Origin of the sequence: Sphingobacterium alkalisoli (assembly GCF_005049105.1) — a bacterium.
Classification (GTDB): Bacteria; Bacteroidota; Bacteroidia; order Sphingobacteriales; family Sphingobacteriaceae; genus Sphingobacterium; species Sphingobacterium alkalisoli.
The window spans coordinates 346,028-576,713 of the sequence record NZ_SUKA01000001.1 but is presented as its reverse complement, the minus strand read 5'-3'; the positions used below and the strand labels follow the sequence as shown (position 1 = coordinate 576,713).

Sequence of the window (230,686 nt, the reverse complement as noted above, 5' to 3'; positions counted from 1 at the left end):
TCGGAGCAAATAATCAGCTTAATAGTTTACGATCGGATCTCAACTACACCAATATGACAGGCAGCAGCGCTGGCTATATTAAGTACTTTTTCCCGTGGAAATTCCAGGCGACGACCAATGTCAACTATTCGTACGAAGGACCAACTAAACTCTACCCCCAATCCATACACCAATTCTACGCGAATGTAGAGTTGAGCAAAAAACTATTAAAGAACGAAAGCTTGATAGCTAGCGTCAAAGCATTTGATATCTTCAATACATTCAACAACGTCAATAGAAGCATTTCTGACACGGATTTCACCGAATCAAGGCAACTTATATTAACACAGTACGTACTTGTTGGATTAAAATGGGATTTTAACAAAAATTTAGGTAAAAAAAATGACTAGGATATTATTCGCTCTACTGACTTTATTCGTCATACACGATTCACAGGCGCAGTATGCATACTTTGCAACACATGGCAAAATATCATTTGAAAAGATCACCTATACTAGGGCCCGGATGCGGGATCTAATGGCGAAAATGGACGCGGGCAACAATGCCGGTAGAGGACCGGGTGGAGGCGGAATGCGCATGGGAGGAAATCTTGAAAATATGCCGGAATCTTCTACCCAATACTTTGAACTCACGTTTGATGAAAAGCAAAGTTTGATGACGGCCGTTGAAGAAGAGGAGAACAGCCAATCTGGCGGCGGACCTTCAAGAAGAGCGACGATGGGATTTTCTGGTGGAAATCGTGGATCAAGGGGGGGAATGAACATAAGTATGAGGCGGATGGGCGGTAATAACAGTAAAGTGCTTTATCAGAACTTAAAAGATCAGACCGCTGAGATACAGGTTGAAATTGATGAAAAATACATGCTTAGCGATTCACTATCACCCATTACATGGCGCTTTACCGACGAATATCGTACGATTGCCGGTTATGAGTGTCGCCGGGTAAATGGTGCAACTCCGGACTCATTGTATCTCATCGCCTATTACACGGATCAGATACCTGTATCTGCCGGGCCAGCTTTAAGTCATGGTCTACCCGGAATGATCATGGGATTAGTTATACCCGAGATGCATATACATTATTGGGCGACTAAGGTAACCTATTCTAACGAGCCCGTTCCGACAAACTGGAAGGACAAAAAAGTAAAAAGCATGGGGGTAAACGAATTTTCGGAAAGTTTTGGACGTTTCTTTTCGCGCGGAAGAGAGGACAACAATACATCCAACAAAAAGTTGATATTAGAACAATTAATATATTAAGTGGGTATAATAAAAAATGACAGTTTGTCACAAAATTATGTCATATTTCCGACAATATGGATCCCATTTTCAGGCATAAAGCAGTTTTTACTTCTTGGCATAAGGGTTGTTATATACGAAACAACTATTTAAATTAAGTAAAAAAACAAAATACAAGATATGTCAAAAATTATAGGAATCGACTTAGGTACTACCAATTCATGTGTTGCTGTAATGGAAGGTAACGAACCGGTAGTTATTGCCAACAATGAAGGTAAACGTACTACACCTTCTATTGTGGCGTTTGTAGATGGTGGTGAGCGAAAAGTTGGTGATCCAGCTAAACGTCAGGCTATTACAAATCCGCATAAAACCATATATTCCATTAAACGTTTTATGGGAACTTCTTTTAACGAAGCACAAAAAGAAATTTCTCATATCCCTTATAAAGTTGTTAAAGGTGATAACAATACGCCTCGAGTAGAAATTGACGACCGTAAATATACTCCTCAGGAAATATCAGCAATGATACTTCAGAAAATGAAAAAGACTGCGGAAGATTATTTAGGTCAAGAAGTAAGTCGTGCGGTAATCACTGTACCGGCATATTTCAATGATGCACAACGCCAAGCGACTAAAGAAGCGGGCGAAATTGCAGGTCTTAAAGTAGAACGTATCATTAATGAGCCTACAGCGGCAGCCTTAGCCTACGGTCTTGACAAGGCAAACAAAGACATGAAAATCGTCGTGTTTGACTGTGGTGGTGGTACGCATGATGTATCCGTATTGGAGTTGGGCGACGGTGTATTCGAAGTAAAATCAACCGATGGTGATACGCACTTAGGTGGAGATGACTTTGATAATGTGATTATCAACTGGTTGGCTGAAGAATTCGCAAACGAAAACAATGGTTTTGATCTGAAGAAAGATGCAATGGCATTACAACGTTTGAAAGAGGCGGCTGAGAAAGCAAAAATTGAATTATCAAGCACATCTTCTACGGAAATAAATCTACCATACATTACAGCTGATGCTACAGGACCTAAACATTTGGTACGTACGTTATCTCGTGCTAAATTTGAAAACCTAGCAGCAGATTTGATCAAACGCACGATCGACCCTTGTCGTACAGCATTGAAAAATGCAGGTTATAGCACGTCAGATATTGATGAAATCATTCTAGTAGGTGGATCTACACGTATTCCCGCGATCGTAGATTCGGTTAAAGCTTTCTTCGGAAAAGAGCCATCAAAAGGCGTTAATCCTGATGAGGTAGTTGCGTTAGGTGCAGCCATTCAAGGTGGTGTATTGACAGGTGAGGTAAAAGATGTATTGTTATTAGATGTTACGCCTCTTTCATTGGGTATCGAGACGATGGGTGGTGTAATGACGAAATTGATTGAAGCGAATACCACTATTCCAACTAAAAAATCGGAAACATTCTCTACAGCGTCTGACAGTCAACCATCGGTAGAAATTCACGTATTACAAGGTGAACGACCTATGGCCTCTCAAAACCGTACCCTAGGACGTTTTCAGTTAACGGATATACCTCCAGCTCCTCGTGGTATCCCACAAATCGAGGTGATTTTTGATATCGATGCAAATGGTATTATCAAGGTATCTGCTAAAGATAAGGCAACTGGCAAAGAGCAAAATATTCGTATTGAAGCCTCTTCAGGCCTATCCGAAGAAGATATCCAAAAAATGAAACAAGAAGCGGAAGCTAACGCAGAAGCGGATAAAAAGGTAAAAGAAGAAGCGGATAAAATCAACGGTGCCGATGCCTTAATCTTTTCTACAGAGAAACAATTGAAAGAATACGGTGACAAAATTTCTGCGGACAAAAAAGCACCTATCGATGCCGGTTTAGAAAAGTTAAAAGCAGCTTATGCAGCTAGAAACTTTGCTGACATTGATACGGCTTCGGCTGAATTGCAAAATGCATGGAACGCTGCTTCAGAAGAAATGTACGCAGCATCTCAAGGTGGCTCACAGCCACAAGGTGATGCAGGTCAAGCTAACACAGGTAGCGCTGACGCTAACCAAGGTGGAGCTGATGATGTACAGGATGTAGATTTCGAAGAAGTAAAATAATTCACTCTTTTACATAACAAAGAAAGCCCGAAGATTTGATCTTCGGGCTTTCTTTGTTATCAGGACTTTTAAAACAACTTCGTTGGATAGGTTCCGTTTTCTATTAATGCTGAAATCGATTCCTGTACAATGGGCTTATCTTCTTTGTAGGTAACACCAAACCACTTGGCAGAGGTCGGTATCACTTTGAAGTCAGCTAATCCCTGCCTAACCATATAATCTGGTACAGAAGGGATAAAGAACTCAGATTTCGGATTATCGCCATTTTCTTCCACAAACTTAGGAAACATATCCAGTGCTATTTCAAATATCTTTGGTGTGAATCCCCAAAAATTCATAGACACCCGTGATTCCGCATCAAGATCATATTGTACCCCGTTCTCTTCGTAAACAATCTTTCTATTCCCCGCTTCATCAGACACGTAAAAAATATTTGTTCTTTCTATTACCGAAGCCATATTGCCTTCATCACTTACTTCGCATACGCCGCGCGATACATATCCGTAATCTGAAAGGGTATTACCCACTTTAAAACCTATTAATGACATGTGGGTATCAGACACTTCGGAAGTAAGGAACTGACCCATTTTTTGAAAGGCATCGGTACCATAGAAGTCGTCGGCATTGATCACACAAAATGGTTCATGAATAATATCTTTTGCACTCATCACAGCATGAGCTGTACCCCAGGGTTTTTCGCGTACGATATCTTTGTCTACACCGAATTTACGCAGATCAAAATCTTGGAATGCATAGTCCACCTCTATTTTTCCCTTTAATTTTTCGTCAAATTTGTCACGCATGGTGGCTTCGAATTCCTTACGGATAATAAAGACTACTTTGCCAAACCCTGCATTTATAGCGTCATAAATAGAATAATCAATAATAGTCTCACCATGAGGACCAAAACTATCCACTTGTTTTAACGAACCATATCTGCTTGCCATACCCGCAGCGAGTACTAGTAATGTAGGTTTACTCATATTAAAATTTCCTTGTTAATTCTTTTCAATAATCTTACAAACATAAAGATTTTGAGACTATTTCCTTTTAAATATTGAATTTAATATACCGTTAGCAATTTTCCCCAACAACTTAGCTCCCTCTCGGGCAAGCGTTCGACTTGCTTGTGTTTGAGCTGCCTCCAAAGGTGTTTGCCTACGCGATGACGACCCTGTTCGAGTTCTTGTCGCTTTTTCAGCCTCTTGCCGGGCTTTCTCGCGGACGCGCTCTTCTTCAGCAGCAGATTGACGTTCTGCAATAATTTCGGATGCCGTGCGCCTTTCTATTCGTTCCTGATACTTTGAATAGTATTCCGAGTTCTTAATAATGCTGTCGTACGTTTGAGGATCTGCTGGTCCCATTATTGCCCGCGCCGGAACCAGGTGGGTGGCGACAACTTCCGTCGGAATTCCTTTATCATTTAACACCGTAACAAGTGCCTGGCCTGTACCTAACGAGGTAAGAATTTTATCTATTTCATAGAATTCGGATGTAGGATACGTTCTCACCGTCTTACGGAGGTTTTCAGCATCGTTAGGTGTAAAGGCACGTAGTGCATGTTGGATTCGATTTCCCAACTGCCCTAAAACACTTTCCGGAATATCGGTAGCCGCTTGCGTACAAAAGAACACACCTATTCCTTTAGACCGGATCAACCTAACTATTTGTTCGACTTGCATCAAAAAGACTTTGGAAGCACCATTAAAAAGCAAATGCGCTTCATCAAAGAAAAACACTAACTTTGGTTTGTCTAAATCCCCCACCTCGGGCATTTTTTTGAAAAGCTGCGCCAATAGGCTTAAGAGGAAAGTAGAAAATAGCAGGGGTTGATCTTGGATATCGGATATGTTTAAAAGTGTGATGACACCTTTGCCGTCCACTTTTCCGAATAAATCCTGAATATCAAATTCTTTCTCTCCAAAAATATGGGCGACACCTTGTTGCTCGGTGGCAACGATTTTCCGTAATATAGCGCCCGAGCTAGCCGTGCTTATCTTTCCATAATCGGCCTTGATTTCCTCCGCTCCTGCTCCTTCAGATAAGTAGGATAACAACTTTTTAAGATCGTCAAGATCGACCAATGGTAGTTTAGTATCATCTGCATACTTAAATATAGCACTAAGTACACCCGACTGCGTTTCATTAAGATCTAGAATCCTGGCAAGAAGTATAGGCCCAAAATCTTCAACAGTAATACGCATAGCAGATCCTAAATTACCGCTAAGAGAAAAAACCTCTATGGGAAACGAGGAAGGTACAAAGGGTATTCCTACCAGATTACCGCGTTCCAATAAGGCATCATTTGTATTACCTGGCTCAGCCAGCCCCGATAGATCTCCTTTAACATCTAGCATAAACACGGGCACACCTGCGTCGGAGAGCTGTTCTGCCATCAGCTGTAACGTCCGTGTCTTACCGGTACCCGTAGCTCCGGCAATAAGCCCATGACGGTTCATCATTTTTAACGCTAAATTTACTTTTGCGTTCGTACGGACTTCTCCATTTAATATCCCTGAACCTAGTTGTATAAAAGGTCCTTTAGGATTATAAGATGCATTAACGTTATCGATAAATGACTGGCTCATAATACAATTAATAAATTTCAACTTTTAAAGAAATGCACGTAAACTTTCGATAATCTACTGGCAAGATGTTGTACAGTATGTGATCTCAACATAAATGAAAGTTTCAACTATCGAATTTATAAATATTTAAGAGATTATCGCAATATTTAACAAAGCAAAGATTTCAATATTAACAAATTGTTATTTAATATAGATTTCTTAGGAAGTTTTGTAATATTTATACCATATAATTAAAATAAACCTTGGTTTTCTACGGAATAATTCTATTTTTGTGAAAGACAATACGATAAAAGTAGATGTATAATAAGGCATATAGAATATTATCAGCAAAGATTTGTTTCTTTATCTTCTTCCTGAAGATGCTGATTTCTGCTACACCTATTTTTATTGACAATGTTGACCAAGGAACTATTCTTCAGGTAGTTATGCAACTGGAAATTGAGAGTGCAAAAAACAACAGCAACTCAAATAATGAAGATCTCCACGAGCATGGCGTAAAAGTTTTCAAACCAGATGCAATAGATTTTCTAGCTTTCAATCCAACTATCGAAAGCAACAGCAAGAGCATGACTTACCTCCGTAACGAACGCTGCATTGTCTCGTATCACCCTACCGTACCTACCCCCCCTCCCAACTGCTAAATTCGCACATCGTATGGATGGTTTATTTGCTAATGACTTAGCAAGTGTAATCTGTTGTGATTTATTCAGTAAAATTTAAAAAAATAATTTATAAAATTATGTTAGGAACTCGTATGTCTGCTTTTCTAAAATTATCGAAAAGGGACTTAAAATATGACTTACCAGCGAGTATTGTTGTATTCCTGGTAGCTTTACCCCTATGTTTGGGTATTGCAATGGCATCCGGTGCGCCATTATTTGCCGGATTATTAACAGGTGTTATTGGGGGGATTGTGGTAGCGTCGATATCGGGTTCTCCACTTAGTGTCAGTGGGCCGGCCGCTGGATTAACTGTTATCGTATTAGGAGCGATACAGGATCTAGGTGCATATGAAACCTTCTTGTTAGCGGTACTAATCGCTGGAGCAGTTCAGCTGGTATTAGGTATTATGAAAGCTGGAATGATAGGAAATTATTTTCCTTCAGCAGTGATTCTAGGTATGCTTGCGGCGATCGGTATTACCATCATCCTAAAACAGTTGCCATTAGCAGTAGGTCTTTCTGAATCTCACGCTTTTGAATTAGATAATGGGGGTGGAATTACTGCTTTCTCCGACACCATTTTTTCAGCGGTCAATTGGGGTGCTGCGATCATCTGCTTTTTGTCATTGGCTATTCTCATCTATTGGCCAACAATAAAAACCTTAAATAAGGTTCCTGCCCCTTTGGTTGTTGTTCTTGTCGGAATCGGACTAAGCATAGCATTCGCAGGCAGTTCTTGGGGGTTAAACTCAGAACATTTTGTATCTATCCCCGTGGTATCTTCATTTACCGAATTTACGGGATTATTTATTTTTCCTGATTTCACACAGATCTTAAATAAAGATGTTTGGATAGTAGCTGTCACCATCGCGATCATAGCCAGTTTGGAAACGCTTCTTAGCATAGAAGCGGTAGACAAACTCGACCCTTTCAAACGGAACTCCCCTACCAACAGAGAGTTGGTGGCGCAGGGTGTCGGAAATATCACCAGTGGTTTATTGGGTGGTTTACCGATGACGTCCGTAATCGTTCGCTCGTCTGCAAACGCAAATGCAGGGGGTAGAACCCGCCAGTCCGCCATCTTTCATGGTATTTGGTTGCTGGCAGCGTTGGTTGCCATTCCCTCCCTTATCAATTTGATTCCGTTATCTTGTTTAGCTGCAATCTTATTACACACCGGATATAAACTTGCTAAGCCTGCGCTTTTCAAACAAATGTATAACAAGGGTTTAGATCAATTTATCCCCTTCACTATTACTGTTGTTGCCATCGTCGCAACAGACTTATTAATGGGAGTCGGAATAGGAATTGTAGTTGCCACATTCTATATATTACGGGCTAACATGCAGAACGCATACAAATTTAGCATTGAAGAAAAGGATAATAAAAATCAAGCTGTATTGACACTAGCTGAGGAAGTCTCATTTCTGAATAAAGTACCTATCCAACAAAAACTATACAACCTTCCAAAATCGGTAGACCGCGTGGTAATAAATGGATACGATAGCAAATTCATCGATAAAGATGTGCTTGAAGTGATTCGGGATTTCGAACAGAATGCCCTCAGTAAAGGGCTTGAAATCGAGCTAAACGATATCAATTATAAAAAAAAAACATACCGAAAGAAACATCTTCAGAAGGTAGTCTAATTAATTAACATAAATGCTGTATCTTGAATTGTTTTCATGAAAGCAATTCCAAATTAAAAAAATATGGGAAACAACGAATTAGAATTAGGTTTTAAAAAAATTTTAGACGGAAATAAAGACTGGGTCGATTTTGTAAGCGAAGACAAGACAGGCCGTTTCCAACAACTGGCAAAAGGTCAAAGCCCAGAGATATTATGGATCGGGTGTGCAGACAGCCGTGTACCAGCTAATGAACTGACCGGCAAAAAACCCGGAGAAGTGTTTGTACATCGCAACATTGCTAACATGTGTGTTCACTCTGACATGAGCATGCTGTCCGTTCTCGATTATGCAGTTAATGTATTGAAAGTAAAACATGTGATTGTAGCAGGTCATTACGGATGTGGTGGTGTTGCAGCTTCCTTAAGCCGTAAACAGTTTGGCATTATCGATAACTGGCTGTGCCATATCAAAGATGTATACCGACTTCATGCAGCAGAAGTTGATGCAATTGAAGACCCAGAAGAGAAGACAAATAGGTTGGTCGAATTAAATGTAAAAGAGCAAGTATTTAATCTATGTACAACATCTATTGTACAGAATGCATGGAAAGATCGCGAAGATCTGGCTGTACATGGAATGGTCGTCAACATCGGAACTGGTGAATTAATTGATCTGGATTCTACATTTACAAGCAACGATGATCTAGGAGATGTCTTCGCTTATAAATAGGATATAGTATAAGAAACTCCGACAAAAGCCTGTCGGAGTTTCTTGTTTTTACTTTATCTTAAAATAGTTCCTTGCATGTTAACAGCCTTAACATATGGATCGGCATATTTACCAACAATTACCGCAAACTCTTCCCGATTTACGATCTTATTCTCATCAAATTCACCTGCAAACTTTAGCTTGTGCGACCAGTCTTTTTTAATTTGTGCATCCATCTCTTTCCCTCTGAAGCTCACGAACCTAACCAAACTTAACAGATCTTTCCAAGTTAGATATACGCCGTCATTATCCATGAACCATAGCTGACTTCGTGAATGCAGCTGATTGAATATGGGTTTAATTTCTTGAAACGTAACACTGTCTTTCACATCAAATATATAACCGCTTCCTTCTTTCTTTCCTGTTAATAGACCCGACAGATACATTTTTTCAATTGCCCGGTAATGAACATGAGACGTCGGGACGTCATGAAGAGGCAACAGCCTCGCTCCATATGTAATCAATTCGGTTTGTAACTTCCGTACGTCAATCTTCTCTGTTGTAGTTTTGAAAAATGCGCAATATGCCGCCGCCGCTCCCATAGCCTGACCAAGTTGCGCACGCAGCGGAATACTTTCAGCATTTCGAGCAACCTGAACCAAATATTGTGCGGAAAATAAATTTTGGTTAGCTTGACTCAGAATGTTATTTAAAACATACGAATATATAACGCCATCTACTTCACCAACCGCAACAGTAGTACGTGATAAATCGAGTGAATGCGCATCTGCACGGGATATTCTTCCGGGTTTATAATAACCTTCCATACCATTTACTAACGTCTTTAACTTTCCCTCCTCCGTCGCATCTACAATAGCCCGTATGGCGTATTTCTCCTTGTTTGAAAAAGTGACCTCCCAATCTTTTTTGCGCCGTTCCACCGACTCTACCGACAAGCCCTTCATTACGGTGAGATTGGGCTGCATAGAAAGGATCTTCTCAACCGCATTCATTGCTAATCGTGGATTGATATCGCGCTTTACCAGCTGAGCTAAGGAATCGTTCACTTCTTTACTCATCGCTATTTTCATCAACATATCCATCCAAATACCGCCATCTAAATTAGCATTAGATAAAACAGTAGTCGTCTCTGTGGTAAGCGAGGGTACCATTTGTTCTTGATCCAATACCCAAAGTGTAGCGACGCTCGATTGTGCACTTTGTACAGCAGCCGTAAAGGCTTCAATATCCGATCCGTACACCAATAAGGCTGGTTTAACTTTCTTTTGAGCCATTAATAGGACCGGACTGATGAAGTATATGATGAGGTAAAGACGAAATTTCATTTGTATGGTATTTGTTCCGAAAATACATAAAATTAAATTATACGACGAAAAACCTCATCCTTTGTCTCTAATTTCAAAATGCCGTAATCGTGCGCGTATCAATCGTTGGGAAAAAAAATAAATAGCGAAAACTATTACTTGTTAAAAAAAGGAAAGTTATCTAAGTTTGCTACATGATAGAGGAAGAAAAATCATTAAATTTTATCGAAGAGATTATTGAAGAGGATCTCCGCAAAGGAACGCATGACGGCAGAGTCCTGACACGCTTCCCCCCCGAACCTAATGGTTATCTTCATATTGGACATGCCAAATCCATTTGTTTAAACTTCGGTTTAGGGCAAAAATATAATGGCTTGACCAACTTACGGTTTGACGACACCAATCCTGTTACAGAAGACACAGAGTATGTTGAAAGTATTAAACGTGACATCCAATGGCTTGGATTCCAATGGGCACAGGAGCTATATACGTCTGATTATTTCGACACGCTATACCAATATGCTACAGATTTAATAAAAAAAGGATTGGCCTATGTGGACGACAGCACAGCGGAGGAAATAGCAGCTGCAAAAGGCACACCTACAACGCCCGGGGTACCAACTCCATACCGTAGTCGTTCTGTTGAAGAAAATTTAATGCTTTTTCAGCAGATGCGTGAAGGGCAATTCAAAGATGGAGAAAAAGTATTGCGTGCCAAAATAGATTTGGCCAACCCCAATATGCACCTCCGCGACCCATTGTTGTATCGCATCAGACATGTGCATCATCACCGTACGGGAGATAAATGGTGTATATATCCAATGTATGACTTTGCACATGGACAATCAGATTCGATCGAAAAAATTACGCACTCGATATGTACCTTGGAATTTATTCCACATCGCCCACTATATGACTGGTGTATAGAAAAGTTAGAAATATTCCCTTCTAAACAATACGAATTCGCCCGCCTAAACATGACGTACACTGTTATGAGCAAACGAAAATTGCTTCAATTGGTAAACGAAAAATTTGTTGAAAGCTGGGACGACCCACGAATGCCTACGATTTCTGGCTTACGCCGTCGCGGATATACAGCAGCGAGCATTCGCAACTTTTGCGATAAAATCGGTGTGCAGAAGCGCGAAAACATGATCGATGTGAGTTTGTTGGAATTCTGCATCCGCGAAGATCTTAACAAAACTGCCTGGCGTCGCATGGCGGTATTGGATCCCATCAAATTGGTGATTACAAATTACCCGGAAGGTCAGGTAGAAGAATTAAACGGCGAAAACAACCCAGAAGTCGAAGGAGGAGAAGGATCTCGTAATATTCCATTCACTAAAGAATTGTGGATAGAGCGTGAAGACTTCATGGAAGAACCGCCAAAGAAATTTTTCCGTCTAGGTGTCGGGCTATCCGTTAGATTGAAACATGCATATATCGTAGAATGCCATGATTTCGTGAAAGATGCTGATGGAAAAGTCACCGAAATACATTGTAACTATATCCCTAACTCCAAATCTGGTGAAGATACCTCAGGATTAAAAGTAAAAGGAACGATCCACTGGATATCGGTGCCTCATGCGAAGGAGGCTGAAGTGCGTTTATATGATCGCTTATTTCATGAGGAGAACCCGGTTGCTGCTGAAGACTTCAAATCTTCCATCAATCCAGATAGTTTACAAATCATTACCAAAGCTTATATTGAACCTGATTTAGCGACAGCACAGGCAGGTAAAGGATATCAATTTATCCGTCTAGGATACTTTACGCTAGATACTAAATCGTCTACAGATCATCTAGTTTTTAACCGTACCGTAACACTAAAAGATTCCTGGGCGAAAGAAATTAAAAAAGGATAATAATTACAAAAGGAGGCTAATACCTCCTTTTGTATCTTCTATTGAAGGTATATATTCTTATATTTATCATTCAATGCGGTAGCAACAATCAACAATTCTTCATCGTCAGCGTCCGACAATATTTTTTGATAATTTTCTAAAGATGCAAGCCCCAGTCTTACTCCTCTCTCATCCAAAGCAGAATTTTTACCCTGCATTACTGCATAATTATAATTCATTTCTTCCTCAACGAATCTTAAATTTTTATCCGTAAGCAATCTGGCTTTGTCTAATTCGCTCGTTTCATAGAGCGTATCGACGATAACGCTATTGAGATACACCTGTCTTAAACTTGACACCTTTTTAGGCATATTGTCGTATGCGATCAAAGCAACCTCTTTTGCTTTGTCAAGTTTATTTTCAGTCATTAACGAGGTCAAGGAATTCACAAAAACGTTGCTCAAAATAAAATTCTCATACATAAAATTGGAATCGGGATCAAAATGATCTAACTCATGTATATTCCCCCATTTATATTTCTGGGTTATATTGCGATGAAGGGTATCGCTATTTATTAATGTGTTATCATCTGCTATCTGATTCAATTCCACCGGCATTAATCGATATACAAAACCCTCAGAAACTAAGTACTTATCCAATCCCATGAAACTTTCTTCAGGGCACATCATGCCAAAATAAATAGGTCTTTCCCAATTGTTATTGGCCAATATTTCCATCATGCAAAGTTCCGCCCGGGTTACGTAATCTTTATTGTATATCCATTCTATATGGTCCGGGATCGCCTTTTCCCAATCCTGTGGCACCACTTTATTTCGGATCACAGAATCCTTGTCTATCGGTAACCCCAGTTTTTTGGTGGGTAGAAAATTGACGTAATGTCCATCCTTCATCTGGATTTGGTTATTTCGATTATCCGACAACATGATATCTACCAACGTCCTCACGTCGGTATGCGCCTCTATGTTCATATCGAGTAGGGGCAAACCATCCCGAACTCCTTTTGCGATCTTGGATACTTCAAAATTTAAAGGCAGACGCTTTGCCTCATTTATATCTTGCATGGATTGCTTTACATACCAGTCTGACTGCAGATAACTTAAATTGACAATACGTACATCGGTACGAATCCCTTCGACCTCCTGTAAATACCACAACGGAAAGGTATCGTTGTCGGCGTAGGTAAATAAAATAGCATGGGGTTCACAGGATGTTAAATAGTTGAAAGCAACTTCCCTCGTCATCTCTCTCTCCGCTCGATTGTGATCATCCCAATTTTCAATTATCAATATTCCGGGACCGGCAATCAAACAGATAGCAAGAGATAAAATAGAAGCGGATTTTAACATTATCTTTTGTTTGATGATATCTATCAAGCCCAATAGTCCTAAACCTATCCAAATTGAAAAAACATAAAATGAACCTGCGTAGGCATAGTCACGCTCGCGAGGCTGCATCGGTGTCTGATTGAGATAAATGACGATAGCAATTCCCGTAAAGAAGAATAAAAGTGCCACAATCAATGCGTCCTGTTTTCTGTGTTTAATCTGCCAAATCAACCCTAAAACACCTAACAATAGCGGAAGAAAAAAGTAATTGTTTCTTGAAGGATCGGATTTCATTGAAGGAGATAATGCCTCTTGTCCACCAAGACGGGCATTATCTAAAAAATCAATTCCTGAAAGCCAATTTCCTTCTGTGTACGTACCATGTCCTTGCTTGTCATTTTGCCTTCCTACAAAATTCCACATGAAATAACGTATATACATATCATTCAGCTGATAGGAAAAAAAGAAAGACAAATTATCTAAAAAAGTAGGTGACTGATCTGCATTTAAATTTAAATAATGCTGATAATAGGCCGCGTGTTTTTCGCTATACATCCGTGGGAAAAGCGATTCTTTGTCATAGGTATATTTGCGGTTGGATTCAATTTTGGTATACCCGCTTTCATCTTTGCGATAGGTATGTTGCGTGTGCGCCTCTTTTACTTTTGCATCAAAATTCGGCCCTTTCAACAAGGGTTCACTAGCATATTGTTCCCGACTTAAATACCCTAAGAAAGAAAACACATTGTCCGGATCGTTATTATTTAGCGAAATGTTGGTTTGGGCGCGTATCAAAAGCATAGAATATGAACTGAACCCTACAAGAACAAAGCAGATTCCTAAAAGAAGAACATTCAAAATTGGCATTACTCTACGAACTGAATAAATAATACCAAAAATCAAACTTCCGAGAATCAATATCATAAAACTTACGACACCAAATCCAAACGGAAGTCCTAAAGTATTGACAAAGAACAGATCCACATATGCCGCCGACTTTACCATATACTGAATCAAACCCCAAAGTATAAAAGCTAGTATCAATATGCCTATCCCCAAAGATTTCGCAACACCCTTCCATGTTATTTGTTTTGTCTTCCTAAGATAGACCACTAATGCCAACGCGGGGATAGTAAGTAAGTTCAACAAATGTACCCCGATAGAAAGTCCCATTACATAGGCAATCATGAGCAACCATCTGTTTGCATCAGGTTGATCTGCTCTCCGCTCCCATTTTAGCACCAACCAAAATACGATAGCAGTACATAGAGACGACATGGCATATACTTCTGATTCAACTGCTGAATACCAAAATGTATCTGTAAAACCATACGCTAAAGCGCCAACAGTGCCTGCTCCGATAATTTGTAGTATCCGTAAATTGCCGCCTTCTCCGGCTTTGTCCATTATTTTCCGCGCTAAAGCAGTAGTTGTCCAAAATAGGAAAACAATGGTTAATCCGCTGCAAATTGCTGAGCCTATATTCATCAACAAAGCTATACGGGAAGTATCACCAAAAGCGAAATTTGAAAATAAATTCTGAAGCATTAGGAATAAGGGGGCGCCAGGCTGGTGCACAATTTGTAGTTTATACGCAGAAGCTATGAACTCTCCCGTATCCCACCAACTGTTAAACTTCTCGGCCGTGATGATATAGACCGTGGCAGCAATTGCTCCACATAGCCAACCTACAATATTGTTAATTTTCGCGTATTTCATATCCTAGGAATTAGTTAATTACATAATTAAAGTTAAACACTAGATCCTGTATATTGCATGGATTAACAATATTTAACAACAAAAGGAGGCTAATACCTCCTTTTGTTGTTAAAATAATCGCTCTACGATCTTCTTTGTTGGCCCGGGATTACTCATGGTATAGAAATGCAGTACGGGCGCACCAAATTTAATCAGCTCCTTACATTGCTCCACAAGCCACTCCTCGCCGACCTGCCTTACATCTGCATTTGTCTTACATTCGGATACTGCATCACTGAGTTCCTCTGGAATATCCAAATGAAAGATCTTGGGTAAGGTAATCAGTTGCTTTTTCGTCGTCAATGGTTTTAGCCCCGGTATAATAGGGACGTGAATACCGTTATCGCGGCATTTGGTTACGAATTCTTTATACTTTTCTACATTATAGAACATCTGGGTTACAATAAATTCTGCGCCCATGTCTACTTTCTTCTTCAACCATTTGAAATCCGTATTGAAGTTGGGTGCTTCAAAATGTTTTTCAGGGTAACCAGCTACACCGATACAAAAGTTCATTTTTTCAGAAAGTTCAATATCTTCGTGCAAATATTGGCCACGGTTCATATCTGCCACTTGCTGCAATAAGTCGGTAGCATATGCGTGTCCTCCGGGGGTAGGTATAAAATCCGAATCCCCCTTACGTGCATCGCCACGCAGTACCAATACATTGTCTATTCCTAAGAAATTAAGATCAATAAGTGCATTCTCCGTTTCTTCTTTTGTGAATCCTCCACATATTAGATGCGGAACGGCATCAACCTTATATTTACTCATAATTGCTGCGCAGATAGCTACAGTGCCGGGGCGTTTACGATACGCAACCCGTTCTAGCAAACCGTTATCATGCTGCTTATACAGGTAATCTTCGCGGTGATACGTAACATCGATAAAGGGAGGTTTGAACTCCATAAGTTCATCCATTGTTTTGAAGATACTTTGAATGCCTTGCCCCTTTGCTGGAGGCAATAATTCAAAAGAAAACAATGTTTTTCCCTTTGCATTTTTAATATGATCAACGATTTTCATCTGCAAGTATTATTTTATAGTTTTAGGCTTAGAGAAAACGCACCGACATCGTGTTTCTTCAGCTTATCTTTCCCGACAGAAGACGAGTAGAATGTAGCACCTTGACCAAGTGTCAGGTTGCTAAGGCTTCAGCGGGTCTAGTCCCTCTGCCTTTCTCTATAAGCGGTGCTAATATCGGCAATAAGAAGTAAAAAGTCAAAATTATTTTACGCGCCGTACAAATCCACCAATCCTTCCGGCAAATCTACTTCGATAACTTCTTCTTCCGCATCTATTCCCAGAATCAAATCGTCGGAAAGTGGAAACATCAACTCTTTGCCATTCATATCTACCGTAGCGATAAACTGCTGTGGCATCTCCTGTACATCGGTGATCTTACCCAATTCGCCATGATGTTCGTCCATAACCAGATAGCCTATCAAATCGGTATACCGAAAATCATCTGCATCACGAACAGGCATTTTATCTTTTGAAAGATAGATCTTCTTCCGCAATAGCGGTTGAGCCTTGTCGATATGATCGATATCTTCTAACATAACGTAGGCAGTGCTATTTTTTTGTAGCTTCAATTCGTCCACGAAATACGGGATAAGCTTTTTGTTCTCTTCCACAAAGAGCACATCAAACTCCAAATCCATGTAATCTTCAAACTCAAAAAAGATCTGAACTTCACCCTTTAGACCTCTGGTCTTGGAGATATAACCGATATAAAAACTTTGTTCTAGTGTCATATTGTGACGTTAAAATAAAAAAGCCGGTTCCTAAGATCCGGCTTTTCTGAATACTTTTTGAAAGATTAACCTTCAGTTTCTTCTGTTTTTTCTGCACCTTCAGTTGCTTCTGGAGCTTCCACTTCTTCTTCAGCAGGAGCTTCTTCTACGACTGGCGCATTTTTTGCCGCGATAGCAGCAGCTTTTTCTTCTTTTTTCTTCGCTTCAGCAGCTAAAGCTGTTTTTTTAGCTTCCTCTTTCGTTTGTGCTAATCCTGATTTTTTGCCTGCGGTCTTTGCTTCATTAGCTTCGATCCAAGCAGCAAATTTTTCTTCAGCAGCAGCTTCGTCAAAAGCGCCTTTCTTCACACCACCTTGTAAGTGTTTTTTGTAAAGAACGCCTTTATCCGAAAGGATAGTGCGAGCTGTGTCAGTAGGTTGCGCACCTTTATTCAACCAATCCAACGCTTTTTCAAAATCCAAAACGATAGTCGCTGGATTTGTGTTTGGATTGTACGATCCTAAGCGTGCAATGAATTTACCATCACGTGGAGCACGTGAATCTGCTACTACTACGTGGTAAAAAGGACGTCCTTTTTTACCGTGTCTTTGCAATCTGATTTTAGTTGCCATGTTTAATTTTAGTTATGTATTCAACATATCCCCCGTACAGCATGTAAGAGGGGACGCAAAGATAGTAATTATTTTTGACTTTTAACTTTTTACTCTTACCTTTCACATCATGCGTACAATAGCTCCTCTAAAAATATTAAAAGCTTCTGCTGGCTCTGGTAAAACATTCAGTCTTACTGTGCATTACCTGACCTTATTACTATCCAAAGAAAACAGTTATCGTGAAATATTAGCCGTTACCTTTACCAATAAAGCTACTGCTGAAATGAAAGAGCGCATTCTGAGGGTACTTCAAGCTCTTGCTATAGGAGATGACAGCAAAAAAACCAACGATTACCGCAACCTGCTATTGGCACGGGTGCCGGCCTTGAACTTCGAGACTTTACAGGAAAAAGCATATCAGGTCTATAGAAAAATATTACACGACTACAGTCATTTTACCATTAGTACCATTGATGGCTTCTCTCAAAAAGTCATCCGTAGTTTCACATATGAACTCAATTTGGATGCGGGTTACAAAATTGAGATGAACACGAACAAGGTAAAACAAGAGCTAACCGTAATGCTCAACCAATTATTGGATGAACGGCCAGACTTGTTGGACTGGATTATTGCTTATGCCGATAAGAAAATCGCCAATAATGAGAATTGGAATTATCGTCAACAGCTGATGAAACTCGCTGGTTTGATTTTTTCCGAACATTTTCAGGAGTTTGATGGTTATTTGAACATGGCTGACGCCAAAGAGGTTTTTAATTTACTAGACAAAGAGGTCGACACAAAAACGAAGACTTTCCTCGAAGCATTCAGTCAAGCGATAACGACCTTTAATGCACTAGTTGCAAATTTTGGCCTTCAGGCGGACGAACTGAAAGGAAAATCCAGAAACAAACTCTTCTCAGCGAGCAAAACGAATCCCAATATTTCTAAATTAACACCTACAGAACTACAAAAACTATTTGATAAATTCTTGGGGCTGATGGATAATGAAGACGCCTTCACCGATCAAAATAAGACTGTGCGGTACGATATCATCCAGCAACTTACCCCTGCCCTCCACAGTATGGCAGATTTATATCGTTATTTCCCGACTTATCTTGCGTATCAAGCTGTACAAAGTAACCTGTATTATTTGAGGTTGCTCAAAGAAATGAGCAATCTCTTAAGTCAGTGGAGAAAAGAAAATGGTGCTCAGTTAATTTCCGATTCACAGATACTATTGAGCAAACTAGGATTAGATGAAAATAACGATCCGACTTTCATTTGGGAAAAAATAGGAAATCGATATAATTATTTTCTTTTCGACGAATTCCAGGATACCTCGCGTATCCAGTGGAAAAACTATAGTCCGCTACTGATAAATGCACTTGGAAATGCAAGCGGAGAGCTGAGCGAACACCTCATTGTAGGCGATGTAAAGCAAAGCATCTACCGGTGGAGAAATGGCGACTGGCGCATCCTACTCTATCAAGTCGAACAGCAGGTATCGGATGTTTTCCATCTCATGCCTGACAATCGAGCCAATTTTATAGAAAGTGGGTCTTTAGACACGAACTTTAGAAGTTTACCAAATATCATTACACTAAATAATTACTTGTTTAAAACGATACCACATAAATTACAGGATATACTGAATGAGAAGGTTTTCGACAACTTGACTACTGAAGGTAAAGAATGGTGGAAAGAATCAGGCAATGACAAGATGCTTATCAATGCCTATGCAAACAGTGAGCAACTTACTCCTGATAATAAACAGGCCGACCCCTCAAAACCGGGGTCTATAGACATTGTTTATTTCCCGGTGACATCCGGTGCTTGGAGAAGAAATCAAGTCGAAGAGGCTTCCATTAGCGCTCTTTGTAAGCAAGTGGGAGAGTGGATCACAAATAAGCGATATCAGGCCCATCAGATCGGCATATTGGTGCGCAGTAACGCACAAGCACGCATGGTGATTCAGTATCTAATGGATTTTAAGAATACACACTCCATAGAATTTGAAGTCATCTCGGGAGATGCACTTGCTTTGATTTCTAATGATGCCATATTGTTATTGATTGAAACGTTAAAAGCTCTTGTATTTAACTCGGACAAACATATTATACATCGTGCAAAAATAGCGTATTTATACCATGTCATACAGAATAATGTAAGCTTTGACAATGACATCTGGTTAGACTTCAAATCCAACGAGATTAAAGATCTAAAGAATGTATTACCTCATGAACTGATTGACAACTGGGAAAACTGGCAAAAATTACCCCTCGTTCACTTAATCGAAAAGCTCATCGAGATCTACCATCTAACAGATAAAGGAAATATTCACCTTCCCTATATCCTCGCGTTCAAAGATATTATTTCCTCTTTTTCTAATAATGGGGAACGCGGTATTATTCAATTTTTAGACTTTTGGGAAGAAGATGGCAAGCGCGCTGTTCTTCCTTCCAATGGAAAAGTGAATGCAATTGAAGTCACCACAATACATAAATCTAAAGGATTGGCTTACGATGTGGTCATGCTACCTTTCTGTTCATGGGATCTAGACGGAATGACGAATGGTGATTTCTGGATACAGACTTTTGACACACCGTTTGCCGAACTAGGTAAGGTTCCTATCAAATATAATGGAAATGTAGGAGATTCCATATTCTACAAACAGTACTTTGAAGAAATGCTCTTCAATTATATGGACGCGTTAAACACGTTATATGTAGCAACGACGCGGGCTGTAGAACATCTTTATATCTCCGCTCCCTCATTCAAAGAGACAGTAGACAAGAAAACAGGAGAAATCATGGGATTGGAAGTCAAAAATGAGTACATCAGTGACTTGATATATCAAGTACTGGATTACATCGAAGCGCCTTTCCAATTGGAAAACGGAGAAATCCACATACAACATGCTATCCCATCACAGGAGGAAGAGGAAACTACTTCTCTTAATTTCATAGCCTTAGATCGCTATCCTATTTCGAAGGAGCTGGAAAAAGCCTTGGAAAAATCGTCCAAACGCACGATTAACAACATCCTCATGCTTGAAAAAGCTTCTCAGTATGGGATTTTAGCGCACGAGATCATGTCCGAAGTATCCAATGAAAGGGACATAGATGCATGGGTCGATAAATATATTGAAGATGGAATCCTATCTAACGAAGAGCGACCGATTATTTTGAGGGAAATACGGCAGATATGGCATCACCCTGAAATTAACAAATGGCTTATCGGTAATTACAAAATATGGAACGAAGCGAGCATCATTACAGCAGATGGAGAGACGATACGCCCCGACAAAGTATTTACCAACCGCGAGGAAACAATTGTTTTGGATTTTAAATTTACCCAGAGCGACTACGTTGGACATAAATCTCAGGTTGATAAATATATCAAGACTTTACATAACCTCGGTTATAACAACATAAAAGGATATTTGTATTATGCCAAAATCAATGAACTTGTGGAAGTGGTTTGATAACTTTGGCAATTGATCATTCGTTGGGGCAATTTCATTTTTAAACTTCTATTTTTTTTTACTTTTATTTTGAAGAATGAACACACCATTTTTAAGACTAGTAGCCGCAGACATCAAGAATCGGTTTGGAAATGATCTAACAGAAATTGCCGTCGTCTTCAATAATAAAAGACCGATCACCTATCTCAAAAAACATCTTGCAGATGTATACGGACAGGCAATATGGTCTCCACAGTTTTTTACCATACAAGAGTTTTTTAGCCTTTCGACTTCGGCGAATGAAGCATCTTCACTAAGTCAATTTTTCTATTTGTACCAATTGCACAATGAGCTTTTACAAAAGGAAGGGCATGAGTTAGAAACTTTGGAAGAGTTTTATCCTATTGCAGAAATTATTCTCAGTGATTTTAGCCAACTGGATTATGATTTGGTTAATATCGAGCACATCTATATGGAGCTCTATGATACGAGTAAAATCGATCTTGAGTTTCAACATCTCACAGTAGAACAGCAGCAGTTTATTCGGCAATTTTGGCAATCATTTTCTATCGCGGGGCATACGGGTGTTCAGCAACGCTTTTTAAAATTATGGAAAAGGTTACCTATCTTATATAAAGCGTTCAAAGAAAAATTACAGCAAGAAAAGCAATCTAATTACCCTAGTATATACCGCGATCTTGCTGAAGGGAGGGCTGAAAGACCACACTTTATCCAAAATTTTAAACAGGTGCTGTTTGTCGGATTCAATGCACTAAATAATGCGGAAGCCTATTTGTTTAAACAATGGCAAGAAATGGGGAAAGCGCTATTTTACTTCGATACGGATGCCTACTATCTAGAAGACAGGCAGCAGGAAGCGGGACTATTTATCCGACGAAACATTTATCAAACTGGCCTAATTAATGCGTTGGAAGCCAGCCCAAACATTCTTGCAAAAAAAACTACAGAGGTACATCTATATGCTGCAAACGGAAAAGTAAGCCAAGCTAAACTATTGCATGATATTTTGGAGAACACCGAAAGTGCTGACAAAACCTCGGCTATATTACTAGCCGATGAAAGCCTATTGGTTCCATTACTGCAAAGCTTACCTGATGTAGTACCAAACATTACCACGGGTTACCCATTAATACAATCTCCGATATTCGGAATATTGGATCTCTGGATGGATGTACATAAGGATATTTCACACCTAAAAAAGGATAAGATCCCTTTTCAGTCTGTCGAAACGTTTATCAATCACCCGCTCACCAAAGTATCCAAAAAAGAAAAACAACAACTGCAACAGTACATGGCCGACAAACAGCTTTATGAAGTTGCAATAGATGATTTGACTATCAAGTCATCCATACTTCCAAATTTTTTCAAGCCAATCGCAAAAGTTGAGGAAGTAATACCCTCCTTAACGGATTTGATTGATCGTCTCCTTAGCTCTATTGCAGAGCAGGATCGCATCCGTCAAATTGAAAGCAACCTTTTGGTAGAGACTAAAAAGACGCTTTATCAGCTCAAATTGGGATTTGACAAAATTGAACCGCTCAGCATCTCCTTTCAAATCGGACTAATTAAGAAAGCAATAGCGCCGGTTAACTCGGCAATAGAAGGTAATCCGCTTAAAGGACTACAGATTATGGGGTTGCTGGAAAGTCGTTGCCTGAATTTTGACAATATCTATATTCTTGGCGCAAATGAAGGGATTTTACCTAAGACCTCCAATTCGCCTACCTTCCTTCCTCATGCTTTGAGAAGGGCGTATGGATTGCCTATTCTAGAAAACCAGGATGCGTTATCTGCCTACCTGTTCTACCGCCATTTTCAATACAGCGAGGATATACATGTATTTTACAACAGTATAGTTGATGAGAATAGTACAGGAGAAGAAAGTCGATTTATCAAACAACTGGAGTTTGAGAGTAAATTTAATTTTATCAAGAAAACACAGCAACAAGCTATTTTCTTTCCGCCGTCTTCAACAGAAATAACAATAGAAAAAAAAGGGAAAGTATGGGATACAATGTATCATACCTTCATTGAAAGAGGCCGGAGAATATCTGCGACCGCGTTAACCACTTATCTGCAGTCTCCCTTGCAGTTTTTTTTGAAACATGTCGCCGAAATTAAAGAACCTCCTTCCATTTCCCAAGAGTTCGAGATGAATAAACTCGGAACGGTCATTCACGAAGTGATGGAAAAGATTCTTTTACCTTTTAAGAACATAAATGAATTTATTCCTACCGAGAGATTGAAAGAAAATTTACTGGATGTAGACGCGTTGATCGTTCGCGAAATCGGGCATCAATATATGTCCGATTTCAAAAGTTTGGATGATTTGAATAGCTTGCAACGGATTATGCACAAAATCGCCAGCGAATATGTTAAAATGTATCTGCAATATGATATTGAAAACTATAAAGCTTTTAGAATTATAGAATTAGAAAACGATACAGATTACACATTGGATTTCCCCATAAATGTAAATGGAAAAATAGAAACGGTAAATCTATATGGCATTATTGATCGTGTGGACGAAGTATTAACACATGATAATCAAATCAAAACCCGAATTGTTGATTATAAAACCGGAGGGGATCGCATTATCTTTAAAGAGATAGACAAGGTGTTTTCTGCTAACACAGAAAACAAAGCTCTTGTGCAGACCTTATTCTATTCCTATGTATTCGAACAAGTAACAGGTCGAACTAATTTAGAGCCCCATTTATACGTTGCACGGAGAATGCGGGAGGATGGCACGCTGTTTAGCGGTAAATCTGGATTAATGGAAGGCGCGTATTTAATGGAACAAAAGAAAAACTTTGTCGCTTTTCTAAAAGAAATCCTGGAAGAGATATTCGATGTCGAGGTTCCATTTCGGCATAATCCCGACGCACATATTTACGAAAATGATCCTTATACCCTATTCTATCGTAACACACCCACGCAACAAACAGACGAAAACCTTTTATGACACTGCTGATACCAGCAATAAATGCATTTCTAGAAAAATGAAAAAGGGCAGCGGACGCCACCCTTTTCTTCCCTCAAATTAAATAGGTTTACCCTATTGTCCTTTTGCGCGCTTAGAAACAGCACGACTTGCTCTCTTTTTGGCCATTTCAATCTTATAATCAAGCCATTTGCCTTTAAATATCTTACGCATTGTATCATCAAAATAGCGTGTGATAAACAGATTACGCGCACCTTTCAACTTTTCACTTACAGAATTCGCTAATGCTCGAACAGAAATAGAATATCCTTCTGTTTCGTACTGAATATAATGCCACCATCCTGCTGGCATATAAAGCGTATCCCCAGGATAAATAACGGCCTCATAGCCGTCTAAATATTTCAGTCCAGGATAATCTTGCTCACTGCTCTTCTTCGGATTGGCAATACTATGAAAATTGTACGGCAATTTATACATCAAATCTGACTGATCATTCGGAAACAGCCAGACGCGCTTCGCACCCTGAAATTGAGAAATAAATACGTGTGACATATCAATATCGAAATGATTACGCGTTGCAGACCCCTCTCCCCCAAAGAACATATAGGGAAGCCATTGTATCACTTTACCTCCTGTTAGATCATTGTATATAATATCTTTTTTTAATTCAGGTCTAATTTTCAGTAGATTGAACAAGAAAAGACGTAATTCAGTCGGTTCGGCACTTATCATATCTAGGTACTCTCCGAAACTCATCCGTCCTATCGGCGGACTGGCAGCATGGTTCTGAGATTCTTCCTCGCGACCATAGACATCTATTTGTTCGTTCCCTGCTATTTCCTTGAAATAGTCATAACTCCATTTCGTCCAACATGGACTATCTTTACTAATGAAATCCTTTATGATAACCGGTTGGCCTTTTTTAAGATAATCTCTCACAAAGTCCTGCGGAGCCACTCCTGAGATACTATTAACTGGTTCTAATTTCAAAATATTGCCTTTTAGTACTTATACAAACATAAAAAAAATATCTCTGCATTCTATCGGCTGGGACGAATTCTATCTGAGATTCGCTGTTTACATTCCGAAATGTAGAAATATTCTAAAATTTTAAGCGATCCCTATCACTTAATCACCGCTATTATTAATAAGACCATAGATCTTGTTCATAGTCCATTAGCGTCTTTTTAATACGTTCAGATTCAAATAATCTATCGAGATCATCACGAATATAATCTTTGATCCGTAAATCGTCTGTATTAGATTGCTTCACGATGTAGCTTGAGAATAATCTTTTAATAAAAACGTCATCATAGCTTAATCCAGTTGCATCATTGTGTCTATTCATCACTTCCTTATTCACAAATACATGGCGTGCCTCTGGAAAATAGATCCAGAACGCAGGTGTTGGATCAACTGTCATGGTTATTGTTCCATTATCTAAAGGCAACGGAACATTAGATGCTGCATCTTCCGTTTCTGGACGCTCGGTTTCTACCGGAGCAGCAAATGGGTCGAACGGATCACTGCCTGCTGCTATATCTCCACCCCCATCACTATCCATAGGTAAGCCTATGTCAGAGTCCATCCCTGGAATATTAGGCGTGATCAAAGGAGCAATACCAATAATTCTGGGTTCGAAAACAGAGCGCTGTTTGTCAAAAATCCAGTCCTCTTTTATACGAAATTTCACCACGTTCTCTCCACTAAATGCCCTGCTTTCGTAGTGTGAATTTATCACCTCGTTACTCTCATTATATTCCTCTACCAATACACTATCTCCTCCCAACCGAGCCATTACTTGATCTGGTGGCAATACGTTTTTGAAACTATCTCCATTTGGATCATTTTCGGTAGGTGTGGGATCGTAGGCGGTGAGCTCGCCGGCTTGTATTGCCTTTACAATAACATCCATAAGCCTCGATTTTGGAGAAGCAAAAGCCTGATTCAACTTCTCTCTTAGATCAATCTCCCTCCACACACGCTTACTAAAAGCTACATCCGTCTGCCTAATGGCGGCATAAGGAACAACCTTACGATTTTCGATATCAGTTTTCGCAATATACCCATCCACCGGTGGATCGTCTGAAACCTGAACCGGTTTTGTGCTATTCGATAAATTCTCCTGTTGAGCATGTGTACTCAACGAAAATCCTAAGACAGCTACTGATAATAATATCTTCTTCATAATAGCTCTTGTTCGTTTAATTCGTTACCTGAAATGTAATAGCATCCAAGTTTTGGGCTACTCCATCAGGCCCAACTCCTACAATATCGTAAATCATTACAACTGAACCTGATGTAACACCTCCTAAGGCGGTTTTCATCGATCCAGAAAACGAAGATCCAGAGGACTGATAAGGTCCGATAGGATCCACCCGCGGTTTAGCAATATACATATTAAACTTTGAGATACTAAATTTGGCGTCAAATTCAAAATTATCTAAGGACGCCGAAACGACATTCTGCCCCCTCAGCTGAGCCGCGGATATACGTCCACCCGTTTTACCCGCTACGCGGGCTGTCGGTTTCGGAATACGTTTCACACGAAACTTTGTACTTCCCAATTGTTGTGTCTTATCGCCTATTTTAGCAGAAACGTTAATAGTCGCCTCGCCTGTAGAAGATACCCGTGCAGTATATTTACCACCCGATCCAGAAATCGAAACATTCGAACCTGAAACAAGCAAATTCTCTTTTGGAATACCTGGTGCCGATACCGAAATTGGATTGTTTACGCCAATATATAATACGTTCATCGCATCTGGAGAAACGACAGCAGAGGGACGGGCAACCTGATAGGTCATTGGCTCTGTTTCGTACGTTTTTAAAGTTCCATCCGTTTGCTGTACACGAATAGTCCCCTTCCAGTTAAATACTCCCTCACTTGAGGTGTTTACGCTATATGTACCTTGTCCTTCCGTGACAGGTAAAGCGCTTCCGCCTACGGAAATCTGGGGCGAGGATTTGGAGTCATAAGCTGTCAAAAAGACTTTTGCAGTGTAAGGCTGACCTTGTATTAAATACGACGTAGGTGCAACAGCCACTGCGGCAAACTTATCTAAGTTTACGACCGCCTGATCCATTTTACCAAAAATATGCTTTACAACTGCAGATTCCGCGTTCTTAGCATCTGCAGTTATCTTCTCTAAGGCTGTGATAGCTGCTGTCAATGGAATACCGTCGCCAAAATTAACCTGTTCCCAAGATTTTTTAATTCCACCCCGGGGAGCAGGATCTTCTGCAGATAAGGCAAAGCTAACTTCGCTATTTGTTAGTTTCTTTAATTCCGAGGCAGTAGCATTGATCATATTTCTAAGTTCTTCTCCACGGCCTTGATTAATCATCAATCTTGCCGAAATAGAAGTACTACTCCTGAACTTCACGTCGCCTGTCTCCTCATTTATATCTCCGCCCTCTGCGGTTAGTAATTGATTATACTCTTTCAGTTTCGTCGTTAATTTACCAACTACGGCCTGTGCTTGCTCGGCTTTAGTTAAGAGAGGTTGCGCACGCTCAGGGTTCTCTTTCATTTTGGTTTCCCGAAAGGAAAGAAACATATTATCAATACCAGCTTGTGTATTTTGCGTTGATGTATTTAAGCTATTACCAAGATTTTTAAACGCATCCAATATCGAATCGCTTACATTTAATGCTACTAAGCCCAGCAACACTAAATACAGGATGCTAATCATCCGCTGTCTTGGTGTCTCTTTTTGTCCTGCCATAATTTGTAATTTCCCTTATTCGCTTTCTAGATCAAACTACTATTTATGAACGGTTGGTATTCATAGCAGACAACATATTGCCATATATGGCATTCAAAGAGGCTAAATTTTTATTAAAAGTGCCTACTTGTTCTTTAAATTGCAGCATATCAGCAGACGACTCATTAAAGGTCTGTAAATCCGCAGCAGCACGCTCAAAAGCATGACTTAATTGCGAAGCTCCTATTGAAGCCGAATTCAATTTATCTGCAAATTGATTGGTTGCTGCAGCTGTATCTGCCACTTTAGAAATGGAAGCCACTTTATCTCCGAACGTCCGCAAACCATCTCCCAAATTGCCGATCAAGTTTTCATCAATTTTGGCATCCTGTAATAGCTTATCCAATGCAGCTGTATTTCCTCCGGCAATAGGCTGCGATATGTTTGAGGGTATAGGCGTACTCCTAGTCGGCAGCTCTCCCCTGAAATCCTCATCCAACTCTGGATAGACACGTGTCCAATCTACATCTTTTTCGGCAGACATAAAGCCCATGATAAAGAATAACAAAGCTTCTACCGCCAGACCAACACCGATCATCCACTCACCGCCTTTAAAATTTAATATTTTAAACATTAAACCAATGATCACTACTGTTGCACCCCAATTGATCAATGTATTGATGCTAAAACCGAATTTCTTTTTCGTTGCCATATGCTCTTAAAATATTTCTCTTATAATTATAGTTAGTATGCTACTCCCGCATATTTTGTTACTGATCTAAAGCCAATATATGACTTGGCTGTATCTTGATACTCGTATTGTCTTGCAGAATTCTGTAAAAAATATCCCACATCTTTCCATGATCCCCCACGAACTACTTTACGTTTCATTGTCTCATGATCTGTAGACTTGGCATTATAAGTATACGTTGGGTTCATATCGTGTACAAAGGAGTATGCTGACTCATTATAGCTGGATTGTGTCCATTCTGCAACATTTCCAGCCATATTATATAACCCAAAATCATTTGGAAAATAGGCATAAACGGGAGCCGTGTACGCTACGCCATCATCAATATAATTTCCTCTGCCAGGTTTAAAATTAGCCATTAAACACCCTCTTGCATTGCGAGCCGTGGGCCCGCCCCAAGGATACTGCATTCCAATTTTACCACCTCTGGCAGCATACTCCCATTCCGCTTCAGACGGAAGTTGATAATCAAATCGTTGGTTTTGTTTATTTCTAGCCGCTGCATTGTTGAATAGCTGTGTTCTCCAAGAATTAAAAGCCTGTGCTTGCCTCCAAGTTACGCCGACAACCGGATAATCATCAAATGATGGATGAGAAAAATAACCATTTACCATTGGCTCATTGGCTGTGTAACTAAAATCTGCTAACCACACGGTAGTATCTGGATAAATCAACATCGTATCGCGCATAATAAAATCTGACCGGGTTTTATTGGGATCTCCTTTACCATCTACCGCTGCGCGTAAATCATACCATTCATAATGATATTTCAATAAGCGTACATCCAATTCACTCTTTCCAAATATACGGTCTTCGCCTTGATAATACATACTGGATAATCTTTCTTTTTGATTTTGATCATCCGTACTCCAAGGTGATTTCTTATACACTTTGTCCCAGTCGATATAACGCTCACCATTAAGCCCCTGTATAAAGTACGTATCATCACCTAAAAAATTATGAATAAGAATGGAGTCACGAACCCAATGCACAAACTGTCGGTATTCGCTATTGGAGATTTCTGTATCGTCCATATAAAAAGGAGCTATGGTAACTTGGCGATTCTGAGCGGTTTGCGAAAACGTGATATCCTCATCAGACTGCCCCATGATAAATGTACCCCCTGGAACCAATACCATTCCGTGCGGAGTCTTATTAGCTTTTAATTTCTCCAGTTTGACACCTACTAATTCGCCAGAATTACTCGGCCCTTTACAATTGATATTAACCACCGAGGTAAATACGATTAAAAGACCAAAGACAATTTTATACTTCTTATAATTCATAAAAATTTAATTCTAAGCTTAATGTACCCATAATCCATTCTTTAAATGCATGTAAAACTACAGGTTAATTGTTAAAAAAAAGCACTCACAAAAAAAAACAAAAAAATGTGAATCTACCACTACCTTTAACATCTTTTAACGTAAAAACTTTTGAATATAAAAAAAAGTAGTGACTTCACTACTTTTTTTTCTGAAAGTAATTATTTCCAGCTACTCTCAAGAACCTTCTTGTAACATTTACCGCGGCGAATATTTCTGCAAACCATGGAGGACTTATTTGTTTACCTGCTTGATATATTGTTCGACTGCCATCGTCATACTCGGTGCAGTTGGTGTTGGCGCAGGTATATCAAGGATCAATCCGTGATCCAAAAGAGCCTGCTGTGTACTCGCTCCAAAAGCAGCTATACGGGTATTATTTTGAACAAAATCCGAGAAGTTTTCATACAAAGACTGTACGCTTGAAGGGCTGAAAAAGACAATTACGTCGTAGAAAACATCTTTAAGATCTGTAACATCTGTTATCACTGTACGGAATAATACCGCTGGCGTAAAATTATAACCGTTTTCCTGCAACCACTTTTGCGTTTCTTCATTAGCTACGTCAGAACAGGGGAACAGAAACTTTTCCTTACTATGTTTCTTCAATACTTCCTCCAGATCCTGCGCAGTCTGCTTGCCAAAGAAAATCTTACGTTTTCTATATTGAATGTACTTTTGCAGGTACAACGCAATAGCTTCCGATATACAGAAATATTTCATTTCGGCAGAAACTTCAAAACGCATCTCTTCACATACGCGGAAGAAATGATCTACCGCATTTTTACTTGTAAAGATGACAGCAGTGTATTCTGCAAAATTGATCCGGTCTTTACGTACATCCTTTGCGGATACCCCTTCAACATGTATAAATCCACGAAAATCTAATTTCAAATTATACTTTTCTGCTAAAGTAAAGTATGGAGATTTGTCATTTTCAGGTTTGGGTAAAGTAACTAAAATACTCTTTACTTTTTTGGCTCTTGCTACATCAATCTGCATAAAATTCTTTTCTTTAATTACTTAGTGCCTTCACTAATATTAAAATCGGCGTGATTTCGAGACTGCAAAGATAAAGAATTAAATAAAAGATTGAAAACTTATGATTACCTAATAATCCCCACGCTGTTCGTAAAAACCTATATAGAAACAGGATAGATACAATTATCGAAAACAAAATTAACAAAAAATTAAAGTAGACTTGCGGTAAAAACGTAACAAACAGCAGCACGGGCATCAGAAAAAGCATGCTATTAAAATATACAAGATAAAGTATAGTAATATATTCGCGCACCATTCTTTCTATTTCAAAAATGAAAGCAATGATACGGATGATGAATATCTTAAGTGCAAAAAGTAAAGCAACTATTCCCGAAACTTTTAAAAAATTCAACGGACTCAACGCATATATATCATCAAATCGTGATTGATTAATCAATAAGAACAACCCTAAAGACAGACTAAAAATTAGGTATAAAAAAATATATGGCCAAGAGGTTAACATATTATCCTCTTTACTAATTTGCTGGAGTTCTCGTTCGTTATAGTAAGATTCAATAATACGCTGAAAATCCATTGGAAAGAAAAACCGAATCAATCCAGTACTTAGAAATAGCACTATCAGCACACCAATTATCCAAGGAGGTCGTTGACTTTTACGGGATGAAGGAATAATATCAAGCTGTTTTTCTCTAACCAACTGGTTTGAAAAAGCAATCCACTTCATAAATTCATTACCTTTCACGATAAGATTGTCGCGGTATTTTTCCAAAAAATAATGTGATCTATCCGGGTTGACGAAAACCAAGTCCAAATAGGAAGAATCCACGCCCCGAGTGATTCCGCTATCCAACCGGACAACGGTATCTTCATTTTGAAATAGGCTATCTTGATGTTCAGAATTACCAAAGTACACCCTAGCTTGCGAGCTCATCGCAGACAAACCGACAATCCATAAAATGATGGTTAACAGATAATGCCTTTTTTTTATGCGTTGCCTTTTCCTTCCTAGCGTATTCATTGGATTCAAAGGTAGGATTATTTTTATTTCTCTCATCTGCCTTATTTGATCACCTGACGGTAGATATCGGGAAGATTACGGCACTGCCCGTTGTAATCGAGACCATAACCCACGACAAATTCTTTCTCAATCTCAAAACCTACGTACATGATATTATCAAATTGATAGGCTAAACAGGAGGGTTTTAAAAGTAAAGTACATACTGCCACACTATTCACACCCAACGCCTCCAGAGCGTCCATCGTATGCTTTAACGACTTACCGGTATCCACTACATCCTCGACAATGATTACATCTCTTCCAGTTAGGTCCATGCCTATACCGATCAACTCACTGATCTTCCCTTGACCGGTACCACTGTAGGAAGCTAGTTTAACAAAAGACATCTCACAAGGTATGTGTACCTGCTTCATTAAGTCGGCCATAAACATAAAACAACCGTTCAAAACACCTACAAATACAGGATGCTTATCTTCATATTTTACATTAAGATCTATACCTATTAACCGGATACGCTTCTTTATCTGATCGTATTCTATAAACGGTTCAAAACAAAGATTATCTATTTCTATGGCCTTCATAACCTAATTTTGTTATTTATCAAAAAGTTTATCCAAAATAGACTTTTTTGCTTTTTCTTCCATCTCTATATCGCGCATGATTTGTTCATGCTCCTCGTTGACGTCGAAATCAAAAGTCGTTGTATCCCTCATTACGGGAGCTGCGGGTCTTAATTGGGGCTGTAAAACAACTTCATAGAATCCATAATTCGCTGGGACGGTGATATTTTTCAGTTCACCCATTTTATTCATGATGTACCCGTACGTATTAAAATGCCGTTGCACCCAAGGTTTGAGATGGCCGGTATGGTCGAACGAACTCAATCCTGTTTTTGGACGGGGAATAATACTGGATAGAAAGAGACTCTCACCGATATTTAGATCGGCGGGGTGTTTTAAAAAATAATAGTTAGCCGCTTCTGATATCCCATATACATTCTTTCCCCATTCGATGACATTCAAATAGATCTCATATAAGCGGTCCTTAGTTACTTGCCCGGAGGATTCCATTAGCCACACCAACAGAATTTCTTCCAGTTTCCTATTCATTGTTTTCTTTCTGTTCAGAAATACGTTCTTTACCAGCTGCATAGAGATTGTACTGGCGCCTCTTTTAAATCTCTTCTCTTTAATATTTGTCGCTATGGACAATTTGAACGCTTCCTCTTCAAATCCATTATGTTTGTAGAAAAAGGGATCTTCCGTATTCCTAACGGTTGTTTTCAGAATATCGGATATGTTATTTAGCGAAACGAATTTAGGATTTTCCGTACCGACAACAAAGGTCCGCAATAAAGTCGTATCATCAAATGCCTCGTAAACGAAGCTGGAATTCAATCCCTTGACATCTGCCTTTCCCCATTTAACGACCCTTAAATCTGTATCATCGATACTGGACTTAAATACCAAGTTGTCGGGATCATCCAATACGACAGAAAAATCCAAATCATATTTGACATCGCCCGCTACTTCTACTCCATCCAAACTTTCAAATAACCCATTAGGCAAGGCATCAAAAAAATGCTGGGCTTTGAACTGGCCCGTATGTATCGCTAAATCAAGTTTACGCTTGGGCTTCAATGTATATTTCAATATCGGATTGATCGTAAAATTATCCACGGTTACACGCGCATCCTTACTCAGGGCGATATGATCATTCGCGACTTGAATACCCCCCTCAGCTATACCATGCGGAAGAATAATGTCTTGATCGGATAGTCGATGATGATTGACCACAAGATTTACATACTCCCACCCGCCCTCAATAAGCAAGAGATTCTTACTTTCTTTCTTAATCCGGTTGAGATCAAAAACCAGCTTATCAAAACTGACCTTCAATCCATATTTACTCTTCAAAAAAGGAATCTCCGTATCTTTATCTTTTGCTGAAATCGCTACGCTAAGCTGCTGCGCATCACCGTCAACATGTCCCTCCAGTATCCATTCGGCATCATGTTCGTTTAAGAACATGCTGGTTTCAAAATCTCCGTTATCAATTATTGCTTCTGGGATCCGAATCTTTTGCGAGGTATCCTCATCTTTATAGGAGACTTCAAAATTTACCACATGCATATCATTTGGCACCTTTGAAAAAACTTGCTTCGCAATTTTTTCGACAAACTCCGCAAAATTACGTTCTGTCGGCTCCTCAATAACCGTGGTATCCCGCTCCTTTTTCCTAAACAGAAAGTCGTAGTTACTCACAGAGTCTTTCTTGACAAAGGAGACCTTTCCATCGTATAAATCGAGATCTCCTATTTTTATATTCCCGAATAGCAACGGAAGAAGTCGGATAGAAACACGCAACTTTTGGATAGTCGATAAGGTGTCTCTATCTTCGGGCAAAACAATAACGTCTTCCAGCAACACTGTATTCAATCCTTCAAACTGATATTTCCGGATTTGAACATCCACTTTATATGCGTCCCTGAGCTTATGCTGTACCTGACCGATTGCTTGCCGGAGATAAGCATCTCTTTTAGAAAGCCCTATTGCCATTCCTACAACGACGACGACGAATAGAAAAACTACACTTATTCCAATCCACTTCTTTTGATTGGCGTTTATTCTCGGCAGATACTTATCAAACATACTCTTCTAATATTCACCAATAAACTTAGATAAAATGCTTTGCATTCACAAACGGAACACATGGTGCTCATGCATAAAGACATCGTCTAAAATTAGTGCATTTGCTCTTATAACAAATGCGGTATCTTCAACTGCTTGTCTAAGCCCAATCGTAAACGAAGGGACTGCATAAACTTATCTCCTGGATCAGTCTTGGCGGTTATATACGTTGGATTCATTTCTTTCCACCAGATAGTACCGGTAAATACTTGATACTCATGATGCCCTATGACATACTCAATAGCATATTTGGAACGTAAATATTTTATTAATTTAGTATTAGATCTTAGTTGTGCTTCGGTAAGAGGATTTTTTGCAGATCCAATATTTTCAATACCAATAGCACAGTAGTTCAAACCGATTGTATGTCGTGCGAAGAAATTTTCAGGTAAAAGCTGATAAATAGTTCCGTTTCGTGCAATGACAAATTGGGTAGACACGTTAAGTGTGCTCGCCGTCTGTAAATCTTTCCGTCCAGGAAGACGAACCGGATCAAATGTCTTAATAGTTGCATTTACGCTCATATTTCCGGTCCAGTGGACTACAACCATGCGCGGGATAATTAATGCCGTGTCAGCGTGCACTCCGTGGCGCTTGAGCAAATATTCTAGGGACAGACGTTCTCTCTCCGAGGTCCAAGTTATAGGCCGCTTATAAATAACGGGCTTCTTCTGTGCTTTTGAGGTTAAACATCCAAAAGTACAGAGCAGCAACAAGTATATTTCATATTTATTTAACACTTTTCGCTATATATTCGCTTTCGTTGCCTAAGCGGTCTATTGCTTGAATGGCAATAGCATTCAAATTCTTACCGTTTTTGGACTTCCCAAATTCCATCGCACTGACATTTTTGTCCAAAATCTCTGTTTCCCATGTATCGCCGTAGCGACTATAGAGTACCCAATTAAAAACTTGATCGGGCTGTTTATGTAACCACTTAGCAAAAACATTGCCCTTTTCCATCGTAAGCAATAATGTGGGTTGTAAAAGAGGATTAGCTGCCAACCAGGGACTTTTAGGGATAAGCGATTTTTGTTTGTATGGCCCTCTACTAATCTTACTTAGCATTGCGGAACTTTTTGTAAGCCCTGCTATACTCCAGTGAACTGCACCGACACTGTTCGGGATGATTTCTCTTGTAGCCTGAATTTGGTTTACGATTTCTGTGGGCTTATCAGACACACTTACCCCTACCGTATTCAGCCCCGGCCAAAGATGACGATTATGCGTATTTTCGGACTGCCACCATTTTAAGAGTGCGGTAAAGCTTTGCTTTGAAGGATTAATAGGCCAGTACAACTGCGGTGTGAAATAATCAATCCAACCTTTATTCAACCATAACTTGGCATCTGCATACAATTCATCGTATTGCGAAGAACCTGTAACTCCTGCGGGATAACCTGGCTTCCAAATTCCGAACGGACTTAGTCCGAATTTGACATAATTCTTCTCGGCTTTAATATCTGTATATACACGTTCAATAAATTTATTTACATTATATCTACGCCAATCTGCACGCGACAGCTTCCCTCCTCCGCTACGATACGCATTCCAAGTTTTGCTGTCTGGAAAGTCTGCTCCACCATTGTATGAAGCATAAGGATAAAAATAATCATCGAAATGGACACCATCAATATCGTATCGCCTCACAATATCTTTTACAACCGCAGCTGCGTGATCTTGTGTACGTTGATCAGCAGGATCAAACCAATACATGCCATTTTTCAATCGCACGATATGGTCGGAAGCACGTTTGACCATGGACTGAGCAGTTACGGAACCTCCATTGGTGTGGTGAGCACGGTAAGGATTAAGCCAGACGTGCAGTTCTAAACCTCTTTTATGTGCTTCTTCAATCCAGAATTCTAATGGATCGTAAAAAGGATAAGGCTTTCTACCAATCTCTCCTGTCAAAAAATAAGACCAAGGCTCATATTGACTTTGGTACAATGCATCAGCGGATGGTCTGACTTGGAATATAACAGCATTAAAATTATTTTCCTTCAACATTTCCAACAGACGAATCGCTTCTGCCTTCTGCTGGTCTGTAGACAGATTATTCTTAGATGGCCAGTTGATATTCGCAACTGTAGCTACCCAGGCTGCGCGGAATTCGCGTTGAACTTGCGGTAAGGTTACTTTGATCGAAGTCTCTTCCTTTGGAGTCACAGCTGGCGTATAACTTGGCGCTCGCAGCGTATCTTTGGCTTTCTTAGGGGCTTGCTCTTTTTTTACAGTATCCAACTTCACCGAAGTAATCGTACTTCCAACAGGAGTACCTGTAGCCGTCTTACTCCGCTTAGACGAACATGAAAAAAATAACCCTGCTACGATCCCTAATAGGACCAAAAACTTGACAACTTGAATCTTCATAGTTTACAAAGCTACACTAAAAAATGCAGTAAGATTTGCGTCATAATTAAAACATTGCTATTGCCATGATTTTTTTACAAAAAAAGGTACGCTAATTTTCAAAATTTGCTAACATCATACGGGAATACTTCATACCTCTTTTCCTTTTAGAAAAACTCGCCTTACTTCAAAATCCTGATCAAATACCAAAACATTGGCTAGTGACCCCTCATTCAGATTGCCTATCAGTGGGTTCTGGATCAATCGTGAGGGATATAAAGTCGCCATCCTCAATGCCTCTTCCAAAGATATGTCTGCATGCTGCACGCAATTTTGAACCGCTTTTAATAATGTCAGCGCAGAGCCAGACAAGGTTCCGTCGGGGAGAACATAGTGATCTTTTTCTAAGATGTGTTGATAAATTCCCTTACGACAAGAGGCTACTGCATCCGTGATGAGAAAAAGGCGATCTCCCAAAAGCTTTTTGCTTAATTTGACCGTCTCATAATCAACGTGGATACCATCCACAATAATAGAGGCGTTCACCCTATCGTGATTAAATACTGCTCCAGGAACTCCTATATCACGATGATGCAAAACGGACATCGCATTCCAAAGATGGGTCACCGCACTTATTCCCTTGTCAAAAGAAGCAAAAGCTTCTTCAAAATTTGCAGCGCTATGCCCTACGCTCACCAATACATTATATTCTTTCAATAAATCTAAACACAGGTCACCCAGTAGCTCGGGAGCTATCGTCATCATCTTGACAACACCATCTGCATCACAAAGTAGATTCTCTATCAAATCTGGAGAAGCAGGAATAACTAACTCTTTAGGATGGGCTCCCCTTTTTAATGGATTCAAAAAAGGTCCTTCTAAATGTATTCCCAATGCAACCTTAGGATTTGATTGCTTAAAAACACCTATAGCCTGCTTAAATACATCTAGCGTATTTGTTGCCAAGGTCAAATAAAAAGAAGTACACCCTTGGGATAAAAGTTGATTTTCTATACTATCTAGTGATTCCAACGTCAACTCGGCAGAAAACAATTGATCTCCTGCCCCGTAGACTTGCAAATCGATCAATCCCGGACAGATATAATCTCCTGCAACATCTAATTGCTCATAATCTTCCGGAATTCGATCTAACGGAACAACACCAACTATATGCGCTCCTTCCAGCAATAAACACTGCTCTTTAACCACATTGTACTCATTATAAATAATCCCGTTGACCAAAGCTATTTTATGATTCATCCTGCAATATAATAAAATGTATCGCAATTATTTGGGCTTTACACGTTGCCGTTGTAACTTAGCCCAATGAATCAAAATCGACAGGCAGGGTATCGAAATTGTCGAAATTTGATGTTCGTGCTATGCGGATAATGAACATTATCATTGTTTTGGCATTCGTACTGGCTATTGTTTATAAAGTATTCTTTTCAAAATAAAATAGATTATGTCACAAAAAGAGATTTTAAATACCGAAAATGCCCCTGCGGCTATTGGCCCTTACAATCAGGCTATCAAGGCCGAAAACACACTTTATGTATCCGGGCAGATCCCACTGATTCCGGAAACCATGGAGTTGATCACATCTGGTGTAGCGGATGAAACCCATCAGGTATTAAAGAATGTAGAAGCTATCCTTAAAAATGCAGGTTATGGATTTGAAGATGTAGTTAAAGCTTCTATCTTTTTAAGCGACATGGGAGATTTCGCTACGGTTAACGAGATATACGCCCAATATTTTAATACTGCACAACCAGCACGCGAATGTGTGGCGGTGAAAACACTTCCTAAAAACGTAAATGTAGAAATATCGGTTATTGCTTGGAAAAAGTAATCATAGAAGGGATATGCAATTGATCCTATCCGCTCTTGCAAAAATCGCGTACACATCCTGAGACATTCGTTTCAAAACAAAGGATGAGGTTATCGTCAATACCTCATCCTACTTTTGTCTTACTATTTCACTGTTGCTTTATCAATACGGTTCTGAATTAAGTTCCAATCATAAAAGTGAAATATCTTACTGTTGCTCATTGCGACCAACATTCCTTTGGGAAACTTAGCGCCTAAATTGACGCTTAAGGCATCGGCGCCATCACATTCGACAGCTGAAACGGGAATATCGGCAAGCATTTCATGAACATTCGGATTTCCTTCTTTTCCCTCACGAGGATAAACCAAAAACGAATTGTTTTGCTGATTGGACACAAGAATATACCCCGTCGAATCAGTAGACTTATAGATAGCAATCCCCTCATGATCGCGCTTTGCATCATCTTGACCAAAAAATGCCAATTCGGTATTGTCTTTTCGCTCTGGGTCGGCGTAATACTTACGTATACCAGCAGTCTCATCAGAATAATAGACATACCCTAGTTCATTATCAACCGCTATAGCTTCGATTTCCTTCTTACCACTATATTCACCAAATTTACGAACTACTTCTCCTTTTACGATACCGTCAGATCCGCCCGACAATTTATATTGCCACAAATAAGAACCATTCGGCCCTGTTTTACGCCCCGCGATCGCATAAATTGTTGAACCGATAGAATCTTTTTTCGTATAGATAGCGACTCCCATACCGTCGCGCATTTCTTCTCCTTCTTCTCCCTGAAAAATCTCAATCCCACCGTTGTCTACAGGAACCAGATCGGGCAAACTATATACTCTTATCTTGTGTGCCTTGCGTTCCGTGGTGATAGCAACATCGATTTTTTTTCCATTAACCTCCAGGCCATATGCCACATCCACATTATTAGGACGCTCTAGGCCAGTAACTTTCTTAACTATTTTACCTTCTAAATCATACAGGTAGAGTCCTCCACCTACTTCCTTATCCGTTCCCACGATCAGGCTTTTAGCAGGATCTTCTGGGTGTATCCATATCGCAGGGTCGTCGGTATCAAACGCTGTTGGTTCGGTAATTACCGTGGGTACCACCGCATCTGCCGCTACGGGGGCAAAGCCACTTGAACATGAAGCCATAAAGGCCAAATAGGCAAATCCTATTAGAATGTTGTTTTTTCTTTTCATAAAATCTGGAAGATTACTATTGACAATTTATTTTCAATTTCATACTATTTAACAATTCACTGTCTGTACCTGTGGCTTTAATCCGTTGCGCCAGTGCTTATAAATCACATCCTCTGCACCCATCCTGTCTGAAAGCTATAGTTCTGCACGAAAAGTAAACAAAAAATTAATGTTTTTGTAATATATAAATATTGTAACCGACAAGTTCCTACAACCCATTTCTGCTGTAGGAACTTGTTGCTAATTTAACGAAACTATAGGTCGAACTTCAATCCTAAATTAAACCTAGCCTGATAATACTCCATCTGCATTGTCCGTGCAGACACACCTTGAAAATAACGAAGTGGCTGATTCGTCAAATTATTTGCTTCGGCAAAAATCCGTAATCGCGGTGTGATCTTGTAAGCTGCATTTGCATCCACGAACAACTGCTTATCGTAATATCTATCTTCAAAAGTCTCACCTCCTAATTCATCAAGGTAAGAGGAAGTATAATTTAAAGAAATTCGAGATGAGAATTTATTGTTTTCCCAGGATAACGAGCCATTGAACATATGAGGAGCTGCACCCGGTAATTTCATTCCTTCACGTTCCTCACCATCTTCATTTGTAATCCCTTTTGCTTTGGAATTCGTATTGGTATAATTTAAATATACACCCAATCCTTTCAAAAAGCGTCCCGGCAAGAAATCAAGTTGTCGTTGAAATGCCAATTCAAAACCATACACATCGACATTGTCTCCATTACGTTGCTGAACGAAAAGATAATTATCGCCTACAGGAATAACATTCTGCTGGCTCGGAAAATCCCTACTAAAATCAGCTGTGGTATACTGATTGTTCCGATAAGTATATATAAAGTCTTGCAGGTTTTTGTAAAAAACTCCACCCGAGAGGATCCCCACTGAACGGAAGTAATGTTCTGCCATCAAATCAAAGTTATATGAAAATGTTGCATTCAAATTAGGATTTCCTGCAAAAACTTCAAGATCCTCACCTCCGATAACGCTTACATAAGGCGCCAACGCATAATAGTTCGGGCGTGCCAATGCCGTTGTAAATGCAGCTCTTAATACCGTTGATTCATTCGCTTTGTATTTGAAAGACACACTTGGAAGCACATTGGTATAATCGTTTTTGTTGTTTACTTCTCCTGCTAGTTCGTCCTCATCTACCACGTAGTTACCGACATAATCTATCTTTGTGTGTTCTACACGCGCTCCTAAAATCGCAGAAAATTTGCTACTAAAATCTTGATCCCAACGCACATAACCGGCAAATATTTTTTCGTTTGCTTGATAATTCTGTGTCAGGTATTCAGTAGGATCGGCTTCTTGCGTAAATAAATCTGTATTAGCGAGATCAAGACCTCCTAAATAATCATTCGTAATAAAATTTCCGGGAATATATTTATCACCTGGTTGGAAACCTGTGCCAGGATAAAATACATTTGGCATATCACCCAATGATCCAAAATCCGCATTAGGTTCATAACTATAAAACATATTATCACGTGACTTGTCTTTAAGGCGCAACCGTAATCCGGTACGCAATCTCCCTTTTTGACCGCTAATTACAGATAGCGGAAAACGTATATTAACCTTCGCGCCGAACTCTGTTTCTTCCGTGAAATCTTCATTTTCAGTAATCGCATCTAGACTATAAGACTGCAAATTTTCTCCCCCTGTTACTAAAGGTTTTCTTTCATCTGAGAAATCTACAGTTAAGGAAACATCTTCTTGTTCATAGCCAATATAACGTTCATTTGGTCTGAACTCACTTGCCGTTGCCAAATTTGCAGACCAATCCAAATCTATTTTTGAACTTAGGATATGCTCTCCTCCTACGCCATAATTTTGTACTTTCTGACGTTCTAACCTCCCTTTTCTATTCGTGTTGTTATCAATCCCTCCCTTTGTCTCACGGCTAATTACGCCGGTATAACCATTGTCGGTAGCTTCAATATCCTTATAAGCAACAGCATATCTATTTTCTCGATCGTCTCTCCAGTTGTACATTCCATTGGCATATAACATATGCTTATCGTTGATTTTATAATCAAAAGCAAGTGCTGTGCTCCTACGGATACGCTGAACATCATATTTACGGATTTGCATTTCCGAAATCTGGGCATCACCATTGTCATCTTGCTTCCACTCGCCTTCGACGTTATCTGACCCAAAACGGTTATTGTTATATGAAGCACTCAATACGACTCCTATTTTATTGTTCGCAAAACGGTTACCATAAACAAGTCCTCCTGTATAATTACCTTTTTCGCGAATCGGACCGTACCCTCCTGCCAAAGTCGCTGAAATACGTTGGCCGTTTGGCGAAGCTCGCGTTATCAAATTAACGGAGCCACCTATTGCATCGGCATCCATATCCGGAGTCAAAGTCTTATTTACCTCTATTGTAGAGATCATATCCGCAGGAATAAGGTCCATTTGCACATTCCGATTATCACCTTCTGCCGAAGGAATACGATCGCCATTTAACGTAACAGAGTTTAAATTGGGCGCCAATCCACGGATGATTATATTACGTGCCTCCCCTTGATCGTTCTGCATTGTGATACCGGGAACACGCTTTAACGCATCACCTATATTAGCGTCTGGAAAACGCCCCACTTGATCGGAAGAAATGACATTTGAAATATTCTGATTGTTCTTTTGTTGGTTAAGTGCGCGTGCTTGCCCCTTCAACATATCACCCATCACAGTTACCTCAGACAACGTACTTGAAGCTGACGTTAACATCAGGTCGGCATAGTTTTTTTGACCCCGCTTTACCGAAATTTTTGATCGTGTAGGTTGATAACCCAAATACACAACGGAGATCGTATAGGTGCCTTCCGGCAAGTCCAAAAATTCGAACGTCCCGTTCTGTCCTGATACCGTATAGCGGTTTCCCTCCGCAATACGGATGGTTGCTCCTGGAAGCGAAAATTTATCTGCCTCATCAATAACTTTACCCGTCAGTACGGTCGTATTCTGACCGTAGACAAAGGTTCCCAGCAAAGTGAATAAAATAATAGATATTAATTTCATGGTCTGTTTTTTCAATTGCGACAAACCTAAGAAGTAGAATTAACCAGCAAGTTAAATTAATATTACTAATATATTAAGTGGTATCAAAAAAGGACATCAGCGCGTTCCTTACTACCATACTCGGATTAATGGATCACGAGCATTTCATATCATTTTGTCATACCTTGACTTGAGAATAGCGACTGATTGCTCCATTTCCGAATCATTTAAATGACCGAATCCCAAGCGCATAGCAGTGACCTTAGCATTTTGATACAATAGTGTTTTAGGAATAAAGAGATCATCATGGATACAACCGTTTGCGAATTTCAACAATGAAAACGGAACACTCCATTCTGTCCAAAGGGCTAGCCCTCCGGTGGGCTTTTTAAAAGATACAACGTCGGGAAGAAAGTGAATTAATAGTTCGCAGAATAAATCGCGTCTTTCACGATAGATCTTAAGCGACTTTTTCAAATGACGATGTATATCTCCTTCTTCTATCATTTCCCCCAAAGCCTGCTCTATAATAATATCTCCTTGCCGATCTATAATGCCCAGATACTTTCTCATCTCACACATTAAATCATGCGGAGCTACCACAAAACCTGTTCTAAATCCAGGAGCCAAGGATTTGCCGAAGGCTCCGATATAGATTACCATCCCCTGTGTATCAGCACTTGCAAGGGGCATCACGGCAGATTGCTCGTATTGAAAATCGTAATCGTAATCATCTTCTATAATCACGAAACCATACTCATTAGCTAATTGTAATAATTCGATTCTACGCTCGGCACTTAAGGTAACCGTAGTCGGATAATGATGATGCGGTGTAATATAGATTAAACGAATGGAGGTTGGATCGAAGTTGTTCCGAATATAATCTACTTGAATACCTTGATCGTCTATCGGGATAGTCAGTATACGGGCACCAGCCTTCTGAAACACCATATTAGCAGAAAAGAAACTCAATTCTCCCACGAGCACTAAATCCCCACTATTGATCAATAATTGGGAAATAATATATAAACTCATTTCAGTGCTGCGTGTAATTAATACATTTTCCTGGGTAATATGCAGTCCTCTCGAGAGATTCAGATATGCGCTTAATTGCGCTTTGAAATACTCGCTCCCCTCTTGATTATACGCTCCTAACTTTCTACGAGTGCTTTTACGCTTCATCGTTGCGCTGTAAATACTGGAGAGATTCTGCATCTGCGTCAGCCGTATATCCGGAATACCATCATTGAAGCCATACCTACATTGCGAATACTCAAAAGGACTGTCAAGAATATTAGATTGATTAAACAGATACCCAACTTTCTCGGGATATTTAGCCAATGAAGTTGGAGTAATCAAAATCTCGGATGGCAACGAACCTCCTGAAGGATTTATTACGAAAGTTCCTTTATTAGGACGAACTTCTACCCAGCCCTGCGCCTCCAATTCAGCATATACCGCCGTCACCGTTTTGCGATGAATCTGCAGTATGTCGCTCAAGCCACGTGTGCCAGGAAGCTTAGAACCGATCAACAAATGGCCTCGCTGAATGGCATTAATGATCTGCTGTGCTACTTGTATATAAATAGGACTCGACGCATCCCTATCTAATTTAATAAAACTTAAAAAAGGCAAACCAACCGGACTACTCATATTATAAAAACTGGCACACTCGAATTAGCCGGAAAGATACGACTTTTGCAAATATTAATTTAATAACACGAAAAAGTTCAACAGAAACAACTTAAAACACAATCATTACGATGCGAACAAGGTTAATACTATTTTGCTCTCTTATCTCTCCTTTGATTTCTATGGGGCAGAAAACTAACAGCGATTCTACAATTTTACAAGAAGTCATCATATCTGAAAACAGGTTACAAACGCCGTTCAACAAAAATGTCCGAAACATCCAAATTATTACGAAACAGGAGATCGAACGGCTTCCTGTAAAATCTATAAATGAAGCTCTTAGTTTTATTGGAGGCGTAGATATAAGACAGCGCGGTCCATTTGGCGCACAGGCTGACATCAGCATAGATGGCGGTTCGTTCGAACAGGTATTAGTATTGCTCAATGGAATAAAAATTTCCGATCCGCAAACAGCTCATCATTCGATGAATATCCCTGTATCCTTAGAAAATATCGAACGCATTGAAATTTTAAAGGGGCCTGCAGCAAGAATATATGGCATCAATGCACTTACGGGCGCCGTAAATATTGTGACGACAAAACCCGAACAGTCCACTATTTCGGCTCATACCTATGCTGGCTCGTCTTTTGAAGGAAAAGAAGAAAATGATGGCGAAGGATTATATTGGGGAGGTGGGTTACAAGTAGGAGGGAATCTTGCCTTTAACACGCATCAGCACATAGTCTCTATTGGCAAAGATAAATATAACGGACAACGTTATAACAGCAGCACAGAAAACACCAAGGTATTCTATCAGGGCAGGATGCAGATTGACGAGCGAAATGCAGTAGACCTTACCGCGGGATATCTTTACAATGAATTTGGAGCGAACGGCTTTTATGCAGCTCCGGGTGATAGGGAATCCTATGAAATCGTAGAAACAAAATTGGTTGGTCTCTCATCAAGTCATCAAATCAGCGACAAGTTTAGTTTACGCCCCCGTCTGAGCTATCGCTACAATGCGGATGATTACCGCTATTTTCGACATGACCTAAACACATCACGGTCTTTACATCACACCGATGTTTTATCAGCGGAAGTAAATTCCACCTGGAATACACTTATTGGCGATGTAGGCTTTGGTCTGGAAAGCCGATCGGAAGAAATTGTCAGTTCAAATATTGGTGACCATCATCGGTATAACCATGGCGTTTATGCGGAATTTAAGACCGAACGCATTAAAAACATGATTTGGAATCTTGGAAGTTATCTAAATTACAACACGCAATACGGGTGGCAGGTATTCCCCGGAGTAGATGTCGGTTACCTCTTCCATCCGGGATGGAAATTGGCTTTCAATATTGGATCGAGTCAACGCATCCCATCCTTTACCGATCTGTATCTTGACCAACGCTCGGCAACAGGTGGAAACATCGGAAATCCCAATCTGGAATCGGAAAATGCCTGGCAATATGAATTTGCCGTGCATTATAAAAAATCTAATTTTGAATTGCAAACGGGATATTTTTACAGAGATATTTCTAGCTTTATAGATCGAATAAGAGAATCTACAGCTGAGCCTTACCAACCGTTCAACTTCGGAAATAATAAAATGCAGGGATTTAATTTTAGGGCCAGTCAAGCGGTACCGATTCATGCCAGATCCCGATTTCAATACGCCTTAAGCTATAATTATTTGACTCCGGTTAGTACGGTGAGATCTGAAGGAATGGATTCAAAATACGGTATCGAAAGCCTTAAGCATCAATTGCTACTCAGAACCTCATATATCCAAGATCAGCTACACTTAAGTTTCAATAATAGACTGTTGAAAAGAGAACTAAAAGCTGCCTATTTAATATCAGATCTACGAATTGGATATGATTTACCTAACCTCACGTTCTATACTGACATCACCAACCTGTTCAACCAGTATTACATCGAATCAGCAGCGGTGCCGATGCCCAAAAGATGGTTTGCACTAGGCGCAAAATATAGGCTGGCTTTATAGAAACAAAAGGTAAAAAGCAAACAAACGACTTCAAACAACTGTACTGTAGCATAGTCAAGATTATCTTCGTTATTTTTGTATATAAATCCAGAAGATATGAAAAGTATATTGTTTGTCGTCGTATTCACGCTCACCAGCCTCACTGCCTGTGAAAAGAGTAGTTCTCAAATCCAAAATGCCGACGAAAAAAATCTAACAGCACTTCGATCTAAAATATCAGCTATTGTTGATACGGCAAGCTGCATCCATTCAGAGAACTGGAATTTTACGCCTATTGGAAGTAAAGCTTGCGGGGGTCCAAAAGGCTATATTGCTTACCCCAATACCATAGACACCGACGCTTTTTTAAAGCTTGTTCAAGAATATAATAAAGCTGAACAGGATTACAACAGGAAATATGACATTGCTTCAGACTGCATGTACGTCATGCCTCCTAAAGAAGTAACCTGCGAAAATGGTAAACCGGTATTAGCTTACGAAGGTGGACAAATGTAAATCTGGAAATTTTATACGGTATCTGTAATACAAAATACGTAATTTAGCCATTCATTGGCATGGCTGATTTAAGTTTAATTACCCCCATAGAATATCTCAAAGGTGTAGGCCCCCAAAAGGCAGATGTGCTCAAAAAAGAGCTACAGATATTCACTATTGGCGATTTATTACAAAATTATCCTTTCCGTTATATTGACCGGACAAAATTTTATAAAGTACAACAACTTCATCCCGACTTAGTGGGAGCACAGGTCTTGGGGAGATTAATCAATCTCCAAGAGCTGGGTGAAAAGCGATCACGTAGGTTAGTTGGTCAACTTAGGGATGATACCGGTATGATCGAATTGGTTTGGTTTCAAAGTATTACTTGGTTAAAGAAAAATTTAAAAATTGGTTCTGTGTATATTGTCTATGGCAAGCCAACGGAATTTAATGGACAGCTATCCATTACACATCCCGAAATGGATCTTTACAATTCCCACGAGAAGAAAGTAGGCAATATGAGTATGCAACCCGTGTACTCTTCTACTGAAAAACTTAAGAAATTCAACCTTGACACGAAGGGGATTCAACGCTTGCAACAAACGGCTCTAGAAACAGTTTTCCGCACACTTCAGGAAAGTATACCGAATTATATATTAGAACGCCATCGGCTTCTTCCCTATCCACAAGCACTGGTGGCTATCCATTTTCCACAGCAGGTAAATGAATTAAATGCAGCGATCCAAAGACTTAAGTTTGAAGAACTATTTTTTATTCAGCTACGGTTGTTACGCAACAAACAACTCAACACGCAGAGATATAAAGGGCATCGGTTTGATCAAGTGGGAGATAAATTCAATACCTTTTTTGCTGAAAGATTACCTTTCCCACTCACGAATGCCCAAAAACGCGTTGTAAAAGAGATCCGACTGGACACCAATACTGGCGCACAGATGAATAGATTAGTACAAGGTGATGTTGGCTCGGGTAAAACGATTGTTGCCTTAATGTCAATGTTGCTCGCTGTAGACAATGGCTACCAAGCTTGCATGATGGCTCCCACTGAAATACTGGCAATCCAACATTATAAAGGACTTAAAGAGCTTCTGGGGGAAGACATTTGCACAATCAAACTATTAACAGGATCTACCTCTGTCAAAGAGCGTCGTATATTACATCAAGAATTGGAGGAGGGTACGCTGGACATCCTCATTGGAACACATGCACTGATAGAGGACAAGGTAAAATTTAAAAATATAGGTTTTGTTGTGATCGATGAACAACATCGATTTGGCGTAGAACAGCGCGCCAAACTTTGGCGAAAAAACAGCATTCCACCCCATATGCTTGTGATGACCGCAACGCCAATTCCTCGCACATTGGCAATGACATTATACGGAGATCTGGATATTTCCATTATCGACGAACTACCAGCAGGACGAAAGCCAATAAAAACGGTTCATTTTTTTGAAAGTTCTCGTTTGCGCATGTTTGGTTTCATGCGCGATGAAATCGCTAAAGGAAGGCAAGTTTATATCGTGTTTCCATTAATCAAAGAGAGCGAAAAACTAGACCTGTTGTACTTGGAAGCCGGGCTAGAAAACCTACAACGCGAATTTCCGTTGCCCCAATACAAAATCAGCATTGTACATGGGAAGATGCCTGTAAAAGACAAGGATTTCGAAATGCAACGATTTGTTAAAGGCGAAACCCAAATTATGGTTGCCACAACAGTAATAGAGGTAGGTGTCAATGTCCCAAATGCATCAGTCATGGTTATTGAAAATGCCGAACGATTCGGGCTTTCACAATTACACCAGCTAAGGGGTCGTGTAGGTCGAGGTGCAGAGCAGTCGTATTGCATCCTTATGTCGGGAAATAAATTGAGCAAAGATGGCCGTCAACGCTTAGAGACAATGGTACGTACCAATGATGGGTTCGAAATCGCGGAAGTCGATCTTCAACTGCGTGGACCCGGGGATATTTCTGGCACACAGCAATCCGGTGTGCTTGAAATGAAAATTGCAAACCTAGCCAGTGATCAGGCAATCTTAGCGGAAGCCCGTGAAACGGTAATTGAAATCTTTAAAGAAGATCCATCCCTCTCTTCCGAAAAAAATAGATTACTCGCTAATTACCTCAATCAACGATCCCCTCTTTTCAATTGGGATAAAATTTCTTAAAAAACAATTACCTTTGTAATATTGTTAGTTAAAGAGAATTTAATCTATCATTTCTTTAGTGCAATATACGGAGCTTGAACTTTCTCAAGTTTCCAATCTCAATAATGCTAAATGGCAAAAACAAAAATATACGATACCGCAGTAAAACCTGAAACGGCAGTTTTGGTTTCTGTTATAACACCTCATGTATCCGATGATACTGCAAAGGACTATTTAAAGGAGTTGGCTTTTTTAGTAGAAACGGCCGGAGGCGAAACAAAGGGTATTTTCACACAAAAGCTAGCTTATCCTGATCGCGCCACCTTTGTTGGCAGCGGAAAATTGGAGGAGATTAAAAACTTTATCGATGCAGAAGAGATAGACATGGTCGTATTTGACGATGAATTGTCTCCATCGCAATTACGTAATATTGAGAAATTTTTTGAGGTCAAAGTTCTTGATCGCTCAAACCTGATTCTCGATATTTTTGCAAAACATGCCCAGACTGCTCAGGCAAAAACACAAGTAGAGCTGGCGCAACTACAATACTTGTTACCGCGTTTGACAAGACTCTGGACTCACTTAGAACGCCAACGAGGAGGTATAGGTATGCGCGGCCCTGGTGAAAGCCAGATTGAAAGTGATAGACGATTGATCTTAAATAAGATTTCCTTGTTTAAGGAAAGGCTCAAACAAATCGACAGACAAAATGAAACCCAACGTAAAAATCGGGGTGAAATGATTCGAGTCGCATTGGTAGGATACACAAATGTAGGAAAATCGACTATCATGAACATGGTTTCAAAATCGGATGTTTTGATTGAAAATAAGCTATTTGCAACACTTGACACCACGGTCCGCAAAGTCGTGATTGACAATCTACCTTTTCTCCTGTCTGATACAGTCGGTTTTATCCGAAAATTACCTCATCACCTTGTGGAATGTTTCAAATCTACTTTGGATGAAGTACGCGAAGCGGATATCCTAATCCACGTAGCGGATATCTCGCATCCTAATTTTGAAGACCACATCCACGCAGTCAATGAGACATTAAAAGACCTAGAGGCATTAGACAAACCAATAATCACTGTATTTAATAAAATTGATGCATACAAACCTCCCGTTGAGATCGATGAAGAAGGAGAAGAAATAAAGGTTATGTTAGAAGATTTTAAAAATTCATGGATGGCAAAGAATTCGGATCCTGCTATATTTATTTCGGCCACAGACAAGACAAATATCGAAGAACTAAAAACAAAACTATACGATATTATCGTAAAAATGCATAATGAACGTTATCCATATAACAATTTGTTGTTTTAGTACAACTAATTAGCAACTGAAATAAACGACTTCTAAGAAGCAGTTGTTAATATTATTTCAAAAATTAAAGGTACTATAGCTAGAATGAACAAAAAAGTACGGTTTATTGATTGGGGGTTGGTAGATTACCAAGAAGGGTGGAACCAACAAGAGGTTATATTTGCAAAGTCGCTTGCTATAAAACACGACAATAGAATAAACAACACGCAGATCCCTACCCCTAATTATTTAATTTTCACAGAGCATCCTCATGTATATACATTAGGTAAGTCTGGGAATCCTGAAAATTTACTGCTAGATGAAACAGGCTTAGCAGAGAAACACGCTACCTATTATAAAATAAATCGCGGGGGCGACATCACTTACCATGGTCCGGGGCAAATTGTAGGATATCCCATATTGGATTTGGATAATTTCTTTACGGATATACATTTATATCTTCGTACGCTTGAAGAGGCTATTATTTTGACGCTGGCTGATCACGGGATCGAGGCTGCTCGTTATCCGGGATACACAGGCGTATGGCTTGACCCTGAAAATGAGAAAGCCCGTAAAATCTGTGCGATGGGTGTACGCGCGTCCAGATGGGTCACTATGCATGGATTTGCTTTTAACGTGAATACGGATTTGGATTATTTTGGAAATATCGTACCATGTGGAATAGACGATAAGCAGGTAACCTCAATGGAACGGGAATTAGGATATAAACTGGATATGGATAAAGTAAAAGAAACATTAAAAGGACATATAGCCTCCTTATTCGAAATGGAATTGGCCTAGTTCTTTTTTTTTTACAAAAAGGGGTAACAAACATTAGATTGTGATGATACATAATAAACAATTTGTAAACATTAAAATTGATTATCATGAAAACATTATCTACAATCAAATTATTGGCAGTTGCAAGTTTGCTATTCATCAATATTTCTTGCAAGAAAGAACAAGAAACCATGCGATTCGCTATTCCTAATGCGGCTAATTTTCAAAGTCTACGAAACAAAGCACTGCATGATCTCACACAAAACAAGACCTTTAACTCGGAAGATGGTATCGTATTTACATCTGTTAAAGGAACAAAAGTAACTATCCCTGCTGGCTGCCTAGAAGATTTAGATGGCAACCCGGTCAGTGGAGAGGTACAACTTTCTTTCGTCGAAATCTACGACAAAGGAAATATGGTTGTCACCAATAAGCCGGTAATGGGGCGGAATCAAGATGGGGATTTATTACCTTTAGTAACAGGGGGAGAGTTTGATATCCAAATCACCCAAGGCACTAAAATATTAAAGTCTCCATGTAGTTATAGCGTGGTAGTTCCTGCAAATTTAACTGGAGACCTAGATTATGGGATGGTCTTGTGGCAAGGTAATATCAATGCAGATGGAAACCTGGAATGGGACACAGCAGATAAAGAAGCTGGTCAGGAACGAGGACTAAGAGCTGATGAAAAAACAAACTCATACAACATTTGGAATGGACAATTTGGCTGGACTAACGTAGATCGCTTTTACAGTCATACCGGGCCAAAGACGCAAATTAAAGTCGCCGTACCCAACGTTTATAATAATGAAAATTCTGCCGTATATCTTGCGTATGAAGACCAACCAAATTTGCTTGCTCAATTGGACACCTACAATGAGGCAGAGAACTTCTTTTCTGAACACTATGGTTTCGTTCCTGTTGGTATCAAACTACATGTGATTTTCACATCTGAAAGCAACGGCTCTATTGTTTATGCTATCAGAGAAGTAACAATTGCTGATGGCTCGGTAGTCAATATTAGTGAAAGTGATCTTAACACAACATCACAATCTCAACTAATCACATTGATTAATGCGCTAAATTAAATTTAGAACAGACTAGCCATGCACAAGAATGGCTAGTCTGTTCTAAATTATGCTCCCTTCTTCTGAAGTTGCAAGATATCATCTACATCAAACATATCCGTCTCCTGATACCGTGTTGCAATGGAGAATTTGATACTTTCACAATGTGGCAGAAAGGTTTGCTCAACAAGCTCTACGGTATTATTCTGTTCTGAAAGATGTCCTAAAATAAGATGCTTCAGGCGAGACGAGCGATGTTGTAAAAAAAGTTCTAATGACGTTTTATTTGAAATATGTCCCCATCCGTTACGGATACGATTTTTAAGATAATAAGAATAACGTCCTCCCTCCAGCAGATCTTCATCGTAGTTACTTTCCAATAATAACACGTCGGAATGCTGAATAACATGCTTTACGTTATTACAGGCTCGACCTAAATCTGTCATAATACTCACATTCGTAGACCCGTCCGTTACGACAAAGCTACAAGGTTCTTTGGCGTCATGAAACTTTGGGATTCCCAACACGTAGATTTCCCCAATCTTAGTTCGTCCATTCGCAGGAATAATATGCACTAAATGAGACGGCAGATGAAGTCGCGATCCATGCGAAGTACCGGCCGTCCAATACACCGGAATCTGATAACGCTTGCAAAAAACAGATAAGCCCCTTATGTGGTCCGAATGTTCGTGTGTAATAAAAATGGCTTTAATACGTGAGGGATCTATTCCCAAGTTAGCCATTCTCAACTCAACATGTTTGGTATTAATGCCTACATCAATCAATATAGCGTCTTCTCCTTTTGCTATATAATAGCAATTTCCATTACTTCCAGAAGCGATTGCACAATATTTCATATGTAACTAATTATCCGTTTTACCTATTTCAAAGGTATTATTCATCTGTATTTGTTGTTAAAAAGCAAACACATATTAACATTCTGGCAGACTCAACGGAACCTTAATCGCCAATCCACCGTCGGCCGTTTCTTTATACTTTACATTCATATCCTGCGCGGTATCCCACATCGTGCTTACAACTGCATCTAAACTTACTTTTGCCTTATCCGGATTGGACTGTAATGCCAACTGAGCTGCTGTAATCGCTTTTATAGCCCCCATCGTATTACGTTCGATACACGGAATTTGTACTAGACCACCGATGGGATCACACGTTAACCCCAGATGGTGCTCCATCGCAATTTCTGCTGCCATCAAGACTTGTCGTTGAGACCCCCCCAAACATTCTGTCAGAGCACCTGCAGCCATAGCAGAAGAAACACCAATCTCAGCTTGGCAGCCCCCCATCGCTGCGGATATCGTAGCTCCTTTCTTGAAAATCGATCCTATCTCCGAAGCTGTAGCGATAAACTGTATAATTTTGTTCTCACTATACGCGTCGTAAAATGTAATATAATATTGTAATACGGCCGGGATTACACCAGCAGCTCCATTAGTTGGTGCGGTGACAACTCTTCCAAAAGAAGCGTTCTCTTCATTTACCGCCAGCGCAAAACAACTGACACAATCTAATATATAGCCAAAATCCTTACCTCCTTCGCGAATGGCCTTAATCCAGGTATCGTAACTGTCGTAGGGTCTATCTTTTGTAAGACGCTTGCTCAATTTAGCTGCACGACGTTCAACGTTCAGACCGCCCGGCAGGATTCCCGAACTATGACATCCTTTATAAGTACAATCTTTTATTGTATTGAAAATCTGCAGAACACCTGTTCTTGTATCCTCCTCGGACCTCCATGCTAATTCATTTTCGAGAACCAGTTCTGATATTTTCAATCCGGTCTTCATACACCATACCATCAGCTCTTGGGCCGTGTCTACAGGAAAAGGTAAATCTATCTCCGATAAAAACCCTTGGGAATCGTTTTCTTGTATCACAAATCCTCCTCCTATGGAATAGTAGGTTTCAGAAATCGCTTTACCGTCTTTCAAAAATGCCTGGAATGTTAGTGCATTGGGGTGAAACGGCAGACTTTCATGATATAAAAACAGGAGGTTTTCGACATACGAGAAATTAATTTGATGCTCCTTACCCAATAACAATTTCTTATTGGCTTTGATTTGATCAATTTTGGGCATCACCTGAGATACATCAAAAGTAACCGGATCGTCGCCACTAAGACCTAGTAACACGGCTATGTCGGTACCGTGACCGACACCGGTTTTTGCTAAGGAGCCATATAATAAAACGTTGACTTGCTCTACGTTCTCCAATAGATCTCTGTCTTCCAAAACTGCTATAAATCGCTGCGCCGCCCGCCAAGGTCCTAACGTATGTGAACTCGATGGTCCGATGCCGATCTTAAACATATCAAATATGGAAATTTGTTCTTTAACCATTCTCGTATTTAAGTTTCACAAATCTATAGAGAATAAACCAAACAAATAATTGTTCTTGAAAAAACCTTCATAATTTGTGATAACACGTATAGATATGACTAATTTTGAATGTTTTTAATGTCCATCAAGAGCAAACATTGCTCATAAAAAAAGTCAGCTACTCGAGCTGACCTTTAATGTATGATTCATGAACATTTTCTATAAACCCATTCCGTAGGAAAACTTTTTATTCACCGTAACCGGTAATTTCCCTGTGGGTTTTATTTGCTTTAAAAGAACCTTTAGGGCGGCGCGTTGCATAAATCCTTCATTTTGATAAGCAAGCAAGATTGCACTGCTTCTATCTATTTTTACGGTGTTTAACGCGTATGGGTTTGTAAACATTATGGTAATGGTGCGTCTACCTGCTATTTTATCAACGAATTCCTTTACTGGCTGTTGGATAGGCAGTTCATTTCTAGGACGCATACGATCGTCATGGATCGCCACTATAATTTGCTTGTGTCCTCTTATGTCTTTAATCAGTTGCTTCAATTGATCTTGGGATTCCTCCCCGGATATATAGTAATTGGTCGCATCGGAAAGTTGAAGCCCCAACCCGCTTTCAAATTCTTGCGCAGACTTGATCCCTAAACTGACTACAGCAGTACTTTTTTTCGTATCAAAAGACTGAATACGTTTATTTGATTTCAATAAAGTAACGGAAGCGTCAGCCATACGTTGAATGAGCGACTTGGTCGAAGCTCTATTCAGCTCGTTTGTTAAACCATTTGTGTTAACAGGCCGGTAATTGTTCAATCCTAACCAGTATTTCGAGGCAAGTACTTTTTTGACTCTTTCATCAATATCAGTTTGTTTAATACGTCCGCTTTTTATCGCTTTTTCTACCAAATCGATGGCTCTTGCGCTATTTTCAGATATTTCCAACAGATCATGTCCGGCTTCAATCGCCATTACATCTGCTTCACCATTCGGGAAGAACTTTTTCACCCCTTTCATATCCATGGCATCTGTAACTGTAAGTCCTTTAAAACCTAATTCATTACGAAGAATACCCGTAACGACCTTTTTTGAAATGGAGGAAGGAATATTTGGTGTGGCATCCATAGCTGGAATATGCATATGTGCAACCATAACAGCTGGTGCTCCACTCTTTATTAATTCGCGAAACGGAAACATTTCCAATGTATCCAAACGTGTTCTCGAAAAGTTGAGTTGTGGGAGATCATAGTGCGAATCGACATCCGTATCACCGTGCCCAGGGAAATGCTTAATCGACGCAATAATGCCTCCATCAACCATTCCGTCCATATATGCTTTGGCCTTACGCGCTACGTTTTGCTTATTATCACCAAAGGAACGAAAACCAATGACCGGATTGTTCGCATTATTATTGACATCCACTACAGGAGCGAAGTTAAAGTGCATTCCCATACGTAAAAAGTCTTTTGCCACTTCACGCCCCATTTCATATAAAAGATTGTCATTTTGCATAGCGCCTAATGTCATCTGATACGGAAATGAGAGTGTTGAATCCGGCAAACGCATTCCCACTCCCCATTCTCCATCAAATGTGATTAACAAAGGAACCTTCGTAAGCGTTTGATACATATTATACATATTTGCATGCCGTACCGGCCCGCCTTGAAAAACAACTAGTCCACCTAGTTGCTCCTGTTGAATTACCTGCGCAACAGAATCAATATATTTCTGCCCTAAATTTGTATGCGCTCTTACTAAAAAGAGCTGTGCAATTCGTTCTTTGGGAGACAATGAATTGAAAACAGAGTCTACCCAATAATGTTGTTTATTGATAAATGGTACAAAAGCAGGCTTCTTCTGTGCATTAACATTCCCCATTAATAGCAACGCTAACACCTGAATTAAAATTATTCTAAACATAATAGTTCATAGTTTACGATACGAAGAAACGTATTATAATTGTATTTATAAAGATTTGTGCGTTATTTTTTTTGCAAAAAGCATAAAAACGCACAGCCACTAAACGAGACCGTATTTTTTTTCCAGTAACCTAGCTATATCTGCTGAATTATCGATCTCGCCGCAGGCTTCTTTTTTCCAAAGCATATCAATAGTCAACAATAAATATTGCGTCTCCAGTTCCGGATTGTCATATCCCAATTCCACAAATGCGCGCTGAAGAATGGGTTGAACAGGCTTCATAAACTGTTCGTGCTGCTGCTTAGAAAATGGAATGTGCGATAATCGCTCTTGGAGTTTCCAAAATAAAGGTTCTTCAGCGACCAATTTGCTGGGCAAAAAAATCATATTTCTCAAAAAATCTTTTGCACTTTTATAAGTCATCATACCTTTATGATACTGCAATACACGCCGATACCCTGATTTGACCAGGTGAGCTAAAAGTGCATCTTTATTCCCAAAATGCTTAAAAATCAATGCTTCAGAAACACCAGCGGCTGCAGAAATCTCTTTTGTCGATGTATCTGCGTACCCCTTCTCTGCAAATAGACTTAACGCCTTCACCATGATCTTCTCTTTACGACTCAACATCGATTCCTTCATTTTCTACAAAATACACTTATTCTTACAAACTTAGATAACTTACCGTTTTTTAACAACAAAAACTATCGATCCAATTCAAAGATGAGATTCTCTTGTTATCTGTCAAAATATAGATTTGTATCATTTTCATGATAATGAAGCTATCTAACTAAGATTTAGCTATCATTACATTCACAAATCACTAACCTGTGAATACTGTTAAACTAAACATACGAAGGTTGATTCTTGTGCCGCTTTTATTTTGTGCTGTGATGGCCTCAGCGCAGCAAAATATTTCCGGCAATATCATCGATAAAACCACATCGCTACCACTTGAAGGTGTAACTATTCGTATCCTAAATACCAAAGACTCCTCTATAGTTGCTGCTACTACAAATAAAAGCGGCATTTTCACCTTTACAAAGGTAAAAAAGGGGAATTATCTAGTGGAAACTAATTTTATAGGTTTTAAAACCGAAAAAAGAACAGCAACGGTAGATGCCCAACCCCAACATTTATTATTCCGGCTGGAACCTTCGGAGATTGAAATCGAAGAAGTAGAGATAACAGTTCCGCAAGCTGTAATGCTGAAGGGAGACACCATGGAATACGATGCGAGGAACTACGCGACTCGTGAGTTTGCAGATGCAGATGAACTAGTGTCTCAAATCCCTGGTGTACAAATGGACGAAGAGGGTAACGTCACTGCACACGGAGAACAAGTAACGAAAATAATAGTAGATGGAAAGGAATTCTTCTCCTCAGATCCACGAATAGCGTTAAAAACACTTCCAGCAGAAATCATTGCCAAGATTCAGATCATAGATGAAAAATCAGAACAGGCTCGATTTTCAGGTTTCGATGATGGTAGCAGGAACAAAGTCATTAATATTGTCACCAAACCCGATCGACGACATGGGCACTTCGGAAAAACAAATGGAGGAAAGGGCGATGGGGATAAATTTGGCTTGTCAACCAATCTCAATAGCTTCGACGGCGACAAAAAAATTGCTATCAATTTGATGGCAAATAACATCAATGAAACCAACTTTGCCGAACAGGGTCGTGGAGGTGGACGCAGAGGAAATAACAATACTGAAAGGGGGCTTTCAGACACGTACGCAGGGGCTATTAATTTTAACAACGCTTATCTCGATAAGAAATTGGACATAAGTGCTGATTATAAATTTGAATCTATAGCAACAGAAACCAATACCTTCTCAAACATTGAATATCTATCTGATTCCCGGGCAAATCAATTCCGAGAGCAAAATCAATATTCAGACCAAAGAAAGACAGAACACAGAGCGAATTCCAGGATTCGCTGGGAGATTGATTCTACGAACCGACTTGACTTTTCGCCTAACCTCTCTTTAACAAAAACGAATCGTATTAATGATTCCTATAGTAGAACGACACGGAATAAAGAGGATTTAATCAATGAGTCCGATCGGTTTATGGACAATGAAAATAGTAATTTTTCGGTCGGCGCCAATCTTACCTTTATGCATCGTTTTTTGAAAAACGGAAGGACGATCTCTTTGAACCTAAGTGGGAATATAAACACAAATAATGCCGAAGGATTGAACCTTGCAACTACCGACTATTATAAGGAAGCACTAGTGAGTCGCATTGACACCAACAACAATAAAAGTACCACCAATGGTTACGGCTCTGGCTTCAATAACAGAATATCCTATACCGAAAATATCTCAAAGCGGAGCCGTATTCAGGCAAATTATAATTTTAGAAATACAGCAAATTATTCTGACCGAGAAACCTTCGAATTCTTAGCGGAGACAGGACAATTGGGGGAATTGCGTGATAGACTGTCCAACGAATTTAGAAATGACTTCCAATACCATAGTGCAGGACTCTCCTATTCTTACAACAGAAAAGACTCATTGCGAATACAAGCAGGTCTTAATTACCAACATGGAATACGAGTAAATAAACGAAGCGTTCCTATCAATTTACAAACGGAAGCGAACTTTGGTAGTTTCTTGCCAGAATTTACAGCGACTTATAATTTCACAAAATCCAGAACCCTAGAATTTAACTACAATACCGCAACTAATGCACCGTCTATTAATCAATTGCAGGATTTTGTGAATAATCAAAACGAGCTAAGAATTGCTAATGGTAATCCTAATTTAGAACAGGAGTATAATCACAGACTACGGCTTCAATACAGAGATGTAAACAGATCTTCTGGACGGAGTCTTACGACTAATTTCGACTTTAATTATACCAACGACAAAATCATAGAATCCAGATTGATAACAGACAGCACAATCGTTCTCTTTGAAGGTGGACTGGGGGACGAAATCATTCTAGAAGCCGGAGGCCAGTATACAGTTCCTGAAAATGTAGACGGAGCATACGCAGTACGGCTACGGAACAGCTATGGCCTCCCTATAAAGAAATTGAAACTTAACCTCAACCTCAATACGAACTTATTCTACAATAACGACTACGCTATTCTCAACGACGAGCTCCTCAATAGCACAACATATGGGTTCAATCAAGAAATCGGTTTTAACACCAACTTTAGCAAACGATATATTTTCCGCGCAGGCTATCATATCAATGCAACCTACAACAACAATCCCGTCTCGGAAAGAGGTCGATACCATGTATATAGGCATCGGGTTAATGGTAGTGCAACAGTCGAATTATTTAAAAAATGGATAGTCTCGTCCAACATTATGTATTTGTACAACAGTGGTATTTTAGGTTCTGAAGGAATAGTTACCAATATTTTGAACGCTTCATTGGGTTATAAACTATTTAAAAAACAGAACGGTGAACTTGCAATTAGAGGCTTTGACTTGTTGAATAATGCTCAAAACATAAGTCGTAATATAAACACAACGTCTATTTCCGATGTCACATCGAATACATTAAATCGGTACTTCTTACTAATGTTTACTTATAATTTGAGAAATTTCGGAGGAGGAAAAAACAGTCGATGAAATGATAGCATAAACGTTTGAAACTAACCAATATTTAACATGTATCCTATTCCTCTCACATTCGTTATTTTTATTCGTTCATCTTTGGACAAATATTTTCGTATACGACTAATAAAAACATCTAAGCTTCTCCCCGTAAAGTAGGTGTCGTCATTCCAGTACGCTTTAATAATCTCATCACGAGGTACCACCGTATCTTTATGTTCAAAGAGTCGCCGTAACAATTCGCACTCCCGAAAGGACAACTTCTCCTTTTCTTCGCCGTAGGACAGTGAATTTTTAGTCGTGTCAAGCACATAATCCCCAATGATATACACTTGATGAATGCCTATTTTTCGTCGCTTCACCAGGGACTCTATGCGCACAATCAATTCTTCTATCTTAAAGGGCTTACGAACATAATCATTTGCGCCGAGCTTAAAACCTTGTACAACATCCTCTGTCTGGGTCATGGCAGATAAAAAAAGAATCGGAATTTGAGGATCAAGCTTTCTAATCTCGACAGCGACAGTAAAACCATCCATAAGCGGCATCATGATATCCAACACCACGATATCTGGCTTTACTCTCTTAAAAGCGGACAGCGCTTCCTGTCCATTCTCCCGATGACGAACAGCAAACCCTTGATCTTCTAAACTATCCGTAACAATCATAGCAAGATTTTGCTCGTCTTCTACGTACAAAACATCTATCATATTTTTGTTGATTTGGGTAAGGTTATTATAAACGTTGTACCTCTTTCTAAGGCACTTTCTACTTCTATAAATCCATTATGTTGATCGACAACTTGCTTTACATAAGCCAAACCTAAGCCAAAACCCTTAACCGCATACAGATTCCCAGTAGGAACTCTAAAAAAACGATCAAATATGTCCTTATGGTAAACTGGCGCAATCCCTAACCCATTGTCTTTGATTCGAATTTCAATATCCTTGGGCCCTACGACGATAGAAATAGCAATATCTATACTCCCAACGGAATATTTAATGGCATTGTCGATCAAATTCGTGACTACATTTTTTAGATGAGCTTCATCCGCATCAATAAATACCGACGGAGAAGTTGACATCACGCTAAATCGTACGTCTTTATGCAAACTGATCTTCGCACTCTCTATACAGGTATTTATCAATCTAATGACATCAAAATTGGCAAACTCGAGTTTCACACCATTGGCACCATTCATATCAAAGTGCAATACGCGTTCTATCATTTGTGAAAGATGATCCAATTCTCTCCGTGAAAGATCAAGATATTTTTCCATCCGCAAACGATCTTCTTTTGCACCATAGCGTTGGACGGCCTCTATCGCCGCCATTACAGTAGCAATAGGAGTCTTTAACTCATGTGTCATGTTATTGACGAATGTCTTATGCATCAGTGCCAACTTATTCTGTCGGTTAATCGTCCACAGCAAATAAATAAAACTACCAATCAATGCTAATACTAATATTAAAGAGAGTACTAACTGCCAACCCATCTTTACGAGAATATAGGTCTTGGGATCGTCAATTTTGGCAATTAAAAACTCGTTATTGTGAGAATTAATCAAAATGGGGCGAGTCGTTAGATTTCCAAATTCATCTACACGAATCTGCGTAGGTGTTGAATGCCGGGGCAAGGAATCTAAAATCTCTAATGTAATATTTACTGGAACAGATATATGCTTCGATCTAAGAAATTCGTCCAACATTATATTCATCTGTCGCAAGGTGGTATTATTAAATTCTATATTCTGCAACATAAAAGAAGGGACGATTTGGGCGGGCTCTTCGCTTTCAGCCGATCGAGTCCGTTTCCGTTCGAAAGTTTTTCGTCTTTCCTTTCCCAATGAATCCAGAATCGCCGATAGCTTATTTTTATCCAGCCCGGGATACATCTCTGCAATTCGATTGATGAAGCGATCGCCATTTTGCTTATTATTTCGCGCTCTCAGTTCCCGAAAACTTTCCTCATGATCATCGTAATACCGTTGAATAACATTAAATAAACTTCTTTCAATGTCAGATACCACAAGTTCTTCCCGACTTTTGTAACTATCCAACAGCCAGATCGACAACACGACAATAATCCCTACTAATGTGAGGACTATCATCAGCATTAGAATTTTGTATTTATTTAACATTATTAAAACAAATTTAATTTGTTAGATTTGCATCACGCATGGAAATTACCACATTTAACATATTATAACACATATTAACAGTTGGTAATATTTACATTTGCATGTCAATAAATAAATATGAGGCAATTATTACTTTTTAAATATATTTTTCTTACCTTCTCATTACTTTTAATTATTACGCTAGGAAGTTGTGATAAAGACATGAGTGTATCCCTAGGTAATACGAGTGAAAATTTCGGAATTACAGTTGTAGATTCTATTACAGTAAATACGTCGACTTTTCAGATGAGCAATTTACCTTCAGCTGCTACAGGTACTATATTGGTAGGAAAAGCTTCACAAGAGGAAATAGGCTCTGTAAAATCAACATCGTATTTTAAACTAGCTTTCACCAACTTTACAAACGATATACCTACTGATGCAGTTTTTGACTCAATTAATCTCGTAATTAAACCGAAAACAAATAGGTACTTTTATGGGGATACTACTGCTGTTCAGAAAATAACTGTACATCAGCTTACTGAAGCATTAGAGACAAAAAATATCAGTTCAACTGTTAACGGAAATATCACCCCAATTTTTGTAACTGGTGCGACAATCTTCTCCGATCAAACATTCGATTATGATCCTTCGCCGCTTGGATCATTGACTTTCAATCCATTTGTAAGATCTATAGATACTTTAAGCATTAAACTAAACAATACTTTGGGAAATGAGATCTTCGATATGGTTGTATCCAATGACGTGGATGTGGCTTCAAACGAAGCATTCCAGCAATATCTTAAAGGACTCGTGATTGTACCGGATGATCAGAATACTGTTATTTTGGGATTTAGTGATACCGTAATGGTAAACATAAATTATTCGTACATCGGCAATGATGGGTTTAATAAGCATGGTGTAAAGAGTATCACTACTGGAGACAGAACATTCCAGTTCAATAATATAGAATACGATCGTACGAACACCTCTTTTGCTGCATTGAATTCGACCAACAAAGAATTAAAAAGCAGCCAAACTAACGGTCAGGTATATCTTCAAGCCGGTACGGGAACTGTAGCGAAGTTAGACATTCCTGCGTTAAAGGAATTCATGAACGAACCCAACATTTCAATTAATAAAGCTCAACTCATTGTAGAAACGACCGGAGAGATTACTTTTAATCCTTTCCCTAACCCTGCTTCTGTAATGCTTTTAATTGCAAATGACAACGGAATTCCCTTCTCTTATGTACGTACTCCTTTCTCCTCGACCATTCAACAAGTTCCTTACATGAACGGAAATTCGATGGGAAGAAATGCAAAATATGTATTTGACTTAATAGAATACATTAACACCGTTAATAAGGCGGAGAGTGACAACACCTCTTTATTTTTAACCGCGTCTACACCAAATCTGTTTAGCACAACAAATATGGCTCTGATAGCGACAGAAAATAATTTACCAAAAATTAAATTAAACATTGTATATACTAAATTTAAATAATTTATGAACAAGAAAAATTGGCTCTTCATATTTTTAGCCTGTACTATTGCTTTCACATCTTTGAATTCTTGCAAGAAAAGTGACGACGAAGACACTACAGATGATGGCCCCACGGAATGGCAAAGATCCGCAGTATTTGGAGGAGATCCGAGAAATCAAGCAGCAACCTTTACAATCGATGATCAAGCTTTCGTAGTAGGCGGTCTTTTGAGAACAAATGCTATATTGAGTGATACGTGGTCCTTTAACGGATCGGAATGGGAAGAAATAGCAGCTGAGTTCTCTGGAGATGCTCGTCGCAGTGCAGTAGGCTTTGCAGTAAATGGCAAAGGCTATGTCGGACTAGGATATAACGGCACAGAAGCACTAAAAGACGTTCATCAATACGATCCAGCAACTAAATCTTGGAAAAAAGTAGCAGACTTCCCAGGAGAAGCTCGTTTTGGCGCCGTTGCTTTCGCATTGGGAAATTACGCCTACGTTGGTCTGGGGATGACTCCTACAGATAAAACTTTTAGTGATTTTTACAGATATGACCCAAGTAACGATTCTTGGTCACCAATAAAGGTACCATTTACCTACAAGAAATCTCATGCTTTTGCATTTGTTATTGGAAATAAAGCCTATGTGGGTGGTGGTATCAGCAACAACCAGTACCCTGAAGAATTCCATTCCTATGATGGATCAGATTGGGCTACGTTAAAGCCTATAAGAAGAGATGATAGCGAGTATACGTATGACTTAACACGTCAGAGTGCGGCTACATTTGCCATCGGAAACTACGGTTATGTGGTAGGTGGTCAAAAAGGTTCGGTATTGGGTAATGTATGGAAATATGACCCTTCTTCAGATTCTTGGACTGACAAGCATCAAGCATTGACCTCTGCCGGTGCGTCCGCTAGAGAATCAGCAGTTGGTTTCTCCCTTAACGGTAAAGGTTATATCACTACAGGCGGTACCAGCAGCAGCAATAGCTCTAGATTTGATGATACTTGGGAATTTACATCCGCAAGATAACAATAAAGATTATACCCCATAAAAAAAGCTAGTGCAATTTGTGCACTAGCTTTTTTTATGGGGTAACTAACTTAGACCTTTACCCTATTAAGCTTTTCTTTGCTAACAACTCCGCCACTTGAACCGCATTTGTCGCAGCTCCTTTTCTGAGGTTATCCGCTACAATCCAAAGATTAACTGTTTTCGGTTGTGATTCGTCACGACGAATACGCCCAACAAAAACTTCGTCTTTCCCATGTGCATCTCTTGGCATAGGGTATTCTAAATTTGCTGGATTGTCCACTATAAGAACGCCGTCTTGCGAAGCAATAACTCTACGCAATTCATCTAAATCAAATTCACTCTCAAATTCAATATTTACAGACTCGGAATGACCTCCTACAACTGGAATACGAACTGTAGTAGCTGTAACTTTAATGGAATCATCTTGCATAATCTTGTTAGTCTCCTTGATCATTTTCATTTCCTCTTTCGTATATCCATTCTCTTGGAACACATCAATATGAGGAATAACATTCATATCGATTGGGTAGGGATATGCCTTTTCGCCTTCAATTCCTGCACGTTCATCATTCAATTGTTGTACCGCCTTCACGCCCGTGCCGGTTACTGATTGGTAAGTAGAAACAACTACGCGCTTAATTTTGTATTTATCATGTAGCGGCTTAAGTACAACAACCATCTGTATTGTCGAACAATTTGGATTGGCAATAATTTTATCAGCAGCAGTCAATATGTCTCCATTTACCTCAGGGACAATTAATTTTTTGGAAGGATCCATACGCCAAGCTGAAGAATTATCAATTACTGTAATTCCTGCATTTGCAAATAGTGGAGCATACTCTGTAGAAGTACTGCCACCTGCAGAGAATAGCGCCACATCTGGCTTCAACCCGATAGCTTCCGTTGGTGTTACTACTTTATACTTCTTCCCCTTGAATTCGATTTCCTTCCCTTTGCTCCGCTCTGATGCTACTGGAATTAATTCTGTTACGGGGAAATTACGTTCCGCTAATACTGTTAACATTTCTGATCCGACAAGCCCTGTCGCGCCTACTACAGCTACTTTCATAGTACTTATTTACTTATATTATATTTAAATTTTTCTTGACAACCGCCCATTAGAGTTCAGTTGTCAAACATAGTAAATAATGATGAGCAATTTATATAATCATTAAAATTTTTATAATAAATCGGCATTTTTTTTAAAAAATCATAAAAAATACAGTTGAATTCGCAAAAAAAGACAACATGATCTTAACACCATTTCGTATAACAGTTTGGCGAACCAAAACCGATTCTGTATATTTGGTTTGTATCTGTAGCTACCAATTATAAGATTAAATCATAGATGACATTTTTAGAGCATATATTTTTCCTCCATTTGAAATGGATTTTAATATTGTTCACCTTGTTTATAACGGCCAATTTACAATCCCAGTCTCTGATCATAAATGAAATAATGGCAAACCCTTCCAACGGGAAACTTCCTAACCACGAATATATAGAGTTACTTAACATTGGAGATAACACAATAAATCTCTCTCATTACACGCTAACGATATCAAATAAAACAACCGCACTACCAGAATATTTTTTACCTCCTAATCAATACGTATTGTTATGTAGTGAGACAGCCCAGCCATTCTATGAAAGGTTTGGGAACAGCTTGGCTCTAAACAACTGGCCAACCCTCACCAATAGTGGAACCAGTATTACACTAGCTGGAGACAACGGCGTAGACCAAGTTAACTACACAGACAGCTGGTATAAAAGTTCCACCAAAAAAAATGGAGGATGGAGCCTTGAACGCATTAATGCCAATTTTATGTGTAACTCCGCATTGGGTTGGCGCGCATCCGAGGCTCCAGCTGGAGGCACACCGTGTAAACCGAACTCGATAGCTGATCGATTTTATTTTCCTGAAATTGAGATTTTATCATCGAAAGTGGAAAATAATACGATCGCATTGACTTTCAACACTCCGAAAGCTTATTTGGAAAATTTACAAAAAGATTTATTTGTAATTGACAATAACATAGGAATACCCGCAAGAATAGAATGGAAAAATAATACAGACAGCCTATTGTTAATTTTCCATTCTGCTTTTGCCGAATCTTTTGATTACACACTTTCTTTATCCCCTTTTAGTTGGTGTGGGAGTAATTCTTCCGAAAAGAAACTACATTTCTTTATACAAGGCGATATTGCATTTAATCATATTGTCATTAATGAGGTCCTCTTTAACCCAAAGAATAACGGAGTGGACTTTGTAGAATTATACAATCAATCTAATAATATTATCAATCTTCAAAACTGGAAGCTGGGGAACCGAACCATTACTGTGAACCGCTTATTGTTCAATCCCCAGCAATATTTGGTGCTTACAACCGACAAAAACAACATTCTAAAAAATTACCCATCTGCTCTGTCCGACAATATTGTCGAGATACCAAGCCTTCCCCCTTATCCTAATGAGCAGGGAAATGTCACACTTTTTTCAAATCATATTTTAGTAGATTCGCTCTATTACTCCTCTAGTATGCATCGACCGTTCTTGACGAATGTAAAGGGTGTATCGCTTGAAAGACAATATTTTCACCTGCCGACAAATAGTCCTAAAAATTTTACATCTGCGTCCACTCTAGCTGGAGGGGCAACTCCTGGCTACCTTAATTCAACAAATGTGGATAACTTTTTTCAAAAAAACAATGTGTCTTTAACATCAAAAACGATGTCTCCTGATGATGACAATTTTGAAGATCAACTGGAGATAAACTATGAATTCTTGTCACCAAGTATGATGTTAAATGTAACAATATTTGATGATAGAGGGAGACCAGTCAACCGATTGATTCGTAATCAAAGTGCAGGTGCTTCTGGAAAAATCCAATGGGACGGAAGATCCGAAAATGGACAAATTTCTCCTTCGGGATTCTATATTTATAGAATGGAGGCATATGATAAAAACGGGAATCACGAGGTATACAAGGGAGGTTTTGTGCTTACCAACAAATCGATCGGGTATTGACAGAAACGCTATAAAAGATATATCTTTGCAGGCATGAGCCCCTGCAGGAGCTACCGCTCAAAAAAAGAACAGACAAAACAGCTCATGCTTGCTTACGGTAGACAGGGTTCATCACCTTAAACAGCGATTGAGGGGAACAGGTTCATTTATGCAATTGAATCCTCACGTTTATAATTAATTTATTTTAGATGAAAGAAACGATTATTATTCTTGGTGCCAACGGCCAAATCGGAACGGAGTTAGCAATGGCTCTAAGAAACAAATTTGGAAGCCAACAAATCATTACCTCAGATATACGTGAGCCGCAAACTTTAGGCGAAAATGAAATATTTGAACCTGCTAACGTTCTCGACAAAGTAGAGCTTAAGTCGCTTTTTCTGAAACATAAACCAACCCAAATCTACTTATTAGCTGCGATGCTATCTGCTACGGGTGAACAATATCCTCAGAAAGCCTGGGATCTCAATATGAATGGATTGTTGAACGTATTGGATATAGCCGTTGAATTGGATATAAAAAAGATTTTTTGGCCTAGTTCAATAGCCGTTTTTGGCCCACATTCACCTAAAAAAAATACACCTCAATATTGTGTGATGGATCCCAATAGCATTTATGGCATTTCCAAACTGGCTGGCGAGCGACTTAGCGAATATTACCATAACAAATACGGATTAGATATACGCAGTATTCGCTACCCTGGTATTATTTCATGGAAAACGCAGCCCGGAGGAGGAACCACTGATTATGCCATTCATATATTTTTTGAAGCCTTAAGAACTGGAAAATATCAATGTTTTTTGTCGGAAGACACTGCTCTACCAATGATGTATATGGAAGATGCTGTGCGCGCTACCATCCAACTCATGGATGCTCCTGCAGAGAACCTAACGATTCGCTCGAGCTATAATTTAGCCGGTGTAAGTTTTACACCTACTGAGATTGCGAAAGAAATTAAAAAAATTCTTCCTAATTTTGAAATGTCTTATAAAGAGGGAGACCCTCGTCAAACAATTGCCAACTCATGGCCCCAAAGTATCGAAGATGACTATGCGCGTAAAGATTGGAATTGGGAGCTAGAATTTGATTTGGCGGCTATGGCAAAAGACATGATCAATAATCTTAAAAGAAACGGATAATCAAATGGGTAGAGCTTTTGAATTTAGAAAAGAAAGAAAATTTAAACGCTGGGCTAAAATGGCAGTCCAGTTCACACGTTTAGGTAAAGAAATTGCTATTGCTGTCAAAGAAGGCGGGCCACACGCAGAAAACAATTCTCGTTTACGCACTGCCATTCAAAATTCGAAAGCAGTAAACATGCCTAAAGATCGTGTTGAGGCGGCTATCAAAAGAGCTTCAGAAAAAGATTCAAAGGGTTACGAGGAATTTGTTTACGAAGGCTACGGCCCACATGGAGTACCTATACTAATCGAAACAGCCACAGATAATACGAATCGTACAGTTGCTAATATCCGAAGCTATTTCACCAAGGCAGGAGGATCCCTCGGCAAGACAGGATCTCTGGATTTCATCTTTCAACGTAAGTCCATGTTCCGCTTCCCTGCAGCGGAGGAATTGGACGTAGAAGAATTGGAACTTGAATTGATTGATGGTGGGTTGGAAGAACTATACGTGGAATCAGATGAAGAAGGAAATGATATAGTGGTCTTGCAGACTTCTTTCGAAGATTTTGGTAATATGCAGAAATTGCTGGAAGAAAAAGGAATAGAAGTAACTTCTGCGAAGTTGGAAAGAATTTCACTAACGCATTCGTCCTTGACAGAAGAACAAGCCGTAGACGTGCTAAAACTGATCGACAAGATCGAAGATGATGATGATGTGCAAGCAGTATATCATAACATGGATTAAAAATCCATACATTATTTTTTACCGGAGATATTAAAGAGGGTTATCATCCCTCTTTTCTTCTAAAAACATCTATTCCAACACTTAGAAGGAATCACTAGTCTTATTTTATCGTTGTTTCTCAACATTGCTCATGTAAGTTTTAATTGTCTCTACAATTCGTTACATTTGTGAATGCTGACCTTCGAAGATTTTTTTGTTAGGAAAAAAATTGATTTGATTGCTTTAAAGCAATCAAATTTACCGCTTTATGAAGAGTTCAAAAGCCATTATAATGCTATGGGCGAAAAAAGTTTTGATCATAGTAAGAAATTTTGGTTCAATAAACTCAGAAAAAACTATAAAATACAAGAAATAGAAAACTCCAAACCAATACAAACGCTTACATCGTTCCAAGCTGACGTAGCCAAGGAAGGCAACAATCCCGTATTAGGACCTGAACCAAATGAAATTGCATCCAAAACGATAATCTCTAAAATATCAACGGAAACGACTAACGAGCAACAACAAGCTAAGGAGTCAGTCGGTTTTAAACCGCGATTCAAAGCAGGTGCAACCAAATCCGCTACCACCGAAAAAATTCAAGAAGAAGAAATCGGAAGCAACGTTGCTGATGAAACGCCTATCGTTACCAAGCCCACAGGATTTAAACCTCGATTCAAAGCAGGCACAACCAAATCCGCTACCACCGAAAAGATTCAAGAAGAAGAAATCGAAAGTAACGTTGCTGATGAAACGCCTATCGTTACCAAGCCCACAGGATTTAAACCTCGATTCAAAGCAGGCACAACCAAATCCGCTACCACCGAAAAGATTCAAGAAGAAGAAATCGAAAGTAACGTTGCTGATGAAACATCTATCGTTACCAAGCCCACAGGATTTAAACCCCGATTCAAAGCAGGTACAACCAAATCCGCTACCACCGAAAAAATTCAAGAAGAAGAAAGCGAAAGTAATGCTGCTGATGAAACATCTATCGTTACCAAGCCCACAGGATTTAAACCCCGATTCAAAGCAGGTACAACCAAATCCGCTACCACCGAAAAGATTCAAGAAGAAGAAAGCGAAAGTAACGCTGCTGATGAAACATCTATCGTTACCAAGCCCACAGGATTTAAACCCCGATTCAAAGCAGGTACAACCAAATCTGTGGATTCCGACACTAAAGAAAATGATCAATAATAAAACATATACTCATGCTTAAAGAAGAAAGACAAGCTTACATCGTCCATCAAATAAATCTGCACAATAAAGTGCTTTCATCAGATCTTAGTGTCCAGCTGAACGTCTCTGAAGATACTATTCGAAGAGATCTAAATGAGCTGGCCGAAAACGGACAAGTAATCAAAGTATATGGTGGAGCACTTTCAAAATCTTTTCAATTCCCTTTCCAAGAAGGCAACGTATACGCAAAAGAAGGTAAAAAAGAAATTGCAAGCAAAGCACTATCTCTAATCACAAATGGCATGACTGTTTTAATTGGGGGGGGTACAACCATGATAGAATTAGCACGTCTGATTCCCAATGACATACAGTGCACTTTCTTTACAATCAGCCCTCTTGTAGCTCTCGAATTAGCGGAAAAGGAAAACATTGAAGTAATCCTAATCGGTGGCAAATTATCTAGAAACACGAATATTGTTACCGGCTCACAGGTTATTAACGAATTGGCAGATATACGCGTCGATCTTTGTTTATTGGGAACCAATAGTCTTTCCGTCGAAGAAGGTATTACAGATTCGGACTGGGAAGTTGTACAGATAAAACGTGCAATGATAAAATGTTCTAAACACGTCGCCATTTTAAGTATTGCGGAGAAACTAAACTCTAATCAAAAGATGCGTGTAGCACCTCTTAAAGATGTAAGTTATTTAGTTACTGATTTGCACCCTTCTGATAAGTCATTGAAGGAGTTTGAAAAGTATTTGTCCGTTGTGTAGCATCAACCTTTTCTCAACAAAAAAAGTAGTTAAAATTTATTTTTTATTAAGGATAGCTTTTATTGCTCGCTTTACAAGCCACTCATTGCTCTCAATAAATAAATTATGCCAAATCATACTATAATCAACTCGCCTGTTAAAGAATAGCCTTTTGATATGTTTGGCTAGACCTTTAAAAGAATAATTTGCAAAACCATTGAGTGGATTTGCATAATATTTTCTATGGTGCAAATGCCATTGTTCTACTGCTATTGCATCAATCTGGGAAACATAATCGGAGCTTAATATCTTGTTGGATAAAACATTGATACTTTTTTCTGATTTGTCTTTCTGTTCTAGACAAAGTTTATTCCCGATTTTACGGGTAAGTGATACACAATAGGATCTAACTTTTTTATTCTCAATTTCCAGTTCGAGAATAGCACCAATATTCCACCGCGGGTCTTTTGATTCATAATCAAAGTAGAAATTTCCAAGACTATAAAAAATATACTTTCCATCATATTGTTCAACCCCTTGAACTACATGCGGATGATGTCCTATAACCACATCAGCTCCATTGTCCAAAATTTCTTTATACCTAGACCTCCATTCAGGAATAGGAATATCGATCATCTCCACTCCAGCATGCACCTGAACTATAAGTATATCCACTTGAGATTTATAGTTATTTAAATCCGAATTTACACTCGGGTGGTTGACCCACGCATACCCTACCCCAACATCCTCCTGTATTGCACCGTATCCGTTTTCTCCGTATGCTACAAATCCATACCTCACATTATCCACAATTTTTACTCGCATTAGATAAGCTTCCTTTTCGGTACCCACCCCTAAGATCGCATCTTTCGGAAATGAATTTATAGTAGAAAATAACCCCTCTGATCCATAATCACAAATATGATTATTTGCCATTGAAAAAATATTAAATCCTAATTTTTGTAATTCTTCAGCTGCCGACGAATTCTGAGTAAGGAGAGGTCCGGTCTTATGAATAGCCTTCCCAAAACCGTTTAACGGTGCTTCTACATTACAAGACCGGATAACACACTGTTGAAATAATTCCCGTATATCTTCACATATTTCGGGACTAGAATCCATCACCACATCACCAACGAAAAGCAATCTATGCTTAGGATTTTGCACTTTCATTCCTAAGGTTTAAGAGGTTTTCAATTGGCTTAATCGTTATATAAGCAAAATAGGCCGCCATTAATTCGTTTTTAAACCTTAACATTTTCATCATACCTTTTATTTTTGGTGTGTGCATAAGTGTCTGAAATATTGCCTCTCTCGCGCTTATACCTGAAATCTTTCTGTTTACCCATTCAATATAGTCTTTCTTAAAATGCTCTTTTAACAATTGAATATTCAACGGTTTTAATCCGTGTTTTTTTATAACATCGTAGTTTAACGAGTTCTGATAAGTATAACTGTGCTTCTCTTCTTCAAATAAGACATTATGCCTCTTAAAAAAATCACGCTGCCAAATTCTATTATGTTTCCTATCCTTTGGCAGATTTAACATCGCTAGTGCTATATCTTCTTCTAAAAAAGGAGAATATCCTTCAAAATTATATCGTTGAGGTATAGAAATTAAGAACTTCAACAACATCATCTTTGTACGCATAGTAGCTATAATCCTATAATCTGGATCCTTTAGATTATCTTTCTGCTTATCATAAATGGGCTCAATAATAGAACTATAGTCAACTCCGGTAGCTTTTAAGTAGTCTGCATTCATTCCATGCGTGTGACCCAACACCTTATAATCCATTAGGTCACTTACTGGAGATATATTTACCGCTCCCGCCCAGGCATCACCTATTATACCACTCAAAAGACAAAGCCTAGATTTTTCTATATTAAATATCTTTTCAAAAAACTCGATATGGTATGTTCCCGAAGCCCCAGCTGAAGGTCCAAAAATTGCGTACCATTCGTCAGTATAACTATTAAACTTTTCCAGATTTATTCTAGTCCACTTTATCCCTAGTCTATCAGATAGTAATTTAGCGTAAACGGTCTCTCGTGATTTATTCTGGTTAAATGAGGTGCCATAAGTGTATGCATGAATTCGGCTCTTATCCTTTACTAGCATATTTAAAAATCTGGAATCAAAGCCGCCACTTGTAGGAATAATTATATCCTCCGGAAAAGTCGATGCCCAACTGTTTATGTTGTCTTCAATTTTTTCAATAACGAATTCTTCCTTTGTTGTTATCCCAATTTTATGAACGGTCTCATCTTCATTATCACACACCTCTACAGTACCAGATTTCACTTGTAATGATTGAAAAGGTAACAGGAATTTCACATATTTTACCGGGGTATATCCAAAGACACTATACCCATAATCTAAATAAGCGGATAATCCTTCCTTATCAATTTCTATATTACCGTAATCAATTACGTCACTGATATTTTTACTAAATTTCCCGGTTTTTTCGTGATAGAATATAGTATTAAAACCTACCCAATCACCTTTAATCAATTCCATTCCTATTTTTATTAAATCTCGTCTTTACAATAGCCATTAACTCTGTCCAAATAGTATTCCTGCTAAAATGGTTAATTAAACAATACCCGCTTACGAATATAATAACTTGAATAACTAACAAGTTACTATTTGTAATATTAAAGTCTGCATATGCTGGTATAAATGCCAACAAAGCACAAACTAAACTAGCACAGAAAGAGGACAAGATATCCTTCATTTGTTTAAAAAAATTGTAGCCATATATTTTTTCGCTAAAAAATGTGACGATAATATAACATACTATGCGGACGCACAGCTGACCATATAGAATATTTAGAACACCTTTATTATATGTGAAAGCCAAAATTATTATTGCTAGAGCTAATTTAGTAAATTCTAAATTGAAAGCATAAGTGGATTTTCCCTTAATATTTAAAAAACTAACATTCAGATCGGATAGAGAAATAAAAATACCAGCAAAACAAATGATCTGAAAATAAATTACAGAAGGCGTCCATGTTTCGGTTAAAAACAAAGCAAATCCTGGCTGTGCAATAACGATAAAACAGATACTAACCGGAAATAAAACAAAGGCTAATGTAGCCATCGTTTTTCTACAGGCGTTCAAAAAACGATCAAAATCATCTTGAATTGGCGCTAGGGTAGACAAGGTAGTTCCTTGGATAATGGAGGAGATTAACAAGTTAGGAGTTTCTCCCCATTTATTAGCCTGATAATAAAAGCCTGTAGTCGACAAGGGGTAGTTTGTACCTAATATTGAGTAATAAAGGGGTGACAATATTTTATTAATCATGTTGGAAAACATAAATAAAATAGAAAATTTCAGATGCTTTCTCAGAGATTTAATACTAAATACAAGGCTAATATCCCATTTTCCCCATATCCACAAGAAAACAGTTCGAAAAAATGAATAGAAGACAGGCTGTAGCAAGAGCGCCCAAATTCCATATCCAAATACGGAAATCAAAATAGTAATTGTACCGGATAAAAAAATAGATAAAATATTTATACGTGCAGTTATGTTAAATTGAAAACTCTTTAATATCTGAACATACTGAACAATACCAAACGAATGAACGATTATTTGTAAAAACATTACTCTCGCATAAAAAGACAGTCCATCTATTTTATTGAGACGTTCAATCATAGGCGAACAAAAAAACAGTATAAAATAAATGACAAAACTGGTCAGAAGATTGAAGACAAACATCGTGGAATAATCAATTTTGTTCAATTCTTTAGAACGAACAAGAGACGTAGCCAATCCACTATCGACAAACGATGTAGCAACAGTAGAAAAAATCATAAGTACACCTAATATCCCAAAGTCTTCAGGAGCTATAATTCGGGCTGTTACAACTCCCACAATCGTCACAATAAACTGATTACCAAAACGATCTACTGCATTCCAAAATAACCCTTTAATTGTAACTTCTTTCGTGTTATTACTCATTAATCATTTTGATTTGTACCAAAGTTAGAAAAGAATATCTAACATTATCAAGATTCTAAAAAAACAGAAAAACTTTACAACAGAAATCTATAATTTAGTTTATTCTAGAAAACACAAAATATTTTGTTAGATTTCGATGTAATTTACAGCTTATGAAAAAACAAGGTTCATATTCAACCCTATTCAAACCACGCATTCTATATGGTTTATTGTCTTTGAGTATCAAAGGATATTTTGTCGAGAAAGGATGGATCAATTCTTATTTAACAAAACAAGCATTAGACACATCAGGAAACCCTATCCCTTGGCTAACCTATTCTTTCTTAGACTTTATTAGCGGTAGATTGAAGAGTAATTTCAAACTTTTTGAATTCGGTGCCGGGAATTCAACATTGTATTTTTCTGAATTTGTAGCAAGTGTAAAATCAGTAGAGCATGATGAAGATTGGTTTAATAAGATTCGACCATTATTACCTAATAATGTGAATATGGAATATGTCAACCTAGGAGAGAACTACAGCAGTACTATTTTTAACGAGGATGAAAGCTATGATATTATTCTAGTAGATGGGAGACAACGGGTAGATTGCTGTAAGAAAGCCGTCCAAAAACTAACCTCTCAAGGGGTGATAATTCTAGATGATTCGGAGCGAGCCAAATACAAAGAGGCTTTTGACTTTTTTAAGGATAATGGTTTTAGGCATATTCCTTTTACGGGTATAGCAATAGGTGCTATTCATCACAAGAGCACTTCCATTTTTTACAGAGATAACAATTGTTTAGAAATCTAATTTATGAAAAGTTTTGCACCCATTATTTTATTTGTCTACAACCGTCCGCATCATACCGAAAGAACATTAGATTTTCTCGAAAAAAACACCCTTGCTCAAAATTCCGATGTTTATATTTACTCCGACGCCGCAAAATCTGAAAATGACAGGGACTTGGTTATCAAAGTAAGGAATCTAATTAAAAAGCCGAGATTATTCAAATCCGTAACGATAGTAGAACGAAAAGAAAACTGGGGACTATCAGAGAATGTTATAAACGGGGTATCATCGGTCATCGATAGATACGATAAAGTGATTGTATTTGAAGACGATCTCGAGAGTTCCCCACTAGCTTTAGAATATTTCAATACAACGTTAGATCTATACGAACATGAACCAAAGGTCATGCAAATTAGTGGATATAATTTACCTCTTAAAGACGTTATAAATTTACCAGACGCATTTTTTTTTAGGGTCGTTAATAGTTGGGGCTGGGCTACATGGAAAAGGGCTTGGGACTTTTTCGAAGGAGACATCAATAAGCTCACAAAAGACCTTACTAAATCTGATATTTATGAATTCAGCATCGAAGGAAAGGAAAATTTTTGGAAACAGGTTAAAGAGTTTAAACATGGTAAAATAAATTCATGGGCAATCAGATGGTACCTATCTGTTTTTAAACAGAAGGGGCTTGTGCTTTATCCTAGATATTCTTTTATACAAAATATAGGCACAGATGGATCTGGTACTCATTCTGATATAGAAACGACCTATGCAGTACAACTTGCCACTCAATTACCGGATAAATTTCCCACAGAAATCAAAGAAAATCCAGTTGCTTTCCAATCAATTAAGTATTTTTACGCACACAGAAAAGGATCACCGCAAAAAAGATTAATTCGTTTTCTGAAAAAAAAATGGAATAACAGAAGAAAATAAATAGTGTCTTTGCCTAACATATCTATTATAACTGTCGTTTACAATAACGTTCGAGATATTGAGTACACCTTAAAATCTGTACTTGACCAAACGTATAAGAATATTGAATACATTGTCGTCGATGGTGCATCTACGGATGGCACCATCGACATAATCAAGGCATACGAAGATAGGATCTCGAAAATTATTTCAGAGAAAGATAAGGGCATTTATGACGCCATGAATAAGGGGCTACAAGCTGCAACAGGTGACTATGTGCTTTTTCTAAATTCGGGAGATGAACTATTCGATTTAAATACGATCCAACAAATTGTAGAAAAAGGAAATAATGCGGATATTATCTACGGTGAAACTAAACTCGTAGACGAACAACGTCACATCGTTGGTAACCGCAGACATACAGCTCCAGAAAGGTTTGATTGGAAATCATTTCGTTATGGTATGAATGTGTGCCATCAAGCTATCTATGTAAAACGGATAATTGCAGAACCTTATGACCAACAATATCAATTGAGTGCTGATATCGATTGGATTATACGTGCTGCGAAAAAAGCTAAAATTACAGTAAATATTCATCAATACGTTGCTAAGTATTTGGTAGGTGGTATGTCTCAGAAAAGACATCAACAAAGCCTTAGAGAACGCTACGAAATTTTAAAAAAACATTACGGAACAATTCCAAACGTTATAAATCACTGCATTATTGCATTTCGCCTACTCAAACACCGCATCATACATGGCAAAACAAGAGAATGATTTTTTTAATCCTGAACTATTAATAGAGCTAGCCAATTCGAAAATGCCTTTCGGAAAATATCAAGGATGGTTACTATGTCGTTTGCCAGAGCCTTATCTAGTTTGGTTTCATAAAAAAGGTTTTCCTCGCGGAAAATTAGGAATCCAACTGGCTACTTTATACGAAATCAAATTAAACGGTCTTGAGTACCTTTTGACGCCCCTAATAAAGAAGTAATATTTTTCCTATCTTTGCTGCTAGAGATTTTTAACATTAAACGCCGTTTGCAGCGGTATCAATGAATATATGGCACAATATCAAACATTACTGTATTACTGTTACAGCCCTATTGAACATGCAGAACAATTTGCTGCAGACCATTTAGAATTTTGTAAATCACTAGGTTTAGTTGGTCGAATTATCGTTGCCGACGAAGGACTAAATGGCACAGTGTCTGGCACAGCAGCATCTTGTCAAGCATATATAGATGCTGTACACGCGGACCCACGTTTTGCAAAAACGGATTTTAAAATTGACGAAGTAGAGGAACCTTCCTTCATTAAAATGCATTGCCGCTACAAATCCGAGATTGTACACTCTGGACTTAGAAATCCGGAAATCATTGATCCCAACAAACGAACAGGGATACACCTAGAGCCCACTGAGTTTATGGAAATGAAAGACCGCGATGATGTAGTTGTATTAGATGTCAGATCCAACTACGAACACAACGTGGGCCGTTTCAAAAATGCCGTAACATTAGACATTGAAAACTTTCGGGAATTCCCAGAGAAAGTCAAAGAACTGGAACAATACAAAGGCAAAAAGATCTTGACCTATTGTACTGGGGGGATCAAATGCGAAAAAGCTTCCGCCCTACTATTGCAAGAAGGATTTGAAGATGTATACCAGTTGCACGGTGGCATTATCAAATATGGGAAAGAAGCAGGCGGAAAAGATTTTGAAGGGAAGTGCTATGTCTTCGACAATCGTGTGACTGTCGATGTCAATAATGTAAACCCGGTGGTGGTTTCCACTTGTAAGAACTGTGGAAAAACAACTTCTAAAATGATAAACTGCGCCAATGCAGAATGCAACGAGCACTTCACACAATGCGATGAATGCGGATGGGAAATGGAAGGATGTTGTGCAAATGCGTGCAAATCTAATCCTCGCAAGCGCGAATATGACGGAACAGGGTACTATGTAAAAGTATCCCAACCAGTAAATTTCGACAAAATTTCGAAAAGAAAGTATAAGAATTTTGCGCCGAAAACGCAAAGCAAGATGTAAATAAGAGGGTTGTTAATCTCACCCTAGCAGCCTTTACTTAATTTATAGAATTTCTTAGTTAATACTTCATGCAAAAAAAACGTTTCTTTGGTTTGTAGATGAAAATTAATACATTATTTTAGTCGCCAACATAACTGAATTTTTTAAAATCGCATGAGGTACCTGATCCTTCTTTATCTATTAATCATAACAAAGACCATATTCGCCGAAGGATCTAAAGATTTATATCCTGCAGGAGTAAGGGGGGCCAGAGCCTACATAGTTTCGGGAAGATCAATGTTTAACAATGGTCCGGTTGAAAACGGTGCACATTATGCTTGGGTGAAGAAGGGAGAAATCATCGCTGTAGCTTCGAGTGCTCAAAATATAGGTAATGGGAGTATTGAAGTCATTTCACCATCTGGAATACGATATCAAACCACCAACAATGATATTGGAAAAATACAAGCTACTGGTTTTCTGAATACTAGGCAAGCTGAATTAGCTGGTCCACGAATAGGATACACCCCTTTGGAAATTAACGCAACAGAAGAAGGTATTTGGTCTATAAAATTTTATGCACCTTATGCTACAACAGAAGGCGAATCTGCTATGGTGCAAGCTAATGCAATTTGGCTTCAAGAATATGATGCATTTATTGCTGCTTGGGACATTTCCATCAGAGATATTACCGATTCAAATTGGATAAATGGACGTGTATTTACCCATAGTCTGACCTTGTCTATTCATTCTAGAAATTTAGAACGATCCGACGGATCAGGAGGGTATTACGGCAAAAATTATATTTTAACTAACGATGCAGTTATTTATAGGGTGGATGCAAATGGGAATCACGGCCTAGGATTTTCATATTTTGCAAATAACCTCGGTTTTATAGATTCCCACGAAAACCCAATTTATAAAAGTATAAATCAATATGACCAAGGGTATCATTACCCTTTTCTAGCCGATACAGACAAACTTATAACACATAAATTGTTTTATAATTTACCTGACTCAGATTTACCTAAGGAATCCATAGGGCAATACCCCGGAAATAAAACCTGGCTACTCAATAAGCCTGTTGTTGCCGAAGTGAATAGCATTCGAATTGTAGGCATAGAAGGGCGAGAAAATCACATCAGCAAAAAAGGAGCTTGGATTTCGTTTGACTCATCTTATAAAGGGAGATATCAAATTGCGATTAGCTCCAAATCTAGCCAACATCAATTTGTGACGATTAAAATGGTTCATTCCGCAGATATAGGTGCCAACAAAATATACTGGAATGGGCTAGACGGTAACTCACAAATGCTACCTGTCGGAAAGGGTTATCCTATCGAAGTGGATATTTCACTATTAGATGGAGAAGTACACTTTCCTTTTCTAGATATTGAAGTAAATCCACAAGGATTATTGGTTGAACGTTTTGAACTCTCTGGCAAAAACTTAGGTTATTCGACCTTATACTGGGACGATAGCGACATTTCTCCTGGCATTCCCTCGGAAATGTCAAACCCTCTCATCAATTTGGAAGGAATATTGAGTAACATCAATGGACATAAGTGGGGATCGTATAAGCCGACTGATTGGAGCATGGGAACTGTCAATTCTTGGTATGGAAGTCATAGTTTTGGAAACGGGAAGGGTATGGACACTTGGACCTACAATCTAAGCATAAATAGTACTTACAATAAAAATATTACAGTAGCAATACATGATTTACAAATAGAATCGATTAGTACGGATAAAGACGTGATTGATCTAAATGAAAGTTATTGGTACACTGTCAAGATCAAAAATGAGGGGCCTTCAGGTGCAGAATCGGCTTATTTTTCTTTCACAATCCCAGAAGGGCTATTGATTGAATCATTTACATCATCTACTACTTGCGCAACTTCCCTACAAGATCATTTAAATACTTCTGGTTTCTCTTCGACACTTGATATTCCAAGTGGATGTGAGGTCAGCTATCAAATGAAGGTAAAAGTCGTTCAAGCAACAGAAGAATTTTATTTTCGAATCCCAGTTCAAGGCAGTATTGTAAGATCTGCGGACTCGACAGACCCCGACGCTATTTCTTTAGATTTATCAAAGACAAGTCCGGGTAGTGCAGAAGAGGAATGCCTAGCGAATTGTAACAATATAAAGCGCCATGATAAGGTTATGCTTATTGAGCCCGAGTACGAGCGAGGTAAAATCGGTCTCGTCAAAACAGTAGATTATTTTGACAGCAATAAAGATGGAATAATTTCGAAGGGAGATCAATTGGAATATAAATTTCGTGTAAAAAACTTAGGCCAGACTCCTCTTCAAAGATTAGCATTGATTGATGAAAAATTATCCAGCACCCCTATATGGAGTCCAAATTTGACACTGAAGTCTGGTGAAGAGCGACTATTTACCTATAAATATGTCTTGACGGAATCAGATATTGTTAATAATATAATCATTAACTCCGCACATATTGAGGCCTACAATCCGAGGAATAGAATAACTTCAGATATATCAGGATCCGATTTTGGCAACGATAATCCTACTGTTTTTAGTTTTGAAAATCTTCCCGTATTAAAATTGAAGAAAACAGTACAAAATGTGGGAACAGGAGAAGAGGGACAATTCACAGTCGGTGATATAATACAATATCGTTTTGAAATTAAACATATTGGAGACAAAATTGCTGATGTAAAAATAGTGGATAAGTTAATTTCTGATAGTGCTTTTCATATAAGCCTTCTAAAGTCAAACGGACTAACAAACTATGTAGCAAATTATCTGATTACTGAACAAGAGACAATTAATAGTAAAATTATTAATACTGCCAGCGTTTTGGGAATAGAAACTAAGTATAATACAATTATAAAAGATATTTCAGGTCATAGCTTTGAGGACGATTTACCTACAGAAACAAGCATCGCCCAACCCTATATAACTTCAAACGACAACTATACGATCTATGAAGGGGAAAGGCTAAGATTAGACTTTTTACAGAATGACAAACCTGGTTCCAGTAATATAGACAGAATTGATCTTTTGGGTAATTTCCAACATGGACATGTTATTGCTGATAACAACAGTTATTTTTACACACCTTCGATAACAGCTAAGAATGTGATGGAGCGGGTTCATTATCAAATATTGGACAAAAGCCGACTACGAAGCAACCAATCCTACATACAAATTAATATCAAAAAAACAGAGGCAATAGCAACCAACGATTCAATTCGGATTAATCACGGCCTTAAAAGCAGGTTGTACCCACTAAGAAATGACTATTCGAACGGTAGCGAAATTGATCCTACATCAATTGAGATAACAGTTCTTCCAAAAAGCGGAAAATTACTGTTGAATAGTGATGGCTCCATCGACTACATACCTGATACTAAATTTACTGGAATAGACTATTTTGAATATCAAGTTTCCGATAAAAATGGGAATAAATCCGAGGCTGCACGGTATTCTATTCAAGTAACTGGTCTTTTTATCCCCAATGTTATCAGTCCGAATGAGGATGGAATAAACGATTCATTCTTTATTATCGGGGCAAACCAATACGATAAATTGGAGTTAAGGATTTTTAATCGTCTTGGTGTAGAAGTATTAAATTCAGCTGATTATCAAAATAATTGGACTCCCGACAAAAAATTAGATGAGGGCACGTATTATTATATATTAAAAGTGTTTAAATTAGGTAATGCTCCCTATACAAAAAAAGGATCGCTATTAATCGTTAGAGATTTGAAATTTCATTAAGTATTACATTTATTTACTAAACTTCCATTGAACATAATTTATATTTTTATCTAAAGCAAGATATTTTCGTTCATAGTAGGTCTTAATAGACAATACATCATTTACTAGATTCGATTTGTACACATCTGTTGTCTCTTTATTTTTCTGTGCTTCAAAAAACGCCAGCTGCTCCAGTGTATAAGCATAAAATCCATCATTGTCCGTTTTTAGATGCATAATTCCATCTTTTTTAAGAATAAACTTGTAACGCTGTAAAAATTTAGGATTTGTTAATCTTTTCTTTTCTCTACTGTCTTGGGGTTGCGGATCTGGAAACGTAATCCATATCTCCGATACCTCATTTTCATCAAAAAACTCTAATATTTTCTCAATCTGAATACGCAAAAAACCTACATTTACAATTCCTTCCTCCAAAGCAGTTTTTGCACCTCTCCAAATACGATTTCCTTTGTAATCTATTCCGATAAAGTTTCTCTCTGGGAACAATTTCGCCAAATTTACAGTATATTCTCCCTTTCCACAGGCTAGTTCCAAAACTAAAGGTTTGTCATTTCCAAAAAACTCTGACGACCATTTCCCTCTATATTTAAGACCTCCATCCAGTTGAACAACATTCTTAAAGGTTTCTACCTCAGCAAATTTCCTTAATTTATCTTTAGCCATAACAAATATTAAGCGGCAAAAATAACCTTATATTTCCATTATAAGAAATTTCGGATAGCAGTAGAAAACAATCGATCTCAGCTTTGTCCAAAATATTACGTTTATATGTATCGATATTGTATTGTATATAAAAGTAACTTTATCTAAGTTTGCAGGACTCAATAATTTATCGTGAAAAAAGAAGCTAAAATATTCGTTGCAGGACATAGGGGAATGGTCGGTTCCGCTATTCACCGCAGATTGATAGAAGTGGGATATACTAACATCCTAACCCGAACCTCTAACGAATTAGATCTTAGAGATCAAGCAGCCGTTGCCGACTTTTTTGCTAAAGAAAAGCCTGAGTATGTTTTCTTAGCTGCCGCAAAAGTAGGTGGGATTATGGCTAATAATTTGTACCGGGCAGATTTTATCTACGAAAATCTAGCTATTCAGAACAATGTTATCCATCAATCGTACGTAAACAGGGTTCAAAAACTAATGTTTTTAGGGTCTTCTTGTATTTATCCTAAATTGGCTGCGCAACCTCTTAAAGAAGATTATCTGTTAACCGGGCCATTAGAATATACTAATGAACCCTATGCTATTGCAAAAATAGCGGGAATCAAAATGTGTGAATCATACCGCGCTCAATACAACTGTAATTTCATCTCTGTTATGCCGACTAATCTATACGGCATAAACGACAATTATCATCCGCAAAATTCTCATGTTTTACCGGCTTTAATTCGTCGTTTTCACGAAGCAAAAGAAAGCAACTTGTCTCAGGTGACGATCTGGGGGACGGGCACTCCACTTCGTGAATTTCTTTTTTCAGAAGATCTAGCTGACGCCTGTATCTTTTTGATGGAGAACTATGATGAGGAACAATTTATAAATATTGGTACGGGCAACGATATCAGTATCAAAGATCTAGCTTTACTAATAAAAGATATTATCGGATATCCGGGTGCGATCGCCTTTGATTCTTCCAAACCGGACGGTACACCTCGAAAACTAATGGATGTATCTAAACTTCACCGGATGGGATGGAAGCACAAAATCACTTTGAAAGACGGAATTAAACGTGCGTATATTGATTTTAAGGAAAAAGAACTTTAATAAGTTTCACTACCTGGCGGGATACCAAAATTAATAACATCTGATCCTTCTTCCAACGGAGGAACATCTTTATGTTGCTTTTTTTTCTTTTTAGGTTTTACGAACTCCGTTAATTTAGATATTGCGGATGCCAAACTGTTCTGATTGATTTGTCCTGCTGCAGCCTCTGAAGCAAATAACACTAATGATTTATTCAGCCATCCCGACTTCTTAAGAAGAGTTCTATTCAATACAAGTGGTAAGCCCAACTGCAAAGTACGAGTCAACCAATCAGAGCTGTTCTCATTTTTTTTATGGTTATCCGATCCTCCCTGAGAGGACGAAGAAACCAATCCTTTTACAAGCTCGTACCCCGGCATACGTGATATAATGGAGCTAATCACGCGGTAAGGCGCACTCAACTTGTTATTAAGCAACGTATACTGAACACCTAAATATAGCTCTTGTTCTTCTTTCAATCGTTTCAGGCGAGCTATTTCAGCTCTTAACTCGTCAATATTATTTATTTTCGTACTCATGGTTCAAATCCTTTTTGATAGTCTCTTTAACATCCTTTTCAACCTTTTCCGCTAAATCCGTTAATTCTTGATCGATAGCTTCTTCTTCCATATCATCTTCATCTTCATTCCATTTTCCCATAATTTTCTGAATTGTAATCTCCATCATTTTGGCTTCTAACTTAGGTTCAAAGAGTTTAATTGACAAAAAAAGAAGCAAAAAGATACCACCAGTCGCCAAAAAGCCAGCCGAATAACTACCTAAAACTTCGCCCAAATAAAAACCTAAAGCCAACGAGAAGAAGAAAACAATCATCAATAGTAAAACTAATTTACATATATCTACTATCAGCGCACCTATGATTCGCGAAGATTTCGCAATCACTTTTAGCTTCATTAAATCTATCCGAGTATCTACGTATTCTCTGATTTTTTGAAAACTCCCCGAAAAGGAAAACTTTTGCTCTTCCATGCTTTTACTTTTTACAAAGAGCCATGTTTATGACACAGCCCTTTAGATTAAAATTCACGCTCGACGGCTTTCGTCTTTTTATTTAAGCATGCTCCTCTATTTCATCCTCTAAGATCTCTTCGGTTTTCGAAAGCTTAGACTTCATTGCAGAAACAATTTTTTCTTTAAGGTCATTCAACTGATCAAGTTGCTCTTCAGCCCTTTCCTTCAAAGCTTCCCCCAAGTCAGCTAAAGATTCATTGATTTTTTCTCTGGTTTCAGCGCCCTTCTCCGGCGCAAACAACACTCCTAGCACAGCTCCCGCAGCAAGTCCTGCTAGCAAAGCTGCTACAATTTTTCCGCTATCGTTCATTACTATCTAAATTTATTTCTATTAATCTATTCCTATATCTATTAAACAACTAAAATCCAAAATCGTTTAGTTTATCTGCATTTTCACTGATCACTGCCTTAAGTTACGAATTTTATTGAAAGTCATCAAAGATAAGTCCAAAAACAAAACTTATTGTAAGAAATTATTTAGAGTAAAATATTTTCATTACTTTTAAGAAACCAATTTATTAGCTACATGTTAGTGAAAACCTTTGGAAGTGCTGTTTATGGAATTCAAGCGACTACAATTAATGTAGAGGTAAATATCTCTACAGGAACCAAATATTATATAGTAGGTTTACCTGATAACACTGTCAAAGAGAGTTGGCAACGTATTGAAAGTGCCATTATGGCAATAGGATTTCGAATGCCGCGTCAGAAAATAGTAGTCAACTTAGCCCCGGCTGATATCCGTAAAGAGGGCTCAGCTTACGACCTGAGTATTGCGATCGGAATATTAGCGGCATCGGGACAAATTCTGAACGAAGAAATAGCGGATTATATTATCTTGGGAGAGCTCTCGTTGGATGGGTCTATCCAACCCATAAAAGGAGCGTTACCTATTGCGATCCAAGCGAAAGCAGATGGTTTTAAAGGTATTATTTTACCTAGCGTCAATGCAAGAGAAGCAGCGATTGTATCTGAACTGAACATCCTAGGCGTGGAAAGGTTAAGTCAGGTTGTCGGCTTTTTTGAAGGGAAGGAGCAACTTCCCTCAACAATCGTTAACATCTATGATGAGTTTGTCAATAAAATAAACAATTACGAGGTAGATTTTGCGGATGTAAAGGGACAGGAAAATATCAAGCGAGCCTTAGAGATTGCGGCATCTGGAGGACACAACGTCATTTTGATAGGTCCTCCGGGGGCGGGTAAAACAATGTTGGCTAAAAGATTGCCTACCATCTTACCTCCCTTATCTGTAGAAGAATCGCTGGAGACGACAAAGATCCATTCCGTCGCCGGGAAGTTCTCTCCTTCTGAAGCATTGATGACAACACGGCCCTTTCGCTATCCGCACCATACTATCTCGGATGTCGCATTGGTAGGGGGAGGTGCAAACCCACAACCCGGTGAAATTTCTTTGGCACATAACGGAGTTTTATTTTTAGACGAATTACCCGAGTTCAAGAGAACAGTGCTGGAAGTCATGCGACAACCATTAGAATCCCGAAACATTAGCATTTCCAGGGCTAAATTTACAGTGGAATATCCTGCAAGCTTTATGTTAATTGCGGCAATGAATCCGTGCCCATGCGGATATTTCAATCATCCTGAGCGAGAATGTATCTGTGGTAGCACCGTCGTGCAACGCTACCTCAGTAAAATTTCCGGTCCCCTTCTTGATCGTATTGATTTGCACGTGGAAGTCACTCCGGTCGAATTTAAAGAATTATCAAATGGGCGATCAACGGAAGATAGTAGCGCTATTCGTCAACGCGTTATGGGGGCGAGAAAAATTCAGGAAAAACGTTTCGAAAACAATACGCGTGTGCATAATAATGCACAGATGAACTCCAAGTCTGTACGTGAGATCTGTTTTCTTGATGATATGGGTAAGAAACTACTTGAAACAGCAATGGAACGCCTTAATCTATCTGCGAGAGCGTACGACCGAATTCTGAAAGTCGCGCGTACGATAGCCGACATGGAGGGTTCCGAAAAGATTCAAACTGCTCATATCGCAGAAGCGATCCAATTTAGAAGCTTAGATCGGGAAAACTGGATGGGTTAAAATTGTTCAATAAAGTGCCTTATTATCCAAGGATGCAACAAAATTGTAATCAACAAACCTGATAGGGCTCCAAATAGATGTGCATCATGATTAATACGATCATTTGAATTCCTGGACGCCCAAATACAATATATTATATATAGAACAGCAAATACATACGCGGGCATAGGTATGATCATAAAAATACCAAGCATTGCTTTCGGTTGAAATAAAATATAACTAAAAAGCACGGCAGAAATAGCGCCTGAAGCACCTAAACTATTATACCCTACGTTATTTTTTTGCTGAACAATAGTAGGGATGTCACTTAATATCAAACTTATAATATACAGAAGCGCAAAATAGAGGTGACCAATAGAACCATTTGCTAAAACAAATAAATGCTCTAAGGCAAATCCGAAAAAGTAGAATGTAAACATATTGAACAGCAAATGTCCCCAGTCGGCATGAATTATTCCACTTGTAAATATGGTATAGACCTTTGTTTTATCACGATGTATGCTATAAGGATGTAACATCATTGTTCGGTACATGTGCGGATTTGAAAAAACATAGATGCTCGTCGCTATTGTAATAGCAAATATAACACTGGCTACAGGTGTAGCATATAAATATTCTAAAATCATATATTAAAATCGGTCTTCAACTAGAAATACATATAACTCTTTTGGTCCATGTGCACCAAGCACGAGCATCTTCTGAATATCTGCAGTACGGCTGGGTCCCGTAATGGTGGTAATCATCGATGGCAATTCAGTACCATATTTTCCTTTAATGTGCGAAAAAGCATGTTTAAGATCCATCACTAACTGAGAGGTTTTCGCAAAGACAATATGAATAGGCGGGTAGATACTCAATCGGCGGCCTCCGGCATTTCCATTTGAAATCATAACGCTTCCATTTCGAGCTATTAGAGATTCACATGTGGTTATACTCGCTTCGGCCTCTTCAAAATTACTATCTGAAGTTATTATTGGAAAGCCATAATGTCCCAATAATTTTTGTATCTCAGGTTCCCAAACATGAATTTTAGTAATATTCAACTGTTCCACTAGCGCAATCAAATTTTCAATAATGGAAATTTCGCCATCACAATAAATAAAATTCCCCGCTGCTGCTGTAAATTCCTTAGCGAAAGTAACATCCAATGGTTCATCTTCATCTTTATAAAGAGGAGCATCTTCAAAGTCAGGATGGGGATTATCTCGCTTCTGCAACAAAGCTTGCCTTATCTGCTTAAGCATTCGCTCCTTAGCGGTCGTATTTCTGATATTCATGACTTAAAAAAACAAGTGCACTGTTATCACAGTGCACCTCATTTTAACTATTTTCTTCGTTTATTTTTGGCACCTCTGGTTTTACCGTATCTTCCGGTATCGGTGGTAAGGGTAATTCCGTGGGAGGAACACCTCCCCCATCCGCACCTCCATTTACAAATTCATCATAGGTCGTACGATTAGAAAAAGGACGCTTACCTAATATTTCTTCTAAATCTGCTTGAAAAAGGATCTCCTTTTCCAGTAATTTTTCAGCAATCTTAATCAAACCCTCCTGTTTGTCTAACAGTAATGTTTTAGTACGATCGTATACACTCGCTATTAAAATACGAACCTCTTCATCAATAAGTTCAGCTGTCTGATCCGAGTAAGGCTTTTGAAACTGCGATTCAGCTCCGCTATCTCTAAAGGAAACATTTCCCACTTTTGAATTCATACCATATACAGCCGTCATTGCATAAGCTAATTTAGTGATACGTTCCAAATCATTTTGGGCGCCAGTACTAATGCGACCAAAAGTAATATCTTCAGCTACACGACCGCCCATCGTCATACTCATACTGTCCAATAGCTGCTCTGTCGTATAGAGGAATTGTTCTTTTGGTAAATATTGAGCATAGCCCAACGCAGCTACACCACGCGGAACAATTGATACTTTCACTAAAGGATCTGCGTGCTCCAAAAACCAGCCCGCAATAGCATGCCCTGCTTCGTGATATGCTACAATTTTCTTCTCCTCGGGAGATATGATCTTGTTTTTCTTTTCCAAGCCACCAATTACTCTATCCACGGCATCTTGAAAATCTTGCATATCGATTGCTGATTTCCCTTTACGGGCAGCAATTAAAGCAGCTTCATTACAAACATTCGCAATTTCTGCTCCTGCAAAACCCGGCGTTTGAGCTGAAAGCTTTTTAGCATCTACCTCTTCTGCTAATTTCAATGGCTTAAGGTGAACATTGAATATCTGTTCGCGACCAATTAAATCTGGCTTATCTATGGAAACCTGTCTATCAAAACGACCTGGACGCAATAATGCAGAGTCTAATACATCTAACCGATTCGTAGCTGCTAATATAATGACCCCGACGTTTGTGCCGAACCCATCCATCTCTACCAACAATTGATTTAAAGTATTTTCACGCTCATCGTTGCCTCCCATTACTGAATTCTTCCCGCGTGCACGACCGATTGCATCAATCTCATCAATAAAAATAATACAGGGAGCTTTCTCCTTAGCTTGTTTGAATAAGTCACGTACTCGTGAGGCGCCCACACCAACAAACATTTCTACGAAATCTGATCCAGATAAAGAGAAAAAAGGAACTTGTGCCTCACCTGCTACAGCTTTTGCTAACAATGTTTTACCTGTTCCCGGAGGACCTACAAGTAATGCACCTTTAGGAATCTTACCTCCTAAATCGGTATACTTCTTTGGATTCTTCAGGAAATCTACAATTTCCATCACCTCCTGTTTAGCTTCTTCCAACCCCGCGACGTCGTTGAAGGTAATATTTATCTGCGATTCTTTATCGAACAACTGCGCTTTCGATTTACCTATATTAAAAATTTGGCCACCTGCACCGCCGCCACCACCATTCATTCGACGCATTAGAAACATCCAAAGTGCAACAATGATGACTAATGGCAATATGAAAGAAAGGAAAAAGCCACTCCATGGACTATTCTTACTTCCGTATTCTACCGTCACCTTATTTATTCCTTCGGGTAATTTTTCTTGAGATGCATTTAATTTTGACTCAAATATCTGATCCGATCCCAGTGTAAAAATATACTGAGGTCCTGACGATTGAGAAACCATTAAATTGTTCTCCGACGGAGCTACATCTTTGTATTTATCCTCTTTTAATCTATCTTTTTTGATATAAATCTGCACTTCTAATAAATCGTTACCTTTGAGTGCTACTAACTTTTCGACATCACCTGTCAAAAGCATATTTTTTTCGAAGTTTTCGTATGTTGTTTCCTTCGCACTAGTACCACTGAAAACGTATTGAAGTGCGAAAAAGCCTAATATCATTGCGATATAAAGCCACATCATATTAAACTTCGGTGGAATAGGCGTTACTTTTTTATTTGGAATTTTCTTCATTATATATCTATCCGTCTCTATTTATTAATTAACTAAGCACTCTGGTAAGATTGTACTTCTGCGTCTCCCCACAAATCTTCAATTCGATAATGAGACCGTTTATCTGTTTTGAAAATATGTACCACGACGTCCACAAAATCCAATAACACCCACTCTCCATTTCCATGCCCCTCCTTATGCCAAGGATCTTGACCCAAGGTTTTAAAAACCTCGTCCTCCACGCTTTTTGCAATTGCATTGACCTGTATATTAGAATCTGCGTGACAGATAACAAAATAATCCGAAATTGTGGCATTTACTTCTCTCATATCCAACCTCACAATCTCATTACCCTTCTTTTCCTGCATCCCATGAACTACAATTTCCGCCAGTTTTGCAGACAATTCTAAATTTTTCTTTCTACTCATTAAGAATTATTATAGCTTTATTCATTCATTTAAATATATTCTTTTGCAAAATAACACATTTTTTGGACATTCTAGCGCTCAGAACGTAATTGTTCTAGCCGAAACAACTTCTACGAATGATTATGCAAACCAACTATTGTCAAATTTCACGCCACTAGAAGAATACACTGCCATTATGGCAACAAAACAAACAGCCGGTAGGGGACAGCGGGGCACCACTTGGATTGATCAACCAGGCGAAAGTTTAACAGCAAGCTTTATCGTATTCCCTCAAAAACTAACTCCTCAAAAGCAATTCTATTTATCAATCATCTCAAGCCTAGCCGTTTATGACACTGTTTCCCAACATACTTCTGCGAAAGCTAGTATCAAATGGCCAAATGACATCATGGTGCGCGATAAAAAAATTGGGGGTATATTGATAGAGAGTAAAATTTCGCACGCACGGATCAAACACGCGATCATTGGAATAGGATTAAATGTATTCCAGACCCAGTTTCCCACAGAAATCTCATTTAAAACGACTTCTCTCCAGAAGGAAAATCTATCCCTACAAACGCCTCTACTGTCATTAGTAACTGAAATTCAATCTAAGATAAAATTTTACAATGAAATGTTATTGAAAGAGCGGTATGAGGAATTATTGGCGCGTTATAATCAACTTCTATTTCGCAGAAACGTGGATGCATTATTTACATTGGAAGGGAAGACAGTAAAAGCTCGGATACTAAAAGTTGGAGAAGATGGTTTGCTTGAATTACAATATAATCAGGAAAAAGTAAAATACCGTCTAAAAGACATCGCGTATCAGCTATAACAAAAAAATTACTTGCCGAAGGAAAGGTATAAGTGTAATTTAGCGTTAAACTTTTAAGCACATGTAAAGTCTTAATTTAAGATTTACGATACAAAAATGACTACGAAACCATCAGGATTTCAAACCACACCGTAAGGCGAAATAACCTGATAGCTTCATCACAACTTAAAAACAAATTTATAGATGAAAAAATTTAGCTTATTTATCGCTGCTGTTTTATTAACAATAACTGGAGCTGTTGCCCAAATTCACAACCCGGTAAAATGGTCTGTGGCTTCAAAAAAACTGAACAGTAAAGAAGGAGTAATATTTATTAAAGCAACTATTCAAAATGGCTGGCACATATACTCGCAAACTGTAGGAGAAGGCGGACCAGTCCCTACTTCCTTTACCTACAAAGCCTCTAAAGATTTTACTTTAAACGGAAAGACTGCAGAACCGAAACCAAAGACCAAATTCGAGGACGTATTCAAGATGGATGTGCCTTACTTTAGTACGGAAGTGGTATTTCAGCAAAAGGTAAAATTAAACACGTCAAAACCCACTTCGGTGAGTGGAACGGTAGAATTTATGGTCTGTGATAAAACACAATGCCTTCCTCCTGATGAATATAATTTTACAGTCACAATAAAATAATCACAACGCTAAAAATTCTGAAAAAGGCAGTTTTACACTGCCTTTTTTTTATTTTTACCCAATTTATTTCTCGTTCATGAAAAATTATAAGTACGTTCTATTACTTACATTAACTGTATTGGCTTTTTCATTTAAACTCTCCTTCGCTCAAGAGGACACACTTCTTTCTTTTGATGATATTGAATTTAGCGATGGTACAGTCTCCGATACCAGCTCCTTATTGGAAGTTTCTGACGACATTGTTTTTTCGGAGGGCACAGATAGTATTGATCAACAGGTTATAGATACCGAAGTAGAATCGTTTTCAATAGAAAACTCAAACGAAAACAGCGAGTCGCTTTGGGGTATTTTTATAGCTGGCTTGATTGGGGGATTCGCCGCATTTTTGATGCCTTGTATTTTTCCAATGGTACCCTTGACCGTAAGTTTTTTTACAAAAAAATCTGGCAACAAAACGCAAGCGGTGACACAAGCCCTATTATACGGTATCTTTATCATTGTTATTTATGTAGCTCTGGGGATGCTTATTACGATAGCCTTTGGCCCAGAGGCCATGAATCAAATTTCGACCAATGGTGTATTCAATTTCCTATTTTTTCTACTTCTTGTCGTTTTCGCCGCATCATTCTTTGGCGCTTTTGAAATTACACTACCGAGCTCTTTCGTTAATAAGATAGATTCCAACTCAGATAAAGGTGGATTGTTAGGTCTATTCTTTATGTCGGCAAGCCTTGCAGTGGTGTCATTTTCCTGTACAGGGCCTATCATAGGAACTTTACTAGTCGAAGCGGCTACAAAAGGTGAGCGTTTAGGGCCTGCCATCGGTATGTTTGGTTTTTCACTAGCTTTAGCTATTCCATTCGTGCTGTTTGCGATGTTTCCCTCCATGCTTAAATCTTTACCTAAATCAGGAGGCTGGTTGAATAGTGTTAAAGTTGTTTTGGGGTTCCTGGAATTAGCATTAGCCTTGAAATTTTTATCAAATGTCGATTTAGCTTATAATTGGCAACTGCTTGATCGGGAAGTTTTCCTCTCCCTTTGGATCGTAATTTTTGGTTTGATGGGCTTGTATTTGATCGGAAAAATTAGATTCTCCCACGATAGTCCGTTAGCATATCTGTCGGTTCCGCGCACGATGTTAGCCATTATTGTATTTTCATTTGTTGTATACATGATTCCGGGATTGTGGGGAGCCCCCTTGCGGTCAATAGCAGCTTTCTTACCTCCAATTGGTACACAAGATTTTGATGTTTCTGCTGGAATTGGAACAAGTAATAATCATAATGCGGATGCCGTTAATAGAAAACACTACACGCATTTCCATAGCCGAGCTACCATAAAAGGATTCTATCCATACTACGACTACAATGAGGCCTTAGCAGCTGCCCAAGAGCAGCAAAAACCTTTGTTAATCGATTTTACGGGGTGGACCTGCGTAAATTGTCGAAAAATGGAAGCAGATGTATGGTCAAATCAGGAGGTAAAAAACCTTATCAACAATGAGTTTATTCTGGTGGAATTATATGTCGATGAACACGACCTAAGCCTTCCGGAATCGGAGCAGTACGTGTCACCTCAAACTGGAAAAAAAATAAATACGGTTGGAAAAAAGAACACGGATTTTCAAATTACTCAATTTCGCAGTAATTCGCAGCCCTTATATGCGATCGTTGATAGTAAAGGAGAACTTCTAGTACCCACCAGTGGAGCAAATTACGATATCGAAAAATATGCGAATTACTTAAAATCTGGAATCGAAGCGTATAAAGCGACGAAATAATAATCCAATTATATTGTTTTGTATATATAAGTAAATTATCTAAGTTTGAACATATGAGTAAAATAAAAAATATAGCAGTTCTAACATCAGGGGGAGATGCACCAGGTATGAATGCAGGCATACGTGCGGTAGTAAGAACAGGAATATATCACGGATTAAATGTTTTTGGAATAAAAAGAGGGTATGATGGTTTGGTAAATGGAGAAATAATTCCCATGGATGCTAAATCTGTTGCAAATATCATTCAACGCGGTGGCACTGTATTAAAGACAGCTAGAAGCGAAGAATTTAGAGATTACGAAGGTCGTAAAAAGGCTTACGAAAACATTAAAAAACTAGATATTGATGCCTTAGTGGTAATTGGAGGTGATGGCACTTTCACTGGCGCATCGAAGTTTATCGAAGAGTTTGACATTCCTATAATTGGTATGCCAGGGACGATCGATAATGATTTGGCGGGCACCGACTTCACGATTGGTTACGATACGGCAATTAATACAGTAGTAGATGCAGTAGACAAAATTAGAGATACAGCAGAATCTCATGACCGTTTATTTGTCGTAGAAGTAATGGGACGTGACTCCGGGTTGATCGCTTTGCGATCCGGCATTAGCACGGGAGCAGAAGCTGTGCTTATTCCCGAATTGGAAGTGGATTATGATGCCATTATGAAGCGTCTTGACAAATCACGAAAAAATAAATCCTCGCGGATTATCATCGTTGCTGAAGGTGACAAAGAAGGTGGATTAGTTGTAGCGGAAAAAATCACATCCAACTTTCCGCATTACGACGTGAGAGTATCAATATTAGGGCATATTCAACGTGGCGGAAAACCTACTTGTATGGATCGGGTATTGGCAAGTCGTCTAGGTGTCGCGGCAGTAGAAGGCCTTCTAGAAGGTCGGCGAGGGGAAATGGCGGGGTTAATATGTGGAAACGTGCAGTTCACACCTTTCAACAAGGCTATAAAACACATCAACAAAATAAATACAAACCTCACACGAATAGTGGAGATATTATCTTTATAAAGAACGAAAGGGCCTTAAAATTTAAGTCCCTTTCGTTTTTTTACGTAAAACAATTAATTTAATAATTCAGCCAACTTTTCATCCAAAGCTGCTCCCCGCAAATTGGAAGCAACAATTTTCCCATCTTGATCTAATAGATAGTTTTGTGGAATTCCGCGAATAGAATATAATTTTACCACATCAGATTGCCAACCTTGAAGATCAGACACATGAGTCCATTGCGCCAATTGATCGTCTTCAATCGCTTTCATCCACGCATCTTTTTTCCCTGGATTATCCAAAGATACACCTAGAATTGTAAATCCCTTATCTTTATACTTATTGTAAGCTGCCACAACAAATGGATTTTCATGTCTACAAGGTCCGCACCAACTTGCCCAAAAATCAACCAGTACATATTTCCCACGTAAGGAAGAAAGAGATAGATCATTCCCGCTCGTATCAGGCAATGTAAAGTCTGGAGCAGTAGCTCCTACCGCTAATTTGCGCATACCTTCAATTTTTTCTGCTATCGATTTTCCTTTAGTGGAATTTCTCAGGTTGGCAGATAAATTTTGAAAAGCAGCCTCAAATGTCGTGATATTTGCTGGACTGAGCGTTTCATCAACAAGATTTAACGAAATATAACTATTGGGATTTTCATTAATAAACTGCTCAGTAAGGGTAGCTTGCAATTTAAAGAAATCTGCTGCGCGCGCTTGCAAGTCTGCGATATAAGCTTCATCCTCTTTTTTCTCCGCCGAAGAAGCTGCATACTCATCGTTAAGGCTCTTTAGACCTTCCTCCACCGGTTTCATCTTCGATTTATACACAGTCATCTCTTCATTTAGCGCGTTCCCAGAAATGGTAGCCGTTTTTAGTTCAGCCCCCGTTATGTTGATAACGCCCTTAGAAAGGTATATTGAATTAACATCGGGATTTTGCAATTCGCGAAGTGGAAGTCCCTCCAAGGAAAGGATCAAATAAGCCTGCGTAGGCTCCTGTACTGTGCCATTAAACTTAAACTCACCGTTCGTGATAATTGCTGAATCTAGCAGGCGTTGCCCTTGATCAGCATATTGCATATATACCTTAGCTGGCGAACTAAAAGCTCCTATCTTACCTTTGATAGTATAGTCTTCTTGAGCGAACAATAGAGACGGGGCTAAAGCCGCCCCCAGTAAAATTAAATTCTTCATATTATTTAAATGTCTTTTTTTATTATTTATTGTGTTACCATCTACCACTCGCGCCACCTCCGCCGAAGCCTCCTCCACCGAAGCCTCCAAAGCCACCACTTCCGCCGCCGAAGTCGCCACCTCCAAAACCACCTGATCCACTAGATCGACCGCCTCCGCCGGCTAGTCCATGCAACAAAGCCCACCAGAATAAGTCGGAAGACCCCTTACCATTCATCATACGCCCACCTTTATTCTTTCCCCCACCGCCACCTTTTGAGATGAGTGCGATAACAATAAAGATAATAATAACAAATAGCAAGCTGCTGCCTTTTCCGCCCGAATTTTCTTCCGCTTTGGGATCAGCCTTATATTCTCCTTTGGTATACGAAATTATAGAATTAGTCGCCGAATTTAGTCCAGCATAGTATGCACTGCGACGAAAATTCGGCTTTATATCATTCTCGATGATCCGGAAAGCAATCGCATCGGGTACAGCACCTTCAACGCCATATCCTGTCTGAATGGTAACAGCACGATCCCCGATCGCTGCTAGTATCATGATCCCATTATCATATTTCGACTGTCCAACACCCCATTTTTGAGCCAACCGAACGGCATAATCGGCTATATCATACCCGTTGGTAGAATTTATCAAAACAACAGCAATTTGAATGGATGTACTATCTTCAAAAGCTAGAAGCTTTTGTTCCAAATCATTTACTTCGCTGCCACTTAACGTATTGGTGAAGTCACTTACTAAGCTGCTTGGGGCGGAAGGTAGGTCCTGACCTACTAAAGAGGTATGACCTAATCCGATAAATAGCAATACGGCAAATAAAATTTTAACCCTGATCGTAATCTTCATACAAGTTTTCCTCATCATGCTATCAGTGCTTTCCAAAATATATATCGTTAGGAAGTTCGTTAATATCATCTTCTTTTCTAGGAAAAAAATGCTGTAGCTGATTCCCTGCTTCGTGAATCCCTTCAATTAGACCATTTACATAATCCCCATTCCGAAAAAAGGAAACCATTTTCTCTGTCGTACTTTCCCAAAACCCATGTTGAACACGTTGATCAATGCCTACATCCCCTATAATCGCAAACTGATGATCTGCTACTGCAAGATATATTAGCACACCACTTCGCAGTACGGTCTTATGCATTTCTAGTTCTTCAAAATACTGTCTAGCCTTAGCAATAGGTTCTACATCACCCACTATATTCTCCACAACGACCCGAATCTCGCCGGACGTTTTATTTTCTGCCAAACTGATGGCGTGAACTACCCTTTCTTGCTCCTCTGCGCTTAATACTGCCATTTTTTATCTCTAATTCAAAAAAAGAAGATGAATGCTAATATGATATAATCTTGCATTCATCTTCCCCAACTGTGTTTCTTATTATCCTAAAATGAGACTGTCGGTGCCTTATCAGCGCCTTCAGCAGCTGTAAATGTTCCTTTGGCCTTAAAACCGAAAATACCCGCCATGATATTGTTCGGAAAACTTCTAACCGTCGTATTGTAATCTTGAACGGCTTCATTATAAGCTCTACGTTCAACAGATATACGATTTTCAGTACCCTCCAACTGTGCTTGCAATTCCTGGAAATTCGAATTCGCTTTCAAATCAGGGTACGCTTCAACACTCACCAACAGTCGACCAATAGATTGGGATAATGCGTCTTGAGTTTGTTGATAATTAGCAATCGCCTCTTCCGATAAGTTAGAAGGATCAACTGTCACCGAAGTAGCTTTAGCTCGTGCCTCTACAACAGCTGTTAGCGTATTTTCTTCATGTTCAGCAGCACCTTTTACCGTAGCAACTAAATTCGGGATCAAATCTGCTCGACGTTGATATGCATTTTCAACTTGAGCCCATTTTCCTTTTACATTTTCATCTTTTGAAACCATCGTGTTATAACCACAAGAACTAAAAGAAAGGGCTGCAAATAAGCCCATTAAAGCGACTAATAATCTTTTCATGTCTAATTTTTTCAAACTATATTTTCCTAAAATTACAAATAAAAATTAAGACAAAGCAAATGCCAAACACCGTTTATTCTAAATTTTAACTTAATTGCTACCTTTGTATGTTTTGGGATAAATACCCAGCAGCTACTTATGCAACAAGAAATAGAATTAGCAATCGTTCCCGACTTCATCAACGATACGGTTTATATAGAGGAACAAGGAGCCCTGAAACTAAAGATCGATAAAAAACGGATTAAAGGTCTTCACGTTCGTAAAAGATCTATAGATGCTCGGAATCGTCAGGCTTTTTACCGCATACGTGTTGTATTTTTCATTGATGAAGAGATGGCAGTGGAGACCTCTAAAAGCAACCTAAAAAGCGTTAAAGATGCTAAAACTGTAATTATCGTTGGCGCGGGGCCGGCAGGCCTTTTCGCGGCATACCGCTGTATAGAGCGGGGACTAAAACCAATTGTTATTGAAAGGGGAAAGCCAGTACAGGATCGTCGGAGAGATCTGGCAAAGATAAATCGTGAAGGATCGGTAAATCCAGACTCCAATTATTGTTTTGGCGAGGGCGGTGCCGGAACTTATTCAGACGGTAAACTATACACACGTTCAAATAAACGTGGCGATGTACAGAAAGTATTATCCATATTTGTGGATCATGGGGCTACTCCAGATATATTAGTGGATGCACGCCCCCATATAGGCACGAATAAATTGCCCCACATTATTGAAAGTATCCGTTCACTTATCTTGGAAATGGGCGGTGAAGTACAGTTTGACACTCGGGTAATTGACATTAATGAAACCTTTGGTAGCGTACGTGGTGTAATCACAGACAAAGGACAAACCATAGACGCTGAACATGTAATCTTAGCCACTGGGCATTCGGCAAGAGACATATTCGAACTGTTTCGTCAAAAAAACTGGCTATTAGAAGCGAAATCTTTCGCTTTAGGTGTACGCATCGAACATCCTCAACAAATCATTGATAGGGCACAATATCATTGTGATATACGTCATGAAAATCTCCCTCCTGCCTATTACAGTTTGGTAGAGCAGGTGAATGATAGAGGTGTATTTTCTTTCTGCATGTGTCCCGGTGGAATTATTGCGCCATGTGCAACAAGCGACGGCGAAATCGTTGTAAATGGATGGTCCCCTTCCAAGCGGAATAATCCACATGCTAATTCCGGAACAGTTATTCAGATCAATATCGCAGACATTCCTAGCGCTGTGAGCAATCCTTTTGCTTTATTGGAATTTCAGCGGCAGATTGAACAAAAGGCTTTCCAATTTGGTGGAGGCAAATTGGTTGCACCTGGACAACGTATGGTAGATTTTGTTGAAAATAGAATATCAACTGATCTGCCATCAAATTCATACAAGCCTGGTGTTTTGTCCGCGAACCTGAAAGAAGTGCTGCCAGACTTCGTATCGAAAACCTTGAAAGCTGCTCTACCTCTTTTCGGTAAGAAAATGCGCGGATATTATACAAATGAAGCGCTGCTAGTTGGCGTAGAATCGCGCACATCTTCACCAATCCGCATCCCGCGAGACAAAACAACATTTCAACATCCACAAGTTAAAGGTCTATATCCTTGCGCAGAAGGAGCAGGCTATGCGGGCGGCATAGTTTCTGCCGCTATCGATGGCATAAATTGTATAGATGCTATAAAATTTTAATACGCTATTCTTTCTTGTCTTTAAATTCACAATAAAGAGGTACGAATTTATATATTTATACGGTATTTACAAGGAGTTCACAGGGGTTTAACAGGGGGGTTATAGGGCTATATCTCTAAAAACACACTATTAATACTATCTATTATATCTGTAAATATTTATTAAATAGATAAGTTAATTCCATGTAGATATGAAAAAGAAATAAACCATTTAATTTTCAAATTATCTATTGACAGATGAAAAACATGTTGTAACTTTGTGGTACAATCAGCGAAAGTAGCTCAGTTGGTAGAGCACAACCTTGCCAAGGTTGGGGTCGCGAGTTCGAATCTCGTCTTTCGCTCTAATAAAAACAGCCTTCGAAAATTTCGAAGGCTGTTTTTATTAGACGTAGTTAGCTTGAAAAATAAGGAAGCGCTTGAATCTTCATCCAAACGCTTCCTCTACTAAAACTATATTAATATTATTTTTTTTCCAATCCTTCCGCTACAAGACCTTCCACATACTTTCTCACCGCTTCATTGGAAAACCGGGAAGTAACGTCAAATGCAAAAGCATGGACGAGTAAAATTCGGGCAGATTCTTCACCAATACCACGGGCTCTTAAATAAAACAGAGCTTCATCGTCGAATTGTCCCATTGTGCAGCCATGTGAACATTTAACATCATCCGCAAAAATCTCTAGCTGCGGTTTGGTATAAACCGTTGATTTATCTCCTATCAACATGTTATTATTTTGCTGAAATGCATTCGTTTTTTGGGCATCTTCACGCACAAAAATCTTACCATTAAAAACCGCAGTTGAGGAATCTTGAGGAATGTTTTTGTACCATTCATATGATTCGCAATGAGGTTTCAGGTGATCTACAATCGTATGATTATCTGCAAACTGACTGTCTTTCAGTAAATTGATACCATATAAATGTGATTCCACATTCTCGGCATCCAATCGTACATTAATGTTATTCCTTACAAACGAAACTCCAGGAAAAGTACAATTATAATTATTATATAAACTATGTTGTTGTTGATAAATTTCTGTGTGATTGATGTAGCTTCCGCTATCCGCAGCTAATTGCAAATAGTAATGCTGTACTTTTGCATTTTCCTCCAATACAATTTCAGTCACCTTATTATGTAGGTTCTCTGCTGTATTGTTCAAAGTAATAAAAGATTCGATCAACTCAACTTCAGCATTAGCTTCTACCACGAATAAGTTACGTGTTTGCGAAAAGAATGCTGCACTTCCAGTTGCAATGTGGATAATATGAATTGGTTTAGAAACCACTTTATTTTTTCCAACGTACAGATAAATCCCAGACGTGTATAAAGCCGTATTTAACGCGACTAAGACATTATCGGTTTTATCTGCATATTGTGCAAAATGCTTTTTAAATCCGTCCTCTTGAGCAGCATCCTCGATTGATTTTACCATAACTCCTATTTCGTCTTCCAAAGAAGAAAATGCCATCACATATTGACCGTTAATCAATACAATACGATGTGCGTCCAAATTAGGAATATCGGCTTTACTAAAATCAATATCTGCGAGATCTACATCTTCATTCAATAAGTACGTTTTATTGACAAGATTTTTAATATTTGTATATTTCCAATCTTCATCTTTTACTGTAGGGAAACCCTCCCTCTCAAAACGATCAAACGCTTCTTGACGTATTGCTTTAAGAGTCGAAGGTTCGTTCGACATTTCCAATTCTCGGAACGTCGATGTCAACTGTTGGAATAAAGAATTTGCTACTAATGTACTCATGTTATTTATTATCAATCCGCTCATCACCTCAATTAATTGTCGTAAAACCGATTAGGCATTTTGCGCATCTAATTCTTTTAACCAGTCGTATCCTTTTTCCTCTAACTCCAACGCCAAGTCTTTCGTTCCTGTTTTTACTATGCGGCCATCGTGTAGTACGTGTACAAAATCCGGAACGATGTAATCCAAGAGACGTTGGTAATGCGTGATAACGACAAAAGCATTTTCTTTAGAACGCAATTGGTTTACCCCTTTTGCGACGATACGTAATGCATCAATATCTAATCCGGAATCTGTTTCATCCAAAATTGATAATTTAGGATTTAACATCGCCAATTGAAATATCTCATTACGCTTTTTCTCACCGCCTGAAAAACCCTCGTTCAAAGAGCGATTAGCCAAATTCGCCGAGAACTCGACTAATTTTTGCCTCTCTTTTACCATTTGTAAGAATTCTTTCGCTTCCATTGGAGGAAGGCCTTTGTATTCACGAATATCGTTTACAGCAGTTCTTAAGAAGTTGATGTTCGATACACCAGGAATTTCGACAGGGTATTGGAATGCTAAAAACAAACCCTCCCGGGCTCTATCTTCCGGAGAAAGATCCAATAAATCTATTCCATCCAATAAAGCTGTACCGTCAGTTACTTCGTACGAATCTCGCCCTGCTAGAACATTACCTAAAGTGCTTTTTCCAGCACCATTGGGTCCCATTATAGCATGAACTTCTCCAGCTTTAACTTCTAAGTTTAATCCTTTTAATATTTGTTTGTCTTCAACAGACGCGTGTAAATTCTTAATTGATAACATTTTTTTAGTATTGCGTATTGAGAAATGAAACGATATCTTCCGAATGTTTCATTATTTAAATTATCCTACTGATCCTTCTAGAGAAATCGCTAATAGTTTTTGTGCCTCGACAGCGAATTCCATTGGGAGTTGATTTAGCACCTCTTTTGCATAACCGTTTACGATTAGCCCTACTGCCTTTTCTGAATCAATACCACGTTGGTTTAAATAGAACACCTGATCCTCGCCAATTTTTGAGGTTGTGGCTTCATGCTCCAATTTCGCCGATTTATTTTTACTCTCTATATACGGAAAAGTATGTGCACCACAACGATCTCCAATCAACAACGAGTCGCATTGCGTAAAATTACGTGCATTATCCGCATTTGGTCCAATTTTCACCAGCCCCCGATAGCTATTATGACTATTTCCTGCAGAGATTCCTTTAGAAATAATTTTCGATTTGGTGTTTTTACCTAGGTGGATCATCTTTGTACCTGTATCCGCTAACTGCTTATTACGCGTCATCGCTACAGAGTAAAATTCTCCTACCGAATTGTCGCCTTTCAAAATTACACCCGGATATTTCCAAGTAATCGCAGACCCTGTTTCAACCTGAGTCCAAGATATCTTAGAATTGTCGCCTTTACATATACCTCGTTTGGTTACGAAGTTGTAAATTCCACCGATTCCATTTTTATCACCCGGATACCAGTTCTGAACAGTTGAGTATTTTATTTCTGCATCTCGCTGTGCAATCAATTCCACTACCGCCGCATGCAATTGGTTTTCATCACGCATTGGCGCTGTACAGCCTTCAAGGTAAGACACATACGAACCTTCATCTGCGATGATTAATGTTCGCTCAAACTGCCCAGTATTCTGTGCATTAATTCGGAAATAGGTAGATAACTCCATTGGACAATGAACCCCTTTAGGTATGTACACAAATGAACCATCAGAAAACACCGCAGAATTTAACGCCGCGTACACATTATCGGTCTGAGGTACTACTGTACCTAAATATGCTTTAACCAACTCAGGATGCTCCTGTACAGCTTCTCCAAATGAACAAAATATTACACCCTTTTCTTTTAACTTCTCGCGAAAAGTGGTTTTTACAGATACAGAATCGAAAACGGCATCTACAGCCACAACACCCGCTAATATCTTTTGCTCATCTAACGGAATTCCCAACTTAGCAAACGTAGAAAGCAATTCTGGATCAACTTCATCCAAACTCTCCAGTAGTTTTTTAGGCTTGGGAGCTGCATAATACGATAGATCTTGAAAGTCAACTTCTGGGTTCTTAAAATTTTGCCAAGTAGGCATCTTCATTGTTAAAAAATGACGAAAGGCTTTTAATCTCCATTCCAATAACCACTCCGGTTCATTTTTCTTTGCAGAAATCATGCGAACGGTATCTTCATTCAATCCCCTTGGCGCGATATCCATTTCAATATCGGTTGTAAAACCGTATTTATATTCCTCCTGCTCCAGCTCTTTTAGTAACTCGTCGTCTTTGGTACTCATAACTTTTTCCCTTTTTATATGATTTAGGCTATCACCTAACTCTATTTCGGACAACAAAGTTACGACTTATCCCCCAATAAAACAGTAACCTTTGACAGCTTAAGCATCATTTTTGATGAAATTTGTGATAAAAATCATTTGTTCTAATGATATAAGCATTTTTGTCTAATTTATATGACATAAAAATGATAGCAAATAAATTAAAACTATTTTAAATTGGTATAAAAATAGTTTTTAGTGATATCTAGGTTTTATGGAATTTGGCTTCAGATAAATTTGTATATTTACCAACCTTTGATATTATCATCAGACAATATGACATCTCAACTTGATAAATTAGATTTAAAGATTTTGCGGTTGTTACAGGAAAACGGACGTATCACCAACCTTCAATTAGCAACGAATATTGGTCTTTCGCCAGCCCCGACATTAGAACGTGTACGTAAACTGGAAAACGGCGGTTTTATCAAAAGTTATCATGCTTTTGTCGACGAGGAGATGCTGGGTCTTGGCATTAAATCTTTCATTCAGATCTCTTTAGACTTCCATACGCATAATGCTATTCCAGAATTTGTAGAAGCTGTAAAATCCATACCTGAAGTAACGGAATGTCACCATGTAACAGGCAATTGTGATTTTATCCTAAAAGTATATGTTAAAGACATCAAAGCCTATGAAGCTGTTATCATGGAAAAAATTTCGAAGATACCTTTCGTTAAAACCTTTCAAACCATGATGATTATGTCTACATCTAAAAAAGAACCCATCATCCCATTAGAATATTAGCCCGTTCCTATGCTCAAAAAAAAATCATCCTTCAAAGACTTTGCAATTATCCTTACTTGGCCAGATGCCACCATAAGGGGTGACGAAAAGTGGATGATGCTTTTTAAAAAAATTGGGCTCGTCAAAAATTTAAATTTTAAAGTTGGCCATACCGGTATAGTAATCGTAAATCACAAAAACGGTGAAATGCTCTTTTACGATTTTGGACGTTACATCGCCCCAAGAGGATATGGAAGAGCTCGATCCAAACTTTCCGATCCACGGTTGGAAATAAAAATAAATGCAACGATTCAAAACGAGGAGATTATAAATTTGCCAGAGATAATTAGTCATTTTGAGGAGCTTAAATCGGCTATGTATGGCGAAGGAAGAGTTTATTTTTCTGTGGCAGAAGATATTGATTTCCATTTAGCAAAAGAATACGGAGACAGCTGTGTAGAGCAAGGAACCTATCCTTACGGCGCCATAGCCAAAAATAACAACAACTGTTCTCGCTTCATCACTCGAATGCTCATGAAAGCCGCATTAAAATACCATTTTTGGCATGGGATTAACATTCCAGAAACTATAAAAGCCAGTCCGATAAGTAATGTGGTAAATACGGCTAAAAATAGAATGGTATATTCCTTTACTCCTGAAGAAGGATTAAAAAACTTTAGAATGAACCGTTGGCAATCATTCTGGTTTTTAGTCCAGCAATTGCGCGACAATGTCTACCGCAAAAAAGCAAACCTCTTACCGAATGACCAAATAATTGGAGCCATAGATTTTCGATCAAAGCCGATCGCAATCCCTAAGGAGGCGATGTATTTGGGAGGTGTTGGGGATGGGGCTTGGTACACTATTAGACCCACTGATAAAAACAATAAGCTGACCATAAAACGATACACCTCATGCGGTGAGTTGGAGTACATTGTAATTGGAAAAAGAGAAGAAGCTATTGATTTCGACAAACCATGGAAAGTAGTCTACGATAGTCATCTACTTTTTACACATCTCGAACAAGAGGGAATCAGGTACAAAATCCATCACGTCGAGCGAATTTCGATTAACAGTCAAATGTACAACGATACTTCAGAATTGTATGCTTAATCAATCTGCCAATCTATTGGCTTCACTCCTTGCTGAAGAAGATATGAATTCGTTTGCGAAAAATGCTTGCAACCATAAAATCCCCTATAGACCGACAAAGGTGACGGATGCACAGACTTTAGAATAAGATGTTTTGACGGATCGATAAATATACTTTTCTTTTGAGCGTATGACCCCCAAAGCAAAAAAACCACACCCTCCCGTTCTTCCGAGATTTTCTTAATTATTGAATCCGTAAACTCCTCCCAGCCCATCTTTTGGTGAGAAGCTGCTTGATGAGCCCGGACGGTCAAGGTTGCATTCAATAGTAGAACACCCTGTTTAGCCCAATTGGTCAGATCTCCCGTTTTAGGGTAAAAAAAACCAGGAATATCAGAAACCAATTCTGTAAAAATATTTTTAAGTGAGGGAGGGAAGGAAATGCCTTCAGGGACAGAAAACGACAAACCATGAGCCTGTCCATCGTTGTGATAAGGATCCTGTCCCAGTATCACTACTTTAATATCTGGAAAGCTGGTAAGTTTAAATGCGTTAAAAACAAGATTTTCAGGAGGAAAAACTTTATACTGTTTGCGCTCTTCCTGAACAAAGTGAGACAACTTTCTCACATAATCTTGAGCGAATAAAGGTTTCAATATTGGGCTCCAACTTTCGTGATATTTATTATTCATACTTTCAAAAATACAATTTTACATTTTTATCATTCAAGCAACTTGAACAGTTTCGATTTTTATCTTCATCCAACGTAACTCAGTACCTAGGTAGAATCGATCGCCGCAACTAATTTATGAAAAAAAAGTCTTGATGAATAATTACCTTTATATACAACCTCAATTAAATTGTATATAAAGACAATTTTATCTAAGTTTGTAGATAAAAATAGAAAGAGGAGAGATGTCAAATTTAGTACGCATAATAATTAGTAGTCTTTTATTGGTGGGAACCATTGCGTTGTTTTGGTTTGGTCATTGGGGCTGGGGTATTTTAGGCATATTGGTTACGATACTAGCTTGGGTAACTGTTTTTTTTAACGAAAATATGCTTATTGCGCAGTGGTATTTTCGTAAGCAAAATATAGCTCATGCGGAGAAGTGGTTGAATAATATTAAAGATTACGAAAAGCAGCTTATTTCGGCTCAACAGGGGTATTATCATTTGCTATTAGGCCTTATTCAGTCGCAACGTGCCCCTATGCAATCCGAGAAATTCTTTAAAAAGGCATTGACATTAGGTTTGCATATGGATCATAACGTTGCTTTGGCAAAACTAAGTTTGGCCGGTGTAATGATGGCAAAACGCAACAAAAGGGAAGCTGAAAAATTACTACAGGAGGCTAAAAAGGCCGATAAAAACAAATTGTTAGCCGATCAGATCAAGATGATGAAGGACCAGATGGCGATGATGGATAAACAACAATTCAGGTATTCAAGATAAAAAAGGCTAACAAATTGTTAGTCTTTTTTTACTGATTATAACTCAACAACTTTCTCTACATATTTACCCTCTTCTTTACTGTCTTCAAACACGAGCTTTACGTGTGTAGGGCGCCCCCTCTCCTTCGTCCAATTTGCGACTTTGATTTGAAAAGGTACAGGAATATCCTCTTCCATGAAATAATGAAGATAATTTTGACGATGCGCTAATAAGACAAGTACTTTTCCCATCTTCATATTATCATATAAATGAAAATTTCCTTTCGAATCAGCGACTTGTGTAGCATATGTGTTTAACTTAAACTCTCGGGGATGCCGCTGATAGGATATCAAAAACAAGTCTACAATAGCTGTATCTCCTTTTGAAGAAAGTGCAACATTCTTTACGTCTACCTGAATTTCATCCACAAGGACGGTTGCAGTATCTGTTTCCTGCGCAAACACCAAATGTGTGAATACTACAAAAAATAAACTCCAAATTATCTCTTTCATCTTTTTATTATCTTAAACGATCTGCTGATTTGATAATCTTGTCATCCTTACGGATACCACCAACAGCCATTCCCAGAAGTATAACTGTTGTGGGTAATAAGAAAAATCCAATACCAATATTATTCGCTCCAATAGATTGTGAGATTAGAGAAAGCGTGTTATTCGCAGTCACGATAAGCCAAACAGCAAATAAAACAATCAGTAAAATTTCTATTAAAACCAATGATATCTGACGCTTCCTATTTTTGAACTGGAAAATAATATAAATAGGAAATAGCCCCAGGGCTATCGTCGCTATCATCTGCAGTATATTCGTGTGCTGTTTTATAGGTTCACCATTTACAGCGGTATAGGAACCAGTCACATACAATTTTTTACCTAAGCCTACTAAATCGTTATAATTTAAATAAGGGAATAAAAATAGACCAAAAATGGCAAGGCTAGCTAGTAGTAACCATATTGTTTGAATGCGTTGTATCATATAATATCGATATTTTAATTGACAACAAACTTAGATAACTTGTCGTTCAAATGCAAGTATCTAACGCTTATCTGCTGTTAACAGCATACTTCTCAGATGGAATACCCTATAAACACAAAAAAAGCCATTTAGTTTATGGCACAATTCAATCTCGATATCCAAATCATACGCTTATCGTCATTTTTCCATCTTTTAAACCTTTTAGGTCTACTAGACATTTTAGTGCATTACTAATTTACGTACCTTTGCTTGGTGAAAGGTATAAAACGCTTTTTTTTAGAAGTTGCTTACGATGGCACCGCTTACCATGGCTGGCAAATACAGCCTAATGCGGTATCCGTACAGGAAAAACTAGATTATGCTTTAGGGACTTTACTCCGGGAAGAAGTGGCCACCCTTGGTGCCGGAAGGACGGATACTGGCGTACATGCGAAGCAATTATATGTACACTTTGACAGCGATAATGCATCACTTATCAACAGTCCCGACCGATTCATACATTCGCTTAATGCCCTACTCCCATTTGACATTGCTGTGTTACGACTTTTAGAAGTGGCATCCGGATCACACGCTCGCTTCGACGCAACCGAGCGGTCATATGAATACCATATTCATTTCACAAAAGATCCTTTTTTAATCAATAAGTCCTGGCTACTTCGTGATCGACTTAATGTACAAAGACTGAACGAAGCCGCTAGGCTATTAGTGGGCAAAAAAGATTTTGGTTGTTTTAGTAAATCAAATACGCAGGTATTCACAAATATTTGTACTATAAAAGAAGCGCAATGGGTGGAGATAGGTGAAAAATTGGTTTTCCATATTACTGCAGACCGGTTCCTACGTAATATGGTTCGCGCTATTGTTGGAACATTGTTAGAAGTCGGAGCCAAAGGCAAACCCATTTCTTATGTGGAAGAAGTACTTGCCAGTCGGGATCGTTCAAAAGCCGGCACTTCAGTACCAGCACATGGATTATACCTCACTAAGATAAAATATCCTTATATTGACCCATTAAAAAATAACATTGAAAGATACTAAAATAGTAGGGAAAGCATACGACAGCAGATTGATCGCTAGGCTAACGAAATATATGCGGCCATATCGTCGTATATTTTGGGTATCCGTTATATTGACTATATTGCTGGCCGCTGTAGCTCCCGCTCTTCCCCTCCTGATAGAACATACGCTCGATCGATATATTTTATCCGCTAACTACAGTGGTTTAACAACGATGCTGATCATTATGCTGCTTTTGCTAATCGCGCAAACAGTTATAAGGTATTTCCACACGTTAACTACCAATACGCTAGGACAATCGGTCATTCGGGATATTCGGATTCAGGTATTCAATCATATTACTAATCTTAGATTAAAATACTTTGACAATACACCTATTGGGAGATTGATCACACGTACAATCTCCGACCTTGAAACTATATCCAATATTTTTTCCGAAGGATTAATCCAAATTATAGGAGATTTGCTACAATTGGTTGTTATTCTCGGGGTCATGTTTTATACAGACTGGCGTCTTACTCTAATTGTACTGATACCCATGCCTTTGATGATAGGTGCAACATATGTTTTTAAGGAAGCCATGAAATCTGCTTTTCAATCCGTAAGACTTTGGGTTTCGAACCTCAATACATTTCTACAAGAGCATATTTCGGGAATGGGTTTAATTCAATATTTCGCAAGGGAAGAGCAGGAAATCCGAAAATTTGAGGCCATCAACAAAGAACATCGGAATGCACATATTCGCGCGAACTGGTATTTCTCTATTTTCTTTCCGGTGTTAGAAATTATCATAGCAATCGCAACTGGCTTGTTGGTGTGGTACGGATCGAAGCAAATATTGGGTGACGTCATATCACCTGGAGTGGTAGTCGCCTTTTTGATGTACATCAACATGATTTTCAGACCTATCCGCGAGCTTATTGATAAGTTTAACACGCTTCAAATGGGAATGGTTTCAGCGGAGCGGATATTTGAAGTATTGGATACCAAAGAGTCCACTCCCAATAAAGGAACATACAAACCCGATCATGTACGTGGCGAGATTGAATTTAAAAACGTGTGGTTTGCGTATAACGATGAAAAATGGATATTAAAAGACGTAAACTTTAAAGTGCGTGCCGGAGAGACCTTGGCACTTGTAGGCGCCACGGGAGCCGGAAAATCCTCTACCATCAATATTTTAAGTCGATTTTACGAAATTCAAAAAGGAGAAATCCTTTTAGATGGTGTAGATATTCGCACATACGATTTAAACTTTTTACGCAAAACTATCGCTACAGTATTGCAAGATGTATTCCTATTCTCAGACACAGTTTTAAACAATATTACATTACGTGACCCCTCTATCCATAAAAAGAATGTTATAGAGGCGGCCAAAAAAGTTGGAGCCTATGACTTCATTATGCGTCTTCCAAATGATTTCAACTATGAAGTACAAGAACGAGGAGCTACACTTTCCGCAGGACAAGCTCAATTGGTATCCTTCATACGTGCGCTAGTACATGATCCTAAGATATTAATTCTCGACGAGGCTACATCTTCAATTGACACAGAAACCGAGCAGCTTATTCAATCTGCTATTGACAATTTGATGGAAGGAAGAACGGCCATTGTCATCGCCCACCGATTGTCTACTATTCAAAAAGCGGATAAAATCATCGTACTTGATAAAGGAGAGATTAAGGAAATGGGATCACATCAGGAACTTCTTGCTCTAGACGGACATTACAAAAACCTGTACGATCTCCAGTTTAATTCAATTGGAATTTAGCATACGTTAATCAGATATACAATGCGTTAAAGAAACAATCCCTCGCAGGAAAATCCATTGAGGGAATTGTCATTGAGAAGAGAGATACAACAAACTAGAAAAATAGTGCCTAGCCGGTTCGTTGCATTCGGAAAACGCACAAACCCCTAGGACTTAATATTGTTAATTCATCATTTGATAAATTTCACGCATATAATAAGCTTCATTCAGCGATCCTGTAAAATCAACCCATTCGTCTTCTGTAAAAGCAAATAAAATCTCGTAAACTGGGGTGGTAAGCAACAATCTAGAGTCTCCATCTGGAAACGTGACAAATTCTTCCAACCCTATTTTATTACTAATTTCAGCCAAAAAACTACTATACTGATGGGCATTGAAAGTTAACAGGAAAGAATTCTGCCATATGTAGTGACTTTGACAGTGAGTACAATAACTTATTGTTGTATTCCCTTTAGAACTTAATATAATAGATTGGCACATATTTAATCTTATTTAGATCAAATATAAATAAGATATTTTAATATCCAAATTTTAGTAAAGAAAAAGGGCAAACAAAAAAAGTTTGCCCTTTTTCTTTACTAAAATTTAGTTCAGTCCCCGTTTCTTCATCAAATGAATTGGGTTTGGATCCGCTCCACGAAACGCACGGTACATCTTCGCCGGATTACCGGTTCCTCCTCTTTCTAAAATACTCTTACGGAATGATACAGCTGTACCTTGATCATATATCCCTTTTTCCTTAAATGCAGCAAATGCATCTGCGTCTAGTACTTCAGACCAAATATAACTATAATAGCCGGCCGAGTAACCGCCTGAGAAAATATGCTGGAAATAGGAGCTTCTATAACGTGGAATTATGGCATCTATTAAACCTATTTTGGCCATGGCTTCGTTTTCAAACTCATTTACCTCAGTCGTGATCGGCTTTGTTGCGGCATGATAATTCATATCCAAAAGAGAAGCAGACAAGTATTCTACTGTTGCAAATCCTTGATCAAAAGTTCCGGCTTTTTCCATCTTTGCAATTAATGAATCGGGAATTGCCTCTCCGGTTTGATAATGCTTTGCATATGTTTTTAGTACGGCTGGATCAGCGGCCCAGTTCTCCATGACCTGCGAAGGTAATTCTACGAAGTCACGAGGTACTGATGTACCAGAAAGCGATTTATATTTAACATCAGACAACAGGCCATGTAATGCATGACCAAACTCATGGAATAATGTGCTGGCCTCATCGAATGTTAATAATGCCGGTTGCTCTCCAACTGGCTTAGTAAAATTACACACAATAGAAATAACCGGAGCTATGCGCTGTCCCTCTTCCTTATATTGTTTGCGGTAGGAGGTCATCCAAGCGCCCCCTCGTTTTGATTCGCGCGGAAAAAAATCTGCAAATAGGAGTCCAAGGTGGGATCCATCTTTATCTTTTACTTCGTACACTTCCACTTCCGGATGATAGACAGGAACGTTATTAAGGGCAACGAAGGATAGTCCCCATAACTTGTTAGCCGTAGCAAACGCTCCTTCTCGTACCGCTGGCAAGCTAAAATATGGTTTGATCTCCGCTTCATTTAAGGCAAAACGTTTAACCCTAATTTTCTCAGCATAATATCTCCAATCATAAGGAGCAACTTTGAAGGTATCTTTAGCAGCCTCTATCTCCTTTTGGATATCTTCGGCCTCTATCTTGGCCTTAGCTAACGCGGGAGTCCATAGTTTGTTCAACAAGTCATATACATTTGTTGGATTTGAAGCCATCGATTCTTCTAATACATAAGCCGCATGCGACGAATAACCCAATAATTTCGCCTTTTCTAGTCGCAAGTTTGCTATCTCGATTAATGTTTTTTTGTTATCATTGGTATTCCCGTTGTTTCCGCGTAATTGGTAAGCTTCCCAAATTTGTTTACGTAGATCACGGTTATCAGCATATTGTAAAAATGGCATAACAGAAGGATTTGAAAGTGTGAACACCCATTTGCCATCATTACCCTTTGCTTTGGCAACATCAGCCGCTGCGGAAATCAATCCTTCAGGCAAACCAGCTAGACTTTCTCTCTTATCCACAACCAACTCGTATGCGTTCGTCTCCGCCAATAAGTTTTGTCCAAATTGGGTTGTCAAAACCGACAGTTTGGCGTTGATCTTCTTAAGCTTTTCCTTATCTGTATCCGATAAATTTGCTCCTGACCGTACAAATCCTTTAAACGTTTCCTCCAACAATTTAAGATCCTCAGCATCTACACCCAAACTTTCCTTTTTACCATAAATCACTTTTACTCGAGCGAAAAGCTTTGGGTTAAGCTTAATTTCGTCGCCATGTGCTGAAAGCACAGGAGCCAAATCCTTAGCAATGGCTTGGATAGTATCGTTTGTATGTGCTGAATTCAGATTAAAGAAAATAGTTGAAACTTGGCTAAGTACTGATCCTGCATTTTCCAATGCCAAAATAGTATTCGTGAAATTTGGTTCTTCTTCGTTATTGACAATATGTTCTATTTCTAGATTGTGCTGCCGTAGTGCTTCGTCGAAAGCAGGTCTAAAATGTTCATCTTTAATCTGATCAAATGGCGGAACATTAAAAGGGGTCTCGTTATCAATCAACAGTGGATTGTCTGATTGCTTTGGCTTTTCTTCATTGTCACAACCAACAAATATTGAAGCGATTACCAAAAAAGGCAAGAAACTTTTTTTATTCATTTCGGATTTATTATTTGTTTGCACTACTAAAATTTCTTGCAAAGGTAAGGATTATTTGAGCAATCCATTTGTATCGAAATATATTTAAAATTTATTCCCCTTTTGTTGTTACTTTTAAGAGCAAAAAGCGTCATATAGTAAATTTTTAAAAATGAGCTCTATAAAACAATTTTTATGGTGGTGTGCCGGCGTTAATGAAAAAACACTATTACGCTATCCTGAGGAGCATAGTAAATATGTAAGTATAGGTGCAACCATATTTTTCACTGGTCTTTTCGCAAGTATTGCTGGTGGATACGCCTTATATTTTGTATTCAGCGGAAGCGAAAATTCAATATTCTATGCAATCCTATTTGGTCTAATTTGGGGATTAGCCATTTTTAACCTCGATAGATACATTGTACTGAGCATTGATAAGACACAATCTACCGGCAAGCAATTTTTTCAAGCACTACCCCGTATTATATTGGCCATAATCATTGGGTTGGTTATCTCACGCCCTCTCGAACTAAAGATTTTTGACAAAGAAATTAAGGAGCATCTCCGCGTGGAATACCTCAAACAACAACGCGCCACGATTGATACGCTGAATAGAACATTTGAAAATAAATATCTGGTAGAATATGGGCAGCTTAGTACTTTGAAAAATCAGGCAGATTCGTTAGAAAGTAGTATTAAAACTTCCCGACAACAGCTAAACCACGAAATTTTCGGGACGAAGACAGAAGAGACTTCCGGCGTATTGGGCTATGGGCCTTATGCAAAAATGAAGGAGGATAATTTAAAGAAACAGGAAACTTATTTAGACACCTTACGTTCACGTATCCAAACCAAGGAATCACAGTTATTGGATAGAAAAGCGCAAGAAGGCCTGTTAGATCAAAAAATATTATCAGACCAAGGGTTAGACAGCGTAATAAATATTGCCGGGTTTGCAGATCGAAATACGGCTTTAAGCAATCTTCATAAGAATCCGGATGGCACGGTAAACGATGCTACGGAATACGCTGTCATTTTTATTACTCTTCTTTTTATATTTTTTGAGTGCTTACCTGTCTTTGTCAAATTGATGAGTGGACGGGATACTTATGATAACGCGATATTGAGTCAAAAAACCGTCAACAATTATGAATCTGACACGAACGTCGATGTCGAAAAGCAAGCGTTGGATAAACTGAAAGGGCATCGTATCGACGTTGCAATACAACGTCGTATGGACAAACTGAATGATGATTATGAGAATTCAAAATTAAGCTAAGGGATTAAAAAAAGCCTTCGAGAACATCGAAGGCTTTTATAGTCGAACCAATAAAAAGCTTATTGGAATTTTTTAGTATTTACTTTACGTTCATTCTCTGTTAGATAGATCTTACGTAAACGGGTAGATTGAGGTGTTACCTCGATGTATTCGTCTGCCTGGATATACTCCATAGATTCTTCTAACGAAAACTTGATTGCTGGAGCAATACGTGTATTGTCATCCGTACCGGAAGCACGCATATTGGTCAACTGCTTACCTTTCGTGATATTGATCGTTAAATCGTTATCACGGATATGTTCTCCTAAGATCTGTCCCTCGTAAATATCTACTCCTGGATCTACAAAGAATTTACCACGGTCTTGTAATTTATCGATCGAATAAGCTGTTGTAGTACCTTTATCCAAAGAGATCAATACACCGTGCAGACGTCCAGGGATTGTACCTCTCCAAGGCTCGTATCCTTTTAAACGGTGCGCCATCACAGCTTCACCTGCTGTAGCTGTCAGTACGTTGTTACGTAGGCCGATGATACCACGGGAAGGGATTTCGAACTCTAAGTGTTGCATCTCGCCTTTGGTCTCCATAATCAATAGCTCTCCTTTACGTTGCGTTACTAATTCGATTACTTTACCCGAAACTTCCGCAGGAACGTCAACTACCAATACTTCGATAGGCTCACATTTCTTGCCGTCAATTTCCTTAACGATTACCTGAGGCTGACCAACCTGCAATTCATATCCTTCACGACGCATTGTTTCGATCAATACGGACAAATGCAGAATACCGCGACCGTATACCAACCAGGCATCTGGGGATTCGGTAGGTACCACCCGAAGCGCTAAGTTTTTCTCTAATTCCTTTTGAAGGCGATCGTGGATGTGACGGGATGTCACCAACTTACCTTCTTTACCGAAGAATGGAGAGTTATTGATCGTGAACAACATATTCATCGTAGGCTCATCGATGTGGATAACCTCTAATTGCTCTGGATTATCAAAATCAGCAATTGTATCACCGATATCAAATCCTTCAATACCTACTACGGCGCAGATATCACCACAAGCTACTTCTGTAACACGACGACGACCTAAGCCTTCAAATGTATGCAATTCTTTAACACGGGATTTAACGACTTTGCCATCACGCTTCATTAAAGAGATGGGCTGATTTTCTTTGATGGTACCGCGTGCCACACGACCAATAGCGATACGACCTACGAAGGTAGAGTAATCTAAAGAGGTAATCTGCATTTGCAATGTTCCTTCCACAAATGGCGAGGGTGGAAAGTGATCGATGATCGCATCCAGTAATTCAGATACATCTTCTTTTGGTTCTTGCCAATCGGTTGACATCCAACCTTGTTTAGACGAACCATATAATACAGGGAATGCCAATTGCTCCTCTGTAGCATCTAAGCTAAAGAATAGATCAAATACATTCTCATAAACTTCCTCAGGACGACAGTTTTCTTTGTCTACTTTATTGACGACAACCAATGGTTTTAGACCTAAAGCCAAAGCTTTTTGTGTCACGAAACGTGTTTGCGGCATCGGGCCTTCAAAGGCATCTACCAATAACACAACACCATCAGCCATTTTTAATACGCGCTCTACCTCACCACCGAAATCGGCGTGACCAGGAGTATCAATAACGTTGATTTTTACACCTTTATATTGTACAGACACATTCTTAGCAACGATCGTAATACCGCGCTCCCGTTCCAGATCATTGTTATCTAGAATTAAATCACCTGTACCATCATTATCTCTAAAAAGATTTGTGAAGTGTAAGATTTTGTCTACCAGCGTAGTTTTACCGTGATCGACGTGAGCGATAATCGCTATGTTTCTGATATTTTGCATTTAGCAACGATATTATATAAAATTTGAGGTGCAAAGATATAAATTTTGCACCTCATTTTTTAATATTTACTATGAATATTTTGTAAACTCGTATAAGCAACTATAAAACAAATCTCTGAATATCTGTTAATTAACGATTGAGGGCATATTTTTGACAAAAAGAATCTACGATTATTTCAATAATGATTTGGGAATTGGTTGTCTTCAAAGGCCTTCAAGAACCTTAATAAACACATTAATCGCTTTCTTATCGTAAAGTTTTTTTTAATTTATGTTTGCTTATCACAGTTTTTAAGAATCGACGTCAAGTAAATTTCTAGGGGTTATTAAAGTAAAGGGAGGTATATTTAAAACCGTTTGTCACTGCCGCGACCTTTGTCCATCGCTTTACCTATCCGTCGTTGCCACGACAAGGCCTTCATTTTTTCTTGATAAAAAACGAAGCAAAAAATCAAGGCTGATACCGTATTTCTCGTTTCGGCTACGCAATGATGCAATGCGCAGCTCTTAGGCCTCCAATACAATAGCCCTTCCCTAAGGCTGAGATCTGCTTGGCTAAGTGCAAATTGGGGCGTCTCTTTATCGCATCATTTGCTGCCTTCTCGTCCAAATCCGATAAGGCCTTCGTTTTGAATCTACCGAACACTTAGTTTCTTGACGCTACATCGACCCAGGTTGTCCTTTCTAACTTCAGCTAAAGTACTAGTAACAATTAATAACAAAAGCACTATTCTTACAATTACTCAAAATGTCGCCTCAGCCATTTGCCAATTGCACGAGGAGGCAATAGCCAATGTAGCAAATGGGTACAGCGACGACTTTTCCTTCTTTTGAGAGAAAAGAAGTCGCCCCGCGCCGGCTAAAGAGGCGCATAAATAATTGATTAAGAAAAACCTCCGTTTTAAACCAACACCATTTCGAATTAAAAAAACCTTCACAAACATGTTTTAATAACTAACATATTTATGAAGGTTCTACAATAAAAACCAACTTTATTACTGTATCACACCCAATGCTTTCCCCACTTTGGTGAACGCAGCAATTGCTTTATCCAAGTGTTCGGTTTCATGGGCAGCAGAGATCTGTACGCGGATACGTGCTTTTCCTTGTGGGACAACTGGGTAATAAAAACCTATCACATAAATTCCTTCTTCCAGCATCTTTGCCGCAAATTCCTGTGCTAATTTAGCATCGTATAGCATAACGGGAACGATCGGATGAAAGCCTGATTTAATGTCGAAGCCGGCTGTTGTCATTTTCTTGCGGAAGTATGTTGTATTATTTTCCAGCTTATCCCGTAATTCGGTCGTTTCGCTTAACATATCCAACACCGCAACGGAAGCACCGGCAATTGCTGGGGCTAGGGTATTTGAAAATAAATAAGGCCGAGAGCGCTGACGCAGCATATCAATAATTTCTTTGCGACCGGATGTAAAACCACCTGAGGCACCACCTAACGCTTTACCTAGAGTACCTGTTATAACGTCTACACGATCGATAACGTTAAATAGCTCGTGTGTACCGCGCCCTGTTTTACCGATAAAACCGGAGCAATGTGACTCGTCTATCATGACTAGCGCCTCATATTTATCGGCTAGGTCACAGATTTTATCCAATGGAGCGACTGAACCGTCCATTGAAAAAGCGCCGTCTGTTACAATAATCCGATGGCGTGCTCCTGACGTTGCTTTCAACTGTGTTTCGAGATCGCCCATATCGCAGTTTTTATAACGGAAGCGCTGTGCTTTACATAAACGGACGCCGTCGATAATCGAAGCGTGATTCAGCTCGTCGGAAATAATAGCATCCTCAGCACCTAATAAAGGTTCGAATACCCCGCCATTTGCATCAAATGCTGCGGCGTATAAAATGGTATCTTCGGTGCCTAAAAATTTGGAAATCTTTGCCTCCAATTCTTTATGGATATCTTGTGTACCACAGATAAAGCGCACGGAAGACATACCGTAGCCATGCGAATCAATGGCTTTTTTTGCTGCCTCTGTAACTTTAGGATGGGATGATAATCCTAGATAATTGTTTGCACAGAAATTAATTACTTCCTGCCCTGTGCTCACTTTAATATCTGCCCCCTGCGGTGTGACGATGATACGTTCTTCTTTGTATAATCCTGCATCTTTGATCGCTGCAAGTTCTTTTTCCAATACGGGTTTTAATGTTGTAAACATATTATAAGTAAAAGTTAAGCGTATTTGCGAATCAGCGTATTCGCAAATCTGCGAATCAGCGAATAATCCAAAGATACAAGAAATTATAATGTACTTACAACGAAATCGATTGTCCTATTTAACGCGTTTCCATGTTTCGGTGCGTCCCAGAAGACTCACACCGAGATACCCACGTATATCAAGCTGATCAGCACCTTTTACTGTCATTTTGCAGCTATAAGTCTTCCCTTCTTTGGGATCGTAAATCTTTCCACCTTCATAATTGTTACCTTTTTTAGTGAAATTGGTTAGGATTTCTAATCCCTGGATAGTACGGGAGCGAAGCTTTTCGTCTGGATTATGGACATCTTTTTTTGTGGCATCTTTGATCCAGTATAACTTGCCGAAATATTTATCGCCCTTTTTATAAATTTCTATTCGCCCTTCGCCTGATGGGTTCTGCCATTTACCCAAAATAGGATCGTTTGCTTGTGCAAATAATGTCATAGACATTAACAAAGCACATACTGTGAAGATTAACTTGTTCATACGCATCTGTTTATAATTAAAGTGAAGATAAGAAAATTCCTTATGCAAGCATAATATTTTTTTTATTTAGTAGAATGAAGATTTCGGATTTTAGGCCCTCAAATGGCTAATCAAAAAGTTTAATTCGGAAACCTCTCCTTTGGCACTAAATTTGAATCGTTTTTCCAAACTAATACGTTGTAATTATGAGATTTATAATATCACTTTTGTTAACGGGGCTAGTTGTCGCATTGGCCTCTTATGTTATTCCAGGTGTTCAGGTCGCAGGATTTGGATGGGCTATCGTAACGGGATTAGTTATTGGATTCGTAAATGCTGTTATTGGCGGGATCCTGCGATTATTCACATTTCCCCTCAATTGGCTTACTTTTGGCCTGGTTTCATTTATCATCACGGTATTGATGGTTATGCTCAGCGACAGCATCATGGGTTCTAAATTCGATGTTTCGGGATTCTGGGCTGCAGCTCTATTTGCTGTTGTGGTTGCCTTACTAGAAATGATCCTTGGAAGAATTGGCGGCGAAAAATCTGCTCGATAAAAAACAAGCGAACAATGGCGCTTTACTTGTCTTTCACGATAATGGCTTTATAGTCAGCAAAATTTTTAAGTAGTTTTTTGCCCTTTTTATTTCCTAACACCATAATGGATGTGCTGAGGAAATTGGCAAACTCTGCTGATTGTCCTGATACAGTTACACTAGTTAGTCCGGTAGATGGCCAGCCGGTGATAGGATTGATAATATGCGCATAGCGTTTGCCGTGTAGTTCTGCAAATTTCTCATAGCTCCCGGATGTCGCCACGGAGCCGTACCCCAATTTCAGGACTTTTATCATTTTATGGGGTTTGAACGGATTACGCACCCCTACTTTCCAGAGCTGGCGACCGGGTTGTGCTCCCCAGGTCGATAGATCACCGGAAGCGTTAATAATACCACCTTGGATACCCAAGGACTGCAGCAGTTCGCGGCCCTTGTCGGCCGCATAGCCTTTTCCGATTGAGCCAAAGCCAATTTTCATGCCTTTCTTTTCTAGAAAAATGGTCGTGTTTACGCTATCCAAAGCAATATATTGATAACCTACATACTGCACAGAGTTACGAATAGCATCATCAGATGGTAACTCCTCCATGCTACCGTCGAACACCCAAACTTTATCCAGAGCAGCTATGCTGATATCGAAAGCGCCGTCTGTTAGTTGGGAATATTGGATGGCACGTCGGGTAAGCTCAAAAACTTCTTTGTCTACTTGTACAGGACTGATACCGGCATATTGGTTTACCTGGGCGATTTGCGTATGTGGCCTCCACTCGGAAATAAGGTTTTCGATACGCTCTATTTCATTGGCGGCATTCTGAATATGCTGGTCTGCCTGTATACTGTCACGAGCCACGACCGTGATATCGAAAAGCGATCCCATTTTGGTCAGCTGTCTTTTGACCAGAACCTGTGCATCCGCAGTTTGAAATAACAGTCCCAAACACAAAAACAAGAGTGTGCTTCCAAGGTATTTCGACATTCCTAAATTTAGTCCGTACATATTCTATGTCTTAATGAGCCACCTATCAACAGTCACTATTTACTGATCACTAGTCACTGATCACTAGTCACTGATCACTAATCTAATAACAATCCGCTAAAATCCGTCCTTTATACTGGCTGAGGTCTTTTGTCTGGAGTATTTCGCAAAGCAATTGTTCGACGTCCTTTTGCATAGCCAACGAGCCACAGATCATGATGACACCTTTATTTTCTAATAATTCGGAAAAGAATACCGCATCTTGTCGGATCAAGTCCATTACATATTTCCGGTTTTCCTCGCGTGAAAAAGCGCTGTAATAACCAATCAATTTTCCCGCAGCTATTTCTTCCTGGGCAAAGGAGTCGTATTGCTTTGACAAGCTGTTATTGTACCTGAAGCCTGCGTATAAGTGAGTGGAAATCGGTTTTTTGTTTCCCTTAATCATCCCTATAAATGGCGCAATACCGGTGCCATTGGCGATCATGGCGACAATGGGTGTATTCTTCGGAAAATGAAATTCCTTGTTGATGACGACCCGGGCAGATGTACTATCGCCCTTTCCGAGATGATATAAGAATTCGGATCCTAATCCGCTGGGATGCAACTTGACGATAAGCTGTATATTGCCATGTACTTTAGCTATGGAATACAACCGCTCGCGGCCATCGTTTGCGGGGTAAATAGCCAACAGATCGCCCGACTGGAAAGCTTGCGCGCTTTGTGGCTTCAGGGTGATTCTAAATGTTGCGTTATCTTCGGTAACGGTGGTTCTTTCCAAGACGGTGAATTTCTTCAGACCGGTTATTTTGGTGGCATAGAGGGCGGGTGTGGTTCCTAATCCGCAGGCGGTTTTCCCATTCCAGGCCTTCACCCAGGTCATAAATTCTTCTACGGAACGGTCGTTCACGGTATGCAGATCGAGCAATCGTGTCGCCCAATTTTGTTGTGCCAACAGGTCGTCGACCTGTCCTGCATAGGCACAGAAGTCGGGATAGGCCTTTGATCCAAACCCGATAACGGAATATTGAACGGGTTGATTTTGCCGAAACTTGGCAATCAATTTATCAAAAGCTACCGCATTTGCCGGTGCCGTACCCAAACCATATGTAGAACTGAAAACCAAGAAATGTGTTGCTTTGGGAAAGCGTGTAAACTTGTTCATCTCGGTCAAAAAGGATTTATAGCCGAGGGCCAGTAGCTGCTGATGGATTTTATTGGCAAAAGATAGTGTACTGCCATTTTCTGTTCCAACCAAAATCACGTATTCCGCTGTGGAGGCATTGAACTTGTTTTTTACTTTTGTGCTCTTTCTCCGCAGAGTAATTGCAAAACCGGTATAAATGAAAAACAGAATGTTGAGCGAAGCAAAACCCAAAATAATAGCCCAAATCACATTTGTCCGTCCGGTATGCAAATCCAAGCTGAGCCTTTCCAATATCAAGCTGTAGGGGTATCGGGTCTCTTTCTCTATTTTGCCGGTGACTTGGTTTACCGACATCTCCCTATCTTTCAGCTTCAATACGTAAAACTCTTCGGGATCGTCGGGTATAAATGGAAATTCAATTTTCTCCACATCTGCCAGTCGCGTTTCGTTGAAAACGGAGAAATCGGCCAGCGGTTTCTGCGCTGCTGCCTCTTCGTTTAATACATAATCAACAGTTTGGTTCTCGCCACCGGTCAGACCAATCCTGACCATAAAAAGGTAGGTACCTGTGAGGGCTAGTATAAGTACGGGGATCAGAAAAATCCGTCCGCTGACGACGTGAAAGTACTGGGCAAAGAAGTCTTTATTGATCTTGGCAAAGAAATTTCGCAGTCCCTGTTGGCGCTTGGCAATCAGTACAATTCCCGAAATAGTAATTAGAAAAAGTAGAAAGGACGCAACGCCGACGATGATACGTCCGGTTTCTTTCAAGAATAGCGAACGGTGTAGTGCAATATTCCATTGGATAAAATCGCTTTGGGGCTTTACTTCTCCCAAAACGGCTCCGGTGCGGGGGTCAATGTAGGCTTTGAGCGAATTGCCCTCCTCATCGAAAGCATCGATCGTTACGAACTGATTGTGATCTACGGTAAGTTCTGTAATTTCGGAATAAACCTCCCACAGCGTCGGAATGGTCTGTGCGAGGTTTATTTCATCAAAATCACTGACTTTATACTCCTGTGTCTTTTCGTCCACTGCCCCGATTGCCAGGATCACTCCCGTTACTGAAAGTATCAACAGGAACAGTGCCGAAACTAGGGCTAAAGCCAGGTGCGCATACCGCCAGATGGATAGGGTCATTTGTTGCTTCTTACTGAACTTTACTTAATTTCACGAAACGGATATATCCCGTGCCCTCGGCACGCTCTATCAGCCCTTGGGGTGTTACAGCAAGTTCTACGTCTTTTACGTGGTATTTTTTTTCTTCTACGGCTGATTCAAAGCGTAATTTATAACCTTTGTTCAGTTTGGCATTGTCTATTTCGATAGTACGCACGGCACGGTCCCCACCGCCCACAGATGCACCGGTCACGGCACTGATTTTTTCTTTTGTCTTGGTCTGGAATTTGTACCATTCCTTTAAGGTATTGAACCATTGCTTATCAGGACCAAGTACCGAAAGGGTCTTTTCGTATTCGCCTTTGGGGTTGATCAGGGAGATAATGACATATGCTTTTTCGCCTTGGTAACCGACCATCTGAATCATGCACTTGTATTTACTCGTCTGGGCGAGAGATTGATTGGCAACTAAAAATAGACTGCAGATTGCTAATATAAGTTTTACGTGTATTTTCATATTCTTATTTTAAGAAATCGATAGCGACATGGCTGTTTTTCAAGAAATCATTTTCTTGTGCCAGTTCATAGGCTGTCTCCTCGAATTCTGTTTTCAAGTCCTTTTTTGCGCCGAGTGCGACAAGCTCCTTTAAAAGGACATCGTCTTTGGCTATCAGAGCGGCTTTGTGCAATGCAGTCGTCTTCTCTGCGTCTTGGGCATTGATGTCTGCGCCCAACTGAGCTGCTTTTTTGATAAGGGTTACATTCTCTTTGGCAACGGCTAAGTGAAACAAGTTGCGCCCATTGGTTTGAGGAGCGGCTACATCAAGACCTTTAGCTTTTAATATGGCTAGCTTGTCGGAGAAGTCGTCCGTTTGCGGTTGGGCCGAAGCACCTCTTTGTGGAGCTTGCCCCATCGGTCCGCCTGGTCTACGCTCCGTAAATGAATTAAACCAATGATATGCCAGATTATTACCGTCGCGATCGATTACATTAACGTCTGCCCCATTTTTTAACAGCAAAGATACGATCTCGGCCGTGCTGTTGGCAACGGCTTTGGTCAGCGCAGACTCGCCTTTTTCGTTGACGGCATTGATATCGGCAGTTTTGGCAATTAGGGTAGCCACTAATGCAGCATCCCTGCCACTGGCGGCATGAGCCAATGCGGTATTGCCTTCATTATCTTTTTTGTTGACATCGGCTCCTTTGGCCAAGAAGTAATTGATAATATCCGTATTTGGACGGCGCACTAATGGATGTAAGATTGTAGAACCGTCTTTTTGATAGATCGCTCTGGGATCTAACTTTAATTCTTCGATTAGATACTGGTAAGTTTCGATACCATTTTGGGATGATCTAGAACCTTGTGTTGCGAAGAATAGTGCATTGTTGGTTGGTTTTATACCTTTAGCCATTAGTTTCTGCATCAATTCTTTGTTGCCCAATTTTGCTGCATAATCAACAGCTGTGCTTCCGTACTCGTCGGTATCGTTGTATGACAGTCCTTTGGACACAAAATAGTCTGACTTGGCAAGGTCATTGTCGGTAGAAATTCCTAACAATAATAATGAAGCACCGTCGCCGAATTTCTGCTTTGGATCTACACCGGCTTTGAAAAGGGCGTCTAAAACGGCAAAGTTATCACTGCTGCTTACTGCAGCATTCTCGATGACGGAGCGCCCATGGCTGTCGTTTAGACGGATATCTGAACCTTTTTCGATGAGGTAATTTACCAGTTCGGCATTCCCTCTTCCTGCTGCCCAGTGTAAATAAGATGCGCTGTGGTGTGTCTTTTTGGCTACGCCATTGCCTTCTTGTTCGACCATAAACTTGATGGTTTCTAAGGGTGCTTCGTTTAGAATAGCTCGTGCTGTTGGATCCCAGGAAGCGGCATCGGGTTGTGATGGGCTATTGCCTTTGGCGATTTCTGCTTTTACCTGCTCTATAGTAGGCTGTGATTTCCAGAACTCAGGATTCATCAAGGTATTCGTGTTAGCTTCGCGCTGCTGTGCGGTGGCATATACCGAAGCGAATAAAAGTGATGCTAGAAGTATTTTTTTCATATGTGTGAATATTTATTTTATCTGGATAACATCGAAATTAATAACAAAATCTATCTTAAGCACAAATCAGGTAAGGTTCGTGGAACCTACCTGATTTGATAACTAAAGATATCTGCTTTAGTTTTTTATCGATTAATAAGAACCGATATATCTTGCAAATGCGTACCCGGTCAACTTAGCTCCTTTGACAATAGTTTCTTCTTTCCAGTTAACGACGTAAACGTTACCAGCCTTTCCAGCAGGAGTTAGTGGAATATATGCGTAATCTCCCACGACCCCTACGTTTTGATGCTGCCCGAAATTTAATTCTGTATCTGCTTCAATTTCTGTTGCTAGTTTTTTTGCAGTCTTGGCATTCAGATCAACTAATGCAATGTACCCGCCTGATTTATCTGTTTCATGATAAAGAACTATTGCTTTACCGTCTTTAATGTATCTAAAACCTCTAATGGAAGTACCAGTGGTACCTAATGCAGTGTTGAGATTAAATTCGTATGTGTCATCATATTTATCTGTTTCCTTACTTATACGAAGAATTTGGAAACCGTTAGTAGCCACGGCCTGGTAGATATGACCGTCAGTGCCTACATGTTGAGTTTTTGTTCTATAACCATTATTATTTCCCTTTGCCACGTTCGAAATAATAAATTCAGGATTTCTCAATGTTGGATAATCCAGAACTAAAGTAACCGTACCAATAGTATTATTTGTATTATCATTTGTAGTCCAAGCAACTGTACCATCCAAGTTCAATGAAGGTTTAGTCGGATCTATTTTGCTTACGGCGCAACCTATGTATATCTTGGTTTTTGCCGCATTGATAAGCGGAACGTCTGTACGACCCAAAGTATATCCCTGTACAGCAAGTTCGTCAGGGAAGGAAACAGGTACTTGACGAGTATTAATCATACCAGGATCTTTCAAATCCAAAATAGCTACACGTACCGTTCTAACATTTCTCTTGAATGTAGCTGTCAAGCCAGTCCCGTCATATTCTGTGGTAAGTGTAGCGCCATCTGAATTGACGCCTACACCAAGTTCATCTGTTGATTTGATCCAACGTGGCTGAGTACCTAATATATCTTGTGTATTTACCTCGCGTCCGAATGTAGTATAATTACCTTGACCAGCAACTTGATAGGACTGAAATAAGCCTGCATCGGCCCCAGTATACTGAATATCAAATAAGATTTTACCATCTTCTGATGCTTGTACACGGGATGTACGTGGCGAAGTTAACATCAATCCTTTCCCTGCTGGATAAATATCCAGTTCAAAATTAGGATCGATAGCCTGCCCGTGCGTAATACCGTAGGCCAGCGTACCACCGTTGCCATTAGTTGTAGTGGGAGGTGCTCCGTCGGCACCTAACGACATTGCTGCTGTCAACGTAATCCAACGAGTATCGGTATCTTCTGGCTCCGTATCAGGGCCATTATCTTTATTACATCCTGTGAATGTCAAAGCAAGTAATGCTGTTGCATACAAAGCAGACTTTAATAGATTTTTTTTCATGATATAATTTGCTTATAAAAATTTATTGATGGTATAATTTAGTTTAACATATATTCCTCTCCCTGGCTTTTGCTTCTTAAAATTATCGTACAACTCCGCGTTGAATATATTCTTTGCATCTAGGCTCACGACAAGCTTTTGGGAAGGGAAACGATAACTTGCTCCCAAATCATGAGCAAATTGTGCGGGAGTTACACCCCAATCTGGATTACGCCAAGCTATATTGTACTCCTGTACAAAACCAAAATTGTAATATAAATTCAGAATGGATCTCTTTTGAAAGGCATTATTTAGCCTATACTGGACATTGCTATTTATTGTAAAGTATGGTTCATTTGACACTAACTCATTATGGTACGGATTAGGATTTCCTTGATTATCAAACTCGCCCTTCATTAAATTTTTGAACTTTGAAAAATTGAACGATGCATTAAGTTTATTATCAAAAACATAGATTACCTCAGCTTCAAAGCCTCTCGCTTGTGTCATTCCTAAATTGATGAATTTGGTAACATCCAACGTCGCATTGTCCACATTTTCAATGGTATCAGCATCAAATGTTTGTGTCATAATTTTATCATATCCGTTACGCCAGAAAGCGCTCGCATATAATGATATTTTGCTCTTTCCTCGCTCTAACGCATCTGTTCGAATCCCAAGATTATAGTTGATGTTTCGCTCGGGCGTGAGCTCGACATTTGGTATTATATTCCGCTCCGGTTCGCCAAATCGTTGAGTCTCTGTTGGTGAGACAACGGAATTTTCAGCAGAAGTTACAACATAAAGCCGAGGCATCACTTTGAATGCTAAAGCGAAGGAGTAGCCTATATTATTATTCAAGATTGTTGTATCGCGCCGGTTAATTGTCTGCTGACCTTCAGGATAAACAAAATCAACCTTCCTCTGATTGTTCCGATCTCCGGTATATTTGAGCTGAGCATTTGTTTTTATTCTTCCTTGCCATATCTCAGTTTCGTAATTAAAAGCTAAGATATTTTGAATCGTCTGACTTGTCGTGACGAGATCCTTGGGTACTGGCTTAAGCAAATTATTGTCATCACGATCCGTCCGTTCGTACTTATGATTTAATGATATGCGATGACCAGGCATGAACATATAAGCGAGATTAGAACGAGCATTGATGATATTACGATTGATAAGACTCATTGTAGGACGCCCTTGCTGCGCTTCATATTGAATTTGACCAAACTCATCGGTGTATATCTTTCGTAGTGGCTTCCGCTCTCCGTCGTCAATAATTTCACGCAGTGAACCGTCCCAATTATATTTAAAAGTAACTGTATCCTCCAAATAAGTACTCCTATCACTTACCGTGGCATTCACGTTTAAAGCAAGGCCTTCAACAAATAGATCTCGTTTATTGTAGTTCAAACTCCAAACGTTAGCCTTTGCCTCATTAAATCGTCCTACATAGGGAGTGGCCATCGAGATGCCGTGAGGTACCTCCTCATAGCTTTTCGAGACATTATATCCGATAAAAAACACATCTGCCCATTTTACATCCGTAAAACCGGCTTCAAATCGACCTGCGGTCGAATGGTATTCGTTATTAAAACGTTTAGCCCGAAAAGGCCTTGTTACTGCGCCTCTATAATCTACGTAGGTGGTTGATTCCCCCCATGTTGTGTAGCTGTTATCCGAATGGGTATAAAAACCACTACCCCGAAATGTAAATCCGCTTTTCTTGTGCCTTAAAATTGTTGACAAATCGCCATTATATGTACCAAATGATCCGTAAGATACTGCTGCAGTAATATTATTTAGAGACGCATCTCTCTTCATTACTACATTGATAGCACCGCCAATGTAATTTCCTGACAGATGTGCCGGAAGGACGCCTTTATATACTTCAATACGCTCGATCATCGATGGAGGAATATTATTCAAGTTAAAAGATGAACCATACGTTGATGTCTCTATTCCGTCTATAAAGACACCTATGGTACTGCCCGACATACCATTTAGGTTATAGTCTACCTGTGAACCCACCCCTCCATTTTGCCTTACCCTTACACCAACCGCTCGATCCAACAGCTCGTTCGTAGTCAGATTTCGTAAAGACGCTTCTTTGGTTTCTATCACCGCAACGGCAAACCCACTGGTTTCCATCTCCTTCTTAACGGTCATACCTTTGACAGCTACCTCATCTAATGTGATATCACCTTTCGGACTGATGTGTACATCGAGATGTTCTTTTGCGTTTCTCACGACAAGTGTCAACGTCGTTGCATCAATCTCTACGGATGAAACACGAATCTCCTGCCTTCCGAAAGGAACATTTTTTAACGTATAGAAACCTTTATTATTCGACATCCCTGCTATTTCTGTTCCGACGACACGAACGGTGACATTGCTCAACGGTGTACCATCTTCTAAATGGACCTTGCCGGTTATATCCCCCGTCTGTGCCGATACTAGCACGGATAATAAGATAAAAAAGACAGTCGAATAAAATTGTTTCATTAATAAAGCTTAATATAGTACATTGAAACTTTCCTTAGAACAAGTCTAAATAAAATTCAACGACGCAAAATTAGAATTATTCTAAATAGAAGAATGACGCATTCGGAAAAAAAAGCTTCACAATCGGAAATATCTTACACTCATAAATAGTCGATGCTCATCACGTAAGTAGGTCAATGAGCTGGCTTAGCCATTTTATTTGAGCTATCAGCGAACTGAGTAGTGCGATATTGCCTCGTAGCGGGCTCGCACGGTTGCTAAATTTACAACACTTTTTATTGCGTTCAGCACGCTTAACTCAAGTATTTTTGGATTAATTAAATTAATCTATGATATAGGTTTTTAATCAAAAAAGTCCAAAAAAACCGTTTTTAAAACTCGCCGAAGTCGTTTTTTAAAACGTTTCGTAAACTTTGTCAACTTGTCCACAGATTTTGGAAAGTTTGCGAAGCGTTTTTTTATTTTAACACAGTCGTTTTAGGCTCTTTTGGGGCAAAAAAAAAGTCTGCACCCAATAGATGCAGACTTCGGCCTGTAATTCAAAAAGTTGAACTACTCGGTTTTCTTAAAAGTTAAACCCTGCAGGAGCGTTTTTAGCTGCTTGCCCGGGTGGAAAATCAAACGTGTACGAACGATGTTCGTGGCGTTGACCTCTTCCCTTGTATCGGTGCCGGTGCTGTTCGAACCCAAGTGAAAGGAACCCAGATTACCCAGACGGACAATGTATCCCCGCGAGATGTTGCGCGGGATCTCCCTTAGCAGACTCTGTAGCACAGCATATACATCGACCTCGTTTATAGACGAAGCATGTGAAATATCGGAAGCTAAATCTTCCAGTACGACTTCTCCGGCACTTACCGGACGTGCGTAGAACTTTTTGGGAGCCGTAGGATCTCCCGGTTTGCCGATTTCGGCCACATTGTACTTAATTGCCATAATTACAAAAATTTAAATTAAACACTAAACATTTACGAACTCTTGTTGCAACGGTACAAACATAGTACATCGGTCTGGCGCGGAGGGGGTAAAATTCCGCCAAAATATGGGGCACCCCGAAAAACTTTTTGGCGGAATTTTACCCCTTGAAGTGGAAATTAGTGCGTTTGTAAATGCAAAGCATTTTCATTACGTTTGCATACAGCTTGGAACAAGTCTAAATAACATCTATTAAGACCAGACCATCAATCAAGGTAGTAAGATGACTCCACTAGATAATAACGATTCATTTTCAGAATTTACGACGCCTTTGTTAGCAAACAGCTTCTTCTCTGAGTTGAGCGCTGTTATGCAATATGGCATTTGGAATGGAAGTACTGTATCTGAACTTATACTACCTATATCAGGCTACTTAAATATATTCTGTATCGAAGGACATGCTCCATGTTCTTATGCCGTAGGTAACCGGCAATATTCGGTAGCATGCGATTATACAAACGTCCATCTTGTAACGACAGGACAGCTGCTCGATATTTCTACGATAAAAGAAAATGCAAAAATCATGGCATTCATTATCCCCAAGGAATACCTTGACGTACACCATAATGCGGGGTTACTGCTTTCTTCCGACATCTGGGTAATCCGAACCAACAGCCGTATCGATCTGATCAAGCAACGCGTCGCAGCGCTGTATACCAGTGAAGACCTGCTGAGTAGCATCAAAACCCAAAGCCTATTACTAGAGGCCCTGGCCTTGCAGATGGAAATACTGCTGTCAGAAAATAAAGCTATCGTTAAAGACCAACTGCTGGATAAGGTCATTGAGGCAAAAAAAATCATTCAGGAAGACCTCACCCAAAACCACAGCATAGGCGACCTTGCAAAAATGATAGGTACGAATGAACAGTACCTAAAAAAATATTTCAAGCTGCATGTCGGGAAAACGGTGATGAGCTTTACCCTGGAAACAAAAATGCTGTATGCCAAAAAGCTGATCATGACCGGAAAGCACCGTATATCGGATGTTGCTCGATTAACGGGTTATAAACATGCGACACACTTTACTACTGCTTTTAAAAAATATTTTGGCTTTATTCCGAATTCATTAAAATATGCATTCTTAATATTCCACGAAACCATCCTATCTGTTTTGGGATTCGAAAGCTTAGCATTCTCCGTTGTTTTTGTATAATAATAACGAGAACATATCCCTTTTAGTCATATCGAATAGTGTGGATTTGGCCTCGATAGATAAAAACTATTCTCGGATGAAATTATAAAAAAGAGCTACCTAATTTAAAGTAGCTCTCTTCCTTTTTGAGAAAAAAAAATTTTAATCAAATTTCCAACGTACAAATGCTTCGATCGCTTCGTAATTGGCAAGACCCAACTTATGGTATAGGCTTGCGGTATCGCTGGTGCGGTCTTCGGCACGCACCCAGAATTCACGTGGATCATCACCCGGGAAAACCGGAAGATCTTTTTGTGACTGGTGTTTGAATATGGCTAAACGTTTGCGTTTTACCTCTTGTGGCGAAAGTGGTACAGCCATCTCTATTTCATGAATTGGATATTCATGCCATGCACCACGGTACAACCACAACCAACAGTCTTTCGTCCATTCATCGGTCTTCGATAAGCGGTGTAAGGCTTCAAATAATATATCGAAACATACTTTATGTGTTCCATGTGGATCAGCAAAATCACCGGCAGCAAAAACTTGGTGTGGTTTTACCTTGCGAAGCAATTCTATGGTTTGCTGAATATCATCTTCGTAAGATACCTCTTTTGAAAATTTACCTCTATCATAGAATGGAAGCGCCTGAAAATGTATATTTTCGTCAGGAAGCCCTACAAACCGAGCCCCCGCAATGGCTTCTCCTTTACGGATATATGCTTTCGTGATACGAATGATTTCGGGATCAACCTGGTTTGGTTGCTTTGTTTTAAAAAATTCTCTCGCTTCTTCGTACACTTTACGCGTAGTACCGTTATCATCGGCAATGGCATGTGCAAAATCCATAACAAATTCCAGGTAACGCAATACATCATCATCCCACACGGCTGTATTACCGGAAGTCTGATAAGCAACATGAACATTATGTCCTTGATCGGCTAAGCGGATGAAGGTACCTCCCATCGAGATCACATCATCATCTGGATGTGGTGAGAACAACAATACATTCTTACGTGCGGGTTCGGCACGCTCTGGACGGCTACTATCATCCACATTCGGCTTACCTCCGGGCCATCCTGTAATGGTACGTTGTAATTCATTGAAAATACGAATATTGATATTATAAGCTGGTCCTTGTTCAGTTACGAGCTGTGCCATACCGTGATTATTATAGTCATCATCGGTGAGCTTTAGGATGGCTTTGTCCAAGTGTAATGACAGCCATACAACGGCTTTTTTTGCTAGCGTTTCCGTCCAGATTACATCTTCAGCCAACCAAGGTAGATCAAAGCGTGTCAGCAAGGACGCCGCATCTTGATCTAAAATAAATTCTACATGATCGGATAATTGTAGATAAGTGGCCGGAATATCGGAAGAAATATCTCCTTCTATGGCTTTTTTCACTATCTCTGCCTTCTTCTCGTTCCATGCCATCAAAATAATTTCTTTGGCTTTGAAAATAGTACCCACACCCATGGTAATCGCTTTGGTCGGTACATTTTCCTTACCTCCGAAATCACGGGATGCATCTCTTCGCGTCAAATCATCTAACGTAACAAGACGTGTGCCTGAATTGGGCGCAGATCCTGGTTCATTAAAACCGATGTGACCTGTACGTCCGATACCGAGAATCTGAATATCTAATCCGCCAAAAGAAGATATTTTTCGCTCATATCCTTCACAGAACGCGGGCACTTCTTCCAATGTCAGCGTTCCATCGGGAATATTGATATTTTCTTTTGGAATGTCGATGTGATCAAATAACTGTTTGTCCATAAACTGAACATAACTTTGATCGGCTGTCGGCTGCATTGGATAGTATTCATCCAAGTTAAAAGTCACTACATTTTTAAAACTCAACCCTTCTTCTTTGTGAAGACGAATCAGCTCTTTGTAGACTTTGATCGGCGTCGCCCCTGTGGCTAAACCCAATACAGCGATTTCACCCTTTTCTTGCTTTTCTTTGATAATGGTAGCAATACGTCTTGCAACATCTAATGAGGCAGCATCTTGATCTGGATATACCTTTACAGGTACTTTTTCAAAACGAGTTTCCTCTAACAAATTTAATCTTGCCATTGATAAGGAATAATAATTTAGAACGTGAATAACAAATTTAGAAATAAAAACCTCGTTTTATCAATAAACTCTTATTTTTTTTGCGGTTTCTTGCGTTTTTCGTCTCCGCAACCGTTTGTCTATCTTATAATTCTTTTAGATGCTGAATTGCAGAAACTAACGTTTCCTCTTTTTTAGCAAAGCAGATTCGCAAGAGCTGCTGATTATAGGCTTTGGAATAAAATGCGGAAACCGGAACCATCGCGACTTTGTGTTCTTTGGTGATATATTGGGCAAAAGATAACTCGTCTTGATCGCTGATATTGGAGTAGTCTACTAACAGAAAATATGTACCTTGGCTGGGCAAAATATTAAATCTGGTTTCTTGTAACCCGATCACTAAGAGATCTCTCTTTTTTTCGAAGAAGGACGATAGATTCAAATACCTTTCTTGCTGACCCAAATAGCGCGCAACGGCATATTGCATCGGCGTATTCGAAGAAAACACATTGAACTGATGAATTTTTCTGAATTCGATGGTGAGCAATGGGGGCGCAATGATATAGCCTAATTTCCATCCTGTGGTGTGCAGCAGCTTACCGAAAGAAGCTACTAGGAACGATTTATCCCGTAAACCAGGATATTGAATCACACTTTGATGAACCCGTCCATCATATATAATATGTTCATACACCTCATCACTCAATACATAGATATTCTGGTTGGCTATAAGCCGTTCTAAAGCGACTAAATCTTCTTGTTTCAGTACGGTTGCTGTTGGATTATTCGGATTATTGATGATAATAAGCCTTGTTTTATCTGAAATCAAATTTTCTACTTCATCCCAATCAATCTGAAATGCAGGAGCCTGTAAGCGAACCGGAATTACTTTTCCGCCAAAGACTTCCACACTGGGTTTATACGAATCGTACGCGGGTTCGAAAATGATCACGTCGTCTCCGGGGTGCACCACGGTACCTATCGCCGTAAAAAGTGCTTGTGTACCTCCTGAGGTGATGGTAATTTCGGTTTCTGGATTTACTTGTACACGGTACAGGTATTCCAGTTTATTGGCAATGGCCTGTCGAAGTTCCATTATTCCGGGCATCGGTGCATATTGATTAAACCCCTGGTGCATATATTCAGTCACAAGGTTGATCAATTCTGGGTCGGCCGGAAAATCAGGAAATCCCTGTGATAAATTAACGGCACCATGCGCATTGGAAAGGGCTGTCATCTGTGAAAAGATACTCACAGTGGTTTCGGGAAGCTTGGAAGAGAAGGAGTTGTTCATAGATATGTTTATCTTTACATAAATTTTAATGACATGATTAGATTACTATTATCCCTATTGCTAATGATTCCGGTTCTTTTATTTGCCCAGTCAAAAGAGGAACTCGTGGCACAAATAAAAGATAAACCAACCGAAATTGCAACAATCCGCTTAATTCAACGGGCAGGAGGGTATGATCCAGATTATAAGGAGTTAAAGGTGCTGTTTAAAGGTTTAGATAAAAAGGTAAGAAAATCCACTGAAGGTAAAATCTTCGAACGTTATTTGGATGCGCTAAAGAAGAGTTCGGTTGGAAAAAAGGCGCCGGGCATTACGCAGCTAGATTTACATGGCGAACCGTATTCGCTACAAGATCTGAAAGGTAAGTATGTATTGGTGGACTTTTGGGCTTCATGGTGTCCTCCTTGTCGGGCAGAGAACCCCAATCTAGTCGCTACATATGCCGAATTCAAAGACAAAAATTTCGAGATATTGGGTGTTTCGCTGGATAGAGAATTCGAACCGTGGAAAAAGGCAATCGAAGACGATAAGCTGACTTGGAAACATATTTCAGATCTGCAGTATTGGAACAGCGGAGCTGCACAGACTTATGGTATTAAAGCAATTCCGCAGAATGTGCTGGTGAATCCTGAAGGAATTATCATCGCGAAGAACATTCATGGAGAGGCGCTAAAAAATAAGCTAAGGGAGGTGTTGAAATAGGACTGGGTTAAAGATTAAGGATGAAGCAGCAAAGACTAAGGACAACATGACCTTAAAGACTGCCGCGTCGTACCTCCTGGCAGTGACGAGATCGAAATCAGATTAAACAGCAAGGGCAACAAATCACTACCCGAATAAGGCACTGAATAGATTCTCTAACGTAGCCATTGGACGGACAGCTATATCATACTTTTTGACATCCAATCCTTTTACATTGTATTTGGAAATAAATATACCGTCAAAACCTAGTTTTTCGGCTTCGGCTATACGCTGTTCTATACGGTTAACAGCTCGGATTTCTCCGGATAAACCAACCTCACCTGCAAATGTGACATTGGTTGGCAACGGTATGTCCTGCTGAGAAGATATCAGAGCCGCTATAACGGCCAAATCTATTGCGGGATCTTCTACCCGAATGCCTCCGGCTATATTTAAAAATACATCCTGCGCACTTAACCGAAATCCAAATCGCTTTTCCAACACCGCCAACAGCATACTCAATCGCTTCGCATCAAAGCCTGTAGTGGTACGCTGTGGTGTTCCAAACGCAGAATTACTTACCAAGGCCTGTACTTCGATCATCAACGGCCTGATGCCCTCCAACATTGCCGCAATGGCTACGCCGCTAACCGGTTCTTCCCGTTGAGACATCATAATTTCGGATGGATTGGATACTTCGCGCAATCCAGACCCCTGCATTTCATAAATGCCCAGTTCAGAAGAAGATCCAAAACGATTTTTTACAGAACGGAGGATCCGATACACATGATGACGGTCTCCTTCAAATTGCAGCACCGTATCGACCATATGTTCTAACACTTTTGGCCCTGCAATAGCACCATCTTTGGTAATATGCCCTACAATAAATACAGGTGTACTAGTTTCTTTGGCAAAGCGTAACAATTCTGCTGTACATTCACGAACCTGGGAGACTGAACCGGGTGCCGATTCGATCTGTGCCGAATGCAGTGTCTGAATAGAGTCAATAACAATAATATTAGGCTCAATAATCTCAATCTGCTTGAATATATTCTGGGTAGAGGTCTCTGTGAGAATATAGCAATTAGCTTTGGAATGCTGTACCAACCGCTCGGCCCGCATTTTTATCTGTTGCTCACTTTCCTCTCCCGATATATATAGGGTTTTGACCTGCGGTATATTTAACGCGAGCTGTAGCATCAACGTGGATTTACCGATACCGGGTTCTCCTCCGATCAGTACGAGCGACCCCGGGACTATACCCCCTCCCAGCACCCGATTGAATTCTTTATCAGGCGTGGCCAGCCGATGTTCGTCCTGGTAAACGATTTCATGTATGATCGCAGCTTTATTAGCTCTTTTGGAAGAGGCGGACGTACTTCGCCACTCCGGTACTTTGGAATTGGATTTTTCAACAACTTCTTCTACAAAAGAATTCCATTGTTTGCAAGAAGGGCACTGTCCAAGCCATTTTGCGGATTCATAGCCACAGGATTGACAGAAGTAAGCTGATTTTGATTTTGCCATCGTACGAAAATACTAAAAAATGAAGCGCTTTAAGGATAAAACTTAAACACTACCCTTCTTCCGGCGGTTCGGAATCCGATTGCGGAAGCTCTTCGGTAAGTTCTGCTAATAGCTTGTCTACTTCTGCTTCTGTGGCAGTGAGTTTCGTTTTGCATACCGCAATTAATTGAGAGGCCCGTTTTATTCTTTCGGAAAGTTCGTCTACATTGACTTTCCCTGTTTCTATTTCAGCCACGATGATTTGCAGCTCCTCAAAAGCGTCTGTATAGGTATAACTATTGGCCATGATCTCCTTCTTTATGTGTAACTGTGCCGGTGATTTTTCCGTCTATAAAAATAGTTTCGATTCGATCACCCATTTGTAATTGGCTGATATGGGTGACAATTTTTCCATTCATTCGGGTAATACTAAACCCTCTTTTTAATAATTGTGTAGGATCGGCTAATTTAACGAGTCGATCGAGATGTTCGAGGCTCGTCTGCTTCTCCCTTAAAAATTGATCACTAAAGAATTGCAAACGCTGTGTAAGTATGAGTACCCCATGTTTTTCAGAAGCAATTTTATTTTTACTGCTCCAACTAATCTGTTGCATCGAATGTGCAATTGCATTTCGCTCCCGTAAAAAATGCTGTTTGGAAAAATAAACGAGTTTCTCCTGGGATTGATCCAACGGGATCGCGAAGTTGTGAAATTTTTGGATTAAAAAATCAGCTAGCTCGCTGGGTGTTATTGCATTTTTATACGCGACCATTTCACTTACCGTTTCATTTGTCGAATGACCGATACCTGTTAATACAGGTAATGGGAATATCGCAATGGCTTTGGCAAGTAAGTAATTGTTGTAGCTGGACAGACCGACTTCGCCCCCTCCTCCCCGGATAATGGCAACCGCATCATATTTATCCGTGCACTCGGCTAACAGACTGAGCTGTTTGATAATAGAAGGAATTGATTTATCTCCTTGTAAGAGCGCTGGATATAAGGTTGTTTCGAAGCGATATCCCCAGGGATTGTTATTAATGATTTTGTAAAAATCGGATAGGCCTTTACTCGTCTCGACAGAAATAATAGCCAAGCGCTTGGGAACTGCTGGAAAGGGTAGCTTTTTATTGGTATCGAAAATACCTTCTTGCTGTAGCTTCAGGATACTTTCCTTTTTCTCGCGCTCGAGTTCTCCCAATACAAATGTGGGATCAATATCGACGATTCGAAGGCTTAAGCCATACATGGGATCGTACGAGATGCCGGCTTGAAATAGCATGGTAATGCCATCCCGCAATGGCTCGTTAAGCAGCTTGATAAACTGTTGATTGATGCGTTGAAAATCGGTTTTCCAAAGGATTGAGCGTATTTCAGCAACTATTTTTCCGTCTTTCTTTTCAACCAATTCAGGATAGCAATGTCCGGAGTGTGAATAATGGTTCAATTTATTCATTTCGGCTTTGATCCAATACAAATTCTTATAGCGGTCCGCAATTGTTTTCTGAATACTGCGTGTTACCTCTAATAAAGAAAAAATGGTTTTGCTGTCAACAACCTCCGGCATAACCAAACTTAGCTAAAATGGGTTGAATTTACAAACCAAACGAAATAACTGATGGACTCCTCTGAAATAGATACTAAGACGAGAGATTATAAGAAGCAAAAAACATGCGGTTTTATGCGCTTTTATTACTAAATTTACTTCAAGAAACGAAATTATGAAAACAACAAGTCCTTTATCTCTACTACTCACACTGGTCAGTATCTTTGTAAGCACTGTAGACCTGTCTGCGCAATACAAACAAACAATCGTAAATAGAACTACATTGGTACAGAATAGTGGAAATATTATTCCCCTTCAGCGTCTAGACAAGCTAAAAATAGCTGTGGTAACTCCAGTAAAGGGAAAATATATTCCATTCGTGGAACAGGTACAAAAATATGCCGAGGTAAGTGTTTTCGACTTTAACATGTACGAAGAGAACACCAAATATTTTAATACAATCATTGTAGCTGCCACAGAAAGGGAGCTAAGGAGTGATCTCGCGGCACTATTGCAACAGTCTGCAGTAAATAGAAAGCACGTGATCTTGTCTCTATTTAAGGAATCTGCTCCGCTGGAGAACCCATGGACCTCTCCTGCCTCCCAATCGGGATTTACCAAACTTGTATCTCCGGGTATCGATGCCACATCTCAGCGAAATGCGGCGATGTCCCTTTTTGGCGGTTTGGCTCTCACCGAAGGGAAATTGAAAACGGAACAAACCCGCATTCAGTATGCAGCAGGAGAAAGTTCGGGATTGGATATTTCGAAGATGACAACCAGAATAGATGCCATAGCAAAAGAAGCGATTAGCAAGCATGCTGCTCCGGGACTGGTTGTAATGGCCCTAAAAAGTGGGCAGGTTATTTTTGAGAAAGCTTATGGCTCACATACTTATGAAAGTAAGCAAGCAACGGCTGTTGACGATATTTTTGATCTGGCATCTATAAGCAAAATTGCAGGTACCACGCCCGTCGTTATGACATTGCAGGAACAGGGCATTATTCATCTGGATAGTACAATTGGACATTACTTGGGCCAGGCCAAAACGACGAACAAAGCAGACATCACGACACGATCGGTACTGCTGCACGAGGCGGGTTTTACGCCTTTTATCCCTTTCTACCGTAATTTAAAACCGGGCGATCTGCAATCGTATGAAGATTCTGACCATCAGGTCAAAGTAGCCGATAATGCCTTCCTGAAAAATAATTATTACCAGAATGTGATGTGGCCTGAGATGCTTAATTCAGCCGTGAAGCCCACTGGAAATTATGTATATTCGGATATCAGCATGTATGTGATGAAAGAAATTGCAGAACACGAAACGAGTACCCCGATGGAAGAATTCGTACAGGATTTCTTATATAAACCTATCGGGATGAAAACTGCTGGCTATACCCCAAGAACCCGCTTTGATAAATCGCGCATCGTTCCCACCCAGCATGATACGGCTTTTCGTAAAGTGCTGTTGCAGGGCTATGTCCATGATGAAGGAGCTGCCATGGCGGGAGGTGTAGCGGGTCATGCAGGGTTGTTTGCCACGGCCAATGATCTGGCAATATATGGTCAGTTGTTGTTAAATCGGGGAGAATATGGCGGGGTTCGTTATTTCAAACCCGAAACGGTAGATTTGTTTACTTCCAATCAATCGCAATCTAGTCGTAGGGGATTGGGTTTTGACAGAGCTGATCCGGATCTGAAAAAGGAATATCCTTCCAAATTGGCGAACTCTTCTGTCTACGGTCATACCGGTTATACCGGAACTTGTATATGGATCGATCCAAAACATCAATTGGTGTATATATTTCTTTCTAATCGGGTACATCCGCAGGTGACGGGAAAACTATATGAACTAAACATCCGAAGTCGCATTCAGGATGTTATTTATGAAACAATTAACGAAGAAAAATAAATGAAGAAGTGGTTTTGTATGGGGTTGATACTCACGAGCTATAGTTTACAGGCACAAGATTTCAAAACCATCCATCGTGATTTAATCGTGGTCGACGGGCATAACGATGTGATTATAGAATCTATATTACCGGGTCATGATATAAGCAATCGTCTTACTACGGGACATACAGACATTCCGCGATTGATAGAAGGGGGTGTTGATGTACAATTTTTCGCAGTGTGGTCCGATGATAAAAAGTGGCAAACCAACGCTTTCAAGCACGCTAATGACCAACTGGATGCCCTCAAAAAGGTATTGAGTAAAAATCCGGATAAAATTGTATTAGCAAAATATACAGCAGATATTGATCGTATTATCGGCGAAGGTAAGATTGCCGCTGTAATTGGTATAGAGGGTGGAAATATGATTGAGGAGAGCATCGCCAATTTAGAAAAATTGTATGAGCGGGGCGCTCGCTACCTTACCCTCACCTGGAATTATAATCTACCTTGGGCTACAGCTGCAGCGGTAGAAGTGTTAACAAAATCAGACAAGGGCAAGGGACTCTCGGAACATGGGGAACGTATCATCCGTAGAATGAATGAGCTCGGTATGATGATCGACCTATCGCATGCGGGTGAGAAGACGTTTTATGATGTTATGCGTATTTCGACTAAACCCGTATTGGTATCACATAGCAATGCGGCGGCCCTTACACCGCATTCACGGAATTTGGACGATAAGCAACTTGAAGCTTTGAAGCAAAATGGTGGAGTGGTAGGGGTTAACTTCTATTCTGGTTTTTTAGATGTTACGTACGAAGATCGGGTACAAAAATTGTATCAAACACATTTTGGCGAACAAGGAGATTATACGCTTTCCGTAACCCGACAATACGGGAAGTTACCAACTAATTTACAACATGAAGCCAATGCTTCCTTGTCAACCTTGTTAGACCATATCGACTATTTGGTCCGTAAGGTGGGCATAGACCACGTCGCGATTGGTTCTGATTTTGACGGAATTGAATCTCCACCTCAAGGACTGGAAGATGTTTCCAAGTTCCCAAATCTTACGAAGGCGTTATTCGAACGAGGATACTCCCAAGATGACATCGCGAAGATCATGGGGCTTAACTTCTTGAGGATATGGAAAGAGAATGAAAATCAGTGATCCAGTTGAATGAGCTCTTTGTAATTTTTATGGAGCTTCTTCGTAAGCCGTATATACAGGAGGTAATAAAACAATGCAATTAGCGAGAAAAGAATTGCCGCCAAAACGAGCATAATACCAATAAATAAGCTATATTCGACCCAAGTTGGTGCGCCATCGCGTACCGTGGTATCTGCGATATTATGCCAGCCATCCCACATACCCTGTATAAACTCGACCGTAATAACAAAAAAATTGACATAGATATACTGTTGTACTAATTTCCGGGTGGCAATAATATCCTCCGTTAATTTTTTTGTGTTCTTTTCGGCTTTGATATTTTTATACTTTTTAAAGAAAAGTATAATGAAAATCAAAAGGACTACATAATAAAACACATATACGACATCTTCCCAAAGGGCATTGGGGCCCTCTCGCCAATATTTTCGGGAGAGGTAATTGAGTAGGATTCCGGCTGAGAACTCCAGACAACTGATTGCAAAAATCCATTTTACAATAGAAGAAGAACTCTTATGAAGCATTTCTCTGATTTCCTCCCGATTGATCTTCGGGAAATTATTGTCTTTATTCCAGTGCTGTTTTAACACATCTAATTCATCCATTATGCACCTCCTTTTGTACTTAGCATGTTCTTCAATTTTGTTTTGATGCGGTTCATCTTTACCCGGGCATTTACCTCACTGATTCCTAATGTTTCGGAAATCTCCGCATAGTCTTTATCCTCCAGATACATGTATACCAAAGCCTTCTCTATATCGTTAAGCTCCTGCACTGCCCGATACAACGACCGTAATTGTTCTTCTTGCCTGGTATCGTACTCTTCGTACCGAATATTGTGAAGCGAATTATCCCACTGTACGGTCGGAACATTACGTTTTTTATTTCGGTAAAGAGAAATGGCAGTATTTAAGGCAACCCGATAAGCCCAGGTTGTAAACTTGGAATCACCTCTAAACGATGGATAGGACTTCCATAATTGTATTGTCATCTCTTGAAACAAATCTTTATGCGAATTCATATCACCTGTATATAATTTACAGATTTTATGAAGGATGTTTTGATGCTCCTCCAGTTGATTGATAAATTCTGCTTCGAGATTGGAATACATAATATACTATATGTCGAAGGTAAGAAGATATTGTTACATCGAAATGGCATGTAATGCAATAATTTACGTATTATACAATCGCAAGATATACCGATCCCTTAAATTGCATATCAGACACAATTTATCTAGCTTTGTGGGCTATGCAAAAAAAAGCAGAAAACAACGTACGATCATATATTCAAATAAAAGGCGCTCGTGTCAATAACCTGAAAAATATTGATGTCGATATTCCAAAAAATAAACTTGTAGTCATTACAGGAATGTCAGGCTCTGGAAAGTCTTCCTTAGCATTTGACACCCTATACGCAGAAGGCCAAAGGCGTTACGTCGAAAGCCTTTCCTCTTATGCGCGTCAATTCATGGGGCGTATGAATAAACCCGAGGTAGACTATATCAAAGGCATCGCCCCGGCTATCGCCATTGAGCAGAAAGTTATTACAAGCAATCCACGTTCTACGGTAGGTACTTCGACAGAAATATACGATTACTTAAAATTACTCTTTGCACGGATAGGTAAGACATTTTCTCCTATTTCCGGGAGAGAAGTGACAAAGGATACCGTTTCATCCATTGTAGATACGCTTATAAGTTATCCTATCGACAGTACACTTACGATCTTAAGTCCACTTATCCCATTAAATGAACGAAAACTGAAAGAAGAACTTTCATTGCTACTCCAAAAAGGATTTATACGTATAGTTTTTAAAGGGGAGATGCAGAAGATTGAGTCTCTACTTGAAGATAAGGGCGTACCAAATAAACAGGTTAAAGATGGTGAGGTAGAGATTGTGATAGACCGTATCCGATTGGATAAAGAAGATGACACGATCCACCGCATAGCGGATTCCGTGCAAACGGCCTTCTTTGAAGGAAAGGGTTCCTGTGCTATTGAAATTGATGGTAAGCGCCTTTCCTTCTCCGATAAATTTGAGCTAGATGGAATCACTTTCGAAATCCCCACAGCCAATTTCTTTAGCTTTAACAATCCCTTTGGCGCATGCCGCAGATGCGAAGGATACGGCAAAATTATTGGCATCGATCCCGATCTAGTTATCCCTGATAAAAGTAAATCGGTATATGATGGTGCCATCGCTCCTTGGCGAGGCGAAAAAATGGGGATTTGGTTAGAAAAATTAGTCCGAACTGCTATCAAGTTCGACTTCCCTATTCATCGGGCCTATGGCGATCTAACAGCCGATCAACAAAATCTATTGTGGACAGGAAATAGTTATTTTAGTGGGCTGGATCTGTTTTTTAAAGAACTAGAAGAACAGACCTATAAAATACAATATCGCGTCATGCTATCACGCTACCGGGGGAAAACAGATTGTCCGGAGTGCAAAGGTACCCGCCTACGTAAAGATGCTTCTTTTGTGAAGGTAGAAGGTAAATCGATCATCGATATCGTTCTGATGCCAATAGACAAAGCTCTTGAGTTTTTTCAAGATCTAACTCTCGCGGAAAATGAACAGATTATTGCAAAGAGACTACTCGCAGAGATACTGAACAGGATCCAATTTTTGTGCGATGTTGGTCTGCGTTATTTGACGTTAAACCGGCTGAGCAATACGTTGTCGGGCGGGGAATCCCAACGTATTAATCTGGCCACCTCTCTGGGCAGTTCGCTTGTAGGTTCCATCTATGTCCTAGATGAACCCAGCATAGGCCTTCATCCCCGTGATACGCAAAAGCTGATCAGTGTGCTTAAATCTCTTCGTGATGTAGGTAATACCGTGATTGTGGTAGAACATGAACAAGAAATGATGGAAGCAGCAGATTACTTAATTGATATCGGTCCAGAGGCGGGAATCAACGGCGGAGAGCTGATCTTTGCTGGAGATTATCCTCAAATACTAAAAGATAAACATTCCCTTACCGGAAAATATTTAAGTGGCAAATTAAATATCCCTATTCCTAAAAGTCGTCGCAAATGGACGGATGCTATTCGGGTCAAAGGTGCACGAGAGAATAACTTAAAAGGTATAGACGTGGACTTTCCCCTAAATGTATTCACCGTAGTGACGGGCGTTTCGGGATCTGGGAAAACCTCTCTCGTAAAACGTATTCTTTTCCCCGCATTGCAAAAAGCGATTGGAAATTATTCCGGCGAACAAACTGGCATTTTTGATGCACTTGAAGGCGACTTTGAACAAATTGAGCAGGTAGAAATGGTAGATCAAAATCCAATAGGACGATCCTCTCGATCTAACCCAGTGACCTATGTAAAAGCCTGGGATGAAATCCGCGCCCTCTATTCAAATCTTCCCGCAGCTAAAGCTAATGGATTAAAACCTTCAGCCTTCTCGTTCAACGTGGAAGGTGGCCGTTGTGATGTATGCCAAGGGGATGGCGAAGTAAAAATAGAGATGCAATTCATGGCAGACATTGTATTGCCCTGCGAGGCCTGCGACGGAAAACGTTTTAAACAGCACGTTCTGGATGTACAATATAAAGAAAAATCGGTAGCTGCTATCTTAGACTTAAGCGTTGAGGAAGCACTTTCCTTTTTTGGAGATCAACCAAAAATTATGGCCAAATTACAGCCATTACAAAATGTAGGCTTAGGGTATGTCAAACTGGGCCAATCATCGAGTACCCTTTCAGGTGGCGAAGCGCAACGGATTAAGCTAGCATCATTCCTTATTAAAGGCAACAATCAAAAGAAAACACTGTTTATTTTTGACGAGCCCACCACAGGCTTACACTTCCACGACATTGAAAAACTATTAAAATCGTTCGATCAATTGATTGCTTTGGGTAATAGTATATTGGTTATTGAGCATAATATGGATATGATCAAGTCCGCAGATTGGGTGATCGACATTGGGCCTGAGGGAGGTGACAAAGGAGGAAATGTCGTATGTGTAGGCACACCTGAAAAACTAGCAGATTGTAAAGAATCTTTTACCGGACAATTTCTGATAAGCCATTTAAAAGCCTAACTTGGCATAATACAAATTTCCTATGAAAAAGCTTTGTTTTGTATTACTGTTCTTGCATCTAGCAATCTGTTCTGTTTCAAGTGCACAGGTCAAACGCCCTAAACTTGTTGTTGGACTTATGGTAGACCAAATGCGTTGGGATTACCTCTATCGTTTTGCCGACCGATATGGAGACAAAGGATTCAAAAGAATTTTGAAAGAAGGTTTCTCCTGTGAAAATACGATCATCAACTATATTCCTACCTACACAGCAATTGGACACAGCTCAGTATACACAGGATCTGTTCCGTCGATACATGGTATTTCGGGTAATGACTGGATTATACAGGCTACTGGCCAACAGATGTATTGTACACAGGATGACAATGTAAAGGGTGTAGGTACAATAGAAAAGGAAGGCCAACAGTCGCCACGAAATCTATTGGCGTCGACAATCACAGATCAGTTAAAATTAGCGACTAATTTTAAATCAAAGGTAATCGGTATCTCGATAAAAGACAGAGGAGGTATTTTACCTGCGGGTCATTTTGCAGATGCCGCCTATTGGTTTGAAAGTAAGTCAGGAGACTGGATTTCGAGCACATTTTATATGGAGGAGCTCCCAAAGTGGGTGACTGCCTTCAACAACGAAAAGTTAGCAGATAGATATCTAAAGCAGGATTGGACTACACTCTATCCCATCGAAAGTTATCAAACAAATAGTATAGAAGACGACAATATATACGAGGGAAAATGGGCTGGCGAACGTACTTCTGGTTTTCCGCGAAAAACCTCCGAGCTGATGAAAGATGCAGGCTTGGAGATGATAAAAACAACACCTCAAGGCAATACATTTACGTTAGACTTTGCAAAAAAGGCTATTGAAAATGAAAATTTAGGAGCTAATCCAAGTAAGAATACAGATTTTTTATGTGTTAGCCTTTCCGCAACAGACTATGTCGGGCACCGCTATTCCCTTTCCGCCGTAGAAATCGAGGACACCTACCTACGACTGGATCAAGATATCGCCGATTTTCTAAGTTATTTAGACAAAACAGTAGGTAAAGGAAATTACACATTCTTTCTAACGGCGGATCATGCAGCCTCTTACAATCCTCTATATTTCACGGATCAAAAAGGTAGCGGCGGATATTTATTCTCGCGTCAAATCTTACGTGATCTAAATGCTGAACTGGAGGCAGAATTTGGCGCCAATAAGATGGTCAATAGTTTGTTGAACTACCAGGTACATCTTAATTATACACTCATTGATTCGCTAAGACTGGATGCAAATCTAGTAAAGAAAGTCATTATCAAAAATTTAAAGAAAGTGGATGGAATAGCATACGTGGTCGACATGGAAGATGGAGAAAACATGTTCATACCGGCTCCACTTCGGGAAAAGATAATCAACGGATATCATCGCAAAAGAAGCGGTGCAATTCAACTAATCACCGAACCGCAATGGTATTCAGGAACACCTAGAGGTACAGGTACAACTCATGGTGTCTGGTCACCGTATGACTCCCACATCCCCTTGATATTCATGGGCTGGGGAATTAAACCCGGCGTAAGCAACAAAGAGATACATATTGTAGACATTGCACCGACACTATCCGCTCTATTACATATTATGGAACCCAATGGAAATATCGGAAAGCCGATCACAGAAGTACTCGGGCAATAATTTTTTTTAGCGCTTTAAATTATGTATTTTTGACGGTTAAGAGGAATTATTATGCTTTCTAAGAAAACTAAATACGCTATAAAAGCCCTGATGGTACTAGGTCGAAACTACGGTCAGGAGCCGATACAGATTATAAAAATTGCAGAAGAAGAACGTATTCCCAAAAAGTTCTTAGAGCAAATTCTTTTAGAAATGAGAAATGCTGGAATTTTATATTCCAAGAAAGGCGCAGGCGGCGGATACAGCTTAAATAAAGCCCCTGAAGACATCTTTTTATCGCAAGTGATGCGTTTGATTGATGGCCCCATCGCATTGCTGCCTTGCGTGAGCCTCAATTTCTATCGCTCTTGCGAAGAATGCGTTGAAGAGCATGCTTGTGGTATTAGAGACACCTTTGTAGAGGTGCGGAATGCGATGCTTCAGATATTAAACGACACTAGTATCGCCAATTTAATCAATAAAGAAAAAGAGCTTAATCTAGGCTAAAAAAAAGGGAATTCAAAATTTGAATTCCCTTTTTCAATCTCTTTATTATAACTTTATTTCCTCTTCTTTTGCATTAAAGAAATGAAACTCTGTTAAGTAATACGACTGTATAGACTTTACCTTTATCCATTTGCCGTATTTAAAAAACCATTTGATTCTTCTTGAGATAAAACCCGACTTAATGTAGGCGTCGATATAAGGATGTACACATAAGGTAATACCTTTTTCGTTTTGCTCTTCGAGAATAAAACTCAAATTATTTTCTATATCATCAAACAACACGATGCTTGATCTTATTTCTCCTGTACCATCACAAGCTGGACATTTTTCGCTTGTTACGATGCTCATTTCGGGTCGTACACGCTGACGCGTTATCTGTACGAGACCAAACTTACTTGGAGGAAGAATGGTATGTCGAGCTCTATCCTCATTCATACATTCTTTCAGGAACGTATACAACTCTTTCCGATTCGGCGCTTTGTGCATGTCGATAAAGTCGATAACGACTATACCTCCCATATCACGCAATCGCAATTGTCTTGCGATCTCTTTTGCTGCCTCTTTGTTTACTAAAAGTGCATTATCTTCCTGGTTTTCTTTATTCGCAATGCGGTTACCACTATTTACATCGATGACATGCAAGGCTTCAGTATGTTCAATAACCAAATATGCACCTCCCTGTAAATTAACCGTCTTGCCGAAAGACGCCTTAATTTGTTTTTCAACACCATAGTGATCAAAAATAGGTTCTTTATGTTTATAAAGCTTAACTATCTTTTCCAGTTCTGGTGAAATTTCCTGAATGTATGATTTTGTTTCTTCATAAATAACAGGATCATTAACATATATATTTGTAAACTCATCCGTTAAAAGATCGCGTACAATGGTAGAAGCTCTATCCATTTCACCCAATATTTTTTGCGGTGGTTCTACAGTTTTAAGGCGCTTAGTAAACAGTTCCCATTTAGAAATCAAATCTAGAAGATCCTTTTGAAGTTCATCAACTCCTTTACCTTCCGACACTGTACGTATGATGACTCCAAAATTTGCAGTTTTAATACTTTCTACAATTTTTTTCAATCTACTTCGCTCAGCGCTGGCTTTGATTTTTTTTGAAATAGAAACCGAACTTGAAAACGGTACCAACACTACAAATCGTCCTGCAATGGACAGGTCCGAACTTAAGCGCGGGCCTTTTGTAGATATAGGTTCTTTGGCTATCTGTACCGGTAAAATCATGTTTCGGGATAAAATATCCGAAATTTTTCCTGCCTTATCGATATCCTTTTCAAGTTTCAAACTATTGAGCAGTTTCTCTTGATAACTGCCATTCTTTACTATTCGAGTCAGTTTAAGCAACGATTGCACCTGAGGTCCCAAGTCCAGATAATGCAAGAACGCATCTTTTTCGTAACCTACATCTACGAATGCCGCATTCAAGCCAGGCATAATTTTTTTTATGCGTCCAAGATATATATCTCCAACAGCAAAATTACTTCCCGCTTGTTCTCGATTGAGCTCAACAAGTTGCTTGTCCTGTAGTAAAGCAATAGTAACTCCTTTTTCAGGAGTTGAATCGATAATTAATTCCTTTACCAACAGCTACTAAAATTATGGGAGATAATGCCTCGCGCACTATTCAAATCCCTTATGAAACATAAAACTCGCTTAATGAAAAATACAATCTATGCTAAAACAAGCTGCTTTGTCATAGATTGTACCATGTCTTGAAGGTTTAAAACTTCATTTGACTATTAGCAACAAGAAGTTATTTTTTCTTGTGTCTATTTTTTCTTAAACGTTTTTTACGCTTGTGAGTAGCCATTTTGTGTCTTTTTCTTTTTTTTCCGCTTGGCATAGCTTTAATGTTTTTAAAAATGATGTAAATAAATTCTGTTAATTATTTGCTCAATGCTTCGATCTGACGATCAATGTATTGAGAGAGAGTTGGATCTGCTGCCATTTCCTTACTTTTCTGAAACGCAGTAATAGCCTCTGTCTTCAACCCAATTTTTTCATATCCTGTCGCTAAGTAAAAATATGACTCCGCATCAGGCTGCATTTCTACTACAGTTTTGAAGCGCTCAATAGCTTTATCATACTGTTGTGATTGTAATGAAAACAAACCCAACGTTCTATTCGCTTCGATATTCTTTGGCTCCGTTTTAACCACTTCCTGGAGTAATGCGATACCTGACATAGGATTATTAGACCCTGTCACCAAAGCTGCCCCAAGGCCGGTTTTTGCAGATAAACTGTTTGCGTCTAATTCCAATGACTTTTCATACGATTGAATAGCCAACTGATTTAAAGCTGTCGCCATCACCGTATCTTGCAAATTAGTATACGCTGCCCGGTAAGAATCACCTGCTTTCAACCAATAGTCAAATTTAGGTGCAATCTTAGCCATTTCGGTGTAAATAAATCCCTGAGGAGCATCCTTTGCTACATCATCCCACTTATTTGCCAGTTCTTGCAATAATGAAATTTTCTCTTCCCCAGTAGCTTCTTCCACTTTATCCTCTATCTCGGCGATATCCTGGGCGAGTGAAGAATTGATACTCTGCTTCGCAATATCCGAAACATTTTTCAAATTATACATGGATTCGGTAGAATTCGAAGACGCAGTTGTTGTTTCCTTCTCTCCGTCGACCAAGCCTTTAATAGGACGTGCTAATAGAACACCCATTAAGGTGACTATAAACACAATGACTACTATTTGTTTGGCATTAAGCATGGGACGAATTTACGCTTATTTTTTTGCTTTATTTCCAGTTTTCACTTTTTCAACAAAAACTTTTGCTGGTTTAAAACTTGGAACGAAATGTTCGGGGATGATAATTGCTGTGTTTTTGGAAATATTACGTGCTGTTTTTTCAGCTCTCTTTTTTACCACAAAACTTCCAAAACCTCTAACATAAACATTTTCTCCTCCAATCATTGCATTTTTAACAACTTTGAAGAACGCCTCTACTGTCTCTTGAACGTCTACCTTCTCTAAACCCGTCTTGGTAGAGATTTCCGCAATAATTTCTGCTTTAGTCATATCTATTTATACTGTAATTATTTATTCTCGCTCATCCCATCATTTGGGGATGCAAAAGTATCTTTTTTAAATGAGCTTTGAAAATATTTTTCTCTATTTTTAATACTGAAAATTTTCATTCTCAAACATTTAACTTTTTTACCAATGCGTGGACCCCTCAAAAATGTCTGCAAAGTTACTATTATTTTACTGACTGTCAAACATTTATTACAACTTCGCTTTTACGGTAGCAGCAATGTGACGGAAATCCGCCTCCTCATGCAAAGCCGAGATTACTATGCGGTTCAATAGCGGACTTGTTAAAAAAGGATACGGAAAGCTAGAGATCAAGACGTTGCTCTCCAATAAATAGTTGAATAAACTGGAATCTACCGAGGTAAATACCGGGAAATGAGGAATGCTTTTGAAAGATAAACTCGCAAATAGTTGCTGAGCCGCAGAAATGTTATTGTGTAATTTATCAAATGCTTCTTCATAAATAGCCTCTCCATTTATAAGCGCATACAAGCCTGCAGGGGACGGGGGCGACGCTCCCCCAAAAATAGGATGCTTCAGCAAATTGTCTATACATTCCTTACTACCAAGAACTACACCTGCATCGGTCCCCATTCCCTTGGCTAAGGAAGCTACAACTACCAATTTCAGATTAGGCTGATTTGCAAGATCCATGTTTATCGAAATACTATTTTTCTTCAAAACACCGATGCCGTGTGAATCATCCAAAACAAATATCACTTTCTTACGCACATCTAGGGCTTTAAAACCTGAAAAATCATATAACATAGGTGTTAAGTTATCAAGCGCGTTGGATACCACGACAAATTCGTCTTTTTTAGAATGGTTAATATAGTTGACTGTTTTAACTACCCAATCATCAAAATTGCCCTCTGCGTTCGATTCACCGTCAACCCACAGCGCAGGATGCGTACCGGGCGCATAAATTAGTTCTCCGTACTTGCTAAAGACTTTTACTGCCAATTGCGCAGCCAAATAGCCACTTGAAAGTAGGATCGCATCTTCAAACCCAAAACGTAATGCAGTATGGTTCTCTGCTTCATCATATATTCCCAGCTGAATATTATTATTTCTAGAAGTCCCATTGTTGAGCCCATATCTGTCTATCCCTTCTTTGTAGAGTGTGATATAATCCGAATTGTCGAGTAACCCTAAATAGGCTGTACCGCCAAAAAAAAGATACGCTCTTCCATCTTCTTGAATAAAGCGGCCAGTAGGCTGATTTAAATATTGTAAATTTTTCATGAACACGAATCTAGACAAATGTACGTAACGGTATTTTATGTCTCTTTTTTTAACTTTTTTATATAATCTGTTGGATTCATACCAAATTCATCTTTAAAGCACTGTCTAAAATAAGGTAAACTATTAAAGCCAACCATATAACAGACCTCAGAAACGGTATATCTACCCGTTAGAAAAAATTTTTCAGCTTGGCTTATCCGAACCTTCCGAATAAATTCATTAATAGTCATTCCCGTCAGTGCCTTTATTTTCCGATATAAAGTAGAATGGCTCATGAACAATTCGGTTGCGATAAAATCCACGTCAAGACTATCTGTCTGTATGCTACCTTCAATTATTAATCTTATTTTTTCCAGAAACTCTCTGTCAATTTGATTTAGGGATGCGTGCAGAACGTTAGATTTAAGGTTCTCATTTTTGGTTAGATCCAGCAAGAGCTTTTTTCTCGATTCGAATATGTTAAGGATTCTGCTTTTCAATAATCTAGCACTAAACGGCTTAGCAATAAAGGAATCAGCACCCATTTCATAGCCTTCGATCCGACTTTCTGTAGTATCTTTTGCCGTCAAAAGAATGATCGGAATGTGACTCGTACGCACGTCTTCTTTAAGTTTTTTCATCAATGAAATACCATCCAAATATGGCATCATGATATCACTAATTATAAGATCAGGAATTAACGCATATGCCTTTTCCAGACCTTCATTTCCATGCAACGCATGATGTACAGTGTAGCGATCGGATAACGAATCGACGATATACGCATTAATATCTTCATGATCTTCAATTACCAGTATAATTTCGCGAGAATCCACCTCCTCTTGGGACTGTGCCTTTTCATCAACACCCTTAAATTCCTCATCCGTTAACATAAGCGCATGCGGATAACGATTATCTGCATCTATCGTAAATCTAAACACGGATCCTTTACCCAACATACTTTCCACCGTTATTTCACCTTGGTGTAACTGTATCAACTTACGAACTAAAGCTAAGCCAAGACCGGTTCCTGTCTTCATATTGCCTTTTTCCTGAAAGTAACTGTCAAAAATTTGAGGAAGTGCATCAGCATGTATCCCTCTTCCCGTATCGGCAACCTCAATTTCAACGAGATTAGATTCTTTACTTCTGTTATGCCTGAGAGTAAGACATATTTTTCCTTCTGATGTATATTTAGCCGCATTAGAAATCAAGTTTTCTAGCACAGTAGTCATGATATCGGGATCATAATGAAGATTGTACTCATCCTTCTCTACATATAGTTCGAAAGACAGCTTTTCATTTTGATTTAAGGCCCTGTATTTCAGAAAAATCTCTTCCACAAGCATGGCCAAATTATCCTTCTTGATATATAGATCTTTATTTTCCGTATCTGCTTTTCGAAACTCCAAAATTTGGTTTATCAATTTAAGTAACCTATTTGCGCTTTTATGAATAGTGGTTATTTTAGAAAAATAAACACTAGAGTCTCCCATTTGCAGTTTTAGGTCTTCTAACGGCCCCAAAATAAGAGTTAATGGTGTCCGTAATTCATGTGTTATATTTGTAAAAAAGCTTAGACGTTCTTGATGAAGCTTCAGTTCATTTTGATTATTCTGCTTTTCCAGGACTAAAGAATTTTCTAGCTCAAGTCTACGCTTGTAAAAGCGTAGCACGAAGAACAGCAACCCCATGAAACTAAACACGTAGACTACCTTTGCCCACCATGTTAACCATAGCGGAGGTCCAATCTCGATATCCAGCACGCTAACATCGTTTCTCCATTCTTGGTTTCTAATCCGAGATCTAATCATCAGAGTATAGCTTCCATGTGGAATATTACGGAAAGTGATCGTGTTTTGTTCACCACAGTTATACCACACCTCTTTTAATCCTTTTAACATGTAACTGTATTCCACTCTTTGATGGAGCGAATAATCAAGAATATTGAAGGAAACTTCAAAAGTACTTTGATCGTGATCCAACAACATTTTTTGCGTTATTGGTAGATACTGTATATTTCCTGATGGTTCCAATGCACTATCGTAGATAGCAAAATCTGTAATAATGGTCTGTGGCAAATTAATTTTTATAGGTATTTTCGTAGGATCGAAATAACAAACACCACCTTTCGACCCAAAATAGATTTTATTATCTCTCCCCTTAGCAACCGACCCACTCATAAAATCACCCAGAGGCACGCCTTCGCGACGATCGTAGTTAAAGATTTTACTATCGTTTACTCGAAGAAAGCTTATTCCACGCGTAGTGCTCACCCAGATATTTCCCTCCCCATCTTCTGTGATACCGCGAATATGGCTGTCCGCCAAACCATCTTTTTCCGTAAAAGAAGAAAAACGAAAGTTTTGCTTTTCCTCTGTGAAACAGACTAGTCCCTCGGCGGTCCCCACCCAAACCTTGCCTCTTCGGTCTCCATAAATGTAATTGACCATATTAGACGGTAAATTTTTATTCGTATCAAAGTCATGCAATAGTTGCATATCCGAATTATAGATAGCAAGCCCTCCTCCAAAAAAACCAACCCAAATTCGACCCAACGCATCGTGATACAAACTACGAACAAGATTTTCCTTCAAGTATATGTTTTCCTTCGTATAGAACTTTACCCGCTTTTTACTTCGATTCAAAACATGGATACCACTGCTACTGCCTACCCATATATAGCCATCCTTATCTTCCGAAAAGCACCTTACATTAGTCACGCTTGCTAACGGTAAAGCTGTTAACCTACTTTTTTTAGTGTCATAGACATTTACACCTCCTTCAAAAGTACCGAACCATAAATCGTTTCTCGAATCTCTAAAAGCAGCTAGAACCGCGTTATCCGTTAAGTTAGAATTTGCTGTATTTAGTGCTTTTATTTTTAGGTCTTCTCTAAAAACGTCAATTCCACCACCATCCGTTCCAACCCAGATTTGACCATCTTTATCCGAACAGATTCCCCATGCGGTTTTGTTGCTGAGACGGTTTTCAATCGTGGGTATGGGGCTATAACTCCACTTGTTAAAAAAGGACGATGTATGACTAATAAAATTAATTCCACCTCCATAAGTACCTATCCAAATATTATCAAACGAATCTTGAAAGATCCTACGTATAGTTTGATTCGATAATGTGTAAACTGCATCCCCCTGACTTATATTACGAAATTCTGTCTGCTCCGGAGATGAAAACATATTTGTTTTGATATCAAGTATACTTACCCCTCCATTCTCAGTGCCTATGCATAAGTCCTCGTTACGCAATTGCGTAATTGAAAGTACATGGTCAGCTATCAATGACCGTTGATTACCCGGCGCATGCTTAAAAGTTCTGAAGCGCTGCGTGGACGGATCGAACAAGGCTAGCCCGCTGTCTGTTCCTACCCACACATTACCACTTTTATCTATATAGACTACATTTACGACATTTCCCGGGAGGCTATTGGGATTAGCCGGATCATTTCTATAATTTTTTACCGTCTTTCTATCCCCGGAAATTACACTCATGCCTTGCGACACATGACCTAAATATACCGTTCCTTTTTCATCTTCTACAATAGACCAAATACTATTGCTTATTAAGCCTGGTAAAGTACTTCTATTATAATGAGTGAATTTCTGGCTTTTCTTGTCGAAATATTCAAAGCCGCCATAATATGTAGCTATCCATAAATTCCCGTCATTAGCATTGACAATATCTGTAATATCATTGGTAATAATACTATTGGGATCATTGGGGTTATTTTTGTAATGTTTGAACGTTTCAGTACGACAATCAAAAACATTAAGGCCATTGCGCTGTGTTGCAGTCCAAATCTTGTCGTCGTACTTGTCTGCATATACGGTATTCAACTCATTCCCGCTGATACTTCTAAGAGGTGTTAAAAGATCATTTTTTTTATAGATTCTGAATTTTTTTCCGTCGAATCTGTTCAATCCCGATTCGGTGGAAAACCATAAAAAGCCCTGTTTATCCTGTGTAATCCCCATGATGTAATTGTTCGACAAACCAGATTCTAATCCAATTTTTTGAATTTCCAGTTTCTGAGCACATATTCGCACTACCAAAGACAGGGTAAAAACAACAAATAATATTCGTTTCAAATATAAGGGCTTTATATTGGCAAATGTTAACCTCGCAAAAGTAAGAATAACAACGTAAAAGTAAGTAATATGATACGACGCTTCTTATCAAATTTTGGACATGATTTTTTCTTAATGACCAGCCTCATAACCGATAAAACATACAAATCGCTCGAATTCCTCCTCTATATTGAACGATTTATATACCTATTTTGATTAATTTAAGATGGGTACTTCGACCCCTTGTTTTATAATTTTACATTGCTAAATAACCATATTAAGTAAACCAAAAAAATTAAGATATGATAAATCTCTTTGTATGAAAATGTTTCTATTGATTTAACAAGATCAATTAGTAAAGTTACAAACTTTAGCATCAAGTGTAATAAACGTTACTATAACATGTATACTGACTTACTGAGGTGCGGACCACGTTAAAAAACCAAATAAACACTCATTTTAAACGCTTAAACTAATTTTATGAGAAACCTAAGGATTTTTTTTATGTATGTCATATTATGGGCAATACCCGGGTTGACTTATGCGCAAAATAAGATTTCCGGGCAGGTAACCAACAAGGAACAGGAACCTATTGTAGGCGCTACTGTGCTGGTGGAAGGTATGTCCAATTTGATTACCAGCACCGATGCTAACGGCCAGTTTCAGCTTAACGCCAGTAAAGGATATTTGCTAATCAGCTATATCGGTTTTAAAACTCAGCGTGTTTCCATCGGTGAGCAAACACGCTTTGATATCGTGATGGAAAATGGCGATCAAACGCTAGAAGATGTTATCGTTGTGGGTTACGGTACACAGTCGAAACGCAATATCACGGGGGCAGTATCTAATATCAAATCAGACGATATCGTACGCTCCTCGTCTACAACCACAGCTGGAGCCCTGGCCGGTAAGATGCAAGGTATTTCGGTTCGTGCCAAAGACGCGCGTCCGGGTCGTGGCGCTGCCATAGAGGTACGTAATATGGGAAACCCGTTATACGTTATTGATGGTGTGGCTTATGGCGGACAAACGGGTACGGACTGGGTTGGGACGCAACAAGGTTCCGGTGCCGACATATTCAACTCGTTAAACTTGGAGGATATTGAGAGTATCTCTATTCTGAAAGATGCAGCTGCGGCCGTTTATGGATTTAGAGCTGCTCAAGGAGTTGTATTGATCACCACGAAAAAGGGAAGCAAAGGCGAGAATACGAAAGTCAATATCAACGGCTACCACGGGTGGCAGAATCTATCCCGTTTCCCAATTATGGCCAATGCAGCACAATATACTCGCGGTGAGGTAGAGGCCGAGCAAAATGAAGGTCGAAATCCCAATTCGGTTTATACTCCCGAGGTATTGGCAAAATGGCAAGCTGGAACAGAGCCGGGTTATCAAGGGTATGACTATTATGATATGGTAATTCGCAAGAATATCCCGCAGAAGTATATTAATGCGAATATTACTGGCGGTGGGAAAAAATCCAACTACTTCCTTTCCATAGGGCATTTGGAGCAAGATGCTATGATCAAGGATTTTAATTACAAGCGTACTAACCTGCAAGCCAATATGGAAGCAGAGGTCGTAAAAGGCTTAACTGTAGGTACACAGATCTCCGGCCGACATGAAGGGACGCAGGATGTAGGGCTGCCAGGCGGCGACGGCTACTTCTCGTCTATTTTGGCGATTATGAAGGGTAGACCTATTGAGCCTATATATGCCAACGACAATCCTGCTTATCCTAATCGGACGCACGATTTTTCATATAATCCAGCGATTTTTGACCGAGATATTGTTGGTTACAAGGATAATAAGTACTTGGCTGGGAATGTGAATCTTTTTGCAACATACAAAACCGAAATCGGTTTATCAGCAAAAGGAACCGTATCCTATAATTATACGAATAATAAGTTTAACGGATTCCAATACACTTATGATGTCTACAGATATGAAAACGATGAATATATCCGCAGAGGTGGTAGCGACGCTGGCTGGCGCTATGATACCGACCGAGAAATGGTTTCACGCTTCGCTCAATTTCAGGTAGACTATAGCAAGCAAATTGGAGATCACACGTTCTCCGCTATGTTGGGCTATGAGCGCTCCGATTGGGATCAAACTTTTAAATCACTAGGTGCGAATCCGTCGAACAACTATATACCCCTATTGAGACTGGCAGAGCTCAATGGTTTGGGAGATGGGTGGTCTTATCAGGCACGCGCAGGCTATATTGGCCGTGCAAATTACAACTATAAAGGCAAGTATCTCTTAGAAGTTTTAGGTCGGTACGACGGTTCTTATCTCTACTACGAGGACCGACGCTGGGGCTTTTTCCCAGGCGCATCCCTGGGTTGGCGTATTTCTGACGAACAATTTTTCGAACCGTTAAAATCTGTAGTTAGTGATCTCAAATTCCGCGGATCTATCGGGCAAACGGGTATGGAACAAGGGGTCAGTATGCACGATTACCTAGCCGGTTACAATTGGGCTTCTGGTGATGCGGTTTTAGATGGAGCCTATGTTCCTGGTTTGCAACCTCGCGGTTTGCCGGTTCGCAACCTGTCTTGGGTAAAAAACACCAATTATAACGTCGGGTTTGATTTGGCAATGTTTAACAACAAGTTGAGCGTGACCGCAGATGCTTTTAAAATCATCCGAACCGGAGCGCCAGCTCAACGCTATGACGTCTTGCTACCTTCGGAAATTGGCTATGGATTGCCGAATGAAAACTTAAATAAAAATGCCTATTACGGTGCAGAAGGTATTATCACGTATCAAGATCAAATCGGCGAGCTAAATTATGTAGTTAGTGGAAATATGACATTCTCACGATATAGAAGCTTAGAGACCTATAAACCGCGATTCGGCAATTCTTGGGGAGAATATAGAAATTCTGCTGAAGACCGGTGGGGTGGCGTTTGGTGGGGCTACCAAGTTGTTGGTCGGTTCCAATCAGTCGAAGAGATTCAAAATCACCCGATTAACAACGATGGTCAAAACAATAAAAACCAGCTACCAGGCGACTTAATTTATAAGGATGTGAATGGAGATGGTGTGATCAATTGGATGGATGAGCGCCCGATAGGCTACCCGACAGGCTGGGCACCGATAATGAGTTTTGGAGGACGCATCGGCCTGAACTGGAGAGGGATTGATCTTAATGCCGATTTTGCGGGTGGATCCGTGCAATCCTGGAATCAGGATTACGAGCTGCGCAATGCTTTCCATGGTGGTGGTAACTCACCTGCTTATCTATTGGAGGATAGGTGGCATCGCTCCGATCCGTACGATCCAAACAGCGAATGGATACCTGGATATTTTCCTGCTATCCGTAAAGGGAATTCGGGGCCCAATAGTCGCAACAGCGATTTTTGGTTAACAAATGTGCGCTATTTACGCGTAAGAAATTTGGAATTGGGGTACAACCTTCCTAAAAATATTATCGAGAAGGTTAAGGCAGAGAAGCTACGTGTGTATGTAAATGCGTCAAATCTATTCTCTTTTGATAATGTAAAACGGTACCAGATCGATCCAGAGATCGAAGCACCCGCCGCTGTGGTTTATCCACAACAAAAAGTATTTATGGTTGGATTTAATTTGACTTTTTAACATGAGATTACTACTAAAGAAAATATATGTCGTTATCGCCATGGCGTCTTGTCTCGGCATGAGCAGCTGCAACCACGACGATTGGTTCGACCGTGAGTCTAAAAGCTTGATTACTGATGGCCAACTTTGGAATGATCCTAAGCTTCTGAATTCATTACTAGCAAATTATTACAATAGGTTACCGCAATTGCATGGGGTATTTAATACTGGAGGTATGACGGAGTTGGACGACGCTATGTGGTCTGGACATCGTGATGGAAACTGGCGTAATGATTTCCAATTTGGAGACGATTATGGCCGGTACTGGGATTATGGACTAATCAGGGATATAAATCTATCTCTAGAAAATATCGACGAGTTCAGTACCGAACTGACAGACATACAGAAGAGACAATACCGTGCAGAATTACGTTTTATACGCGCATTTGTGTATTTCGAAATGGTGAAACGTATGGGAGGCGTGCCCATCGTAACAACCCAGTTGATTTACGATTTCAGTGGTGACCCTACGCCCTTGCAAATTCCACGGGCAAAAGAACATGAGGTTTATGATTTCATCTACCAGGAGCTTGAGGCGATCCAAGGAGATTTGGAAGAAAATAAGGCTAGCAAGACAAGAGCAAATAGATACACAATTTTGGCTTTGCAGAGTAGGGCGATGTTGTACGCTGCATCTTTAGCGAAATACAATAACCAATTGGCATCTCCTATTACTACACCTGGCGGCGAAGTCGGTATTCCGGCCTCTATGTCGACGGATTATTATAGAAAGTCCTTAGCCGCATCGAAAGAGATTATCAACGGTCCTTTCCAACTGTATAACGAAAATGCGGACAAAGGTGCTAACTTCTACGATATGCTGAACAAAAAAACAGGAAGTGAAGTTATTTTTGCTAAGGATTTCGTAACAAGTTTAAAAGTGCACCGTTTTGCCTACGATAATATTGTCAAAAGTTTGACGGAGGATAATGAATCGTCTTCAACGATCTCCCCTTCGCTAAGTTTTGTAGAAAGCTTCGATTATCTGGATGGTGCAAAGGGGACGTTACGTGACAGAGATGAAAGTGGGAATTACATTCCGTATGCTAATCTCACCGATATATTTGCCAATAAGGATGCACGCCTATATGGTACCGTAATTTATCCCGGTTCTACTTTTAAAGGCAGAACTGTTAGCGTACAAGCTGGTGTCGCACTATGGGATAATGGAAGCTATCAATTTAACGTGGCTCCGCAATTGGGACAGCAGCTCGAAGACGAACTAGGTGAAGAGTATGCCGGTGGATTGTGGACGGGTTTTGACGGTCCACAAATTGATGCGCAAGATGTAAGTAATACTGGATTCTATATCCGCAAATTTGTGAGTGACGCGCCTGCCGCGAGTACTCGCGGAACATCCGCGGCAAACTGGTGGCCTTGGTTCCGCTTAGGGGAAATCTACCTAAACGCTGCGGAAGCGGCCTTCGAACTGGAACAGGCGGATGCCCGTGGATATATCAATACACTACGTGAACGTGCGGGTTTTCCAGCTAACAGTATCGCGACCTTGACCATGGATATTATTCGCAACGAACGACGTGTAGAACTTGCCTTCGAAGATCATCGCTTCTTCGATTTAAAAAGATGGCGTATTGCTCACTTGGTATGGGATGGTAGCGAGACGGATCCAAACGCTGTGGTAAACGGCTTATATCCATACCGTGTTATTCGCCCGGGGCATGCAGATAATGGCAAATATATTTACCAACGTGTAAGGCCAAATCGGTTCCGTCGAGCAAGATTCTTCCGGTTAGCAAATTATTATTCATCTATTGATCAAACGGTTTTGAACAACAATCCGAAGATTGTCAGAAACCCGTTCCAATAACCTCGTATACTATGAAACTGAAATTTTCAACAACAATGATCGCAGGTATAAGCCTACTGTTTGTAGCCTGTGAATATGATAATTTTGAAGCACCAAAATCGGTACTATCCGGAAAGGTAATGCATGAGGGCAATCCCGTAAACGTTCGGAATAACGGCACGGAGCTGCAGTTGTGGCAAGATGGTTTTGCCCTACGTGAACCTATTCCTGTGTTTATCAATCAAGATGGTGCTTTTTCCGCTGTTGTATTTGATGGGGAATACAAATTGTCTCGCAAGGGTAATGCGCCTTGGTTACCGCAAGCTTCGGACACTATAGCCGTGACGGTACGCGGCAATACGCAAGTGGAAGTGCCAGTAACCCCGTATTACACGGTGACCAATACGTCGTTCGACCGATCAGCGAATACGGTCACGGGGCAGTTTATCGTTAATAGGGTGGTAGCCAATTCGAATGTTGAATTTGTACGCTTATACTTGGGAAAAACCGTACTGACCGATCAGGCTCAGCACGATTTAAATATCGAGGGTAATGCTAATGGATTAGTTTATGGCCAGCCAGTCACGATTTCGGGGGAAATACCCGCGGGGCTGCGTAATCTGGAGTTCATCTTTGCCCGAATAGGTGTCAAATCATCGCTGACGGGTGAATACAATTACAGCCCAGTTCAACGAATCGCCTTAAAGTAGAGACTTTAAGGCGATAAATTGGCGTTGGACAGTTGTTCAGCGCCAATTTAGATTGAAATCGCCCTGCTTATAAATGAAAAACACCCCTCTTTTCAAATGAGAGACAGGTATATTTATACGATTAAATTTAGATAATTGATGAAAGGAAGATCACTCATTACTGTTTTTTTGTTGACAACAATCCTGTCGACATACGCCCAAGATTACAAATACGGACCTGCAGAAAAAGACTATGTCGCGTATCTATTTGCTTACTTTAAAGGTAATGCCGTGGAAAATGAAGCCGTTTGTTACGCCATTAGCACAGACGGGTACAACTATCGAGCATTAAACAGTAACAAACCTATTTTGGATTCTAAAGTGATCAGCACCACTGGCGGCGTTCGCGATCCTCACATTCTCCGGGGTGTAGATGGAAAATCTTTCTATATGGTCTTGACGGATATGACATCTTCCAAAGGTTGGGATTCCAATCGCGCAATGATTTTGTTAAAATCAGATGATCTCGTCAACTGGAAGCATTCCGTTATCAACATACAGCAACGCTATAAGGGACACGATGATCTAAAACGAGTGTGGGCACCACAGACCATTTTCGACCCCGCTGTTGGCAAGTACATGGTGTATTGGTCCATGCAACATGGCAATGGGCCAGATGTTATTTACTATGCTTATGCAAACAGCGATTTTACGGATTTTGAAGCCGAACCCAAAGTGCTCTTTTTGCCCAAGAATGGCAAATCCTGCATCGATGGTGATATTGTCAACAAAAATGGCCTATATTATTTATTTTACAAAACGGAGGGTGACGGAAACGGGATTCGTTTAGCACTTACAGATTCATTGACATCTGGTAAGTGGATTGAGCAGCCCGGTTACAAGCAGCAAACACGTGACGCAGTAGAAGGTTCTAGTGTCTTTAAATTAAATCACTCGGATAAATACATTCTGATGTATGATGTCTACGGAAAGGGTAAATATCAGTTCTGCGAAAGTGTGGACCTAGATCGATTCAGAGTGATTGATAAGGATATTAGTATGGATTTTCATCCACGCCATGGCTCAATTATTCCACTAAGCCGGCGAGAACTCCATGCATTAACAACGAAATGGGGTGTTCCACCGAACTTCATCATGCCCATTGACAATAACCCTGTTCTTGAAGGGTTTTATGCAGATCCTGACGTAATTTATTCGAATAAAACGAATAAGTATTACATATACCCCACGAGTGATGGCTTTGATGGATGGAGCGGCACTTACTTTAAGACATTCTCTTCCAAAAACTTGAAAGACTGGTCCGATGAGGGAGTCATATTAGATTTAAAAAAAGATGTTTCTTGGGCAGATCGCAATGCGTGGGCACCCTGTATTATTGAAAAGAAAACAAGAGGAAAATATACGTATTATTATTATTTCACGGCGGCTCAAAAAATCGGCATAGCGGTAGCAAACGATCCAGCAGGTCCATTTGTCGACTCAGGTAAACCATTAATCGACTTTAAACCGGATGGCGTAAAAGGAGGCCAAGAAATAGATCCAGATGTATTTGAAGACCCCAAAACAGGAAAAAACTACTTATATTGGGGTAACGGATATTTAGCTGTGGCTGAGCTGAATAAGGATATGATCTCAATTGACAAGAAAACCATTAAAGTAATGACACCAGATCATACCTTTCGCGAAGGCATTTATGTGTTTTACCGCAAAGGTCTCTATTATTTCCTATGGTCTGAAGACGATACCCGAAGCGAAAACTACAGTGTCAGATATGCAACCTCTACATCACCTTCCGGCCTGCTAACAATACCTACTAACAATCGTATCTTAACAAAATCTTCTGACAAAGGCATTTACGGAACCGGCCACAATTCAGTCATACAAGTACCTGGTACAGACGAATGGCATATCGTGTACCATCGATTTAATCGACCGAATGGAATAAAAATGGGAGATGCAGCCGGATTTCATCGGGAAGTATGTATCGATAAAATGGAATTTAATAGTGACGGAACGATAAAACCTATCGAGCCGACCTTATAGAAATATCTTGGACAACCATATTAAAAATGCTGATCGTACCAAACGAAGCGTTTTTAATATGGTTAATACAAATGAAAATTCAATGGAAGATTAAGTCCGACAGAAAAGGTAAATCCGTCGATCTTCTTAAAATCAGATTTTTGATTGATATTAAAGCCATATCCCACGCCAATATCGACTAGCGATGCCAAACTCACTCCTACTTTAGGTGTCACCGTATTTGGCGTGATTTCTCCTTTGGCAAATGGCCAGATTCCTTTATCACTAAGATAATAGGTAACACCAAGTTCCGGCACTACAGTAGTGCGGTCCATCATCCATGTAAAATTAGCCCCTCCATCTATTTTTACGTACTGGTACGCATTAGGAGCAAAAAGTCCCCAGCCCGACAGTTTTAAAAAGTTTCCATTTTGATACTGATAGCCGATTGAAGGCCCCCATATCCACGAATTCCCTGTGTTTTTTTTCCCAGCATTTCCCTGCCCCCTTAAGATGGCAACACAGGACAATAAAACACAACAAAGTACGACGATCTTCTTCATATCCGGGATTTTGGAAAGCGCTAAGCTACAATATAATTCTAAAAAACTAAACTCGTTTAAGAACAAAATTAGAATACGTAACCCATATTCCTTTCGAGAAAAGAGAAAATTACATCGCGAATAGCGTACGGAAAAGGCTTTATTTCTACGAAATAAAGCCTCATGAAGTGACCCCGGAGAGGCTCGAACTCTCGACCCACTGATTAAGAGTCAGTTGCTCTACCAACTGAGCTACGGAGTCCTTTTCAGAAAACTAAAGGTACGATAGATTATCACAAAACCAAAAAAAACCAACTGCCGATTTTATTATTCGCCACTTATCTTGGGTTTAATCTTGAGTAAAGATACAAGTATGGAAATAATCATTAGAAATGACCGTAAAATGTTCAATTTAAATTTAGGTTGTTTACTTTTGCATCTGAAATTTCGTCACCATGTCTGCGTTAAAATACTACGATCGGCCTGATCTCTTACTGCACAAAAATAGAATCCGTGTCGCTGTCTCTCTTTTTTTCTTTTGTCAAGGAATAGCTTTTGCGTCTTGGGCCAGTCGTATCCCGATCATTAAATCAAATTTACAACTTTCTGAAGGAGAACTAGGAACAGTACTGTTAATGCTTCCGATTGGTCAATTGATCACGATGCCCTTGTCGGGGAAATTGGTTTCTAAATATGGCAGTCATCATCTCCTACCCATCGCAGCCATCGTTTATAGCTGTGTCTTGTGCCTAATCGGATTAGTGACGAATGCTTGGCAACTAGGCGGTGTCCTACTTGCCTTCGGAGTATTTGGAAACATGTGCAATATTGCCGTCAACACACAAGGTGTGTTAGCAGAGGACATCTTTAGAAAACCAATTATGTCATCCTTTCATGGGGCATGGAGTATCGCCGGATTTACCGGTGCCCTAGTAGGTCTATTAACATTAAACTTGGGTCTTACCTCGCTCCAGCATTTTCTAATCATTCTAGGACTAGTCATTCTAAATACATTTGTTAACAAAGCATTCTTAGCCCCTCCGAAACAAAACACCAGCGAAAAGGCATCGGGTTCATTCAGGCCCGACCGTACCCTTATTTCATTGGGTGTGATCGGATTTTGTAGTATGGCAACGGAAGGCGCGATGTTTGACTGGAGTGGCGTTTACTTCCATGATATCGTAAAAGCACCCGAAAACTTGGTTATAGTAGGCTACGCTTCTTTCATGATTATGATGGCGATTGGGAGGTTTACTGGCGATTTTGTCATCGGGAAGATAGGACGTCAACGAACACTTCAGATTAGTGGGTTACTGATGTTTACCGGAATGATATTATCGGTAGTTTGGCCATTCTTCCTCACATGCACCGTCGCTTTTATGTTAGTTGGATTAGGAGTAGCGTGCAATGTACCCACCGCTTATTCTATTGCCGGAAAACATAAAACTATCCCGTCCGGTGTGGCTCTTGCTATGGTTTCTAGTATTAGTTATCTTGGCTTTCTGATGGGACCACCATTAATTGGATACATTGCCGAATTATTTAGCTTGAGATATTCCTACGGCATTTTTGCCTGTTTCGGTCTTCTCATGTTCATCATGACCAGTAAACTCAAGATATTCAAGGAGAATTAATCGATAGAGTTAAAACGTACATCTACAATAGTTATTGCTGTTGGTGCAGTTTGTTGTAACCCTTCACCATCTTTCTGCGTTACTTGCTGTGTAAATAAACTGAGTATCTTTTCCTGCTTCCATCTTTCTGTATCATAAGAAGGCTCCCAATCGCCCAGACTATAGTCCGTTAAGGAAAGTATGTGGTAAGCAGATTTACCGATCTTTGGAATAATAGCTACAGAAGCTCTAGATCCGAGATCTTCATCTCGAAAAAGGAGATACACTTTGGCTTTTTTCCCACCACCGGAAACAAGAATCTGCGGCCTAGAGATCGGTATTTTCTTTGTCCCTCCCCCGGCAAGTCTAAAATCATTCTGACGAAAGTCCAACACACGCTTTTTCCATGTCATTTTATCCTGAAATATAATATGGTACTGCGGTCTGTTGCTTGAACTATCCCGCCAATAATTGGCAATATAGACCTTTCCATCACCGTCAGTGGTCATCGAAGTTTGATTCATGAGATCATTGTTTTCAGGAATCATATGAATTATTTCAGATTGTAAATAATCGATGGGTAACTTGTAAGAGGTTCCTGAGGATTTCGTCCAGGTCTTCCCTCCGTCTTTAGACGTGGCATAGCAAAGGTTGTGATTGGTCGCTACATCTGGCGTGTTACGCCACACCCAAGAAAGATGCATATGATCATTACGATCCAGACAAAATTGTGGATATGCATTTCGTTTTCCTTCTCCATTTATTAAATTATCTTGTACCCGGAGCCATTTCTTATCCGAAAGGATATACTCATTCAGCACCAAGTTTCCCCTACCTGAACCGCCATCTCTATACAAAAACAATACATTTCCGTTGCTTTTCCGATAGAATTCCGGATAGGTCACACTTTCTTCTAATAAGCCTACCATAGACGATTTCTCAAATTGATCAATTTCAAACGGCCTTTTGCTTTTTGCATAGTTTAATGCGTTATTGTGGTGATCCCAGGATAGATGAAGATACCCGTCTCCGTCTAACATAATACTAATTGAGTTATGGGCATCTTTCACATTTCCAACAAAAGAGGTCTTATTGACTTGCCAGTTCTCACTATTCAATAGCCGGCGCGCTACACATACAAAGCCATCGTTGTCATAATAAGAAGTGAACTGATACTGCTGATTGGAAATTATCGAGTTTTTCCGGAAAATAGTGGTATTAATAGAATTGCTCGCCCAACCGAAGCCTACCATACTGTTCTCTATTTTTTGGGCAGAAGAAACGCCTACATACAGAAAAAAAAATAAGGTTAAAAGTTCTTTCATTTTATCTTCATTAATCTTTTAAGTTCCTTTTTTGAAATTTTGAATACCGTACCATGACGAATACCCTTTGGCATGCTGATTTGAGCTGATATATCCTCCCAATTTATCAAGTCTTTCGACTTTACAGCACCATATTGATGATTAGTATACTTATCAAAATATACGATCCATTCGTCATCAATATTGATGGCCGAAGGACCTTCCGCCCAATAATTACCGGTAATCGGAGCAGAAACATCGGAATAAGGTCCGGTGATTGTTTCCGCAAAAGCAATCTTTATATTCTTCTGCACAGGAACTTTTGTTTCGTCCTTTATAAACATCGCCCACCTGCCGTCATGCCGTACAATAGAGGCATCTATAGCATTAAAGCCAGGGTCATATAGTAACTTCGCATCGGTAAAATATTCAAAGTCCTTTGTTGTCACATAGTACATACGATGATTATACCGGTTATCTTCTTCTATCTGTGTTTCAGGAAACAGACCTTCGACGGTTGTAGCCCAATAAATCATATATTCTTTATTGATGGGATCGTAGGTGATTTCTGGAGCCCAGGTATTCCGAGCTTTCTCCTCATGTTCCATCACAGGAATATATTGTTGATTTGACCATTTGATCAAATCTTTAGAAGTAGCATAACCTATTCCTTTTTCCGTCCAGCTAACAGTCCATACCATGTGAAACAGGCCATCCGCACCACGAATAACGCATGGATCTCGCATCAATTTATCGGAGCTTATTTCCGGCTTCAGAAATGATTGGTCATTCTTTAGCGCCTTCCACGTCAATCCGTTTTCGCTATAAGCCAAATGCAATCCATCTTGCCCATTATTTTTAAAATAAGAAAATGCATATACCGAATCTTTCTTCTGCGCATGAACATTTACGCAAATGAAAAGACCAAGTAAAAGAAAGAAATTGTTTTCCATCTGTACTTTTTTATTTTTAATTAGGTCGTTGTGCAGTTGTTAGATGTAAACATAACAATTAAAAATCAGCTGTCTAAATAGTAAATGTAAATTTCACAAAAAAGCGACCGTAAAAAAGTCGCTTTTTGTAGCCCCGAGCAGAATCGAACTGCTATCAAATGTTTAGGAAACATCTATTCTATCCGTTGAACTACGGGGCCATTATCGGAATACAAAGATTCAAAAATTCCGATTAATAGCAACAATTATTTTATAATTATCTTAATAAGATTGATAATAAATTTTATCTATACATACTGCATGAACAATATAGACATGAACAATACCCCATTGAGTTTTTTGATATTTAAATCTCATATTTATAAGTACCTTTGTGAGACAAAAAAAAGAATATAACATATGAGTTTTACAGGTAAAAATTTTCCAAACATCGCAGTAAGTGCAATCGATTATTTAGGTGACAACCTTTCAATCAACATTTTTGAGAAAGCTCAACAAGAAAACAAAAAAATAGTATTATTCTGGTATCCAAAAGATTTTACTTTTGTATGCCCTACAGAATTACACGCCTTCCAGGAAGCTACGATTGAATTTGAAAAGCGAAATACAATCGTTATAGGTGCTTCTTGCGATTCCAATGAGGTGCACTTTGCTTGGTTAAATACGACGAAAGATAATGGTGGAATTGAAGGAGTGGAATACCCTATCCTTGCAGATACCAACCGCAATCTATCTAGTATTTTAGGAATTTTGGACGTAAAGGAAGTAGAGCATCCAGAATTTGGCACTATCGCTGAAGGTGATGCCGTGTCTTACCGTGCAACGTATTTAATCGATGAAACTGGAAAAGTATTTCACGAATCGGTAAATGACATGCCCTTAGGTCGTAACGTAAAAGAATATATTCGTCTTATCGATGCGTATACGCATGTACAACAACATGGTGAAGTATGTCCAGCAAACTGGGAAGAAGGCAAGGAAGCCATGAACGCGACGCGCGAAGGAGTAGCTTCATACTTGTCGATGAATTAATATCGGTACTATTCAGGGGAGATAATCCTATCTCCTCTTTATCAAAATTATTATCATGTTAAAGGAATTAGAAAACGATTCGTTACAAGAAGCCGTAGACAGCAACACTACAGTAATGGTACAATATTCTGCCTCGTGGTGTGGAAATTGCCGCATTATGAAGCCAAAATTCAAAAAATTAGCTACAGAAAATGAGCATGTCTCTTTTATCATCGTTGATGCGGAGAAGTTTCCTGAATCAAGAAAATTAGCAAATGTAAATAATCTACCCACTTTTGCTGCATTCAAAAACGGCAAATTGGTAAATCAAGTGCAAACGAACAAAATCGAAGGATTAATAGATTTATTAAATGAAGTTACCAATAATTAAGCACCTAACTGATTTCATAGAGCAAAACGATGTAGATTTTATTTTAGAAACTATCGAAACATTAGAAGCTTTAACAGAAGTCCCCTCCTTAAAAGATGAGGAGCTCGACGTTATTGGCGAATTGATCTCCAACCTTTACGGAGCTGTAGAAGTAGCTAAACTGATCAAAGAAGGCACATCAAAAAAAGAAGCATTAAATTCCTTTATGACACGTGTTTTAGGATCAATAGACAAATAAGATGTGTTCATAACTTTGTCGGTGTGGAAAATTTTTTCTGCAGACCTACCACAATATTGTTCTTTTTATAGTACTTTTACTATAGTTGAAAGGTTACCCTTAAAGCTGGTGAGTTTAAACTAAACATGCATTTAATACCACTACATTAGAAGCGCCACTGTTTTAAGACAAAAAAAGATTTTTAATTGTTGGTAAAAGGAATCAAAGTAAATTTTGATTCCTTTTATTATTTTTGGAAAGGCATCAAAGTCATTATGAAATTGAAATATTTATATTTAATGCTGTATATGTTATGTGGCACATATATCGCCGTTGCTCAAAACACCAACCTTTCTTCTTCAGAGATCAAGGTAAAACTTGAAAAACTAAATGTACTAGGCTCTGTTCTCTATTTTGCGGCACATCCTGATGATGAAAATACGAAACTCATTGCTTATTTAGCACAAGATAGGAAATACAAGACTGGATACCTCTCTTTAACACGAGGAGATGGAGGGCAGAATCTGATTGGTACAGAACAGGGGATTGAACTAGGACTAATACGAACGCAAGAGTTACTGGCGGCTCGAAAGATTGACAAAGGAGAACAATTTTTCACTTCTGCCTATGATTTTGGATTCTCCAAAACACATCAAGAAACCTTTGAATTTTGGGATAAGGAGGCTATTCTTCGCGAAGCAGTTTATATCATCCGCAAGTTAAGACCAGATGTGATCATTACTCGTTTTCCGCCAGACGCACGAGGGGGCCATGGGCACCATCAAGCTTCAGCCATACTTGCACACGAGGCCTATTTGGCGGCTGCAGATGCTAATAAATATCCTGAACAACTCTCGACAGTAAAACCGTGGAAGGCCAAACGCTTGGTATGGAACACAGCTAACTTTGGGGGAATGAATAATACTTCTGAAGATCAACTTTCGATCGATATTGGGAACTATAACCCGCTAATAGGTGCGTCTTATGGCGAAATAGCGGCAAAAAGTCGTTCTCAACATAAAAGTCAGGGATTCGGCTCAGCTTCCAGTAGAGGCAAAAGTATTGAATACTTCGAGCATGTAGCCGGAGAAGAAGCAAAACAGGATCTTTTTGATGGCATAATCACTACTTGGGACAGGGTGCCAAAATCTGCGGGAATTCAGCAGCTCGTAACTAAAATAAACGAACAGTTTAATTCCAATTATCCGGAAAACTCGATAAATGATCTGATTCTTCTATTAAATGGCTTGCAAAAAATAGAAGACAGCTATTGGATTACCGAGAAATCGGATGAAATTAAAGAGTTGATATTAGCTTGCGCAGGCATTTGGATAGATGCAACTACACCTAAAACACAGTACGTGGCAGAAGAAATTGCTTCCGTAGCACTCGAAGCCATCGTGAGACGCCCGAATGTCGCAGTAGAAATACTTTCTGGACAGCACAAAGTCAGCCTAAAAACCAATGAACTATGGCAAGCATCCCAAAACGCAAGCTGGGACACACCAAGTCAGCCCTATTGGTTGGTACATCCACACACCCTCGGGAAATTTGATGTCAATGCAGAAGATATCGGTTATCCAGAAAATAAAAATCTTCCGACTATCTCGTTTCACCTTAAAATCAACGATAGGGAAATACATATTGATCAAAGTGTCCGCTTTCGTTTTGTTGATCCAGTGAGGGGAGAATTATACCGTCCCATCACGATCATGCCCGATTTAACGATAACCCCCAGCCTCACTTCGGTGTTATCAAAAAATAGCGAACCGCAATCGATCGAATTAAAATTTGAAAATCATCACCCCTCTAAAAAAGAATATCACATTGAGGTTATTAGTCCTCTCGATTGGAATACAGATCAACAGAAAATATCGTTGGATTTTAACGGCACAGATGTAATTTCCAAAATGATTACCGTTCAACCCAAAGACTACGATCAAATAGATGCAATGGATTACTTGTCCTTCTCCGAAAATGGAGAAACGATACAAGATTCTAAATTTATCCGCTATGATCACATTCCAGATGTCACCTGGTTCCCTCCCGTTAAAATAGCATTAAAGAAGGTGGATCTTACAAACCCGGTTAAAAGAGTAGGATACATTCATGGAGCCGGAGATCTAATCCCGCAATCACTGTCTGCAATCGGAATCGATGTAACCCTATTAAATCCAAATGAGCTCATCAGTGCTAACTTAAAACAATTCGATGCAGTCATTTTAGGTGTACGTCTATTCAATGTCAATTCAAATAGCCCAAAAATTCTATCTGAACTGCTGGATTACGCCAATAACGGAGGGACGGTACTGGTACAATATAATGTAAACAACCGTCTTCAAACAGAAAATCTAGGCCCTTATCCTTTTACGATAAGCCGAAATCGTGTTACCGAAGAAGATGCAAAGGTTAATTTGGACAAAAATGATCCGGCACTTAATTTCCCGAACAAACTGACAGAAGCCGACTTCGAAGGGTGGGTACAAGAGCGAGGTTTATACTTCGCCGACAACATAGATAAAAACTACCGCACTCCCCTGGTGATGAATGACAAGAATGAAGCACCGAATAACGGCTCTTTGTTAGTTACCAAGTATGGTCAGGGTAAATTTGTATATACTTCTGTATCTTTTTTTAGACAATTGCCGGCTGGAGTTCCCGGAGCTTACAGATTATTTGTAAATTTGCTGAGTAAAGAGTAATATAATCTATATTTATAACATGGAAAATCAAGTAACGGAATCAAAATCTTTGAATGTAAAAAGTGTGATCTTATTAATCGGCGTACTATTTGGTGCCTTAATATCTTTCGCTGCGAACGAGACCTTCTTAAGTATTATAGGTGGAGCTGTAGTAGGATTGGTTATTGCTATTTTATTCAATTCGTATATATTGCCACAAAAACCGCATGACAGATAGGGGATTACCACCATTCATACGTAGCTGGCGGCAGTTCTACATCGTTGTAGTGGCGTGGCTCGTGGTGTCTATCTTACTCATGTATCTGTTTACCTTATACTACTCATGAGTACTATTGATTGGATAGTACTTTTTATTACGCTACTTTTGATTATTTCTTTCGGAATATTCAAAAGCAGAAACATTAAAAATATTGATGGTTACCTACTTGGCAACCGTTCCTTACCTTGGTATAACGTAGGATTTTCCGTAATGGCTACCCAAGCAAGTGCCATTACATTTTTATCGGCACCAGGTCTAGCCTACTCCTCGGGAATGAGTTTCGTGCAATTCTATTTCGGTTTGCCGCTAGCGATGATTGTACTCTGTATCACATTTGTCCCTATATTTCATCGGCTTAAAGTATATACCGCGTACGAATTTCTAGAGAAAAGATTTGATGTCAAAACCAGATCTCTAACAGCAGCTTTATTTCTGATCCAACGAGGCATATCTACTGGTATAACTATCTTCGCTCCTTCCATTATATTATCCACCATCTTACATATCGATGTTACCTATACCACACTTGTTATAGGAAGTATGGTCGTCCTTTACACCGTCTACGGCGGCACTAAGGCCGTCTCCTACACGCAACTATTGCAAATGGCCATCATATTCAGTGGGTTGCTTGCCGCAGGCTTTATGGTAATACATTTATTACCCTCGGAGATTGGGCTAAAAGAAGCGCTCCATATTGCGGGGAAATCAGGCAAAACAAACGCTATTGATTTTACATTTGACCTCAGCAATCAATATACGGTATGGACCGGGTTAATTGGAGGTTTTTTCCTACAGCTGTCTTATTTTGGCACCGATCAGAGTCAAGTCGGACGATATCTCACAGGATCTTCCATTCGCGACAGTAGAATGGGCTTACTGATGAATGGTCTTTTAAAAGTACCTATGCAATTCTGCATCCTACTAATTGGAATTCTCGTATTTGCCTACTACCAATATCACACACCGCCTATTTTTTTTAATAGTATCGAAACGGACAAATTACTACAAAGCGAATACAAGGACGAATACAGGACTATATTAGAGAATCATCAGAAGTTAAGTGCAGAAAAAACACTAGTTATACACGAACTAACCAAGGAGGTTCATCAAGAAAATGATGCAGGTATAGATACTAGCAGAGCGAAACTGGCTCATCTAAATGACCAGTCCAAACAACTAAGAGAGCGGGTCATCGCCCTAATAGAAAAAAATGATGCTACTGCAGATGTGAATGATAATAATTACATCTTCTTATCCTTTATTACCTCCACATTTCCCAAGGGATTTATCGGTCTCCTCATAGCGATAATTTTCCTTGCATCCATGGGAGCTACAGCCAGTGCTATTAACTCCCTAGCCTCGACTACCGTGATTGATATTTATAAACGGTTTGTCAATAAAAATGGGTCGGAAACCAGCTATTTAAGAGCTTCCCGCTTATGTACACTTTTATGGGGCGTATTTACTGTAATCATTGCATTGTATGCCAGCAAATTAGGCAATCTTCTTGAAGCAGTAAATATTTTAGGCTCTCTTTTCTATGGAACGATCCTTGGTATATTTCTAGTGGCCTTCTATTTCAAAAGCATAAAAGGACAGGCAGTTTTTTGGGCAGCTGTCTTATCTGAGATAGTTGTGGTTACGATATGGAATTTAGATATTATCGCCTTTCTCTGGCTTAACTTAATCGGCTGTATGGCCGTCATCATTATAGGCTTAGTGTTACAATCTATCTGGAAAGACTCAAATACTCAGAAATCACTGACAAATTAATACTGACAAATTAATAATACCTCTTATAGACATTATATAACACAGTTTTATCATAGTCCGTCAGAATTCCGTTCACTTCTTTAATGATAAATTTGCGCTTAAAGGCCCTAATAGCCGCCGCCTCGTTACTCACATCATACCCGATGATCTTAAGTGCATCAATCGGATTGAAGTTGAATGGAGGTTGGACCAAAAAGCTTTCATCATACCAAACACCAAATCCTCTCTCAGCTAATAATTTCCAAGGGAAAAACACATTCGGATCATCTTTTCGATTGGGCGCTATATCTGCATGACCAATGAAATTAGTATGGGGAATGGTATATTTTGTCTTTAGCGTATCGAGCAGATTCAATAATGAATTGATCTGAAGATCTGGAAAAGGTTCCCTTCCGTTATTATCCAGCTCTATTCCTATGGACATGGAGTTCATATCCGTTATCTGCCCCCATTTAGATCGCCCTGCATGCCATCCTCGCTCATAATCGTTAAGCATCTGCACGAGCTGTCCATCACGTCCAATAACATAATGTGAGCTGACTTTCGAGTGCTCTACTTGAAACGTGCGGATAGTTTGTGCAGTACTATTTTGAGAAGTATGGTGAATAATGACAAAATTAGGCTTACGCAAATCATAGTGAATAGCGCTAGCCCAATCTGCTCCTTTATGTATCCCCATTCTTTTTTGTTCTTGCACCTTTTCTTCAGGAGTTAAGGTACGTTCCAAAAACTGCTGACCTATAGGCGATATATCTACAGCGGGCTCTATAACCAGTGTCGGCGAGTCTAACGTTAATTTCACCTCGTGTACGACCGTATCTCTCGCTCCCAGTATTTGCACCGGTTTTACAACTACAGCGGACTGTAAAACCCGATTTTTCGTTCCGCATCCTACTAAACAGAGAACAAATACCGACACACAAAGTAAATTTAATTTCATTTTTGTTTGATCCAGCTACCTCGGCAATGAATAGACAATGCCCATTGCTAACGCCTGACTCAATTGTATCCCGGGTTTTTCATCCGAATTATACACCATTATTCCAGTTAGAGATACGTTCACCAAGCTCGTTACTTTCGCAGTCAGTGTCGCGTCTAAGCGATGATCTGGATCTTTCATATCTCTGTAATCTGCAAACATATTGTAACGCGACTTCAAGTTCAGATTTTTCGCTAAATTTCGATCTAAATTCGCGGTGAGCTGAAAGGCCAGGTCATTTTTAAAATTTGTGCCTCCTTCAATACCAAACCGTTCCTTTTCGCCTTCTAGCGGTTTCAATCTATCATCTAAAATTAATGTTTGGCGGGCCGTACCTGTACCAAGACGCAATGAAAAAGTATTATCTGGCTTATATTCCAAACCGAAGGATTCGGTAAAATAACCCGGAGCCATAAAGTTCGTCGTTATCGTATCAATAATTTCTTTTCCATCCTCATCTTTAGTGTATTTATATCCAGCATCAAACTGCGATTCGTAAGTAAAAGAAAAATACAATGCCCAACTTTTTGCCAATTTATAGGCTAATTTATTATCCCAAAAAATCCGGTCATTATTCTTTTTAGCTAACTGATCTTTATTCTTAATCTTACCGTATCGTAAATCGATCTCAGAAACAAAATTGAAGTTATCTCTGTTATATTCTGACTTGTGCCATATATTTCCTCCTAAGGAAACTGAGTTAACCCCCCCGGCATTCCATTCATCGTTAAAATAAGCTTGATTAACATTGACACCAAATTTACTCCAATGTTTCCAATAATTCACTTCCAAATTTAGCTGTGGAATAGGCACATTAATTGGATTTATCTTTAAACCCTTCGTTGTATCACTATCCACAATATTAGCTTCCGGTTTTTCACGAAGGTCTTTCAAGTTCACCTGAGCGATTGTTTCGAAGCTAAAAATGCTCAGTAAAAAAAATAGAAGTAAAGATGTATGCTTCATAAGTAGTGTGTTAATTTTCATCAATTAAATATATTGGTAATTTTGGTAAAGGTCTGTAATTCGGATTTAATTTAAACGTTTGATATTTACTTTTAATATATTCAGTCATTTGATAATGCCCCGCTGTCTTTGCGAAAAAGTACGACGGTCTATACCGCAACATAAAATTATCTAATAAAGTTCCTTCCAACGCAGTAACGCTTGTAACAATTTCCTTGGTAAACCGTTGATCAATCACATTTTCTTCATATTCCCTTTGAAAAAATTTCGTTAGCCTCCGTGCATTTTTACCTTCCTTACTAAGCAAATTGTATACCGCATTTATGCTGAGGCCTGCCCCACTCTGACCAACGGAAAAAATATCACCCGGATCAGCTAATTTATAAGCTTTATCATAGTCTCTGCGTCGTTGCGCAAGAATCTCTTCGGGAGATTTCTTACCTGTTACCGTTACCGGATCAATGTAAATAGTTGCTCTTTTCAAATAAAACAGAAGCACCTTCTGCCCATCGTAGATTAGGGTATCCCCATAATAATTTTCTTTGCTTGCAATCAAAGAATCGCCCTTTTTCACACGTATACCAAATTCGCCACGCAAATTATTAAATACATTTTCACCCGTATGGGTATTGATAATTAAAACTTTACCGATGCGTTGTTTGGTATCCGCATCAAAGCCAATACCCTCCACTATCTCCTGCGAACTAACACAAAAGGGTAAAAGAAATAACGGAAGTAAAAGTTTGATTTTTGCTACTAACATCACAAACGTAAAACTACATTTTTGATTAGTTATTTGTCAACAATTTAACAACTTTTAAAGTTATTTGGAAATCACTAACAACTGGCCCACCGAAAGGCTATCGGATTCCATTGCATTCAACTGCTTAATTTGCGCTACGGAGACATTATAGCGCTTGCTCAACGAATACAATGTTTCGGCCGGTTTCACTTCGTGAATAATCATCGCAACTGGAGATTTTATTTTCTCTATTTGTACAACCGGTTCAGTTTCTGCCTTAACTTCAATGAGATCGATCACTTTCTCTTCTCGTTCTTCTTTTGCAACATACGTTTCCGTTCGATCATATCGATGCAACTGATAACGTTCTATCAGATCAATCAAAAGCTCGGGATAACGAGGATTTGTAGCATAGCCCGCATCTTTTAACCCTCGTGCCCAACCTTTGTAATCATCTTTATCCAAGGTAAAGAGCTTTTCATATCGTTTACGAAGGAGAAATTGAGAATGGTCCCTAAAAGATTCATCAGGATTACCATATACCCGGAAACAATCGTTAGGATTGTCGTCATCCCGAGCGATGCTTTTGCCATTCCAAGCACCACCACATTTAATGCCAAAATGATTATTCGCCTCCCTCGCAAGATAACTATTACCGTTGCCTGATTCCAGCAAAGCTTGTGCTAATTTAATACTGGCAGGAATTCCATATTGATTCATTTCGCGTATCGCTATGCTCTTGTATTGATCAATATAGGCTGAGCCGGAAACAGAAATCGGTTTACTCTTATCCCCCCCCCCGACAACTCCTCCGACCTTATCGTTCGGATTTCTCAAGACAGTTCCTCTTTTACTCGCACAAGAAGTCAGCAGAAGTAAAAAAACGAATATAGATAGGTATGATTTCATAGAATACGAAGATACACGATTCTACCGGACATTTAAATCATACTGATCAAGATCATACCGATTGATCGTGGATAGCACTTTACTTTTCCAATCTCCACTTACCGAATACCCCGAACGGGCAATACCTGCTATCCAGGATTGGTAATCCGTAGAAGAGCGTTCTTCGAATAAGGATTGGGTGGCTTTTCGCCTTTTCAATAACGCTACGAAATCGCGGTAAGAAGATAGTACAGATTCATAGCCTTTATAAGCAGAGCGAATCACTGAGCTACTATTTTTACCCTTAATTCCGAAATGATTGTTTAAGTGTTTTGCGATTTTACTATTCCCGTAAGCACTTTCATGAATAGCTACTGCTAAAATCACAGATGCTGGTACACCTGTTTCACGCATAAGTTGTTGGGCTAGATCTCGGTGTTCATCAATATAACTCGACGGTGAGAATTTCTTCTGACCAAAAGTCATTGAAATTGATGACAGACACAATACAACTAACAGCAACATCCTGCTGCATAAAGATTTTTGCATATCTTTTATTTTAGTTCAACAATTACTTTTTGCGTAACACAAAAAGCCCATCTCTAATTGGCAAAATCAATTTCTCTACGCGCACATCCTTTGCCAAGGTATTATTTAAATCAACGATCCGCTGGGTTTGTACGTCCGGGTTTTCAGCAAAAACCTTGCCTTTCCACAACACATTATCAATTAAGATTAATCCGCCAGAAGGCACACGGTCAATCACCATATTAAAGTATGTTAAATTCCTCTTTTTATCTGCGTCTATAAATACCAAGTCAAAATCTCCTTCAAGCAACGGTATTACCATTGCGGCATCTCCTATATGGTATTTGATATTAGTAGGATACTCCGATTCCAAAAAATACCCAGAAACACGCTCTTGCTGCTCTTCATTGATGTCTATTGTATGTAATACACCTTCCCGTTGTAATCCTTCCGCTAAACATAACGTCGCATATCCGGTAAAAGTACCTATCTCCAAAATTTGTTTGGGCGACACCAATTTACTCAACATGGACAGCACCCGCCCTTGGTAATGCCCAGACATCATATGGGGCATGGTTTCCTTCAGATAGGTCTCTCTATTAACCCTTCTCAACAACGCGTTTTCTTCGTCGCAGGTCTGCTCTAAGTAAGAACTTAACTGATCTTCATGCTGAAACATACCTACAAATGTACTGAACTTATTTTATATGTCTACCTCTCGATGACTTCGTTATGACAAGTAAGTTGGCACAGGGTTTAATTTCACCATCAAAAAAAGCCTCTATTTAAATTAAAATAAAGGCTTTTGCACAAAAAAAATCAGTCGGCTAGTCTAATGAGGCCGTAATAAGTCTTAAAAATTCTGATCTTGTAACATCACTTTGAAAAGCGCCGGTAAAAGCCGAAGTTGTCGTCACTGAATTTTGCTTCTGCACGCCACGCATCGCCATACACATGTGTTTACACTCGATTACTACGGCAACTCCTGCAGGATTTAATGTCTGTTGGATACAGTCGCGTATCTCATTCGTGAGACGTTCTTGTACCTGAAGACGACGCGCATAGATATCCACCACCCTCGGAATCTTACTTAAGCCTACGATATGACCATTAGGAATATAAGCAATATGGGCTTTACCAAAAAAGGGTAACATGTGATGTTCGCACATGGAATATACCTCAATATCCTTAACCACTACCATTTGACTGTATTCTTCTTCAAACATAGCTCCTCTCAATACCGCGGCCGCATCAATATCATAGCCATGTGTCAAAAATTGCAACGCCTTCGCTACGCGTTCGGGTGTTTTTAAAAGACCTTCCCGATTTGGGTTTTCACCCAATGCCGCCAAAATATCTTTATAATGATCTGCGATACGTTCTACGTGTTGGGTATTATACTGGTCTATTTTTACATAGCCATCTAATTCTTCATTGAAATCCGTAGGATTACTCATTTTCTAATTGATTTTTATGATTATTCGCCGTAATATTCCACGGCGTTATTTTCTGTCTCATGCAATCTAACACAGTGCAGTTGGACCTTTTCTTTTTCAAATAACGGTTTGAGGACATGAAATATCTCCATAGCAATTACTTCGGTAGAAGCCATCTTACCCTGCATAAAATCTACATCCAAATTGACATTCTTATGGTCCAACTTCTCGATAACATACAGATTGATTATTTTTTTCATTACTTTGAGATCGATCAAAAAACCAGTCTTGGGATTAATTTCGCCTTTTACGGTAACAAATAGCTCGTAATTATGTCCATGCCAATTGGGGTTCGAACAATTACCAAATGTTTCCTCATTCTTTTCCAAAGACCATTCTTCACGATGCAATTTATGCGCCGCACTGAATCGTTCTCTTCTTGTAATATATACCATAATGCAAAGATAATCCTAAAAAACTATATTTTAGCACTTCAAATCCATTACTCTATAATATGACTATATTAATAGTAGCTGCTACAAAAGACGAAATTCTCCCTAGCATTCCTTTGTTGGAAAAAAGACACATCCCCTATTTAATAACGGGGGTCGGAATGGTAGCAACCGCTTACCACCTTGGGAAAGAGCTTGTTAATAAGAAGTACGACCTAATTCTCCATGTTGGGATAGCAGGAGCTTTCGGCAATAGTAAAAGTATAGGGGATGTGGTGTACATCTACAAAGATAGGATTGCCGAATTAGGAGCCGAAGATGACCAGCAGTTTTTATCCATTGAGGAGATGGGATTTGGAACTTCTTCCTGGACCGCCTTAATTCCTCCTCACATTATTCTAGATTTACCACATGCGGAGGCAATAAGTGTGAACACTACGCACGGCAATGAAAAAAGCATCCTGAAACTTAAAAGCCGATTTCCCGAAGTCGAATTAGAAAGCATGGAGGGAGCAGCGGTCTATTATGTAGCGGCACAGGAAAAAATAGCCGCAATACAAGTCAGAGCAATTTCCAATTATGTAGAAAAAAGAAACAAAGCAAATTGGAACATTCCACTAGCCGTTAAAAATCTTAATCTGTGGCTACAGAGGTTTGTTGAAAAGCAATCTGCAACTAGGTAGTAGATAGTCACAAACACCTATTAAAAAATGACACACATCATGCTTTTTAACACCATATTCATTGCGAAATATCAATTTTAAATAGTAGTTTTGCGTATTCGACAAAAAAGACACTATTTTACAAACTGATGAGAGAAATACAATTCAGAGAAGCACTTCGTGAAGCTATGAACGAAGAAATGCGTAAAGATGAAACCATATTTTTATTAGGTGAAGAAGTTGCAGAGTATAACGGTGCTTATAAAGTAAGCCAGGGTATGCTTGATGAATTTGGAGCAAAACGTGTAATTGATACACCAATTGCAGAATTGGGATTTGCAGGTATCGCTGTAGGTGCTGCTATGAACGGCCTGAAACCCATCGTCGAGTTCATGACATTCAACTTCTCTTTAGTAGCAATCGACCAAATAATCAATGCCGCTGCGAAGTTACGTCAAATGTCAGGCGGACAATTCTCATGTCCGATTGTATTTCGTGGACCAACTGGTAATGCAGGACAATTAGGTGCTCAACACTCACAAAACTTTGAAAACTGGTTTGCAAATACGCCCGGTCTAAAAGTAGTTATTCCTTCTAATCCATATGACGCAAAAGGTTTGTTAAAATCTTCGATCATTGATCCAGATCCAGTAATCTTCATGGAATCCGAAGTAATGTACGGTGATAAAGGAGAAGTTCCTGAAGAAGAATACTACTTACCTATTGGTAAAGCGAATGTAGTAAAAGAAGGTACTGATGTTACTGTTGTTTCTTTCGGAAAAATGGTTCCTCGCGTAGTAATTCCTGCAGTAGAAGAGTTGACGAAAGAGGGAATCAGCGTAGAATTAATCGACTTACGTTCCGTTCGCCCGATTGATTTCGATGCAATCCTGACTTCTGTTAAGAAAACTAACCGACTAGTAGTCGTAGAAGAAGCATGGCCTTTGGCATCTATCTCCTCAGAGATTGCTTTTCGTGTGCAAAAAGATGCATTTGATTATTTAGATGCACCTGTAACGCGCGTTACATCTGCAGATGTTCCGTTGGCTTATGCCCCTAATTTAGTGGAAGCTTCGTTACCAAGTATTACTAAAGTAGTAAAAGCTGTTAAAGAAGTATCTTACTTGAAAAAATAAGAACTTAATCTATTATAAATAAAAGAAGGGTGATTTTTGAATTCAAAAATCACCCTTCTTTTATTTATAATACTATTTGATAATTTTCTTGGTTCTGTTTTTCATCTCTAAGCGGATGAATTCATTTTCCTTCCAGGCTCCCTCGAGGATATTGTCGTCCATGCCGTGAAGTTTAAAGTCGACGTTCCACTCCTTGGGCCAAGTTGGAAGAACATATATTTCATCGCCTACCTCTTGCATCAGCATCTCTTGCAGTCCAATCATTCCGCTCCCTCCCCAATTGTGATCCGGCACCCAATCAAAACCTGGACCCCAGAACGCTGGGAATCTTCTACCGCTATCGTCTAGCTTTTTAGACAGTAAATCTTTTGCTTCATCTATCAAACCTAAACGTGCCGCAAAAATATTATGCTGTCGCCATCCTACATGACTTCGAAACTTTTGCACGTCTGGATCCAATAGATAGGTATTCTTTGCAATACTTAAACTATCGCGGCCGATGCCAAACATATCCCAAGGAAATACCGGATACAACTGTGGAGACTCCGTATTATTCATCCGTTCCCATACAATCGCGGGTGCAATAAGGGTTGCACCATCCATCTCTCGAAAGGAGATCTCGGGTAGGCGATTTAAAAATTCCTTCCAAAATTCCTTCCGCTCTGCTGAAAGCAATATATCTGGTAATTGGGTCAGTTCCGATGCGACTCGTCGGAGTCCAGCCAATGTGCTATTCGGGTTATAAGCCATCTTATATGTTTCAGCGGCGGTACCTGGATAGATGACAAGCTTGCCCTTCTCATCTAGCACTTTACGGCCACGTTGACTAGCTAAGTACTGATAATGTTCATCGAAAAAAGTCAAACAGCTTTCTACCAAAGGTATGTAACGCGATATGTCTTGACCGCTATACCGATAATACTTAAAGATCATATAGCAGAATTCCAGCGCATTATCCCATTGATACTCCAGCCATGCATTATACTCCATGCCCGCATCAAAATCGGCAGGCCTTTTCCAACCATATTCTGCCGGGTTTGGCAGTCCAAAGTTCTCTAGCTGTTCCGTAAAACTTGCTCCTCGATGCCCCCAATAAACTTTCGTTCGCAATTCCACATTATCTAACAAGCGATTGTAAAAATCAAATTGGGATGGCATCATATCGAGGTCACCCGAGCGCAACATGGGCCAATAGACCAGTCGTTGATTTTGAGCGGTAAACGTCCCTCCTCCCCAATTCCGAAAATCAGGTGTAAACGTGTAGATGGAATCTACCGAAACCGGATCATAGGTAAACAGTCCGCCGTTAAACTTCGTTGGGTATTCACCATACGCATTACAAGCCAGCATATAACGAAAAAGCTGATAGTTCCGTCCTATCCTGAAACCTAAATCGGCCTCGCCTTTTTCATAATTTATCTTGATATGGCTTCTATTCCAAAAATTTGCCCACCACGCCAATGTCTTTGATTGTGCTGATTTCCTTACTGGAGACTGAATACGCTTTACAATAGTCGATTTCCATCCAGCAAGCGTGTTTTGCCCATTATAAAGCGCGAGTTGGAAATGATGCGATCTAGCTGCCTTACTGCTGAAACGCCAATATTTGAATGCAGTGTTCTGATATTTCCCAAACCCCGTATCTTTAAACTCCAAATGCTGTAAGGAAAGAGCGCCGCCCGAAATACGATCTTTCAACGGATTAAATAGCGAATCTTTGTATGCGGTCAACTGTTGCTGTTCAACCACCGTGTCAAAGGCAGTCTCAGCCGTATTTTGGTGATAGAAATAAAAAACTGACGGCGACACCTCAAACCGATCGGATTTGGTAACTATCTCAGTGGGAGGAGCCCACTTCCACGAATTCATATTATTTTCTCTTCCTTTAGGAAATAGATCTTCGAACCGCCAATTCTCATAGAAAATTTCACTTTCAATTTTTTGTGCTGCATTAACCTGAACATGTATAGCCGAAGAGAAGACATCTACCCATAGTTTAATTTCAGTCTCCTGTCCCTTCTTTCCTCCCCGGATGAGAATATCACCGGTTTTTAACCGCAATAGTTGATTAAAGTTAACTTCCAAAGGATTTGGTGACAACCTTAAACGGATTCTCCCCTGTTTAAGTAACGTATTATTCTCATCAAAAGAACCGCTCTGGGCTATGTAAAATAATATATCATTATTTTCCACCCATACGTTCAAGCCAATATCTCTACCCCCAAGCGGCATGGACTCAGCAGAATTCTTGCTTTGGGTTTCCCAATTTACATTGTATTTCTCGAGATCTGTTTGCGCGGAAAGGCTTTCAAATCCCAAAAAAAGCACTAAACATAGATATCTCCAACTCATTCTTATTTTATAGTTTATTCCGGTACGCCAACTAAATAAAACATCGTTGCCTACAAACCCTAAATTATCTTATACTTGGAAGCCATACTGACATATCTCCAAACGCACGATTTCCCCATGCAAAATATGGTATTAATTTGATAGGTACTTCTTTTTTATTGCTTACCGTCACCTTCCGGTAAAGGCCATCCCATTCCTGACCGTTTTCAAGGATGGCTTTTCCTTCCAAAAGTACAATATCCTGATTGTGGATTTGATGTACAACAGGTTTAAAATCATCGAACAACTTGACTTTTAAATCAAATAAATCCACATCCTTCTGTACATCTTCCTTTTCTAAACAGTAGACCACAGGTCCACGCATAATAGCTATATGGTTACGACTCTCTTCCACCAACGGATTGGACTCCATAAAGGTTACCTCCATCGGGATCGTAATCTGAATGATGTCGTCTTTTTTAAGTTGGCCATCTAGGACAGCGTATCCCTTTTCTTTTTGGAATGAGACAACTTTTCCGTTTTTAACGACTAGCATCTCTTTCGCCCAACCAGGTATGCGCAGTTTTAAGGTGTAATTAGCAGGAACATCCTTTACTTGGAGCGAGATTGACCCATCCCAAGGATAATTTGATATCTGCTCTACCTTAATCGCTTTTCCGTCATGATGGGTATTCAGAACATTACCTCCGTATAAATTAACCCATATCTGACCGTCCCCTACACTATAGGCATAGTTGCTCACTTCAGCAACTGTACGTACCACATTGGGAGGACAGCAGTTGGACAGTGAAATATAAGGTACTCGTTTTTTAGACCACCGCTGTTGAAAGGGTAGCTTGCTCGAATAGCTCAATGGATTAGTATACAAAAATTTATCCCCATCCAAACTGATCCCAGATAAAACGCTATTGTATAACGCCAGCTCCATCACGTCAATATATTTGGCATCACCGGTGAGATTAGCCATACGCCAATTCCATAGGACATTACCGATATTTGCACAGGTTTCATTATGCGCCGTTAGGTTTGGCAACTGATAATCGCGACCAAAAGCCTGATGTATCTTCTGCACCTCTTTAGGATCATACGATGTTCCGTCTGGAGAAGTCCCATCATATAATGACCCGACACCTCCCGTAATATACATTTTGGTTTGCGTCATATCGTCCCAGATATTAAACAGACGATTGCTGAGTGTAGTATCCTGGAGCTCCACACAAAGATCCGCTACACCGGCATAAAGATACGTCGCGCGTACTGCGTGTCCCATAGCTTTGTTTTGCTGCCTAAACGGCACACGATCCTGATTGTCATCTGTTCCATCTTCGATTTCACCTTTGATATCAATTAAATGCTTTGCGAGCTCAAGATACTGGGGCTTCCTGGTTGTGCGATAGAGTTCGATCACCCCCATATAATGGGAGGGACAGATCGCATTTCGAGCCAATGTCGGGTTAGATTTTTTGTAGAAGCCATATAGATAGTCTGCTGCTTTTACGGCAATATCCAAAAGGTCCGTTTTTCCAGTCACCCGATGATGTATACATGCCGCCGTCATCAGATGTCCAATATTATAGGATTCGAAACTTAGACGATCCTGAAATTCAATATTCAATCCGGCATTCCGTTGATCGATGGTTGCTTTTGTATAAATATATCCATCGGCACGTTGCGACTTACCAATCACGGGTATTACGCCTTCCAACATCTGCAATAATTTTTGATCCTTCGTTTGGACATAGATTGCACAAACAGCTTCCAACGTTTTGTAAAAGTCGCCGTCGTGAAAGGACGGCCCTTTATGTTCGCCATGCTCTAAACCAGCAGCAATCTCAAAATTACGATACGCATGGCTAATCTCTGCATCAGTATATACCTCCCACAAATGTGGCACCATACGATCCACACATACCGCCGTCCGATCTGCCCAAAATCCCGATGTCCAAGACACATCCCCCATATTGACTGCCTGTTTGACGGCGAAGGGGCTATCAGATGTATTCGTAATAGCTTTATCCTGTCCATGAGCAATAGGCATCCATAAGAATGCACAACCACATATATAAATCAATTTATCCCAGTTCATATCTATATTTCTCCTTATTTCCTTTTAAACCAACGTAGTTTCACCTCACCCTTCAGTCCTGCTGGTTGTAATCCTTTGAGAAACTTCGGCGTCGCCGTCGTCTTTACAATTTTTTCCGCTGTATCCTTACTACTTTCATACCCAAAACGATTGCCCCACGTATTGTAAACCTTTATATCCAATTTGTTTTCACCCTTCTTCAAGTAGTCCGTTACATCGATTTCGTAAGGCTTCGTCCATATTACACCGACCATATTCCCATTCAACATGACTTCAGCGAGATTTTCTAATTGATCTAGTTGTAATACGACACGCTGTTTACCGACTTCTCGGTGCTGATCAAACGTTAAGCTATAGCTCCCCATTCCCGAATGATAGCGTACATCGTCCTCGCTCGATCTAGTCCAAAGATTTGGCTCCTGTTGTATAATCGGATCATGTTGAACATCAGCAAGCCGAACAGTCCATGGTCCTTTTAAATTGCTCACACGATTTTCCTTCCATTCCGCCAATGAAATTTTGTGGTCACTAAATATGACAAAACAAGATTGATAAGCATCGAATGGCAACGTAAACTTAATACGTCCGTCTTCTTTGGAAAACGCGAGCGAGGCTAATCTATCTTGAACCGCATCGTAGACATACGCCTGCGACGCTTGGGCCCGAACAGAAAAAGTAGCTGCATGAAAAGCACTGTCCTGATTGGAGAAGAAATAAGTATCTCCGCCTTCAAAGCGACGATGATTCCATGCAACGGTATGATTCTTTTTAGCGTTAATAACTACATCTTCTTCGATACCCAGCCCTGCCAAATTATCAGCTGTGTATACCCCCACATAGACTTTTCCCAGACCAACAGCTTTTACCGCTAAAGCCCCTGCAGTTTGCATATTTCCAAAAAGTTCATTCACTATGTCCCGAAAAGCAACAGAATCCGTCGCCGATAGGTGACCATGCAGTGCAGCCGGCTTTTCATGGAAAAGAACAGTAGCTCCTTGTTCAATAAGAGCTTTAAACTTTTCCAGCACAGCCAACGAATAATGAGTAGGATTGGGGTTCAAGAGATGCTCACCAGGTATAACCAACAAACTATAGGCTATATGGTCTGACAATATCACTTTGCCATCCACTACCTTTGCATTTTTAAGCAATACATCCGGGTTGAAAGAATCGTAGGAATAGCCGCGCAAAGGGTCTACCCAATCTACCGGATTGTACATATTAGCCGATGTATTAACAGCGGCAATCTTTTGCATAGGCTGTCCTTCATTGCGTAGCAATGAATCGGTACGTTTCACCCGAAGGTTGCCGATGATGCCGGGTAGTGTTTGTACAAGGCGATCGGGCAAAATTGACCGTCGAGGCACCTCTTCACCAATAAACACAGCAATGTCGCGAACCGGTTTTCCATGCTGCAACAGTTGTTGTGTCCTTATTGCATAGTTCACCCAAGCCCTCCCAGGCTTCCACCAGGTCTGATCCCGCTGAAAGTAGGTTCCTACTCCATCTAATGTCATTCCCGGTTTACGGTCCATCCACGGATTGTGTACGTAGACGTGATAGGCTAAATTATTAACGCCCAAAGCGTAGTTCCTATCCTGTAGGGACTTCAACAGACGCGGATGTTCATCCCACTCCATACGAATTTGAGTAAACGCTTCGCACATGATAATATTTTTACCGTAGATGTGTCCACCCGAGATGGCGTCATAAACATCATTTGGTTTATCATGTGAAGGACTTCTAAACCAAAATTCGCCCATTGTACGATCCGTAAATTTAAAGTGCGATAAGCCATCACCGGTCATAATTGGAGCTGTTGTCTCCGCCGTAAATTCGACGCCGTATTTATCGCACATCTGGCGGAGCGTCTCAAACCCCCTTTCTTGTAGTAATTCGGCAATGGTTTCTCGATAATCGTGGAGGAAGGCTTCCGAAGCATCTACATTATCGACGACAAAGCCCGACAGAACCGGTAAGTATGCCGTCATATCGTAACCTCTACGCTTTAGAAATTCGGATGGCATCTGTTTTGTCCAATTTTGACTTCCCGATTCCCAAGAGTCAATGTGAAATACCGTTAGCACATCATCGGATAATTCCGGACTGACTGACTTTTTCGCCTTGCCATACCATTGTTCAAATTGGAAAGCCACGATTTCGGCATCCAATTTATCACATTCCAATCCTTTACCGGCTCCTGCTGTCTCATTTTTGTGCCCTGTCGTCGTGTGCCCAATACGCAAGATCCGCCACGCTCCAGGTCCAAGATCTAACTCCACTGTATCCCCATGACCTACGGGTTGCAGACGAACGACATCTTTGCGAGACACAATACTACCAGGACCTACATCTGCAGCCGTCGTCGGTAACGACACCCTCCAAATCTCTCCCGTCTTCCCTTCGAACTGATTTACCCGAGCCTCTTCCATTAAGGTAATACCCAAAATATTTATTGACGGCTTCCATTTTGCTGCATCTAGATCCTCCGCCCCTGGTTCGAAGCCTGCAGGGTCAAATACAAATCGAAAATATTTGGCCCGTGTATAAGGAATTGTATGTGTCACCCCATTGTCCCAGTCCAACCAACCCGTACGGGGAGATTCCAAACGCGTCAACTCGCTGAAGTGCTTACCATCGTCACTCACCAATACCTTAAATCGATTAGCTCCGTAATTATTTGCTTTACGCTGGATTTTTATCGCATTACATGGAAAGGGAGTCGTAAACTCATACTGAATCCAGCCAGGTTGCGAAGAGGAAAATCGCTCGGCATTATCTTTGAGAGCTAAGCGGTCCAAGTTTTCATCGTAGCTAGCACTCACCTTCACCGCTTCCGAATTACTGACCCTAAAATGCTTTGTAAGAGGGATCGCAAACAATTGGATGTCCCGATAATAATCATGTAATCTTTCGGGTTGAGGCATACGGAATTTCATCGTACCTTCACCTACGATATGTAAAATTGTGTCTGCTGACACCACTTTCTGCATCGACTTTTCTGGAGTAATCCAGGGCCCACCAGCTGTTGCAAACCCGTCATTGGGAAACATAGCAATCTGTATGTTATGCTTTTTGGCCTCTCCAACTAAGTAGCGGAACATCTCCCACCATTCCGGGGTGAGCGACTCCGCAGATGGTGTAAACAAGGGAGGGTCGGTCTGCGCTTTGATCGGTGTAAAATAAGCCCCTGCAATATTGTTAGCAGCCATCGCTTCCAAGTCAGCCTTTATTCCTTCTTTTGAATAGCTTGCATGCATAAAGTACCACACCACCCATGGCTTCGCTTCCTGATAGGAATTAGCCGAAAGTGGCACAATAGAGGGGGGAATGCCATTGATTTGTGCATGGCTATTTCCTGCAACAGCTATTATAAATAGGACTATAAATATCTTAAGGTTCATCTGCTTTCTATTTTATTAGCTAATGGCATACAAGATACCTTTGCATGTCTGTCATCCTGACCTACAAAGGATCTAAAGTAAGGATTTTACATCCCCATTCCTTCCCATAGGAATAATCCGAAACCCATAGCTGTAATTTTGTGACGGAATTTGATACTGCTCTAATGGCTGAGACACATCAGTCCAAGAATCATTACCTCCTACACCCATAGTTCTTAAATCCACATTCACAGTAATCTTATTCTCTTTCTTCAATTTAAACCAATGTTTTGTTTTTTCGATTTGCGCTTGTGAATACGGCCATGCACTGATATTCAATGCTTGGTGCCCCACAATCAAAACACCTGCACCTTTACCTTTCAGTGCAAACCAGCGCACTTCCATACGGTTGCTATTTTCCTGTGGCACGAGATAGGGCTCCATGAACTTCTCCAAGGTCATCTCATAAACGCCCAAATCAAACCCATAAGCACGATCAGGATACGTCTCCATAGCTCCCAATCCATAGTATTCTATTTTTTCAAAAGTGGGATTCACACCCATCTTTACACCCACTTTCGGTATATTCGGAAGTCCTTCTTTTACCGTCAGCCGATATGCTATATCAACAATCCCAGTTGCACTAACACGATAAGAAACGGTCACGATAGCCGAATCCTGCGGTAATGTATAGGTAGACTTAAGTACGAATACCCCGTCTTCCTGTTGTCCCTTCATCGTAATAAACTTGGGCGTATTGTACCAGTATTTCAGTTTAATATGCGGTTTCCATCCCCGTCTTTCATTTTCTGTAGCCGGACGTATAAAGTTCGGCAAGATGGCCTCTTTGATGATTTCCTGCCCCTTCGAACGATAGCTTGTCAAAGCGCCATTATTCTTGTCAAACTGTACCTGAAAATCTTTTCCTTTTACCAGATACTGATCGGTTGATTCCACGATATCCAAATTTCCTAAAGTGGCTTCCATTGTAGGCGCGAATGTCTCCAATGACTGCCAACGTATTTGAGACGAAGACACGACAAATCCGGCCTTAGCCCATGTTTCGTCGGCCCGCAGTCGGAATTGCACATCAATCTGATATTCTCGATTTTGCTTGGGCTTTGCTGAAATATATCTTGCTAAGGAAATCAGCGTAGAGTCACCTGCTGCCAACGCAATTGGCTCTATTTTGATTTCACTGATGGTTAGCCCATTTTCACGTATCAATAGGTAGGGTGCGTAGTAGTCCAAATCCAGCACCGCTGCTCTGTTTTTAATCTGCACAGTCAGCTCAGCGGTATCGATCAACAACACTTCAGCTGGTTGATAGATACGCTTGTTGTCATACATTGCTGCCTTCGGTCTGCCCCAAGAATCGACAATTCCATTCAGATTGAACGCTCCATTATGAATCTTCTCGCCAAAGTCCCCACCGTAAGCCAGCACGTCGCCATACACACTGTCGCGACGGATTAAACCCTGATCTTTATAATCCCAAATAAATCCACCCACGAGCCGGGGGTAAGTTCTAAAGATATCCCAAAACTCCCTCATATTCCCGGTCGAATTTCCCATGGAATGAGAATACTCCACAAACAAAATAGGTCTCTTGTCGTCATTATCCTGCTCTAGCAATAATTTTGGCGTAAATATTCCGGGATAGAACCGGGATACAATATCCACATAATACTGATCTTGCCTGTTTTGTATCCGGTGAGCGTGATCATTTGATTTTGGATAGCGTGGATCGGACGGATCGATATAGCCGGGCAATTGATGACTACCCATTGCCGGTTCGTAATGAACAGGCCGTGTGATATCGAAATCATGTATCCACGCTGACATGGCGGCTGTAATCGGACCTCTGCCCGATTCATTCCCCAAAGACCAAACCACAATTGAAGGATGATTTTTATCTCGTTCCAACATACGCGTCACTCGTTCCATATGAGCCGGCAACCAGCGTGGATCATTCATTAGCTTGCCCCCTAGTCCATGAGTTTCGAGATTAGCCTCGTCCATAACCATCACCCCATACTTATTGCATAACTCATAGAAATACGGATCATTAGGATAGTGTGAAGTACGAATGGCATTGAAATTAAACTGCTTAATCTGACGGACATCCGCCTCTATATCCGAACGGGTCAACGCCTTACCTCGCACCGGGTGGTGATCATGACGGTTTACACCATAAAAATAGGTGGTCTTTCCGTTGATTAACAGCTTTCCGTTAGTCTTCGAAAATTCTACACTTCGGAATCCTACATCACAGCTTTTTGCTTCCAATAGTTGATCCTCCTGGTCATATAACGACAGTACCAATTTATAAAGATGTGGTTGTTCAGGCGACCACTTCTTGGGATTTCCAACTGTAGTCTCCAATAAGCCGAACTTTACATTATCTAACCTCGGATAGATTTCGTTGAAGATATCGGCCGCTTTTCTTTCCAGTTCATTTGCAAGTAGAGGTGTGCCATCTGCTTCATAGAGCTGTGCTTTGACCATAAAACCTTGGATACTGTCACCGGAAAAATTATCAATCTTGGGTCGTATCGAGAACGTGGCATCGGTATAATTTTCGTCAAGCTTAGCCTGCCAATGAAAATCAGCTATACGCACCTTAGGCTCAGCCATTAAGAAAACCTCGCGCTGTATACCACTCATGCGCCAATGGTCTTGATCTTCCAAATAGGAGGCGTCACTCCAACGAATCACCTGTACGGATATTCGATTTTTTCCCTTTGTAAGATAGGGAGTTGCGTTAAATTCAGATGGCAAACAAGAATCCTCAGCATAGCCCACGTAGTGTTCATTGATCCAAAGATGATATGCAGAACTCACACCACCGAAATGTAATGTAACATTCATTCCGTTCCAGTGTTCAGGCAAGTCAAAAATCTTTTGATAGGACCCTACAGCATTATAGTCCTTTGGTATACGTGGAGGATCAATGGGTTGGAAAGGATATACCGCAGAACGATAGATCGGGATGTCATATCCCTGCATCTCCCAGTTGGAAGGCACTTGAATCTTATCCCAGCCTTCCACAGCTGCTACATGGAAATCTTTGGGCGCATCGGCAGGCTTCGAAACATAGTTAAAATCCCATGTTCCGTTTAAAAACATCAAACGTGGATTTTGTTCACGGTCATTTTGTAACGCCTCTTCAACACTTGCATAGGAGTAGGCTGTCGTGCGGGCAGGTTCTCTATTAATTGACGTGATCAATGGATCTTCCCATGCGGAAGCAATCTTACCATTCGGTACAGGTGGAATTACAGCAGGCTTGCCATCCACGGTTTGCCCGTTTGCTAGCAAACTACCTACTAAGGTAAGAAATAGTATACTTAGTGCTTTTATCATTAATCTATAAGACTTTCTGTGTACGAACTAAATTACAATCGATAATCCACTTCGTATGCCACACCCGCGTGTACTTCCATGGTATATGTATCCTGATCCAACTGCACGATCGTACCATTCTTGGATTTTGGTTTTGATTTACTTTTTATCTTTAGCGTACCGACTCCAATAGGCGATTTCACTTTGATCTTTTTTTCAGAAACATACAGATCGATCTCTCCAGCAGGTGTAGGCACCTTACCTTCCATCCACTGCAAAGAAGCCAAATACGGATCGATTTCATACGTTTGATACCCGGCAGAAGTAGGTTTCACCCCTAAATAGTACTTACCCAAAAGGTAGATCGGACTAGCTCCCCAAGAGTGGCATAGGCTCTTTCCAAACTCCCGACCATACATTGTATAATGTTCCGCTCCTGATTTAGCTGGATTAAATTCTTCCCAAAATGTAGTTGCTCCAAGCTTCAGCATCCCTCCCCAATAAGACTTCATCTCTTGCATTACATAATCTTTCTCTCCCATTGCACATAGTGATTCCAATTCATAGTAACGCATATAAGGGGTCATAATTTTTTGCACCCGATCATTCAACAAAACATTCGTCTTGACAGCTTGTTGTTGCTCGTTAGATAGATAATCAAAAAATACCGCAAACATATTCGTATAACGGGTAACATTCTCTGTCTGTTTTCCGTTGATCCGGCTGTGTACAAAGGCTTGTTTTGTCGGATTCCAATAGTAGTCAAATAATTTTGTTTTTAATAATTTAGCTTCCTTATCATAAAAAACTTGATCATCTTGTTGCTGTAACAGATTGGCACATAAAGCCATTGTTTCTAAGCTGCGGCAGAGTAACAATTGCTCGAAACTAACTTCACCCTTTTTGCTCAGCCCATCTGCCCAGTCGATAAACACCCAATCGCCTGATAGACCTTCCATTAACCCATCCTTGTTTCGCCGCGCCAAACAAAACTCCATTAGGCTTTGCATACGGGGATATACCGCTTCAATAAATTCCTTATCTCCTGTATATTGATAGTAATCATAAATGCTCAAGAACCAATAAAAGGTATAATCCATAATGGTATTAATATGGCTCATGGTGGGTTCCTTGCCCCGCAGCGCGAGTATCGTACGCTTCACTGTTTCTGAATCAAAACCTAAGTAATAATTCATGGCATAAGACTGATACGCATCGCCACTCCAGATCCAGCGATCCCTTTTGATGCCATCGATGTAAAACTCCCGCGATGTCAACTCCATCGTATATTTAGCTACCTCCCAAATGTTGTTGAGCTCTTCATCCGAACTTTTGAATGCACCGCGATCCTCCACCGGCAGGTATTCATATTGCATAGATACCTGATCAAACGAAACATCACCTTGCTTTTCAATATAGACGTATCGAAAGGCTTTGGATAAATCCAGCGTGCTATCGGTTGAAGAACTACGAGCTACCTCAATATAATCTAAAGTTTCGCAGGTTGCTGTTCCCAAAGCCTCTTCTTTAGACTCTCCATAGTAGACAGACAGTTTTCCGTTACCTTTTAATTGGTGAAAGGTTAGAAAACCAAACGTATTCTTACCGAAATCGACTAAAGTGCCGCTCCCGTGCTTCGTAGAGGATACAGCTTGCTCCAATCGGGTCGGCAATTTAAACTTGGAAGGAAACCGTGTCGGTTGATCAAAATTCCAGTGACCCGCTTTGACATAGGTCGTACCTGATTGGTCGGAAGCCTTTCCTGTCTCATCGATCCATTCTTTGTCCTCAAACGTAACCAACCAATCTTTGCTCGTATTGACCGTTTTCCCGGATACATACAGTGCAGGCACATGTCCTTGGTTATAGACCTTAATAGTGATCTTCTGTTTTCCCTTTTTTAAATTAAGCTTCGCGGGCATGCCCGGTATCATTTTGCCGTTTACTTTAACATTGTACTTTCCTTCGGCGACAATAGCTATTTCTTCATCAGTTGGTACATCAAACTCTTTGTGGAACTCGACTAGCACATAATGGTTATCCATTCGCCAAAACGGAGGAAAAAATGTCCCTCTTTCCGTCCTACGATTCTGCATATCGTTACTCAGCCAAACCTCGAAATCACCAGGATACCAAATCCAGGTAGCGCTCTCCTGTGCACACAGCATAACAGAAGAAAACAAATAACAAAAGAAGAAAAAATATCTTTTCATATGTATATAACTCGTTTATATTGTCCTATGGAACTACCCAAGGTATATCATGACTGATCTACAAATTATTGATAATCAAACTACAGGTTTAATAACTTGTGCAAATTGTTGCACATAGACTTAATTAGCGATCAATCACAAACATACTTTATATCAACGACTTATCTTTATAAGATCTTCTCTAGCTATTATATTATTTTAGCATGAAACAGGTTTAGTACGTTAAGATACTGACGGTTTATAACCTCTTGCGGCATACCATAGAATTACCACATAACACACCAACGGGATCACATATCCTATCTGTGTATTATCATTCGCATTATCAATGATACCACCCATCAGGAATGGAAAGATAGCTCCGCCAACGATAGACATAATTAACCAAGATGATGCTTGTTTTGTTTCGTTACCCAACTTGGCGATGCCCAAAGAGAAAATCGTAGGGAACATAATAGACATAAAGAAGCCTAAACCGCCCAATGCATATAAGACAGCCATACCTGATCCAAATACAGCAATTGCTGCCAGTAAAACGGAGATCAATGCATAAGTAGATAGTAGCTTACTTGCAGTAGTGTATTTCAGAAGAAATGTACCAACAAATCGACCGGCCATAAACAACAGTCCATATACCCCCAGATAGTATCCTGCTGTTTTTTCGTCTACGCCTGCACCTTGTTGAGCCATTCGAATAAAAAAGCTGGTTACACACACCTGTGCCCCGACGTAAAAAAACTGGGCAACCACAGCAAAAGTCAAATGTTTATGACGAAGTACCGAAAAGAATCCCTCATTCGTGTCAGGGTCGTTGTTTTCACTTTTGCTTTCCTTAATTTCAGGAAGCTTGACAAATATAAAAATCACGGCTACGAGGAGCAAAATAACCCCTAGCGCTAAATAAGGCAATTTGACAGAAGCCGCTTCTGATGTGAGATAAGCTAAACGCTCCGCTTCGGCCATAGCACCAAGCTGTTCTTCGGTATAGCTCCTGCCTGACAAAATAAAAACTGTACCTAGTATGGGGGCAACCATAGCGGCTAATCCATTGAACGAGGCGGCTAGATTAAGACGTTGCGTAGCGGATTCCGGAGGTCCCAATATGGCCGCATACGGGTTTGCAGCAGTCTCCAAGACAGCCAATCCGCATCCAATGATAAATAGTGCCAATAAAAATAACTCGTACATGCGCTGATCTGCGGCAGGAATAAACAAGAAAGCGCCCAGTGAAAAGGCAAGGAGACCTATGATAATCGAAGCCTTATAACCCAACTTACGTAACAAAAAGCCCGCGGGCAATGCCATGACAAAATATGCAAAGAAAACAGAGGTGTCTACCAAAGCAGATTGGCTATTGTCCAGCTGACAGGCTTTTTTCAAATGCGGAATCAAAACCCCGTTTAAATTATGGGCGATACCCCACAAAAAAAACAGACTAACAACAAGTATAAATGGAAACAAATAATTCTTAATCGAATTACCTGTAACGGCGACGTCTTTATTCGAATCGATATGCATATGTTGAAGGTTATTTAGAAGTTGTTTCTTTGCGTTTAGCCAGCAAAATATGATCAGCTACCAATACGACCTGCCCATGCTGGTTAATTATTTCAACATGTTCTACCACGGTACCGTACGCTGGATTTTTGGCCTCTGATTTCTCAGAAATGGTCACTTCAGCATGTATCGTATCGCCAATAAAAACCGGCTTAACAAACCGCAAACGATCGTAACCTTTAGAAAAAGCTTCAGGATTGATAGCCGATGCGGTAAGTCCGATACCTATGGCAAAAATCATCGTTCCATGTGCAATCCGCTGACCAAAGGGCTGCGTTTTGCACCATTCAGCATCCATATGATGTGGAAAGAAATCGCCCGTATGGCCCGCGTGAACCACGAAGTCGGTCTCTGTGATCGTTCTTCCCAATGTTACACGCTTGTCCTCCAACGTATAATCTTCGTAAAATATTGATTCAAAATGCATATTTAGATATTAGTATTTAGATAACAGATAGGAGACTAGCTCAAACATTGTATTTGATAGACTGCCCCCCTCCGGTGCTACTTTGGTAAGCGGCTTCCACGATAGCCATCGTATCAATGACATCCTCCACCGCTGCTGGTAAAACATCTATTTCGCCCAACTTAAAGCACATCAAACTAGCCATACTGCCAATAAAAGCGTCCGGAAACCAAGAGCCATCAATTGGATATTTCATCCAGTCCGATGCTCCATCGTCGGACTTCAAACAGTATTCAAAAGCGTCGGGAACACCGTCTGGGTAATTCATCAATAGCCCCATCTTTGCTTTGATAGCACCTTTTGTACCTTCCCATTTGATATAGCTCTCTTGATGCCGTGCACCGAAGTCATGATCGTGATTGGTATTAACCACCGCATGTACCGTATCTCCGTAGTCAAATAACAATGTTGTTCTACTGGAAGATAGCGTCTTCGCCGGATGTTTCAATGTCTTTGCATATATACTTGCTGGATTTCCTAAAAAGGAACGGATCAGATCGATATAATGTACGCTATGGTATAGAATTTCCAGACGGGGATGGATCATCACATGAGGAAACAATTCCCAAGGTGTTTGTACCGTCACCCGCACTTCCATATCATAGACATCTCCAATATATCCCTGTTCGATCAACCATCGTGCAGCGTTCACGAATGGTGCTTGTCGTAATTGACAGTTAATTGCCGCAACCAAGCCCTTGCGTTGGCAAACTTCCAAAATGGCTTTTGATTCAGGATAATAATCGCCCATCGGCTTTTGAATCAACACTGCCGCTCCATCAGGCAAAGCCTCCAACGTTTCGATAAACTGGCTTGGCATGATAGTAATATCGTACACGGCATCGGCAGGTGCTTGCGCCACTGCATCCGCTACAGAATCAAATACATGAGGTATAGTAAATTCCGCGGCCAGGGTCTCAGCTTTCGCTCGGGTACGGTTCACAATACCATAGACTTCAAAACCCGCTTTCTTGTACGCTGGCAGATGTGCATCTTTTACAATCCCCCCAGCCCCTATAATCACGATAGGTAATCGAGTCTGCGGCAACTTAGCCTTATATTCAATATTCATCATTGTATCTTGTTTATCTTTGCCTGCGCCTCTGCCAACAACGCCGAACTTGCAGCATCGGCAACGATAGCGTCACTCACGGTTTTATCGATTATATGCGCAATATCAGGCCAATTTGACAATCTTGGTAAAGTACGAGCAGTCTCATGTAATTCCCCCAGCTTATTATAAAACGGGATATTCGCATTAATGGTATCATCATACCAAGTTGAATAACGGCAGCCCACACCGCCGGCCAATGTCAAAAGTCTATCTTGCTCCTTGCCGACAGCAAAACGTAAAAAGTCATATGCCTGCTCTTTCAACTTACTTCCTTGTGCAATAGCATAGAGCCAGTATACATTTAAGGAAGGCGACGGCACAAGAAGGTCTGCAGGTATAGGAGCAATATTTACACGTCCCTTTACGGACGACGACGCATCAATCTGTGCCCAAGATGCAAAACCGAACCAGTTGACCATCATAGCCACCTCGCCATTGGCAAAAGCTTCTCCAGCTTTTACAGATTCAGAAATTGCAGAATTTGGATGTAAACAGCTTTCCTGTTTAAAAAGCCGACGATAAAAATCCAATGCGGCGATCGCCATTGGTTGATTGAGATCTATTTTCCCCCGTTCATCGAGCAACTCGCCACCTCGCGACCACAGCTGTATACAAAAATCAAAAACCGCGTTATGTCCATCCGGGTAACCCGCAAAGATAGTTCCGTACAGATGCTGTTCAGGTCGTGTGAAAAAAGATGCGACCTGCAAAAAATCCGACCAAGTCCGAGGTACCTCAAGCGGCCGTTGATATTGCTTAAAGAAATTTTCCTGTTCGATCGCACTGCTAAATAAATCTTCACGTACCACGAGACACTCCGGTCCGTCATGAAAAGGTAGTCCTACCACTTCGCCATCAAAATTTTGGAAGCTCAGTAAGCTTGGACTCCATGCATTATTGTAAGCTTCGACCGGCTGCGTGTCCAAAAAGTCATTTAACACATACAATCCTTTATCGGCATAGGCTTTTGCGATCCAATCCGTATTAATATGGACGATATCCCATTCGCCGTTGTGAAGCCCATCCCTTACCAATAACGCATCATAAAGCTGTTCCAAATTCATTGGTACAAATTCCATATCGATTGCGATGTTGTGGCTTTCCTTATAAGACTGCCAGCACGATTGCAGTGCCTGCTCAAAAGGGCCGAACTGCCGGACTGCGAAACGTAATTTAGCCATACAATTCCTTTATAATTTTGTGATTATGCTCCCCTAATTTAGGAGAACCTTTGGTCGAGCGCAGCACCTGTCCGTCAATCCGAATAGGACAACGGGTCGTCGCATATTCAAACCCATCACCCATGAATACCTGCTGTATCATATCGAGCACTTTAAAACCATCATGTTGCAACAATCTATCCCAATCCAGCACATCCGCACACCATATATCCGCTGCTTCCAAAATTTCCAGCCAATAAGCTGTTTTCTGCGTTACCAAATGCTTTCCCAGCACATCTTTGATGGCATCACGCCGTACAAATGCCTGCTCGCCATCGACAAAATTTTCCAAGTTTTCACAATCCAGTAATTTTCCGAGGAAAGGAATCGATCCCATCGCCAATGCGATATATCCATCTTGGGTCTCATATATGCCATAAGGTGCTCCAAGATAAGCATGGGCATTACTCACAGCTGTGCGTTGCGGCAATTGCCCTCCATCCCTAAAGTAAGTTGTAACAGCTTCAAACTGAATATCGACAGCCGAGTCCAACATGCTTACCTTTACATGTGCTCCAACATGCTGAATAGCTCTTCTATATAAACAAGCCAGTATTGCACTACTAAGATTAGCTCCAGCAAACATATCTACGATAGACAAGCCCATGGGAACGGGGCCATCGCCTGTATTCCCACTTAGCCAAGTCATGCCAGTGATCGATTGTAGCAACAGATCCTGTCCCGGCTTTTTTGACCAAGGCCCAGTTTCCCCATATCCCGATATTTCACCGTAGATCACGCTCGGATTGATTTCACGTACTTTTACGTAGTCAAATCCAATGCGCTCCATCACGCCGGGCCGAAAATTGTGCATGACCACATCCGCCTGTTCAATAAGCTTAACGATGATCCTTCGATCCGCCTCATCTTTTATGTCCAATGCGACACTTTCTTTATTGCGATTAATCGCGTGGAACACCGTCGACATTCCATTAAGCTCCGTATCCGAGGTATACATCTGTCTACAGATATCTCCGGTGACCGGTTTTTCTATTTTGATCACTCGAGCGCCCAAATCAGCTAATCGCAAACTAGCCAAGGGGCCAGAGAGAAATTGACTAAAGTCTACTACTGTAAAATCCGCTAATGGCAACATATTAATTTTCCAAATAATCTATTTTAATCCTTTCATTATCCTGTCCCACCTGAGGCGCGGGCTTACTCGAAAATAAGTAATGTCCATCTATGCAAAAGACACTCCTCGTGGTTTTTAGCGCTGTACCATCATTTAGTTCTATATTTTGCAGCATACGCGAATTAACAAATCCCTCACTGCTAAAAAATCGAGGGTAATCATTGACTTCGGTACACCAAATCCCCTGAGACTCGAGCAAAGATACCCATTCTGTTGCGGTCTTTTGGAGTACAACTTCGCCGATTTCCTTCATGATTACATCACGAGCGGAAAACCAATTTTCCTTCTGTTCATAATGATCTCCCGAAAGACCTAGAATAGTTGCCAGTACCCGTAAATCTCCCATAGCCAATGCCAAGTAACCACCGGCTGTGCGATACAATCCATAAGGAGCACTCAAATAGGCATGCCCCCCACCTCGTACTTTACTACGTTGCGGCAGTTTCCGCCCATCATTCAAATGGGTGGTCAATACCTCAAACTGCATATCCAATGCTGATTCCAACAAACTCACCTCTACCAATACACTTTTCTTGGTGCGCGAGCGCTTCAGCAGTGCTGCCAATATCCCCTGCGTCAAATGTGTGGCGCAATACATATCGATGACAGCCAGACCAAAAGGGACGGGCCCATCGCTTTCGCTGCCCGAGAGCCAAGTAAGTCCCGACATCGATTGAACCAGCAGGTCTTGCCCCGGCTTCCTAGCCCACGGCCCTGCTTTGCCGTAACCTGTTACGCTAGCGTAGATAATCTGGTCATTGATCTGACTTGCACTCGCATAATCCAACCCCAATTTCTCCATGATACCTGGTCTAAAATTGTGGGTGATCACATCTGCCTTTTTAATGAGCTTTTTGATTATCTCGATATCCACTGGATCTTTTAAATCCGCAGCATAGGATTCCTTATTTCGATTGATCGTATGAAAAACCAAACTACTATCATCCACGAAAATATTCTTTATCGCGATCTGCCTACCAGACTCCCCTGAACCCGGGCGTTCGATTTTAATCACGCGCGCACCCAAATCAGCAAGGCGTAATCCAGCAGTCGGGCCTGCCATAAATTGCGAAAACTCCAGTACCAATATTCCTTCTAACGGCCTATCCATTGATTTTTAGAGATTCTTTATACATTCTATTCAATTCTTCCAATACGTCCAATTCATCGCCTCCATCACGTAGATAATTCACCACAATATCACCCGCATGGTCTTGAAAATACATATGTCCATAATACCTTGGTCGTAAAAAGGCACGTTCAAGGGCCGGTAACGTCGTCTGAAAAAAATTCGAGGTGCGTCTATTTACTTCTTCGTCCTTCCAAGCTTGCAAATGTCCAGGCTGGCCTCCATTCTCCATATACAATGTTGTCTGTACGACAGGCGAGGCTACAAATTCTGCATATTTGACGGCGATATCGATATGCGCGGAGCGAGCGGAAATAGCTAATCCTGCTCCACCCAATGTGCTCGTCATAGCCCCTTTATCTTCTAACGTGACCAAATCATGAAAATGCAGCAGGCGACGGCCGTAACCCCTACGGGAGTAATTGGAGTAACCATAAGCAAACGGACAATACGCAATATCATCCTGATTGACCATATCCTCATAAACCATAAAGGGGTTCTTGCTGTAGAATCGCTTATCCACATGGTCGGCCAGAGATTTGAACAGCTTTAAGGCATGCACACCGACGGTTTCACTAACCACTTTATCGCTATTCAGGCACGGTTCTTCACCAAGTGAACAACAAAACATATAAAAGCTCATCAGCACATCAATAGGGATTAGTGAAAAAGCCACTTTTCCCATTTTTGCCAACGCCAATAGTTCCTCAAATGTCATAGGAACCGATATTCCAAGCTCAGCCAGCAAATCTGGTCTACTTGCTGCAACTGGAGTGGCGGCATCAATAGGCAGCGCCCACTGTAACCCTTCAAAATTATAACTGGTATATGATTTGCCTACACTATTTTGCCTTTGATCTTCCAAAAAAGCATTTGGCAGCAAATTGTCTAAAGCAACAACCATTTTCTGTGCCGCAGCATGACCCGTCCACGGATGGTCGATGACGAGAAGATCGTACTCCGCTGCAAGCTCCGTAATTGACTTATCCGCAAACTCTTGTAAAGTCCGCTTCTTCCATGTGATTTCTACCTCCGGATGCATTTCTTCAAAACGCTGGGTTGTAGCGACCATAGGTAGCAGTCCACGTGAATGTCCCCATGTAATCCCTTTGAGTCGGATTTTATTGCTCATATCGTATTTCCTTGTTCAAACTAGTCTATATTTTTATCCTGTGATATCCCTACAGCCCAAATCAGCAGGCATACATATCTCAAAAAAGCTGCCGTATTGGATCAAAAAAATAAATTAACGGTATATTCCCCAACGAAAGAGTCTATTCAGTTAGCAGTCCTTTTTTTAAGCTACATGAATCAAATCACGAAAAATAGGGCTATCCTATAATCAAATATATAGACCTTTACCATTCCAATCGTAACAATACTTATCCATTTATTATAGTATCTTACCCTCCCCGGCATCAATATACCGATTGCTATCTTTGTTCTTGGTTGATATTCCATCCGAAACTGGAAGGGTACAGAGATCGGCTTAAAGCTCTTTTTAACTATTTAAATAGTACATATAAAACGATCATGACCACAAATAAAATACCCCAAGCCCATTTTACCTTGGTTGACGGTTTTTCTAACGTTATCAACTGTTGATCTCGATTCGCTAGTTCGTACCTAGAGGGTTTCACAGCTAAGGAAATCAGTATACCGATACATATCAGTCCCATGAACAGATAGAAAGAGAGCATCAAATAATGCGGCCAAAAATTATATTGATCTTTTGGAAAGACCCATAGATAACAGATACCGACTCCAAGGCTGAGCACAGATCCAAACGTTAGTAAGGTATTGACCGCCGCTTTATTCGTCCGTTTCCACAATACAGCCAATAAGAATACGGCAGCCAATGGCGGAGCAATAAAACCTAAAATGGATTGGAATACATCAAAGAGATTAAGTCCCTTAATCTGATCAATGGCAATCGCCATCAAAAATGCTACGATACAGCCTACGATAATCGTATACCGGCCGATCTGGGTAATTTGCTTTCCCGCAGCATTCGGATTAATATGTTTTAAATAAATATCCATGGTGAAGACTGTACTCAGTGAATTGAGCGACGATCCGATCGTGCCGACCAGCACGGCAATCAACACCACAATGACCAGCCCATTCAATCCCGTTGGAAATAAATTAGTTACCATGGTCATATAAGCCAGCGCAGGGTCATCCAAATCTGGAAAAAGTATATAACAGATAATACCTGTAAGGATAAACAGGGGCAGCGATAATATCTTGAGCCAAGCGATAAAGTTCACCCCCAACTGTCCGTGCTCCAAGTTTCTTGCTCCCAGCACAGATTGCACCATCGCTTGGTCAGTACAGAAAAACGCTATCGCAGCAACTGGATAGCCCAAAGCAATCGCATACCACGGATAATCAGGATCATTTGCTGGTCGGATCAGTGACCAATAATTTCCGGGAGTTTGGTCAATCAAGGCTCCGATACCACCTATTTTGGACAGACCTAAAAAGGTCAACAGAGCCGACACTAGGATCAGTAAAATCATTTGAAAGATATTGATTTTCGCCACCGTGCGTAGGCCTCCAGTGTAGGCAAACAAACCTGCTAACGCCACTAACACAATAACACTTTGCCACATCGGAATACCCAAAATCTGCCGTACAAGAAAGCCTCCCGCAAACAGTCCGAGAGACAACCAAGAGATTAACATCTTTACCAATGAGTACCAGGCTAGAATAGTTTGGGTTTGTGACCCGTACCGATTGCCCATAAACTCCGGTAATGTCCGCACATTGGAAGCCAAATAACGTGGAGCGAATACGACAGCCAACAGAAATAGGAATACAAAAGCATACCAATCAAAATTTATGGCTACAATACCCGTCGTATAACCTACCGTGGCAAAAGCAAGCAACATCGACGGCCCCACATTTGTTGCCCACATATTGAATCCGATGCTGTACCAGCTTAACGATTTACTGGCCAAAAAATGTTCGGCGCCTTCTGCTTTCTTACGAGAAGAAAGCAGCCCAATAATCAACAGCGCTACCAGATAACTAACGACAATAATATAGTCGTAGATAGTTAGTTTATCGAGTATGGTATTCATATGTGTATAATTTGCTTTTTTAATTGTCATATGGCGTACTCATGTGAGCTTGCTTTTTGGGAAACATGAGTATTTCATCTCACAGTTGCAGGATCAACGCCAAAACGAGCAAGCAGATCTTTCGGACGTACTGGCTTTCCAGTCGTCAAAGACTCATCCATGGCCTGTAATAATGCAATAGTACCAATTCCTTCTTTCAGATCAGGAAAAGCCGCTGTCCCTGCTTGGATAGCCTGTCCAAAATATTCCAAATAATTCTGGTATTCGCCTGCATGATGACTTTTTCCTTCAAACCGGAAATAATGTTTTAGCTTATGCTCCCATGTCAACATCCGTTCTTCACCTGTACGGTCTGTAATTGCGTAACGCAAATCCATATAATCTGCCTGACTACACCCCTCCGTACCGCGTAAAATACAACTCATCTCGCTATCGCGTGTTACAGGTTGAATCGGCCCCGTATAGGCACCACTCACACGCGCAATCCTTCCATCCTCTGCTTTGAAAATAAAATGCATGGTATCCTGATTTTGCAAACCACCTTTTTTTCCGTTTGAACTCAGCATTCCGTATCCCATTACCTCTTCAATGTTGGGTAGATACCAGCGGATAAAATCGACCGGATGACTAAGCCCTCCATACAGCCATTTGAATGACGACTGTAAGGACCATGGCTTATCCAGGAACCAACGGTGATCGGCGTGGTAGTACCCCTCTACGGTAATCAGTTCGCCAACGAGACCTTCCTCAAAATCCTGACGTTGCTTTTTTAGCGGTTCAAAGAAACGAGAACTCTGCCCTACAAAAACACGTTTACCTTTCCTTTCTGCTAGGGTTAATAGCGCATTGGCATCCGCTAGATTATCGATAAACGGTTTTGTACAGATTACATGTTTATCGTGTTCCAGAGCCAGCTTAATATGCGCAGCGTGCAGGTGATCCGGTGTGTAGATAGCGACAGCATCAATATTTGGGTTATTGAGCATATCACTATAATTGTTTGTGTACGCATGAAAATCGAACTCCTTTGCCCGTTTACGACCCAATTCTTCATTGAGGTCACATACTTGTACCAGCTCAATCTGCTCGCTCTGTAATGCCGCAGACATTGTGCTTCTACCTTCTCCAAGTCCTAAAATACCTAATCTTAATTGATGTGTTGTTTGCATGTTATTGTTTATAAAAAATCCAGGTTTCATTATTGGTCCCTTCGATACCTTCCTGATAAGCACTCATGATTCTATTCCATTCGATTACACGCGGATTATCTTCTGTTGTCAACGCATCAATCTCAGTGAAGTCCTTTCCCTTCGGAAATGATATATAGAGCAGCAACTGCCTCCCGTGGCGGTACAAAAGCACCTCCTGAAAACCTGCCTTACAAAAGCCCGCCGCTACCTCCGGCCATTCTTCAAACTGATTTTTATGATATTGAAGGTATTCTTTTTGTTTCTTTTTATCTTCTACCAATTGTGCCGTCAAGATTACGAAATCGACATCTTTCGTTTCTTCTGGCGTACCGCAACGCTGTTGGTCAAAGGTATAAAACAGATCGTTGAACATGGTGATGGTTAGTTGGGGATAATTCGCCAGCATGGCACCCGTCATTTTTTTCGCATGCTCATCATCGGTCTTTAACAACATATAATCGCCCCACGTATAGATCTGTGGCTCCTCTAATCCCTGCCCGTTGGCAAACGCGGTAAATGCCTCTTTCGACAGCGACCGCTGGGGATCATGTACCTGCACAAAAACAGGCTTTGTAAACGGTACATATTGATTGAATGTATACCCTTTTTTTACGCTTTCTTTCCGGCTGAGCAGGTGGCGGAAGGGCTCTTCCAAACCGGCATTAAATGCGGCCTTATCTGCTTCGGGACCATTATTCTCCCATATAACACCCGGACCATTCGCATTTTTCAGAATTTTATTTTGGGGAAACCAATTATTGGACACATCCATATAAGCGGAACCCTCGTCGGTATACAGATAAAACCAATGGTCTGGAATATGCGCATAGGGCGATACATATATACTGTCTATTTCATTCTCCCTTATCTTGGTGCCCGGCTGTGCCGAAAGCGTATAGATACCTGCGACGTCATACATAAATTTACCATAACGGGTTATTCTATTCCGCATTACGGTATTGTTCTTCATGATATTTACCGTTGGTGTCCATCCCCAACCTAAACTGATGCCCGAATAGGCGACATCGCTGATATCATTGTGGGAGATATCGACACCTTGGACAAATCCCGCTCCTATGCCTACTGCACCCCAATCTTCGTTTGCCGTGTTATGGATTAAGTTATTGCGGACAACGACCTCCCGGGTTACCTCTCTTTCATCTTTGGGGTTGTATGGCAAATGTGCTTCGAATTGGTCATCGGAAAATTTACCCATAAGCACCGCGTTCCCACCAATGTCATAAAAGGTATTACCCACTAGACGATCCTGAAAATTACCGGCATAAAAATCGAAGCCCGTCGACGCTAGATAGCTGAATGTACAACGTTGAAATTGCACATAGCTTGTATTCTTGAGTACAACGGCACTTGCGGGACGTCCTACCCATGCTTGGTTTTCCAACTTGGCTTTATCTGGCGTTCCCGGTTTGTCCAATTTGTATGCTTCATGGAAGTACATGCCCGCCTGTAACGCAACATGGCCGTGTGTATTGGGTCTAAACCAAGCTGCGTGAGCGAAGGACAAACCCTCAATCTGGATATGAGAAACCGGATCCTCCAATGTACCCTCCAGCTGCAAGATCGTCTCCAGGTAAGGAAAAATTACCTGCGCCTTTCTCATATCTTCATCGTCGCGTTTGTAATAATATACTTTTCCATCGCGCTCATCCAAAAACCACTCACCGGGTTTATCCAAGAACTGCAAAGCATTAACGAAACGAAAAGCAGAATTCCCTGATTCTTTCGACAGCCAAGGCTTAGGCCATGGATGCTCGCTTTGAATTTTACTCTCCGGTTGATGAAAATATACTTCAATACTATCCTTATGCACCACGGCGTCTTTAACACGCAACTGTGCGATAGCCCACCACTGATGGATAAAGAATTCCATACCCTCGACGAATTTGAACCCCTCAAATACGTTAGGAAGAACAGCTGTTTGTTTATCAAAGTTCCAGTTTAAAATACGAGGAAGTTCCAAATCGCCGTGACTTTCTGCACGGATGGCTTTTTTGTCGTTCACCCATAGCTGACGGAAGTTGACGCGCTTCCCGCCTACTTTAGGTGCATCCGCTACGTAGATATGCCGAGCAACGGCGGATGGGATGTCCCGGTGTTTCCCCAACTTTGTCCAACCCGATATTTGTCTTCCGCCAGAGAGCACCGACTTATCGCCTGCTATTGCGCGTATCCGCGTGGGACTTTCCGGCGTACCGCTGTCTTCAGGACGAAGTCGAATCGTTTGTTCAGGAAAATAGGTTCCTCCCCTAATCCAAATATTGATTCCCTCGGAAATGCTAGGGTCATTCAATCGACGAAGCTCCCGGGCGTGGCGTAGGGCATCTTCCAGCGTTCCAAAAGGCCGATCTATGGAACCATCCCGTTTGAGCGTTGTACTAACGGGGCCTACATAGATTTCAGCGGCCCATAGAGATAAAGGCAGACCTAGACCACATAACATTAAAAAAACTAAGCAACGAATCATCTTCATATTAATATCCTGTATTCTGACCAAATTCTAGTGGGTTGGTAATTACATCCAGAAATTGCTGTGGAATAGGTCTGTTCACGTGAAATGATTGCATCGTCGTGATGTCCTTATTGTATGCCTGTACATAGCTATACAATTTGTCTGTACGTTTCAAGTCGAACCATCTGATATGCTCACCACACAACTCTCTGCCACGTTCCTCCAACAAGAAATCGATATCCAAATCACTTTCTGCTATCAACATATCAGTTTCCTTACCCGGTACGGCAGCTCGCTCACGTAGTACATTCACCATATCCCTCGCCAGTGTCCTGTTACCTCCGCTCATCAATGCTTCTGCTTCCGCCACAATGAGGTACATTTCCGCGAGCCGCATCACAATGACGTCCTTAGAACCAACTTGTGAGCCTGCCTCCGGTAAATCTGGATCATCATATTTCGTTAATGTCGGAAAATGCACGTTAAACCGGGCATTCGTGGTTACACGGTCACCGTCATACGTATCATCAATATCTACTAACGCATAAGGGAAATTTCTTTTATCTCCACTTACTTTTTTTTTGGTAAACAAAAGAGCTAGATCCCCCCGCTGCAACGTTGTTGTCCCCGCCATACTTGCCGGTTTTTCAAAAGCAGCTAAATCATCCGCTGTCCATGTATAGCTATCTATATTTAAATGATATTGCTCTCTAAACCAATCGCTGTATCGTCTATCCACTTCTTCGTCGTAAAGTTCTAACAGATGTCTTGTTGGCATAAAACACATACTCCCAGATTGTGAGTTACGGTCGGCACCATAATGCAGGTCACGCACCATACCGGCTTTTGCCGAGTATTTCGCTTTAAACCATATGTGAAGCCTATTTGGGTTGCCAGGTCTTGGATTGAGCGAGTTGATGGTAGAATGCGTAATAAAAAACATGGCCTCCTTGTTGTTTTTATTGTTTGCCGGACGAAATACTTCCTCCGGAGTATCATATAAGCTTACCTGCAACTCCGCTTGGTTGTTGATAACATATTGGGCCATGTCCGAGGCCATTTTGTAGTACTTATCTTTTTCTGATCCCGATGGCTCGTGCGCCACCCTGGTCAATGCAATACGTGCTTTTAATCCATAGGCTGCTTTTTTGGTGGCACGCCCTTGATCAGTTGCCGGAATTGGCGTGACGGGCAGATTCGCTATCGCAACATCCAAATCGCTCAGCATCAAATCATAAAAAGCAGAAATTGGCGATCTATTCGCGGTCAGAACTGCTGTTTTGGTTTCTTCGGTGCGCAAGTCGATATCACCAAATTGTTCGACCAGGTGCCAGTAGGCATAGGCCCTTAAAAAGGATAACTCCCCAATACGGGCGCTTTTTTCGTCTTCATCCGTAAACGGTACATCGACGATACGCTCTAAACCTGCATTACAATAATTGACAATTTCATATAACCTATTCCAGGTATTACGCATTTGTCCCGTTGTGGCAAACAACTCCTCGTATTTTGTCATCTGTCTACCATAGCCCGAATTGGCAATATTGATCCAAAGATCAGTTCCACCTTCTGTCAGCATCACGATATCTTCACGTCCGTAAAACTGTGAAGCGAAGTTCACGTAAGCCGAATTCACCAAGGCATTGATTCCGTTTTCAGTCGAAAAAACTATATCGGCTGTCGCTCCTCCGGGGTTATGTTCCTCTAAGCTACATCCTGTTAACGTACTTGCCAACCCTATTCCAATAATATATTTATATAAACTTTTCATGATAAATTCCTCCTTATAAATCTAAATTGACCCCAAACACAAACTGACGCAACAAGGGACTCTTTGCTGAACCGCCCCGCTCGGCGTCATAGTGCTGCACAAAATCGCTCTTTGCCCAAGAAAACAGATTATTTCCACTTACATAAAGCCGCACGTCATTCAATCCCGCCCGCTCGGTAAAGGATTTCGGCAAACGATAACCCACTGTCACCGTTTTCAATTTGATGTAGGATCCATCGACATAACTATACGACTGATACCCTAGATAGTTATAGAAGTTGGTTAAATTTGGACGTGGAAAGTCGTTTGACGGATTCTCTTCTGTCCAATAATCTAGATAAGCTGGTTGGTTTCCTTTTCCTTGCGGATCGTAAGAAGCGGTAAAATCATACTCCATCATTTGCCCCCAACGTGCGATTGCGTACACATTGAGATCGAAATTCTTGTAGGAAAAACTATTATTGAATCCTAACGTCCAGCGCGGTGATGTTGTTCCGATATAGGTTACGTCGTTGAGATCGTCGATAATATTGTCTCCGTTGAGATCTGCAAGCTTAATATCCCCCGGTTGGAAAGGTTGCGTCTTGGCTGCATCTTTAAAATAGGTCGCGGCTTCTTCCGCTTCATTTGCTTGCCAGATACCGAGGCGCTTAAACGTATAGAAAGACTGCAACGGCCTACCAATCAACAAACTTTCTGTCTCCCGGGTAGTGGCACCAATGATATCCCTACCATCAATCAGATCTAAAATTTCCTCCTTGTTAGCACCAAATGTAAAGTCACTATTCCACTTAAATGATTTGTCGATATTTCGAGTGTTCAGCACAACCTCAATACCACGATTTCGGGTGCTTCCGATATTTTGATAAATCTGGAAAGGCGTATTATTACCAGATCCCATAGAAGTAGGCAAGGTTCTGGGCAGCAAAATATCCGTTGTCTTCGTGTTATATAAGTCAACAACGAGGTTTATCCGATTAGCAAATAACCGGAGATCTGCGCCAAGATTCCAAGAAGCGGATCGTTCCCATCCCAAATCGCGATTTCCGATCAATGCGTTGTATGTATAATAGGTATATCCTTGATCTTGAAAAGCTGCGTTAGAAAAGGCCGTTAGTCCGGATTGCGTACCGTAAGGACTAATACCGGAATTACCCGTTTGTCCGTAACTCAAACGGACTTTGAAATCGTCTACTTTTGGCACGGTAAACCAAGTTTCGTCACTGACACGCCACGCAGCTGCTACTGATGGGAACATCGCCCATTTATTTCCGGCGGAAAGTCGGGAAGCCCCATCCCAACGATTGGATAAGGTTAATAAGTATTTACCTTGATATGAGTAGTTGGCACGAAAGGCATACGACATGGTTTGGTTTTGTGTATAGCCCGAACGGATCACATACGAGTCCTTTTCGTTGGCCCCTATGTTGTGCCACAACTGTTCAGCAACCAACTGACCAGTCCCTTCCATATAGGAAGAATTAAATTTTGATTGCGTCCAGGACGAAAGAGCCGTAAGCGTAAAATTATGCTTCTCTACATCAAACGTATAATTGATGATATTGTCCCAGGTAATAAATGACCTGTTTGTGTTCAGGATTGAAGCTTTGGAATCTGGAAAATCTCCAGCCCGGTCAATAGAATTTTCGCTTTCGAAATCGTTGTTTTTGTTGTAAAATAAGTTAACGCCTAAATTAGACCGGACAGAGAATCCATTAAACGGTTTGATCTCTGCGAATCCATTGGTAATAAGGTGCGTATTGGCTATTCGATGTTGTGCCGTATAGGGTGTAGCTTCATCGGCCAAGGGGCTCACTTTCCCTTCGCGCCCCAACGGCCATAAGATGACGTCTCCTTCGTCGTCGTAAGGCAATCCCAGTGGCACATTGGTTGCAGCACGCCACAGTACATTATCTGCCCGATTGCTACCGTCGTAGTGTGTTACTTGACTAGACGTTCCTACTTTTATAAAACTTCCGATATTCTGATCTACATTCAACCTCAGATTAAATTTGTCTAAAGCGTCATTCTTAAACGAACCCAACTCCCGATAATATCCACCAGATAATAAAGCTGTCGTGTTGTCCGTTCCACCACTGATAGATAACTGATGATTCTGTACAACGCCATTTTTAAAGACTTCGTCTTTCCAGCTGACCCACTGATTATTTTGCAGGGCAGCCCATTCCCCAACGGTAAATAATGTTTGGTCATCGGAAGGACTGGACCATTGTCCGGCCGTTTTAGCAGCTTCCCTACGCAGCTGCATATAGTCATCACCTGTTCGCATTTCGGGATATTGCGCCCAACCATTCACCCCGACATAGGTATTAAAATTAATCTTTGGAGCGCCCGTTTTTCCTCGTTTCGTCGTTACAATAATCACCCCGTTCGCACCCTGTGAACCATAAATAGCCGTTGACGAAGCATCTTTTAACACTTCGATTGACTCAATATCCTGCGGATGGATATCACTGATATTACCGCCCTGCATACCATCTATGATAACGAGTGGGTTATTGGCGATTGCATTTCCATATTCGTCTGTCGCAGTAGACAACGATCTTTTTCCTCGGATATTCATATTTACACCCGAGGTTGCGCTGCCCGAATTCCGGGTAATATCCAAACCCGGTACCTGCCCTTGAATGGCTTCTAACGGGTTATGTGCCGGAGAGCGGACAATATCTTCCGATTTAACGGAAGTTACCGAACCTGTCAAATCCCGTTTTCTTACCGTTCCGTATCCAATAACCACCACTTCATCCAACTGCCGATCGTCTGGTACCAAAGAAACTTTCAGCTTGTCATCGGCTTTCACTTCTAAGGTATGATCCAAATAACCTACTGCGGTAAACAGCAAGCTCCCCGTCGGCCCAACCAAACGAATCGAAAAGACACCATCCTGATCGGTTAGCGTGCTTACAGTAGAGTTTGATAACGATACGGTAACACCTTCTAATGGTTTACCGTTCTCGTCCAGTATCTGCCCTGTTACCTGATATTGCGGTTGTGCAGCCGAAAAGGCTGATGAGGTGGGCAGCAACGAGATGCCTAACAGCAACATGAGCACCATGGTGATTGGACAATTGCCCAGTCGCCATCTTTCTAGTTTAAGGTTTATAGTCTTCATTGGCATAAAATGTTTACAATTATTTTTTGGGTTAGCGATTTAAAAAAGTATTATTTTATCCGTATTTCTTTCTCCATGCTGTTTGCTTTGACGATTATTTTTGCCTCTTTTTCCAGATTATTTTTTTGGACTATTGCCACAGCCAATCCTTTATGTGTCTTTCTGGTTGGGCGACCTAGGCCCGCCAAATCAGCTTGATAACCATTATCCGTACCTACTATTGTGATATTATCTTGGGGAATAAACGATAATTCGACGTCTCTATCCGGCACAATGATTCCATTTTCATCGACTAGCGAAACCGTCAGAAAATGCATATCTGTTTTTCCATCTACAGCATAGCGGTCGTGTTCCACTTCTACGACCATGTCCACTGGTTTGCCGGCTGTCTTTTTGGTTGTCTCCTGTATAGCCTTACCATTTTGATATTTTACCACTTTCAGTTCTCCTGCTTCAAATGGGACTTTCCACGCTGCATGTAAAGTACTGTCCGTTTTGGTCGCTTTTCCTGAACTCTTTCCGTTCACATATAACTCCACCTCATCAGCGTTATTATAATAGCACCATACGTCGACAACATCGCCCACCGACCAGTTCCAGTGCGGCAACACGTGCAGTACCTCCTTTTCTGTCCATTCAGACTGATACATATAGTATACATCCTTTGGAAAACCTGCTAAATCTACGATGCCGTAGTAAGAACTTCTGGCCGGAAATGGATAAGGAACAGGTTCCCCCAGATAGTCAAATCCAGTCCATACAAAGATTCCACCTAGAAAATCTCGCTTCTTAACTTCTAGCCATGCACGTTCGTGACTTGTCCCCCAATAAGCTGCAACGTTATCATAAGCAGAAACGGTAAAATCAGCATTTCCATTTGTTACGTGTTTTTCTTTTCCAGAAGCAGGCCACAGCTGAATGGTATCGTGTACACTGTCGTAAACGCCGCGTGTTTGTAGAGCCGAGGTGGTCTCCGCTGCGATCAACGGAAATCCATTAAACTCCACACGAAGTTTATCGTAGTCGAAATACTTGTAATTAAAGCCCAGAACATCCAATGCTTTGGCTTGTGCGATAAAGTTTTTGTCGTAGTTGGTTTCGGTAAGTGCTGCAGTAACCGGTCGTGTAGGATCGAGCTCCTTTACGACTGCGGCCATCCCCCGTGTTAACGCAATACCTGTACTATCAAATTGTTCGCGGATCTCGTTGCCGATACTCCACATGAATACGGAAGGATGATTCCGGTCACGTTTGATGAATTCTCTCAAGTCGGGAATGTGGTGCTCATTAAAGTCAAGATGGTAATCAAACTTGTTCTTGCGCTTTGCCCACATATCGTAGGCCTCGTTGTACACTAAAAAACCCATTTCGTCACAGAGATCCAATAGTTCCGTAGCGGGTGGATTATGTGCTGTACGAATCGCATTGACCCCCATTTCTTTCATAATGACGAGTTGTCTCTTTGCTGCCGACTTGTTAAATGCGGCTCCCAAAAGACCTAAATCATGATGCAGACATACCCCTAATAATTTGTACGACTTTCCATTTAAAAAGAAACCTTTGGCGGTGTCAAACGAAAAAGTACGGAACCCGACTTTGTATTCCAATTCATCAATTTGTTTTCCTTGACGATCGTGCATGGCAATCGTTAGGGTATAGAGATTTGGCTCTTCGGGGCTCCATAGCTTTGGTTGAGGCACCGACAATGTCTCGTCGAAAGCGGTCCTTATCGAAGAAACTTCCTTTTTTGCTACGACCTGCTTGGTCGCATTTTTTAAGCTGAAGATCACGGTAACAGGAGTTTCCCGTTGACTCAATACACTTTGGATACGCAGGGCAGCAGCTGACGTCGTTACCTGCGGTGTCGTAATAAACGTTTCTTTCTTTTCTAGATGAAGCGGATGGCTTATTTCCAGTTTCACATCCCTGTAGATACCTGAACCTGTGTACCAGCGAGAATTGGGCTGCTGACTATTGTCTACGCGCACCGCCAGTACGTTTTTATTGGTACCAAACTGTAGATAGTCTGTCAGATCGTGATCAAAGGATATATACCCATTTACCGTCTTACCCAAATAACTTCCATTAATCCACATCTCAGCATTACGGTATACGCCGCCAAAGTGTATTTTAACCGTCTTACCTTTCTCTTTTACCGGAATTTGAAAAGACTTTCTATACCAAGCAATACCGCCTGGCAAGGCACCGCCAGCATTTCCTGCCGGATAATCACCAAAATCAAACCCTATACTCCAGTCGTGTGGTAAGGTAACAGGTTTCCATGCCTGCTCGTCCAAATCTGCATGTCTAAACCTTAGATCGTCATCCAGTACAAAGCGCCACTCTGTATTGAAATTAATAAGTTCCCTAGCTTGTCCAAACGTCCATTGATAGGATGTTAAAAAAACTATAAATACTACTATTTTACGAATCATATTAAATTTATTGCCCATTTTCTTTTACTCCTTTACAAAATTCAACGTACTTTTTCCGACATCCTGTGATGTCGCTAGCGCTATACCCCGGTTACCATCTTTGTCCACCGCACAATAGTAGTGATACACCAGGCCTTTATGTTTAATTACAAAAGATTTATGGGCATATTGCGCATCAAAAGGTTCGGAAGAGTTAATCAGGTCATCTCCCTCCCAGTCGGTCCAATGAATTAAATCCTTCGAAGCCGCGAAACGGTTGAATGCACCAGCTTTGTCTTTCCAAAAGGCCCCAAAATAAAACATTATCCATGTATTGTCAATCCGTTGAATCATCGGATCGCCCGTGATCCCCATCGGATGATGGACAACCGGATCCTTCAAGTAACGCTTCCATTGTACCAGATCGTCAGATACCGCCATGCCAATGCGTTCATACCACCGCGTAGGCTTATTGTTTTCCAGCGAATCGCCCACAGCATTATAGTACATGATAAAACGATGACCTGTATTTTTGTTTGGATCTTCTATCACGTAGCTCTTGAACAGTTTATGTCTATTCTCCCACCAGCGGATATCTGCATCCTCGCTGCTCAGCACAGGGGTAGGGAGTCGATCCCATTCAAATGGTGTGCGCGGTGTTCTGCTGGTATAAGCCATCCCTATCGATAGTGGTTCGGGTTCATACCCTTCCGTAGAACCGCCAAAATAAGACATCCAGTACTTACCTTTGTATTTTCTCAGCTTATACGTTCCTCCCCATTTGGTATCGATCAGCGCATTATAGCCTGCCTTCTGCTTAGCATCCCACTCATTTCCCCGTCCCGATTGCAATTGCTTGCCCAACGTTTTCCATGTCAATAGATCCTTGCTCTCCGCTAGGTAAGTCTCGTATCCTACACCATCAAAAATAATGTACGTCATATACCAGGTACTACCCACTTTGTATATCGACGGACAGTCCATCAGCAACTTCTTTTCAGAAGGCACCAATACCAATCCATACTTATACGGAGTTTTCACCTCATCGTATATACGCTGCATTTCCTTGGCAGAAACGGCAGTGTTCTCCTTCTGTGCTCGTACCGAATGACAAAAGAGAATAGCTAAAAAAACAGAAAGTAACCGCATCATACTAATTCGTTATTAAAAATTTACCTGAACCTAACTGTACGGACACCGTAGCTCCTTTGCGTACCGGTGAAAATATAGAAAGAGGCTGGTTATTTATTTTATAAGACAATTCTTGGGGTAAGATCACCGTCGCCTTGCTATTCACAGGAATCTCCACATGATAGGTATATCCCTTCTTTGTATTTTTTCGATCCAGGAGCACCAGACCATATGGTGTCTCATAGCTGGTTTTCACGTGCTCTATGGTGTCTAGCAAACGAGGCTCGATCCGCAGATGCTTGAAACCTACCGAACCGTCAGCTTGGCGTATACCACCCAGGCCAGCATGAAACCACTCCATCAAATGCCCAAGCATAAAATGGTTGTTGGATACGTTAGGCAGGGCAGCCCAGGATTCGGTCAAGGCGGTAGCTCCCTTTCTGATCTGGTATCCATATCCCGGCTTGCTATCGTCGTGATTCATCGCGTAAATAACATCATCGCGATGCCAGTCGTGTAGCGTTTGCAACAAGTAGCGATGACCGATATCGCCACTGGTAAAGGATGTGTCACGACGATAGATATCCCCCAATAACTGATCAAATACACGCTGACGGTCATCTACCTCTACCAAATCCATATAAAGCGCCATCGCTTGGGAAGTTTGGCTTCCCGTAGCGTATAAAGCCGTCTGTTTATCAAAAAAGGTTTTGTTGAAAGCGGCTTTTACCTCTTTTCTAAGGTGATCATACATTTTGCTGTCCTGCGGATATCCCAAAAGCTCAGCAATCTGCACCAAAATACCCAAATTGTAATAATAAATGGCTGTCCCGGTAACCCCCATTGTCGTCAATTGCGACACGCCAGGCCGTTCGGTACCGATATCGTACCAGTCGCCAAGCCCTTGTGTCAGAATATGATCTTTTGACTTCATTTTCAGATAATCGATGTAGCGCTTCATCATGCCATAATTATCCCGTAAGTAGCGTATATCTCCATACCACTGGTACGCATACCAGGGCAAAATAATCGAGCTGCTCCCCCATTCGGGTGAATCACGAAACATATCGCCCCCCCAATCAAACTGTACGTACTCTGGAGCTATTTCCGGCACCAGACCGTCCGCTGTCTGTGACATGCGCATATCTCGCAACGCCTTTGCGAAAAGCGCCGCAGCATCAAAATTATACTGCACTGATGGCCCCATTAGGTGTAACTGTTCCAGCCAACCCAACTTCTCCCGGTGCGGGCAGTCAGTAAATACGCTAACCATATTGCTTTGGATACCCCATTTGATCAATTCGTGGATCTTGTTGAACAAGGTGTCGGAGGAAACAAATGCTCCCGTTTGTCTTGTACTATTGCGGATGTGGCTAGACTCGATTTTTGTGATGTTGACACGCCCCTCAGAACGTGGTCTTCGCATCACCTCAGCATAACGAAAGCCATAGTACGTAAAGCGCGGAGACCACGTGACTTCTTTCTCATCACCAAAAATATACTGATAATAATATGGACTCCCTGAATGTTTTTGGTTTGCCGATCCATCGGCATGCAGTAATTCGGCTGGATACACACGTACCGTATCACCTTTATCACCCCGCATGGTCAGGGTTACGATGCCTGATGCATTCTGTCCAAAATCGTACACTTCACTATTGCGCGCGGTCAAGACTTCCTTCGAAATAGGCTGGAAAGTTTGCATTACTTTAGTCGGCGCTATCTCTTGTACCCGCAATGGGGGGCCCTCTACTACGATTGCATGTACCCATGCGCTATCGTCATAATCCGGCATCATCCAGTCACCGGGCAACACGCGAGCATCCACATCTTCTCCGCCATACATACTCGAAAAAACAATCGGAGAGGAATGCACACGCCAAGTTTGATCCGTATCTAATACTTCCGTACTGCCATCTGTAAAATGCGTCACGACTTTCATCTTAAGTTTAGGAAGTCCAAACGCCACTTTATGTTTTTGATACCTTCCCTTTACGGGAGGGATATAATAAAATCCATTACCGAGCAATACTGAAAAAACATTCCGCCCCCTGTGTAAGGCATCTTTCAGATCATATACCACATAATAGGCTTCTTTATCGTATTTCGTCCATCCTGGTTGCAAAAAATCCTGATCGACACGACGACCATTGAGGGAGAGTTCATAATGCCCCAATCCAGAAACATAAGCGTAGCTCGATTTCACCTTCTTACTGAGAGAAAAAGTCTTACGGAACACCGGTAGCTCGTATTGCTTGTCCACACGCAATTTACTTGAGCTCAATGGCAAAGGGTTGACCAACGAGTCGGGCAGCTCTTCACGTGCTATCCATTGGGCGTTGCCCCAGTCTGTTCCAGTTATTAATCCCGTATGAAAATAGGCAACATTACTTTTTGCCGTTCTTCCCTTGTTGTCTTTGACGGATATCAATACAGCGTAGGTCGTTCCAGGAGCAAGATCGTCCCCTTCGTAGGGATTGAATAGTGACCGATCCGAAGTCCTCCAGTTGGAATCCCACACAAGTTCCGAAGTGCGTTCAAAACGGGGCTGCTTCGCTACTTGAATACGATACGCCGCTTGCTCGACATTCGATTGTCTACTCGTGAGCTTCCAACTGAAGGAAGGCTTCAAAGTATTTATACCGAGCGGGTTTTTCCGACCTTCTATGGTCACCTCCCTTATGCGCAACTGCGCCGAAACAAGATCGGTATGTAATACAAAAACAATTACTACCACTACGTATTTAATAATCTTCATATCTTTTTCACAGCGCTAACAATCTCACTTTTCTCTGTAGCAATTCCTTCACATTTATGGTATCTATTTTAGGATCTTTCACCTGAAACTCCGAGTTCTCAATACGCAGATCGCGCGCATCTCGTGCCACTAGAAACCTATCGCCCCGGCCCACTACATGCGTGATTTCCACATCTTCCAACACGGATTCCGGAATACCCTCAATCTTGATACAATCGGCGGCGTCCTCGATAAGTATATTGTTCATGCGGATGTCGGAAAATCTTGGGGTTAACGGGTTGACTGCCACCTGCACATTTCGGTCTGCTTGCTTTCCGACATGAAGGGCTTGTCCAAGCATATCCCAGCGAAGCGCCGAATACACAACATTCATCCGGATATTTTCAAAAAGCATACTATTCCCACCACCACCACGAGGTCTCCGGGTTTTGAAACGAATGCCCACATCAGTACCATCGAAAGCACAGTCGTGCACATATACATTACGCACCTGTCCAGCGGTTTCACTTCCAACCGTAAAACCGCCATGACCTTGTTCCGCCAGACAGTAACGCACCACCACATTTTCAGTGGGTCTATTGACACGAAGGCCATCGTGTCCTCTGCCCGCTTTCAAGGCAATACAGTCATCTCCGGTGTTAAACGTGCAATATTCAATAAGCACATTCCTTGAAGATTCGACATCTATGCCATCGCCTCGCTGAATACCAATAGAATTGATATTGACTCCCCTTATGACTACGTTATCACAATATGTGGGAACAATGTTCCAAAAAGCAGAACGCTCCAGCGAAATGCCCTCTATAAATACATGCTCACAGTTAATAGGCGCAATCAACGCAGGTGGAAAAATATAATCCGCTGTCTTTCCGTCATAAATTCTATTTTCAATAGGCGTATCTGCAAATACTAGATTTTCGATAACGTCATGTGTCATCGTACGTCGACGGACCGTACCTTCTCCGGGACCTACTATTTTGCCTTTGCCTGTAATGGCGATGTTTTTCACATCGCTAGCGTAGATGCATGCACCCAGCGAATACAATTCAATGCCTTCATTACGTGTAAAAACAACAGGAAGAAAATCTTCAATATTACCTTTAAATTCAACAACGGCTCCCTCCTCCAAGTATAGATGAATATTTGATTTCAACACCAATCTACCCGTGAGATAGTTACCTTTTTGAATTATCAGCTTTCCACCTCCGATGGATGCAAGGGCATCTATTCGCTGTTGTATATCATCTCCCGGAAACGCGGAGTCTAGTGCAGATGGAAAATCTGGACGTTGAAATACCGCATCAAAATAGGGGGAATTTACCTCCGCTATTTCTTCCGTTAGATGGGCAGAGCCTACCTGAGCATAAGACAATAATGTTCTATTCAGCTGTTCGTAATTCAGCTGTTCCGATGTACATCCCCAAAAAAGGAGAATGACGACATAGCAAGCACTAGTTATTTTCATTGAAAGACGCTTTTCATGTATCGCGTATTTGCTCCAAAATTTTCTTTTACCATTCTAGGTGAGAGATTTGCATCGCGCGACCGTTCGATGACCAACCATCCTTTCCAACCCATATCATCTAATGTAGTCTTCACCTCCCGCATATCTAATCGGGTATTGTTTTCCAGCCATACCCCATCTTCGTCTGTACAGTGGATCTGACAAATACGTTTCTTCCCCAGGATTTTCAATTCAGTTATCAAATCCCTTCCTTCTTTCAACGGATTCGAGAAATTAAAATAGATCTGTATATTTTTGGCTCCAATTTCTTTTAGCAAATCCACTTCTCCCTTTGCATCTAGTGCCGTTTCTATACCGATAATCACCCCTGCCATTTTTGCCATTTTACCCACTACTTTTAAGCGCTCGACAATGGCGGGACGTAGTTCTGGATTTTTAACCAGATCGCCCTGCACGCCCAAAGGCAAAAAAGCAACCTTCACCCCCATCTGCTGGCAGGTCTTTAGACAATCTCCTACCATTTGCTGATAAGTGGGTCTCGTTGCAAAAGATTGCGCATAGAATCCGGTCATCGCTAGTGCGCAAATGGAAACACCAAGCTCTCTGGATTTCGCCATGAAAGCTTCCCGCTCTACGGGATCGGCCAACTTACTGTCAAACGTGTCTCGATTGCCCAATCCTCCCATATCGACTTCCAATCCATCTGCACCGATCTCCTTGGCCAGCTCAAAAGCACTTAGCTTTTGTCGCTTTAGGATCATCAGATCAATAACCGCAATCTTGTAACGATGCCCCTTGGCAGATGAAGCGAAAATAGTGTCGGGCATCAAACAAGCCGCACCAACGAACGCCGACCGTATTATAAAATCTCTTCTACTGAACGTTGTCATAAGTCTCTATTGAAATAGTTTTTCCAAATTCTTAAATCCATGTATCGCATGAGCCGGTAGATTTTCACCTTGGGCTCCAAACGTATATAAGGCTGTTTTTTCTTCTATTGTGCATCCCGATTCATCGTATTCGCCATCCGCACCTTTCAAACCCATAGTCTGCAGGCGAAAATGCTCACTCAGAAAATCGTACACCGGTTTACGCTTCGAATAGCCAAAATCGTGACCATCCTCGGGCAAGTGTACATTCTGAACATTAGCTTCCACACCATAGTAGCCGTATATCTTCTGCAGGTAGGGGTAATCATGCTGTGGCATATGCGCCGTCCAGTCCTTACCATCAGACACAACCAGTTGTGGTCTAGGAGCTGCCATAGCTGCCAGTTCTACATTGTTTGTTCCCCCGCCACAGGCATGTATGGGCATTCCACTCTCGCATGGGCATCCCCCATAGAAATACGAAGAGAGCGAAACAACGGGTATGCTGAGCGTGATCCGATCATCAAGGGCCGTCATCAATACCGTATGGCTTCCTCCCCCCGACCCGCCGCAGATACCAACACGGGTAGCATCTACCTGCCTATTTTCTAGCACATAATCCAATATGCGTATACCGCCCAAGGTCTGTATTGTAAGTGCTAAACTCTTCCTATGGTCTTCGAAATCAAACTGCAGTAGAGATTCCCCCCAAGCGAACAGGTCGTAACTAATGGCTATAGCACCCATTTTAGCCGTCATCGCACAACGAACCTGCGCATCTTTACGGTAGCGATGATCTGCCCAGTGGCCATCGGGGCTCAATACGACAGGAATCTTCCCTTTGTACTTTGCTGGTGCATAAATAGACCCGTTAACGAATACACCCGGTAGGATTTCCAAGGCAAAATTCTGGACTGTATATCCTTCAAAAATTCTTTTCGGGGTTAGAATAGGTTTGGATCTCGGTCTCTCGGGCATTGGTGATAGTCGAACTGCTCTGTACAGTTCTGCTTTAATACTATCTTTACGTAATTCCCAAGACTTCTGATCATGATACTGTGTTGCCAATTGATCTAGATAATCCCAACCCTCCTTAACTTCCCATCGGTAGTACTCGTATTCTTTTAACTTATACTTCCCATCGCCTTCCTTGTTTACCTTCATATCCAACGGGGCGAGCACATTTCTTAAGGTCTGATCTACATCCGTTCGGAAGCGCCAATCCGCATAATCCAACCATTTCCCTTCAACCTGTGCCTCACTGTACTTAATAGTAATATGGTATCTTTTTTCAAGGAGCTCGATCACCTCTTTTAGCGGTTTACGGTATTGATGATCGGAATCCTGAGCAGAAATCACTTCGCTTAAAAGGATAAGCATAAACGACAAAATCGCACCGTATTTATTCATAGGAACCTCCTTTTTGCTTTTCAATTTTTTGAGATGCCTTCCATCCATTGTAGAATAGATTCGGGTCTAAATTGGGTTTAGGGAAAAATAGGCTTGCCAGATATCCCACAATAATAACAATAACGTGACTGTACACACCCAGCATCAATTTATTATGCGTAAAATTATACTGTCCCAAATCCAGTAAGACAAATGGTTCACCTCCGAAATCTAATTCCGTACTGGTCAGAAAGGCGTATGCTGTAAACAGGATGCAGACCGTAATAGCGATATTAACACCTTGCCTATTTGCCCGAGTAGAGAAGACACCCAACAGGAATACCCCCACAATACCTCCTGAGAAAATTGCATACAGTGTAAAAATTATCCCTAAGATACTTTCACTTCCTAAATCAACATATATGAAACCAATTACAACGGAAATAAGACCCGCCACAGCGACCATCCATCTACCTGCTATCAGATAGCTTCGGTCAGCCAGCTTCGGTCTCAATTTTCTATAGTAATCTTCAACGCCGACAGCGGCTAACGAGTTCAGATCTGCACTTAGACTACAAATTGCAGCAGACACCATGGCGGCTAAAATAAAACCGACTACTCCTGTGGGCAACTTGCTCATAATAAAGTAAGGGAACACACTGTTTACCCCCACGTTCTCGGGTAAGTTGTATTGCGTATAATAGACAAAAAGCGCGGTACCGATAAACATAAACAAAGACCATACAGGCACCGTAAGTAAAATCCCCAATAAAGACGCTCTTATGGCAGATTTATCCGATCTCGCGGTTAAGTAGCGTTGTATAACTGTCTGATCTGTTCCATACTTCTGAATCGCATAAAACATCCCATTAATGGCCATCACGACGAATGTCAAGCGGGAAAAGTCTAAGTCGTAAGGACCAAAACCCGTTCTTCCGTTTTCCGAAGCCACCCGCCATATTTCTGGTAGACCGCCTTGTACGGAAAAAATCAGCACCAAAAGACATAAAATACCACTAGCAAACAACATAAAACCTTGAAAAACGTCTAGCCATATCACTGCCTCAATGCCCCCCAATAGATTGACAATAACGATGATCGATCCCACGACAATGATGATCCAGTAGGTGTTGATATCCGTCATACTAGACAACGCAATGGCCAACAGGTAAAGCACCGTTCCCATCCCCGAAAACTGCCTTAATACAAAAGCTATGGAACTGTAATAGCGCGCAAAACTACCGAATCTCTTTTCAAAATACTCGTAGGTACTTAACCCGATTACCCTCCGGTAAAGCGGTACAATAAACCATACCGTTCCCATAAGCACGATCGGCACCATCAGCCCCTGTACCAAAAGAATCCAGTTATTTGAATAACCTTCTGCGGGATACCCCAAGAAAGTAACGCTACTGATCAGTGTCGCCAACAGGGACATCCCAATTGCCCAAGACGGTACTCGTCCTTTCGCAGAGAAGTAATCTGCCGTGGTCTTTTGGTTCTTAGCGTACCGCAATCCAAAATAAAGCGTGATCAACAATACCACGACAATGATTCCGTAATCAAAAATGCTCAAAATAGGTTTACTCATTATAATCTGGTTTTATTTGTGCATTAAAATGCCCAAAGTTCATTTGCCCAAGGATAACTTCCCGGCTTTAATGTAACAAATAATTCTTTATCCCTCACTTTACTTTTTATGAGGCCTGCCTGTATCTCCTGTACGGGAGTCATCACTTCAATACCTAATGCCATCAATACTTCGTAAGCCGTAGCTCCCCCTTCAATAATCAGCTCCTGTATGCCTACACGGTTATAAACCGCAGCCACTATACGAGCCATCGCCATCCTTATCTCTTCTGCTAACCCTTTTATGTTCGTCGAAATAGCAAAAACGACTTTCTGCTTCCCCCTCAACTTCTCAACTATTTCCTCCACCACACCTCCGTCACCATCAAAATATACCAAGGACTCGGGTGCGACCTGCGATATACGATCGTTATTCTCTTGGTAGCCCGACCCACAGACATACAATAATGGATATTTCAACCCCGTATCTCCTCCTATACCATGCGGGGATACCTCTAATTTTTGCTGCAGCAAATGATTGAAAAAGGCTGCCCCTCCTGCCAAGAGGTTCTCGTCAGAAATGGCCTGCGCCAATAACTCCAGTTGTACGGAGCTCTCAACTTCCGGAACGACAACTCCTGTTTCTGTATTAATCGTGGTAAAATCGCTTAAAAGCTTCCATTCCGGTGTGCCCAAAATAGCTAAAACCTGGCTTTCTTTAGTAGGGAACTCTGGATCATTTAAAAAGCTGGTTTGATGAACCCGCTTTCCATTCACGAAGTAATGCCCGTTTTTGATTATTCGGCCAAACGCCGGATTTACAGGGCAAAAAACAGCCAGTTCAAAGCCAAAATAAGCTTTATAAAACGAGAGCTCTAGCGCGATATGCCCTCTAAGTGCCGAATCAAACTTAAGATAGATAAAATCAAATGCCGTTCTATTTACGTTACTAAACAATTCCTTTAAATGCGGCAGCACCTGCTCTTGCCGTAAAGATCGGGTATTGGTATTCAACACCTGTACCCTTACATGCGAGCCCTGATCCAATCGATGTACAATATCCACAGTCAGATTGTATCGTAGCGCAATCCCTCCAATCTCTGCTGCTCCGGTCAAATCGTCTGCAATTATCAACATGCTGGTCATCGTTATTATCTATTTTGTGTTAATTGAACAGCTGATTCAATCGCCAAAATCATCGCATCCGGACTTGCAACACCTTTACCCGCAATTTCGAAAGCCGTCCCATGATCTACCGATGTACGGATGATAGGCAAGCCCATCGTAATATTCACGCCTTTCACACTGTCCATTTGCTTTTTTTCTGCATTCCATTTGAATCCGGTCAACTTAAAAGGGATATGCCCTTGGTCGTGGTACATCGCAACGATACCACCATAATATCCTGTAGCAGCTTTTGAAAACAACGTATCAGCAGGGATTGGCCCTTCCACATCATAACCTTTGGACTTTGCCTCGACCACTGCCGGAAGAATCTCCTCATCATCTTCCGTTCCAAATAATCCGGAGTCTCCCGCGTGGGGATTCAATCCGGCAATGCCTATTTTTAAATTCTTTTCGCCCAAGCTGATCAATCCATGGTGAAGGAGATCCACTACCTCTACAATCCGTTCCCGTTTTACCAGATCGCAGGCCTGACGCAGCGATACGTGTGTAGAAACGTGGATAACTTTCAAATTATCTTCTACGAGGAGCATCGCATATTTCTTCGTTCCGGTATAATGTGCATAAATTTCTGTATGCCCAGCAAAATAGTGTCCGGCTTCATTAATGGATTTCTTATTAATCGGTCCCGTTACCGTCGCTTCAACCTCACCCTTTAAGGCCAGATCGATCACCTTTGTTACGGATTCAAAAGAGGCATTCCCCGCTTCAGCCGAAATCTCACCAAAAGAGATCTTCGCCATATCTGTATTTTTTAGATCAAAAACATCCACTGTTCCCAGTTCAAATTTGGCTTCCGATACCTGCTGAATAGGATGGATGGTCAGCTCCATGCCCAATACTGTTGCAATATGCTTGAAAACGGCACCATCTCCTACGAGCAATGGCCTACATATTTCATGAATATGAGGATTTAAAGCTGCTTTTAAAGCGATTTCGGGGCCAATACTTGCTGGATCCCCCATTGTTATTCCAATAATAGGTCTATGCATGATTTGTTATATTCAGCTTTATATTTTCTTGATTAATTAATGCTTGAAAAGCTCCAATCAATTTATTTTCTTCACCCTTACTCAATTCATAGAGAGGAGGCATCATAAAAGGGTCGCATAATGACAATTCTCTCATCAGTACTTTCAGCGCCCATAGCGATTCGCCCAACGATTTGTTTGCCTGATAAAGTTCCCCTAAATTATCCGACTGCTTTTGCAAGGAATAAGCCCGGTCAAAATCGCCTTCTTGTACCGCTATGCACATTTGATGGTATATCCCCGGAGCAAAATTACCTGAACTCGGTATAATACCATCACTGCCATTGATTAATGCGTATGCGGATTGGCCTGCCCATCCCATATAATGCTTGAAGTCAGGCCGATCACGCCACAAGGCCAATGCATTATCCAATCGTTCTATACTTCTTTCCGAATCCTTTACAGCAACAATTTTAGGATGATAACTCAGGCGATCCAACAGATCCAAAGGAATAGACATATGTGTCGTTGCTGGGATGTTGTAAATAATCAAATCCGTCGGAATCTCTTCCGCCAATTGCAAAAAGTACTTCTCCATCTGCGCTTCGGACAACTTATAATACGTAGGCAGTGTCGTTGCCACAGCTTCGATTCCTAAGTTATGAGCCAAGTGCGCAAACTCGATGGAATCGGTTACGATATTAGAAGAAATCCCGACATACAGCTTCTGACTTTCCAATTTGTGATCAACAGCCGTCCGCAGATATTCCTCTTTAAAACTGGCGGAGAGCGATGCAGATTCCCCCGTTGTTCCTAAGATAAAGGGAATAGCATTATTAGCATATAAATAGGAAAAAACCCTTCCTACGGCATCACGATCTAAGCTCAGATCTTTATTTAAGGGAGCAACCACAGGAACAATGGTTTCTTTTAGTTGTTTAATATCTTTCATTTTTTAGTAGGCTGCGTTAAAAATTGATATTGCGTCAGACAATTTTATTTCTCGCGGATTATTCACCAATAATCTCGTAATTTTCATGGCATCAGCTGCCATTTGCGGAATCGCTTCCCTCGGTATGTCCAGCGCACTCAACCGTGCGGGTATGCCACATGCTTCTATAAGTTCTTTTATTTTAGTAATTCCTGCCTGCGCGGTTTGTTCGTCGGTACCTTCTCGGTTGCAGCCCAAGGCAACGGCTACTTCTGCATATTTTTTAGGATTTGAGACATAATTAAATTCCATTACGTAAGGCAACAATAAGGCGTTTGATAATCCGTGTGGCAGATTAAATAAACTCCCCAACGGATACGACAGCGCATGCACTCCAGCTGTATTTACTGGACCTAAACAAAACCCGCCT

Annotated in this window: 177 protein-coding genes, 3 tRNA genes and 1 riboswitch (2 of these 181 cut by a window edge); of the genes, 65 read left to right on the top strand and 115 right to left on the bottom strand. The window is 40.3% G+C overall.

Annotated elements, in window-relative coordinates:
* The 3 genes from FAZ19_RS02215 to dnaK all read left to right on the top strand — a co-directional run.
* A protein-coding gene (locus FAZ19_RS02215) for a TonB-dependent receptor (protein WP_136818965.1) crosses the window boundary here: on the top strand, positions 1 to 389 show its final stretch. Its footprint begins 2,302 nt before the window's first position; the window shows 389 of its 2,691 coding nt (coding positions 2,303-2,691); the start codon falls outside the window, past its left edge; the stop codon is at positions 387 to 389.
* Positions 382 to 1,260 carry a GLPGLI family protein gene (locus FAZ19_RS02210; RefSeq protein ID WP_136818964.1) on the top strand — a complete coding sequence of 293 codons (879 nt, stop codon included), beginning with the start codon at positions 382 to 384 and terminating at the stop codon, positions 1,258 to 1,260. The genes FAZ19_RS02215 and FAZ19_RS02210 overlap by 8 nt, the downstream gene beginning before the upstream one ends.
* A 159-nt stretch (positions 1,261 to 1,419) precedes the next feature.
* Positions 1,420 to 3,336 carry a molecular chaperone DnaK gene (gene dnaK / locus FAZ19_RS02205; RefSeq protein ID WP_136818963.1) on the top strand — a complete coding sequence of 639 codons (1,917 nt, stop codon included), beginning with the start codon at positions 1,420 to 1,422 and terminating at the stop codon, positions 3,334 to 3,336.
* 68 nt (positions 3,337 to 3,404) lie between these two features.
* Here the strand turns inward: dnaK and FAZ19_RS02200 are convergent, their stop codons facing one another.
* Positions 3,405 to 4,319 (bottom strand): sugar phosphate nucleotidyltransferase, encoded by a 915-nt coding sequence (locus FAZ19_RS02200; protein WP_136818962.1) that lies wholly within the window; start codon positions 4,317 to 4,319, stop codon positions 3,405 to 3,407.
* Between the two features lie 57 nt (positions 4,320 to 4,376).
* Entirely contained in the window at positions 4,377 to 5,924 is a 1,548-nt protein-coding gene (locus FAZ19_RS02195) for a helicase HerA-like domain-containing protein (protein ID WP_136818961.1), read from the bottom strand.
* 296 nt (positions 5,925 to 6,220) lie between these two features.
* On the opposite strand from FAZ19_RS02195, the gene FAZ19_RS02190 reads away from it, so the two are divergent.
* The 3 genes from FAZ19_RS02190 (at position 6,221) to FAZ19_RS02180 (ending at position 8,946) form a co-directional block, all read left to right on the top strand.
* Entirely contained in the window at positions 6,221 to 6,565 is a 345-nt protein-coding gene (locus tag FAZ19_RS02190; protein WP_229707296.1) for a hypothetical protein, read from the top strand.
* Between the two features lie 98 nt (positions 6,566 to 6,663).
* On the top strand, positions 6,664 to 8,235 hold the full coding sequence (locus FAZ19_RS02185) for a SulP family inorganic anion transporter (protein ID WP_136818960.1): 1,572 nt from the start codon (positions 6,664 to 6,666) through the stop codon (positions 8,233 to 8,235).
* 63 nt (positions 8,236 to 8,298) lie between these two features.
* On the top strand, positions 8,299 to 8,946 hold the full coding sequence (locus FAZ19_RS02180) for a carbonic anhydrase (protein WP_136818959.1): 648 nt from the start codon (positions 8,299 to 8,301) through the stop codon (positions 8,944 to 8,946).
* A gap of 53 nt (positions 8,947 to 8,999) precedes the next feature.
* On the opposite strand, the gene FAZ19_RS02175 is transcribed toward FAZ19_RS02180, so the two are convergent.
* Complete coding sequence (locus tag FAZ19_RS02175) at positions 9,000 to 10,271, bottom strand: FAD-dependent oxidoreductase (protein WP_136818958.1); 1,272 nt, start codon at positions 10,269 to 10,271, stop codon at positions 9,000 to 9,002.
* 173 nt (positions 10,272 to 10,444) lie between these two features.
* Here FAZ19_RS02175 and FAZ19_RS02170 point away from each other — a divergent pair, with 173 nt between their 5' ends.
* Positions 10,445 to 12,115, top strand: a complete 1,671-nt coding sequence (locus FAZ19_RS02170) for a glutamine--tRNA ligase/YqeY domain fusion protein (RefSeq protein WP_136818957.1) — start codon at positions 10,445 to 10,447, stop codon at positions 12,113 to 12,115.
* Positions 12,116 to 12,153: 38 nt separating this feature from the next.
* Here the strand turns inward: FAZ19_RS02170 and FAZ19_RS02165 are convergent, their stop codons facing one another.
* The 4 genes from FAZ19_RS02165 to FAZ19_RS02150 all read right to left on the bottom strand — a co-directional run bounded on the left by FAZ19_RS02165 (position 12,154) and on the right by FAZ19_RS02150 (position 17,566).
* Positions 12,154 to 15,159 carry a glycosyltransferase family 117 protein gene (locus FAZ19_RS02165; protein WP_136818956.1) on the bottom strand — a complete coding sequence of 1,002 codons (3,006 nt, stop codon included), beginning with the start codon at positions 15,157 to 15,159 and terminating at the stop codon, positions 12,154 to 12,156.
* Positions 15,160 to 15,267: 108 nt separating this feature from the next.
* Positions 15,268 to 16,224: a methylenetetrahydrofolate reductase [NAD(P)H] gene (gene metF / locus FAZ19_RS02160; RefSeq protein ID WP_136818955.1), complete on the bottom strand. Its 957-nt coding sequence runs from the start codon at positions 16,222 to 16,224 to the stop codon at positions 15,268 to 15,270.
* Between the two features lie 60 nt (positions 16,225 to 16,284).
* Positions 16,285 to 16,389, bottom strand: a riboswitch (SAM riboswitch).
* Positions 16,390 to 16,430: 41 nt separating this feature from the next.
* On the bottom strand, positions 16,431 to 16,955 hold the full coding sequence (rimM, locus tag FAZ19_RS02155) for a ribosome maturation factor RimM (RefSeq protein ID WP_136818954.1): 525 nt from the start codon (positions 16,953 to 16,955) through the stop codon (positions 16,431 to 16,433).
* 65 nt (positions 16,956 to 17,020) lie between these two features.
* Entirely contained in the window at positions 17,021 to 17,566 is a 546-nt protein-coding gene (locus FAZ19_RS02150; protein ID WP_136818953.1) for a 30S ribosomal protein S16, read from the bottom strand.
* 109 nt (positions 17,567 to 17,675) lie between these two features.
* On the opposite strand from FAZ19_RS02150, the gene FAZ19_RS02145 reads away from it, so the two are divergent.
* Together FAZ19_RS02145 and FAZ19_RS02140 are read left to right on the top strand one after the other, a co-directional pair.
* Entirely contained in the window at positions 17,676 to 21,032 is a 3,357-nt protein-coding gene (locus FAZ19_RS02145) for a UvrD-helicase domain-containing protein (protein WP_136818952.1), read from the top strand.
* Between the two features lie 76 nt (positions 21,033 to 21,108).
* Positions 21,109 to 23,997, top strand: coding sequence for a PD-(D/E)XK nuclease family protein (locus tag FAZ19_RS02140; RefSeq protein WP_136818951.1), 2,889 nt, complete (start codon positions 21,109 to 21,111; stop codon positions 23,995 to 23,997).
* A 93-nt stretch (positions 23,998 to 24,090) separates the two neighbouring features.
* On the opposite strand, the gene FAZ19_RS02135 is transcribed toward FAZ19_RS02140, so the two are convergent.
* The 12 genes from FAZ19_RS02135 to nagA form a co-directional block, all read right to left on the bottom strand.
* On the bottom strand, positions 24,091 to 24,966 hold the full coding sequence (locus FAZ19_RS02135; RefSeq protein WP_136818950.1) for a cupin-like domain-containing protein: 876 nt from the start codon (positions 24,964 to 24,966) through the stop codon (positions 24,091 to 24,093).
* A gap of 154 nt (positions 24,967 to 25,120) precedes the next feature.
* Positions 25,121 to 26,164: a type IX secretion system ring subunit PorN/GldN gene (gene porN / locus FAZ19_RS02130; RefSeq protein ID WP_136818949.1), complete on the bottom strand. Its 1,044-nt coding sequence runs from the start codon at positions 26,162 to 26,164 to the stop codon at positions 25,121 to 25,123.
* 16 nt (positions 26,165 to 26,180) lie between these two features.
* Entirely contained in the window at positions 26,181 to 27,704 is a 1,524-nt protein-coding gene (gene porM / locus FAZ19_RS02125; protein ID WP_136818948.1) for a type IX secretion system motor protein PorM/GldM, read from the bottom strand.
* 43 nt (positions 27,705 to 27,747) lie between these two features.
* A complete protein-coding gene (gene porL / locus FAZ19_RS02120; RefSeq protein WP_136818947.1) occupies positions 27,748 to 28,395 on the bottom strand; it encodes a type IX secretion system motor protein PorL/GldL in 648 nt (215 codons plus the stop codon).
* A gap of 32 nt (positions 28,396 to 28,427) precedes the next feature.
* Positions 28,428 to 29,720: a T9SS ring complex lipoprotein PorK/GldK gene (porK, locus tag FAZ19_RS02115; RefSeq protein ID WP_136818946.1), complete on the bottom strand. Its 1,293-nt coding sequence runs from the start codon at positions 29,718 to 29,720 to the stop codon at positions 28,428 to 28,430.
* Positions 29,721 to 29,993: 273 nt separating this feature from the next.
* Complete coding sequence (locus FAZ19_RS02110; RefSeq protein ID WP_136818945.1) at positions 29,994 to 30,761, bottom strand: uroporphyrinogen-III synthase; 768 nt, start codon at positions 30,759 to 30,761, stop codon at positions 29,994 to 29,996.
* Positions 30,762 to 30,774: 13 nt separating this feature from the next.
* Positions 30,775 to 31,815: a DUF4271 domain-containing protein gene (locus tag FAZ19_RS02105; protein WP_136818944.1), complete on the bottom strand. Its 1,041-nt coding sequence runs from the start codon at positions 31,813 to 31,815 to the stop codon at positions 30,775 to 30,777.
* A gap of 5 nt (positions 31,816 to 31,820) precedes the next feature.
* Positions 31,821 to 32,360, bottom strand: coding sequence for a phosphoribosyltransferase (locus FAZ19_RS02100; protein ID WP_136818943.1), 540 nt, complete (start codon positions 32,358 to 32,360; stop codon positions 31,821 to 31,823).
* Between the two features lie 12 nt (positions 32,361 to 32,372).
* Entirely contained in the window at positions 32,373 to 34,430 is a 2,058-nt protein-coding gene (locus FAZ19_RS02095) for a transglycosylase domain-containing protein (RefSeq protein WP_136818942.1), read from the bottom strand.
* Between the two features lie 107 nt (positions 34,431 to 34,537).
* On the bottom strand, positions 34,538 to 35,209 hold the full coding sequence (locus FAZ19_RS02090) for an N-acetylmuramoyl-L-alanine amidase (protein ID WP_229707298.1): 672 nt from the start codon (positions 35,207 to 35,209) through the stop codon (positions 34,538 to 34,540).
* On the bottom strand, positions 35,199 to 36,842 hold the full coding sequence (locus FAZ19_RS02085; RefSeq protein ID WP_136818941.1) for a glycoside hydrolase family 10 protein: 1,644 nt from the start codon (positions 36,840 to 36,842) through the stop codon (positions 35,199 to 35,201). Before FAZ19_RS02085 ends, FAZ19_RS02090 begins: the two co-directional genes overlap by 11 nt.
* Positions 36,843 to 36,971: 129 nt before the next feature.
* Positions 36,972 to 38,081 carry an N-acetylglucosamine-6-phosphate deacetylase gene (gene nagA, locus FAZ19_RS02080; RefSeq protein WP_136818940.1) on the bottom strand — a complete coding sequence of 370 codons (1,110 nt, stop codon included), beginning with the start codon at positions 38,079 to 38,081 and terminating at the stop codon, positions 36,972 to 36,974.
* 205 nt (positions 38,082 to 38,286) lie between these two features.
* Here nagA and FAZ19_RS02075 point away from each other — a divergent pair, with 205 nt between their 5' ends.
* Positions 38,287 to 38,673, top strand: a complete 387-nt coding sequence (locus FAZ19_RS02075) for a RidA family protein (protein WP_136818939.1) — start codon at positions 38,287 to 38,289, stop codon at positions 38,671 to 38,673.
* Positions 38,674 to 38,795: 122 nt separating this feature from the next.
* Here FAZ19_RS02075 and FAZ19_RS02070 read toward each other — a convergent pair whose 3' ends face one another.
* The 3 genes from FAZ19_RS02070 to FAZ19_RS02060 form a co-directional block, all read right to left on the bottom strand.
* Positions 38,796 to 39,875 (bottom strand): phytase, encoded by a 1,080-nt coding sequence (locus tag FAZ19_RS02070; RefSeq protein ID WP_136818938.1) that lies wholly within the window; start codon positions 39,873 to 39,875, stop codon positions 38,796 to 38,798.
* A 254-nt stretch (positions 39,876 to 40,129) separates the two neighbouring features.
* Complete coding sequence (locus tag FAZ19_RS02065) at positions 40,130 to 42,925, bottom strand: TonB-dependent receptor (RefSeq protein ID WP_136818937.1); 2,796 nt, start codon at positions 42,923 to 42,925, stop codon at positions 40,130 to 40,132.
* Between the two features lie 144 nt (positions 42,926 to 43,069).
* Positions 43,070 to 44,557 (bottom strand): aminotransferase-like domain-containing protein, encoded by a 1,488-nt coding sequence (locus FAZ19_RS02060; RefSeq protein WP_136818936.1) that lies wholly within the window; start codon positions 44,555 to 44,557, stop codon positions 43,070 to 43,072.
* A gap of 161 nt (positions 44,558 to 44,718) precedes the next feature.
* On the opposite strand from FAZ19_RS02060, the gene FAZ19_RS02055 reads away from it, so the two are divergent.
* The 6 genes from FAZ19_RS02055 (at position 44,719) to FAZ19_RS02030 (ending at position 52,357) form a co-directional block, all read left to right on the top strand.
* Entirely contained in the window at positions 44,719 to 46,548 is a 1,830-nt protein-coding gene (locus FAZ19_RS02055; protein WP_169305537.1) for a TonB-dependent receptor plug domain-containing protein, read from the top strand.
* A 96-nt stretch (positions 46,549 to 46,644) separates the two neighbouring features.
* The gene (locus FAZ19_RS02050) at positions 46,645 to 47,043 is read left to right on the top strand and encodes a hypothetical protein (RefSeq protein WP_136818934.1); all 399 of its coding nucleotides are present in this window, start codon (positions 46,645 to 46,647) and stop codon (positions 47,041 to 47,043) included.
* 59 nt (positions 47,044 to 47,102) lie between these two features.
* Positions 47,103 to 49,208 (top strand): ATP-dependent DNA helicase RecG, encoded by a 2,106-nt coding sequence (gene recG, locus FAZ19_RS02045; RefSeq protein ID WP_136818933.1) that lies wholly within the window; start codon positions 47,103 to 47,105, stop codon positions 49,206 to 49,208.
* Between the two features lie 111 nt (positions 49,209 to 49,319).
* Positions 49,320 to 50,510, top strand: a complete 1,191-nt coding sequence (gene hflX, locus FAZ19_RS02040) for a GTPase HflX (RefSeq protein WP_136818932.1) — start codon at positions 49,320 to 49,322, stop codon at positions 50,508 to 50,510.
* Positions 50,511 to 50,594: 84 nt separating this feature from the next.
* Entirely contained in the window at positions 50,595 to 51,290 is a 696-nt protein-coding gene (lipB, locus tag FAZ19_RS02035; RefSeq protein ID WP_136818931.1) for a lipoyl(octanoyl) transferase LipB, read from the top strand.
* An 86-nt stretch (positions 51,291 to 51,376) separates the two neighbouring features.
* Entirely contained in the window at positions 51,377 to 52,357 is a 981-nt protein-coding gene (locus tag FAZ19_RS02030; protein ID WP_136818930.1) for a hypothetical protein, read from the top strand.
* Between the two features lie 47 nt (positions 52,358 to 52,404).
* Here the strand turns inward: FAZ19_RS02030 and FAZ19_RS02025 are convergent, their stop codons facing one another.
* The 4 genes from FAZ19_RS02025 to FAZ19_RS02010 form a co-directional block, all read right to left on the bottom strand.
* Entirely contained in the window at positions 52,405 to 53,193 is a 789-nt protein-coding gene (locus FAZ19_RS02025; RefSeq protein ID WP_136818929.1) for an MBL fold metallo-hydrolase, read from the bottom strand.
* Between the two features lie 75 nt (positions 53,194 to 53,268).
* Positions 53,269 to 54,696 carry an L-serine ammonia-lyase gene (locus FAZ19_RS02020; protein WP_136818928.1) on the bottom strand — a complete coding sequence of 476 codons (1,428 nt, stop codon included), beginning with the start codon at positions 54,694 to 54,696 and terminating at the stop codon, positions 53,269 to 53,271.
* 198 nt (positions 54,697 to 54,894) lie between these two features.
* Entirely contained in the window at positions 54,895 to 56,598 is a 1,704-nt protein-coding gene (locus FAZ19_RS02015; RefSeq protein WP_229707300.1) for a glycoside hydrolase family 3 protein, read from the bottom strand.
* Between the two features lie 99 nt (positions 56,599 to 56,697).
* On the bottom strand, positions 56,698 to 57,228 hold the full coding sequence (locus FAZ19_RS02010; protein ID WP_229707302.1) for a TetR/AcrR family transcriptional regulator: 531 nt from the start codon (positions 57,226 to 57,228) through the stop codon (positions 56,698 to 56,700).
* A 200-nt stretch (positions 57,229 to 57,428) separates the two neighbouring features.
* On the opposite strand from FAZ19_RS02010, the gene FAZ19_RS02005 reads away from it, so the two are divergent.
* On the top strand, positions 57,429 to 60,194 hold the full coding sequence (locus tag FAZ19_RS02005) for a TonB-dependent receptor (protein WP_136818925.1): 2,766 nt from the start codon (positions 57,429 to 57,431) through the stop codon (positions 60,192 to 60,194).
* A 23-nt stretch (positions 60,195 to 60,217) separates the two neighbouring features.
* Here FAZ19_RS02005 and FAZ19_RS02000 read toward each other — a convergent pair whose 3' ends face one another.
* Together FAZ19_RS02000 and FAZ19_RS01995 are read right to left on the bottom strand one after the other, a co-directional pair.
* Positions 60,218 to 60,889: a response regulator transcription factor gene (locus FAZ19_RS02000; RefSeq protein ID WP_136818924.1), complete on the bottom strand. Its 672-nt coding sequence runs from the start codon at positions 60,887 to 60,889 to the stop codon at positions 60,218 to 60,220.
* Entirely contained in the window at positions 60,886 to 62,289 is a 1,404-nt protein-coding gene (locus FAZ19_RS01995; protein ID WP_169305536.1) for a sensor histidine kinase, read from the bottom strand. Before FAZ19_RS01995 ends, FAZ19_RS02000 begins: the two co-directional genes overlap by 4 nt.
* A gap of 147 nt (positions 62,290 to 62,436) precedes the next feature.
* On the opposite strand from FAZ19_RS01995, the gene FAZ19_RS01990 reads away from it, so the two are divergent.
* On the top strand, positions 62,437 to 63,804 hold the full coding sequence (locus FAZ19_RS01990) for a DUF4270 family protein (protein WP_136818922.1): 1,368 nt from the start codon (positions 62,437 to 62,439) through the stop codon (positions 63,802 to 63,804).
* A 3-nt stretch (positions 63,805 to 63,807) separates the two neighbouring features.
* Positions 63,808 to 64,821: a Kelch repeat-containing protein gene (locus FAZ19_RS01985; protein WP_136818921.1), complete on the top strand. Its 1,014-nt coding sequence runs from the start codon at positions 63,808 to 63,810 to the stop codon at positions 64,819 to 64,821.
* A 79-nt stretch (positions 64,822 to 64,900) separates the two neighbouring features.
* On the opposite strand, the gene FAZ19_RS01980 is transcribed toward FAZ19_RS01985, so the two are convergent.
* A complete protein-coding gene (locus tag FAZ19_RS01980; RefSeq protein ID WP_136818920.1) occupies positions 64,901 to 65,893 on the bottom strand; it encodes an aspartate-semialdehyde dehydrogenase in 993 nt (330 codons plus the stop codon).
* 279 nt (positions 65,894 to 66,172) lie between these two features.
* Between FAZ19_RS01980 and FAZ19_RS01975 the strand changes: the two genes are divergently transcribed.
* From FAZ19_RS01975 to FAZ19_RS01955, 5 genes are all read left to right on the top strand, one after another.
* Positions 66,173 to 67,852: a lamin tail domain-containing protein gene (locus FAZ19_RS01975; protein ID WP_136818919.1), complete on the top strand. Its 1,680-nt coding sequence runs from the start codon at positions 66,173 to 66,175 to the stop codon at positions 67,850 to 67,852.
* A 188-nt stretch (positions 67,853 to 68,040) separates the two neighbouring features.
* Positions 68,041 to 68,988, top strand: coding sequence for an NAD-dependent epimerase/dehydratase family protein (locus FAZ19_RS01970; protein WP_136818918.1), 948 nt, complete (start codon positions 68,041 to 68,043; stop codon positions 68,986 to 68,988).
* Positions 68,989 to 68,992: 4 nt separating this feature from the next.
* On the top strand, positions 68,993 to 69,718 hold the full coding sequence (locus FAZ19_RS01965) for a YebC/PmpR family DNA-binding transcriptional regulator (protein ID WP_136818917.1): 726 nt from the start codon (positions 68,993 to 68,995) through the stop codon (positions 69,716 to 69,718).
* A 276-nt stretch (positions 69,719 to 69,994) separates the two neighbouring features.
* Complete coding sequence (locus FAZ19_RS01960) at positions 69,995 to 70,897, top strand: hypothetical protein (RefSeq protein WP_136818916.1); 903 nt, start codon at positions 69,995 to 69,997, stop codon at positions 70,895 to 70,897.
* A 14-nt stretch (positions 70,898 to 70,911) separates the two neighbouring features.
* Entirely contained in the window at positions 70,912 to 71,655 is a 744-nt protein-coding gene (locus tag FAZ19_RS01955; RefSeq protein WP_136818915.1) for a DeoR/GlpR family DNA-binding transcription regulator, read from the top strand.
* 36 nt (positions 71,656 to 71,691) lie between these two features.
* On the opposite strand, the gene FAZ19_RS01950 is transcribed toward FAZ19_RS01955, so the two are convergent.
* From FAZ19_RS01950 to FAZ19_RS01940, 3 genes are read right to left on the bottom strand one after another with little or no spacing between them, the layout of a single operon-like run.
* Positions 71,692 to 72,807, bottom strand: coding sequence for a CapA family protein (locus tag FAZ19_RS01950; RefSeq protein WP_136818914.1), 1,116 nt, complete (start codon positions 72,805 to 72,807; stop codon positions 71,692 to 71,694).
* Positions 72,788 to 74,155, bottom strand: coding sequence for a hypothetical protein (locus tag FAZ19_RS01945; protein WP_136818913.1), 1,368 nt, complete (start codon positions 74,153 to 74,155; stop codon positions 72,788 to 72,790). Before FAZ19_RS01945 ends, FAZ19_RS01950 begins: the two co-directional genes overlap by 20 nt.
* A complete protein-coding gene (locus FAZ19_RS01940) occupies positions 74,142 to 75,608 on the bottom strand; it encodes a lipopolysaccharide biosynthesis protein (protein WP_136818912.1) in 1,467 nt (488 codons plus the stop codon). Before FAZ19_RS01940 ends, FAZ19_RS01945 begins: the two co-directional genes overlap by 14 nt.
* Before the next feature lie 152 nt (positions 75,609 to 75,760).
* Here FAZ19_RS01940 and FAZ19_RS01935 point away from each other — a divergent pair, with 152 nt between their 5' ends.
* The 6 genes from FAZ19_RS01935 to FAZ19_RS01910 all read left to right on the top strand — a co-directional run bounded on the left by FAZ19_RS01935 (position 75,761) and on the right by FAZ19_RS01910 (position 83,078).
* Positions 75,761 to 76,399 carry a class I SAM-dependent methyltransferase gene (locus tag FAZ19_RS01935; protein ID WP_136818911.1) on the top strand — a complete coding sequence of 213 codons (639 nt, stop codon included), beginning with the start codon at positions 75,761 to 75,763 and terminating at the stop codon, positions 76,397 to 76,399.
* Positions 76,400 to 76,402: 3 nt separating this feature from the next.
* Positions 76,403 to 77,317 carry a glycosyltransferase family protein gene (locus FAZ19_RS01930; protein WP_136818910.1) on the top strand — a complete coding sequence of 305 codons (915 nt, stop codon included), beginning with the start codon at positions 76,403 to 76,405 and terminating at the stop codon, positions 77,315 to 77,317.
* Between the two features lie 3 nt (positions 77,318 to 77,320).
* Positions 77,321 to 78,073 carry a glycosyltransferase family 2 protein gene (locus tag FAZ19_RS01925; RefSeq protein WP_136818909.1) on the top strand — a complete coding sequence of 251 codons (753 nt, stop codon included), beginning with the start codon at positions 77,321 to 77,323 and terminating at the stop codon, positions 78,071 to 78,073.
* Complete coding sequence (locus tag FAZ19_RS01920) at positions 78,054 to 78,290, top strand: DUF3820 family protein (RefSeq protein WP_136818908.1); 237 nt, start codon at positions 78,054 to 78,056, stop codon at positions 78,288 to 78,290. The genes FAZ19_RS01925 and FAZ19_RS01920 overlap by 20 nt, the downstream gene beginning before the upstream one ends.
* 69 nt (positions 78,291 to 78,359) lie before the next feature.
* Positions 78,360 to 79,346, top strand: a complete 987-nt coding sequence (trhO, locus tag FAZ19_RS01915) for an oxygen-dependent tRNA uridine(34) hydroxylase TrhO (protein WP_136818907.1) — start codon at positions 78,360 to 78,362, stop codon at positions 79,344 to 79,346.
* Positions 79,347 to 79,499: 153 nt separating this feature from the next.
* Positions 79,500 to 83,078 (top strand): T9SS type B sorting domain-containing protein, encoded by a 3,579-nt coding sequence (locus FAZ19_RS01910; protein ID WP_136818906.1) that lies wholly within the window; start codon positions 79,500 to 79,502, stop codon positions 83,076 to 83,078.
* Between the two features lie 9 nt (positions 83,079 to 83,087).
* Here FAZ19_RS01910 and trmB read toward each other — a convergent pair whose 3' ends face one another.
* Positions 83,088 to 83,741: a tRNA (guanosine(46)-N7)-methyltransferase TrmB gene (gene trmB / locus FAZ19_RS01905; RefSeq protein ID WP_136818905.1), complete on the bottom strand. Its 654-nt coding sequence runs from the start codon at positions 83,739 to 83,741 to the stop codon at positions 83,088 to 83,090.
* Between the two features lie 171 nt (positions 83,742 to 83,912).
* On the opposite strand from trmB, the gene FAZ19_RS01900 reads away from it, so the two are divergent.
* On the top strand, positions 83,913 to 84,842 hold the full coding sequence (locus tag FAZ19_RS01900) for a GDP-L-fucose synthase family protein (protein ID WP_136818904.1): 930 nt from the start codon (positions 83,913 to 83,915) through the stop codon (positions 84,840 to 84,842).
* Here FAZ19_RS01900 and FAZ19_RS01895 read toward each other — a convergent pair.
* The 3 genes from FAZ19_RS01895 to FAZ19_RS01885 all read right to left on the bottom strand — a co-directional run bounded on the left by FAZ19_RS01895 (position 84,839) and on the right by FAZ19_RS01885 (position 86,163).
* Complete coding sequence (locus FAZ19_RS01895) at positions 84,839 to 85,360, bottom strand: hypothetical protein (RefSeq protein WP_136818903.1); 522 nt, start codon at positions 85,358 to 85,360, stop codon at positions 84,839 to 84,841. The genes FAZ19_RS01900 and FAZ19_RS01895 overlap by 4 nt on opposite strands.
* The gene (locus FAZ19_RS01890; RefSeq protein WP_136818902.1) at positions 85,341 to 85,811 is read right to left on the bottom strand and encodes a phage holin family protein; all 471 of its coding nucleotides are present in this window, start codon (positions 85,809 to 85,811) and stop codon (positions 85,341 to 85,343) included. The genes FAZ19_RS01895 and FAZ19_RS01890 overlap by 20 nt, the downstream gene beginning before the upstream one ends.
* 82 nt (positions 85,812 to 85,893) lie before the next feature.
* Entirely contained in the window at positions 85,894 to 86,163 is a 270-nt protein-coding gene (locus FAZ19_RS01885) for a YtxH domain-containing protein (RefSeq protein WP_136818901.1), read from the bottom strand.
* 216 nt (positions 86,164 to 86,379) lie between these two features.
* On the opposite strand from FAZ19_RS01885, the gene FAZ19_RS01880 reads away from it, so the two are divergent.
* Positions 86,380 to 87,918 (top strand): YifB family Mg chelatase-like AAA ATPase, encoded by a 1,539-nt coding sequence (locus FAZ19_RS01880; RefSeq protein WP_136818900.1) that lies wholly within the window; start codon positions 86,380 to 86,382, stop codon positions 87,916 to 87,918.
* Here the strand turns inward: FAZ19_RS01880 and FAZ19_RS01875 are convergent.
* Genes FAZ19_RS01875 through rsfS form a run of 4 tightly spaced genes read right to left on the bottom strand, consistent with a single transcriptional unit; the run spans position 87,915 to position 91,715 of the window.
* The gene (locus FAZ19_RS01875; protein ID WP_136818899.1) at positions 87,915 to 88,544 is read right to left on the bottom strand and encodes a rhomboid family intramembrane serine protease; all 630 of its coding nucleotides are present in this window, start codon (positions 88,542 to 88,544) and stop codon (positions 87,915 to 87,917) included. The genes FAZ19_RS01880 and FAZ19_RS01875 overlap by 4 nt on opposite strands.
* Positions 88,545 to 88,547: 3 nt before the next feature.
* Positions 88,548 to 89,195, bottom strand: a complete 648-nt coding sequence (locus FAZ19_RS01870; RefSeq protein ID WP_136818898.1) for a LutC/YkgG family protein — start codon at positions 89,193 to 89,195, stop codon at positions 88,548 to 88,550.
* 43 nt (positions 89,196 to 89,238) lie between these two features.
* Complete coding sequence (gene ftsH / locus FAZ19_RS01865) at positions 89,239 to 91,308, bottom strand: ATP-dependent zinc metalloprotease FtsH (RefSeq protein ID WP_136818897.1); 2,070 nt, start codon at positions 91,306 to 91,308, stop codon at positions 89,239 to 89,241.
* A gap of 32 nt (positions 91,309 to 91,340) precedes the next feature.
* Positions 91,341 to 91,715, bottom strand: a complete 375-nt coding sequence (rsfS, locus tag FAZ19_RS01860; RefSeq protein ID WP_136818896.1) for a ribosome silencing factor — start codon at positions 91,713 to 91,715, stop codon at positions 91,341 to 91,343.
* Positions 91,716 to 91,758: 43 nt separating this feature from the next.
* Between rsfS and FAZ19_RS01855 the strand changes: the two genes are divergently transcribed.
* From FAZ19_RS01855 to pfkA, 4 genes are all read left to right on the top strand, one after another.
* A complete protein-coding gene (locus tag FAZ19_RS01855; protein WP_169305534.1) occupies positions 91,759 to 92,532 on the top strand; it encodes a biotin--[acetyl-CoA-carboxylase] ligase in 774 nt (257 codons plus the stop codon).
* Between the two features lie 183 nt (positions 92,533 to 92,715).
* On the top strand, positions 92,716 to 93,168 hold the full coding sequence (locus tag FAZ19_RS01850) for a protein-disulfide reductase DsbD domain-containing protein (RefSeq protein WP_136818894.1): 453 nt from the start codon (positions 92,716 to 92,718) through the stop codon (positions 93,166 to 93,168).
* A 76-nt stretch (positions 93,169 to 93,244) separates the two neighbouring features.
* Positions 93,245 to 94,948 carry a protein-disulfide reductase DsbD family protein gene (locus FAZ19_RS01845; RefSeq protein ID WP_136818893.1) on the top strand — a complete coding sequence of 568 codons (1,704 nt, stop codon included), beginning with the start codon at positions 93,245 to 93,247 and terminating at the stop codon, positions 94,946 to 94,948.
* 53 nt (positions 94,949 to 95,001) lie between these two features.
* Complete coding sequence (pfkA, locus tag FAZ19_RS01840; protein ID WP_136818892.1) at positions 95,002 to 95,976, top strand: 6-phosphofructokinase; 975 nt, start codon at positions 95,002 to 95,004, stop codon at positions 95,974 to 95,976.
* A gap of 53 nt (positions 95,977 to 96,029) precedes the next feature.
* On the opposite strand, the gene FAZ19_RS01835 is transcribed toward pfkA, so the two are convergent.
* The 4 genes from FAZ19_RS01835 to FAZ19_RS01820 all read right to left on the bottom strand — a co-directional run bounded on the left by FAZ19_RS01835 (position 96,030) and on the right by FAZ19_RS01820 (position 99,123).
* Entirely contained in the window at positions 96,030 to 97,295 is a 1,266-nt protein-coding gene (locus FAZ19_RS01835; RefSeq protein ID WP_229707304.1) for a TlpA disulfide reductase family protein, read from the bottom strand.
* Entirely contained in the window at positions 97,189 to 98,019 is an 831-nt protein-coding gene (locus tag FAZ19_RS01830; protein ID WP_244927450.1) for a TPM domain-containing protein, read from the bottom strand. Before FAZ19_RS01830 ends, FAZ19_RS01835 begins: the two co-directional genes overlap by 107 nt.
* Positions 98,020 to 98,023: 4 nt before the next feature.
* Positions 98,024 to 98,458, bottom strand: a complete 435-nt coding sequence (locus tag FAZ19_RS01825; protein WP_136818890.1) for a TPM domain-containing protein — start codon at positions 98,456 to 98,458, stop codon at positions 98,024 to 98,026.
* An 86-nt stretch (positions 98,459 to 98,544) separates the two neighbouring features.
* Entirely contained in the window at positions 98,545 to 99,123 is a 579-nt protein-coding gene (locus tag FAZ19_RS01820; RefSeq protein ID WP_136818889.1) for a LemA family protein, read from the bottom strand.
* Between the two features lie 138 nt (positions 99,124 to 99,261).
* On the opposite strand from FAZ19_RS01820, the gene FAZ19_RS01815 reads away from it, so the two are divergent.
* Together FAZ19_RS01815 and FAZ19_RS01810 are read left to right on the top strand one after the other, a co-directional pair.
* The gene (locus FAZ19_RS01815; RefSeq protein ID WP_136818888.1) at positions 99,262 to 100,803 is read left to right on the top strand and encodes an NAD(P)/FAD-dependent oxidoreductase; all 1,542 of its coding nucleotides are present in this window, start codon (positions 99,262 to 99,264) and stop codon (positions 100,801 to 100,803) included.
* A gap of 270 nt (positions 100,804 to 101,073) precedes the next feature.
* A tRNA-Gly gene (locus FAZ19_RS01810) sits at positions 101,074 to 101,146 on the top strand.
* 120 nt (positions 101,147 to 101,266) lie between these two features.
* Here FAZ19_RS01810 and sufD read toward each other — a convergent pair.
* The 3 genes from sufD to sufB are packed head-to-tail and all read right to left on the bottom strand — an operon-like array spanning position 101,267 to position 104,896.
* The gene (gene sufD / locus FAZ19_RS01805; RefSeq protein WP_136818887.1) at positions 101,267 to 102,574 is read right to left on the bottom strand and encodes a Fe-S cluster assembly protein SufD; all 1,308 of its coding nucleotides are present in this window, start codon (positions 102,572 to 102,574) and stop codon (positions 101,267 to 101,269) included.
* Positions 102,575 to 102,625: 51 nt separating this feature from the next.
* Positions 102,626 to 103,384, bottom strand: a complete 759-nt coding sequence (sufC, locus tag FAZ19_RS01800) for a Fe-S cluster assembly ATPase SufC (RefSeq protein ID WP_136818886.1) — start codon at positions 103,382 to 103,384, stop codon at positions 102,626 to 102,628.
* A gap of 60 nt (positions 103,385 to 103,444) precedes the next feature.
* On the bottom strand, positions 103,445 to 104,896 hold the full coding sequence (sufB, locus tag FAZ19_RS01795; protein ID WP_136818885.1) for a Fe-S cluster assembly protein SufB: 1,452 nt from the start codon (positions 104,894 to 104,896) through the stop codon (positions 103,445 to 103,447).
* Between the two features lie 315 nt (positions 104,897 to 105,211).
* Here sufB and FAZ19_RS01790 point away from each other — a divergent pair, with 315 nt between their 5' ends.
* Both FAZ19_RS01790 and FAZ19_RS01785 read left to right on the top strand, forming a co-directional pair.
* The gene (locus tag FAZ19_RS01790; protein WP_136818884.1) at positions 105,212 to 105,682 is read left to right on the top strand and encodes an Lrp/AsnC family transcriptional regulator; all 471 of its coding nucleotides are present in this window, start codon (positions 105,212 to 105,214) and stop codon (positions 105,680 to 105,682) included.
* A gap of 9 nt (positions 105,683 to 105,691) precedes the next feature.
* A complete protein-coding gene (locus FAZ19_RS01785) occupies positions 105,692 to 106,774 on the top strand; it encodes a DUF6695 family protein (RefSeq protein ID WP_136818883.1) in 1,083 nt (360 codons plus the stop codon).
* Here FAZ19_RS01785 and ung read toward each other — a convergent pair.
* A complete protein-coding gene (gene ung / locus FAZ19_RS01780) occupies positions 106,771 to 107,445 on the bottom strand; it encodes a uracil-DNA glycosylase (protein ID WP_136818882.1) in 675 nt (224 codons plus the stop codon). The two genes, FAZ19_RS01785 and ung, sit on opposite strands and share 4 nt — an antisense overlap.
* 223 nt (positions 107,446 to 107,668) lie before the next feature.
* Here ung and FAZ19_RS01775 point away from each other — a divergent pair, with 223 nt between their 5' ends.
* Positions 107,669 to 108,208 carry a DUF2892 domain-containing protein gene (locus FAZ19_RS01775; protein ID WP_136818881.1) on the top strand — a complete coding sequence of 180 codons (540 nt, stop codon included), beginning with the start codon at positions 107,669 to 107,671 and terminating at the stop codon, positions 108,206 to 108,208.
* Between the two features lie 35 nt (positions 108,209 to 108,243).
* Here the strand turns inward: FAZ19_RS01775 and FAZ19_RS01770 are convergent, their stop codons facing one another.
* Both FAZ19_RS01770 and FAZ19_RS01765 read right to left on the bottom strand, forming a co-directional pair.
* On the bottom strand, positions 108,244 to 108,699 hold the full coding sequence (locus FAZ19_RS01770; RefSeq protein WP_136818880.1) for a hypothetical protein: 456 nt from the start codon (positions 108,697 to 108,699) through the stop codon (positions 108,244 to 108,246).
* Between the two features lie 7 nt (positions 108,700 to 108,706).
* Positions 108,707 to 109,180, bottom strand: coding sequence for a DUF4293 domain-containing protein (locus FAZ19_RS01765; RefSeq protein WP_136818879.1), 474 nt, complete (start codon positions 109,178 to 109,180; stop codon positions 108,707 to 108,709).
* A 252-nt stretch (positions 109,181 to 109,432) separates the two neighbouring features.
* Here FAZ19_RS01765 and truA point away from each other — a divergent pair, with 252 nt between their 5' ends.
* The gene (truA, locus tag FAZ19_RS01760) at positions 109,433 to 110,218 is read left to right on the top strand and encodes a tRNA pseudouridine(38-40) synthase TruA (protein WP_211245413.1); all 786 of its coding nucleotides are present in this window, start codon (positions 109,433 to 109,435) and stop codon (positions 110,216 to 110,218) included.
* Positions 110,205 to 111,968 carry an ABC transporter ATP-binding protein gene (locus tag FAZ19_RS01755; protein WP_136818877.1) on the top strand — a complete coding sequence of 588 codons (1,764 nt, stop codon included), beginning with the start codon at positions 110,205 to 110,207 and terminating at the stop codon, positions 111,966 to 111,968. The genes truA and FAZ19_RS01755 overlap by 14 nt, the downstream gene beginning before the upstream one ends.
* Before the next feature lie 162 nt (positions 111,969 to 112,130).
* Here FAZ19_RS01755 and FAZ19_RS24195 read toward each other — a convergent pair whose 3' ends face one another.
* Positions 112,131 to 112,319: a hypothetical protein gene (locus tag FAZ19_RS24195; protein WP_229707306.1), complete on the bottom strand. Its 189-nt coding sequence runs from the start codon at positions 112,317 to 112,319 to the stop codon at positions 112,131 to 112,133.
* Between the two features lie 234 nt (positions 112,320 to 112,553).
* Positions 112,554 to 114,668 carry a M3 family metallopeptidase gene (locus FAZ19_RS01745; protein ID WP_136818875.1) on the bottom strand — a complete coding sequence of 705 codons (2,115 nt, stop codon included), beginning with the start codon at positions 114,666 to 114,668 and terminating at the stop codon, positions 112,554 to 112,556.
* Between the two features lie 151 nt (positions 114,669 to 114,819).
* Between FAZ19_RS01745 and FAZ19_RS01740 the strand changes: the two genes are divergently transcribed.
* On the top strand, positions 114,820 to 115,926 hold the full coding sequence (locus FAZ19_RS01740; RefSeq protein ID WP_136818874.1) for a DUF4407 domain-containing protein: 1,107 nt from the start codon (positions 114,820 to 114,822) through the stop codon (positions 115,924 to 115,926).
* A gap of 59 nt (positions 115,927 to 115,985) precedes the next feature.
* Here FAZ19_RS01740 and typA read toward each other — a convergent pair whose 3' ends face one another.
* From typA to FAZ19_RS01725, 3 genes are all read right to left on the bottom strand, one after another.
* Positions 115,986 to 117,791 carry a translational GTPase TypA gene (gene typA / locus FAZ19_RS01735; RefSeq protein ID WP_136818873.1) on the bottom strand — a complete coding sequence of 602 codons (1,806 nt, stop codon included), beginning with the start codon at positions 117,789 to 117,791 and terminating at the stop codon, positions 115,986 to 115,988.
* Between the two features lie 995 nt (positions 117,792 to 118,786).
* Positions 118,787 to 119,977, bottom strand: coding sequence for a glycine C-acetyltransferase (gene kbl / locus FAZ19_RS01730; RefSeq protein WP_136818872.1), 1,191 nt, complete (start codon positions 119,975 to 119,977; stop codon positions 118,787 to 118,789).
* 114 nt (positions 119,978 to 120,091) lie between these two features.
* A complete protein-coding gene (locus FAZ19_RS01725) occupies positions 120,092 to 120,505 on the bottom strand; it encodes a DUF2147 domain-containing protein (protein ID WP_136818871.1) in 414 nt (137 codons plus the stop codon).
* Between the two features lie 185 nt (positions 120,506 to 120,690).
* On the opposite strand from FAZ19_RS01725, the gene FAZ19_RS01720 reads away from it, so the two are divergent.
* The gene (locus FAZ19_RS01720) at positions 120,691 to 121,044 is read left to right on the top strand and encodes a phage holin family protein (protein ID WP_136818870.1); all 354 of its coding nucleotides are present in this window, start codon (positions 120,691 to 120,693) and stop codon (positions 121,042 to 121,044) included.
* Between the two features lie 22 nt (positions 121,045 to 121,066).
* Here FAZ19_RS01720 and FAZ19_RS01715 read toward each other — a convergent pair whose 3' ends face one another.
* The 7 genes from FAZ19_RS01715 to FAZ19_RS01685 form a co-directional block, all read right to left on the bottom strand.
* On the bottom strand, positions 121,067 to 122,041 hold the full coding sequence (locus FAZ19_RS01715) for an FAD:protein FMN transferase (protein ID WP_244927449.1): 975 nt from the start codon (positions 122,039 to 122,041) through the stop codon (positions 121,067 to 121,069).
* A gap of 82 nt (positions 122,042 to 122,123) precedes the next feature.
* Positions 122,124 to 124,307, bottom strand: coding sequence for a PepSY domain-containing protein (locus FAZ19_RS01710; protein WP_136818869.1), 2,184 nt, complete (start codon positions 124,305 to 124,307; stop codon positions 122,124 to 122,126).
* A 10-nt stretch (positions 124,308 to 124,317) separates the two neighbouring features.
* Positions 124,318 to 124,803, bottom strand: a complete 486-nt coding sequence (locus FAZ19_RS01705; RefSeq protein WP_136818868.1) for a DUF2271 domain-containing protein — start codon at positions 124,801 to 124,803, stop codon at positions 124,318 to 124,320.
* A 4-nt stretch (positions 124,804 to 124,807) separates the two neighbouring features.
* The gene (locus FAZ19_RS01700) at positions 124,808 to 126,346 is read right to left on the bottom strand and encodes an ankyrin repeat domain-containing protein (protein WP_136818867.1); all 1,539 of its coding nucleotides are present in this window, start codon (positions 126,344 to 126,346) and stop codon (positions 124,808 to 124,810) included.
* A 132-nt stretch (positions 126,347 to 126,478) separates the two neighbouring features.
* Positions 126,479 to 127,861: a hypothetical protein gene (locus FAZ19_RS01695; protein WP_136818866.1), complete on the bottom strand. Its 1,383-nt coding sequence runs from the start codon at positions 127,859 to 127,861 to the stop codon at positions 126,479 to 126,481.
* 12 nt (positions 127,862 to 127,873) lie between these two features.
* Positions 127,874 to 130,345 (bottom strand): TonB-dependent receptor, encoded by a 2,472-nt coding sequence (locus FAZ19_RS01690; protein WP_136818865.1) that lies wholly within the window; start codon positions 130,343 to 130,345, stop codon positions 127,874 to 127,876.
* 552 nt (positions 130,346 to 130,897) lie between these two features.
* Positions 130,898 to 131,281 carry an HU family DNA-binding protein gene (locus tag FAZ19_RS01685; RefSeq protein ID WP_136818864.1) on the bottom strand — a complete coding sequence of 128 codons (384 nt, stop codon included), beginning with the start codon at positions 131,279 to 131,281 and terminating at the stop codon, positions 130,898 to 130,900.
* A 262-nt stretch (positions 131,282 to 131,543) separates the two neighbouring features.
* On the opposite strand from FAZ19_RS01685, the gene FAZ19_RS01680 reads away from it, so the two are divergent.
* Positions 131,544 to 132,473, top strand: coding sequence for a helix-turn-helix transcriptional regulator (locus FAZ19_RS01680; RefSeq protein WP_136818863.1), 930 nt, complete (start codon positions 131,544 to 131,546; stop codon positions 132,471 to 132,473).
* Positions 132,474 to 132,614: 141 nt separating this feature from the next.
* Here FAZ19_RS01680 and nagB read toward each other — a convergent pair whose 3' ends face one another.
* Together nagB and FAZ19_RS01670 are read right to left on the bottom strand one after the other, a co-directional pair.
* Positions 132,615 to 134,537 (bottom strand): glucosamine-6-phosphate deaminase, encoded by a 1,923-nt coding sequence (gene nagB, locus FAZ19_RS01675; protein ID WP_136818862.1) that lies wholly within the window; start codon positions 134,535 to 134,537, stop codon positions 132,615 to 132,617.
* Positions 134,538 to 134,661: 124 nt separating this feature from the next.
* Complete coding sequence (locus FAZ19_RS01670) at positions 134,662 to 135,810, bottom strand: methionine aminotransferase (RefSeq protein WP_136818861.1); 1,149 nt, start codon at positions 135,808 to 135,810, stop codon at positions 134,662 to 134,664.
* A 33-nt stretch (positions 135,811 to 135,843) separates the two neighbouring features.
* Between FAZ19_RS01670 and FAZ19_RS01665 the strand changes: the two genes are divergently transcribed.
* Positions 135,844 to 136,512: a TlpA family protein disulfide reductase gene (locus FAZ19_RS01665; protein WP_136818860.1), complete on the top strand. Its 669-nt coding sequence runs from the start codon at positions 135,844 to 135,846 to the stop codon at positions 136,510 to 136,512.
* 126 nt (positions 136,513 to 136,638) lie between these two features.
* On the opposite strand, the gene radA is transcribed toward FAZ19_RS01665, so the two are convergent.
* Genes radA through xseA form a run of 3 tightly spaced genes read right to left on the bottom strand, consistent with a single transcriptional unit; the run spans position 136,639 to position 139,565 of the window.
* Entirely contained in the window at positions 136,639 to 138,018 is a 1,380-nt protein-coding gene (gene radA / locus FAZ19_RS01660; protein ID WP_136818859.1) for a DNA repair protein RadA, read from the bottom strand.
* Positions 138,019 to 138,067: 49 nt separating this feature from the next.
* Positions 138,068 to 138,304 (bottom strand): exodeoxyribonuclease VII small subunit, encoded by a 237-nt coding sequence (gene xseB / locus FAZ19_RS01655; protein WP_136818858.1) that lies wholly within the window; start codon positions 138,302 to 138,304, stop codon positions 138,068 to 138,070.
* Positions 138,294 to 139,565 (bottom strand): exodeoxyribonuclease VII large subunit, encoded by a 1,272-nt coding sequence (gene xseA / locus FAZ19_RS01650; RefSeq protein WP_136818857.1) that lies wholly within the window; start codon positions 139,563 to 139,565, stop codon positions 138,294 to 138,296. Before xseA ends, xseB begins: the two co-directional genes overlap by 11 nt.
* A 154-nt stretch (positions 139,566 to 139,719) precedes the next feature.
* Between xseA and FAZ19_RS01645 the strand changes: the two genes are divergently transcribed.
* Positions 139,720 to 141,459: a serine hydrolase domain-containing protein gene (locus tag FAZ19_RS01645; RefSeq protein WP_136818856.1), complete on the top strand. Its 1,740-nt coding sequence runs from the start codon at positions 139,720 to 139,722 to the stop codon at positions 141,457 to 141,459.
* On the top strand, positions 141,460 to 142,614 hold the full coding sequence (locus FAZ19_RS01640) for a dipeptidase (protein ID WP_136818855.1): 1,155 nt from the start codon (positions 141,460 to 141,462) through the stop codon (positions 142,612 to 142,614).
* On the opposite strand, the gene FAZ19_RS01635 is transcribed toward FAZ19_RS01640, so the two are convergent.
* Together FAZ19_RS01635 and FAZ19_RS01630 are read right to left on the bottom strand one after the other, a co-directional pair.
* Entirely contained in the window at positions 142,608 to 143,216 is a 609-nt protein-coding gene (locus FAZ19_RS01635) for a hypothetical protein (RefSeq protein WP_136818854.1), read from the bottom strand. The two genes, FAZ19_RS01640 and FAZ19_RS01635, sit on opposite strands and share 7 nt — an antisense overlap.
* Complete coding sequence (locus FAZ19_RS01630; RefSeq protein WP_136818853.1) at positions 143,216 to 143,722, bottom strand: RNA polymerase sigma factor; 507 nt, start codon at positions 143,720 to 143,722, stop codon at positions 143,216 to 143,218. The genes FAZ19_RS01635 and FAZ19_RS01630 overlap by 1 nt, the downstream gene beginning before the upstream one ends.
* 140 nt (positions 143,723 to 143,862) lie before the next feature.
* Here FAZ19_RS01630 and uvrA point away from each other — a divergent pair, with 140 nt between their 5' ends.
* The 3 genes from uvrA to FAZ19_RS01615 are packed head-to-tail and all read left to right on the top strand — an operon-like array spanning position 143,863 to position 148,816.
* Complete coding sequence (gene uvrA / locus FAZ19_RS01625; protein WP_136818852.1) at positions 143,863 to 146,664, top strand: excinuclease ABC subunit UvrA; 2,802 nt, start codon at positions 143,863 to 143,865, stop codon at positions 146,662 to 146,664.
* Positions 146,665 to 146,686: 22 nt separating this feature from the next.
* Positions 146,687 to 148,330 carry an alkaline phosphatase PafA gene (gene pafA, locus FAZ19_RS01620; RefSeq protein WP_136818851.1) on the top strand — a complete coding sequence of 548 codons (1,644 nt, stop codon included), beginning with the start codon at positions 146,687 to 146,689 and terminating at the stop codon, positions 148,328 to 148,330.
* Between the two features lie 51 nt (positions 148,331 to 148,381).
* Complete coding sequence (locus FAZ19_RS01615) at positions 148,382 to 148,816, top strand: RrF2 family transcriptional regulator (RefSeq protein WP_136818850.1); 435 nt, start codon at positions 148,382 to 148,384, stop codon at positions 148,814 to 148,816.
* A 45-nt stretch (positions 148,817 to 148,861) separates the two neighbouring features.
* Here the strand turns inward: FAZ19_RS01615 and FAZ19_RS01610 are convergent, their stop codons facing one another.
* The 5 genes from FAZ19_RS01610 to FAZ19_RS01590 form a co-directional block, all read right to left on the bottom strand.
* Complete coding sequence (locus tag FAZ19_RS01610; RefSeq protein WP_136818849.1) at positions 148,862 to 150,415, bottom strand: Rne/Rng family ribonuclease; 1,554 nt, start codon at positions 150,413 to 150,415, stop codon at positions 148,862 to 148,864.
* 301 nt (positions 150,416 to 150,716) lie between these two features.
* The gene (locus tag FAZ19_RS01605) at positions 150,717 to 151,505 is read right to left on the bottom strand and encodes a tetratricopeptide repeat protein (RefSeq protein ID WP_229707308.1); all 789 of its coding nucleotides are present in this window, start codon (positions 151,503 to 151,505) and stop codon (positions 150,717 to 150,719) included.
* 63 nt (positions 151,506 to 151,568) lie between these two features.
* Positions 151,569 to 151,862, bottom strand: a complete 294-nt coding sequence (locus FAZ19_RS01600) for an HU family DNA-binding protein (RefSeq protein WP_136901777.1) — start codon at positions 151,860 to 151,862, stop codon at positions 151,569 to 151,571.
* Positions 151,863 to 152,069: 207 nt separating this feature from the next.
* Positions 152,070 to 153,122, bottom strand: coding sequence for a pyridoxal phosphate-dependent aminotransferase family protein (locus FAZ19_RS01595; RefSeq protein ID WP_136818847.1), 1,053 nt, complete (start codon positions 153,120 to 153,122; stop codon positions 152,070 to 152,072).
* Positions 153,123 to 153,157: 35 nt separating this feature from the next.
* Positions 153,158 to 157,207 (bottom strand): hybrid sensor histidine kinase/response regulator transcription factor, encoded by a 4,050-nt coding sequence (locus FAZ19_RS01590; protein ID WP_136818846.1) that lies wholly within the window; start codon positions 157,205 to 157,207, stop codon positions 153,158 to 153,160.
* Between the two features lie 483 nt (positions 157,208 to 157,690).
* Between FAZ19_RS01590 and FAZ19_RS01585 the strand changes: the two genes are divergently transcribed.
* The 4 genes from FAZ19_RS01585 (at position 157,691) to FAZ19_RS01570 (ending at position 165,391) form a co-directional block, all read left to right on the top strand.
* Entirely contained in the window at positions 157,691 to 160,792 is a 3,102-nt protein-coding gene (locus tag FAZ19_RS01585; protein WP_211245412.1) for a SusC/RagA family TonB-linked outer membrane protein, read from the top strand.
* A gap of 1 nt (position 160,793) precedes the next feature.
* Complete coding sequence (locus tag FAZ19_RS01580; protein ID WP_136818844.1) at positions 160,794 to 162,659, top strand: RagB/SusD family nutrient uptake outer membrane protein; 1,866 nt, start codon at positions 160,794 to 160,796, stop codon at positions 162,657 to 162,659.
* 11 nt (positions 162,660 to 162,670) lie between these two features.
* Positions 162,671 to 163,348: a DUF3823 domain-containing protein gene (locus FAZ19_RS01575; RefSeq protein WP_136818843.1), complete on the top strand. Its 678-nt coding sequence runs from the start codon at positions 162,671 to 162,673 to the stop codon at positions 163,346 to 163,348.
* Positions 163,349 to 163,486: 138 nt separating this feature from the next.
* Positions 163,487 to 165,391, top strand: a complete 1,905-nt coding sequence (locus tag FAZ19_RS01570) for a family 43 glycosylhydrolase (RefSeq protein WP_136818842.1) — start codon at positions 163,487 to 163,489, stop codon at positions 165,389 to 165,391.
* Positions 165,392 to 165,453: 62 nt separating this feature from the next.
* On the opposite strand, the gene FAZ19_RS01565 is transcribed toward FAZ19_RS01570, so the two are convergent.
* Positions 165,454 to 165,933, bottom strand: a complete 480-nt coding sequence (locus FAZ19_RS01565; protein WP_229707310.1) for a hypothetical protein — start codon at positions 165,931 to 165,933, stop codon at positions 165,454 to 165,456.
* Positions 165,934 to 166,101: 168 nt separating this feature from the next.
* A tRNA-Lys gene (locus tag FAZ19_RS01560) sits at positions 166,102 to 166,174 on the bottom strand.
* 193 nt (positions 166,175 to 166,367) lie between these two features.
* Here FAZ19_RS01560 and FAZ19_RS01555 point away from each other — a divergent pair.
* A complete protein-coding gene (locus FAZ19_RS01555; RefSeq protein ID WP_136818841.1) occupies positions 166,368 to 167,546 on the top strand; it encodes an MFS transporter in 1,179 nt (392 codons plus the stop codon).
* Here FAZ19_RS01555 and FAZ19_RS01550 read toward each other — a convergent pair.
* The 3 genes from FAZ19_RS01550 to FAZ19_RS01540 all read right to left on the bottom strand — a co-directional run bounded on the left by FAZ19_RS01550 (position 167,543) and on the right by FAZ19_RS01540 (position 169,982).
* Entirely contained in the window at positions 167,543 to 168,850 is a 1,308-nt protein-coding gene (locus FAZ19_RS01550) for a BNR repeat-containing protein (protein ID WP_211245411.1), read from the bottom strand. The two genes, FAZ19_RS01555 and FAZ19_RS01550, sit on opposite strands and share 4 nt — an antisense overlap.
* Entirely contained in the window at positions 168,847 to 169,782 is a 936-nt protein-coding gene (locus tag FAZ19_RS01545; protein WP_136818840.1) for a glycoside hydrolase family 43 protein, read from the bottom strand. Before FAZ19_RS01545 ends, FAZ19_RS01550 begins: the two co-directional genes overlap by 4 nt.
* A gap of 128 nt (positions 169,783 to 169,910) precedes the next feature.
* Positions 169,911 to 169,982: transfer RNA gene (locus FAZ19_RS01540), tRNA-Arg, on the bottom strand.
* 199 nt (positions 169,983 to 170,181) lie between these two features.
* On the opposite strand from FAZ19_RS01540, the gene FAZ19_RS01535 reads away from it, so the two are divergent.
* From FAZ19_RS01535 to FAZ19_RS01510, 6 genes are all read left to right on the top strand, one after another.
* The gene (locus tag FAZ19_RS01535; protein ID WP_136818839.1) at positions 170,182 to 170,814 is read left to right on the top strand and encodes a peroxiredoxin; all 633 of its coding nucleotides are present in this window, start codon (positions 170,182 to 170,184) and stop codon (positions 170,812 to 170,814) included.
* A gap of 55 nt (positions 170,815 to 170,869) precedes the next feature.
* Positions 170,870 to 171,184 carry a thioredoxin family protein gene (locus FAZ19_RS01530; protein WP_136818838.1) on the top strand — a complete coding sequence of 105 codons (315 nt, stop codon included), beginning with the start codon at positions 170,870 to 170,872 and terminating at the stop codon, positions 171,182 to 171,184.
* Positions 171,165 to 171,422 carry a DUF6952 family protein gene (locus FAZ19_RS01525; protein WP_136818837.1) on the top strand — a complete coding sequence of 86 codons (258 nt, stop codon included), beginning with the start codon at positions 171,165 to 171,167 and terminating at the stop codon, positions 171,420 to 171,422. Before FAZ19_RS01530 ends, FAZ19_RS01525 begins: the two co-directional genes overlap by 20 nt.
* Positions 171,423 to 171,676: 254 nt before the next feature.
* The gene (locus FAZ19_RS01520; RefSeq protein ID WP_136818836.1) at positions 171,677 to 174,103 is read left to right on the top strand and encodes a PIG-L family deacetylase; all 2,427 of its coding nucleotides are present in this window, start codon (positions 171,677 to 171,679) and stop codon (positions 174,101 to 174,103) included.
* 19 nt (positions 174,104 to 174,122) lie between these two features.
* Complete coding sequence (locus FAZ19_RS01515; RefSeq protein WP_136818835.1) at positions 174,123 to 174,320, top strand: hypothetical protein; 198 nt, start codon at positions 174,123 to 174,125, stop codon at positions 174,318 to 174,320.
* A 105-nt stretch (positions 174,321 to 174,425) separates the two neighbouring features.
* Entirely contained in the window at positions 174,426 to 176,135 is a 1,710-nt protein-coding gene (locus FAZ19_RS01510) for a sodium:solute symporter (protein ID WP_136818834.1), read from the top strand.
* 10 nt (positions 176,136 to 176,145) lie between these two features.
* Here the strand turns inward: FAZ19_RS01510 and FAZ19_RS01505 are convergent, their stop codons facing one another.
* The 8 genes from FAZ19_RS01505 to FAZ19_RS01470 all read right to left on the bottom strand — a co-directional run bounded on the left by FAZ19_RS01505 (position 176,146) and on the right by FAZ19_RS01470 (position 182,129).
* Positions 176,146 to 177,075 carry an N-acetylmuramoyl-L-alanine amidase gene (locus tag FAZ19_RS01505; protein ID WP_136818833.1) on the bottom strand — a complete coding sequence of 310 codons (930 nt, stop codon included), beginning with the start codon at positions 177,073 to 177,075 and terminating at the stop codon, positions 176,146 to 176,148.
* Between the two features lie 15 nt (positions 177,076 to 177,090).
* Positions 177,091 to 178,080, bottom strand: a complete 990-nt coding sequence (locus tag FAZ19_RS01500) for a DUF3078 domain-containing protein (RefSeq protein WP_229707312.1) — start codon at positions 178,078 to 178,080, stop codon at positions 177,091 to 177,093.
* A 10-nt stretch (positions 178,081 to 178,090) separates the two neighbouring features.
* Positions 178,091 to 178,843, bottom strand: coding sequence for a hypothetical protein (locus FAZ19_RS01495; RefSeq protein ID WP_136818831.1), 753 nt, complete (start codon positions 178,841 to 178,843; stop codon positions 178,091 to 178,093).
* Between the two features lie 60 nt (positions 178,844 to 178,903).
* Positions 178,904 to 179,731 carry a glucosaminidase domain-containing protein gene (locus tag FAZ19_RS01490; protein ID WP_136818830.1) on the bottom strand — a complete coding sequence of 276 codons (828 nt, stop codon included), beginning with the start codon at positions 179,729 to 179,731 and terminating at the stop codon, positions 178,904 to 178,906.
* 21 nt (positions 179,732 to 179,752) lie between these two features.
* On the bottom strand, positions 179,753 to 180,259 hold the full coding sequence (locus tag FAZ19_RS01485; RefSeq protein ID WP_136818829.1) for a glucosaminidase domain-containing protein: 507 nt from the start codon (positions 180,257 to 180,259) through the stop codon (positions 179,753 to 179,755).
* A 22-nt stretch (positions 180,260 to 180,281) separates the two neighbouring features.
* The gene (locus FAZ19_RS01480) at positions 180,282 to 180,917 is read right to left on the bottom strand and encodes an O-methyltransferase (RefSeq protein WP_136818828.1); all 636 of its coding nucleotides are present in this window, start codon (positions 180,915 to 180,917) and stop codon (positions 180,282 to 180,284) included.
* A 148-nt stretch (positions 180,918 to 181,065) separates the two neighbouring features.
* A complete protein-coding gene (gene folE / locus FAZ19_RS01475) occupies positions 181,066 to 181,695 on the bottom strand; it encodes a GTP cyclohydrolase I FolE (RefSeq protein WP_136818827.1) in 630 nt (209 codons plus the stop codon).
* Between the two features lie 20 nt (positions 181,696 to 181,715).
* Positions 181,716 to 182,129 carry a 6-pyruvoyl trahydropterin synthase family protein gene (locus FAZ19_RS01470; RefSeq protein WP_136818826.1) on the bottom strand — a complete coding sequence of 138 codons (414 nt, stop codon included), beginning with the start codon at positions 182,127 to 182,129 and terminating at the stop codon, positions 181,716 to 181,718.
* 59 nt (positions 182,130 to 182,188) lie between these two features.
* Between FAZ19_RS01470 and mqnB the strand changes: the two genes are divergently transcribed.
* Together mqnB and FAZ19_RS01460 are read left to right on the top strand one after the other, a co-directional pair.
* Positions 182,189 to 182,809, top strand: a complete 621-nt coding sequence (gene mqnB, locus FAZ19_RS01465; RefSeq protein ID WP_136818825.1) for a futalosine hydrolase — start codon at positions 182,189 to 182,191, stop codon at positions 182,807 to 182,809.
* A gap of 128 nt (positions 182,810 to 182,937) precedes the next feature.
* A complete protein-coding gene (locus tag FAZ19_RS01460) occupies positions 182,938 to 183,924 on the top strand; it encodes a pyruvate dehydrogenase complex E1 component subunit beta (RefSeq protein ID WP_136818824.1) in 987 nt (328 codons plus the stop codon).
* 72 nt (positions 183,925 to 183,996) lie between these two features.
* Here the strand turns inward: FAZ19_RS01460 and FAZ19_RS01455 are convergent, their stop codons facing one another.
* The 28 genes from FAZ19_RS01455 to FAZ19_RS01320 all read right to left on the bottom strand — a co-directional run.
* Positions 183,997 to 186,276, bottom strand: a complete 2,280-nt coding sequence (locus FAZ19_RS01455; protein WP_136818823.1) for a DUF5703 domain-containing protein — start codon at positions 186,274 to 186,276, stop codon at positions 183,997 to 183,999.
* Positions 186,277 to 186,340: 64 nt separating this feature from the next.
* Positions 186,341 to 188,362 (bottom strand): aceric acid hydrolase, encoded by a 2,022-nt coding sequence (locus FAZ19_RS01450; protein ID WP_188876069.1) that lies wholly within the window; start codon positions 188,360 to 188,362, stop codon positions 186,341 to 186,343.
* Positions 188,363 to 188,376: 14 nt separating this feature from the next.
* A complete protein-coding gene (locus FAZ19_RS01445) occupies positions 188,377 to 191,766 on the bottom strand; it encodes a glycosyl hydrolase (RefSeq protein WP_136818822.1) in 3,390 nt (1,129 codons plus the stop codon).
* 72 nt (positions 191,767 to 191,838) lie between these two features.
* A complete protein-coding gene (locus tag FAZ19_RS01440) occupies positions 191,839 to 195,111 on the bottom strand; it encodes a glycoside hydrolase family 2 TIM barrel-domain containing protein (protein WP_136818821.1) in 3,273 nt (1,090 codons plus the stop codon).
* Between the two features lie 32 nt (positions 195,112 to 195,143).
* On the bottom strand, positions 195,144 to 197,303 hold the full coding sequence (locus FAZ19_RS01435; RefSeq protein ID WP_136818820.1) for an alpha-L-rhamnosidase-related protein: 2,160 nt from the start codon (positions 197,301 to 197,303) through the stop codon (positions 195,144 to 195,146).
* A gap of 222 nt (positions 197,304 to 197,525) precedes the next feature.
* A complete protein-coding gene (gene fucP, locus FAZ19_RS01430; RefSeq protein ID WP_136818819.1) occupies positions 197,526 to 198,821 on the bottom strand; it encodes an L-fucose:H+ symporter permease in 1,296 nt (431 codons plus the stop codon).
* A gap of 10 nt (positions 198,822 to 198,831) precedes the next feature.
* On the bottom strand, positions 198,832 to 199,287 hold the full coding sequence (locus tag FAZ19_RS01425; protein ID WP_136818818.1) for a MaoC/PaaZ C-terminal domain-containing protein: 456 nt from the start codon (positions 199,285 to 199,287) through the stop codon (positions 198,832 to 198,834).
* A gap of 40 nt (positions 199,288 to 199,327) precedes the next feature.
* On the bottom strand, positions 199,328 to 200,401 hold the full coding sequence (locus FAZ19_RS01420) for a Gfo/Idh/MocA family protein (RefSeq protein ID WP_229707313.1): 1,074 nt from the start codon (positions 200,399 to 200,401) through the stop codon (positions 199,328 to 199,330).
* Complete coding sequence (locus FAZ19_RS01415; protein WP_136818817.1) at positions 200,398 to 201,621, bottom strand: extracellular solute-binding protein; 1,224 nt, start codon at positions 201,619 to 201,621, stop codon at positions 200,398 to 200,400. The genes FAZ19_RS01420 and FAZ19_RS01415 overlap by 4 nt, the downstream gene beginning before the upstream one ends.
* Complete coding sequence (locus FAZ19_RS01410) at positions 201,614 to 202,756, bottom strand: CaiB/BaiF CoA transferase family protein (RefSeq protein ID WP_136818816.1); 1,143 nt, start codon at positions 202,754 to 202,756, stop codon at positions 201,614 to 201,616. Before FAZ19_RS01410 ends, FAZ19_RS01415 begins: the two co-directional genes overlap by 8 nt.
* A 1-nt stretch (position 202,757) precedes the next feature.
* Positions 202,758 to 203,906 carry a CaiB/BaiF CoA transferase family protein gene (locus FAZ19_RS01405; protein WP_136818815.1) on the bottom strand — a complete coding sequence of 383 codons (1,149 nt, stop codon included), beginning with the start codon at positions 203,904 to 203,906 and terminating at the stop codon, positions 202,758 to 202,760.
* Complete coding sequence (locus tag FAZ19_RS01400; protein WP_136818814.1) at positions 203,899 to 205,056, bottom strand: ABC transporter substrate-binding protein; 1,158 nt, start codon at positions 205,054 to 205,056, stop codon at positions 203,899 to 203,901. Before FAZ19_RS01400 ends, FAZ19_RS01405 begins: the two co-directional genes overlap by 8 nt.
* A 373-nt stretch (positions 205,057 to 205,429) precedes the next feature.
* Positions 205,430 to 207,010 (bottom strand): sodium:solute symporter family transporter, encoded by a 1,581-nt coding sequence (locus FAZ19_RS01395; RefSeq protein WP_136818813.1) that lies wholly within the window; start codon positions 207,008 to 207,010, stop codon positions 205,430 to 205,432.
* 74 nt (positions 207,011 to 207,084) lie between these two features.
* Entirely contained in the window at positions 207,085 to 208,179 is a 1,095-nt protein-coding gene (locus FAZ19_RS01390) for a Gfo/Idh/MocA family protein (RefSeq protein WP_136818812.1), read from the bottom strand.
* Between the two features lies 1 nt (position 208,180).
* Positions 208,181 to 210,691 (bottom strand): L-rhamnose mutarotase, encoded by a 2,511-nt coding sequence (locus FAZ19_RS01385; protein ID WP_136818811.1) that lies wholly within the window; start codon positions 210,689 to 210,691, stop codon positions 208,181 to 208,183.
* Position 210,692: 1 nt separating this feature from the next.
* A complete protein-coding gene (locus FAZ19_RS01380) occupies positions 210,693 to 212,441 on the bottom strand; it encodes a RagB/SusD family nutrient uptake outer membrane protein (protein WP_136818810.1) in 1,749 nt (582 codons plus the stop codon).
* 13 nt (positions 212,442 to 212,454) lie between these two features.
* Positions 212,455 to 215,574, bottom strand: a complete 3,120-nt coding sequence (locus tag FAZ19_RS01375) for a SusC/RagA family TonB-linked outer membrane protein (RefSeq protein WP_211245410.1) — start codon at positions 215,572 to 215,574, stop codon at positions 212,455 to 212,457.
* Between the two features lie 50 nt (positions 215,575 to 215,624).
* Positions 215,625 to 218,009: a glycoside hydrolase family 2 TIM barrel-domain containing protein gene (locus FAZ19_RS01370; RefSeq protein WP_211245409.1), complete on the bottom strand. Its 2,385-nt coding sequence runs from the start codon at positions 218,007 to 218,009 to the stop codon at positions 215,625 to 215,627.
* A 24-nt stretch (positions 218,010 to 218,033) separates the two neighbouring features.
* Positions 218,034 to 219,140 carry a glycoside hydrolase family 130 protein gene (locus FAZ19_RS01365; protein ID WP_229707316.1) on the bottom strand — a complete coding sequence of 369 codons (1,107 nt, stop codon included), beginning with the start codon at positions 219,138 to 219,140 and terminating at the stop codon, positions 218,034 to 218,036.
* 1 nt (position 219,141) lies between these two features.
* Positions 219,142 to 221,877: a family 78 glycoside hydrolase catalytic domain gene (locus FAZ19_RS01360; protein WP_136818807.1), complete on the bottom strand. Its 2,736-nt coding sequence runs from the start codon at positions 221,875 to 221,877 to the stop codon at positions 219,142 to 219,144.
* A 7-nt stretch (positions 221,878 to 221,884) separates the two neighbouring features.
* Positions 221,885 to 223,342 (bottom strand): glycoside hydrolase family 28 protein, encoded by a 1,458-nt coding sequence (locus FAZ19_RS01355; protein WP_136818806.1) that lies wholly within the window; start codon positions 223,340 to 223,342, stop codon positions 221,885 to 221,887.
* Positions 223,339 to 224,232, bottom strand: coding sequence for a sugar phosphate isomerase/epimerase family protein (locus FAZ19_RS01350; RefSeq protein WP_136818805.1), 894 nt, complete (start codon positions 224,230 to 224,232; stop codon positions 223,339 to 223,341). Before FAZ19_RS01350 ends, FAZ19_RS01355 begins: the two co-directional genes overlap by 4 nt.
* 6 nt (positions 224,233 to 224,238) lie before the next feature.
* On the bottom strand, positions 224,239 to 225,621 hold the full coding sequence (locus FAZ19_RS01345) for an acetylxylan esterase (RefSeq protein WP_136818804.1): 1,383 nt from the start codon (positions 225,619 to 225,621) through the stop codon (positions 224,239 to 224,241).
* On the bottom strand, positions 225,614 to 227,191 hold the full coding sequence (locus FAZ19_RS01340) for a sodium:solute symporter (RefSeq protein ID WP_136818803.1): 1,578 nt from the start codon (positions 227,189 to 227,191) through the stop codon (positions 225,614 to 225,616). Before FAZ19_RS01340 ends, FAZ19_RS01345 begins: the two co-directional genes overlap by 8 nt.
* Positions 227,192 to 227,214: 23 nt before the next feature.
* Positions 227,215 to 228,306, bottom strand: coding sequence for a four-carbon acid sugar kinase family protein (locus tag FAZ19_RS01335; protein WP_169305533.1), 1,092 nt, complete (start codon positions 228,304 to 228,306; stop codon positions 227,215 to 227,217).
* A gap of 14 nt (positions 228,307 to 228,320) precedes the next feature.
* A complete protein-coding gene (gene pdxA / locus FAZ19_RS01330; RefSeq protein ID WP_136818801.1) occupies positions 228,321 to 229,346 on the bottom strand; it encodes a 4-hydroxythreonine-4-phosphate dehydrogenase PdxA in 1,026 nt (341 codons plus the stop codon).
* Entirely contained in the window at positions 229,339 to 230,277 is a 939-nt protein-coding gene (locus FAZ19_RS01325) for a dihydrodipicolinate synthase family protein (RefSeq protein WP_136818800.1), read from the bottom strand. The genes pdxA and FAZ19_RS01325 overlap by 8 nt, the downstream gene beginning before the upstream one ends.
* A 3-nt stretch (positions 230,278 to 230,280) precedes the next feature.
* A protein-coding gene (locus FAZ19_RS01320; RefSeq protein ID WP_136818799.1) for an iron-containing alcohol dehydrogenase crosses the window boundary here: on the bottom strand, positions 230,281 to 230,686 show its 3' end. 746 nt of this gene lie beyond the right edge of the window; only the last 406 of its 1,152 coding nucleotides appear in the window; the start codon falls outside the window, past its right edge; the stop codon is at positions 230,281 to 230,283.

Excerpts from the sequence above, each read along its gene's own strand:
- FAZ19_RS01890 (WP_136818902.1), bottom strand. The coding sequence starts at position 85,811 with ATGGAAGAGCAAAAGTTTTCCTTTTCGGGGAGTTTTCAAAAAATCAGA.
- FAZ19_RS01875 (WP_136818899.1), bottom strand. The coding sequence starts at position 88,544 with ATGATTTTAGAATATTTATATGCTACACCTGTAGCCAGTGTTATATTT.
- rimM (WP_136818954.1), bottom strand. The coding sequence starts at position 16,955 with ATGACACTAGAACAAAGTTTTTATATCGGTTATATCTCCAAGACCAGA.
- FAZ19_RS01885 (WP_136818901.1), bottom strand. The coding sequence starts at position 86,163 with ATGAACGATAGCGGAAAAATTGTAGCAGCTTTGCTAGCAGGACTTGCT.
- FAZ19_RS02170 (WP_136818957.1), top strand. The coding sequence starts at position 10,445 with ATGATAGAGGAAGAAAAATCATTAAATTTTATCGAAGAGATTATTGAA.
- FAZ19_RS01960 (WP_136818916.1), top strand. The coding sequence starts at position 69,995 with ATGGGCGAAAAAAGTTTTGATCATAGTAAGAAATTTTGGTTCAATAAA.
- FAZ19_RS01680 (WP_136818863.1), top strand. The coding sequence starts at position 131,544 with ATGACTCCACTAGATAATAACGATTCATTTTCAGAATTTACGACGCCT.
- hflX (WP_136818932.1), top strand. The coding sequence starts at position 49,320 with ATGGCAAAAACAAAAATATACGATACCGCAGTAAAACCTGAAACGGCA.
- FAZ19_RS02140 (WP_136818951.1), top strand. The coding sequence starts at position 21,109 with ATGAACACACCATTTTTAAGACTAGTAGCCGCAGACATCAAGAATCGG.
- FAZ19_RS01405 (WP_136818815.1), bottom strand. The coding sequence starts at position 203,906 with ATGGATAGGCCGTTAGAAGGAATATTGGTACTGGAGTTTTCGCAATTT.
- FAZ19_RS01950 (WP_136818914.1), bottom strand. The coding sequence starts at position 72,807 with ATGAAAGTGCAAAATCCTAAGCATAGATTGCTTTTCGTTGGTGATGTG.
- FAZ19_RS01980 (WP_136818920.1), bottom strand. The coding sequence starts at position 65,893 with ATGAAAGTAGCTGTAGTAGGCGCGACAGGGCTTGTCGGATCAGAAATG.
- FAZ19_RS01830 (WP_244927450.1), bottom strand. The coding sequence starts at position 98,019 with ATGATGAGGAAAACTTGTATGAAGATTACGATCAGGGTTAAAATTTTA.
- nagA (WP_136818940.1), bottom strand. The coding sequence starts at position 38,081 with ATGAATCATAAAATAGCTTTGGTCAACGGGATTATTTATAATGAGTAC.
- porL (WP_136818947.1), bottom strand. The coding sequence starts at position 28,395 with ATGGCAACGAAAAAGAAATTCGGTTTTAGCATCAATACATTGATCAAT.
- FAZ19_RS01910 (WP_136818906.1), top strand. The coding sequence starts at position 79,500 with ATGAGGTACCTGATCCTTCTTTATCTATTAATCATAACAAAGACCATA.
- FAZ19_RS02190 (WP_229707296.1), top strand. The coding sequence starts at position 6,221 with ATGTATAATAAGGCATATAGAATATTATCAGCAAAGATTTGTTTCTTT.
- FAZ19_RS01630 (WP_136818853.1), bottom strand. The coding sequence starts at position 143,722 with ATGTATTCCAATCTCGAAGCAGAATTTATCAATCAACTGGAGGAGCAT.
- FAZ19_RS01930 (WP_136818910.1), top strand. The coding sequence starts at position 76,403 with ATGAAAAGTTTTGCACCCATTATTTTATTTGTCTACAACCGTCCGCAT.
- FAZ19_RS01935 (WP_136818911.1), top strand. The coding sequence starts at position 75,761 with ATGAAAAAACAAGGTTCATATTCAACCCTATTCAAACCACGCATTCTA.
- FAZ19_RS01505 (WP_136818833.1), bottom strand. The coding sequence starts at position 177,075 with ATGAAATTAAATTTACTTTGTGTGTCGGTATTTGTTCTCTGTTTAGTA.
- FAZ19_RS01350 (WP_136818805.1), bottom strand. The coding sequence starts at position 224,232 with ATGACAACGTTCAGTAGAAGAGATTTTATAATACGGTCGGCGTTCGTT.
- xseA (WP_136818857.1), bottom strand. The coding sequence starts at position 139,565 with ATGCCGGAGGTTGTTGACAGCAAAACCATTTTTTCTTTATTAGAGGTA.
- ung (WP_136818882.1), bottom strand. The coding sequence starts at position 107,445 with ATGAATAATAAATATCACGAAAGTTGGAGCCCAATATTGAAACCTTTA.
- FAZ19_RS01765 (WP_136818879.1), bottom strand. The coding sequence starts at position 109,180 with ATGATACAACGCATTCAAACAATATGGTTACTACTAGCTAGCCTTGCC.
- FAZ19_RS01500 (WP_229707312.1), bottom strand. The coding sequence starts at position 178,080 with ATGAAGCATACATCTTTACTTCTATTTTTTTTACTGAGCATTTTTAGC.
- FAZ19_RS01705 (WP_136818868.1), bottom strand. The coding sequence starts at position 124,803 with ATGAAAATACACGTAAAACTTATATTAGCAATCTGCAGTCTATTTTTA.
- FAZ19_RS01415 (WP_136818817.1), bottom strand. The coding sequence starts at position 201,621 with ATGGCTAAATTACGTTTCGCAGTCCGGCAGTTCGGCCCTTTTGAGCAG.
- FAZ19_RS01790 (WP_136818884.1), top strand. The coding sequence starts at position 105,212 with ATGACATCTCAACTTGATAAATTAGATTTAAAGATTTTGCGGTTGTTA.
- FAZ19_RS01955 (WP_136818915.1), top strand. The coding sequence starts at position 70,912 with ATGCTTAAAGAAGAAAGACAAGCTTACATCGTCCATCAAATAAATCTG.
- FAZ19_RS01775 (WP_136818881.1), top strand. The coding sequence starts at position 107,669 with ATGTCAAATTTAGTACGCATAATAATTAGTAGTCTTTTATTGGTGGGA.
- FAZ19_RS02060 (WP_136818936.1), bottom strand. The coding sequence starts at position 44,557 with ATGAGTAGTCCGGTTGGTTTGCCTTTTTTAAGTTTTATTAAATTAGAT.
- FAZ19_RS01555 (WP_136818841.1), top strand. The coding sequence starts at position 166,368 with ATGTCTGCGTTAAAATACTACGATCGGCCTGATCTCTTACTGCACAAA.
- metF (WP_136818955.1), bottom strand. The coding sequence starts at position 16,224 with ATGAAAATCGTTGATCATATTAAAAATGCAAAGGGAAAAACATTGTTT.
- FAZ19_RS01510 (WP_136818834.1), top strand. The coding sequence starts at position 174,426 with ATGAGTACTATTGATTGGATAGTACTTTTTATTACGCTACTTTTGATT.
- recG (WP_136818933.1), top strand. The coding sequence starts at position 47,103 with ATGGCTGATTTAAGTTTAATTACCCCCATAGAATATCTCAAAGGTGTA.
- FAZ19_RS02185 (WP_136818960.1), top strand. The coding sequence starts at position 6,664 with ATGTTAGGAACTCGTATGTCTGCTTTTCTAAAATTATCGAAAAGGGAC.
- FAZ19_RS01550 (WP_211245411.1), bottom strand. The coding sequence starts at position 168,850 with ATGAAAGAACTTTTAACCTTATTTTTTTTTCTGTATGTAGGCGTTTCT.
- FAZ19_RS02015 (WP_229707300.1), bottom strand. The coding sequence starts at position 56,598 with ATGTTTAGAATAATTTTAATTCAGGTGTTAGCGTTGCTATTAATGGGG.
- FAZ19_RS01460 (WP_136818824.1), top strand. The coding sequence starts at position 182,938 with ATGAGAGAAATACAATTCAGAGAAGCACTTCGTGAAGCTATGAACGAA.
- FAZ19_RS02000 (WP_136818924.1), bottom strand. The coding sequence starts at position 60,889 with ATGATAGATGTTTTGTACGTAGAAGACGAGCAAAATCTTGCTATGATT.
- FAZ19_RS02075 (WP_136818939.1), top strand. The coding sequence starts at position 38,287 with ATGTCACAAAAAGAGATTTTAAATACCGAAAATGCCCCTGCGGCTATT.
- FAZ19_RS01345 (WP_136818804.1), bottom strand. The coding sequence starts at position 225,621 with ATGAATAAATACGGTGCGATTTTGTCGTTTATGCTTATCCTTTTAAGC.
- FAZ19_RS01490 (WP_136818830.1), bottom strand. The coding sequence starts at position 179,731 with ATGAAATCATACCTATCTATATTCGTTTTTTTACTTCTGCTGACTTCT.
- FAZ19_RS01870 (WP_136818898.1), bottom strand. The coding sequence starts at position 89,195 with ATGAATATCAGAAATACGACCGCTAAGGAGCGAATGCTTAAGCAGATA.
- FAZ19_RS01600 (WP_136901777.1), bottom strand. The coding sequence starts at position 151,862 with ATGACTAAAGCAGAAATTATTGCGGAAATCTCTACCAAGACGGGTTTA.
- FAZ19_RS01740 (WP_136818874.1), top strand. The coding sequence starts at position 114,820 with ATGAGCTCTATAAAACAATTTTTATGGTGGTGTGCCGGCGTTAATGAA.
- FAZ19_RS01375 (WP_211245410.1), bottom strand. The coding sequence starts at position 215,574 with ATGAAGACTATAAACCTTAAACTAGAAAGATGGCGACTGGGCAATTGT.
- FAZ19_RS01695 (WP_136818866.1), bottom strand. The coding sequence starts at position 127,861 with ATGAAAAAAAATCTATTAAAGTCTGCTTTGTATGCAACAGCATTACTT.
- FAZ19_RS01395 (WP_136818813.1), bottom strand. The coding sequence starts at position 207,010 with ATGAATACCATACTCGATAAACTAACTATCTACGACTATATTATTGTC.
- FAZ19_RS01845 (WP_136818893.1), top strand. The coding sequence starts at position 93,245 with ATGAAAAATTATAAGTACGTTCTATTACTTACATTAACTGTATTGGCT.
- rsfS (WP_136818896.1), bottom strand. The coding sequence starts at position 91,715 with ATGAGTAGAAAGAAAAATTTAGAATTGTCTGCAAAACTGGCGGAAATT.
- FAZ19_RS01355 (WP_136818806.1), bottom strand. The coding sequence starts at position 223,342 with ATGAAAATAACTAGTGCTTGCTATGTCGTCATTCTCCTTTTTTGGGGA.
- FAZ19_RS01825 (WP_136818890.1), bottom strand. The coding sequence starts at position 98,458 with ATGGCAGTATTAAGCGCAGAGGAGCAAGAAAGGGTAGTTCACGCCATC.
- typA (WP_136818873.1), bottom strand. The coding sequence starts at position 117,791 with ATGCAAAATATCAGAAACATAGCGATTATCGCTCACGTCGATCACGGT.
- FAZ19_RS01685 (WP_136818864.1), bottom strand. The coding sequence starts at position 131,281 with ATGGCAATTAAGTACAATGTGGCCGAAATCGGCAAACCGGGAGATCCT.
- lipB (WP_136818931.1), top strand. The coding sequence starts at position 50,595 with ATGAACAAAAAAGTACGGTTTATTGATTGGGGGTTGGTAGATTACCAA.
- FAZ19_RS01770 (WP_136818880.1), bottom strand. The coding sequence starts at position 108,699 with ATGAAAGAGATAATTTGGAGTTTATTTTTTGTAGTATTCACACATTTG.
- FAZ19_RS01335 (WP_169305533.1), bottom strand. The coding sequence starts at position 228,306 with ATGTTGATAATTGCAGACGATTTGACCGGAGCAGCAGAGATTGGAGGG.
- FAZ19_RS02150 (WP_136818953.1), bottom strand. The coding sequence starts at position 17,566 with ATGGCAACTAAAATCAGATTGCAAAGACACGGTAAAAAAGGACGTCCT.
- FAZ19_RS01565 (WP_229707310.1), bottom strand. The coding sequence starts at position 165,933 with ATGAAGAAGATCGTCGTACTTTGTTGTGTTTTATTGTCCTGTGTTGCC.
- FAZ19_RS01710 (WP_136818869.1), bottom strand. The coding sequence starts at position 124,307 with ATGACCCTATCCATCTGGCGGTATGCGCACCTGGCTTTAGCCCTAGTT.
- FAZ19_RS01970 (WP_136818918.1), top strand. The coding sequence starts at position 68,041 with ATGAAAGAAACGATTATTATTCTTGGTGCCAACGGCCAAATCGGAACG.
- FAZ19_RS02010 (WP_229707302.1), bottom strand. The coding sequence starts at position 57,228 with ATGTTGAGTCGTAAAGAGAAGATCATGGTGAAGGCGTTAAGTCTATTT.
- FAZ19_RS01690 (WP_136818865.1), bottom strand. The coding sequence starts at position 130,345 with ATGAAACAATTTTATTCGACTGTCTTTTTTATCTTATTATCCGTGCTA.
- FAZ19_RS01850 (WP_136818894.1), top strand. The coding sequence starts at position 92,716 with ATGAAAAAATTTAGCTTATTTATCGCTGCTGTTTTATTAACAATAACT.
- FAZ19_RS02020 (WP_136818928.1), bottom strand. The coding sequence starts at position 54,696 with ATGGTTAAAGAACAAATTTCCATATTTGATATGTTTAAGATCGGCATC.
- sufB (WP_136818885.1), bottom strand. The coding sequence starts at position 104,896 with ATGAGTACCAAAGACGACGAGTTACTAAAAGAGCTGGAGCAGGAGGAA.
- FAZ19_RS02175 (WP_136818958.1), bottom strand. The coding sequence starts at position 10,271 with ATGAAATTTCGTCTTTACCTCATCATATACTTCATCAGTCCGGTCCTA.
- FAZ19_RS01715 (WP_244927449.1), bottom strand. The coding sequence starts at position 122,041 with ATGTACGGACTAAATTTAGGAATGTCGAAATACCTTGGAAGCACACTC.
- FAZ19_RS02050 (WP_136818934.1), top strand. The coding sequence starts at position 46,645 with ATGAAAAGTATATTGTTTGTCGTCGTATTCACGCTCACCAGCCTCACT.
- nagB (WP_136818862.1), bottom strand. The coding sequence starts at position 134,537 with ATGGCAAGATTAAATTTGTTAGAGGAAACTCGTTTTGAAAAAGTACCT.
- FAZ19_RS01370 (WP_211245409.1), bottom strand. The coding sequence starts at position 218,009 with ATGATTCGTAAAATAGTAGTATTTATAGTTTTTTTAACATCCTATCAA.
- FAZ19_RS01580 (WP_136818844.1), top strand. The coding sequence starts at position 160,794 with ATGAGATTACTACTAAAGAAAATATATGTCGTTATCGCCATGGCGTCT.
- FAZ19_RS02180 (WP_136818959.1), top strand. The coding sequence starts at position 8,299 with ATGGGAAACAACGAATTAGAATTAGGTTTTAAAAAAATTTTAGACGGA.
- pdxA (WP_136818801.1), bottom strand. The coding sequence starts at position 229,346 with ATGCATAGACCTATTATTGGAATAACAATGGGGGATCCAGCAAGTATT.
- FAZ19_RS01670 (WP_136818861.1), bottom strand. The coding sequence starts at position 135,810 with ATGAACAACTCCTTCTCTTCCAAGCTTCCCGAAACCACTGTGAGTATC.
- FAZ19_RS01880 (WP_136818900.1), top strand. The coding sequence starts at position 86,380 with ATGTTAGTGAAAACCTTTGGAAGTGCTGTTTATGGAATTCAAGCGACT.
- FAZ19_RS01410 (WP_136818816.1), bottom strand. The coding sequence starts at position 202,756 with ATGTTGCCATTAGCGGATTTTACAGTAGTAGACTTTAGTCAATTTCTC.
- FAZ19_RS01495 (WP_136818831.1), bottom strand. The coding sequence starts at position 178,843 with ATGTTAGTAGCAAAAATCAAACTTTTACTTCCGTTATTTCTTTTACCC.
- FAZ19_RS02025 (WP_136818929.1), bottom strand. The coding sequence starts at position 53,193 with ATGAAATATTGTGCAATCGCTTCTGGAAGTAATGGAAATTGCTATTAT.
- FAZ19_RS01895 (WP_136818903.1), bottom strand. The coding sequence starts at position 85,360 with ATGAGTACGAAAATAAATAATATTGACGAGTTAAGAGCTGAAATAGCT.
- FAZ19_RS01520 (WP_136818836.1), top strand. The coding sequence starts at position 171,677 with ATGAAATTGAAATATTTATATTTAATGCTGTATATGTTATGTGGCACA.
- xseB (WP_136818858.1), bottom strand. The coding sequence starts at position 138,304 with ATGGCCAATAGTTATACCTATACAGACGCTTTTGAGGAGCTGCAAATC.
- FAZ19_RS02165 (WP_136818956.1), bottom strand. The coding sequence starts at position 15,159 with ATGAAATACGCGAAAATTAACAATATTGTAGGTTGGCTATGTGGAGCA.
- FAZ19_RS01385 (WP_136818811.1), bottom strand. The coding sequence starts at position 210,691 with ATGAAGATGATTCGTTGCTTAGTTTTTTTAATGTTATGTGGTCTAGGT.
- FAZ19_RS01725 (WP_136818871.1), bottom strand. The coding sequence starts at position 120,505 with ATGAACAAGTTAATCTTCACAGTATGTGCTTTGTTAATGTCTATGACA.
- trmB (WP_136818905.1), bottom strand. The coding sequence starts at position 83,741 with ATGGCTAAAGATAAATTAAGGAAATTTGCTGAGGTAGAAACCTTTAAG.
- FAZ19_RS01745 (WP_136818875.1), bottom strand. The coding sequence starts at position 114,668 with ATGAATAAAAAAAGTTTCTTGCCTTTTTTGGTAATCGCTTCAATATTT.
- FAZ19_RS01945 (WP_136818913.1), bottom strand. The coding sequence starts at position 74,155 with ATGGAATTGATTAAAGGTGATTGGGTAGGTTTTAATACTATATTCTAT.
- FAZ19_RS02095 (WP_136818942.1), bottom strand. The coding sequence starts at position 34,430 with ATGTTTGATAAGTATCTGCCGAGAATAAACGCCAATCAAAAGAAGTGG.
- pafA (WP_136818851.1), top strand. The coding sequence starts at position 146,687 with ATGAAAAAGCTTTGTTTTGTATTACTGTTCTTGCATCTAGCAATCTGT.
- mqnB (WP_136818825.1), top strand. The coding sequence starts at position 182,189 with ATGACTATATTAATAGTAGCTGCTACAAAAGACGAAATTCTCCCTAGC.
- FAZ19_RS01595 (WP_136818847.1), bottom strand. The coding sequence starts at position 153,122 with ATGAAAAATTTACAATATTTAAATCAGCCTACTGGCCGCTTTATTCAA.
- FAZ19_RS01450 (WP_188876069.1), bottom strand. The coding sequence starts at position 188,362 with ATGAACTGGGATAAATTGATTTATATATGTGGTTGTGCATTCTTATGG.
- FAZ19_RS01420 (WP_229707313.1), bottom strand. The coding sequence starts at position 200,401 with ATGATGAATATTGAATATAAGGCTAAGTTGCCGCAGACTCGATTACCT.
- pfkA (WP_136818892.1), top strand. The coding sequence starts at position 95,002 with ATGAGTAAAATAAAAAATATAGCAGTTCTAACATCAGGGGGAGATGCA.
- FAZ19_RS01665 (WP_136818860.1), top strand. The coding sequence starts at position 135,844 with ATGATTAGATTACTATTATCCCTATTGCTAATGATTCCGGTTCTTTTA.
- FAZ19_RS01480 (WP_136818828.1), bottom strand. The coding sequence starts at position 180,917 with ATGTTTCAGCATGAAGATCAGTTAAGTTCTTACTTAGAGCAGACCTGC.
- FAZ19_RS01995 (WP_169305536.1), bottom strand. The coding sequence starts at position 62,289 with ATGATAGTCCTCACATTAGTAGGGATTATTGTCGTGTTGTCGATCTGG.
- ftsH (WP_136818897.1), bottom strand. The coding sequence starts at position 91,308 with ATGAAGAAAATTCCAAATAAAAAAGTAACGCCTATTCCACCGAAGTTT.
- trhO (WP_136818907.1), top strand. The coding sequence starts at position 78,360 with ATGGCACAATATCAAACATTACTGTATTACTGTTACAGCCCTATTGAA.
- FAZ19_RS02070 (WP_136818938.1), bottom strand. The coding sequence starts at position 39,875 with ATGAAAAGAAAAAACAACATTCTAATAGGATTTGCCTATTTGGCCTTT.
- FAZ19_RS01940 (WP_136818912.1), bottom strand. The coding sequence starts at position 75,608 with ATGAGTAATAACACGAAAGAAGTTACAATTAAAGGGTTATTTTGGAAT.
- FAZ19_RS02145 (WP_136818952.1), top strand. The coding sequence starts at position 17,676 with ATGCGTACAATAGCTCCTCTAAAAATATTAAAAGCTTCTGCTGGCTCT.
- FAZ19_RS02100 (WP_136818943.1), bottom strand. The coding sequence starts at position 32,360 with ATGAAGGCCATAGAAATAGATAATCTTTGTTTTGAACCGTTTATAGAA.
- FAZ19_RS01515 (WP_136818835.1), top strand. The coding sequence starts at position 174,123 with ATGGAAAATCAAGTAACGGAATCAAAATCTTTGAATGTAAAAAGTGTG.
- FAZ19_RS02055 (WP_169305537.1), top strand. The coding sequence starts at position 44,719 with ATGGGGCAGAAAACTAACAGCGATTCTACAATTTTACAAGAAGTCATC.
- sufC (WP_136818886.1), bottom strand. The coding sequence starts at position 103,384 with ATGTTATCAATTAAGAATTTACACGCGTCTGTTGAAGACAAACAAATA.
- FAZ19_RS01820 (WP_136818889.1), bottom strand. The coding sequence starts at position 99,123 with ATGAAAAGATTATTAGTCGCTTTAATGGGCTTATTTGCAGCCCTTTCT.
- FAZ19_RS01440 (WP_136818821.1), bottom strand. The coding sequence starts at position 195,111 with ATGATAAAAGCACTAAGTATACTATTTCTTACCTTAGTAGGTAGTTTG.
- porK (WP_136818946.1), bottom strand. The coding sequence starts at position 29,720 with ATGAATTATAAGAAGTATAAAATTGTCTTTGGTCTTTTAATCGTATTT.
- fucP (WP_136818819.1), bottom strand. The coding sequence starts at position 198,821 with ATGCATATCGATTCGAATAAAGACGTCGCCGTTACAGGTAATTCGATT.
- FAZ19_RS02065 (WP_136818937.1), bottom strand. The coding sequence starts at position 42,925 with ATGAAATTAATATCTATTATTTTATTCACTTTGCTGGGAACCTTTGTC.
- FAZ19_RS01365 (WP_229707316.1), bottom strand. The coding sequence starts at position 219,140 with ATGATGCGGTTACTTTCTGTTTTTTTAGCTATTCTCTTTTGTCATTCG.
- FAZ19_RS01975 (WP_136818919.1), top strand. The coding sequence starts at position 66,173 with ATGACATTTTTAGAGCATATATTTTTCCTCCATTTGAAATGGATTTTA.
- FAZ19_RS02085 (WP_136818941.1), bottom strand. The coding sequence starts at position 36,842 with ATGAAGATTCAAGTTGTCAAGTTTTTGGTCCTATTAGGGATCGTAGCA.
- FAZ19_RS02200 (WP_136818962.1), bottom strand. The coding sequence starts at position 4,319 with ATGAGTAAACCTACATTACTAGTACTCGCTGCGGGTATGGCAAGCAGA.
- FAZ19_RS01470 (WP_136818826.1), bottom strand. The coding sequence starts at position 182,129 with ATGGTATATATTACAAGAAGAGAACGATTCAGTGCGGCGCATAAATTG.
- FAZ19_RS02105 (WP_136818944.1), bottom strand. The coding sequence starts at position 31,815 with ATGAGAGAAATAAAAATAATCCTACCTTTGAATCCAATGAATACGCTA.
- dnaK (WP_136818963.1), top strand. The coding sequence starts at position 1,420 with ATGTCAAAAATTATAGGAATCGACTTAGGTACTACCAATTCATGTGTT.
- FAZ19_RS01325 (WP_136818800.1), bottom strand. The coding sequence starts at position 230,277 with ATGAAAGATATTAAACAACTAAAAGAAACCATTGTTCCTGTGGTTGCT.
- FAZ19_RS01380 (WP_136818810.1), bottom strand. The coding sequence starts at position 212,441 with ATGAAAAGTTTATATAAATATATTATTGGAATAGGGTTGGCAAGTACG.
- FAZ19_RS02195 (WP_136818961.1), bottom strand. The coding sequence starts at position 5,924 with ATGAGCCAGTCATTTATCGATAACGTTAATGCATCTTATAATCCTAAA.
- uvrA (WP_136818852.1), top strand. The coding sequence starts at position 143,863 with ATGCAAAAAAAAGCAGAAAACAACGTACGATCATATATTCAAATAAAA.
- sufD (WP_136818887.1), bottom strand. The coding sequence starts at position 102,574 with ATGAGTACATTAGTAGCAAATTCTTTATTCCAACAGTTGACATCGACG.
- FAZ19_RS02030 (WP_136818930.1), top strand. The coding sequence starts at position 51,377 with ATGAAAACATTATCTACAATCAAATTATTGGCAGTTGCAAGTTTGCTA.
- FAZ19_RS01640 (WP_136818855.1), top strand. The coding sequence starts at position 141,460 with ATGAAGAAGTGGTTTTGTATGGGGTTGATACTCACGAGCTATAGTTTA.
- FAZ19_RS01455 (WP_136818823.1), bottom strand. The coding sequence starts at position 186,276 with ATGAGTTGGAGATATCTATGTTTAGTGCTTTTTTTGGGATTTGAAAGC.
- FAZ19_RS01615 (WP_136818850.1), top strand. The coding sequence starts at position 148,382 with ATGCTTTCTAAGAAAACTAAATACGCTATAAAAGCCCTGATGGTACTA.
- radA (WP_136818859.1), bottom strand. The coding sequence starts at position 138,018 with ATGGCAAAATCAAAATCAGCTTACTTCTGTCAATCCTGTGGCTATGAA.
- FAZ19_RS01400 (WP_136818814.1), bottom strand. The coding sequence starts at position 205,056 with ATGAGCAATAAAATCCGACTCAAAGGGATTACATGGGGACATTCACGT.
- FAZ19_RS02110 (WP_136818945.1), bottom strand. The coding sequence starts at position 30,761 with ATGCAGATTGATGTAGCAAGAGCCAAAAAAGTAAAGAGTATTTTAGTT.
- porN (WP_136818949.1), bottom strand. The coding sequence starts at position 26,164 with ATGAAGAAGATATTATTATCAGTAGCTGTCTTAGGATTTTCGTTGAGT.
- FAZ19_RS01535 (WP_136818839.1), top strand. The coding sequence starts at position 170,182 with ATGAGTTTTACAGGTAAAAATTTTCCAAACATCGCAGTAAGTGCAATC.
- FAZ19_RS01530 (WP_136818838.1), top strand. The coding sequence starts at position 170,870 with ATGTTAAAGGAATTAGAAAACGATTCGTTACAAGAAGCCGTAGACAGC.
- FAZ19_RS01545 (WP_136818840.1), bottom strand. The coding sequence starts at position 169,782 with ATGGAAAACAATTTCTTTCTTTTACTTGGTCTTTTCATTTGCGTAAAT.
- FAZ19_RS01605 (WP_229707308.1), bottom strand. The coding sequence starts at position 151,505 with ATGGGTGTTCTATTAGCACGTCCTATTAAAGGCTTGGTCGACGGAGAG.
- FAZ19_RS01965 (WP_136818917.1), top strand. The coding sequence starts at position 68,993 with ATGGGTAGAGCTTTTGAATTTAGAAAAGAAAGAAAATTTAAACGCTGG.
- FAZ19_RS01985 (WP_136818921.1), top strand. The coding sequence starts at position 63,808 with ATGAACAAGAAAAATTGGCTCTTCATATTTTTAGCCTGTACTATTGCT.
- FAZ19_RS01525 (WP_136818837.1), top strand. The coding sequence starts at position 171,165 with ATGAAGTTACCAATAATTAAGCACCTAACTGATTTCATAGAGCAAAAC.
- FAZ19_RS01720 (WP_136818870.1), top strand. The coding sequence starts at position 120,691 with ATGAGATTTATAATATCACTTTTGTTAACGGGGCTAGTTGTCGCATTG.
- FAZ19_RS01485 (WP_136818829.1), bottom strand. The coding sequence starts at position 180,259 with ATGCAAAAATCTTTATGCAGCAGGATGTTGCTGTTAGTTGTATTGTGT.
- FAZ19_RS01785 (WP_136818883.1), top strand. The coding sequence starts at position 105,692 with ATGCTCAAAAAAAAATCATCCTTCAAAGACTTTGCAATTATCCTTACT.
- FAZ19_RS01815 (WP_136818888.1), top strand. The coding sequence starts at position 99,262 with ATGCAACAAGAAATAGAATTAGCAATCGTTCCCGACTTCATCAACGAT.
- folE (WP_136818827.1), bottom strand. The coding sequence starts at position 181,695 with ATGAGTAATCCTACGGATTTCAATGAAGAATTAGATGGCTATGTAAAA.
- FAZ19_RS01425 (WP_136818818.1), bottom strand. The coding sequence starts at position 199,287 with ATGCATTTTGAATCAATATTTTACGAAGATTATACGTTGGAGGACAAG.
- FAZ19_RS01390 (WP_136818812.1), bottom strand. The coding sequence starts at position 208,179 with ATGCAAACAACACATCAATTAAGATTAGGTATTTTAGGACTTGGAGAA.
- FAZ19_RS01920 (WP_136818908.1), top strand. The coding sequence starts at position 78,054 with ATGGCAAAACAAGAGAATGATTTTTTTAATCCTGAACTATTAATAGAG.
- FAZ19_RS01700 (WP_136818867.1), bottom strand. The coding sequence starts at position 126,346 with ATGAAAAAAATACTTCTAGCATCACTTTTATTCGCTTCGGTATATGCC.
- FAZ19_RS01645 (WP_136818856.1), top strand. The coding sequence starts at position 139,720 with ATGAAAACAACAAGTCCTTTATCTCTACTACTCACACTGGTCAGTATC.
- FAZ19_RS01570 (WP_136818842.1), top strand. The coding sequence starts at position 163,487 with ATGAAAGGAAGATCACTCATTACTGTTTTTTTGTTGACAACAATCCTG.
- FAZ19_RS01575 (WP_136818843.1), top strand. The coding sequence starts at position 162,671 with ATGAAACTGAAATTTTCAACAACAATGATCGCAGGTATAAGCCTACTG.
- FAZ19_RS01635 (WP_136818854.1), bottom strand. The coding sequence starts at position 143,216 with ATGGATGAATTAGATGTGTTAAAACAGCACTGGAATAAAGACAATAAT.
- FAZ19_RS02210 (WP_136818964.1), top strand. The coding sequence starts at position 382 with ATGACTAGGATATTATTCGCTCTACTGACTTTATTCGTCATACACGAT.
- FAZ19_RS01990 (WP_136818922.1), top strand. The coding sequence starts at position 62,437 with ATGAGGCAATTATTACTTTTTAAATATATTTTTCTTACCTTCTCATTA.
- FAZ19_RS01445 (WP_136818822.1), bottom strand. The coding sequence starts at position 191,766 with ATGAACCTTAAGATATTTATAGTCCTATTTATAATAGCTGTTGCAGGA.
- FAZ19_RS01360 (WP_136818807.1), bottom strand. The coding sequence starts at position 221,877 with ATGAAGATTATTAAATACGTAGTGGTAGTAATTGTTTTTGTATTACAT.
- FAZ19_RS01340 (WP_136818803.1), bottom strand. The coding sequence starts at position 227,191 with ATGAGTAAACCTATTTTGAGCATTTTTGATTACGGAATCATTGTCGTG.
- FAZ19_RS01585 (WP_211245412.1), top strand. The coding sequence starts at position 157,691 with ATGTATGTCATATTATGGGCAATACCCGGGTTGACTTATGCGCAAAAT.
- porM (WP_136818948.1), bottom strand. The coding sequence starts at position 27,704 with ATGGCAGGACAAAAAGAGACACCAAGACAGCGGATGATTAGCATCCTG.
- FAZ19_RS01435 (WP_136818820.1), bottom strand. The coding sequence starts at position 197,303 with ATGAAAAGATATTTTTTCTTCTTTTGTTATTTGTTTTCTTCTGTTATG.
- kbl (WP_136818872.1), bottom strand. The coding sequence starts at position 119,977 with ATGTTTACAACATTAAAACCCGTATTGGAAAAAGAACTTGCAGCGATC.